This window comes from Gimesia algae (assembly GCF_007746795.1).
Classification (GTDB): domain Bacteria; phylum Planctomycetota; class Planctomycetia; order Planctomycetales; family Planctomycetaceae; genus Gimesia; species Gimesia algae.
Map to the genome: position 1 here is coordinate 2749068 of NZ_CP036343.1, position 230686 is coordinate 2979753.

Consider the following 230686-nt stretch of genomic DNA (forward strand, 5'->3'; position numbering starts at 1 on the left):
TTCCATTACCGCCCAGGCATACTGTTCCGGATTCAAAGGCTTCAGTAAGGCGTGCGTGAAATGTGCATCGGACAAATCTTTCGCAGTTTTATCCTGAAACAGATCGTTGGCACTTGAGCGCTGGTATGTTTCGCTCAAAGCGATCTCGCGGAGATACCATCTCAGATCATAGTCGTGTGACATCAGTTGAGCGGTCAGTGCTTCCAGCAACTCGGGATGCGAGGGAGGATTATCTGAATTGTCTTCATCAAGCGGATGCACGATTCCCCGCCCCAGCAGCATTGCCCACAAACGATTCGCCATTGTTCGCGCAAAGCGGCGATTCTCTCTGGTAATCGCATCTCCCAGTTGAGCACGACGGCTGTATTTGGGAATCGGTCGAACATCTTTGGCTGGTTTGATTTTGTACTCTTCCCCCTTTTTAAATGCGGGTTCGGAAATCTTTTTGCCATCAAACACGGCAGGCAGAGTCGTCTCGGGGCCTTTGGAGGTCTTGTCGCGAACTTCAAACACCGATTCAAATTTGACTTCGCCTTCTGCTTTCTCAGCAAAGACCGTCTGTTTTTTCTTTTTGTCGGTAAATACAAAACTGCGAATCAGAAACGCTGAGATACCGTAGTAATGATCCTGCTTCCAGTCGGCAACTTCCGGGTGATCATGACACTGGGCACACGTCAGATCAGCTCCCAGAAATATTCGGCTGATATCTCGCGTCAGCTCATTCACCTCACCACTGCGGGCCAGATAAAAGCGAGCCTCTGCCTGATGTTCCTTATCAGAACCATCCGCAGAAAGGATTTCGCGCACCAGTTGATCCAGCGGTTTGTTCTCAGCGACGGACTTCCGCAAATATTCTTCCCAGGTACTGACATCGATGTACTTCTTCTTCATTCGCTGCATCAGCATCACATCCAGACGCTGTGAGATAAAGCGGGCAGACTCGGGAGAATTCAATAGCTGATCAATCAGAACCGACCGTTTGTCGGACCGTTGATCACTCAGAAAATCTCGCGTCTGTGAGATCGTGGGAATCCGCCCTGTCATATCGAGGTAGATCCGTCTCAGGAATTCAGCGTCATCACATACAGGAGACGCCAGTCTGGCATAATCGGTATGTCGGCTCTGGACGAACTTGTCGATCAAGACATGCAGAGGGGGTCCTGTGGGCAGCATCGGCTTTTTCGCTACCAGTGGCTCAGCAGCAGACTGTGACAGATCTGCAGCCATAACGGGAACTGATATCGCCGGGAGGGAGAACACAATCAGCAGCAAAACGTAAACTCGCATGTTCGCGCGAAACATGGGTCTCCTTTCTTCCGTTCTCTGCAATGTCATTCAGACAGTCTGGCTATCTGAGGCGGGACGTATTGAAACTCTTTCCATTTCAGTACGTTGTGGGAAGTCAAAAACACATAGGCGGATGTTTATTTATCGTCTATTGTGCATCCCCTGCGCCACTCCGTCAAGGATAATCCGCAGATCTTACTTAGCTTTACACAATCCGGAGAAAGTCCACAAAGGACGAAAGGAAGCCCGGCAGAACGGTTGTAGAGCGCATCACATTTTAACCATAGCGTCTCTCAATCTATGATTCTCGGCCCAAATGACCCTGAAGACGCTACAGTAAAACTGCACACAGTCTAACGATCTGTTTCTACGGCTGGCAGGGGTTTTGAGACGGTTGAGATGTCATAGCAGGCGGCCTGTTCGCTGTTTCGGACAAACAATTTCCCGTGAGCTAAGGCAGGATGATTCCAGGTCTGTCCGCTGAGCGCCTGAAATTTCGCGACTTGCGAATATGCTTCAGGCTCCGCTTTGACCAGTTCGACGCTGCCATCCTCTGCCAGGATCAGCAGCATCGGGCCTGCGAGCAGCATCTGACCATAACCATAGCGCCCTTTTTTCCAAATACGTTTGCCATTCTCCAGGTTCAGACAGGTGAGGATTCCTTCATCCAGCCCATAGACATAGCCATCACGCAACACCGCGGAATTGAATTTCAGCTTAGGACTCTTACTCGTCCAGACTTCCTCCGCTTTCCATTCGTCTCCAGACTTATCAATCGAAAGTCGCGCCGAACCAACACCGTATCCCGAGCCAATAAAAACGGATGAATCATCAATCACAATTGGCTGTGCTGCGTTGACGCCCGCCTGATTTGTCCAGGGAAAGAACCACAGAGATCGACCGTCTGCCGGTGCAAAACTTTCCAGGCCTTTCGCATGAAACACCAGGACCTGGGGTACACCCTGTAATTCTGCCAGTTGCGGAGAACTATAGCTCGATTTCCGGCTGCCACTCGTCCAGACCTGCTTACCGGTCCGTTTATCAAAGGCAATGATCGAACGCTGATGCAGTTCGGACGTATCCATAACCAGACCCTGATTCACAATCACCAGATTTTCCCAGATCAAAGGGGAGCCGGACATGCCCCATTGCAGGTTGTTCAGATTCTGTTCTTTGAGCAGATCATGAGTCCAGACTTCGATACCGGAAACCGCTTCGAAACAGTGTAGAACCCCCGTTCCGCCGACGGTATAAAGAAATCCCTGATCGAAGCTCGGAGTCGCACGTGGCCCGACTCCTCCCAGTGTTTCTTCAAAACGGACTTCATCTGCATAAACCCAGAGTTGTTGACCGGTCCGCGCCTCATAGCAGACTACGACTTCAACGTCGCCGCGCTGCTCCTGTGTAAATACCCGATCGCCGACAATGCAGAAAGACCCCCAACCCGCGCCGACCGGATGCTCCCAGATCAGTTCAGGCGGCTCTGTTTTCCAGTCAGTTCGAATTGACTGCGTTATCGCGATCCCATCACGGTTGATTCCCCGGTAGCCTGGCCAGTCACCCGCCTCAGTTACGAGAGTCTGTCCTGCTGTTTTCGGCTTTGCTTCGGCTTTGTTTTCAATCTGTTCGAAATACGCTTTGGCCCGCTGTTCTGGTGTCGGCGAGAATCGGAATCGAAAGCGGGGGACCATATCCCCTTCAAAACTTTCCACGCGCACCAGGCCCAAGAACAGTACTAATACTAAAGCAGCACCGCCGAGGCCTTTGAAGCGTGCCTTCCAGGCTAAGCCAGAAAACAGCAGCCACCAGATGAATAATCCCACCAGAATATTGCGGATTCCTTCATAGACCGCGAACACCTGGTAGGTACGATCCGGCGCGAGCTGAAACCAGCGATAAAATATAGCTGCGATACCCAGCAGCAAAATACCCAGTCCCCACTTCCAGCGAAACTTCCGCCGGGGAGTCTCAACATCAGTTGCCTGTTCCACTGCCAACTCGATTGGCGGTCCGCTTTCACTCATGTATCAGCCCCGTTATTTTTTAAACAGGCCCACATAGGCTTTGATAACACTGGAGGCCGGCTCAAGATCGGATTTCACAATCCGCGCCAGTGGCGCATAGATGACTTTCACAGATCGAGAAAAGGGAGGAAACTTCATCTTCCCCTCCATCCAGACCAGTGGTCCCGCCAATAAAAAATAGAGCATCAGGAATGCGGCTGCGCACATCGTGGCAACGCCTGTTTTTTGCAGCGTCGTCGTTTTTTCCACATCGGAAAACGGGGTCAGACTTGAATTTATTGGCGCGTTCATGACTCAACTCTATATTGTGAGAAACTTCATAGCAGTCTTACCCGAAACCTTATTGAGGCGTTTCAAAAATATAGGAAATGCACAGAGCCATTTATTTTTTACGGAAGGCAGGCAGTTGCTGGCCGGTTTCCCGATCAAATTCATCTGGTCGGCGGGCACGCGGCAGACGGTCGTGAGTTTCTACCTGCCATTGATCGAGGGCCGTTCGCAACTCCTGTTGAACTTCCGCATACTCCGGATTTCCTGCCAGATTGTGCAATTCATGTGGATCAGCCTCCACATCATACAGTTCCACTTCCTGACGGGGAATCTGAAAACAGCTTTGCTGATTTTCAGTCAGTTTCCCGGCGTCACGCAGTTCCAACATTTTGACGTACGTATCACTGCGAACGGCATCGGCAGGAGGAGTTCCCGGAATATCGGTGTAGAAATTCCGAATATACTTATAACGGGACGAACGGACAGCACGACCAAAGTCTTCAAAGTCATGCCAGTTGTGCTCCGCAAAAATCAGTCCGCGGGTGGTTGCATTCGGATTCTTCAGGAGTTTGTGAAAGCTTTTTCCCTGAAAGGTTTCTCCCACTGGCAGGCCAGCCAGTTCCAGTACGGTAGGCGCAAGATCGACCGAGCTGATCAATGAATTACAGACACTCCCGGCTTTGATTCGATCAGGCCACGTGACAATCCAGGGAGTTCGAATTCCGCTGTCATAGACGGTCGTTTTACAGCGGGGAAAGGGGCGACCATTATCACTCAAAAACACAATCACCGTGTTGGATGCCACCTTCTGCGCGTTCAGCTCTTTGCGCACATTGCCGACGACGCCATCCAGCCGCGTAATCTCATCATAGTATAAAGCCAGATCCCCCCGTACTGCCGGTGTATCAGGCAGATAAGGGGGCACGCTGACGTCTTCATTGGTATGGGGTCGGTCAATGATATTCCGTTGATAGGGACGATGCGGATCGGTGAAGGCAAACCACATGAAAAACGGTTTGTCCTTTGGTCTCTGCTTCAGCGTCGGTACCCACTCATTCAACTTCGTCGTTACCAGATCGAACTTGCTTTCTGTGGGGGTCCCCAGATGCCACTTCCCGGCGGAAGCGGTATAGTAACCGGCTTCTTTCAGTTTCTCGACAAAAGTCACCTGACTGGCTGGCAAAGGCAGATGCAGCTGGTGGGCTCCCGTGCCGTGGGGATAGCGGCCGGTAATAATACTGGCTCTACTCGGACTGCAGGAACTACAGGTTAAATACGCATGATTAAACTTCATCCCCTCTGCAGCCAGCTGATTCAGATTTGGCGTCTGAATTTTAGAATGACCATAGGCACCACAGTCATCCCAGGCCATGTCATCTGCGATGAATACTATAAAATTGGGTTTTGCTGTCGGCGGCGTTTGCGCTGAAACTTCCCCTTTCAACCCCATGAATACCAGTACTGTTATCAGGAAGCATTTCAACGGCATCAATCGCATAACGGTCTCTTTATCAACTTGAAATGAATTCGATCAAGGCAGGATTCGGGCACGCTCATCAGGACTCGGCATTCGGCAGGTCTCGTGTTTTCCAAACAGGCGATAGCGAACACTCGCAATCAGTCGGTATCCCAGGTCACGGATCGGAAGCGGAATACACCACAGCAACCATCCGTAGACGTTCCAGGGAAATCCCAGTAACCACAACAGCCTGACCACTGCCGCTGATCGCCGGTAACAGTGAGTGCCCTCCACAGTCCGAAAGACAACCGTATCTACACTGGCAAGATCCTGTTCACTCAACAACTTTCTGGCAGTATCTCCTTGCAGAGGCGCATAATACAACCGTGCCTGTCGATCCCGTGTCATCGCAAAATCGACGCTGGAATTACATAAACCACACACACCATCAAAAAACAGAATCGGCTTATCCGTCAAACCGGATGCCCCCGTCTCCTCCGCAATAACAGCAGAAATCGGGCGATTGGGATCCATCGTCGTCACTGATTTTTTCATGTGATTTCGTTTCTCAACCTGAAATACGATCCAGTCTACCGAAAAAACGCACTTTACCTGTAATATTATACGTAATAAGCATTTATCTCCAGTCGTATTTTACCGCATTCACGGGAATCCCGGCAAAAGACTCTGCCTCACGCTTCGCTTACGCCTTGAGGGTGCAGATTCACTGAATACTTCTGTTGTTTCCTCAAAATTAACGCTAGAATTAAGGTGGCTATCCTGCCGATTTTACTTACAGAAGGCTTATCACACATTTCTTTCCGGTGAAGGGTTCCATGCAGCACCAATCCACACATTCTGATTCGCAATCGCGCTGGAATCAGGGTCTGGGTGTCTCTACGCTGGTTCATCTTTTAATCATCGGCAGTCTGTCACTGATCTTCGAACATCAGGTTGGTACACGGTTTTCAGCGGACTCCGATGCGATCCAGACACGCTGGACTCCCGCACAAAAGCAGCTCGAACCAGAAGTACTTGAGCTGATCCCGGTGACCAAACAAAAAGAACACCCCAGCAACTCTGCCCTGCTTTCGAAATTACCTTCAATCGTAAAACGTTCTTCCGCCCCGGATCCTGAATCACAATCGTCTTATCTTCAGGGTCCACTCCCTCAGGTGACACAGTATGAAGAAGCGATGACGACAAAATATGGTTCAGAAGTCGTTGGGGCGCTGCTGACCTCAACGGCCCTCGGAAACGCAGAGGACGGTTCGGGACTGGGAAACGGTAATGGGAAATTCTTCGGCATCAATCCGCAGAGTAAAAAAATCGTTTACGTGGTCGATTCGTCCAATAGTATGAACTTTCCCCATGAAAGTGAGGGAAAAACCAGACTGGGACGCGTCAAACTCGAACTGGCACGGGCCATTCACTCCCTGGACGAAGACCAGCAGTTTTTTGTGATCTTCTTCAGCGACATTGCCATCCCCATGCCCGCCCGTGAATTGCAATCCGCGACGAATGATGCAAAACAGAAATACCTGACCTGGGTGGCCCGCGTACCCGGTATCGGAATGACAGAACCTTACCAGGCATTGCTGCTGGCTCTGAAATTGCAACCGGATACGATTTACTTTCTGACCGACGGTCAATTCGACCCCGTGATTGTGAAGTCCTTCAATAAAGTGGCTGCACAGAAAAACCGCAGTCACACAATTACGGTGAATGGGATTTGCTTTGGCAACCTCGAGGGAGAACAGGCCATTCGGGAACTGGCAGAAAATAATTCGGGGACCTTCACCTTTATTCCCTGATCCCCCGGCACGAAACGGTACACGCGAACACCAAAGTACTGCTCTCATAGATTCTTTAGAGCCATTCAATATCTAAGTCTTTACAGATAAATACTTTTTGGAATAGTATGCCCACTTGCTTTTTTATCACCGTATTTTTTCGCGTGATATTTTCAACCGCACTTCGCCTTCTTTGAAGTGAGCAGTTTTGATTGCTTTTCTTTTAAGTAAGTTTCCCCAGCTCGTTATCTGAATCAGTCTAATTGAATCCCAGACGATTTAAACAAGCCGTAAGAAAACCTGGATCGCTCAATAACATGAATTCAACGATCACCGCAAAAACACAACCCCGTAGACGCGGTGTACGCAAAGGGACGCTGAACTCACCTTCCTTTCTGGCCTTGCTCGGAACTCAGTTTCTGGGAGCAATGAATGACAATATGTTTCGCTGGTTCATCATTCCCATCGCCAAACCCGAAATCGGTGATGCGAATGCCCTTTCCTTAGGACTGGCTTGCTTCACACTCCCTTATCTGCTGCTGGCCAGTGTCGCCGGTTATCTGGCAGACCGTTTCAGTAAACGCACGGTGATCATTGCCTGTAAAGTCGCAGAGATCATCATTATGATCGCGGGGGTCTGTGCAGTTCTAATCGGCAATCTCTATCTGCTGTTTTTCATTGTGGCCCTCATGGGCTGTCAAAGCGCGCTCTTCGGTCCTGCCAAATTTGGCAGTATCCCCGAAATGCTTCGTGATAATCGTCTCTCACGCGGCAACGGTATCATGGGATTGACTACCGTCGTGTCATCGGCCCTGGGATTTATTGCAGGTAATTACCTGTACCATTTCACGCAACCCAGTCTCTCCACCCCAGGTTCATTTAGTGATATCAGTTTCGCCGCTTTCACACTGGTGGGTGTTGCGATACTGGGAACTCTCACCAGCCTGAAAATCAGGAAGCTGGAACCGGCTGCTCCTGATCGGGGGTTCCCGTATAATCCCGCCAAAGAAACCTGGCATCAAATGCAGCTGCTCACCAGCAGCACCCCTCTGCTGCGAACCGCTTTAGGAGTCGCTTTTTTCTGGATGCTTGCTTCACTGGCACAGATGAACGTGGATACGTACGGCATTAATGAACTGAATCTGACCCAGAAAGATATCGGCCCGCTACTGGGCATCCTCGTCTTTGGCGTTGCATTGGGTAGTATCCTCGCAGGTGTCTGGTCTTCCGGACGTATCGAACTGGGAATCGTCCCACTGGGAGCAGCGGGGATCGTCATCACTTCCCTGCTGCTCTACTTCACCGGAAACAGCGTCATCCCCGGATCCGAATCGAATTCGCAACTGCTGTACGGTCTCTCCCTGCTCTGGCTCTTTCTGCTGGGCGTCAGTTCCGGACTGTTTGATATTCCCCTGGAAACGTTTCTACAGCATCGCAGTGATGTCGAAACTCGAGGCAGTATATTGGCGGCTGCCAACTTCCTGGCATTTCTGTTTATTCTGATCGCATCCTTTGGCTTCTGGGTGATGCAGGCAAAACTCGAAATGTCCGCCAGCCAGATCTTCATGGTTCTGGGCCTGCTCACCATTCCAGTCGGGATCTATATTTTCAAGCTGCTTCCCAACGCAACGATCCGCTTCATGGTCTGGCTGGTCAGTTGTACGATTTATAAACTGCGAGTGAAGGGACTCAAAAATCTGCCTCCCAAAGGAGGCGCCCTGCTGGTCGCCAATCATGTCTCCTGGCTGGATGGCGTGTTCCTGATTCTGACATCCACGCGCCCCGTCCGAATGATCGCCTATTCTACTTACGTACAAGGTCCCTGGGTCGCCTGGCTGACGAAGCTGTATAATACCATCCCCATCAATGTGGAAGATGGTCCGAAAGCATTAATGCGATCCATCAAAACAGCCCGATCTGCCATTGAAGATGGAGAATTAGTCTGTATCTTTGCAGAAGGGAAATTGACTCGTTCGGGATACCTGCAGCCTTTTCAATCGGGTCTGATGAAGATCATTAAAGGCACCGGTGCACCGGTGATACCTGTCTATATTGATGAACTCTGGGGGAGCATCTTTAGTTTTCATGGCGGAAAGTTTTTCTGGAAAAAACCCCGCAGGTGGCCTTACCCCGTTTCGATTCGTTTTGGGAAGCCTATTCTTCACCCGGAGAATGAAAAGCACGTCCGTAAGGTAGTACAAAACCTGGGAGTCGAATCAGCCAATTTTCGAAAGACATATCAAATGATAGCGCCAAGATTGTTTCTGAGAAAATGTAAGAGTCGACGATTCCAGCAAAAAGTAGCTGATTCAACCGGGGTAGAACTGACCGGCGGAAAATTATTGACCGGCGCACTGCTGATGAGGCGACTGCTCAACAAATACGTTCTGAAGCAGGATGAAAAAATGGTCGGCGTCCTGCTGCCCCCCTCCGTCGGTGGGTCTGCTGTCAATGCCAGCCTCGCGATCTCAGGCCGCGTGCCCATCAATCTGAACTACACCCTGTCTGACAGTGATATCAATTATTGTATCAGGGAGGCAGGTATTAAAACGGTACTCACCAGCAGTAAGTTCCTGGAAAAAAAGCCCATCGAAATGGAAGCGAATGTGGTCCTGGTCGATGAAATCAAACTCAAAGCATCGCTGTTTGATAAACTCATCTGTCTGTTCATGGCATTCATTGTCCCGGCCTGGTTGATTGAACGTATCATTGGCCTGACTCGGGTCAGCTCAGACGATCTGAGTACTGTCATTTTCACTTCCGGTTCCACAGGACAACCCAAGGGAGTCATGCTGACTCACCACAATATCATTTCCAATATCAACTCAGCCGATGACCTGCTGCAACTCTCCCCCCGAGATTGCATTCTGGGAATCCTGCCTTTCTTTCATTCGTTTGGTTATACGATTGCACTCTGGATGCCTTTCGCCAGAAACATGCGGTCCTGTTATCACTTTAATCCCACCGACGCCCGCACCGTGGGGAAAATGATTGAGAAATATAAAGTCACACTCTTCACTTCTACGCCTACGTTTCTCAGGCACTATTTGAAACGCTGCACACGGGAACAATTTCAGTCACTGGACATTGTGATTACCGGCGCAGAAAAACTGCCTCAGAGTCTGGCAAAAGAATTCGAAGCGAAGTTTGGAATCTTCCCGACTGAAGGTTACGGCACGACAGAGCTGTCTCCGGTTGCTGCGGTCAACGTTCCCCCCACACGACAGCTGGATCCGACAGAAGTCAGTGCCAAACCGGGAACTGTAGGTCGTCCGATCCCCTGTGTGATGGCCAAAACCGTTGACCCCGATACCGGGGAAGATCTCCCTGACGGACAGGAAGGCCTGCTGTTCATCAAGGGGCCGAATGTCATGAAAGGCTATCTGAATAATCCGGAAAAAACAGCAGAGGTCATTCTCGACGGCTGGTACAATACCGGTGACTTTGCCACCATCGATGATGAAGGATTTATCTCGATCACCGGCAGGCAGACCCGCTTCTCCAAAATTGGCGGAGAAATGGTGCCTCATCTCAGGATTGAAGAACTCATCATCGATATCGTGAACAACCCGGAGGAAGATGAACCCGAAGTGCAGGTCGCGGTGACGTCGGTTCCCGATCCCAAAAAAGGCGAACGCTTGATCGTCCTGCATAAGCGGCTGCAAATTCCAGTCGACGAGATCCTCAAACAACTCGCCAGCGAGAATCTACCGAATCTCTGGATGCCTTCCAGCGACAGTTTTCTGGAAGTCGAAACGATTCCCCTGTTGGGCACCGGCAAACTCGATCTGGCAAAAATCAAGCAGGTCGCCTGTGAAGCCTTTGCAGCCGAAGTCACCAGCTGATAACATGATGCGTACTTTACCTGCTTTAGCGATGTGCATTCCACACATCTTTCGCTCTCGCAACAACTATCGCAGATTTTCCGAAAACTGCGTTAGGTTTTGGGGTCTCAAGAGTCCATTAGTGTAAAGAACGGGCCATTGTATAGTGAAAATCGTTTTTTAGCGTGAAATCACTATGTTGTAACCGTTTAGCGATAGTGTAAGTGATAAGGAAGCAGGCATGATAAATCAAAATGTCAAATTGACGGAGCGGCAACTGGCGATCTACCAATTTCTGAAAGACAAAATTGTCAACCGTGGTTATGGCCCCACGGTCAGAGAAATTGGTGACGCATTTGATATCCGATCCCCCAATGGGGTTATGGGACACCTGAAGGCCCTGGAACGCAAAGGGTTGATCAAACGCAAATCCCATATATCCCGATCTATTCAACTCTGTGACAATGCACAGAAACCGGCAAATGTTACTTTTTTCGGTTCACTGCAGGCAGGCACACCCATCATTCCACCGGCGGCAGATGACGCACAGGTGGATTTCAGTACCCTGTTTGAGAGTGGCGACAATTTCTGCCTGAAAGTCAAAGGCACCTCCATGATTGAAGCACAGATTCAAGACGGAGATTTTGTCGTTGTCAAAAAACAGGATACCTGCCAGCAGGGCGAGATCGTCGTTGCACTGGTCGATAATCAGGAAGCCACATTGAAACGCTTCTATCAGGAAGCAGACCGTGTGAGACTCGAACCTGCCAACTCGACCATGTCACCCATCTATTCCACCGATGTCAAAGTACTGGGCGTCGTGAAAGGTGTCATCCGCAAATTTAACTGAGCGACTGCTGCCTGACTAATTCGGGCCAGACTACAACGTCATTTGATTTCGAGCCAGGGTAATCAGCATTGTTGCCGGTAGTGGTTCTGCGCCAAGTTGCCGCAGCATGTTGACAACTTGCGCGGTGGTGTATTGCGCGTGCGTGCAAACATGCAGCAGAATATCTACACAGCGTGTCTGTTGGACGCGTCCTTTTCCACTGCTTGTGCTCCGTTTACTGACCAGTTCATCCAGCATTTCGGGAGAAAGCTGGTCCAGATACTCAATCCAGCGCTGTTCCTGTTTATTCCATTTCTGTTTCAGCTCTCCCAGCGATTCGATTCCACCTGTTCCTCGTTGATTGCCAGGCAGCGCGTCTGCCAGATCGCCAGGTAAAACAGGAGCCTCATGACCAAGGAGAGCTTCCAGCCAGACATACTCGGCCGCATACAGATGCAGCAGGGATCTCCAGACTGCCCCCTGTCCGATAGTAAAACTCTAATGAAGCTGCTTTTCCGAAAGCGTGGCTGCCGAGTCCAACAATGCCTGGTTCACCCATCTCCGGTGTTCATGTAAACGAGTTATGATTTGGACTGCCATTTGAATTTCCCTGAATCTGTTTAGTCTGCGTTCAGCTTTAATGTAGCATCTCCAGAGCCATTTGGACCGAGTATTATCGCGTGAGAAACGCTATGGTTAAATGTGATGCGCCCCGGGTAATTCTATTACTAATAAAGATGATCACGCGATACCCGATACGGTTCACTCAGAGAGAGCTGAATTTCACTCCCGTCCCGGGGTTCACGGTTCAGAAGTAAAAATGCCTAAGCCTGCACACTGTTTCCACTTGCAGCGAGCAGTTTTTGTTTTCCCGGCACGATATTTGAGCGTTTTTTCATTTAGATTGTTTCTCAGCTCTTGAATTGCCGAAACTATTTTCTATCCTTAGCCTTAGATTCATCAGGAATCAACACCAATCAGGGGGATTAGCTCAGTTGGGAGAGCGTTTGGCTGGCAGCCAAAAGGTCACCGGTTCGAGCCCGGTATCCTCCACTTAAAGCCACTTGCAGTATTCTGCGGGTGGCTTTTTTGTTTTGACCTACTCCTGAAACGAACCTGTTAAAAACAAAAAAGGTCGCCCCGTCTCTCATCGGAAAGACGGGACGACCTTCGGCTACCACATGCCCGGTCAGTTGAGCCTCAGGGGTAAATCTCCCCGAAGAACCCACATCTATTTATCTCTGTTGTACATGGGGAGTGGGTGACGTCTGAGGCTCCGGAATCACTTTCTCTTCTCCAGGCACACAGCCAGGGCAATCCAGATTCGGCCCCTCAATCACGTCTTCCTGAACTGTTCCTGGTTTACAGTGTTCGCAGGGCTGATCCACCACTTCTGGTTCCAAAACTAAATCCTCGGAGTAACTCCCTTGCGTGCCGCCGTAGTTAAGGCCATTACCCACGACATTGCAGCTGTTGTACCCCAGAACTGCTCCGCCGCGCGGATAATTGTAGTAACACGATCCTGAATAGAAGGCTTTAAATTTTCCGAAGTAGCTGCGCGAATAATATCCACTGTATGCGTAGCTCTGATTCAACGAGGAAATCGCGGTCCCGATATCGGAAAACTCACTGATGACAGCTGTCTGAACGTAACTTAAGCCGACAATCATCGCCAGGACGGCAACGGTCAGGATGATGACCAGCTCAGCCGAGAGAACGAATCCACCTTCATCGCTCCAGAACTGATTGACTAATTGATGCATGGGAAGCTCCTTTTTATCTTGATGTTCCGCGTTTTTGATTGAAAAGTCTGCTTGATCCGCTTTGGAGAATCACTCCAGCACGTACAGGATTCAACAGCATGAAACAGACTGGTCTTTGACCAGATCAATCACTGCTGTTGCACGATAAATTGTTATTCTCTCAGGGACTTTTCCCTGTCACTGACACTGTTGATCGATTGAAAAACGCCGATTGGCTAAAGCGGGAGAGGAAAGTTTCTCAGGCTTTCCTTTTCTGGTTTTCGAGGCGGAACTCAATTACCTCACTCACCATAAAATCAGGGTAAATACCAGAAGTTCTCTCCGCTTCAGTCAATCAGTCATCGGTGGTCTCTCAGGTCACCGACTTGTGTAACGGTCTCTCAGGTCGCCACACACTCTCTCTATGCGTTTGGCCTCTCCTGTCGCATTCAGACAGGTGAAGCTATTTGTTAATGGAATAACCGTCATATCCGGCATTTTCAGTAACTCCCGAATAACCGGCATGCTTGTTACATTAGGCAATATGCGTGCCATGCAGAAAACAGTTATCAAAGTTACAAACCAGATTTTCGATATAAACCATATAACTGGAAGAACTTATAAATTCGGAATAAAACCACTTCTAAAAGGTTGTGGTAACTGAGATTCTCGAGAACGACCTGGAATGTTCAGATTGCTTTACAGCGAGTTTAACGTTTTTGATAAGAAATCTGGTCGTATCGGTTATGACGATCAGGCAGGTAACGCAGCTCATAGAATGGGTATCAGGACCGCTGGCGGGGGTTTTGAGCTGCTGAGAATGTAATTCCAGTTGATTCAACTACTTACAGCCTGCGTTGCCAGGCTGTGTCCAGTTTGACTGTAGCGTCTCCAAGGCCATTTGGAGCGAGTACAATAGACTGCGAGACGTTATGGTTAAATCTGATGCGCTCTGGTGAAGAGCAGAATAAAGAGGGACGGGCAGGGATAGTTATTTCACTGCTGGGACAGAATGAAGGCCGCAGGTCATTCCACCTTAATTCATTAAAACTTTCACAACACCCATCTTGTTCATCTTTACATTAACGGTGGTCTATGGTCAAAATACTGTTCTGGGCCATTACAACTTGGGTCGGTCTAACGCTCTATCAAGCAGTTGAGAAAAGAGAACCATGAAGAATTGGACACATTTGAATTATTCAGCGGTGGTATTACTGTCACTGGTCTGCCTGGCGAGTTCATGCCAAAAGTCTGAACGAGACTTACTGGTCGGGCGCTGGCAGAACTCAAGCGGTCCCAACATGATTTTCAATAAAGACGGAAGCGTCTACAGCGTGCATCAGGGGCAACGGCGCAAGGGGGCCTATTACCTTGATATGGAAACGAAACCGAAGCAGATGGTTCTCGACATGCGAAAAACTGAGATCAATGCGGTTCTATTTTTTGATTTCAATGCTTTCTCAGAAAAACACTTCGAGCTGACACCTACCTATGTGCAGAGAACTGGCGGACGGAAAAGAAAGTCTGACCTGTCACGAAAATTACTGTTCCAGAAAATCGACCCGAACGATCCCACGATGGGCATCAATCGTTTTTCAGCAGAAGCAACTCCGACAGAAACTCCGTAAACAGTCGATTCGAATGTTTCCAGTTTTACTGTAGCGTCTTCAGTTCCATTCGGACCGAGTATATTAGACTGAGAGACGTCTTGCTAACGTGCGATGCGCTCTACATAGTGTAAAAGAACAGACGCGCATAAAAAAGCAGCAGGCGTCAACCGACGTCCGCTGCTTTGGTTTTTTGTTAGTCTAATCTCTTATTCGACACTGCGAACATTTGTCACAGATTCCGAACTTTGAACCGTTTCGAGAAACGAGTTATCTACTGAAGGAATATAGTCATCATTGCTGACGTGCAACGGAGGCTCGAATCCCTGAATTGGCAGCTCCTGAACAGCGGAAATCTGAGCGACAGGTTGTTCCATTGTTCCGATCACTTCTGCATCAGCTTCTGTGATGATTCGAAATCCTGACTCATCTGCTTCAGAAAGATCCTGAGGAACACTCGGCTCTTCCGTTACAGTAACGACTTCAGACATCAGCGTATCTGTACCGACGGGTGCGGTGGCTGTATTCTGTGCAACCTGAACTTCCGGTTGAGACATTGTTTTTTGCATCTGCTGTTTCTGCAGCTTAGCAACCTGCACCACGGCCTCTTTAATCGAATCCAGATCTGGATTGATTTCTAAAGCGCGGTGATAGTGCCCGGCGGCATCATCCAGTTTGCCTCTCTGCAGGCAGATATATCCCAGATTCGCATGAGCTTCTTCGGGACTCATTACAGAGCGGGCAACCTGATAAGCTTCATCCATCCGCCCCTGGTGCCCTAATACCAGGCTCAGGTTGTTGAAGGAGCGTTTGGTGCTGGGATCACGCTTGATTGATTCTTCCAGAGCAATCTCGGCTGCAGGAAGATCATTCTGCAGGTAAAGAGCATAACCCAGATCTGTCAAATACTTGGGATTCTCGGGCTGAACCTTGACAGCTTTCATCAGATAATTTGTAGCAACCTCATGTCGACCCATTTTCGAGTTGACGATCCCCATCCGATGCAAGGCGACAGAGTTCTGGGGATTTCGCTGCAACATGACACGATAAGTCTGCTCAGCTTTCACGAATTGGCCTTTTTCTTCAGCCTGTCGTGCCATAATCATTTGGGGAGACTCATCGATTGGCAACTTCAGGCCGTTTCCCACCACGTTGTACGAGTGAGAACATCCCGTTGTCAAAAGAGCGGCTACTCCGGAAAAGAGTACCACAGTCCACATTGTTGAGTTTCGCATTCCTTTACCTCACAAAATTTAATTGTGATTTTTCACTATCCATTGTGAGAAACACTCAGACCATCCTGGCAGACACAAATATAAAAACAGGCATTGTTGACCTGAAAGTGACTCGAAATTGAATCCATTCCAAACGAACCCCTGTGTAAATATTTTCAGTGTAGATTATCTCTACAAAACACCGGGCTTCTTTTCATTTATCGACCATCATTAAGACTTAGATGAAAGAACTGGCAGAATACCGGAACTCTTCTCGAATTCCTATCTGGAGCAAACCCTATAAGTTCACATTGAATCACAAGGCGGCAAAATCTGCCGGTTGAAAGCAGGAAGATGTATCTATTCCGCGAGAATATCAATGGATTTGGATCCGTCATTCAGACAACAGATCACCGGGTTGAGCCAGCACCTGGCAGCAAAGCCACTCTCTTACGATTCCAATTCGTCAGGAATCGCTTCTTCAAACTCAGGCAACACCTCAAACCCCAGTAGTGTTTCCACTTCTTCGGCCAGTAAACAGAGTCGCCCCAGAACCCGATGATTCAATGCCATCAGATTTTCAAACAGCTCCTCTGCAGCCCCCAGAAGTTCTCCTGGATTATTCGATTCCGGAATCCGTACCAGCGCAAATTCTGCAATCGTAATATCGACACGGGAATGCTCAAACGGATACAGCAACCTCTGAAAGCGAGCGTAAATCGAATTCAATAATGTCTCCATTTTTTCCATTTCGGAAAGTACCACTTCACAGTATTTATCATCAGTACGTAACTCATCGAAGAACCGCAGTAGCACCTGAAGGGCAACTGCATTCATATGGAGTTCCCATAAACGACTGAGCTGTGAATTGGTAGCTTGCAGCGCCTGTAGTAGATCATGCAAGTCACGTTCCCAGAGTGCAGCATCAGCAATCTGCGTCTGTACCTTAGGTACATGAAACAGCTGCAAGGCCCGTTCTAGTCGATTTACAATCAATGATTCGTACTTTTCCAGTTCGACACGGGTCCCGCTTTTCTTACGTTCGAGTCCATGTTTTGCATTCATGACCTTATCATAATTTGTTAACGACTTGAAAAAGGGATCATCAACCTTCAGTTTGAGCCGCGCACGTACCGCAACCTCAGCCATCGCTACACTCATTGACTTTGACTCATATTCACGATACTCATCAACAAATGATTTATACTTCTCCCGATACTTCAACAGCTTCTCTCGATTGCTTTTCAGTTCCTGCGCACACTGCTTTGCATCTGCCGGAGTTTTAACTGCAGACTCGGAAAACAGCAGTGGCCGGTTCGGGTAAATTGCTCCCTGATAAAATCTCTGTACCGCTTTATGTGACTCATTTTCTGCTTCCTGGCGGACCATTAATTCATCCACCGAATGCAGGTCCTCACGTGGAATCTTCTTGCCAAACACACCATAATAAAAATCGCGTGTGACAAATTTAGCTTCCCGGGAAAAATCAGTGAACAAAATCGTTGCCGGTGATTTCAACCGGAAGATTCCTTCAGGATCCTCATTCTGAATATTGGCGATTCGTTCCAGCGTGGCGGGATGCGTATCAAACCAGCCAGTCTGTTCCTCTTTGATATGCAGAGTCACAGCCTGCTTTACTTCTGCCGGCATCTTACTCAAATTGATATTAATCAACGCAGGTAAATTATCAACCAGTCGTCCCTCTGCATAAAACTGCCCCAGATCACTCAATGCTCCCTGGTTTGCTACTCCCAGTAATGCCAACCGTTTACTGGTCGCTGCAAAACAGCGACTACCCGCCAGTCGTGCCTCGTAGCGGTCCGCGTCAAACTCCATCTGCCGCATCAGAAATCCACTCACCAGATGCCCCGTCATCATCAGCAACCACAGAATTTTACGCGTGATCCAGACAAACAGTCTTGCCAGATGCAGAATCCACCCCAATCGTATGTCGATGGATTGTGACAGGTACTCCAGTCGCTCATCCCAGGCGTCACGTTCATAAACCACGCGCATGAACCAGATGTTGATACTGCGAATGATAAATGACAGCCGCATACCGGCACCTTGAGAAAAATGGCCAAACTCATGTGCCAGCACTCCAGAAAACTGCCTGATCGATAAACCGGCAACCAGAGGCATGCCGATTGTCAGCACCAGGTCATTCCCCAGCATGCTCAACCAGCCCCGTCGGAAACCAGCGGATGCATTTACCTGAATATCAAGGTTGATCTGCACAGGCCGCGGCGCACCAACGGCGTCGCAGACCTGATCGACAAACATAAACAGTAATGGTTCTTTCTCCCGTTTCAGTGCACGAAAAGCAGATGAGTGTGAAGGACGGGAAAAGAGGGGCTTCAGCATGAAAATAATCAGAATCACTCCCACTACGATCGGTGTCAGATACACCAGCAACAGCAGGACCATGCCTTTACCCCGGTTGTGCGTGGAGGTACTCGAACTGCCGGCCTCAAACAAACCGAGTGAATGTACTGCATGAAAATAGACGCCCCAGATCACTCCGCCGATCATCGCGATATAAATGACAGGCAGCAAAATCATCACAAAACTGACCAGCAGGGCACACAGGCGATACATCAATGTGGGAGTGACGGGCTCGATATTCCCCTCAAAAGCCTGCATGATATTGCGGGGCGACAGTTCCTTCACATCCCCACTGGTCCGTTTCCGTGGTTTTGAAACGGAGGCCTTGCCTGCTTTGGCTGGGGACGAGACAGACTGTTTCACTCGACGGGGGTTAGAATCACTCATCACGCTTCCTGTCTCAATCTCGCCACCGTGAAGAACTTCCCAAGCCCCCACATGATCTAACGAACAGAACAATCACTTAGCATAGAATAAGTACTTCGATTCGTAAAATCCATAATCAATTCTGGCACATTAAGACAATTTTAACTCAATACTGACGCGCGGGATCCTGCCGATAAAACATGCGCAGTGTTTCATAAAGATCGAGAGAATATTCCTGCATCAGACACGGTTGTTCAAAATAATGTTCCGAACAGACGGCAAAGAATTCAGCAGGATTAGTTGAGCCATAAGGATCGATAAAGGTTTCCTGTCCCTGCTGAACCTGCGAAACCAGTTTCTGAAATTCTCTGGTCATCACTTCATTCCAGCGCCGGTATTCTTCGGGACCACTTAGCAGTGGCGTACCATTAAACTGGCGGTCAATGGCATCATAATAATGGGCGAATTCATGGATCACGACATTGCGGCCATCATCGGGAATCTGCCCTCCTTCCCTGATACTCTCCCAAGACAACACGATTGGCCCCTGTCCCCAGGATTCTCCCAGTCGAAAGGACGTCCCTTCTGTCAGCACACCAATTGAGTTTAGCATCTCCTCACGTGCCACATAGGTATCCGGATAGACGAGCACCGTTTGCAGGCGATCAAAGCAGTCCGTGGCAAACCCCAAGGTCAGTAGGCAGGCTTGTCCGGCGATCGTCAATTTGACTTCTTCCGTAATTTCAAAACCATTACAGCCTTCCCAATACTTTTCTTTGACGAAAATCTGCACACGCTGATACAATAATGTTCGCTGAGCCTCGGTCAAACGGGAAAGCTGTGCGACATTCTGATCCAGGATCGCTGCCCAGTGGCCTGGCATCGGCGAAGCCAGAATCTTCCTGCGTTTACGGTTCCGCCACCAGGTAAATAACATGAAAAACAATCCTCGTCTATGAATCTGAAATCGTATGCTCGACGTTCGTCGTGAAAATCAGGAGCATTATAGTATCAATGAACTCAAAACATAGTCCACGAACTATATTCTGAATTATCCAATTCCATCGAAAGCAGCCATGAAATATCTCACCCGACTCACGCTCTTCGCCGTATCACTTTGTTTCCTGTTGTCAAATCTGACAACACTCTCTGCAGCAGTTCCTGTAACGCCTAACATCGTCTTTATACTTGCGGATGATAAGAGTTAAGATTCCACTGGCAGCTTTATTCCCTCTGAATTAATGTTTTCACCCGCTAACTTCTGCCTTTCACAATTCAGCACAATTTAGGTTGATTGAGATGATGTCCATAGAATTAACTCTACTCTGCTACACATCGATAACTAATTGCGTGAACCCTTTAACGAAACTAAAGAATCACACAATCGGTTAAGGTGGACAGCTTTGGTTAGCGAAACATCGTGGGTCCCAGATTGCGTCAAACTTTGTTCAGAGAATACTTCTTTGAAATACTCGATTTCATCAGCAGTGAAAATTCTCTCTAAACTATTTTCTGGAAATCAGATTTTCTCATACTATTCCCTACTTTTCGTTCTCTGCTTGCAGATCCCACCATTGCCCTGAACCAGAAAGCCTGTATCAATCCAGTTCAGATCAAGAGAGATATGAACTTTCCATAATTCTTTCAGAAAACGCTTGAATATTTGTTCGGACAAAATATGCTGGGAAATATAAGAGACTTTAGCAGGCCGGTCTCTTCCAGCTTCTTTGTATATTCAAGAAGAGTCCGAATCTTCATCCATCCGGGGATCGCCTGCATGCAATACCTTTCTCAAAATGAGTTGGGAGTACCAGCAAAAATACGCCCGGCAGTCTCTCTGTTACTGGAAGCATTTCAATATGCTGATCAAACCGGGACTGACTCCTGGGAGTTTGCTGTTGAACTCGATGATCTGACTTCGCTTGACCTGACGCGGACTGATTTCAGATGGCTTGTCAGGCAAGGTATAGTCGAGCATCAACGGGAAGTTACTCTGGAAGGCGATGATGGACGCGAATTCCGAGCAACGGGGGATCTGACGTTTTCGAATCGCACTTGCTTCATTCTCACTGCGAAAGGCCTCTCCGTCGCGCGCGAACTTGATCAACTTGCATTTTCCAATAATTCCGCCTCCCTGCCACTCGTCAGAGTGGACTGCGCCTGTAAAACTACAGACTTTTCCCAACGATCAAACATCAGAAATGGTGAACATTATAAACCTGCCACCTGCTTACCGACTTGGGACGCGGAGCGGCGATTGCTTTGTCTCAACGGAAAGACTGTGAAACACTTCAAGTGGACGGCCATGAATCAGGAAGCCGTTCTGGCTACCTTCGAAGAAGAAGGCTGGCCTGCCCGGATCTATGATCCACTGCCCCCCAAACCAGAGCAGGATTCGAAGCGGCGTTTGAGCGACACAATCAAATGCCTGAATCGGAAACAGCAAAACAGGTTGATCCACTTCAGAGGTGACGGTACCGGTGAAGCAGTCCTGTGGGAACCCGCCAGTCAGAATGGCGTGGATTTTGATACAGCAGGCTGAAATCTCCTTCCTCCTCTGCATCACTGAGTGGAAGGCATTCAGTGATACCCATTTCAACGGATTGAAACAGGAATTCTCGTTGTCTTCCGTAGACGGTCTCGCTTGAGAACTGTTTACTTTGCTGAGATCACACGTCCGTCACTTTTGTATTATTCGAGCATTCCCGGTTTCCCGGCATTTCCGTAAGGAGCCTGAAGTGTCTACATTTATTCCACAGGGGATGGGTTGGATTCCCGATCTCCCCGACGCCCGGGATTTCACTTGTACTCATGATGCAGTTGTCCCACTACTCCGTCGCCTGAAAAAATCACGGCGGAAGGAACCAGACGAAGTGGATCTGCGTGGAGAAAGCGAAATTGATTATTTCACTCTGACAGAAAATCAGGGGCCTCTTAACTGCTCCACTTCCCATGCCGTACTCAGTCTGGTTGAATACTACGAACGGCGAATCAGGGGGCAGACATTCGAAGGCTCCATACGCTTTCTTTACAAAGTAACTCGGAATCACATTCAGAAACGGCCCCACGCGAGGGGGGATACCGGAGCTGACCTCCGCACCACACTCAAGATGTTGACTCATTTCGGCGTGCCCCCTACGGAACACTGCCCCTATGATGTCAGCGATTATGACGAGGAACCGAGCGCTTTCCTCTACCGTCTGGCAAAGCCCTTTCCCGGTCTGCATTATTTACGACTGGATCAGCCCAACCAGAATGGTGAGAAAACCTGGAGAATCCTGAAATCGTTTCTGGCTGCGGGCTTTCCGGTGGTGTTCGGCTTTCCGGTTCCCAGTTCTTTAACCGCTGCCGACATCATCCCCTTCCGACCTGATCTGGACAGTATCCGCGGCGGTCAGGCTGTTGTTGCCGTAGGTTATCGTTTAAATCACCTGGGTCGTGGGAAAGATGCAGTATTGATTCGCAGCTCCTGGGGAAGTGAATGGGGAGACAATGGGAACGGATGGCTTCCCGCAGCTTATCTGCACAAGCAACTTGCCCGCGACTTCTGGACACTCGTCTGCGAACAATGGCTGGACCCGCAGGAACTTTCGCTCCCCAAAGAAATCTGATTCCCTGCTCAGTTGCCGCCAATCTGCTGAACCGGTCGGTTGCTAATACAGGAATTGCGTAATCGCTCGAAGTGCAGTTTATACTCGCAATGGTACCCCTAGTGACTCACCGGGGCTTCCCTGGCTTGTCCGTAGTAGCAGACTTGGCAGATTTTATGCTGGCCTTAGTCGAAACATCCTGCCTGTTGAAGCCACCTTTGAGGGAGAAAACCAATGCCCGGCACACCAACCTACCCTGGCGTCTACGTTGAGGAAATTCCCAGTGGCATTCGCACGATCGCCGGAGTCGCGACCTCGATTACCGCCTTTCTCGGCCGCGCTGTTCGAGGGCCCGTCAATGACGCCACAACGATTACCAGCTACGCGGACTTTGAACGAACCTTTGGCGGAATCAAACATGATTTCTCGATGAGCTACGCTGTCCGCGACTTCTACCAGAACGGAGGAAAGCAGGCCGTGATTGTGCGGCTATTTCATGATCCCGAAACAGTCGGGATCATGGCAAACGTAGAAATCAAGGTGGGAGAACACGGGTTAATCCAGGCAATCTCACCTGGAAGCTGGGGACAGTACATCCGTTGTGGTCTGGATTTTCGAGTCTCCGTGGCGGAGATCAACTCGGCCGGTCTAAGCGAAAAACCCTGGAATATATTTAATCTCACGGTTCGCGATGCCAGTACCGGAAATATTGAGGTATTTCGAAAACTGAGTGCAACGGACAGTCTTCGTCGTATCGATCAGGTCTTACAGACTCAGTCACAATTAGTTGAGTGGAAAGATGCTTACGAAGGGGACGCTGTCCAAAATTTCCAGAACGAACTTGAGGAGTTATATACGAAAGATATCACACCAGCGAGGGAGAAACTGACAAAAGCTGAAAAGATGCCGAATGGGACTGAAGAGGAAAGGCTAATACGCGCCGAGGCAATTCAAGATGCAAAAAAACTGCTTGTTAAAGCATTTGCCACTACAGAATTGCGAGACTCAATATCAGAGGCAGAAAACAAAGTAGCCGATAATCGTAAGAAGCTGGATGATGCATACGCGAATGCTCTATCGGATACTGAAATTAAGCAGGCAGAAGAAAATCTTAAGAAAGCAATAGAGGCCTTGGAAAATGCATCAAAGATACTTGCTGACACAACCACAGACGGTGCTGATCTCTTTTACGGCGATTTCTTTCCGTCTGGCGGTGAAGACGCAAAGACTGGAATCTATGCTTTAGAAAAAACCGACCTCTTCAACCTGCTCTGCATTCCTCCAGACAAAAAGACCGGTGACATTAAACCCGAAATCTACAGTAAAGCCCTCACCTATTGCCATGACCGCAGGGCGATGCTGATTGTCGATCCTCCCCCTTCCTGGAGCAATGAACAAGGAGCAATCCTACCCAAGTTAAAGTCGAAAACGCGCACCACACTGGGCGAACTGAATCTCCAGGGCAGTAACGCCCGCAATGCGATTCTGACGTATCCGCGGATTCGTCAGATCGATGCCGACCCCGATTACAGTGGACAGCTCGATACTTTTGCCGCCTGCGGTATGATCGCCGGCATTATCGCCCGGACCGACGCCACCCGCGGCGTCTGGAAAGCCCCGGCCGGACTGGATGCCTCGCTGAACGGAATCCACTCGCTGGCTGTCAAACTGACCGATGAGGAAAACGGAATTCTCAATCAGGTCGGAATCAACTGCCTGCGCTCGTTCCCTGCTGCCGGAAATGTGGTCTGGGGGGCACGCACGATGGACGGAGACGACCAGCTTGGTTCCGAATGGAAATACATCCCCGTTCGTAGAACGGCTCTCTACATTGAAGAAAGTCTGTATCGCGGTACCCACTGGGCCGTGTTTGAACCGAACGACGAACCACTCTGGGCTCAACTGCGACTGAATATCGGTGCCTTCATGAACGATCTGTTCCGACAGGGGGCCTTTCAGGGTCGCTCGCCACGCGAATCCTATTTCGTCAAGTGTGACAAGGATACAACGACTCAGAACGATATCAACCGCGGCATAGTGAATGTGGTGGTCGGATTTGCCCCCTTGAAGCCTGCCGAATTTGTGGTGATCAAACTCACTCAGATCGCCGGTCAGATTGAAACCTAATCCTCAGCTTGTCCTGGAGTTGCAACGATGGCCACATTTTCTGTGAATACGAATCGATTTGATCCCTACAAGAACTTCAAATTCCGCGTCAAGTGGGACGGCAAGTACGTCGCCGGCGTCAGCAAGATCAGCGCACTGAAACGGACCACCGAAGTGGTCACTCATCGCGAAGGCGGGGATCCCAGTTCCAGTCGAAAGTCGCCTGGCCGGACCGAGTATGAAGCCATTACGCTCGAACGGGGCGTCACCCACGATACAGAGTTTGAGGCCTGGGCCAACAAAGTCTGGAACTTCGGCGGCAAAGACGGAGGGGAGGTATCGCTCAAGAATTTTCGCAAAGATATCATCATTGAAGTCTACAACGAATCGGGGCAGAAGGTGCTGGCCTATAACATACTCCGCTGCTGGGTCTCCGAATTTCAGGCCATGCCGGACTTCGACGCCAACGCCAATGCCATCGCCATCCAGCATATTAAACTCGAAAACGAGGGCTGGGAACGGGATTCTGAAGTCACCGAACCCACAGAGCCTGCGCTGGGGGCGACATGAACCGGACTATCACAAACGAAACCATCATCAATCTATGCGAACGGGTCGCGGATATGCCGCCCGAGCATTGATTCTCAGTTCCTGGGGAAGTGAATGGGGAGACAATGGGAACGGATGGCTTCCCGCAGCTTATCTGCACAAGCAACTTGCCCGCGAGTAATGGCTGTCCACGCAGGTACTATCAATTCTAAAAATACCACAGTTTACTTTTCTACTGTCACTAATCTGCTGTCTCAGTCCGGGAATAACACGGGTCTGGTGTAATCGAGGGGAGTGGAGGGAATACTCGCAATCATACCCCTGTGACTCACCGGGGCTTCCCTGGCTTGTCCGTAGTAGCAGACTTGGCAGATTTTATGCTGGCCTTAGTCGATACATCTTGCCTGTTGAAGCCACTTTTGAGGGAGAAAACCAATGCCCGGCACACCAACCTACCCTGGCGTCTACGTTGAGGAAATTCCCAGTGGCATTCGCACGATCGCCGGAGTCGCGACCTCGATTACCGCCTTTCTCGGCCGCGCTGTTCGAGGCCCCGTCAATGTCGCCACAACGATTACCAGCTACGCGGACTTTGAACGAACTTTTGGCGGGATCAATCACGACTTTCCGATGAGCTACGCCGTCCGCGACTTCTACCAGAACGGAGGAAAGCGGGCTGTGATTGTGCGACTGGTTGGTAAAAATGCTGCGGCCGCTACTGCGAATAAGGATGGAGGGCTCACGCTCCGCGCAGCAAATCAAGGAACTTGGGGAAACAACTTGCGTTATCTGTGTGACAACATCGCAGTAAAAGGAGATTCAGGCGAACTGTTCAATCTACAAATTTTTGAACTGGTCGGACCTGATAAACTTGCAGTACATCGCGAAGTCATTCGTAATGTCTCCTGCAACAAGGATGCAAAGCGTCGGGTTGATCGTGTTCTGCAAATAGAATCGGAAATTGTTCGAGCAGTAGAACCAACTGACAATGCGCAACCGGAAGTATATGACACGATCCCGTCCGACCAACAGAGCCTCAAGGAGAAACTAAAAACACTCGATGCAAACCTGGGAAAGGACTCCGAGAAGCTAGGTGCATCACATTTTAAAAGTGGTGAGGATAGTGACACTGGAGACAAGACCGGGTTGGCGGCATTAGATTCAACCGACCTCTTCAACCTGCTCTGCATTCCTCCAGACAACTTGACTGGCGACATACCAAAGGATGTCTACAGTGAAGCCCTCTCTTACTGTATGCACCGCCGGGCGATGCTGATTGTCGATCCTCCCTCAGACTGGAAAAATAACGAACTCATTGCTTCCGGCTTAAAATCAGATCCACGCACCAAACTGGGTGAGTTGAATCTCCAGGGCAGTAACGCCTGCAATGCGATTCTGACGTATCCGCGGATTCGTCAGACCGATGCCGACCCCGATTACAGTGGACAGCTCGATACTTTTGCCGCCTGCGGTATGATCGCCGGCATTATCGCCCGGACCGACGCCACCCGCGGCGTCTGGAAAGCCCCGGCCGGGCTGGATGCCTCGCTGAACGGAATCCACTCGCTGGCTGTCAAACTGACCGATGAGGAAAACGGAATTCTCAATCAGGTCGGAATCAACTGCCTGCGCTCGTTCCCTGCTGCCGGAAATGTGGTCTGGGGGGCACGCACGATGGACGGAGACGACCAGCTTGGTTCCGAATGGAAATACATCCCCGTTCGCAGAACGGCTCTCTACATTGAAGAAAGTCTGTATCGCGGTACCCACTGGGCCGTGTTTGAACCGAACGACGAACCACTCTGGGCTCAACTGCGACTGAATATCGGTGCCTTCATGAACGATCTGTTCCGACAGGGGGCCTTTCAGGGCCGCTCGCCACGCGAATCCTATTTCGTCAAGTGTGACAAGGATACAACGACTCAGAACGATATCAACCGCGGCATAGTGAATGTGGTGGTCGGATTTGCCCCCTTGAAGCCTGCCGAATTTGTGGTGATCAAACTCACTCAGATCGCCGGTCAGATTGAAACCTAATCCTCAGCTTGTCCTGGAGTTGCAACGATGGCCACATTTTCTGTGAATACGAATCGATTTGATCCCTACAAGAACTTCAAATTCCGCGTCAAGTGGGACGGCAAGTACGTCGCCGGCGTCAGCAAGATCAGCGCACTGAAACGGACCACCGAAGTGGTCACTCATCGCGAAGGCGGGGATCCCAGTTCCAGTCGAAAGTCGCCTGGCCGGACCGAGTATGAAGCCATTACGCTCGAACGGGGCGTCACCCACGATACAGAGTTTGAGGCCTGGGCCAACAAAGTCTGGAACTTCGGCGGCAAAGACGGAGGGGAGGTATCGCTCAAGAATTTTCGCAAAGATATCATCATTGAAGTCTACAACGAATCGGGGCAGAAGGTGCTGGCCTATAACATACTCCGCTGCTGGGTCTCCGAATTTCAGGCCATGCCGGACTTCGACGCCAACGCCAATGCCATCGCCATCCAGCATATTAAACTCGAAAACGAGGGCTGGGAACGGGATTCTGAAGTCACCGAACCCACAGAGCCTGCGCTGGGGGCGACATGAACCAGACTATCACAAACGAAACCATCATCAATCTATGCGAACGGGTCGCGGATATGCCGCCTGCGCGCCGGGCACATTACCTGCTTGCCGGACTGTCGGGTTCAATAGAAGGAATCGGTGAGTTGACGGTTGGTGAGCGCGATCGACGACTGCTGTTGATTCGAAATCGATTATTTGGCGATCGTGTCGATGGAATAACTGAATGTCCCGGTTGCGGCGAACGGGTGGAGCTAAGTTTTTCGATTACGAATATCATCGGTGAAGCAACTTCATCATCGCCAGCGTCTTTGCATGCAGACGGATATGAAATCCACTGGCGGCTACCCACTTCTCGGGATTTAGCAGAATTAGCGGAAGAGACGTTACCATCCCGTATCCGTGATCAACTGATTGAGCGCTGCCTGCAGAACGTGCTACACCAGCAACAGCAGATCAAGCCGCTGGAATGTCCTGAAAATATCATCCAGAAGGTCTGCAAAGCCATGGCAACGGCAGACCCGTTCAGTGAAACCTGTCTCGGGAGCGAATGTCCGGTGTGCGGCCATGAATGGGAGGCCGCTTTTGATATCGGGACTTACCTGTGGCATGAGCTTGAAGTCTGGACCAGGCGACTGCTCGGAGAAGTACATCGTCTGGCGTCTGCCTATGGATGGTATGAGCGCGATATCCTGGCGATGACGGCAAATCGCCGCAAAATTTATCTGGATATGGTGGAAGTATGATCGACTATCTTTCCGGAATTGTCAGACAGGTTATCAAACCGGCGAACGACGTACGTCTTACCTTACGATCACCGTTTGATCTCCCTCCCGCCGAGACAACAGACTTTCCATTCGCAGAAACGACTTTGCCGGATGAATCCATTCAGTTCACGTCACTTGGCCCCGGGAGTGAGGCTCACACCACTCAACCAGTTCAGGATGCGGGTTTTGCTTCGCTCGCCGATCCAGTTCCACCTACTGCCTCTCAGCCTTCGACGCCCCTTCCAATCCAGAGAAAATCACCGAACATTGATCAGCCTACTGTTCAAAATACTGCCCAGCATACTGTCCAACCTACTTCTCAACCTACTTCTCAACCTACTTCTCAACCTACTTCTCAACCTACTTCTCAACCTACTTCTCAACCTACTTCTCAACCTACTGCTCAACTCACTGCTCAACCCACTGCTCAACCCACTGCTCAACCCACTGCTCAACCCACTGCTCAACCCACTGCTCAACCCACTGCTCAACCCACTGCTCAACCCACTGCTCAACCCACTGCTCAACCTACTGCTCAACCTACTGCTCAACCCACTGCTCAACCCACTGCTCAACCCACTGCTCAACCCACTGTCCAGGATACTCCCCGTGCATCAATACCGGTTGAGCCCATCGAACCGGGGGATGGACTATCAGCTTTACCATCTTCGAACGTAGAGCAACCTGAACCACACTCGCCACGACCCATGTTTGTAATGAAACAGAAAGAAACACTTTTACAGAAGATGCAGACACCGACAGCACAAATTCGTGTTGATGACCAGCAAATAGAAGCCGACACCCCTAGGGAGATGATACTTCCTTCTGAAAAACACCAGGAGCCTCGGTCCAGTACCAGTAAAACAGTATTACCGGCAAACGTTCGAATATTGGAATCGAAAGACGAAAGCATTCCCCGCGAGCCCATTCCAGAAAAACCGGTCTTGGGAAAACCTGCAACGAACCAGACTCCAGAGTCGCCAGGGAAATCCCAGTTTCCGATGGAGGAAAGTCAGCCCGATAGGAAAGCTCACAATTATCTGCAGAAAGCAAACTCACATGAAAGAGAGCACATCAGAGAAGTGCTTCCCCATTCTACAACCGCAACACTGTCACCTCAGCTGCCTGCACCTGCTTCTTTTTTACCAAAGCCCGTTAGATGTTCCTCTGTTGTCTCGCAAGTAAATGAGACAATCGTGCATGTTAATATCGGAAGAGTTGTCGTCCGGGCAAACATCAATCACGAGAAATCTGCTACAGCGTACCAGTCAACTTCGCGTCACGCATCACAGAACCTGGAAGATTACCTGCGCGGTGGCTCGTCGGGGAGGTTGTCATGAGTACTTCCAGTGCCATCAGAGCCGTCACCGAAAAACTGGCTCATCTACTAAGCCAGGTCCTGTCCAATGGTATTATTTCGACAAAGACACCAGACAATATAGATGGCGAAAATCAGAATCCACTCAACATTTTTTTGTATCATATCGCGGTGAACGGAACCTGGCGCAATCAGGATCTGCCTGTCTCTGGACAAAGAGGTCAACCCAGACGTCCTCTCCTGGCATTGAATCTCTATTATCTGGTCTCGGTTGCAGAGGAAAAGCAGCTGGACGCGTACGACATACTTGGCCGAGCCATGCTCTTCCTCCACGAACAACCTGTATTAACCGGATTCGATTACGCTTCCGGCATCAGGAACCAGAGAGACCCGATTCGAGTTACTCTGCAGCCACTTAATCTCGATGAACTCACTAAGCTGTGGTCGGGATTTCAAACACCCTATCGAACATCAGTGGCCTATGAAGTGGGAACGGTGCTCATTGAAAGTGTAACCCCCGACCCAGCGCCGTTACCCGTGCTGAGTCGAGGAGAAGACGGGACTGGTTGGAATACCGCGATTCGATTTCCTCCACTACTCACTGGAGCACGATTTCAAAACAGGAACCAGTATGGAGCCAGAATCGGAGAAACGGTCACACTCATCGGCGAAAATCTGGGAGTTTACCAGAAAATGAAGGTTATTTTTCAACACCAGCAGCTTAATAAGCAGGACATCGTTGATATCGACGCCGAAACCAAAAATGACCGGGAAATTGTCATCAAAATCTCGGAATTGCCAGAAAAATGGCGTGCGGGGGTTTACCTGGTTCACGTACAGGATGGGCCAGAGATCATAGTACCGGCAATGTCAACCAATCAAATCCCCATAGCACTGCTGCCAGAAATCACCGGGACGGAGCTAACAGTCAGGGACGTTGATCAGAATCATCTAAGACTGGAGATACCATGCCGTCCCCCGGTGAAAGACGGACAGCGAGTGCAGATTATCATTGGTTCGGTCGAACTGAAGAATGTAATTTTTGATCAGGATAAGCTAGTTGCAGAGTGGAATCAAAAACAAATCAAAATACCACCCGCTGATAAACCTGATGAATTACCTTACGCCCGATTGAGAATCGATGGCGCTGAAAGTCTGATCTATGATCCGACCAAGCTGGAAAATGGATTCAACACAACTTTATTAGTTAAAGGACTTCCCTGATATCGTGTCGACACCGGACCAGAAACGATGGATGGAATTAAATGATCGCTATGTGACAGCGGCTGTTGCCTGGGTGCGCGCCCTGCTGGTGGAACGAATGCGGGTGTCGCATCCTCCAAAACCACGCAGGCGGAAATACAGATTATTATCCTGGCTGTGGGGAAGACGGAACTCGAAAGATAGTGTGGATGCGATGTCAGTGACTTCGGAACCGCCAGCCGCGTCAGTCAGCGTCGCTGAGGCGACTGCGATGCTGGACGCAGCGAAAGCAGAACTTCAAGCTGCCGGTTTTCGCTCTGCCCTCTCCCAATTATCTCATCAATTTCAGCTGAGTGCCTTTGAAGAGAGCATTCTTCTTCTATGCCTGGCTTTCGAACTCGACACTCAAATCGGCTGGATGTGCGGGCAAATTCAGGATCAGACCGTTTACTCCTGTCCCAATTTCGGCCTGGCGATGAGTCTATTTAATCAGCCGCAATGGCAGATCGAATCGGAATGGATTGCGATACCGCCTGGTCGACCTTTGAGAAAATGTCGGCTTGTTGACTTTCGTCATTCCACGGGAACCCCTGTCTTCGGGGAGGAACTGCAACTGGAAGAAACCATTCTGCATTACCTCCGCGGCGTACAATCCGTCGACGTGCGTCTGGCATTTTCGGCAACACCATTCACAAAGACCGGTGCAGGACTGTCCCCGTCTCAGAAATCCAGCCTGGATCATGCCTTGCAGACGATCTGCAGCACTTCGACATCATCCGTGGTTGTCCAGCTACTCGGCTCGAATCCGGAAGAATCACTGCGTTTTGCCTGCGCACTTGCCAGGCGGATTCAACTCAAGCTGTTCGGAATGCCCCTTGAACGACTCCCCGCCTCGGCACTCGATTTAGAAGATTTTGCACAGCTCTGGCAGCGAGACAGCACGCTGTTCGATCTGGTCCTGACTCTGGATGCGCAGCAAACGGGAGGGGCAACAGAACCAGTCTCGTCGAGCCGGGTAAGGCAACTTCTGGAACAGGTACAGACGCCGGTCTTTATCATCACGCGCGAGCGACTTGATCTACCGGGGGCAGGTGATATCTGTATTGACGTTACTGCACCTGCCGTCACGGAGCAGTATGACGTCTGGAAAAAGGCACTGCCTGCTGACCTTGATGACAGGCTTCAACTGGCTGGAGAACTTTCGTGGCAATTCACACTGGATCACAGAACGATCCAGAATGTGATCGACGACGTCACGGGACAAGCAAAAGTGCCGACACATTCCGAAATCGCTCGCCTGATTCGACGTGCTTGTCGCGAACGTACCAGGCCGCGTCTGGAAGGACTGGCACAGCGAATCGAGATCAAGTCTACATGGTCTGACCTGGTTTTGGAGGCCGATAGCGAGGCCATTCTCAAACAGCTTTGCGGGCAGGTTCGACACCGCTGGTGTGTTTACAACGAGTGGGGAATGATCGATCACATGAATCGCGGTCTGGGGATCAGTGCCCTGTTCGCCGGTAAAAGTGGAACCGGAAAAACGATGGCTGCGGAAGTCCTGGCCAAAGAATTAGATCTGGATCTGTATCGTGTTGATCTGTCGTCAGTGGTTAACAAATATATTGGAGAGACTGAAAAACATCTGCGGCGTCTGTTCGATGCATTTGAGTCATGCGGCGCCATCCTGTTTTTTGATGAATGCGATGCATTGTTTGGCAAGCGTAGCGAGGTTAAGGACAGCCATGACCGTTATGCCAACATCGAAATCAACTATCTGTTGCAACGGCTGGAATCGTATCGGGGTCTGGTCATTTTAGCGACCAATAACCGCAATGCACTGGATACCGCGTTTCTACGACGTCTGCGGTTCGCAGTGACCTTTGAGATGCCCGCCTTTGATCAGCGGTTGCAGATTTGGAAGCAGATCTTGCCACAGGAACCCGCGAAGGGAGAGGATTCCGCTATTCCCATATCCTCGCTGGATTATGAACGGCTGGCCCAGTTCCATTTCTCAGGGGGAAATATTCAAAATGTCGTTCTGAACTCAGCATTCCGGGCGGCATCGCGACCGAAACATAAACGCGTCACAATGGAAGATTTACTCAAATCAGCCAAAGATGAATACCTGAAACTGGAGCGTCCCATCAACGAGTCCGACTTTCAATATTCTGAAGCGGAGGAAGTAGCCGCATGAAGATACACGTCACTATCGAACGTCTCATTCTGGACGGTTTACCCGTCAATCAGGATTCTGCTCCGTTGATCAAAGAGACTGTCCAGGCGGAACTGAGTCGTCTCTTCACAGAGAATTCCACGTCGCAAAATCTGACATCAGGAGGCGCTGTATCTTCGTTACGCACAGCTCCCATTCACCTTGATGCACACTCTTCGCCGGACGCGGTGGGAAAGAAGATCGCCACCGCCATGCATGGAGACCTGAGCCGATGAACCAAAAAACCACAGCCAGTGTCTCCCCATCACAGTCTCACATCCCAATGACTCCGTCTGCCAGTCGCATGCTCCGGAGAAAGTGCGATTGCGGGGCAAAGGATTGTACGGGTTCCCCATGTCAGTCCCACGGTCATAAAAAAACACGTCGTCTGCTGCAGCGCAAGCCATCCGCCTCGGATCGACCGTTGCTTGCCGGGGATTTCACACGAACTCCAACAAACAGTTCGAGAGCACGCACAGTTTCGCCGCCACAGTCCACTCCCGGAAAACAGAATACCAAACCAAAAATCATCTTATTATTCGGCGGACTGTGGGATCACACCCGCCCGCTTGACTTGAGTAACGGGCCGGTTGAGTTAGGCCTTTTTCCCAAATTACTTATGCAGCACACCGGTGTCACATACTGGGAATGGACGGACGACGAGAAAGCGATAGACTATGTAAAGCGTACAGCTACACAAGATACGCCGATCGAGATTATTGGACATAGTTATGGGGGAGACACCGGCATTGAGGTCGCGAACACACTGAAAGCAGAAGGGTTCCTCGTCACACGAGTGACAACGCTTGACGCAGTCTCATGGTCGAAAGATAAGCCCCACAAGGACATCGAATGGCTCAATACCTATGTATCTGGAATTCACGACGCGAGTGATGTGATCGCCACTGCTGGAGGGCACTACGGCGAGCAGGAGGAAGCCGAGAATATCCGTCTTGATAATGGTACGACGCATGCACAAGCCAGTAAGCTCTATCAGGCGGTTGAAGAATACACGCAGTTTGAGGAATACGTCAATCGCAGACTGGCGCGGAAGAAAACGTCTGACCGGGAAGTGACTGAAGTACCTCCGATTGTCTATGACGTCCTGCAATCCCCAGGTCAACCTCTCGATACCGAGACGCGGGCTTTTTTCGAACCTCGCTTTGGTCAGGACTTCAGTAGCGTCAGGGTCCATACCAATTCCCTGGCAGCTCAATCAGCTTCTGCCGTAAATGCCCTGGCCTACACAGTTGGCTCTGATCTCGTATTTGCTTCCGGACAGTTTGACAACCGTTCGAATACCGGACGCCATCTGCTGGCACACGAACTTACTCATGTTGTGCAGCAGTCTCAGTCAATGGCTGGTTTACAATCAAAAATCACGCACGATTCGCAAGGTTCCTCAGCCGAGCGTGAAGCCGAAGCTGCTGCAGATCGTTTATTAAGTCATTACAGACCAACTCAGGAAATGACACATGTGACTCAGCGAAGTTACAGCGATTCAATACTCCAGCGCTACGGTGATCCTATACCAACGGTTGCCCACCCAAGCGTTGTCACAATGAAACAGTTCATCGATTTGGTACAGAAAATAGAACTATCGAATGCAGGAATGAATGCTTTACAGACCGCCCAGCTGATCATGAGAGCAAAGTATCATTCAACTGGTTGGGATTACCTGTTGCCATCGTCAGCTGGAGGAAAAACAGTAACTGCCGGGGGTGCAGTAACGAGAAATGATATCACTACATTGTCAGGAGAGTTTGAAGTAACTCTGCCACAGGGGGGGCAATCCGATCCAACCCATGTTATTGTCGCAATCGTTGCGGGCGCTGAGTCTCAATCTCCTGGTGCTGCTGGAGCTGGTGGGCTTCCCGGCAAGCTGATACAAGCGTTGCCCAGCGGCCTTTCACAACGCGACGTAACGACCTGGGTGGGTGATGTCGCCAGTGCAGCTGCCGAGTGGCACTTGGCACGTCCGCTTTCGGGCGGACGTTCGACCAGGCAGGACTATATGGATGAGTATGCTCCTCAATCAGATCTGATTGCCGACATTGACGGTGTCGTGATGACGTCTCGTACTGATAATTTGGGATTCGCATTCGATCCTTCTGCTACTTTGTCTTCCAATCTCACTCGCTTTTACTTCCCGGTTGGTGCGCGAGAAGGAAAAAACAGACGGTTTCACAGTTTTTGCGCTATTGAGGGATTTAAACTGATGTCTGACAAAGTGTCTTTAAGTAATGAAGCGATTCAAGAGATCAATCAACGCGTAAGGATGAATAGCGAATGGTTCGAACGCAATGATCCCAACCTGACAATATGGATGTCCATGCAGAGTCAAGGGCTCATCAACCCAATCAGAGATGCCTGGATTGATCGTACTAATGATTGGCGCTGGTTTGCAGACCAGTTTAAGAATTTCGTGCAGCAAAACCTCAATTCAGAAGGGCCGTAATCTGTGACCTTCACTAATTCCCCTCGATTGATTAAAGGCGGTATCGTGCTTGTCGATCCGCAGACACTGTCGCCGATCCGGAATGGATCGGTGCCGGGGGGGATCATTGCGCTCCAATATAATCCTGATTCGATCTCGCGAACTCTACAGGCAACGGCAGTCGGGGGGGATGGCCAGGATCGTTCGGAAGCGATGCGACTCAAAGGCCCGCCCGTCGAAACCATTAAACTCGAGGCAGAAATCGACGCGACCGATCAGCTCGATAAAAACAACAGCGTAGTCATTCAGCATGGGATTCAACCGCAACTCGCAGTACTGGAAATGCTGGTTTATCCGTCGAGTCGCCAGATTGAGGCCACGCGGCAAAAAGCCGCTTCCGGGATACTGGAGATCCTGCCGATGCAGGCACCACTCCCCCTGTTTATCTGGAGTAAGGCGAGGATTATTCCGGTGCGCGTGACGGATTTCAGTGTGACCGAAGAGGCCTTTGATATCGAATTAAACCCGATCCGGGCAACCGTCTCACTTGGTTTGCGCGTACTGAATATGAATGACCTGGGCTCCGACCATCCCGGTAGTGACTTGTTTTCCCGCTATCACCGCGAGAAAGAAAGCCTGGCAAAAATGAACACAAATTTTAACTATGGAACTCTGGGAATTGGAGGCATCAGGTAATGGACCCTCTACAGCAACTTATGCGACAGGCGGTTAATGCTGGTTCACCTTTTGGGGAAAACAGTCGATACCATGAGATTGAAATCACCACCTGTACGCTGCCCGACAATCGTACCGTGGTACATCTCCGTCGACGATTTCTACCGCAACCCGGGCAAATGGAAACATTGACTGAGCATGTTGTCCGACCAGATGACCGACTCGATAACCTGGCTTACAAATATCTGGATAACCCTGAATTATTCTGGCAGATCTGTGATGCAAATCACGCGTTGCGTCCTGCTGATTTGACGGACGACCTGCCCGAAACGAGACGTCCCCGAGCGATACGCATCGCAATGCCTCCCGGAGTTCCGGCACCCGAACCGTTTTAAAGTAACAGTTGAAGTCTACTGAGACCTGATAAAGGATTTGTCAGGTGTAACAGCAGGGATGATGAATCGAATTTCTAAAATCGATACCGGTCTGATACACCATGGTCAACGGAGTTTATCTTTCACTGCTTGCCGGCCCGGTTAAACCGCTGCCTGTCCCGTCGTCTGTCATTAACTCCTTGACCAGCGTCCGGGTCACCAATGCGAGCACAGAAGATTCCCGCAAAGACGAACTCCCGCGTTTCGCTCGCAGCGGATTCGAACTTGAGTTCCAGCTTACCAGAAATTCTCCTCTCGAAGCATTGTTCCCGCTGACAGGTTCAGTCCCTCCTCTCGTTAGAATCATACTGGTAGTCACAATCAATGGACGCCAGCAGGTGATCATCGACGGTTTTATCCAGAAACATAAAATCACACCGGGTACTGGAACGAACCCACCCAAATTGACGTTGTATGGCAAAGATCTCACGGTCGCCATGGATCTGGTAGATTACTCAGGATTACCTTACCCTGCAGTGCCCGTCGCAGGACGGGTTGCATTAATGCTCACGAAATATGCTGTGTTGGGAGTGATTCCTAAAATTATCCCACCTGTGTTTGACGAAGTTTCCGATCCCTCTGAAAAAATTCTGTCCCAAAAAGGAACCGACTATACCTACCTCAGCACACTGGCACGCGACAGAGGCTATGTTTTTTATATCGAACCTGGCCCGTCACCTGGGACCAGTCAGGCATACTGGGGCCCCGAAATCAAAATCGGCACACCGCAGCCAGCCCTGAATCTCGACATGGATACTTTCACGAACGTGAACTCACTTTCGTTTGACTTCGACAACGAACATAACAAGACACCGGTGATGTGGATCCGCCCGGATGAGATTCCCGTGCCCATCCCCATACCGATTCCTGATATCAACCTGCTGAATCCCACACTTGCAAATATCTCTCCAACGGCCTTCCGAAAGGAACCACTCTCCAACGTTGCCAGAATGTCATTCCCCCAGGCCATGCAATACGGTCTTGCCAGAAGTTCCGCTGCCGCAGAATGCGTCACGGCTGAGGGGGTCTTAAATGTAGCGCGCTACGGTCGGCTGTTAAAAGCACGTCAACTGGTGGGAGTGCGGGGTGCGGGAAAAGCCTTTGACGGATTGTATTACGTCAAGAGTGTGACACATGAAATCAAGCGCGGCGAGTATCTACAATCTTTCAAACTGTCACGAAACGGTCTGGTCTCAACGGTCTCAAGGGTACCTGTATGAGTATTGAAACTAAAGATCCACACACAGGAATCCGAACCTACCTCGGTAAATATCGAGGAACAGTGATCAATAATGTTGATCCTCTCAACAAGGGAAGACTGATGGTACAGGTACCGGATGTACTGGGGACGGACATTTCGACCTGGGCGTTACCCTGTCTCCCCCTGGCGGGACCGAATAATGGATTCTATGCCTTGCCCATCATGGGGTCTGGAGTCTGGGTGGAGTTCGAACAGGGGGATCCCGATTATCCGATATGGGTCGGCTGCTTCTGGGGCTCGGCAGCAGAAGTTCCCGCGCTGGCAAAGTCGATCCCACCATTAGTACCCGGCATCACGCTGCAGACCCCCCTGGGCAACGGCATTTCAATCAGCGATGTGCCGGGACCCACGGGCGGAATCACACTAAGCACGGCTACCGGAGCCAGAATTATGATCAACGACCTCGGAATATTCATCGAAAATGGCCGCGGAGCAACTTTGAAAATGGTGGGAAACATGGTTGATATTAACGATCAGGCACTAACCGTTTTATGAAAGGGAGACACAGATGCCAGGATTCCTGTTACACGTCGGTGCCCAGGTACAGTGCCTGCACGCCGGCAATGCCCAGCCAATGGCGGTCAACTCGCGCGTCCTGGTTTCGGGACAACCGACAGTTCAGGTCACGTCGCCCTACTCGGTCTCAGGATGTACGATGCCGTCTCCCACTGCCGGCAATGGCCCCTGCGTGACAGGTCAGTGGACGACGTCCGCAACACGCGTCACTTCAATGGGGCAACCCCTGCTGCTGCAGGACAGTCAGGCAACCTGCATTCCCACGGGAACAGGTTTACTAGTAATTACCACTCAGACTCGTGTGACGGGAAACTAAACGATGCTACACATCGATTTTTCATGGTCTTATGACGGTTACGGACAAACAGCGACAACAACATGGCGCGAGCACAAAGTCGATATGCTGTTGCAATTTCTGCTAACGCATCCACACGAGCGGGTGAATCGACCTGATTTCGGCACCCCCCTTTCCCGCATGTGTTTCGAAGGAAATTCAAGTGAGCTGTCAGAGGTGATCCAGTTTGTCGCGAAAGCAGGCCTGCAGCGCTGGCTGGGAGATGTCATTAATATCATCGAACTCAACGCGGTCCCCGACGAATCAACGCTTCGGGTCGATTTGAAGTACCAGCTACAGGGAGACGAGGAAATCCATGAGGAAACAGCACACATACCGTTTGGAGGGGGTGTATTCTAATGAAGACAGAACTGACTCCCCCTGAGTTGCTCACGAAACGACGTAAACGGCTACAGGACTCTATCAGCGTCTTTGGCCTGGATTTCGTAGAAGTCTGCTCACATCAAGATCCAAATTCGAGCTTCCGAAAAATCCGGGTTCATTTTCTCGGGAGGAAACGCCCCGACTGGGTAAAAACGGATCAGCTTGTGCTGCGGGACTGTAATAATTCACAGCGGATTCCCGTAGACCTGATCGATACCGAAAATCGCTCCGCTTCTGAGAACTACTTGACATTAGAAATACTGGCCTCTGTTGCCAGCGATGTGGAATACTCGCTCACGATAGACGACCCTCAATCGCAGCGTCCCTTCCTCGACCATTTTTTTGCCTGTGTCATATTCCGGTTCAATTCAACTGCACCTGCCAAAACTGATTGCAGGCAGTCCCGAAATACGGCGACTCATAAAATAGCTCCCTCTGAGATCAATTATCTGGCAAAAGATTATGCGTCGTTCCGCCGGTTGATTCTGGACCGGCTGTCATTAACCATGCCTGACTGGCAGGAAAGGTGCCCGGCAGATATTGGCGTGATGCTCGTCGAACTACTGGCGTATTCTGCTGATCACCTGAGCTATTATCAGGATGCAGTTGCCACTGAAGCTTATCTCGGAACCTCCCGGCTCCGGCATTCTTTACGCCGTCACGCGCGGCTGGTCGACTATCGAGTTCATGAAGGCTGCAATGCCCGCGCCTGGATCCACCTCGATGTATCCGAAAATCTACCGCGGCTGAAATCCAGGGATTTGTTCTTTTTATCACTGCCAGAAACGGGGCCGGCTTCGTCATTATCGGAACTCACAAAAAAATCGCTGACAAATCTGGAACAGAAACACTGTGGATGCCAGGTTTTTGAACCCGTTTCCGGTGAGACAGCTTCCCTTTGGAAAAGTCACAATCAATGCCGTATCCACGACTGGAGTGGTGCCATACCCTGCCTGCCGCAGGGGGCAACATCCGCTTTTCTGGTCAATCCCAAGGGAGCGGGAGCCGCCGAGCGTCAGCAGGCACTGAAAGACCAGAAACATTCAGACAATTCAAATCCACTTAGTGAAAACGGCATACAGTTGAACCGTGGTGATTTCCTTCTGCTCGAGGAAGTCATCGATCCCTGGACGGGAAATACTCACGATGCGGATCCATCACACCGGCACGTCGTTCGACTGACGTCTGTCAGCTATGAATTTCATGACGACTTATATTATCAAGACGGTAAACCCTGCAGCATGCCCCTGGTAAAAATCATATGGGACGAAGCCGACGCACTTCCTTTTACTCTATGGATCAGAAAACCAGCCGAGGCCAGCTGGCAAGACAGGGACGATCGTTCATTAGCGGTCGCGAAAGGGAACATGCTGATCGTCGACCATGGCCGCAGTATCAGTAATGACCAGATTAAAATCAGAAGATCCTGGGAAACACCTGATGGCAAGCAGGGCATAAATTACCCTCAGCCTGGTGTCATGGGAGAGCTGTCCTACTCGGATTTGACTTTCAGTGATCAGTTGCCCCCACCAGAAACGTCTGCGTCAGACCATCTGATACAAGATCCCAGAAAAGCAGTACCCCAAGTAGTCCTGCATCAAATGTCTGAACGCTATCTGCAGCTTGTGGATCAGTTCTCCATTTTGGAACTCCGAGACGTGCGTCGGCTTGCAGAACGCCTGCTGTCACAACTGAAATCAGCTGACAAAACAGCGAATTTGTCCTCTTCATTCCCGAACGCAAAACAATTTGTCAAACAAGTACAGAAATCTTGCGGGTGCCAGGGTCAACCCAAAAAAGCACTGGAATATGTCAGCCTCACAAAATTCATCAACCTCATTCAGGATGATCTCCAAGAGGCATGGTTGCCACTATATGACCTGATCGACTGTGGCCCCGATGATGCCCGCTTTGTGGTTGAAATGTCAGATGATCGAGAAGCCAGACTGCGTTTCGGCAGACGAGGTTACGGCCGGACTCCGGTCCTGCAGGATCATAATTCCTCAGCAAAGATGGTTGCCCAATACCGCATCGGCAATGGTGCCGTGGGAAACGTACCGGCTGAATCGATTCGCTTCGTCGGCAGTTACAAAGATCCGTATCCTGGAATACAACAGATCTACAACCCACTGCCGGCAGCAGGAGGCATGGACCCGGAATCGGCTGAGGAAATCAGGTTGTTTGCACCGCATCCATTACGCACCAGACTGGAGCGGGCAATTACACCTCAAGACTATGAACAGATTGTGATGCGGGAATACGGGCATCTGCTACAACGCACAAAAGTGACGTTTCGCTGGACGGGACATGAACAGGAAGTGCTGGTCGCAGTTGACCCTCAAGGGAGGGAAACCGCAGAGGCGAATTTATTAAGTCGAATTCACCAGACCCTGAACCGTTATCGACGCATCGGCCATGCGGTGAACGTTCGCGCTGCGGACCGAGTCGTTCCGGTTCTGACGTTGTCCCTGTGTCTGAATTCGCATGTCATCAGGGAGCAGATCCGCGACGAGCTGAATATGCTGTTCAGTCGCCAGGTTCTGTCAAATGGTGCCCTGGCATTCTTTCATCCAGATCAACAGACATTTGGTGAGGGAATTTTTCTCAGCCGAATTGTAGCAGAAGCAACCCGAGTCCTGGGTAATCGTATCATTCATCTCGAAGTCACTGCACTGCACCGCAGCGGGGAAGGCCCCGCGGGTGAAATCGAAACTGGAGTCTTGCCACTTCATTCACAGGAAATTGTCCGATTCGATAATGATCGCACTCGTCCTGAATTTGGAACACTGGGTTTGCATATTAAGGGGGGAAGATGAAAACGAAAGTTTGTGGCTGCAGGCACGACTGCGATTGTTCTGAACAACCACCTGTCGCAGCACCGCAATCCGTGGTGAATCCGGCGGGTGAGAATGCACTGAGTTGTCGCGTTGGCACGCACAGTACATTTTTTGAAGAATTGCAACGCAGGCTCTCGAGCAGTGAGTATCCGGAACTGAAAAAACTGCACACCAGAAAGTTGTCGGATCCCTCAATTGCGCTGCTCGACGCCTGGGCGACAGTGGGTGACGTATTGACGTTTTATAACGAACGGTTTATTAACGAAGGTTATCTGCGCACAGCCACAGAGCATCGCTCGCTGGCTGAATTATCGGGCTTGATCGGTTACCGTCCCGGCCCGGGAGTTGCCTCAAGTGTCTATCTTGCTTTTACACTTCAGAAAGCCCCGCAACAGTCCACAGAAGAGACCATGATCCCCAAAGGCACTGCGGTCAAAAGCGTCCCCGGCGACAAGGAACTGCCCCAAACCTTCGAAACGGCAGAAGATCTGGTGGGCCGACCGGAATGGAATGCTATTCGACCGCGTCAAACTATTCCACAAGACATAGGGGAGGAAACCGTTTACCAGGTTAACTCTATCACGGTTGGCGGAATTACAACACGTTTAGTTCCCAATGACCTGATTGTTTTTGCATTCCCAGATGGAAAACATGTCCAACGGTATGTATTACGAGTCGAGACCAACGCAGAATTCAACTCCACAACGGTCTGGCTGAAACGAACTAAGTATTCCACTCAACAATTCGTGGATGACGTCCGCTCTGCTTTAGCAGCATTTCAAACTGGAATGCAAAGTACTACCAGTGAATTTCATTTCAATCAAACCCTCTTCAATCAATCAACCAAATACAGCGATTCTCTGTCACCTCAATCCAGTCTTATTAAACTGGATACAAGTATTGATACCCAGATTCCCGTTTGGAAGGGACAGCTTAAATCGATCGTGTCAGTTAAACAAAAAACAGCAGACCTCCATACATTATTTAAAGAAAAAATAGCTGCTTTTTTAAATTCAGTGACGAGTGATCTCAAGCCCCTGATTAATCAGTTCCTTTCCGACCAGGATAATCTAGCCGAGGTCGTAGCCATACTGAAAGAAGCATGGGGCGATGCCTCTTCAGGAAATGGTGGTATCAGCGATAACATTGCTGTCAACGAAATGAGAAAGAAGGTCAGAACAGCAATTGAAGATCAAACTAGTGGAATCACCCAAATTGTCGAAGGATGGCCCGCTGGAGTTTTAAGGGACACGGGAGAGAAGCTGCTTGAGGATCTGGATGGGATCTCCAATGAGACGGATACCGATGATGAAAACGAGACGGATTCCGCTTCTGAGAAAAAGCAGTTTCGCACGGCATTTCTCACTGCATGGGCAACTTTTACTGATCAATCAAATGGCGCGTTTGATTCGAAACGCAATGGGACACCCGATACGGATTATCAATCTGGTAAGTATGAGACTCTGGTAAAAATGCATTTAAAAAAAATGGCACTTGATGACGAGCCAGACTTTGTCGACGTTGCAGATGCTGTGAAAGATGCACAACGTACTTCTGCTAATCATCCTGAGGGCTGGTTGGTAATGACGGGTCTGACAGCAGATTCCAAGCCGGTCGAGATGCGTCTGCAGTACCAGTTTGTGAATAGTAGTAATAACGATAAAAGTAATGACTCTTTGGGTCCAGTACCCGCACAAGGACTGTTCAACAGACTTGTTAATAAACTCCTAGAGAATCACCCACCGATCGTTGACAAGTTCAAAGAACTAGAGGACATACTGAACCAGCTTGTGAATAAAGTCAAGAACTCATCGATCAATAATCCTGAACCAGCATTTGAAGATTTAAAAAAAGATATTCAATCCATCATAGATCAGACACATGCGCTTTCCACCTCTACTGACATTGGAATGTTCGCCGCCCCCCTTAAGAAGGTAAGCGACGACTGTAGGAAGTTAAATTCTATAATGAATAGTTCCATCCAGAGCCTGAAGACTTTGGATGAACATGTACTTAAGCTGTTAAAGGTTGTACGTGTCAACTTTGTTGATGATTGTAATAAGTTTCTTTCTGCTTTTGGCGACCCTGCAGAATGGAGCAGGAACGATGAAAAGGCAAACTCTGCCAAAAAGAATGTCCTCGATCCATTTAAAAAATACATCAATAAGGATGTTGAAAGTGTTTCACTGCAAGCCAAAGTTGAGTCAGACTCTGAAACAAAGTCACTGAATAAAGTTGTAGAAATATTATCGACCACCGAGTTCGTTCCCACAGAAGACACACCCTACCAGTCACGCTATCACCTGCTACTCCAAAGTATGCAGCAGATGCAAAAGCAGGTCAGCAGTCATGGACTTAATTCGCGAAAACAATCGCCCGATGATCTGTTTCCTGAAGCCGTCGGACTGGTAGATGCTCTGGAGAGCCTGTTGTCACGTGGCCAGAGAAAGTCTTCGCTGTCCAGTCGCAAATTGACGGAGGTTCTTAATTTCACCCTGAAAGAAGACCATGGTGAGATCCCGGATTTGTATCGCCAGATCGTAAGCGGATTATCACCACAAGTGAAGGAGAATTTGACTGCTATCTGGCGGCAAATCCGTTCACAGCGTATCGCCCCCCGAATACTTGCCTTCAAAACTATGATACCACTATTCGGATATAACGCCCCCAAAAAGAGCATCATCTCCCCCTCTTCGAAAGAAGAAAACTCTGTAGAGAAATCGAAACGTGAAGTAATTCTAGAAGAATTCACCTGGAAGGATATCAAAGAGCAGGGGTTTTCGGAGGATTCAAACTTGTATCGCAGGTGGCGAGATGGCAATGCAGTCTACTTAAGTCAGCCGGTAGAGGGAACAGCATCTGGAAGTGTGATTATTTTCCGTAATCCACCGGAAGATGATCGCTTATGTCTTGTAGAAGATGTGAAATCTCCAGTGCAACCTGGTGTGCTGAATGTCTCAGCCCCCGGTAGTTTAATCGAACTTGTAGATAATGGAGGAACCTGGCACAAAGCTGAAGTGAAAGTTGAAGAAGGAGATGAAGGAGACAATAATGATGAAAAAGACAACCAGTCGATTAAGCTACTACGTAAGACAACAGCACTGGTCCAGAGCCAAGAACTTAATCTAGTGGAAGTGCCTGTCACGAATGTTGTCAAAGATAATGTCAACAGGCATATTGAGCTTGACGGATTGTATCCGGAACTGAAATCCGGACAGACCATTATTATTGTGGGCGAACGGTTTTACATTGACGGCGCAAAGACAAGTGAGATCGCCACCATTAAATACGTTCGGCACGCTCTGGTCGATCGAGCGGGGGATAAAGTCCATACGCGAATAATTCTCACTACTCCGTTAAAACATTCCTACAAACGCGACACCGTCACCATCTCGGCGAATGTAGTCCGTGCCACGCACGGTGAAACGGTGGTCAAAGAGATAATCGGCAGCGGTGATGCAAGTCAATCGTTTCAGAGCATGCCATTGAATAAAGGGCCACTCACGCATCTTCCAGCCCCCACGGTTTCGGGAGTGGCCAGCACACTTTCGGTGCGAGTCAATGAGCTGTTATGGCATGAGAAAGAGTCGCTCATTGATTCGACCGCCTGCAGCCGTCACTATGTGGTGAAGAAACATGAAGCAAACCCTGATGTGGTTCAGTTTGGCAATGGGATAACGGGCGCACGTCTGCCGACCGGGCACCAGAATGTGAGTGCCGAATATCGTGTTGGACTGGGAGTCGCGGGGAATGTAAAAGCAGGAAAAATCACACAAATTGCCGGAAATCGACCGCTCGGACTGAAGGACGTCAATAATCCGTTGCCTGCCACCGGGGGGGCTGATCCGGAAACGACAGAGCAGATTCGTTTAAATGCGCCGCTGGCAGTCATGGCACTCGACCGTCTGGTCTCTGTCCGCGATTATGCCGATTTCGCCCTCAATTATGCTGGAATAGAAAAGGCCAGCGCCAAATGTCTGACTGTCTCAGGACAATCAACGGTCCACATCACAATCGCCGGTGCAGATGATCTTCCGATTACGACAGATTCCGATTTGTTTATGAACCTTTTGAAGAGCTTTCGGAAATATGGCGATCCACAGCTGACCGTCAAAGTTGATGTTCGAGAGTTGCTTTTGATCTTTATCAGCGCACGTGTGCGGCTGCTTCCGGATTACGCCTGGGAATTTGTGGAATCAGCGATACGCGAGCGGCTTTACACAGCTTTCAGTTTCAGGAACCGCAATCTGGCACAGGATCTTTATCTCTCTGAAGTACTGTCGACCATTCAACAGGTCGAAGGGGTGGCTTACGTGGATATCGACGTGTTGAACACATTATCGCAGTCGGCCTTTGAGAACGCCCTGCAAAAAAATACGATTGATAAAAACCAGGCAACTTCGCCAACTTCTGACTCCGACAAACCCGACAATTCACTGGAGAGAGTGTTTAAGGAACTGAGTGACACAACTGAGTTGCCGAAACCGGTTGTTCCCGTGTATGACGCGCGTCTTGAGACAGACCAGACGGGAAATTACAGGATCTTGTCTGCACAAATTGCTTCTCTCAGCCATGAAGTGCCTGATTCGCTCTTTTTATCGGAGATTATGAAATGACAGATCCCACGATTCACTCCCGAAAAGATCAGCTCTATCGACTCTTACCGCTTCTGTATCAGACGCTCGATTCAGGTCACGTGCCCGAAGAGAAACGCGGGCCACTGCGGGAGTTGCTCAATGTCATTGGTGAACAGGTCAATCTCCTGGAAGACGATCTGGCACGCTGGTATGACAACTGGTTCATCGAAACTTGTGAAGACTGGGTTGTGCCCTACCTGGGAGACCTGGTCGGTTACGAGTCCGCTGCCAGAGCCTTGAATACCAGAGATGACCCTGAGTCAGCATTGAATCGTGCCGTGGTTTTCCCACGCCGTGAAGTGGCTAACACGATCGCACTCAGACAACGAAAAGGTTCGCTTGCTCTACTTGAAGAGCTTTCGCGATCCATCGTTCACTGGCCGGCAAGAGCCGTTGAATATCGGCAAATGGTATCTGGTTCTGCCTCACTGAAACAGTTGCGTACCCACCGCAGCAGTAATGTCGAAGTTCGAAACTGCCGCTCCCTGGCAGAGTTGGGAACTGTCTTCGATGAAATACCCAGAACAGTGGATATTCGCCGTATCAATTCGCATCGCACACAGGGGCGTCATAACCTGCCCGCTGTAGGACTTTTTGTTTATCGCAGAAAAATCGACTCGGCAACGTTCGTCCCCTGGTGGAGCTATCGACAAAAGAAAGCGGACCGTTTCTGGGGGTTTTTCGATCCCTTGGGAATCGAACGTAGTTTACACGTCCTCCCCGTCCCTGAAGAGTCACCTGAAACAATAGCCCAACAGATCAATCTGCCGATCGTACTCAATCGCGGGCTACTGGCTGGTTCCAATGTCTCCCTCGATTACAATCCTGACGAGAAGCCTGACTATCACGGAATCGACGAGCGGTTCTATGGTCCAGGTCGCAGTTTACTGATTGCAGCCAGCTGGAATGATACCAGACTTCAGGTGCTTTCAAATAAAGAGATAGTGGTTTTTGATTCAAGCCTCTCCCCAAATGCCACAGACAAAACGGTAACACGGGACATGCTGATTTACAACCGCGTGATGGCATCTGCGGCACGCCTGAAACAACGTTATAAAGACTTCAATCCTTGCCACAAGGTCTGGGTCGACCCCGAGTGCGGCGTCCTGGCATTTTATCCGGAACGCATTCCAAACGAAGTGGTGACCTGTTTTCACTATGGTACGTCCGCGTATCTTGGTGGAGGTGAATATAACCGCGGGGTGAAGGATTACCAGTTTAATGAGAAGACTTCAGTTGCAGGAGGGGGCGTTAGACTTGCCAGGGAGCTCAATGAAAACATTGAGGACAACACCTGCACGGTAACTGAAATTGCTGACAGTGCGCACTATACCAGAGAGTGGGCTTGTACTGTGGGTAAATCAGCTTCTCTGACCGTTCGGTCAGCTAATCGCGAAAGGCCGACTATCAGTGACCTCAATAACAATAATGCCGATTTTCAGTTTAGCGGATCTTCCAACGCTCATCTCGAACTGGATGGTCTGTTGTTTGCCTCTGGTTCGGTAGTTTTTACTGGGGAGTTCGAGTCTATCCGGATTCGTCACTGCACGTTCGTGCCGGGAAAGACCACATTGGAATTTCGCGGTAGCCCGACTCAGGTCATTATTGAGGACTCGATTCTCGGCGAACTGATTCTGCCAGAGCCAGACATGTGCGACTCCCCCGCAGTTGGGATCACCGCTTTGAAGATTTCCGATTCCATCCTGGATGTCCGGGATTCAAGAGGCTCTGCAAATTTCGTCAAATTATCCGCAAACAGGACAACGGTGATGGGGGACTTGCAGGTTCATGAACTGGGGTTGATTAAAAATTGTATTTTTGCCGACTGTTTCTCGGTCAGAAATCAAACGGCCGGTTGCATGCGATTCAGTTATGTATCTCCCGCTTCGAGAACCCCACCTCAGTTTCATTGCCAACCCGCACTGGCCATCGAGCGTGCCCTGAGCAATTCGAATGAACATGATTCGAACTTCCTGCGCACTCCGGATGAAATCAGGAAAAGGGTCGCACCCCAGTTCGTAAGCAAAGTTTTCGGGCATCCCGATTATATGCGGCTGACCGATGATTGCGCAGCGAAAATACTCCAGGGAGCGGATGATGAAGGAGAATTGGGAGTATATCACAACGAATATTTTACACAACGGGCGGCTCATCTCCGCCAGCGTCTTCAGGAATTTCTTCCCGCAGGGAATGACGCCGAAATCATCTTTGAAACATAAAGGGACAAGACATGCACGGTGATTTTTCTCGTGATTCATACAATCTGAAAAACAACTTTACCCGCGTACTCATGCAACAGGGGCGGCTGATTGTCGACGCCGACTGGAATGAACAATCAGCGATCGTATTTAACTATCTGCAGACACTCGCCGCTGACATTATCGGCTGGCACGGCGGCGCCAATGTCACAAGCGACGAGACTGAAGCCCCGTCAGGCGGTGCATTCGCGGTTAGTAAAAACAAAAATAGCTCACTCAAGGTGTCAGGGGGAAGGTACTATGTTGACGGTATTCTAATCGAATGGCCAGTAAATAAAGACGGATACGAAATAGAAGAATTAGAACCAGACAGTAATTTGTCAGATCGGATCGTCATTGCTAAAGTTTGGGAGGAACACATCAGCGAGGCTTCAGACCTCACCCTACAAGATTCCGCATTCAACGGATTGGACTCCTGTACACGGGTTCGAATCTGCGTTCGATTCATAGCTGTGCCAATTGAGGAAATGGATCGTGAAAGTCTAAATAGTCTGTTAGCAACCGAGAACACGTTTCGAGAGTTCCTGAAGAGCACAACTGGAAAACCTGACTCTCCTCTCGATTTCCGACCGCTTCACTCTAATGACATGCTACCTCAATTGATCGCTTCGAGCAGCCACAATTCGCTGGATCCGGCAGATTGCATTGAAGAAACAAATCAGAGATACAGTGGTGTCGAGAACCAGCTTTACCGAGTTGAAGTTCACAGCGGTGGCACGTCCTTCTGGGATGGCTTGCGTACCATAGATGGCCATCCTCAAAGTAAGTCAGACCCTCAGGGTATTCCAGCTTTCGATATCGATAATCCACCCGTCACGCTGAAATGGTCCCGGGACAATGGTAGCATTACGTATGCGGCAAGCATCGAAGGTAATACTGCAACTGTGACAACTCCATGGCATGACGAGTCACGGGCGATTCAGCAGGGGCATTGGATCGAACTCATCAAGGATGATGAAGCACAAGGCGTGATGTTTCAAGCCGGTGTTGTAAAAAAAGAAAACGGAGTGACCATAATCATGCTGGATGTCCCTGCGGATAGATCTCCTGCTCCGCCTGCTGGTAAAGTGCTCATACGTCGGTGGGATCATCAGCACCGCAAGCATTTTCCTGTCACAGGAACGGGTGGCATTCTTGTGAGAAAGACTGTCAGTAATAATGAAAATAAATCGGTTGCTATTCCGCTGGAAGACAACCTGTTCATACAAATGTTTTTACCAGTTGAAGACGGTGGGAACGGTGAGGTCAGTGGGGCGGGTTTCAAAGCGGGCGATTACTGGCTGATTCCAGCGCGAGCTGCGTCCGGCGATATCATCTGGCCTGTCTCAAAAGAAAAAGAGAAACAGGCCCCCGAACTGGTGCCCGCCCGCTATACTCAGCATCATTACGCTCCGCTTGCTTTCATTAAAGATGTAAATAATGCAACGATCCTTGATTTACGTAATAATCTCTCGTTTCATACAGATTAGAGGCGGTGACTTTCAAAATATTTTTTCACCCGTTTGGATTCAGAGTAAGAAAGAATCCTGCGATAGCAGATTTCCTGTATTCCATTTTATATCTCTTCTAAATGGGATGCGATTCGCATGAGATCTAACTTGACTGGGTGTTTCGTCTGATTGATATTTAATTGAATGGAATCCATCAGCGATTGAAACAAAATTCTTAAAAGGTACCCCGATTCAACTCGAGACAGCACTCCGTCTGCCTGAAGTGAAATCACAAATCCTTCTTTTATTACAGAAAACGACAACTCACCTCATATTATTGGTGAGTTTTCTCTCGGTCCTGATTTCACAAGAAACGGCATCCGCAGCAGAATAATCAAACGATCTCTACATCATCGCAGAGCTTAAGAATTAAGATTTCGCCACGAGAGGGATTTTGCTTCTGATTCAGAATCTTTACTGTCCTAATTACAGTTTTTCATATTTCAGGGTATTCCAGGCGAATCCAGTTGATGTAACTCGATTTAGCTGCATTCCTTATAATTAGTCAATGCAGTATCTCAGAAATGCTGGGCACTTGATTTAGGTCTTATTACGTGCTTTAACAGTACGGGACACTGATAAATTCTGCACAATGCGGTGCAAAAAGTGACGTGCTCACCATAATGACCACCTCCCAGATCTTCTATCTCTTATCTCTGGAAAAGACAGTACGCTGTTCTGTGAGTCGCTGAAATCCACAGGTTGAAACTGTAGGAAGGGGGATCAGAAAGGTTGCTGATCCGATCCTGGAAAAGAGCGTGTTCCTGGACGTTCTATACCCTCATAATTGAGTGCAATATATATTGATACTGAAATAATATGATTTCGATTTCCCTTTCAACAGCTTGAACCACAGAGAAGATGATTCAAATTCACTTCTCCAGTCCAACAGGCAGCGGAGGCGTGGTAAAGCGTGATTCCATTCCAGCTTGTCTGATATGTTCCAGCCATACCCTTGCCTCAGCTTGCGAGCGACCAGCCAGCACGAGTGAATCGAACAGAAACTGATACTCTTCCGGTAATGTAGTTGCAAAAGGGAGTGGATCATCCGATCCAACGCAAATTCTCAAGGTCGCTCCCACATCGTTCCCTAAACCAGGGGTGATTCTCCAAAGAGGATGTTTTTTCAGATCTGACAGATCTCCGATCAATAAGTTAGAAACAGGATTGACCTCGATCGTGATCCCGGTATTCGCGTACCGCAAACGTACGAGTCTTTGTAGTTCGATCAACGCATCGGCGTCGTCAGAAACGGAAACCCATTCAATCTCACGACATCGACGATAGATTCCAGGCTCCGTAAGATAGCGCCCTAACTGGAATGCCAGAGGGTCAGATTCTAAGCCTCTGGGAAGCATTGAACTAGGAAATCCCAGCCGATTGAGGGCCTTCGGATTGTGGAGCCATTGAATGAACTGGTCGGCATTTTGGGGAGTCCAGGTAAAATTATTATCTTGAAAGATGCAGTTGGAAAGGCGGATGATTTCATCTTCGACATAGGTTCTTCGATTCGAAGTGAATTGAGAGCCGTGACGGCTGTGCCAGTTCCGCTCCCAGATCAGGTCCAGCCAACGATCTTCGCGGGACATGGCAATACGCATTGCACGAAGCGCCCATTCTGCAGGTTCAATTCCCAGAGCCAACCCATGCCCCACACGGTCTCCTCCATTGAGGGGAATGTGTTCGATTGCTTCATCCATGTAGCGGAGGCCTGTAGCCAGATGAACGAAATCTTCTCCTACATGTACCGTCGACCTTAGTCGCGGCGGTTCCGGCTTTGAATGAGCTCGCTCTCGTTCTGAAATCTGGCGGACGCCTTCATGGACGGCTTTGAACATCGGAGAAATGACCCAGGTGGGGACCCCATGCTCATCACGACAGGCATCAAGTCCTCGCAATAAAAACAGTAAATCAGGGAAACGTTTTAGAGTATGTCTAATCACATCGGAACGTTTCTGGGTATGTCGCGAAAATGCCTGCCAACGAAAGCCACTTGAATTCTGTTTCGCTGACGGATCCGCATGATTCTCTTGATCAAATGCCAATGGGGTGCCTCGATCAGAGTGCTGCCCACGAAATTTCAAATAGTGTAATACGACACCACATTCCACATTCTTCCAGGCATCCGTTTGTAGCCGTCCATTTCGACGATGCTGCAGAGTCGCTTCATTCTTGTAATTCCGCTTCCGGAGCTGCATGATCTGCTGTTTCCACTTACTCAATTCGCTGAGCTGTGAATGATAGTCTGAACTCGGACTGGAACGAACTTCCAGTGAAGCGAGCCCGTGTCCAATTCCCCCCAATGCGCCCGCAGACTCGAATTCTATATCCTTCAGCAACCCGGTAATTGCCCCTTTCCTATCATAGAAGCGAATAAAATTCATCAGGCCCGGGGTTAATGGTCGCTGGATACAATGTCGATAGATCTGTCCGCGCACACGTTCGACCTGCCAGAATAGTGTGGCAAACAACTTATCGTCTGGTGATCGCCCCAGATAATCCAGACCGTTTTGCAGAAACTGCAATTGGACTGAAGGACCAGCATGTCCATTCACGTTGAAAAAATCCGACAGAGGGTCGAGATTCTGAACCTGATCAAGCTGTTTAGGCAAGGGGCGAATGGAGGCCCTGGTGAGCGCATTATATGCGTTTTGCATCAGTTTGAATGTCTCAGGGAATCCGCTATAAAAGGTCGTTATATTGCCCTGAAACAGGTCTTGAAATGCCCGTCGGACCACTGGAAAGTGCCCCGGATTAAAAAACCGGTGCTGTAATACTTGTTTCTCCTCGAGTTCCATCATATACGCCTGAAAGGACTCAACCCGAGTCCGCTTTGCCAGAAATGCTCCCAGGAAGTACCTGACAATGGCCGCCCGGATCAGCCACTGGGAGAGGTGGACACCTTCTTCGTGCTCAGCTCCTGCACTGGCGAACGCTTCGCATTTCATTGCCTGTGCCAGCCCTGCACCACGGCCGACCAAATTCATGGCAGAAGCCCAGGCTGTCGAAAAGTCCAGAGCAGCACCTAGATGAAGATGTGTTTCCGCGTAGCCGCCATTTCTCAGTAGCGCCTCCACGGCGGGGGCGAGCATGTTGACTCTCACAGGGCCTCGTCCGTTTTGCGATAACCCTGCCAGAAGTAAATCGCCGGGTAAGGAAAACGTCATCCAGCGCCAGGCTCGACGGGCAACAGGGTCGTAGGCTTCTTTCTCCTGATTTCTGCTGGGAGATTTTGGTTCAGCATTTGCCCCTCTTGAAACCAACCAGCGGGATGCCAGCCATTTGACATAATCCGCAAGGGACCGAGTTCCCTCAGCACAGTCCCCGAACCAGATCGAATTTCGCATGGAGATCAATTCATCCAGGCCGATGTGTGGGAATCGGGAAGTAAAATGTATTTCGGTTTGTCTCCACAGGTGCTTCGTCGCTCCGTTTAAATCACAATCAATGCTGATTAACGGCCGGTTTAAAGGGATTGAGCTGCACAATGGAAAAGCAGCCAGCTCAGAGAGGATATGATCTATCGAGATCTCAACCGTTCGTGAATTTGACATATCTTCTATCTCTTTTTCTTTGAGCGGGGACTCTTACGCGACTGCTTACTCAGTTCACGTTCTATTTCCTGTATCTCTGAATAGAAATAATTGTTACTTTCTCTGGCAGATTCCAGACAGTCTTCAACGACAGCTCGATGCTCGTGCTTTTGTTTCGTGCTTTTGGTATTTTTATAAGCTTCCCAATGAACCTCTGCAATTTTCAGGAGAACAGGGGCCTTGTTGGGATCAACGTCGAGCGCACGATTCATTGCATTGATTGCTTTCCCCAGGTTCTCTTCCGCCTTCTCACTTGCATCCATGATCCTGGATATTCTCGCAAGTTCGAGATAACCAGTTCCCAGGTCAAATGCTGTTTCATATCCAAATGGATCGAATGAGTTGATACGTTCCAGTTCTGGAATTGCGCGGTCTAATAATCCTAGAGCCTCCTGAATGTGATTTCTGGAATTATCACTTTGCATGTAAAAGAGACGCAAAACACGCGCCAGTTCAACTCTTGATCGAGCCAAATCGCGTATTCGAATCATTGAAGTGATATTTCTCTGGCTGTGTCGTTCGGCGGTTGTAACAGCTTCACGGGCCAGATCGACTGACTCAGTGAGATGATTTTGATCAAGCAGTATCTGACTTAACAATCTGGTTGAAAACAGATGAAGGTCCTGGAGTTCATTATTAGCGATTTGCCGGCCTGCATTTATTTTAACAGACTTCCATACATCTTCAGCAATCTGTTTTGAGGATTCCAGATCTCCTTTCCGTCTGAGGACAGATGAGAGAAAACTGCGCGCCCATTCTATTGCATAGTTATCTTCTTTTGGTGTGTACTGAGAGGAGCTAAGTAATTCGATAGAATAGCGAATCGTACTTTCTGAAGAATTATAATTTCCCAGTTCTCGCTGAATGATTCCTTGCAAGGTAATACCTTCCACATACAATTTATTCCATTCAATATTTTCTGGCTGATCATCATGTTTCTCTCTGCATTCTTCAATTACCTGAGAAACTTCGTCTTGAACACTAAGTTCACCTTCCGTAAAAAACTGGAGGCGGGCAATTTTCAGATTCAACCTCAATTGTCGTAACTTCAATTCAGCTCTCTGCTTTTGATTTATAGTAGAAATGACATTCACAGCTCGTAAGTATTGTTCATACGATTTTCGAGGAGATAATAATTCTGTATAGCCATTTCCCAGAAATTCAGCAGCATCAATCAGCATGAAAGCCAGCTTCGTTTCTTTGGGATTCAGTTCATAGAGTTTTTCTGCTGTTTCTGCAGCACGGGAAAGCAGATTACAGGCTGATAAAGCATTGCTATCCAATTGAGACTCTCCCTGTTGAATCATCCCGCGAATTGAATTCAGTTCCATTTCAAACGCCAGTCGATTTTCAGTTCCTTCCAGTTTCTTACTGAAATCCTCCCCAAATTCATCCAGGGCAATTCGAAATTCATTTCTAGTGCGCTGTATTGGCTGGCGAAGTTTGAGATTGATCCAGGAGTCGTCAGTAAACTTATCATTGAGGAAGATCCATAAATCACGAAATTCATCTGTCCACAACGTATCAAATTGCTGGGATCGTCGTCCCTTTAATTCCTGCACGTGTTCCAGTGAGAATTCCAGGAGTTTTACCACTGAGTGCCGTTGTTCGGCATCGTCGATTTTCTCCAAGTGTCTGGGTTTTACAATCAGATCGAGCGCACATGTTTCAGGTAAAGTAAGCATAACGATCTGCATAAACCAGTCATTTTGAAGTGCAGAATTCCTGACTGCGTTTTTCTCCAACCATGTCACAATTGTCCCCCATTGAGCTTTCCGCCCAATTCCATCATTGGGAACGGAAAGAATTGCATTTTGGCCATTGATCACCCAGGACCGAACCAGTTCTTCCAACAGGTGCTGCGAGATTGACTGAAACCTTTTCAAGACCCTGGAATTCTTATTCCTGAGGCGAATTGATCTGCGGTGACGAGTCAATTTTGACCTTGAAACTTTCAGATCGTTACTGATTTCATGAAATAATGCCGTCACCTTCGCAAAAGAGGGGAGCCGCGGAACAGGCCAGGGTACACTGACTGTTTTCCCGCTTTCACTTCGCCAGAGCATGGTCACCGGACTGCTAATATTGATTCCTGTCAGTAGATCATCCTGTTCTCGAGACGCTCTCGCGACCCTGAGATCGTGAATCAGCACGTAAGCGCAGCGGGTACGAGAGTCAATAATTTCGCCGGTAAAAAGCGATGCATCGACATGGTCATTATAGGGACGAGAGATCTGTAAACGGGGAAGCCCATCATTCTGGTTCAGATCAGCAATCGAGAGAAGAGGCTGATAGGTTGCCTCCTCATCATTACTGGATCCAAAGATATTGACCAAAGCACCATCGATTGAGTAGTGATTAAAGACCAGATCCTCACTACCAGGAACAACTTCACAGGCATCAATCCCCTCCCGCTGCAGACGCTCACGGCTCTCTGAATCCAGCAGGGCATCTTCACTGACAATTTTTTCCCAGTAACGGTCAAAGACTCGCAGAACCAGATCTTCTTCGAGCAGGTTACTTTGCCCGGTTTTCGGCTTCTCGACTAATGCTTCTTCTCTTAACGCTTCATACAGGTCTCTGTATAAATCGACCAGTTTGCGAAGTGTTACCTGGAATGCTCCAAGTCCGGGATAAGTACCAATCTGAAAATCGGACGAGTTTTGATTACGGGAAATATCAGGATCGCGATGGAACATAAGCAATTGATATAGATTGCCGATTTCAGCAGGTAATACAGCCGAGTTTTTTAATTTGATTTTCTTGAATAAATCACCCAGGGTTTGAGACTGTTTATCTTGGCTATAATTTTTTTGCATTCCCGTGGGTCGGAACGTCATGATTTCCTGGATGGATAACTGAGGCAATTCAATCACATCCGGAACCATTTTTTGTAGATTCGCGGCAGCAACTTCCAGAATTTTTCGTTCGAGTAATTCATCTGCTGCGGTTCTCCTTTTAGGCTTTAGCGGGCGAACCTGTTCATATTCGTTGGTCATCGACATGTTCACGATGCTCTTGACCAGATCAAACTGTCCCATCAGCAGAAAATAGAGTTGTGGAGGAGAATAGATACGTAAGAGCCGTAATAACTCCAGGCAACGATCTGGATTTAAATCGACATCATCCACCGGCACCAGAAACATACACCGTTGCGGATTACCTTGATTTCCTCCAATGGCTTTTGTTAACTGGTTTAAAACATCATCCAGCGTCTGTCTGATCTGTAACCGGTCCTGTTCCTGCTCCATGACAGCCTGACCATACTGTTCTCGATCAAGGCTTCCACTGCGATTATCCAGATTGCCGTCCAGGGCCCGTGCGATTTTTGCCTGGAACTGTTGAAAGCGAATGAAGTCATGATTATCATCAAGGGTGGGGTCGAGCAGTCCCCGGAATTCGTTTCGGCCCGGATCAAATTCCCTGGCAGCGCTACTTAGCCGAGCCAGAATAGCTGCTAATAGAGGTGTACTCTTGGGGAGCGGTTCCATATCCAGAGGCTCCAGCACGACAATCCGATCCTTAAGTGGTTTAACCAGAGCTGAAAAATCTTCCTCAGGAGGGATCTTTTTCTTTTCGGATGATCCCACTCCGTCATTTCTGATAAAATTATGATAGAAATCGTCATTCGGATCAGTGACAATCAGCCGCACCAGAGTGACCATCAGGGTTGTTTTTCCAGTTCCTCTTTGCCCATCAATAAATGCTAATTGAGCTAAACGATCATTGCTTATCCAGGCAGGTCTGGTGGGAACTTCCAGGCGGTTATCCAAATCAGTCAGTGCGGTATTCAGTCGCCTGAGCAGTTGGCGCAAGCCGATTCGCTGATCACGCGTCAGCTCGGAATAGCAGGCGACAGGAATGGCTTCGGATCGTAATAATACGGGCCGTTCTGGTGTGTTATTCATCGGTTTACTTCTCCTGCTTCAATAACCAGTGCGTCAAATGTTGAATTGTCTCTTTTTGCTGAAAGTAATTGAGGTGATGCACATCATCACTAGTGGGAAAGGTGTAGATATTGGAATCTGGAATCAATAGATTATCTGACAAGTCGTGCATGGAAGCGGTATCGACTACCAGGTCGTTCTCTGAATTGAATATTTTGTCGGTAACCGCATTCAATCCGTGCGTTGCTGGATTCGTAAAATAACGCCAGAATCTCCAGCCTGGATCTTCTGGCTCGAAATTACTGCGGATCGCGAAGTACAATCGCTTTTCGCCGAAAGACAGTTTTCGCAGACGTCTCAGATCAGCGTTGTCCCCTGCGCGGGACTGTCCATTGAGTCCCGGAACCAGCGAGACCACTGTATCTGCCAGGGGGGTATGTGCGGCAAAGCTGGTAATACTGGTCAAGACCTTCAGCAGTCCCGTAACACCAATCAGCAGAGGAACTGCAGTGGAAGCAAATCCCGAGATGGTACCCAGGGCTCTTCCATAGTTGGTGAGAAGTTTCAGTGCAGACCGGATATTCGCCGGAGCAGCGAGTCCCGTTCCTGCCAGGGGGCTTCCTACCAGTACTGCTTTGCCACGCAGTTCTGGTTGCGGGCTTAGTGCTTCAAACCACCAGCGAGTGACCAGTCCCCCGCGACTGTGACTGATCACGTCCACCACTGCTTTTGAGTTCCGAAACTCTTCCGCCAGGTCCAGCGCATTGTGAATGGGACTGACTGAAAGCGTGGGATGATCAAATACAAATACCTGCTGATTGTATTCTTTCATAGCCCGTTTGAGGAACTCTTTGCCTTCTGTTGTCGACCTCAGGTTTTTTAGAAAATTCTCGTTATTACTGAATGTGCCATGAACCAGCAGCAGAACACGTCCCTCTTGTGGCAGAGGTTCTTTCTTTTTCAGTCTGCCGTCAGTCAGCTTTCTGATTCCCTGGTGGGGAGTCATTTTCTTATCCAGTTCAGTTAGAAATTCCATGACTTGATTCGGAGGCAGTGTTTCAAATTTGATCTGCTTCAACACCTCTCCAGAGGTGGGGGATAACCTTGATCTGCGTCGCCTGTTGAAAGAATGTTTCGTTATCAGGCCTGGTTCCCAGGTCAATAAATCTCCTGTATCAACCAGCGACAATGTTTGCACGTTATTACTGATTCGTCGACGGCCACCACGTCGCATGACCCCCACAGGAGTCTCCAACTTCAGAGTATCCGTGAAGTCATGTACGCCAATCTCGTGAATATGGTCATCGAGAATCGCGACTACTTTCTCGTTTAAATCTCCATTGGATTTCTTCATATTGCTCATCCGGAATATCTCGGCGATAAAGGAGTGACGCTGTTTTGACGTGCTAACCGAACATCGATCATCGAGTGAAATTCTTTTTCATACTCCAGGTTCTCCAGTCCTGCCTCATATGCATCCCTGAAACTGGATCGTTGTGTGAGCCAGACGCTCTCCAGAGGAACCAGATTTCCATTAGCTAAATGGTCCCGAATCTCCCGGTAAGTTTCCGGACCCAGTAACCAGGGTTCTCTGTATTTACCAGACTGACCAGAGCTTTGATCTGAATTTATGTGGCCGATTTCAAGGAGTTTGAGCTGGCTGAACTGCGTATAAGCCTCGTCACTCCTCCAGTACCCTGGGAATGCATGACCTTCTAATAGAAACAGGACCGGGTAAACCTCGATATATTCGAGGCAGGAAGCCATTAACAGCGCCAGATCGATACAGGTCCCTCGTTTCCCTGACAGAATTTGACTTGGCGTTCGCAGACGTTGTGAAGATTCTCGATAGGTGGGAGGAGGATTAATGTAGTAGATTGAATGATCCAGAGTTAAGGCAGCCCAGATGGCCTGAACCTGTAAATCGACTCCTTCCCACATATCTTCACTGCTGAAATCGGAACATTGATAGCCATCAAATCCCACAACTGGGTTATCCGCCAGACAGCTCAGGTACCGTTGAGCAAGATCGATGATCTGCACCACTGCCGGGTCTCGCGGTAGCACGAAGGAAGGAAGCCAGTGCCGGTCTTGATCATCGTCCCGCCACTGATCGGTCGGCATTAACATAACCCGGTGCGTATTCCGATAGAGTATTTTGCCGCCATGGGTAACATCAACATACAAACTCGCTGGCTGATTTTCATCAACCGACCTGACAAGTTCCGTAGAAAGTGGTAACCGGATCTGAGATGAGATTTCTGTTAATGGTTGGTCAAGATCAAGCGATAGCCTGCAGGGAAAACTGTCCCCACCGGTACTAAATTGAACATGAATGCAAATATCCTGCAGACATCCTTTGCACAGTTTGCGGAAAGTAAAGTTCTTAAACAGATTACGGTTGTTATGGATCAGCGAATAATTCAGGTCTTTGAAGGGCTGTACATCAATGTCAACCAGGTTTTGTACCGATCCAGCCTTTCTCTTCACTTTCGAAGTATGAACATATTGAGTTACTTCAGGTTGTTTGCCTGCTGAAGGCTGTTGTACGAGAGAGCAGGCGCTCCAGAGCATGATGCCAGTACCTTGCAGATTCTGTTGAAATCCGCGAATCGAGTCCATTGCCTTTGTGAAAGCCGCTAAGAGATTCCAGCCATTGCTCTTGAGTTCACGGTAGAAATGAGAATAGAATGATTCAGCAAGACTGTCATTAAAAATGGATTGAAATCCAATCGACGCGCGAGCCCCCTGGCCAACAGTCATGGCAGCGAGACGTGCACCCGAATTTCCGCAATTGTAGGCGACCAGCCACGGTTTTACCTGAGCTGCATTGATCGCTTCCGCCAGCTTTTCCGCTCCCGCAGCGGCCAGTTTCCGGCGCTCACCGCGCAGCAGGAAACCATCCCAGACATCTCCCGATTGTCCCCGTTTCAAATCCTCGATTTCTTCATCGTCGAAAAGGGTCACCGCCAGATGAGTGTCAATACCAGTGACATGCAGAACTTCGGGGGACAGTTTTTGTATTTTCTTGACTAATTCCGTGTAGGTTGGATCTTTTATTTCAGGATCGACGGGTGGGGGAGCTTCTGTTTCTGATTCAGAGGAGTCAGCGAAATATGCTCTTACGAGTTTGTTTTCAGCTTCAAAGGAATAAAGCTCACGCACCCGGCCAGGAGCACTTTCCAAAATTGTGATTTTTTGAGGGGAGGCGTATTGATTCTTAATGTCTCCCAGGTGACGTACGACTGTTAATGGTCGACCACCTCGAGACAATTTTGTCGCAGCAGTCAGTACATATTCCCAGGGAAAGACTCGCAGTTCCCACCCTGTTTTATCATCGATAAAAGGGATCGAGACTTCCAGAATATCTGCATCTGCGATGTCGGTCAAATCATCTTTTTTCACTCGCAGAGTTTTTAATAACGTCTGCTTGGCGCGATCAGATATTTTGGAACTAGTATCAGAGCTACCGACCCATCGTGTGCGATTTTGAATGACATAAGACCATTCAATGGCAGCTTTTTCTAACGTTTTGCCTCCGGAAATCTGGCAGATATCTCTCTGCGTCGTACGTAAGATAGCTTTCATCAGATGTCCTTTTCGACTTCGGTTAGAAATTCCAGTCGGACTGTCCTGAAGGCAGTAACTGATTCTGTCTAAGATGTGAATTAATTCTCAACAAATTCAATTAGAGAAAACACATCAGTTCGATGGGTGTCTTCTGCTCATGAGAATGTTTGTCAAATCCATGAAAGCGAATCCATTCACTAATGCCACCTGCCAGTAAATAAATCTCTCCGGATTTAACAAAGCACAACTCACAGGCAGACATTTGGGCCACCAACTTCCAGAACTCCATCAGCAAGACGAAGAGGTGTGTATAGAGGGGTATTAAAATATACCCTACCATCTAATTGGTAGAGTAATGTAAACCAATACTGTATGCACCTGTTTATACTAGATGCTAAAGTGCAACATATACAAGAACATTTAGTCTACCTCATGCAATATTAGTTAAAATATTACTTATACGTTTTCTTGTCGAAGACAGAATCTCCTGAATTGTTATCAGTTTCCTGCAGTAGCAGGTCTGCTCGGACGTGCCTATCATGCAGGCCACATCCGCTATAGAAGTTGCTGATTCAGTGTGGCGGAAAGCGAAAGCGATTTGTCTTCCGTGTAGCATTTTCGTTTTTTAGATCTGGTTCTGAATACAGGATAATGACCTTGCCTCGTTTCTTGATCCATACGGAATGCGAGAATATTTGTTATCTTGGATTAATTGCAGGAGAATCAGACAGCATGAAACGCAAACAATATTCGGAAGAATCGTTTGCCTTTGCTTTGAGGCAGCATGAGCCCGGTACTGCGTTTGGCTTCGATGAGAGTGAAGAAAAAGCAGTGATTGATTGAAAGATCTGATGCTTTCAGAGTCATTGAAAAATGGAAACGGGGACTGCCCACATTAGACTGTGTCCAGTTTTACTGTAGCGTCTCCAAGGCCATTTGGACCGAGTATAATAGATTGAGAGGCGCTAGGGTTAAATGTGATGCGCTCTAGTCGTCCCCCATGTCAGACGACGCCCAGTATACCTTCGACCGCGTTCCCGGAATCGATGGTTTCTATGGCGCCAGTTCGATGGAACGACTGCCGACCGAAATCGCAGTAACGGATCAGGTCCACCAGTTTGGGGTTCTGTGTTTAGCGAAAAATCAAACAGCTCGCTTTTCCTTTCACCGACCGAAAGATTCGAAAATGTATCGACTGACTGTAATGTATGGACACCCGCAAGACCCTGCTGTGTTTGATCGCTATTATCACGAAGTCCATATTCCCCTGGCAAAAACCATGAAAGGCCTCACCGGCTGGACCATCGGCAAATGCATCTCCGCGGAGGCAGGCAGCCCTCCGCCGTATTATTTGATTGTCAGTCTCTACGCAGAGTCGGCAACCGGAATGCAGGCGGTTCTCGAAAGTCCCGAAGGGCAGGCAACCATCGCAGATGTCTCTAACTTTGCCACCGGCGGCGTGATGTTTATGTATGACGAGGAAGAGGTTTTGATTCCTGTTGAGCTAAAGACGATAGGAAACTAGAGATTGATTTGATCCCATCTGGTTCCCCATCAAAGGACTCTAGAATGCGATCCAGCAACACAGCCTCAATGACGCCTCTGATCCTGTCGCTTTTGATTCTAATCTGCCTCTGTATCTCACGCTTGCCAGCAGTTGATCCCGTTCTATCTGAAACCAAGATTGAATGGGGACCAGATCTTTCTCAATATTCATATAAAACCGAGCATTGTTTAAAGGCCAAAGCAGCTTTCCAATTCAGCCTCAGTTGCTTTCCCTCGGGCGTGCCCCGTATAGTAAAGAGATCTATCACCCTCAATCACCATTTGTGAAGGTCTCACCAGATGAAAGTCCTATCGCTCCTGATCCGTTCCCCGTTTCTGCTGCCGGTTCTACTCCTGAGTCTGTCTCTGCAAACCACAACATTTGCAGGTAATCAGCCGAACATCGTCTTTATACTTGCCGATGATCTGGGCTATGGAGATCTGGGCTGCTACGGGCAGAAAAAAATCAAAACGCCACGCATTGATCAAATGGCAGCCGCTGGCATGAAGTTCAGCCAGATGTATGCAGGCTCAACCGTGTGTGCCCCTTCAAGATGTGTTCTGATGACAGGCCTGCACATGGGCCACTGCCGCGTCAGAGGCAACACGCGTGTCAAAGAAAATCAGTCACTTAAACCCGAAGATGTAACGGTTGCCGAAATCCTGAAACAGGCTGGCTACAAGACCGCTCTGACGGGCAAATGGGGTGTAGGGGAAGCAGGCACGCAAGGCGTACCCAACCTGCAGGGCTTCGATTATTTTTATGGCTATCTGAATCAACACAACGCCCACAACTATTATCCCGGTTTCCTCTGGAAGAACGGAAAAAAAGTAAAGCTGAATAATATTGTTGATCCCGAAACGATCAACTCCGATGGGCTGGGCGGGGTCGCCTCTAAGAAAGTCGACTACTCTCATGATCTGGTCATGCAGGAAGCACTCGACTTTATCGATCGTAGCGCCCAAGATCCGTTCTTCCTGTATGTGGCACTGACCATCCCCCATGCCAACAATGAAGCGGGGCGCAAAGTGGGTGATGGTCAGGAAGTGCCTGATTATGGTATCTACGAAGATACAGACTGGAAGAAACAGAACAAAGGTCAGGCCGCCATGATCACCCGCATGGATACCGGCGTCGGCCAGATTCTGGATAAACTCAAGGCACTCAAGATCGACAAAAATACGCTGGTCATTTTCAGTTCAGATAATGGACACCACCGTGAAGGAGGCAATGATCCTGAATTTTTTGACGCCAACGGACCGCTCAGAGGCATGAAACGTGATTTATACGAAGGGGGCATCCGCGTGCCATTCATTGCCTGGTGGCCCGGCACCACACCTGCGGATTCTGTATCTGATCACATCGGCTATTTCGGTGACCTGATGGCAACGGCTGCGGATCTGGCAGACGTCCCCTGCCCGGCTGGACTGGACAGCGTTAGCATCCTCCCCACGCTCACCGGGCATCCTGACCAACAAGAGCAGCACGACTTCCTCTACTGGGAATTCTATGAGCAGGGCAGCAAGCAGGCAGTTCGCGCAGGAAAGTGGAAAGCCGTTCGCATGCCCATACTGACGGGTACGACCGAATTGTATAATCTCGATCAGGATCTAGGGGAAGGCAAAAACATCGCAGATGAGCATCCGGAACTGGTGAAACAACTGGAAGCCATGATGCAACAGGCCCATTCAGATGACCCACTCTGGAAGCCCGGTGGAAAAACTCCCAAAAAGCAACCGGCACCCGGTGATGGCAAACCACGGTTTTAAAACCGTTTTAATCTTCATTGATATTGACCATCAATTACAAGTATATGTATCAATCGTCACGAGCGCGACTTCACCTGTCAGAATATCGTAGTATGCGGTTGATTTTGCAGAAACATCAAACAAGGAAAAGCCAAACAAAGTACTGCAGAAACTTTCCACTTCGACTGTTGCCTGCGCACGAACAGCAGGTAATACGCCAAGTACATTCACATCTAATGATGAATTAAATGTTATTTCCGGTAGTGCACCAGGAATCGTTATTCTGCCAAATACTAAATTCCCGTCACAGGAAGCATTTTGATTCGGGTTCAGGTTCGGGTCAGGGGGGGAAACAATTATAGGATCATAATTGGGATCTAATACAACAGGCTTACCAGTTACAGTATTGGCAGCAGCATAGGTAACACCTGAATTTCTTGCATCCTCTGTAAGCGTACTCCCTTCAGCCCCCCACTCTTTAACGGCAGCCAGCGCTGCCGCATCTAGAGCATTTTTAAGTTCGACGTGAGCCTGCCATAGATTAGCAATCTCCAGGACCACACAGAAAAACGTCAGAAACAAAGACCCCCAGATCACCAGCCACAGGACTGCAATCCCGCGACGGCAATCATTGATTTTCTTTTCTGTGTGAATTCGCTTCATAATTAATACGCTATTTTTTCAATTTAAAATCAATACAGGGCCATTAACTTCATTTTACGCTTCGCGGACAGGATTTCTGAAATGCAAGATCAAGGTATTGCAACCAGAGGAACTTCATAAAGATAAGTTGTCGAATGTTCCACAATATAATCCTGTATGGAAAAACCAAAGCTCGATAATAAATCTGGAATGTTGTTTCCTAACCTCACACACACAGTGGTTCGCACAGATTGATTGACGAGAACCACAATTCCTCCCGGTACTGTGGGAAGCGGTGATGCTGGAGGTTCGCAGTTACATTCAGGATCTGGAGAGTCCGGATCCGCAATTGTGACTTCAGGCCCCGCCGCGATTGACAGAACTGGAGGAATGGGAGGAACTGCAGGAACAACCCCACCAGGAACATTATGCTCAAGTATCACCCGACAACTCCCTTGTGGCAGCCCCCCCACACGCAATACCCGATCAATGCTCGCTTTCAAGTCGCCTGTGTTTACTGAATTGATATTAGCAGGGGATGTTTCCGAAGTAATCTTGGCAGCATAGCGGGCCGCATAAGCAGTCTGCTCACTTGCGACATAAATTAAAGAAATCTGGACCATCGCCAGCATGATAATCAGCAACGCTGGCGCGGTTAGAATCAATTCCAGCACGACAACCCCCGAGCGGGAAACGATCATCTCCTTATCCTTAGTTTGTTGCCTGATTTTCTGCACAGTCAGATTCCATATTATTTCGCAAGACAAATCTTTTAATCATTTCCAGCAAACTAATTGCTCCTATACTAGTTTGGCAAGCAATTTGCGTTCCCTACACTCCTGTCACTTCAGTTCTCAGCAGAAACTGCCGAGAATCTGGAGAACATCTGTAATTCAAGCAATCTGGGATTCTCGCAAAACGACGCCGGATACCAATTCTGTTTGAACAATGATAACCATACTTAGCATGCGCGAAGCAAATGTCTCCATTTGTTAACACATGCCAGTCCTGAAGTGCGTAACATGAAAATGAGCGGGGCACGAACCTTGTTGGATGACAGGAACAGTCGGTTTACCAGAGTGACCGGCTGCAGGCAGCGCACAGGGTCGGTTCTGCTAGAATTCATCCTGGCATTTCCGCTTATTTTGATCCTCTCTCTGGCGATTATTCAATTCGGATTCTTTGCGCTGCTGCAACAGACAGTGACAGTTGCCACAATTGAGGGCTCCCGCGAAGCCGCGCAGGTAGGTGCATCAACCGATTCGGTAGGAAACTTGATTAAACAATACGTTGCCTTGAATTCCTTGGATCTGATACTCACCTCACCGGCTGCTTCAGGATCTGGTAACGTTTTAGTAACGATTCAAACAGGGCCATCCACCGTGACAATTGGAAATAGTGATATCCCCTGCACCCCAGTCGGGCCTGATCCGACAGCTTCAGAAGTCAAGGTTACGGTTTGTACCAATCTAACTGATCCGAGTGGTGATACCCCCATCCCCGACCTCTTATCTTCATTTGGTTTCACGCTTTCGGGAAAACAGCTTGAAATCAGCGCTATGACCGGTTTAGAGTAACAGCTGTCTGTTTAACTCTTTCACACCTCATTAAGTTCTCTACTGACCTCGACGATCAGTCAGAACAGCAAGTTTCCCTGCATATGAACGAAATCGCGACAGGAATGTTCATCTGGCTGCTGAAGATACTGGGAGCATACCTGGGGATACTGATCGTGATGACCCTCATACTTTCCCGCTGGAAAAAAAAGTCATCTCAGGAAACGGAAGAGATCGCCAACCAGAAGAAGCAACAGAAAAAACGCTGATCTGCAGCATTCTCCTACTGAGCAAACGGCAGGGGGAACTGTTTCTGAGTCTGGTTACCGGATTGCGCAGGTCTTGCCCAGCGACCCGTTGCATTGCCGGCCGGTCTGCCTCGCATCACATTATTCAGAAACGTTTTGAGAGAACCATCCAGCAGCGGGTTTGATTTGATATCCACGATCGGACTGGATGTGGTCCCCCGGAGTTCGACCCGAATCCAGCCACTGGTAGCATGTCCAATCAACTGGGTAATCGCTGGCAGAGGCAGCTGGCGGCGGGTAAGCTGAGAAAACAGATCCACTTTCAATCGACCGTCAAAGTGGGCTTCCCCCGCCTGACCGTACAGACTGATGGCGTTCCCTTTGAGCTCGATATACTTTAGATGAAATGTCTGGTTCGAGACCGTAAAATCACAGAAGGCCGAGTCAAAGGCGGTTTTATCGGGCTGCGCCAGGCGTACCACTTTGAAAATCTGTGCAATCGGAGGCAGCTCATAAATGGCAGCCGGGCTGATCTGTAACTGCCCCTGCCCTTTCAGGTCTGATTTACTGGACCCACGTCCCCAGAGCTGAATCCAGCCATTCATCACGCCACGCAACTGGGACTGCCCCGGCATATACCGAGCCGCATATTCTTCCAGCAAACCGCGGTTCAATTCAAGCTGCATGTTATAAGTGGGCACATCATTCAATTCAATATCCCCCATACAGGTCAGCACACCGCGAATTGCCTTGGCTGTAATCGGCTGCATGGAATTGATTTGAGGCAGACTGACCGACTGATACTTTTCACGACGAATCTCCCGTGAGCCAACAGTCAATCGTTGATCATGAATTTCAAACGGACCTTTAATTTCAGTCAGATGATAATCCAGAATGACTGCCGAATCTAAATCCAGGTCTCCCTTCAAATGCAGATGGCTTCCATCCCAAGTCCCTTCTGAATGCACCTTGCCATAGACCTTCGTGAGATCCACACCCGCCGTCAGCGTATTTTCAGCAAGATAGGAATTCATATCCCAGTAGGCCGTGATCGCTGTTCCCGGCTGTTGCGAACCGCGAAATTCAATCTTGCCATTGGCAGAGATCGGTCGCTGGATATTAAGCGTATTCAATGCCGATGCCATCGCTTCCGGCAGCGTTTTCTGAAAGGCACGATCAGTCGACAGGTCATCAATCGTCATATTTTCGAACAATACCCTCCAGTCCCCACTTGGAGTAACTTCTGCAAGTGCCTTCTCAATTCCAATTTTTGTTTCATCATGATTTCCAGAAATACCGGACATGCGAACTTCACCGTTTCCCGTTTCAGGATTGACGAAATAACTCGCATGAGCTTTCAGATTATCCAGAGGGTAGGGAAAGTCTTTCAGGCTCATGCTACCGTCAGACAAGTCTATGCGAGGAATTCTGACCTGCAACGGTTTGCCACGTTCCCAGATGACATGCGTATCCAGGCCGAGCTTTCCGGTTGGAGAGAAATTCGTCCAGAGTTCCTGCAACGATTCTGGTAATGCCAGCTTGAGACTGGTATCACAGGATGCATTTTCGGCTGATACTTTCAAATCCAGTTTACCATCATTGGCAAAACGGGCATAAGAACCATCCGCAGTCAGACTCGCACTGCCATGTTTGCCAGTCAATTGTTCAAATCGTGTGACTCCCGTATTACTGAAATAGGATACACGCCCTTTGAGATCGCTGATTCGATACGGAAAATCCTGATACTGTAATGATCCATGATCCATTTCTGCTACGAAGTTCAAATGAATCGGCTGATCTAACAGAGGTTCTCGTGTAAGCCTGAGAGTGGCATCTGCTGTTCCCTGCAGATCAACCTCATCCAGTACTTTTCTGACGACTTCAGGAGAGGCAGCCCGCAGAGTCGCATCAATAGGCACTTGCTTGATCTGGACCAGGATCTCAATCTCTGAAGCAGGACCAGGATGTCTGACGTGGCCGTTCGCTTCCACACGCCGCTGGCCAGCCGTCCCGTCAAAGTTCAGTTCCAGTTTATCTCCCTGTGTTTGTCTCATTTGCCCTTTGATATGCGAAACGCGATAAGGGAAATGCACCGGAATCACTTCGGCATCATAAGTCGAAACGTTCAGGTTCTGAATCTGCCACTTGCCTGTGCCAGGATGATATAAATCCACCTCCAGATCCACATTGCCACTGGGACGCAGAGTATCATAGGTGCGGGCCAGTCCTCCCGAAAGTCGATTTCGTAATCGTGCATCCAGTGGAAGCTTACGCGCCTGGAAGGAAAAAGAACTTTTATATTTCAGAGGTCCCGCAACGGTTGCATGCTCAGCAAAACGATGATTGCCGTTCAATTCAAAGCTGGTCTCACCATTGAAGGCCTGTAAGCTCTGAACCTCCAGTCGCTGATTATTCACCAGAACTTTCCCTGCGATATTGCGCAATGGAAATGGTAACACCGGATGCTTCAGCTTACCTTCCCGCAAATGCGTGAGTACCTGAAACTGTGGTGGTTCGTCTTTGTTGCTGCGGGCAAGACTGAATTGAATATCCATCTGGGCACTGACTCCCAGATCGAACATGCCGGTAGCCGGATCTGGCTTTAACTGCATGGACGGAAATGCTGTTTTTAGTTGGGTCATCAGCTCAGGGGAAATTCCTGTTGCCATCCGCACCAGATTCGGTCCGAACTCCAGTTGGCTCCATGTACCTGTAATCGAACCCAGTTTGGAATTGATATCCCAGTAGCCGGAGATCTCAAGTTTGCCCGCCTGGGGAATTGAAGTATGTCCTTCAATTTCATAACGGCTGGTTCCAGACGGGATGAGTCTCAAATCCAGATTCTGAAACGTCATTGCCGTGGGAAGTCCCTGGGCTCCCCGTTCAAACTTCAACGATAGACTGCCCCGCTCAATGACCAGCTCGGGAAGCGGCTTATTACTTTTGACCGGTTCCGGCAACCCTTCCCAGTTCCAGGTCCCGTCGGCCATCCTGACCAGAACCAGCTGCGGACGATTCAGAACCACTTTCTGCACGTCAATGTCCAGATGCTGTGCGAGTTTTTCCTGATTCAAAGTGATCACGACTTCGGGTAAATCAATAATCGTGTCAGGATGATTCACTACGTGAACCCGACAGCCTTCAATCCGCACGCGGCGCCGAAAATCAAACTGTGCCCGGTCGATATCGAGCATCAGTCCCGGAATATGATTCGCAATCTTTTCCATGATGCCCGTTTTGGTCATTTCATCACTGCGCATCCATAGATAGTACCCGTAACTACCGCCGGTTATGACCAGCGAAATCAGGATCAACAGACACCATTGAAATGTTTTACGAACAACCATAGCTTTACTTAATCGATTGAGATCTCATTCAGATCACGGATGGATTTCTTTCTTTTGAAACCGGGAAACATACAACTGGCAAATCCCCACTGCTGACAGAATATCCAAACTGTATTCCGCCGGCAGTCGATACCGCAGCGAACTGACAAACACCATATGAATCAGTGAAAAATACAAGATCGGTCCTGCAGTGATCAGCAACAACAGACATTGATTCCGCGAGACCCAGGCCCCATAAATGGCAAAGACCAACACAGGAACAAAAACCACCGATACCGCCAGCATCATCCACCACGACTGAAACTGGGCAGCATTCGGCCACGGTTTCCAGTAACGCAGCAGCTTCGCGCCCATTAACTGAATTACACGCCCCGGATGCTGCTTCGCATAAGCCACAGCCCGCTGTGTGTAGTGTTGATTCATTTCGTATTCCGTCATGGAGTCCAACACATGTTCCTGATCAAAAAAAGTCATATCACTGTCACCGGTTGCCCCTGGATTCAAACCATCGTACAGACTCGGTCCCGACCAGAGTGTGGTTGGAACAACATGGCCTGTCACGCGATAATTTCGTACCACCCAGGGCAACAGCATCAAGCTAAAACCTGCAAGCAATATCAGCGATCTCTGCACCGCAACCTTACGATGCCCTTTCGCGCTGAAAATATAAAACACGACAACCAGAGGAACGATCAGTAACCAGCTGGGTCTCACGTAATAAGCCAGGGCGAGTGATACACCTGCCAGCAGTGACCAGAGGATTCCCCTGTTCTGATCTGTTTTCTCCCATTTGATTTTTGATAATTTCACAAGCACCCATAACGAAATCAGCATCGTGAGTGCAAATACAGTCTCACTTAATATCAGCACACTGAATCCCGCCATCACCGGAGAGACTGCCGTCAGCCCTGCTGCCAGCACCCCCACCGTTTCATTCACCAGTTCGGTTCCCAGCAAATAAACAACGAAACAGGTCACCACTCCCAGCAAGGCCAACACCATGCGCACCCGCGCATGCGATTCCCCGACCACCGCCATCGCTCCTGCCAGCACCAGGGGAAAACCGGGCATCCGTAGTACACGTCTGGGTGGCATGTAAATCGAATACGGTTCGCCCTGCTTAATTGCCTGGGCCAGCTTCCAGTACCCCTCAGCATCTCCTTCAATCACATAGGTTCGTCCTGGCTGACGCTCCAATTGGCGCTGCACGTACGCCGCCACACCGCACCTGAGCAATGCGGATATCAATAAAACCAATAATAATAAACACTTAAGCCGTTTTGTTTGCGGCATATTTTTCCCTGCCACTTTTGAAAATGTGGGAATAGTACGACTACTCGACTATCAGGGTCAATTCCAATATAGCTGCCCCTCATCCTCAGGTATAAATCATCTCCGATTTGAGCACACGATTTCCCAGATAGCAGACACCTCTACTGAACAAACTACGTAATGACGGGAATCGACAAATCAGAATCGGTCCCTTCCAAGTCACCCATCTTGACACGAAATCAATGATCCAGTAGTCTCCGTCCCCTCTCTCTCAAGACGCATCACCTCCACTACATCTCACTCCTTTCACGAAGCCCCATTTTTTTAAGGCTGAGGGAAACTATGCGCTATCTCAAATTTTCGATACTGTCTGGAATCGCCCTGTTCGCAGTCGCCATGTTTTTTCTTTCCCGTTCGATCAATGGCTTTCTCGAAGTCAGCAACGAATCGGAGCAGGTTGCGACCGACTCTGCATTGGAACTATCATTATCAGAACCTGGCGAATTTCCCGAACTGAACCTGGATTTCCCGGCGGGGTCAAATGAGAGTCCTGAGAAACCAGAATCAGTCCTCGAATCTCAAACCAGTCAAACGGACAATAAGCCATCCACTCAAAAAACACCGGGGCAAGTTTCCGGTCAGCCCAAGGTTCGACTGTTAACTACGGTCCCAAATCAGACAGGGACTGTGCCCGAATTGAATATTCTGTTGCTCTCACAAACGACCAGAGAACAACGCACTACTTTAATTGAGGAACTCATTCGCCTGGACGCTGATCTGGTGCGCCACGTGGCGATCGCGGCCGGTCTCCAGCAAGACCAGTCATCCGGCGTGCGGCGGAAAGTACAGCAGATCGCACTTTCTGGCAGTGCTCCAGGGCAGACAATCTCAGCAGGTTATTCACCCAGACAGCATCCGACCCTGGGAGGATCGTTCCTGGTACATCAACAACAGACTACACAAATCGTAGCCACTTACCGTGGAATCTCAATTAAGTTTTCAGGGACTCCTCTGCAAAATGGTCAACTGCACCAGACGGTAAAAGTGGTTCCCGCAAATACCAATACACTGATGCCGGCAACCGTTATAAGTCAGAATCTGGTAGCCATCGATCTGCCGGCTCAACTCTCACAGGCTGTCAGTAACCAGTCGGTTCCTGCAGTAAAGCTGTCTGAGGTGGGGGAATTTCAGCCAGCAGAAATCGTAAAGCTGACAGGTGCAGGCCTGGTGATCGGTTTGAATGGTACCGGCGACCGAAATATCTCTGCGGAAGCGATCCGGGCACTCAAGTCATCCCTGAATGCGATGAACATCGATCAGCGCAGCATCAAAACACCAATTCAGTCCGGGAACCTGGCCAATGTTTCAATTGTGGTCTATATCCCTAATCAGGGTGTTTCCCGTGGAAAGCAGCTGGAATGCTACGTTTCAGCTGCCACTCCAGGAGTCGATCTGACCGGTGGATATCTTCTGCCCACGACGATGATTATTTCCGGTTCAAAAAACTCAAAAGCAGACGCGATGGCGATGGGCTCAGTGCAGACCGACCAGAGCAAACAGAAATCGCAGGCCATGATTGCCAGAGGCGCGCAACTCCTTACAGATGTGAATCCTCGACTGGTTTCAGGCCAGGGAATTCCTCACCTCAAGTTTTTTCTGAATGCGGATTCACATACTCCCCAGTTAAGCACTCTGATCACACGTCAGATCAATCAGTTTCTACAGTCGGAAAAACAGCTGAATTCCAAAGCCATGCTGCAATCTTCCAGTCTGATCATGATCTCACTCCCTCATAATGACCCACAGCAGGCACATCATCTGGCAACACAGTTACTTTCACTCTCTCTACCGCTACAGTCGGGCACGCCTGAAGCAGAACCGCCACAAGTTATCATCGAAAGTAGAACAGGAAAACTTCAAACCAGAGGCAATGTGCTTCTACAGTCTGCTTTCGTGAACCAGCAGGATCTGATCCTGGAAGTCGGAACTTCAACACAAAACGGCACTACAAATGGCGCGGATTTACTTGCGCTGATGCAACATCTGCAGATCCCTCAACAAACTCAAATTCAGCTCCTGCTGCAACTTCAACAACAGGGAAAAATCAACGCACCGCTGCTCCGGCAGTAAGCCACCCCTTGTCGTTGCATGGTAAATGTGGGAAAATTTCAGATCAACTGAGATATTATGGTCCCGTTTGTGATTGAGTCGATACTTTCATGTTTTCCGAATTAACAGGCACCCAACTGCTCATTCTTGCACAAAGGATTGTCCCGGTGATTCTACTGGGACTGTTATGGAGCTGGGAAAGTTGGGCTGCGTTTAAACCTTATGACAGACAGATCCGTTATCGGCATGCCTTTCATAACCTGCTGCTGGCGATTCTGAATGCCCTCTTCATTGGACTGTTATTTGGAACAGCCGTCGAATTCATGTCCCAATGGTCACGCGAACACGACTGGGGGCTGCTTTATCAGTTACCACTGGGAATGTTCTGGAAAACAACTCTGGCCGTCGTGTTGCTGGATGTCTGGATGTATTGCTGGCACTGGTTGAATCATCGCATCCCCCTGTTCTGGCGATTTCACCGTATGCATCACAGCGATCCTCACATGGACGTCTCCACTGCCACACGCTTCCACTGGGGTGAACTGACTTTCTCTACCCTGTCTCGTCTGGCGTTAATCCCCATCCTCGGACTGCAGATCTGGCAGCTGGTCGTTTACAGCATCCTGGTTTATCTGTCCACACAGTTTCATCACGCCAATATCTCACTGGGAAAAGCCGATCCCGTTTTGCGCTGGCTGTTTGTGACGCCTGACATGCATAAAATCCATCATTCACGCCTTCATCGGGAATTCAATTCCAATTATTCAACAGTTTTTTCCTGCTGGGATCGTCTGGCTGGTACCTACCAGATGCGCAATCACCTCGAAAACATCGAGTTTGGTCTTTCTGAATATGATGAACCAGACAGGCAAACTCTGTTAGGCATGTGGAAAACTCCATTTTACCCCCCGTCTCCACAACCGGACCCACAAAACAGGAAAAGACCTCCAGACTGACTTTTCTGCTCTGCTTTTTAATAGAACCAGCACGCCCCAGCCGATACTCTGTATGTGATTCTGAACTTTATGTCTTGGCAAAGAACCGTCTTCGGGGTATACTTTGCTGAGTACCTGAGTATATTTATATCAAATTCAGGACTATCTGGTTGGAACAAGCGAGTAGCGTGACCTCTTGAATGGACACGTTTTCCGACCTGAAAGGGTGTTTTACAGAGCTGGATCCTCTTGTGGCCCTTTCTACTTGTGCAACTGGTTTGTTGCACATCCCTGCTAACTGCCAACGGTTGTGTTGACCGCTGACTTAAGCATCCGCGTCGTTGTGGACGCATCGAATTCTGTGATTTTCTTGTTTATCCAGAGTTCCCACAGAAGCGACGTTTGCTTTTGGTCAAGCTGGTCCCACCTGCTTCCCCCCAAGCGAATCCCTGAAGAGTCAGGCGAACGATTCACCTGCTCTCGTATACTCCCAGGTGTACTGTTGCAACCAGACGGAACCGATGAATCTCACATGATCGTGAATCAGCGTCCCTCCGCTCTGTCTCCCAAAACGAATCGAATTACAAACAATAGCAGTCTTGTCATCTGTGTAGATTCACAGAATTTATCCAACATGATAAAGCCAGATTTCGGCAGGCAGGACCAGTAAAAACATTAAGGCAAAACATTGAATACGTTTCAAGAACTCAATTTAATCGCTTCAGTACAAAAAGCATTGGTAGAAGAAAACTACAAAATACCAACCCCCATCCAGGCACAGACAATTCCCGCCGCGCTGGAGGGACGGGATGTTCTGGGCTGTGCCCAGACCGGTACCGGTAAAACTGCCGCTCTCGCTCTCCCAATTTTAAATCAACTGGGAAAAAACAGTCGCAAATCAATCCCGCATCACCCGCTGGCCCTGGTCCTGGCCCCCACACGCGAACTCGCGATTCAGATCGGCGACAGCTTCGACGCCTACGGCAGACATCTGAAATTGCGATCGGTTCTGATTTACGGTGGTGTCGGTCAAGGTAATCAGGTGCGAGCATTAAAGCGGGGCGCTCATATTCTGGTCGCAACTCCAGGGCGTCTGCTCGACCTGATGAACCAGGGACACATCAAGCTGAATCAACTGGAAGTCTTTGTACTTGATGAAGCAGACCGCATGCTCGACATGGGATTCCTCCCCGACCTCAAGCGAATCATCAGCCAGTTACCGAAGCAGCGACAATCGTTATTCTTTTCAGCCACACTGGCACCGAAAATTACGGAACTCGCACACAGCCTGCTGGATAACCCCATCACAGTCAATGTGACTCCTAAAAAGACCAGTGTTCAAAAAATTCAGCAGCAGCTCATGTTTGTGGAACGCAACTTGAAACAGCCGCTCCTGCAGAAAATACTGGGCGGTGATGACGTTGAACGGGCACTGGTCTTCACAAAAACAAAACGAACTGCCAACACACTCTCACAACGCCTGGTACGCAGTGGATTCAAAGCCACTGCAATTCACGGCAATAAGTCACAGGGCGCACGGCAGCAGGCTTTGGAAGCGTTTCGATGCAAACAGGTCCAGGTTCTGGTCGCCACCGATGTGGCAGCACGCGGGATTGACATCGATGGCATCACCCATGTCATCAACTTCGATCTCCCCGTCGAACCTGAAGCCTACGTACACCGCATTGGTCGTACCGGACGTGCAGGTGCAGAAGGGATCGCCATCTCATTCTGCAGCGAAAGCGAACGCAAGGAATTACGTTCCATTGAGAGACTGATTGGCCAGAAAGTACCCGTTTCTAAAGAGCATTCACAAGCGGGCCTGAAAGCGGAAAAGCTCGAACCGGAACCACGCAGAGGCAGACAGGCAGCCCCCGTCAGACAACAGGCAGCCAACGGGGCACGACCTCCACGTCGTAGAAGTCGGCGTGCGGCGGAAGCGGCAACCGAAGCGAATAAAGGCAAACCAGGGCAGAAGCGATCCAAGTGGCGGCACATCAAAGCACGTTCTCAACAAACCAGTTAGTTTGAGAGCTACTTTTGACGGCTGCGTTAAATCAGTTATATTGTTCAACACACGCTAAAACCTAGATCTTTACCAGGAGAGTTATTATCGCAAAAAACCAAAATACTTTTGCCAAACGTCAGCGTGAAGCAATTAAAAAGGCAAAAGCCGAGGCTAAGCGAGTCCGTCGAAACAATATTAAACAGGGAATCGAAGTTCGCCCCCCATTCCAAGAGGACATGGAACCAGGGAATAACAGCGAACCAGATGACGAACCATCCCTGTAAGATTGAAACGAAAAAAGAAAAGACCGGAAGTCAAACAGGCTTCCGGTCTTTTTTATTTGTATCTGATACACCACTCAAATGATGGATCTCAATTAAGCTGATTAGACTGTGTCCAGTTTGACTGTCGTATCTCCAGGGCGAATTGGATCGAATATCATAGATTGAGAGACACTATGGTTCAATGTGATGAATTCTAGAATTCACCCAGCACCTGACCATCCTGTTTGTCACCCAGATGCTGAAATGTGGGACGATCGATATTGGATGAAATAAAGCGTACTGCTCCGTCAGCAAGCAACGCATGCACGCCCCCGACATGATAACTGCGGGCAAAGTTATATTTCGTACCTGTATTCACAACACAGGGGGAATTCGGCCAGGTCGTTGTTTTACAGGCATAATTCTGATCGGGTACCGGTGTATTCGGAACTTCCCGTGTTGAAAATGTCATCTCACCATGGGCACCTCCAATCCCATAACAACCTGGGCAGCCCCAATACGTCGTTGTGGCGGCGTTCCCTCGAATTACAATTTCCGAAACCATGATGGTATTTGAAGAACCATCTTTGAGATCACGAAGCTTTGTTTTAGAGTTCTCAGAAAACATACCGTTCAGGTTCGCACCAGTCGTAACTGCGACGTTACCTGCTGAGCCGATATAGCTCCCCTGCGAACGTCCGGCAGAATCTGCATTTCCAGGTGTCGAAGGATCGGAAGGACACAGGTAAATGGGAACGACGGCTTTATAAATTGTCGGGTCCGTAACCAGATGCACATGAGTCGCCGTGCTGGCTGAATATTTGTTATATAAAGGTGCCTGGTCCACAAATGGTAAGATCTGATGTGCCCAGGTATCTCGCCAGAGATGGGTCCCATAAGGCGAAGAGGGATTATAATTCCCTGACTGCACTTCCATATGACCATAAGGAAACGTGACGTGCGAATCATGATAGTTATGCAATGCGATACCGATCTGCTTCAGATTGTTTTTACACGTCGAACGCCGGGCAGCTTCACGAGCCTGCTGCACCGCAGGCAGCAACAAGGCAATCAGGATCGCAATAATAGCGATGACAACTAACAACTCAATGAGCGTAAAACCTCGCTTGTGAGATGCAGACATAGTGGCTCCTCTAAATTGATAAGTATTCTTGAAGAAAAATGCAGGAGGGATTCGGTCAGGGGCAAGTAATTCTGCCAGGCAGGATGTTTCTGGAAAACAAAGGCAGGGTGGGCGCTGTTAATTACTTACGCATGGTAAGTATCGAGCCCAATCGACCCTCTGACAATATATAAGATTCTCGGAAACGGGATGTTTCTGGATTCTTATGTACACATCTGCGATGCAACACTCACCAACATGCGCAGTTGGCTTCCCGTACTTCAGCGAGGCTGCTCTGTCGTGCGTAAACAACAGTCAACCGGGCAGACATCGTGGCTCGCCCCCAGTTCTCCCAGTGCAGGACGGTCCTGCGTGCCACTGATCCGCTCTTCGATCAGCTCACGAATCATCCTGATGAAGCGGGGATGAACGCCTACGGTTTTCGCGCGCACCAGATTGATGCCCAGTTCCTGACTCACTTCTTTTGCCTCAGTATCCAGGTCAAACAGAACTTCCATATGATCGGAAACAAAGCCAATCGGAACGATGACGAGATCTTTTACATCCCCTTTTTCGCCCAGTTCTCTGATAAAATCACAGATATCCGGTTCCAGCCAGGGCTGATGAGGTGGACCACTACGACTCTGATAGACCAGATGCCAGGGATGCTCTCCCAGTCTCTCACTGACCAGGCGTGCTGATTCCTGCAGTTGCACTTCATAGCGACAGCCAGCCGCCATCACCATCGGAATACTGTGAGCTGAATAGAGAATCGTCGCCTGTTCTCGCCTCGCCTCCGGGATCTGATTTAACGCTTCCTCAGTCCGGGAGACTGTTGCTTCGATAAAGCCGGGATGATTAAAAAACACACGCAGCTTATCAACTTCAGGCGCCCCTGCTCCCACTGCTTCCTGGGCACGTAAAATGTCTTCACGGTACTGTCGGCAACCTGAATACGAACTGAAAGTAGAGGTAAAAAATGCCAATGCCCGTTTAATACCATCGGCTTTCATCTGGGACAGTGTCTCCACCAGCAAGGGATCCCAGTTCCGGTTTCCCCAGTAAATGGGGAGCTGAGGACCATGCTCTGCCAGTTCCTGTTCCAGAGCCCTGATCAAAGCCCGATTCTGTTCATTGATCGGGCTGACTCCACCGAAATGCTGATAATGTTCTGCGACTTCCAGCATCCTCTCGCGAGGCACATTCTTGCCACGAAGTACATTTTCCAGAAATGGAATCACATCGTCAGGCCCTTCCGGCCCGCCAAACGAAACAACGATAATGGCATCATACGAATTACTCATCGACGAATCTACTTTCCAGCCCTGCTCTCCAGAGTACTCTGACATCTATCTTGTGAAACTGAATATTCACTGGATTCAGTGGGGGTGTTTCTTTTTATTTTGTAGCCCGCGACTTGAAAAATACCACTCCAAACACAAAATTATTTCAAGATGACACTGATCAGCGAAATCACAGCGAGTCCATCTGGCGAAAACAGCTACCATGATAGCAAAACTTCCACCTTGACCTGATTCAGCCAATGTTGTTATTTCGCTACCTTAAGAAATATTACGCATGAGCAGAATGGCGCATGTTTCGGTTTTAAAGATTATTCCACAGAATTATTAACTCAGGTCAGCAAAAACGAATTCTCATCAGATTCTGCCGATCTACTACATTGTTAGCAGTTATAAATTGTTATACCCGCCGCCAACACAATAATCGCTCATTCTTCAAACTTATTGCAGGTATCAATTCGGATGACCCCTCCTACCGTTCTGGTGCTCCCGGAAACACCCGAATTACGTCAACAGACACAGCCGGTCAGTCCGCAAAGCCAGGCTGCTTCCACGCGTTTTTACTACATGGACTCGATGCGTTCGATTCTAATGATGCTGGGAGTCGTACTGCATGGCGCGTTAATCTATTCATCCGGTGATCACTGGATCGTTTCCGATTCTCATAAATCCGAATTTTTTGCCATCCTTGATTCTGTAATCCACGCCTTTCGAATGCCTGCATTCTTTATTATCGCCGGTTTCTTCTCGATGATGAGTCTCAAAAAATATGGAATCGGCACGTTTACCCGGGTCCGAATGACTCGCATCCTGGTGCCTCTCTTTTGTACGGTAGTCCTGATCAACTCTATTGAGTTATATTTCCGTACGACCATCCTCCAGCATAACCCCATGACGGTAACTCACTTTTTGACTCAGGTGCTCCCTCAGAAATGGATCGCCGGAGAATGGGTCTCGCACCTCTGGTTCCTGTTGACTCTCATGCAGTTTTTTGCTGTAGGGATTATACTGTTCGCTTTGAAAAATCATTTCAACAGACGATCTCATTTTGAGCGCTATCTCAGTGGTCTGCGAAAAAACTGCTATTTTCTATTTTTACTTCCGCTGGCTGATATCTCCTGGTCGGTCGCTGCCCGGCTGGCTCCTGATATTTTCCATGGATCACTGTTTTGTGGCCTGTTTAATTTAGAAGATTTCATGATCTATCTCCCCTACTATCTGATAGGGCTCTGGCTTTTTCATGACCGACGCTTGCAGGATGAATTTCATACCATTGCCCGCTGGGAGTGGAGCGCACTGGTGCTGGCGATTCTGACGCAGCATCTGTTAGAAAATGCCCATGGTTTGAGCCAGGAAAGTTTTCTGCGGATCTATTCGACAGGCCTGATTTTTGCTCTCTCCAGTCACATCTGTTACGTCCTGTTCTACAAGTTTATGAACCGGGATTCCCAGTTCTTCCGCTATCTGTCTGACGCCTCCTATTCGATTTACCTGTTTCACCATCTGTGTGTCATTGTAATTGGATACCTGCTACTCAATGTACAGATTGCAATTGGCTATAAATTTCTTACGGTCGAACTGGGTACGATCGCCATCACGCTATCTATCCATCATTTTCTGATCTTACGATTTAAAACCCTGCGATTTATGTTCAACGGTAAATAAAGTCCAGCTGGCAGAACTGCTTTCTCTCTGTCCTTCATGCCGCCCATTGCCTAGAATACTTCAGGCGTTCTACGAACTCTGAACTTTTCTGACATACACGACAAGGGATAAAGGTGTCATGACGATTTCACAATTACCACTGTTGCTTTTCATTGGTTTATCGCTCACTACACTCTTCACACTGATCAGTGGCTGTGAGAAATCCATATCCATGGAAGACCGCCCGGTCGCCATTACAGAGGAGCAGCCTCAATCCCCGGAAACTCCCGTTGCACAGGCAAAAGACGGCCTGGAAGTTGTCACACTGGGCTCAGGCTGCTTCTGGTGCACTGAAGCCGTCTTTCGTGAGCTGAAAGGGGTCAAAGCAGCAGTTTCCGGATATTCCGGTGGCAAAATCGACAATCCGACTTATAAAGCCGTCTGTAGTGGCACTACGGGGCATGCTGAAGTCATTCAGGTCACATTCGATCCCCAACAGATCGCTTTTACCGACATCCTAAAAGCCTTCTGGGAAACGCATGACCCCACTACATTAAATCGCCAGGGCGCAGACGTGGGGACGCAGTACCGTTCCGCGGTTTTCTACCACAACGAGAAACAAAAAGAAGAAGCCACCGCTTATAAAAAACAGTTGGATGAATCGGGCCAGTTCAAAAGTCCCATCGTGACGGAAATCACTGAGTTCGACAAATTCTACCCTGCTGAAAACTATCACCAGGACTACTTCAAACTCAATCCGGAAAACCAGTACTGCCAGTATGTCATTCGTCCCAAGCTGGAAAAGTTCCGCAGCAAATTCGCTGATAAACTCAAGAAAGCGGAACCTGAGAAAGAATGATGGTTGGATCAGAGAGGGTCGGGAAAGTGATTTCACATCCGATGCGGATCGCTGCACCTTCCGCTCCACGCGGGGCACAAATCGCTAAACGCCAGGTCGCTGATAAATTAGCCTGTATCCAGTTTGACTGTAGCGGATCCAGAGCCAATTGAACCGAGTATAATAGATTAAGAGACGCTATGGTTAAATGTGATGCGCTCTAGAATAACCTGTGACCGTTCTCTCATCAGTGGATTCGTTTGAAAATCGGTCGCGATACCAGTCGGCAAACTGATGACTGAGCTGCATCAACTTAGCGGTCACGGATGTCGCAGAATAATGTACATAGCGGTAACTGTTCTCTATCGAGGTGTACCAGTTTTGCTTGGCTTCCAGTGAACCGGGGCCGATATCCAGAATCCGGTCTCCACGCTGCATGCTGTCTCGAATCATCCGTCCCATCAATACACAACCTGCGCCTTTGACGGAAATACGGGGATCAAAGCCCATTCGTAGCGAGTAAACAAGTCCTTCATAGACATAGTTATAATTGAAAGCAGCCGGGCGGCCTGCAACATACAGCATATTCAGATCGACGGTCCCTGCCTGAGCAGCCCGCTCATGTGCGTCACGGAAAAATGGCGCGACGCTCGCATGCGACAGTGTGGTCCCCGTTGTTGATCTCCCTTGCCAGCTCTGGCGGGCGATCTCTTCACATTGATCATACAGATCCCAGCGTGGATCGCCTTCTTCAGAACCACTTCCCCGGGGACGGTATCTGAGATATCTCACGTCTCCTTCCTGCTGGACTCGTTTTTCAGAACACAGGTACGTCTTGCGGGCTCTGGTCGAGCGCGACTCCAGATATTGATCCCAGTTCTGCTGAAGATCCACACAGGCTGTCTGGCACCACAAAAGTCTTTCGAATGAAACGCTCTCGGACTTTAACGCCTGTTCTGTTGCTCCCCGATCAAATCCGCCACTGTCTACGCATCGCAGATCAATCAGGTCCCAATCGCGCCGGGCATGCTGAATATAATTTAAAGCAGTACGTAATGTCGTTGTCTGATTGGCAGACACCGGGCCATAAAAACTGCCCCAGTCATCAAAAGGAAATGTTAAAATCCGACAGACACCAAACTTTGATTTGATACTGCGCACGCAGAGAGGAACAATTCCCGTCACCTGCTCACCATCTCGAATCATCAGCACTCTTAATCTCTGATCTGCTGCAAAATGTTGCCAGTAAACCTGTAACCATTCCAGTGACCGGAAAAATGTTCCCCCTGGAGTGACTCGCAGCAACCTCAACCAGTCCGCCCGATAGTCGGCAAGTGCGTCAATCTCGTTCAACTCAATAACGTCTGACATCTGTTTCTCGCCTCAGAATTCCTGTTCCGGTCTTGATGTATCGCTTTGTAAAGACATATGAAATCGTGAGGCCTGAAGAATTAATCAGAAGCCCTGCTTAGTAACGGAATATTCTGATACGCGATTCTGCTATCTGGTGGGAATAACAAAAATTCGTACAATATCATTCGAAACCTGAAGAGCTATCCCTCAGAGTCACATGTTTTTGAAACCTTAGTTTGCGTACACTTAAAAGTGCCCTATTTCGTTCTTGCCTCAGGATTTTGAAGCATAAAATCAAACGAGAATGTCAGGTTTTAACGATTCTAACGAAAACAGACGATTAAATGTGACAGAATTAAATGTGATAATATGATGTCGCTGGATGATCATTCAACCTGTTTGAATCTCATGAATTTCCGAATCGTGTCATAGCAGACAGAAGTCGCTTTGATTGGATTTCTCTCTCTCCGGATCTTTTCAAAGAGTACTGGCGAAACACCGATTCTGAATGATATTGCCTGCCGTTTAGTTTATCATCACAAGTTTGAGGCATCCTCCTGGAAACAATTCAGCTAACAGGTTTTCAGTGTTCTGATTCCAGTTCGATTATTTTCAGATCTTCTTCTGGCGATGCCTGGAGATTTCATCTTCTCATTTTACAGGAAAATCTCCTATACTCTCCTGTTCCTGAATTTCAGAATCTGGTTATTGTCCGTCAATTTCAGTCATAAAGAGGCATTGATGCACAACGCCAGGCAAATACAGGAAGTGCACTCATTTTTGAAAGTTGATGTAGCAGTTTCTGAACAAAATGTGATGTGATCAGTTCATCGGCAGCGTCTTAACTTTTTCTAAAAATCAAATCCTTTGTAAGACAGAGTCAGAATGGCATCAACACGAATAGTAGTCCTCGGAGCCGGGCTGCAAGGTACCTGTGTTGCATTGGCACTTGCGCATCGTGGTCATCCTGTGACTTTAATCGAAGCCCTGCAGTCCCCATTACAAGCATCCAGCTTGCGCAATGAAGGTAAAATTCATCTGGGATTTGTCTACGCACTGGATCAGAGTGGCAGGACACAACACAAAATGCTGGAAGGTGCGCTCAGCTTCTCACCGCTTCTCGATCGCTGGTGTGGTGAACTCCCCTGGCAAGAGTGGCGATCAGATGCCTTTCACTATGCCGTCATGCCAGACAGTATTGCGACCATTGAAGAACTGGAACATTCCTATGAAACTCTGCGCAACAAGGTATCAGACTTTTCACAACATGAACTCTGTAAACCGAGTTACCTGGGACAACAGCTGACATGGCTCTGGCGTAGAAGTCCTGAATCAAATCTTGCTCAGTTTAACCAGGAACTGAACCTAACCGGTTTGATCCAGACTCAGGAACTTGCCATCGATCCACTCCAGCTCTCAACAAGACTGGGACAGCAATTGAACTCTCATCCCATAATTGAAATTCGTTACGGAGTCGGCGTGGAGGGTGCAGAAAGGCGTAACGGAGGCTTTCGATTGCATCTGAATAGTAACGGAGCCGCTGAAATCCTTGACGCCGATCTGGTAGCCAATTGCACCTGGAGCGACCGCGTTCGCATCGATGCCACACTCGGCATTCCTTATGATCCGTCAACGCTCTGCTACCGAGTCAAACATTCGATCATGGCTCGGCAGAAACCGAACTCACGTCCTCTGATTCCCGTCACGATGGTCCAGGGACCTTATGGCGATGTGGTTCCCAGACGTAACAGACAGATTTATATCAGTTGGTACCCCGAATGCCGTACTTATTTTGGCAAGCTCCCACCGCGTCAATCTTTTGAAGATACTCAAACTGCACAAGCTGTGGCTGAGCGTTCCCTCGCAGCCTTACAGAAAATTCTGCCAGGATTGCGAAATGCATCCATTGTGTCTTCTGCTGCCGGGGTGATCGTAGCCCAGGGCTCCACAGATATTGAAGATCCGCAAAGTACGCTGCATCGGAGGGATCATTTTGGGGCAACGACATATGAAGGCTGGTGGACCGTAGATACCGGCAAGCTAACCAATGCACCACAACTTGGAGAAATCACTGCGGCCGAAATGTGCAGAGCAATCTAATGAAATCGGATTCCCCCCCACGTCTGACAATACTGATGCCGATTCACCGTGGTCTGAAATGGATCAGTAGTATTACGGCTACAATCGACCGCAGCCCTGTCGACTGTCGCATCATCGTCAGTGACATCACACTCCTCGACAATACATTAGATATTCTGGAACAACGCAATCAGCGGGACCGCAGGATCACCTTTCGTCGTAAACAGGGAGCCGCTGACTGGCGCATTCATGTCAATGAACTCCTGACCATGGTCGATTCCGATTTTTTTTCTATCATGCCTCAGGACGATGAATTCATTCCCGGCTACTATGAATCACTTCTTACGGCTCTCGATTCAAATCCCTCCGCGGGTCTCGCATTCGGTGTGATTGACAAGCTGGATTTGAACAAAAACGAAAAGTCACGCATGCCTGGGGTCCCCATCCCTCTGGGACAGAAACCAGCGTGGCAGGAAGCAATCTATCTCGACCAGCATTGGAACCTCGGGATCCCATATCGAGGAGTCGTAAGGCAGAAATGGAATCAGCCGCTTCCCATGTTTCCTTATGACTTCGCCGATCAGATCTGGGTCTTTGGAATCGCGCTGCAGGCTTGTCTCATCGAAGTCCCGACAGCGATCTATCTCAAAAAATATCACGATGAAAATACTCACTCGACCTGGACACCGCTCAGCGGTGAAACCAGGCAAGAGGTGCTGCGTAATGAAATTAAAACAAAACTGGCCTCTGATCCAGCAGCCATGCATAACGCTCTACAAGAACTGAACCAGATTTAGTAACCAGAGCTTCAAACCAGAACAGAACTCTCTGGCACAACAGGACGGCTTGAAGTATCCCAATACCTGGCTCCATTCTTGTTCAAATGACTCGCATTCACTCAATGTTGAGTCACTTGTAATTTCTGGCCAGGGACTTTCTGTATCTTGTCAGTATCATTACTGGAAAACCGATCTCGAAACCAGGACGCCACTTGATGACTCAGGCGTAAAACATTTGCAATGGCAGACGCAGGCGAGTAATACACATAGCGATAGCTGTTTTCCACCGATGTATACCAGTATTTCTTGGCATCCAGGGCACCTGTCCCGACATCCAGAAGCAGATCTCCCCGATCCATACTGTCATGCAGGATGCGCCCCACCAGCAGTCGCCCCAGTCCCTGGTCGGAGACTTCAGGGTTATAGCCCATTCTCAAACCATTGATCAGACCGTTCTGGGCAAAGTTATAGCTGAACGCAGCCGGCTGACCGGAAAGAAAGATCAGGTTCAAGTCGAACGCTCCGGCTCGTATAGCGCTTTCATAAGAATCTCGAAAAAATTGATTCACAGTCGCATGTGTGATTGTGGTTCCTGTTGTAGAAGATCCCTGCCAACTCTTTGCGGCGATCTGTTCACACATCTCATAGAGGTCCCAACGTGGATCACTCTCACCAAACGCTTCGCCGCGCGGACGATATCGCAGATGCTCAATCTCGCCTTGTGCCTGCAGATTTCGCTCAGCCCGCGTGTAGGTCTGGCGGGCCTTTCGAGGTCGGGCAGACAGATATTCTTCCCACGTCTGGCTGAGATCCACATAAATCGCCTGCTCCCACAGGAACTTTTCAAACTCCATATTTTCCGCCTGGAAGGCGCGCTCGGTCGCCCCCCCATCAAACCCGTCCGTTTCGACACACCGCAGATCGATCAAATCCCAGTCGCGATTTGAGTGCTGAAGATATTCCAATGCAGATCTCCAAGTTGATTCCTGGTCAGCCGAAACCGGTCCATAGAAACTCCCCCAGTCATCAAAAGGAAAAGTTAAGATCCGACAAGGCCCGAATTTGGATTTTATTTTTTTCCAGCAGAGCGGCACGATTCCTGTGACTTCACCATTCTCGCGCACGATCAGCACACGTAGTTTCTGATCGGCAGCAAAATGTTTCCAGTAAACCTGCAGCCATTCCTGGGAGCGGAAAAACGTCCCCCCCGGCGTGATGGAAAGCAGTCTGGTCCAGTCACTCTGAAATTCATTTAATGCTTCGATTTCATTCAGTTCGATCACATCTGTCATGGCGGGCTCATCTTTTTTAATAGAAGTCATATTTAGCAGTCAGCGCATCAGTTCACAGTCTCTCTGTTCTTCTCTAAAGTTTACGTTGTGTACACTGATTGCCAAATAGATCAGTCAAAAAAGAAAGGAATGCTGAAGCGGGGTTTTAACGAGTCTCAGTATTACACCGAAACTGCGGAATAAATCGCTGTAGAAACCAGCGCACATGCATCAGAGAAAGAGTGCTACAGAATTGATTCAAGCTGACTTTGAAATGGATCACTCAGTTAAGATGGCCCTCAAATGGTCGAAGAATACCTGAAAAGAGGCTGGGAGTTGAAGAATACAATTCCAAAACAGTACTATGGTTAATGAAGAGGCAGTTAATGGATCCGGCGCAGCTTCTGACAGGGGCTCATCAATTTGCGATGGACCATTAACAAATGCATTCAATCGAGACCTGAGCAATGAAACCTGACAGGCTACCGGTTCAGAATTTGAAAAAAATGGCTTACGATAAATATGTCTCGAATCGAAACGGATCTCTTTTTCTTAATTTCAAGCAACAGCTTGAACCAGTACACAATAGTAAAGGACGCTAACCTGCATGAAATATTTATTACTGATTGCAATTCTGATCACTGGATGCGCAAATGAAGCGGCTGAAATGAAAGAAAAAACAGTCGAAGCAGATTCTGCCATTGACCTTGGAAAAGTAGATCTTCCCGTCCCCGAAAACTTAGAGACTGACTCCGCAGCGCTGGAGCAAATCAAAGCCAAACTGGACTGTATGGAGTGCGGTATCAAACGAGACGATAAATACGAAAACAAAACCAGCCTGCGTTATTTTGTGGACTGTGACACGATCAAGTATGTTGTTACGTATGATCCGGAAAAAAAAGAAGTGCTGGAGTCCGAGTTGGTAGAGACTAACTAAAGTAGAAATGAGACTGACTAATACTCGGTACTGCACAGTTTGAAGTAGTCAAGAATCAATTCATTAACCAGATCACTCCTCTCAGCGCACCAAAGCAATGGATCATAGAAAGATTGATAAAAATGATAGAAAGCAATTGCTTCCTGTCCTGTTGAATCTTCATAAAGTAAGTAAACAGGACCAATGCTCATCACATTTATGGCAAAAAGCATCGGGACTGCAGAGTAGAAAAACCGGATGAATCTGGATTCTTTTTTTCTGACATGCGACTGATCTCAGAGTTACAAATATCTGATAAATACAGTCCAAGCCATCGAATACCAAAAGCGATAGCCAATCCACATTACGAAACGGCAGCCCTTAAATTCACAGAAAAAGCCAGAAAATGAAATGGCATTAGATAGGGCCAAAGAAAAGAAAGATTCTGAAAAAATAGGGCCGACAGGACTCGAACCTGTAACCAACAAATTATGAGTTTGCTGCTCTAACCGATTGAGCTACGGCCCCAAGTTGTTTTCAGATTATCATTTACCACGATCAGCTTGATATTAGATATTGATCAGTGACTGTTGATGTCTTTCATGGAAATGTAAGGCTGATAGCTTACTGGACCTCTGAGGGACTGTCAAAGCAACAAGAGTTGAAAGCTGCATTCCTGTTTAACTTTCCGTCAATTTTGCCCGTCTGTTGAAGTCTGACACGAGCCACGGTAAACAGGATCGTAGCAGCATTCGTTTTTTCGGGATTTTTCCCTGTCCCTCATCGGAGGCCGGTTCTCATATGCATCCCATGTCTCGATCTGCCCACCATCGCTTTCCGGTTCATCTGCTGACATATTGCAGTCTCTGTCTGATTTTCGGAATCGTCAACTTCCCGATCAAAGCAGAGAATTCTCCCACCGCACCAACATCGCCCATTCGAGTTGGATCTGTGGTCGGCGGACACATTCACCCTGCCCTCTGTCGTGCTGCAAACGGTGACCTGCTGGCGGTCTATAACGAAAATGGAGGGGGTGGAAAGGAACTACTGCTCGCGCGGTCTACCGATGGCGGTTTGACCTGGTCGGCCAGTCAACCAATTCCCATGATCAAAGAGTGTTCTATTTATCCGGGCTCACTCACTACACTCAAAAGTGGCGAAATTGTCCTGCACTGGTCCTGCTATCGTGTAGAGGGTGAACGGCGCTGGCGCGTGCCTCAATTCTGCACGTCAAAAGATCATGGCGTGACCTGGGCTCCCGTCACTGAGATTCCGCTGAACGACTATACCAACTACACCTGCCTGCGACACCCGATTCTGGAACTCGATGCCAATCACTGGGTCTGCCCCTTCTATGATCGCACGGTAATTTATGATCGCAGCAAGAATACCATCACTCCTTTTGGCGATGGTCGCAATCACGGCATGGTTCCTATTGTACGAACAAGCCAGGGTACTTTCATCAGCGGAGCGCCACAGGGCCATGCTCCCGTCCCTTCCGGAAAACCAGGCAACATGGTGTATGGACTTCTTTCGAGCGATCAGGGACAAACCTGGCAACCCCTGCAGTCACTCCCCTACTTTGGTGTCGCCGGCTATGACCTGACTGCTCTGAAACAGGGGTCCGTTGTTCTCACTTCGATCCTGTATGGAGTGGGTCGGGATGATGAATGGGCTTATGAGCTGCAACTCTCGCATGATGCAGGTCAGACCTGGGACAAAGACCATGCCGTAATTATTTATAGCCCCGGTCGCCCGATTAAAGGTCGGGGCTGGCCGCGTACTGTGCAAATTGATGAGGAGACACTGGGCACCCTGTTTTACGATCTGGATCCCAAGCAACCCGGTGGTCCCGGCGTATTCTTTATTCGCACACCAATCAATGCACTACAGGCAGACGAACATTAATTTGTTCTGCGGGCGATCTGGCTGGCACGCCAGGCTTCTCCATACAGGGCAAATCCAAGTTGCACGGCATTCGACGCGCCGCGCAGGGCTTTCGTCAGCTTCGGATCGAAGGGCTCCAGACCACGCATTCTTAACAGACTGGCAACCTGCATGACGACAGCCTGATCGTACCTGTCCAGCTGCTTGAACAATGTTTTCAGATCTTCTGCATGCTGTTTTACCAGTCCTTGCGCATACTCGTAAGCAGTCGTTTTTTGACCATCGCCGTCCATATCAATCCAGACCGCTCCCGTCGAGCCCACAACCTGTGATTCAAATTCCGGAGAATCGGGTTGGTAAGGTTTCGCGAACTGCCAGTACGGCGCAGACACGCCGGGGCCCGTCGCCACCGCCACCAGAAAACAATCGTGTGATGGCTGTTTCAGTTTCCAGGTCCCTTGCCACTTAATGCCTCCCTGCTTAGCAGATTTGATCGACTCACTGCAAATTAACTGCCCGTTCGCATAAAGCTGGATCTGCTCTGCTGTCACCCAGGAGGGCCCTGAAACTGTCAGATTCACATCCCATTTTTTCGCTTGAGGCACAAGTTCCCCCGGACCATACCGGGAATTCACTTTGATCTGAGTCAACAGTCCGTAAGAAAGGAGTACCTTACCATCGACAAAGTTTTGAATAGTCTGGTTGACATCAATCTTCCCCGAATCCTGATCATCCGCTTGGATATAGGTTCGAGACTGACCAACGATATAGCGACTGACATCATGCGAATCGCTGCAACCCACGGGTGTCAGAAACTGGCCGCGGTTCAAGGCGCCAAACCAGTCACGATACAGCTGCAACACCTCCGTCTGTGTTGCTCCCGAGTTAATAATTTCCATCGCATTTGCCTGTAACCTCCAGCCATCCAGGTTCTCGCCGGTCAGGCTGAGGTAATTTTTCGGATCGAATGGACGGTATTTGGAATGAATATCACGGGCATGATTTAGAATCACAGCTTTCACATGAGGAGTCGCCAGAATACTCTCGAAGATTCCATCCCAGTCGGGAAGTTGATAATCGGGAACCGGCCCCCCTTCCCGAACAGGAAATACATTGAAGTGCCCCCATTTCGTTGTGACTTCGTTGCCAATTACGGGCGTGAAATACTGCCTTACCTTTAATTTTCGCGCGAGTGGTTCGTAGTTGATCTGCTTATTATGATCGGTGGCAATGGGAAATTCGATGTGCTCTCCCGCCAGGGTCAGCATGCGTTCTTCCATCGAACAATCGCCGTGCCCCGAATGGGTTAGCGTGTGAATGTGCGTATCACTGCTCACATATCCCGATGTATTCACTTCCCGGCCAATCTTAAGTTCGATTTTCTTCTGATCTCCTTTTTTCAGGATCAGTTGCCGTTGATCGACTCCGTATTCGAAACCACGTCCGGCATACACAGTATATTCACCCGCTGGTAACTGGAATTGCGTTTCCCCATCGCGGGTATAAATCACTCCTGTCCTCACCGCCTGATGTTCATTGGATTCAGCAGAGGTCACCACCAGCGTCCCCTCAGCATCCACAATGGTAATACGACAGGGAATGCCCTGCTTTGTTTCTTTGTCAGTCACTTGGATTGATAATTGTGCTTCCGAAAGAAACTCAGAAACCGGTTCCGTCAGAAGCACTATCTCTCCCACGCTGATATCATCAGGAGTAATCTTGCCTGACTGGTATATCCGCAATTCATTGACGCCTGTTATTACCGCGCCAGCTGGAACCGGTAACAGCAGATGCTGATCCTGTTCATGACGAATCAGTTTCCCCAGAATTTTGCCATTCAGTTCGACATTCCAGGTCTGCTTGACATCCTGTTGACGCAAAAACAAAACGGTTTCCCTCGGATTTGACTTTGCATTAAATCGTAGGAAAAGTTCTTTGACCTGTGCCTGTTCCGGAAACGTTGTCCATTCTCGGTCCCCCGAGTGGCGCAAATGAACCAGTTGCTCGGTAATAATCACCGGATCTGCGGCCAGTGTAGCTTGAGTAAATACCAGGCAAAGTATCAGAGTCAAAAAACAGGAGACCGGCATGGCGAGCGACTTTCCTTCGGCACAATTATGAAGATTGAATATCAGAAACAATCAGCGAGCTGCTGTTTCTTTTTTAGTATTTTGCAGGAGGTAAGCCAACAGATCGTGAAGTTGTTGGGGTGTTAGAATCTCCAGTAGATTCGCAGGCATCAACGAGAGTGGTGACTGCTGCTGCTCCTCAATTTCGTTTTTCGGGATTGTAAATTCTTTCCCTTTATTATCGATAAACACCAGCACCGCTCCTTCTTCCCGTCGTTTCAAACCCGAAAATACGCGTCCGGCATCAGTAATGATTGTCGTTGTGCGAAAATTGATATCGACTGCACGATTCGGATCCAGCACATCTTCCAGCAGTCGCTCCAGCCCCCGATTCCCGATACCATCCAGCTGAGGTCCCACAACTGCACCTTTGCCTGCCAGTTGATGACAGATGGCACAGTTTTTTTCAAAGACCACTTTTCCATTTTCCACAGATAATTCAAAACCAGTATGCGACTTGAAATGTTGAGCAATATTTTCCTGTGTCTTTTTTTCGCGGGGAGGCAAAGCGCTGAGTAGTTTTTCCGCCCGACGTTTAAGCTCAGAATCGGCTGACTGTTGAATCTGATTTCGGATCACAGGCTCTGCCAGCAGCTGCGCTGCCATTTTTCCTTGTTCTGCAAAAGCAATCAGCCGCTCAATTCCGCCGGGCTGTTGAGACACTTTGTCAGCTAAATCAGTCTGCAGACGGGAAGGATACATCTTGAATGCGCGCTGCAACAGTACATCAATTTGATCGTGCCTCTGCTCTATGACTACCTGAATCACCTCCTGCTGAAAGCTGTCTGCAGCAGGATATCGTGGAACCGGCAGCGGAAACAGAGGACGAAATGCGTCAGTTCTATCGAGGGCAACTACCGCTGAAGCAAGTTCATTTTTCAATTTTGGATCGAGGTGTGGCTCAGCCAAAAGAGTGACAAGATCATCACGGGCGGCATGGATTTTAAACTGTTCTACCAGAGAGGCGGCAGCGGACCAGCGGTTGGTCTGCTGCTGCAGACTCTCGCGGGGAATGGAAATCACTTCCGGTTGAAATCGCCCGATCGCCAGCCAGGCATAGGCTTTGCCGGAATCACTGTCAACCACTTCCAGGTAACCTTCCATCCCTGCGAACGCTTTCAAATCCCAGTGCACCCGTTGAGCCAGATCATTCCGGGGTGCAGAGACCCGCTTCAGAACACGTTGATCATCCACACGACGCAATTGCACATAATTGAATCCATTATCGGGCTGCCTGGGAAAACCAGTATGGCCAGCCAGATAGAAACTCAGTTCCGAAGGAATCGCAAAGGGACGCGAGATCAGTCGTCCGGTCGCCCGTTCTCCAGCGGGCAGGCTGCAGAAAAAGGGAGCAGACTTTTTCCCGTCAGAAGAGGCTCGCTGTTGCAACGTCCAAGGGTTTTCACTGCTCTCCTCACCGAGCGGGTAGTTGACCCACTGCACCGACTCCGTTTCCTGCTGCTTGAGTAATGCTTCAGTCAGTTGAGAAGCCCAGCCCGAAAGTGCAGCATCGATGCGCAACCCTTTCTGCTGATATCCCTGCAATACCGCCTTGATAATTTCCACCTGCAAATCAAGGTTTGCCGGCAGTCGCATTTGTGCCAGCTGAATCACCTTGGATAACTTCTCCGCTGGTAAATATCGCACCATATGCCTGAAGTAATCCGGCAGTTTCACTGAATTCACCTTTTCTGTCTGCAGATAACGAAGCAGATAGAGAGCCGCCTGCTCGGTGGGAACCGCCAGAGTTAGCGAGGCCAGTTCGCTACTCTGTTTCGGGCTCAACGTCTTCCAGTCCAGCTGTTTAAAGATTTCAGAATCCCGAATCTGCAGCATCAAAGCCCGTCTCGTAACATATTCCAGATGATGGTCGTCTGCAGGAATCTGTTTCTGTAGAGCGAAGAGAGCAGGGATATTCTCTGTCACAGGGTGCAGTCCCAACGCTTCTGCTGCAGCGCGTTGCACAAATGCATTTTCATCTCGCAATGCATCTGTCACCTGCTGACGATTGCCTGGACTCCACGAGTTTCTTTCCGCTAGTATTTTTGCCGCATGAATTCGCACCAGTTCCGAAGAACTGGCAAACGCTTTCGCCAGAAGATTGTCTGTCAACGCGTCTCTGCGAAACAATATCCATAGAGCATGCACGACGATCGTCGGCTGTTTCGCTTCGAGTGCCACTTTCTGTAACGGCTCTATCACGTCCAGTTCCGTCTCATCAGAAAGATAATCCGTAATCAGCATGCGTGTCGTCAGATTAGAAGTACCCAGGGCAGCAATTAACTGCTCGACGTTCATCTTCGAATAGTCAATCGGAGTATGATCTTTGCCTTTACACACAATCCGCCAGATGCGTCCCCGAAAGCGATCCCGTCCCGGATGATTGAGGGGGACTTCATAATGTCCGATAATCTTGTTATAGAAGTCGGCCACATAAAGGGCACCATCGGGTCCCTGTCGGATATCCACCGGGCGAAACCAGGGATCGGACGAGATCAGAAAATCGGGTTCTTCCTGCGCGATGATCGTCGAACCATGATACACAGGATTATTCCGGTTCACGCGGCTCGTCATGACATTCCCGCTGAAGAAATCGCCTTGATAGTCCTCAGGAAACTGATCAGCAGAAATAATTTCCACACCGGCAATCGCGGTCGAACCATGCAGATGTTCCATCATAGGCTTCACAAATCCCAGCCCATCATGCGGTTTGCCAAAACTCGGATAGTATCCGCCGCGTAGAATCTGATAGATCGGCTTTGAGTGACAGTCGGCTGTGAACAGATTCCCATTATCATCAAAGGTTGAACCAAACGGATTCACCTGACCGTGTGTGAAATGTTCAATCCGCGAACCATCCAGCCGCATCCGATAAGTATTCCCCGACTGCATCTTAACGACATGCCCGTCACTGCCACTCACCCGGGTCTGGTTGTTAAATCCATGGTTCGCATATAACCAGCCATCAAAGCCCCGTCGAAACGAATTATTCATGCCGTGTGTATCGCGTTCAAAGCCCATCGGGCCGAATAACTTTGTGACTTTGTCTGCGTGGTCATCTCCGTCGGTATCTTCGTAATAGCAGATATCCGGAATGCTGAAAGCGATCACCCCATTTCGATACGGATACAGGCCGATCGGAATATTCAGACCTTCCACAAACGTCGTAATTTTGTCTGCGCGACCATCGTCGTTCGTATCTTCCAGAATCTTAATTGCGTCTTTCCCCTGTTCTCCCGGTTTAACGGGGTGAGGATATTCGGAAGATTCCGTGATCCAGAGACGGCCTTTAATGTCAAACGCCATATTTAATGGTTTCTGAATCTCAGGCTCTGCCGCGAATAACTGAATCTCAAACCCGGGAGGCAGTGTGAAAGACTTCTGCTCGGATTGGGGAGTCAGTGGTTCTGTCGGGCGAATGAATTCGCGAAACGGATTATCCGACTTTTGAGCAAATACGAAAGCTGGCGTCAGCAGACACCAGCCGAGACACAACCAGGAAGTCCGAAAATTCTGCATCATCGTTGCTTCACCTGTGAATCTTCAAAAGAATAAACCCGTCTGCTGTAGGCACCGGAAGTGACAGCAGACGGGTTCAATCGTAAAGGATCAATTCAGCAGAATCAATCGGGAGTTAATCAAGTTCTTTAATATAAATATTGCGAAACTGCATCAGGCTGCTCGCGGGGCTGAATGTCCCGTCCTTCAATTTTCCACCATGATGCTGAAAAGCAATCGGTCCTTTTTCCGGAACGTCCGGCAGTTGGGCGTTTTCCAGAACCATTTCATTGTTCAAAATGACGGTCAGACGATCCTTGACCATGATAATAATAAACTTGTTCCATTCCCCCACTGGTTTGTCAGCGTTGGTTTTGGGAGTCACGCCTGCTCGCACTTCAGGAGAAACCGATTGATTGCGACGGTATGAATAAACTTCACCCGAACCAATGGGCCAGCACCAGATATTGACCTGGGCTTTCGGTGTGCCTCGCAGATAAATACCTGAATCGGCATTCGGAAGTTCCACGGTAATCATGTTACCGTTCGCATCTTTTAACTCTGAACCATCGGCTAATACGATGGGCACTTTATACAGGCCCGTAGTTTCTTTGATCCGCCATTCCAGGCTCAAAATGAAGTCACCATACTCTTTTTCAGTCCAGAGATTTTTATCCTCTTTGGCTTCGCTCTGCGCATCGTAATCAATTACTCCTTCCACAATTTTCCAGTGACCGTTGTCTCCCTCTGGAACTTTCCAGCCGGTAAAGTCTTTGCCGTTAAATAGAGATGTGTAACCCGGATGCAAAGCATCTTCAGGAGCGATTTTGACAATCGCACCATCGGTAATACTTCCCTCTTTTCTTGGCAGTTGCTTTGGTAATGTCTTCGGTTTAGTCGGCTTGATCTCCTTCTGAGCAAGAACTTCACTCTGACTGAACAGGGAGCATACGGCGCACAAACACAATCCCCAGCCCAAAATCTTATATCGAATACTCATGACTTGCCTTTTCTCTAAATAAAACATCAATGCAGAATTGTCACTGCTGCAATACAGCAGTCGATAGGAGTTAATCGTATCGCAACACTGTTCGCCTTCCCACCCAAATACACAACTTTGTTAAGAGAATAAACAGTGTATGTTTGTGTCGATGTCGTTGAACCAGGTCGAAATGAAATTGATTTCTCACGCTCAGCCCAGTACCTTTATAGATAAGTCATCAATGATCTCATTCCGAACTTCTCACCTGACTTTGAGAGATTCCTCTATGCTCGTCCCTTCTGCTCTCACGGTGCGAAATTTTTACAGCAGCTTCTGCTTCGCGCTGCTTCTGAGTCTGCACTTGGTTGATGTAGCCTCCGCTGAAGACGCCCCTCTCACGACACAACAGAAATTCTATCTTCAGAAGATTCGCCCCATGCTGGAGCAGAAGTGTCTGGGCTGTCATGGCAGTACCCCTGATGACATCAAAGGGGAATACAACATGCTGACGCGAGACTCCCTGATGAAGGGGGGGGAATCAGGTGAACCAGCCGTGATCGTCGGCAAACCCGAACAGAGCCCGTTCTGGAATGCGGTCACCTGGACAGACGACAGCATCCAGATGCCACCGCAGGAACGCAATCGTTTGACTGCAGCAGAAATCGCCGACTTGAAACAGTGGATCTCGGACGGCGCCGTCTGGACAGACAGAGAACTCTCAACATCGACCACAGATAAAGGCAGTCAGAATACCACCCTCGTGATGTCCACATCTGGCGGACAGAGCCCGACCTGGACCAATCGAACCTATGAGCCTACTGACATCTGGTCCTATCAGCCAATTCAACGTCCGCCGGTTCCCTGGACGGCGCTTGCTAAAAAAAAGAACGGCAGTCGAAACCCGATCGACGCATTTATTCAGCAGAAACTCAAACAGAAACAACTCACCACTTCCCCACCAGCAGAGAAAAAAGCTCTCGTGCGGCGCGCCACTTACGATCTGACCGGGCTGCCTCCTACACTGAAACAGATCAGCGATTTTGAAAATCCCCCCGCTCAAAACAACTGGTCGCAACTGATCAAGAAGCTGATGGAGAGCCCCCCATACGGCGAGCAGATGGCACAGATGTGGATTGACGTCGTCCGCTATGCCGACACCAGCGGGTTTGCCAACGATTATGAACGACCCAACGCCTGGCGGTATCGTGATTATCTGGTCCGCAGTTTTAATGCAGACAAGCCCTATGATCGATTCATCATCGAACAAGTAGCAGGCGATGAACTGGATCCTGATGATCCCGAATTGTTGATCGCCACCGGCTACCTCCGTAGCGGACCCTGGGAACACACGGGGATGAGTGTCGCCGCCGTCACCCGCCAGCTTTTTCTGGATGATATCACCCAAAGCGTGGGCGTCAGCTTTCTCGCACACAGCTTCCGTTGTGCGAAATGCCATGATCACAAATTTGATCCAGTCCCCACCCGCGATTACTACCGCATCCAGGCAGTATTCGCTCCGGTTCAGTTCGCGGACCGTAAAGTGGAATATCAGCCTTACGAAAACATTTCCGCGTTTGCCAATATGAAAGCCCGCACTGAGCGACTGCTCGTGGAAACACAATCGCAACAACAAATATTTAAAGAGAAAACAGAAGCCGCGATTGCCGCCTGGCTGAAAGAAAACGGTTACAAAAACCTCAAACAGGTGGCCGCAGACAAACGGCCGCCCCTCAGATGGTTTGGCTTAACCGAACTCGAAAAAAGCCTGTTGAAAATTAACAACAAACGCATCGATTATTTCGAGCGGGAACTCAAACGATATGAACCATATGCTTTTAGCGTTTATAATGGCCCCCCCAACAATTACCGCTCTACGAAAACGGTCAACCTCATCCCGAATGCCAAACAAAAACAGGGTGAGATCCAGCAGACCTTCATCCTTGCCGGTGGTGCCATCACTGCTCCCACAGACAAAGTCAGCCCGGGAGTACTCAGCGCGGTGGCCGGCTCTAACAGCACGGTAGAACCGAATGCCTGGAATACCATCCCCCAGTCAACAGAAGGCAGACGCCTGGCGCTGGCCCGCTGGATTGCCAGCTCCAATAACACATTGACCGCCCGGGTTATTGTGAATCGCATCTGGCAGATGCATTTCGGCACCGGGCTGGTCGCCACCCCCAACAACTTCGGGCAGAAAGGGGATCAGCCCTCTCACCTTGAACTGCTGGACTGGCTTGCCACCTGGTTCATGGATCATGGCTGGTCGATTAAGCAGCTGCATCACCTGATCATGACCTCAGATACTTACCAGCAAAGCAGTCATCCTGCAGATGCAGAACGGGTTCAGACAGTAGATCCCCACAATCGACTCCTGTCTCATTTTCCCACTCGCAGAATGACCGCAGAACAGCTCCGAGATTCTCTCCTTTCCCTAACGGGCGAATTGAATCCGGAAATGGGAGGGCCGGGAGTCTTCCCGGAAATCAACTGGGAAGTTGCTCTGCAACCAAGACACATCATGGGGTCGGTGGCTCCCGCGTATCAACCCATGCCATTACCGCGCCAACGAAACCGCCGCACTCTGTATGCCTTTCGCTACCGCACTCTGTCAGACCCCATGCTGGAAGTTTTCAATCGGCCCGGGAGCGAATCCTCGTGTGAACGTCGTGACGAAACGACGGTCACCCCACAGGCGTTTGCTCTGTTGAATGGTCAGTTCATTCATGATCGCGCCCTGGCGCTGGCTCACAAAATCAGACAGGAATCAAAGACACAGGAAGCCGCTGTTCAGCGTGCATTCCAACAGGTTGTGCTACGCCAGCCTGAATCCTCAGAACTGCAGATGGCATTGAATCACGTTCAGCAGATGCAGGCTTATCATGAACAGCATCCTCCTCAGAAAATTCCTCTGCCGCGCGAAGTGAAACGGGAAATGATTGAAGAGTTGACGGGTGAATTGTTCAGCTGGACCGAAAAACTCGATCTCTCAGAAAACTACCAGCAGGATCTCAAACCATGGGACGTGGATGCAAAAACCCGCGCCCTGGCGGAACTGTGTCTCGTCTTGATGAACTCCAACGAATTTATTTATTTGCGATAATATCCCCATGCATCGATTACAACGCCGCGACTTTCTCTATGGCATGAGCGCCAGCCTGGGCACAGTCGCCTTTAATGCGCTTCTACAGGCAGAAGAAAAAGCCTCACCGAAATCAGCGAATCTCAAGCGGGAGAAGCCACTGGAACCGCGCGATCCCCACCTCAAGCCCCGCGCCAAAGCCTGTATTTTCCTGTTTATGGAAGGGGGCCCCAGTCATCTGGACACCTTCGATCCGAAACCCGCGCTGGAAAAACTGCACCTCAAAGAATTCATCCGCGAAGACAAACAGGTTTCCGCAATGGCCAGCGGGAAAAGGTACTACATCAAAAGTCCCTTCAAACACAAGCCAGCCGGTGAATCGGGCATTTCACTCTGCGAACATTTTTCGCATCTCTCTGAAGTGGCTGACGATCTCTGCGTCTATCATGGACTACAGGCAGAATCCATTAACCATCCCACCGCCTGCTACCATATGAATACCGGCAACCGGTTCGGCGGGGACCCGGCCATTGGATCCTGGATGACTTATGGACTTGGAACGGAAAACCAGAACCTGCCCGCATTCATCGTACTCCCCGAAGTCGCTTACCCGCAGGGAGGTTCTGCCAACTGGTCGAATGGATTTTTACCCGCTTACTTCCAGGGTACCGCCCTGCGCTCCCAGGGCTCTCCTATTCTGGATTTGAATCCCCCCGCGCATGTGACCCGCGAAACACAACGCAAAAACCTGGATCTGCTGGCGCAGTTGAATCAGGCAGACATGCAGCGTCACCCGCACGAAGAGGTTCTCGCCGCGCGGATGGAATCGTACGAACTGGCGTTTCGCATGCAGGCTCAAGTACCCGATATCATTAACCTCGAACAGGAAACCAGGCAGACACAGGATATGTACGGCCTGGGTCAACCCGAAACGGATAGCTTCGGTCGCCGTTGCCTGCTGGCTCGGAAACTGGTTGAAGAAGGTGTCCGCTTCGTACAGATCTACGCCGCAGGCTGGGACTCACATGACTTCCTGGAACGTTCGCACAAAGCACGCATGCAAGCCGTCGATAAACCCATCGCGGCGCTGCTCAAGGACCTGAAATCGCGTGGACTGCTCGACGACACACTCGTCGTCTGGACGGGTGAATTCGGGCGATCTCCCGACAATGGCATTCGCAGTGGCAGACAGGCCGCCGGTCGTGATCATAATGCGAAAGGCATGGCACTGTGGATGGCAGGGGGCGGCGTTAAAGCCGGACATCGTATCGGGGCCACTGATGAAATTGGGGATCATGCCGTAGAAGTCGTCAACCCGATCAGGAACCTGCATGTGACTCTGGAACATATCATGGGGCTGGATGATAACCAGCTCACCTATTTCCACGAAGGCCGCTTCAAAGTACTCAGCCAGACTGGTGGAGCCGTGATTAATGAATTACTCGGATAATCGGCGGTTTCGACTGTCATTCCGTCAGTGACTTTCGCATTTTCTGATGGGGAATCGAAACGGATAAAAATTCCTCACCCACCTTTTGATAACCCAGTTTTTGATAAAAACCTACCGCAGAAGTACGAGCATCCAGTTCCAGAAATTGAAAGCCCCGCTGTTTCAGACTAGTCTCACTATTTGACAACAGTGTTTTACCGACCCCCCGATTTTGAAAGTCGGCGGAAACAGCCATCTGTCTGATTTTCACTTTCACATCTGAAACAGGAACCGCCAGTACACAGGCAATCACTCGACTTCCCTCCACAATCCCAAAATGTAAATAATCCACCTCAGCTGATAAATCTTCCTCCAGTAAATCCAGATCTAAAGGCTGTCGTAATATTTCATTTCGTAATCGACACGCCTGCTCATAGTTCTCAGACAGAAAAGTTATTTCGATGAATCGCAACACTCCGTCACCAGCCTTCTATACATAATCCCCCCACCAACCAGGTTAAATCACTCCGAAAATGACAGTCATCCCCGTAAAAACTTCTGCTGAAACTTCATTATATAAACAGACTTACAGATTTCCTCAATTTTCCGAGGCTAATTTTACCACATTCAAGCTGTATTCAAATAAGGGTTGGGTCTGTAAAGACTTCTCTCGACGCGACTCAGTGAGAGGTATTGAAAATGGCGGTAGCAACCGACCGAACAATGGAATTTATAATGCTGTTCTCCCGGCATAGTCAGAGAATCTACCGATTCATCAGATCGCTCGTAGATAATCGGACAGATGCCGAGGAGATTTATCAGAATACGTGTACCGTACTCTGGTCAAAATTTGACGCCTTCGAGCCTGGATCTAATTTCTGGGCCTGGAGCTGTCAGATCGTGCGCTATGAAGTTCTCAACTATCGACGACGACAAAACCTCGAACGAAACATTTTCAGTAACGAGTTCTATAACCGAGTTGCCGAAAGCGCGATGGTAACCGTTGATGAACTGGATCAGCAACAGGCCGCCCTTTCCGTCTGCTTTGAACTGTTATCACAACGCCAGAAAGAAGTCCTCGAAAGAATCTACGAACCGGATGCCAGTCCCAGTTCGGTTGCCCAGGATCTGAAGCGTACCCCCAATGCAATTTACAAAACTCTGAAACGCGCCCACGATCTCCTTTTCAGCTGTATTCAGAGACGCCTTCATTCCGGAGACCTTTTCTAATGTTAACTCCTGAGGAACGGGAAGAACTGATGCAACTCTGCTGGGAATACCAGTACGGGAACCTCTCCTCCCGACAGGCCGGTCGTCTGGAGAAACTGGTCCTGCAATCCGATTCCGCCCGAGACTTTTTTATCCAGTATTCCGGAATGTGTGCGAACCTGGAGTGGGAAGGAATTGTGGACCCCGGCCCGCTGGGACGCTCCTCAGATTACGAACCACTGCCTTCCGGTGAACTCAAAACCATCCCCGATCATCTGTTAACAGAGACAGTTCCACCAGATCGTCGAATAATTTTATCCACGATCCTCGCATGTACGATCTGTGTCTTAGCAGCCGCATATCTCTTAACGTCTGCATTTCTGCAAAATAAAGACCCCCGGTTTCTGGCCCGGATCATTAATATAAAAAACGCAGTCTGGTCTGAAGGTAAAAATAACTGGCAGCCAGACGACGTATTGCATGCGGGCGATCAGATTCACCTCCGCTCTGGAATTATCGAACTGGAAACCGTCACCGGTGCGAAAGTAATCCTCAAAGGAGTCTCACAGCTCACACTGATTCAACCAGATCAGTTCATGCTCAATCAGGGCAATCTCTTTGCTCACGTCCCTCTCCAATCACAGGGACTGACAGTCGCCACTCCCTCATCGCGCGTCGTAGATCTGGGCACATCCTTTGGACTGATTGTGACTCCCGGTCGTGAAACAGAAGTGCATGTTTTACAGGGGCTTGTCCGCTTCGATCTGCTTGATGAAAATCGCCAGACAACCATTACCCAGGATCTGACGGAGAACACGGCGGTCCGCGTACAGGCTGATTCCAGAAAGATAACGCGGTTTAAATCGACGCCAGAACTGTTTGTGCAAAACCTCGTGCCTGATCAACCACAGTTAGTTGCACACTGGAAACTGTCCGATCGGGAAACTTCACAAATTGCCCATGACTCTGGCGAACATCTTCTGCATCTGAATATTCTGGAAGTTCATGGACAGTCCCCCTTCACTGGTCGCCCGGCACCGCAAAACATCAAATCGTCAGCCGGCCCGTTTGAAACGCAATACCATAAACTGTTCCGCACGCTTTCTGAACAGGAGGCTTCCCTGTTCGATATGCAGCGATTCACGATTGAACTCTGGGCACGCAATCCCAATATCAAACAGCAGGGCGATTCCGACACGCTGTTCCATTATCGAAATACAAACCTGCATTCCACGTCTCAATTCAACCTGTTTACGGACGATCATTCCGGCAGAATGGGCTTTGGTTTCCTGAATTCAGACAACCAGTATGTTTCATTTCACACTAAAAAGAACATTCCCTGGGAACAGGACCGCTGGTACCACATCGTATTCACGTATGACTCCAATAGTTCTGCCGCACATGACAGCATCGTTACTTTCACGAGAACACCGGAATTCAGTTCCAGGCCGGATCTGCAGCAGACTTTCAATAACATCGCAGACATTACGCCCCTCACGCCGGGAGGAATTCTGGCCATTGGCGGATCCACTCTTACAGATATCTCACGACACTGGGGAGGCGACATCGCTGACGTCCGCTTTATTAATGGAATCCCCGCGCGTTATCTGAAACAGCAGATTTTTAATAAGAAATAGCAATTTTCGACTCTTGTGAACGGTTCTTTAGAGTCATTTTTTATCTCGTTTTTCAAAGCAGGATTCTCATGAAGACATCAAAGTCCAGACGTGGCTTTACACTGATTGAACTGTTAGTTGTCATCGCCATTATCGCCATCTTAATCGCTCTCTTACTTCCCGCAGTCCAACAGGCACGCGAAGCCGCCCGTCGCAGCACCTGTAAAAACAATCTGAAACAAATCGGATTGGCGCTCCATAACTATCACTCCACTTTCGGAACATTTCCTGCCAGCCGCATCGGACCTTATGAAAGTACCTGCACAACCTGCGGACTCGATTCCCGGTTTAGCGCTTATATCCCACTGCTCCCTTACATCGATCAGGCACCTCTGTTCGCCCAGATCACCAGCAACCTGGGCTCCACTTCTTATGTCTGGAATACCGGATTCCCCGCGTACAAAACAAAACTGCCGATCATCAACTGCCCGTCTGATATCAACACCAATGATATCACCGATCTGGGGCAGCATAACTATCTGTTCTGCATCGGCGATCAATACAGTAACTTCCAATCCATCTCGCCTGGAAACCTGAGGGGCGTCTTTGGATTTCAATCCAGTGTCCGCATGCGGGATATTATTGATGGAACCAGTAATACCGCCATGGTTTCCGAATGCATTCGTCCTCCCGGGTCTGGAGCCCTGACACCCGCTAACGGCGCAGGTACCAACTCAACCAGCAATTCCACGAACCCTTCCGCATGCCTTGCCAGTTTTGTGAATGGCGCATTTACAACGGGATTGCTTGATCGAAATCGTTCCCTGGGAACACGCTGGACCGATGGACGATCCGGCTATATTAATTTCAATACCATCCTGCCTCCCAACGCGCCGGTCTGTAATGGCCAGACGACTCAAGGAATTCAACCCCCATCCAGTCGCCATGAGGGGGGTGTCCATCTGCTGATGGGCGATGGTGCCGTCCGCTTCATCAGTGAGAATATCGACACGGGAAATATCAGTGCCTCCCAGGTCTCATCCGGCAAAAGTCCATACGGAATCTGGGGCGCATTGGGATCAAAAAATGGAGGTGAAACTTTGGGTGAGTTCTGAGCTACATTTCAGCAGAAGGATGCGACTTCAGTCATCCCTGAATTGGTCAGTCGACCATTCAGGAGATGCTTCTCAATATCCTTTGTGAACAGAACTCGATGCTTATAATTTTCATTCACTTTAACTTTCATAGATAAAGAAAGTTGCTCGCATGCGTCGCTCATTGACCCTGTTGATAATTACTTTGATCTGCACGGCCTGTTCCGGGGCGTCAGAAGATAAATGGACGAAACAGCGCCCCCCAACCTATCCCGTTACTGGTACAGTAAAATTAAACGGGACACCACTTGAGGGAGCTACTGTCGTCTTTCAATCAAATGGTGCCCAAACACAGGCGGCCGTCGGCCGCACAGATAAAGACGGGAATTTTCAGATGCGTACCTTCAAAGAAGGCGATGGCGCAATCGCCGGTGAACACCGTGTGACCATCACTTGCGTGAAAACAGAAGGGCCCGCAGACGGGACTAATCTGGATGAGGCAGATGTCGTCATCAAGGAAACATCCCTGATCCCTGAGAGATATGCAGATGCGCAAAAGTCCGGTCTCACTGCCACAGTCAGACCAGACCAGGAAAACGCAGTTACCTTCGAACTGGAAAAGAAAAATTAAAATGACAGACAGTTCAAACCAGGCTCACTCTTTCCCCTCGGATTCAAAACGAGCTTGATTTTTTTCACCCCCATTCACGATGCGGGCCCCATGTAAATGGTGCACGATACGCCAGAGATGAGAGCTGATGCGCGTCAGCCAGCGAAATGCATCCAGTTGCTGCAGCAGGTTATCAAATTGAGAATCTGCTGTGGTAGCTGACTGGGTAAACTCCCGCCGTGTCTCTTTCTGCTGTCCATCCCATTTCTCCCAGAAGTCCTGCAATGCCTGTTCATCATCCTCTGAAAATCCATTATGAAGGGTCTGTTCGAGATGTTGAATTTTCTGATTCAACTCATCCACAAAACTGCTCAGAGTCTGATTCTCTCTGGCAGAGCCCAGCCGTTCCATTTCATCGCACCGTCGCATTAAACGCTGCAGATGATCCAGCGCCAATACCACTTCTTGCGAAGAATGGACCGTTTGGCGATCTGAACTGGTCACGTTGATCTGTTTCAGATACCGGGAGGTGGTTTCCAGCGTATCGTGATACTGAGAAAATTCTTCATCCAGGTCTTCCCGCGCTACTTCCGAGAGGAACAGCTTCTGCATCAGTTGCAAAATACATTGAAATACATCAACCAGGGTCGAGCGCGCTGCTTCAATGGCCACATTGGGATTGGAGAGCAACGATTCATCCAGCCTTTCAGTCTGATCGTTTTCTGCTTCTGGAATAATACGTATGATCAACGCGGAAAATGCTTTCGTAAACGGGACAATGACCAGCAGTCCCAGCAGATTGAACAGAGTATGGAAAGTTACCAGCGTAATATCAGGTGAGATGCCAGTCGCGGGTCCTGCATACTCTTCCCAGAACCAGACATAGACCGGCAGCAGAAAGTAAGCGAGCGTTGCGGTCACCAGGCTGTAAAACACATGCGCCAGCCCGGTTCGTCGGGCAGCCACCGATTTCCCCAGAGATGCCAGCAAAGCAGTGAAGGTCGTGCCGATACCAAACCCGATCACCAGCGCCCCCGCCTGTGCCAGTGAAATCGCCCCCGAATGCAGAGCCGTGAGCGCCATGACGACACCGGCGCTGGAAGACTGTGTGACCAGCACTATGCCGACTCCTATCAAAAGCAACAGCAGCCTGCCCAGCCAGGAGTCCTGCGGAAAAGAGTCCGGACTCACCATTTCCGCCAGACCGGACATCCCTTCCTGAAGAATATCCAGTCCTACAAAAATCAGGCTGAATCCGGCGATGGTGAACCCGATCAGGCCGATTCGTTTCTTACCAAACAAGTTGAGCAGCACCCCTACCAGCACCAGCGGAAACGCAATCTGTCCCAGCTTCAGTTTGAAACCAACCAGAACTACGATCCATCCGGTGACGGTTGTCCCCAGATTCGCACCGAATACAATCCCCAGGGATTCGGTTAATGTCAGCAGCCCAGCCCCGGCAAACCCGACGGCTGTGACAGTCGTGGCACTCGAAGACTGCAGGATAGCGGTTACAATAACACCGGTCGCAATCCCTGTCGGAATGCTTTTGGTAAACCGGGCAATCATCCGCCGAATCGTACCACCGGCCAGATCTTTCAGACCGCTGGTCAGGATTACCATTCCCAACAGGAATAGACCCAGACCACCTATCGAATCGATTATCCCTGCATCCATGTCTATTCCGGCAATATTGTCTCAGTAACAGATGTGTCTCTGCAGCCTTTGCTGCAACCAGCACGCTCTATTCTATCACAACAGCGGGGCATTTCGAGACCGTCATATTGTCCGGAATTTTACCAGGCCGTCCAGCCTCCATCGACCAGCAGATTTTGCCCCGTGATATAACTGCTCGCCTCACTGGCCAGGAACACAATCGCCCCTTTCAATTCAGATGGTTTTCCCATGCGTCCCATCGGGCTATGCTCACTCAGTCGTTCCGCCAGTCCCTCTGGTGCCGCTTCGGAAGGAAATGGCCCGGGACTCAGACAATTCACGCGTACGCCATCTTTGGCCCAGTAGACTGCCAGATGCCGCGTCTGATGAATCACGCCCCCCTTCATCGTGTGATATGCAACGGGACTGGCATTACAAACGCCTTCGTACGCAGCCGGATAAGAGCCGACCACACCATACATTGAACCGATCATAATCACATTGCCCTGCGCCTGCCGCGCCACCACATGATCTCGTAATTTGCGCGCCAGTAGGAAAAATCCAGTCGCATTCTGTAGATGTCGTGTAAATGCTTCGGAAGTGACCGTCCGCCAGTCTTCCCCCACCGGATCATTGCCATTATTTATCAGCACGTCAATCTGACCGGCTGCCTGACAGGCTGTCTCAAAGCCCCGTTCAAGAGATGCCTCGTCCATGTGATCCAGTTCAACTCCCAGATGTCCCACCTGCTGCGGATCAGGCAGTTCACTGGCGGCCTGTTGCGCCCGTTCTGCATTGCGGCTGCTGATAACCAGTCGAGCGCCCGCTTCAGCCAGTCCGCGTGCCATCGCACTTCCCAGATAACCACTGGCGCCGGAGATGAGCACGGTCTTACCTGTCAGATCAAATAACTGCTGGATCGTCGGTTCGGTTGTGGAATTCATAGGTCTCTCAAGTAAATCAGATCAGGTTGATGAAGAAAGAAACTGTGCCGGTTCCATCCAGGTTCGATTTTTCACTGAATCCAGAATCGACAGATTCACAGCCAGCGTCTGCAGCCCCGCAGACAGCGAGCATAAAGGCGGACTTGTGTCATTTAGATAGTCCAGAAATGCACTGGCTTGCTTCTGAAATAACGTGTCGCGTTCCAGCGTTTCCTGAAATCCGACCTGCCATTCTGTATCAGGTTCAGTGATCCAGCGATACCAGCTTTTCTGAAATTCAAACCGCAACATACCCCGTTCACAGATGACTGTAATCATCGATTCGTTCGCAGGCTGATGCTGGTTCAAACTGAAACTGCCCAGCACATTCCCCTGACGGGTGATGACGTGCACGGTGTCTTCGACATCAACGCCTTCCAGTACCTGATGTGAAAAGTCTGCTACCAGAGCATCGACGGGCCCTACCAGATATTCGCCAGCATTCATCGAATGAGTCAATGCATCCTGTACCGCGCCGCCGCCTGTGGCATGCGATTTATAATAGATGTCTCGATACGCTGGGCGATAGGTCGGAAAATTCTGCCCTGAGACGACAACCAGTTGAACCGGCTTACCAAATTTCCCCGAGTCCAGAGCCTCCTTCATCGCTGCCAGAGCCGGATGGGCACGATACACATACGCGACCGCTGCCTTGCGGCCTGTTTTCTCCAGTAGATTCTGAAGTTCACCAATTCCCTCGACACCGGTGCTTAACGGCTTTTCAATAAACAGATCCAATCCCGCCTGAACGGCTTGAATAGAATTGGCAATGTGGACATGCGCGGGAGTAGCGATCACGGCACAATCATGAGGCTCCGCCAGCGCTGATTCCAGATCCGCAAACTGCCGCTCCACTCCATACTGGTCCGCAATCTTTGATCGCAAGTCGTCATTCAACTCGCAGATCGAAACATCCACGCGACCTGTAGACTGGAAACAACGTAAGTGTCGCTCGCCAATTGAACCAACGCCCACTACCAGTAATCGTTTTCGTTCCGTCATCGCTGTCTGCTCTCTCATCAATGAGTGGCTTACAAATTAATTTCAATTTGATCCCGGGTTGCCGAGAATGCAAATACTCATCATAAAGTGACGCTCTGATTCAGCAATAAGAGGTCAGCAAAAAACTCCGGAAAAGAATGAGATCATTTTCTCAGCTCTTCCGGAGTCATCTTCTGTATTGAATATCTCGATCATTTCTGAAACTGCAGTGAATACAGGTCCGCATCTTTCATCACAAACTTGAGACGAATCGGCTTCCCACTCAGTGATTTCAAGTCGCTCCCCTGCTTCCAGGAAACAACACGGTCCACTTCATTGCCGATCTGTTCGCGACAATCAGCCAGGGTAAATCCAGGAATCGGCTGCCCCTGCTCATCCTGAATCTCAACCTTAACACCGCCTGCAGCCGATGTGGAAAAGTTGATCGACAGCTCTGAACCATCAAACACCAGCGGCTTCGTGACCATCTCTCCCCCTGCATAATCAGCACGCACCGAAGCAAATCCATCCAGGCGTAAAGAGTAACGCCTCAGATGCGATGTCGGCTGGGCATAATCCTGGTTCACATACACCGACATTTCCGCAGGGCCGGTCTGAACCACATTTAAGGCAGGATAATTCGTCCGTGAAACCCAGTTCTGGGCACCGATACCGCCAGCAATATATCCACTCAGAAAGGTCCGCTGATAGGTATCATCGCCGCGAGTCGTCATCAGAATCGCATCGGAGGTATCTTTGAAATAACGGGGATGCACACCGATTTCTTTCGCCTGCGCATCGGTCAGCACCTGTCGACCCGGCATGAAACGGGCGGCGATCGCCAGATAAATATGAGGAGCACGAAAATAAGGATGGGTCTGATTCGTATAAAGATGCTCAATCGGTGCCTCGCCATCGAGAGTGGTATACTCCATCAGCACCGGTGCAGACCAGTGAATAAAATCATCACTCTCACTGCGGGCGATGCGGCGAATTTTATCTTTGAACACGCGAAAATAACTGAGGTACTTTTTCTCAACAGGAGACCAGAACGCCACATTTTGAGAATCAAACATGTATTTATAAGGCACCATCTTTGTGGGAATCACTGATCCGGCGGGATGCTGTTTCCAGTGAATTCCATCCGGAGAAGTAAATGCGACCAGACCGCTCTTCATCGTTCCCCCCAGAGCTTTATACTTTTCGTCTGCAGGCACATCGGGCCGGGTGTCCAGAAACGGAGAGAAGTTGTGCGTCATCGGTGCGGCGTCTGCCAGGATGATATTGTTCTTCTTATGCCCCTGTTTCTCATACAGCGAAAACTCTGGCTTGGTCCAGTTCACACCATCTTTGGATTCCGCATAACAATAAACCTCACCCACATCACCATCAGCACCGGCGGTCGGCCGCCCGCGATAGTAAGCCCGATAGACATCACCGTCTTTAATGATCGTACTGTATCCACAAAACAACCCCTCCCAGGGCTTATCAAATTTCAATACGGGCCCTTCATCAACCGGATGATGCAGGCGAAGTTCTTCTCCCTTGAGACTACCAATCAGATAATCATCGACAAATAATTCGCGATGATCGCCAATTTCAAGTGGCTTTTCTGCCTCTTTCACTTCACCGGCCCTAAGCAGGGATAGATCGAGAAAACCCACGACAACAAACAGTGTTACCATCAATCGCTTCATTTGAAACCCCTTATTGCCAGTTAAGACATGTTGTACTACTTTATTGTTGACCACACATGACGTCCGACTCATTTCTCTCTCCTGCGACTAGTTTCACAGTTGACAACACATAAACAACTTGTATCCTATTTAGATACAAGTAACCGCATCCTTATCCAATTTCAACCCTGAATTGAATTAAAAAACCGGAACCATGGCAGCACGTGCTCCAGACACAATCCAGAATACGACGCGCTCCGGTTCATCCCCGACCGGTAAACAACGCCCCAAGTACATGCTGCTTGTTGAACAGATCATTCAGCAGATCACGACTGGTGAGATTCGTCCCGGCGAAGCCCTGCCTTCCGAACATCAGCTCTGCGAAACACACCAACTGGCCCGCACCACTGTCCGCAACGCCATGCAGTTGCTGGAAGAACAGGGCTGGGTGAATCGAATTCATGGCAAAGGTTCGTTTGTCAGCACCAATCCGCCACTCACGGTTTCCAAACCACTTGACATATTTGCATTCGTACTGCCTGAGACACGTACCGGTTACTACCCTTCCCTGCAGCGCAGCTTCGAACAGGCTGCCGCATTAACCCAGCATCAGGTACTCGTCTGCTGCACCGAAAACAAAGTCGACGCTCAGGGCAACACCATTTTGCAACTGATCGACAAACATGTCGCAGGAGTTGCGCTGGTTCCCGCTACGGTTCCCGCCACTCCCGCTTACCAGGTCCGTCAGCTGCAGCAACATGGCATTCCTGTGGTCTTTTGCCATCGCGAAGTCGAAGGCGTGCAGGCCCCGCTGCTCTCCATCCCCTTTCGTGAGGTCGGCAGACTGGCCGGACAGACTTTGCTGGAACAGGGACATCGTTCACTCGCACTGTTTTCGCCGCATCGCGCCAGTGCCTCCATCGAATACGAGGCAGGTCTACGGGAAGCAATCGCGTCACAGGAGTCACCTTGCCCGGAACCCTTTATTTTCCACGGCCCGAGTTCTCAAATCCACCCCATCGATTACGAACAGGATCTACTGCTGACTCTGGAAACCATGTTCCAGCATGAACAGCCCCCCACCGCCATTTTTGCGACCTTCGATTCCCTGGCCGAACTGATTTATCTGCTACTGGGAAAACTGGGAAAGCGGGTTCCCGAGGATATCTCACTCCTGGGATTTGGGGGCACGGTTCGCAATGGTGCGATCCAGAGCAGACTTTCTTCTATCACAGTCGACGAAATCGCCATTGGCCAGAAAGCAGCAGAACTGCTTACACAAATGAAACAGGGAATACTGCCACTGGATTCTGCCGAAGTCTTCCCCATCCCCATCAACACCAGCCTCGGGCAGACCCTGGGACCACCCCCTGCCTCATCAGCTTGATTAACCACAGTCGGACTTTTTACTGCGCGACAGGACGAATCATATGACTCAAAGAAATCAACGTTCAGAACACGCAACATTTTCATTCCTGTGGATCTTGGTCGTCACCTTTCTGATATCGCCTGCATTGCAGGCTGAAGAACAAGTCGATCTGAAAAAGAAACTGGCCAATCTACCTCAACCCTGGCAGGAAACACTGCATCGGCTGACGCTCAAGGAATACACTGAAACGTTAAAATACTGGGAAGAAACCTACCCTGACCGGGTCCAGGTCGATCGCATCGGTGTCACACTTGAAGGCATCCCGCTCCCGATGTTGAAAATTACCGATCAGAAAACCGACGACAAACTGAAACAGGTCTGCCTGGTGACAGCCCTGCATGGCGGCCCCGAACGCAGTGGCACCACAGCCGTCATGCATTTCATTGAATGGGTCCTCAGTGACGCCCCGGAAGCGGTCGCAACACGTAAAAATCAACTACTGCTGATCATCCCCATCATCAATCCTTTTGCGTATTTCGAAACGGATCGCTTTGGGAATTCACAAAAGATTGACCCCTACACAGGAGGGGGCACCGCCAATTGGGATCTCAAAACGTTCGAATTCAAACACCCTGAAAAAGCGCCTGAAGTCATGGCAGTCTTGTCCGTGATTGATCAGTTTCGTCCTGACGTGCATGTCGACGTGCATGGCACTGGTTTGCAGGAATACGCCCCCGTTCAACTGGGATCCCGCGAACGCTATCGCGGTCAGACCATGTTTGAAGTCACAGGCTCTGCCTATTCCAACATGTCGCTCCGTCCCTGGGACTGGCGGATTACCGAAACGATCAACGCCGCAGGCATCAAGGCAGGATTTGGTTACGACCGTTTCGAAGCCGATGCACAGCGACTCTACTGGGGCTCCTCACTGACGGCGATGGCTAACAGACTCTGGCTCGGTCGTCCCAATTTTTATACAGCACATTACGGCTATGCCCGCTATCATACCATGGTGATGGCCTTGGAAGTCGGTTGGGAACAGAGTGGACTGGCACGCCTGCAGGCCCTGATGAACATCGGCAATGATAGATGGAATGGCGAATATTTCACGGGTTATCCCGTGAACCGGGTACAAGGCTATATCGGACACTTTGTCACCGCCTGGGGAACCACTCCGCAGACCCGACGCCAGAGCCGCAGCGAACTCTGGAAACGGCAACCCTACTTCTCTCAGTCTATTCTCTATCCACAGACCGATGGGAGAGACATCTATCTCATCGCCACTTCGAATAAAGCAGCCGCATTGCTTTCTGCTGATATCCCTGAATTTCTGGACAATATGAAAAACATTCCCAACATTGATCAGGAATCATTGAAGACAATTATCGAAGCCGGGCCGGAAATCAAATTCGCGATCAGCAAAGGCCACTCCGCTCCTGAATTAGAACAACCAATCGAAAACGGCATTTCGTTTCAGCTGCGCATCCCCTATCGCGACCCGGAACTGGTAGACATCAGGTTAAACGGACATCTGCTCAAAAAGAGCGCCACCGATGGCTATCTCGCCTGGTATGCAGATGGATTCACCCACGTACAGGTCAATGTTCCACCTGAAAAGTCAAAAGCCAACGACCTTTACCTCATTACCTGTCTCTACAATCCCAAACAAACCAGAACGTATGGCTGGAAGCCGCCTCAGTCAGTCATGGAACGTATCAAAGACACAAATGAATAAATCGAATTTACACACAAAGGAACCTGCCATGAAATCTGCCTCGCCTTTATATGCAGTCTGCCTGCTATTGCTGTCTGCCACACTGCTTCATGCAGAAGAACCAGTCCAACTGAAGCTGGAAAGTGTCCAGAAAATCTGGGATAAAGATCCGCACAACGCGTTTACAGGACTGACCCGCTTTAAAGATCAATGGTTTTGCGTCTTCCGCACCGGTAAAGCGCATGTCTCACCCGATGGTTCGCTGCAGGTACTCGCTTCCAAAGATGCCAAATTCTGGAAACCGGTCGCCCGCATTTCCTCAGACACTTCCGATCTGCGCGACGCTAAGATCAGCGTCACACCCGAAGGCCAGCTCATGCTCAGTGGTGCCGCAGCGATACCCCAGCCCAACCCCGTCAAACATCAGTCGATGAACTGGTTCTCGGACGATGGCATACACTGGTCGAAAGGTCATAAAATCGGCGACCCCAGTGTCTGGCTCTGGGGCATGAAGTGGCATAACGGCGATGTCTACAGCATCGGCTACCACACAGGAAAAGAAGGTCCCCGCTTCACACGCCTGTATAAAAGCAGCGATGGCAAAGACTACGAAACGGTCGTCGACAAACTGTTTGATACCGGTTACACGAACGAAAGTTCTCTGGTCTTCACCAAAGATGATACCTGCTACTGCCTGTTGCGGCGTGATGCCAAAGGAGCCAACACAGGTCTGCTGGGCGTCTCCCGCCCACCTTACACTGACTGGGAATGGAAAGATCTCGGCGTTCGTATTGGTGGTCCTGATCTGTTCCAACTGCCCGATGGCCGTTTCCTGGCAACCGTACGACTCTACTCCCCCAAAGCTCACACATCCATCTGTCAGATCGATGTCAAAACCGGAAAACTGACCGAACTGCTGGAGCTTCCCAGTGGCGGCGATACCAGCTACGCCAACATGGTACTGCATGATGGCCTGTTGAACGTGAGCTACTACTCCAGCCACGAAGGCAAAACATCAATCTACTTTGCCAAAGTCAGCTATAAATAAATGCCATTGAATTGACTGTGGCCTGCAACTGCCTCAGGGGTCTGTGAGCACCATTTCACAGGCCCCTGATTCATTGAGTGTCATCCATTTCAGGAGAATTGCCGCACGAATTGCTGCAGACTCGGCAACCATGTATCAGATGATTGCTTCTCAAAATAGAGCCGCTCCCCCTGGCACTCGCAGTAGGCAATCTGTTCTAACTCCTCTGCTACCTGCCCCAGATCGCCAAATAGATGAAAGTCGACCTGGATCTGGTGGTTAGTTGAATCCTGTGTCAGATTCCAGCAGACGGTCTCATCGCGAAGGATCTGGTCGAACTCATTCAGATCATCCAGATCCCAGCCCTGGCCGCGAAACGCTCCCAGTAAATCATTCAGTCGCTGTCTGGACATAAAATAAACCTCGTCTCAAAACGGTCCACCAGTTGTCACATACCAGGGAACTACAACAACGCAATCAAAATCGGCGTCAACAGTGTCACCAACACCAGGGCCACCGGATAGACGGTTGCATAACTCGTTGCCGGCTCACTCGAATCAATGGCTGACGTGACCGCTCCCAAACCGGGCGTGGAAGTCATCGCGCCACACAGGCCCCCAGCCGTCTCCAGCAGATTCAAACGCAGCCAGTAACGGGCTGCCAGAAGCCCGGACAGCAGTGCCACCATCACCACCACCGCAGCGGCCAGACACATCGTCAATCCGTTGGCGCGGACCACTTCCACGAAATTCCCGCCTGCCTGACAACCTGCTTGTGCGAGAAAGACCGTCAGCCCGAGTTCACTTAACAACAACCGGCCCGCGCGCGGCATTTGTACTGACAATCCACCAAACTGACCGAAGTGTCCCATCAGCAGCCCGACCAGCAACGGGCCCCCCGCCATTCCCAGAGAAAACGACTGACTTCCCAGCGAAACACTCAACCGTCCCAAGATCATCCCCAGAATTAGTCCTCCCGCCAGGATAATGAGATCCGTTTCATCCGCAGTCCGAGCCCGATGACCAACGGCCGTCGCAAAACGTTCCAGATCTTCCGGCTCACCAACCGCCCGCAGAATATCACCGTAATGCAGTGACTGTTCTGAGCCGGGAACAAATTCAATGTTCTGGCGGGTAATCCGCGCAATGGTCACCCCAAACCGGGACCGAAAATGCAGATCCTTGAGCGTGCGTCCCACTACCTCTTTGGACGTAATCACAATGTCACGACGCTGCCGCTCCACATCGAGTACGTATTGTGCATCAGGGCAGCGGGTTCCCAGAGCTTCCATCACAGTCTCGATCTGCCCCGTCCGCCCGATGACCAGCAGGAGCTGTCCCAGTTCCAGTTGAAACTCTTTCGGAATCGGTCGCGGTTGCCCATTCACAATCAATCGTGAAACCTGGCAGTTCGATTTCGCCAGAATGGTCACGTCCCGCAGGCGTTTCCCCACCAGATTTCTGTTCTGGACTTCAACCACTTCGCGAATGATTTCGCCGCGGGCGGCAGTCGATTCACTCAAGGCTTTATCAATTCCGCCGGGAAACCAGCGGGGCAGAATCTGAATGAATAAAATCACCCCGATCACACCAAAGGGGTAGGCAATGCCGAAGCCGACCGCGACATCCGAACCAGCAGGCAGCTTTTCCGTCGCCGCCGCGAGAGCCGGCGTACTCGTCAGAGCCCCCGCAAACAGGCCGCTCGCCAGGTCGGGACTCAACTTGAAGAGACGCCCCATGAGCCAGACGGCCAGCAGTGCCGAACTCATCATGACCCCAGCCAGCAGCACCAGCGCTTTGCCACGATTCAGAAACATCTGCAGAAAACTGGGACCTGCCCCGATCCCCAGGCAGTAGATAAACAGCACAACCCCCGCCAGCCCAGCCTCGGGCTCAACCTGGTATCCCCAATGCCCTGCCAGCAGACCGGCGAAGATTACTCCCGAACTGCCCAGCGAAATTCCACGAATCGAAATCTTCCCCAGTATCAGACCGAAACCGATCACAGCAAATAAAACGACTATCTCTTCGATGGCTCTGCACCTTTTCCTGGCTCCCGGAGCGCACAATTCAATGGCCACACTATAGTCGACAGACGGGATCAGTTCCAGCAGTTCCATGCTGCCTGGCTTCAATCTTCCCCGGAACTCTGATCATAATGCTCAGACAGAATCAATCGGGTGCGACGAACCAACTCCACATCCCCCGTCCCTGTTTCAGCAAAAGAATCATCAATCAATACCAGAAACCGCCCCTGCTGCTCCTCAATCACTTTTACTTGTTCCGGCAACTCCGGCCATTCCCAGTCACTGTGCGGATGATACGACACCCATTCACAGTCCGTTTCATTAAATTGCACTTTAGGCCAGTCTAAATCTTTCGAGAGAAATGAACTGGTAAAGTGGGCGGAGTCCGGCTCCCAGCATTCAATCAGAATGTGCAAGATCTGGAGGATCCCTTCCACGGACAGAAGCGGTCTGATCACGTCTGTGATCATGGGAAAGTTGAGGCAGACACCATTATGGGAAAACTCACTCCAGCAGCCGGCATCAATTCTCAATGCTGCAAAACTGCCATCGTCAAAAGCATTACAGATTGATTCACTGAATCCTAACTCTTCATCAATACTTCGATCGACATCATTTCTGTAGACTCCCTTGGCAATGATCGGTTCCAGCCCTTTCGCTGTCGTAGAAATCCGATGGCCATCCGGATTCATTGCATCCGTGGCCCATGCTTTGAGCAGCGGAGAAATCGGCTTCAGCTTGCGCAGCATCTTCGACATCCGCCGGGCAATCTCAGCCGGACTTTCCTTTCGAACTCCCCAGAAAATATGAAAATCGTAACCACTAAACATGGATAATGGGTTCTCCGATATTAATTTTCGAAATGACATATGTGTGAATTGACAGTTCTCATTGAACCAGAATAACCGAACTGGATTTATAGAGCGACCACAGACCATCTGAAAGTTACCTTGTCTGTCAATACAAGACTCGATAAAACTATGATTACGATTTAAAGTCAAATAGTTTTCACTTTCTCAGCAGGTTTCTCATGTTCCAGACACTCCCCTGTCTCCTGGCACTCACACTCGGCTTCACCACCGGGAACAACCAGGTACTTGATGAATTCAATTATCCATCATCGACGGAAGTCAGAAAAAACTGGCAGGAACTGAAGGGAACACTTCCCCTCGCCATGCAGAAATCGAATGATCAGAACGTCCTGCTGCTCTCTGCCCCGTTCGCTTCCAATCGCGAGATTCCACGAGCCGGCATGGATAAAGCGGTCAAGCTCGACCTTTCCACACCAGGCGTCTTCACAGTCGATGTAAAACCGGAGGTTCCCGACAGTAATCACCAGGTCAGTCTCTACTTTAAAAGTGGGCCCGGCTGGTACTCGGCAGCCAGAAGCGTCAAAGGAAACAACTGGCAGACCCTCCGTTTTTTGAAGAGCGATTTTCGTCCCGAAGACAAACCAGCAGGCTGGAACAATATTGATACCATCCGCCTCGTTGTCTGGCGGGAATCAGATTCAGAACCGAATACACACTTTCAAATACGGGATCTGAAAGCAATTACGAATGAGATTGTGATCATTGTCCCCGATCCGGGTCAGCAGCAGAAAGACACAAACACCGTAGCCGCCGCCGATCGTATCGAAGGCTTCCTGCAAACGTCCGGCATCAATTGCGACCGCATCAGCGAATCCGAATTATCTGCGACGTCACTCGGAAAGCGATCCGTCGCGATCCTGCCCTTCAATCCCGATCTCTCTGCCAAAGCCTGCGGAACTCTCAATCAGTTTATGGAACAGGGAGGCAAAGTCTTTCTGAATTTTCATATTCCCCCTGCACTCGAAAAGAATCTGGGAATCAAAAAAGGAAGTTACTTTAAACCAGAGGCTCCCGGCGGACTGTCTTCGATTCGATTGAAAGATTCCAAAATCCTGGGACTGCCAACTGAAGTCCAGCAGGCTTCCTGGAACCTGGTCACCGCGACTCCCTCAGGACATGGGGCGCGTGTGGTGGGACAATGGTATGATGAAAAAGGCAAACCAACGGGCAAGCCGGCACTCATTGTCAGTGACCGCGGTGCTTACTTCAGCCATCTGATCTTAAGTGATGATCCAATCCACAAGCAGGCCCTGCTGACCGCCCTCATGGGGCACTTCCAACCTGCACTTTGGGACTCTATCGCTGCAGCGACGATTGCCCAGGCCGATCAGGTAGGTCCTTTTCAGACATTTGCAGACCTGAGACAACATATTGTGTCGACAGTCACTCCCGCCAAAAGTAGCGAACTGGCGGCCCGTGATCTGGATCGTACAACCACCACTCTCGATCAGGCCCGACGACTACTGAAACAGAATCAGGCATTTCAATCCATTCCCTTTGCGCGAACCTGCCGTGAGAAACGAGTCAAAATTTATCTGCTCACCCGCGCCAGTCCTCCCCGTGAAGCCCGCGCCGTCTGGGATCATTCTCCCACAGGTCCTTACCCCGGCGACTGGAACCGCACGTGCAAAGAACTTTCCGATGCCGGTTTTAATATGGTCATCCCTAATATGCTGTGGGGTGGCCTGGCTCATTATCCCAGTGACGTGCTGCCTCGTAGTAAGACCTATGAAAAGTATGGTGATCAGATTGAACAATGCCTGAAAGCCGCACATCAACATGGTCTGGAAGTCCATGTCTGGAAAGTCAATCACAACCTTTCGACGGCCCCTGAAGCGTTTGTCATAAAGATGAGAGACGCGGGCCGCACACAGGTCAGTGTGACCGGTGAACCTTCCGACTGGCTCAACCCGGCTCATCCGGAAAACTTTAAATTAGAAGTCGACAGCATGCTGGAAGTCGTCCGTAAATATCCTGTCGATGGCATTCACTTTGACTATATCCGTTATCCCAATGATCGTCATGACTACAGTGACTATAGTCGACAGAAGTTTGCAGCCGATACAGGCATCAAAGTACAGAACTGGCCTGCCGACTGTTATAACGGCAAACTGAAAAGTCAGTACCGCGACTGGCGCGCCGCTCAGATCACCCGACTGGTAGAGACGGTGCAACGCGAAGCCCGTAAGATCCGACCCGGGATCAAAATCTCAGCCGCCGTCTTCCGCGAATATCCCGACTGCCGCGAATGGGTCGCGCAGGACTGGCCACTCTGGGCTAAAAACGGTTATCTCGACTTCATCTGCCCTATGGATTATACCGACAACGATACCCAGTTTCGCATCTGGATTGAAGATCAGCAGAAGCACCTTGCCGGTAGCATTCCCGTTTATCCCGGCATCGGTGCGCTCTCCTCAAGAACAACCCTCAGTAGTGATCGCATACTGGGGCAGGTTGATATGACACGCAAACTGAATGCGGGCGGCTTCACCGTCTTCAGTTTGAATCCTCAAACGATCTCCAGCATCATCCCCGATTTCAAAAAGAGCGCCGGCAAAGTCAAGGCAGTCCCCCCGCATCGACTGAAAAAGTGATTCAGGTTTCCTCGGATGGGGTGGTACCGACATTATTTCACTGAATCAAGAAACAGGCAGGTCAGAAACATTTTCCAACATGCCTGTTGATTTTCACTCTCACGAGTCAGTCTTCGGCACGGCTTCCATCGCCGCACATCTTCACCACTTTCGGATTAAAACGTGCTACGATCTCCACCAGGTCCTGCTGCTCCGCCATGACTTCATTGATGTTTTTGTAAACACCGGGAACTTCATCCGCGCCCGCCGAAATCACGGTGATGCCGCGTTTGGCCAGATCATTTCTCACCGCATTCCAGCGATATTTGTCCTTGGCTTTATTACGCGACATACAACGACCTGCCCCATGCGAAGCAGAGTTCAGACTGGCAGCATTTCCTTTTCCGCGCACCACGAATGCCGGATCAGCCATGGAACCGGGAATCACACCCAGTTCGCCTGCTGCCGCTGGAGTTGCCCCCTTGCGATGCACGTAAACTTCTTTTCCGCCATGCTTTTCCTTCCAAGCGAAGTTGTGATGGTTTTCCACACCGGAAATCACCTTACTTCCCAGAATTTCTGAAACGTTCTGATGAATTACGGCATGATTGGCTGCCGCATAATCGCCCATCAGATTCATCGCTGCCCAGTATTCCTGGCCCGCTTCGGTATCCATCTCCAGCCACGCCAGTCGGCCCAGCTGATGATGTCGTTTTCGTAAACGCGCCTGGGCAATGCCGGAATAAGTACTACATACTGACGCTCCGGTTCCCCGGCTTCCGCTATGGCTCAACAGTGCCACATACTCGCCGGCATCCAGCCCGAGTTCTTTATCATCGTGCGCAATGGTCAGCACACCAAATTCCGCAAAATGATTTCCCGAACCCGAAGACCCCAGCTGCTTCCACGCTTTGTCTTTGTTCTGACGCGTGATTTTCGTCACGGACCAGTCCTCATCCATCACGGAATGCCGCTGTCGTTTTTCATGAGCCTGGCCCACACCAAACACGGTTCCCCGATTCAGCGCATCCACAAACTGGTGATGTTTCTGACTCAGCTTGCTCACCGAAATATCGAGCACGGACAGCTTCATACGACATGCGATATCCACACCGACGGCGTAAGGAATCACAGCGTCTTCCAGAGCCAGTACTCCACCGATAGGCAAGCCATACCCGATGTGTGCATCAGGCATCAACGCCGCCCCCCATGCCGACGGTACATGGCATGCCAGATCCATCTGCGAGAACGCACCTTCATCGATCCCCTCTTTACCCCAGGTCTGGTAAGTAATCGGTTCAACTGCTTCTTCGCTGTTATCTTCTACCAGTTCTAACGCCAACTGACGAAACGCAGGATCGTCCAGATACTCTTCAGGGTGTTCCACCACCTTCTGTACGAGTTCTTTCAGTTCTTTACCGCGCACTTTGCCATTCGCTTTTTCCTCGGCAACTTTCATCTGAATGGCAGTTTTCGCCGTTTTTAAACAGTACTCAGGCACTCCGATTTTCAGCAACTGTCGAGAATTCATTTCTCTGTCCCTCCCTCAATACGGGACACGACGCTCTGCCCCTCTCTGGTTTTAATGCGTCACCGACTTCATATAAAACCTGTTTTCACAATTACATGATTTGTTCTCAGTGGACACACGCAAACCAGACAGGTTCTCTGAACTTGAAAATAGACGATTAAAAAAGGGAAGCAATTTCATTTCTGGTGAAATCCGAATCCCGCAGTGGTTTCTGCAGTCAATCAGAAAGTTCTCCCCAACAAACCACTTCTGCAACGCGTATCACTCACAGACCTCATGATGTTGCTGAATCACAGAACAGACTTTAAAGTCGTCAAGATTGCCTGCGATCAACTCATTTATTGAATTCTAACCTGACCGAACTGACGCAACCACAGGGAGATACGTCAAAAACCCTCAATCGACGTCTTGCAAAGGGTTTTTGCTGTGATTAGAATAAATGAATGAACCTGAATTCAGAAATGACAGCTTTGCTCCCCTGTTTCTGAAACAAGTGCCATCCCACCTGCTGAACCGTGTGGCTCAGCTACCACCGTTGCAAACTGATATGGATTGTCGGTCGGACAGGTATCACCAGAGATTCATTGACAAGTTAATTCTAAGCCGCCTCTCTTTCAGGCAGCCGCTGATTCACTTGAAAATTCCTTCCAGAAGGTGAACGTCATGCTTCTTCTGTGTTTGAGCAAGCGCCTCGTCCCTGCTCTGCTGTTGACTGTTTTCTGCTGCACACTGCCAGCCGCCCGCGCACAGAATTCGGAGAAAGTCTCACCCACAAAAATTCGCTCGATCCTGTCTGAAAACTGTTTTCAGTGTCATGGACCAGATATCAAAAAACGGGCCGCCGACCTGAGATTTGATACACAGGAAGGTGCCTTTGCTGATCTGGGCGGCCATAAAGCCATTGTACCCGGTAAAGTCAAAGAGAGTGAATTGATCACCCGCATCACCACTGCCGATGCCGACCTTCAGATGCCGCCAGCAGAGAGTGGCAAAAAACTGACGGAAGAAGAAATCGCTCTGCTCAAACGCTGGATTGAACAGGGCGCGGAATGGCAGGATCACTGGTCGTTCGTGACTCCTGTCAAACCAGTGCCCCCCGCAGTCAAACAGACAGACCGGGTAAAAAATCCTATCGATCAATTTATTCTGTCACAACTGGAACAGGAAGGCCTGCAAGTATCACCGGAAGCGGATCGCCGCGATCTGATCAGACGAGTGACACTCGATCTGACCGGACTGCCCCCCACTCCTGCAGAAGTGGAGGCATTCGTGAATGATAAATCAGCCAATGCCTACGAAAAAGTCGTCGACCGCCTGCTGCAATCACCCCACTACGGCGAGCACATGTCCCGCTACTGGCTGGATATCGCCCGTTACGGAGATACGCATGGATTGCACCTGGATAATTACCGGGAAATGTGGCCTTACCGTGACTGGGTGATTAATGCCTTCAACACTAATATGCATTACGATCAGTTTATCATTGAACAGTTGGCGGGTGATCTGCTGCCTGACCCTACGCTGGAGCAACAGATCGCGACCGGTTTCAATCGCTGCCATGTTACCACGAACGAAGGGGGCTCGATCGCCGAAGAGGTTTACGTGCGCAATGTCATTGATCGCGTCGATACCACCGGCCAGGCCTTCATGGGGCTGACCCTCGGTTGTGCCGTCTGCCACGATCATAAATTTGATCCCTTCACGAAAACTGAGTTCTACCAGATGTTCGCCTTCTTTAATAATCTGGATGGCCCGGCCATGGACGGGAACATCAAAGACTCTCCGCCATCTGTGCGGGTCCCCAACGCAGCACAAACTAAACAGCTGGAAACATTTAAAACCCAGGTTGCTGCTATTGAGCAGCAAGGGAAAAACAGAACAAAAGTCAACGAACCCGCGTTTCAATCCTGGCTGCAGTGGAAACAGCAGATTCTAAAAACCGGCAGCAACCCGGATCTCTCCATCCCGCAACCGGGGGGATTACTGGCTGCCTATCCGCTCAATGAAAAAACAGAAGCCACTGCCACTGATCAGACAAACGAGAAGAACAAAGCCACCGTCAAAGGGGCTCCCAAATGGGTCCCCGGTAAATTCGACAACGGATTCCAATTCGCACCAGGCAGTTATCTGGATCTGGGCAAAACCGGACAGTTTGCCAAAGGAACTCCCTTCAGCTTTGCGATCTGGGTCAAAACGAACGGCAAAACATCAGGCCCGATCGTATCCAGTCTCAATCCAAATTCACGCGAACGCGGTTATGACCTGCAGATTATCAACCAGAACCTTGGCGTCAGACTGATTGATCGCTGGCCCGGCTATGCAGTCGAAGTGAAGACTGCCAATAACGAAATCACTGCCAACCAGTGGCACCATGTCTGCGTAACTTACGATGGCTCCGCGAAAGCGCATGGCGTTGCCATGTATGTCGACGGGAAACAGTCGGAACTGACGATTTCTTCTGACTCGTTCAAGAACACGACGCCTTTGAATTCTGCGACTCTAATGCTCGGACACTCTGCTACCAACGCGCACCTTACCAATGGTTTCGTCGACGAATTTCGTATCTATGATCATGAGCTCACAGAAACCGAAGTCAACCAGGTGTACTTCGACAATCAGATTGATCCGGTCCTGCAACTGGCCGCTGAGAAACGGACACCACAACAAACTGAATTACTCAGACAGTATTATCTCAATCAGTTTGACTCCGAATACCGTAAACTCCTGGCTAAAAAAGTTCAGGTCAAAGCACAGGCAGAGAAGCTGACTCAATCCCTGCCTACCACGCTCGTCTTCCGCGAACGAAATAAGATCAAAGACGCCTTTGATCTCAAACGTGGTCAGTACGATCAAAAGGGAGACAAGGTGGCCAGAAAAACGCCATCTCAGTTCCCCGCGATGGCAGCCGAATGGCCTGTCAACCGCCTGGGTCTCGCCAAATGGCTTGTCGCTCCCAGTCATCCCCTGACGTCACGCGTTGCGGTGAACCGCTTCTGGCAGCAGTTGTTCGGAACCGGCATTGTGGAAACCAGCGAAGACTTCGGCAACCAGGGCGCGGCCCCCAGTCATCCCGAACTGCTGGACTGGCTGGCGGTCGACTTCCAGGATCATCACTGGGACGTCAAACGCTTCATGAAGCAGATGGTTATGTCAGCCACCTATCGACAAAGTTCGAACGTGACTCCCGAACTGTATAAAAAAGATCCGAAGAACCGTCTGCTGGCGCGCGGCCCCCGCTTCCGTCTCGATGCGGAGACGCTCCGCGATCAGGCATTGGCTGTCAGTGGGTTGCTTGTGCCCACAGTGGGTGGCCCCAGCGTCAAACCTCCACAACCCGATGGTCTCTGGTTTGCGGTTGGTTATTCCGGATCGAATACAGTTCGCTTCAAGCAGGATACCGGCCCGGAAAAAGTTTTCCGTCGCGGGATGTATACGTTCTGGAAACGCACGTCGCCTCCACCGGAAATGACGACATTTGATGCGCCAAGCCGAGAAGCCTGCACGATGCGTCGGGAACGCACGAATACACCCTTGCAGGCACTCCTGCTCTTGAATGATCCTCAATACATGGAAGCCGCCCGCGCACTGGGTGAGCGCATGATTAAAGAAGGGGGGAACTCACCAGAAACACGGATCAAATTTGCATACCTGCTGGCCACCGGAAAACCAGTGACAGCCGAAGATCTGACTCTGATGCAGAACACCTTCCAGGATATGCAAACCCATTACCAGAGTGATCCGGAAGCAGCCAAACAACTGATTGCCGTCGGAGAATCCAAACCGGATCCGAAACTGAATCCCCAGGAGCTGGCAGCCTGGACCATGATCGCCAACCTCATCCTGAACCTGGATGAAGTCCTCACGAAAAACTGACGTTTCTGCATTGAATTGCAACGGACGCACTGAGAAATAATACAATCCGGTTGAGAACAAAACAGAACAAAAGGTAAAGTCATGAATCCCATTCAGGAACGACTCTCACAAATCACACGCCGTCACTTTTTTAAAACCGGTGGATTAGGTCTGGGAACTGCCGCCCTGGCATCGCTGGAATCAGGACGGTTGCCACTACAGGCGAAAACTCCAGAAATGAACTCGATAGGAGGCATGCCGGGCCTACCCCATTTCGCACCCAAAGCCAAACAGGCCATCTACCTGTTTATGGCGGGTTCCCCTTCACAGATTGATACGCTCGATTACAAACCCAAGCTGAACGAGCTCTTCGATAAAGATCTCCCGGAAGAAGTCCGCAAAGGTCAACGACTGACCACAATGACTTCGGGCCAATCCCGCTTTCCGCTCGCTCCTTCCAAATTCAAATTTCAGAAATACGATAATGGAGGCGACGGTGCCTGGGTCAGCGAATTGCTGCCTCATACGGCTGGTATCGTGAAAGATATCTCCATCGTTCGTTCACTCTGGACGGAAGCCATCAACCACGACCCTGCCATCACCTACATCTGCACCGGTAATCAGCTGCCCGGTCGCGCCAGTCTGGGCTCCTGGCTGAGTTATGGTCTGGGATCAATGAATGAAAACCTGCCTTCCTTCGTCGTGCTGACTTCCACCTGGTCGGGTCGTCAGCAGGCTCAGGCACTTTACAATCGCCTCTGGGGCAGCGGCTTCCTGGCCAGTAAATACGCGGGTGTTTCATTAAGATCCAAAGGCGATCCCGTGCTGTTTCTTTCCAACCCTCCAGGAGTCCCCTCCAAACTGCGGCGGCGCATGCTGGATACCCTGGCAGAGATGAATCAGAATGAATTCGATCAGATCGGCGATCCGGAAATCCAGACTCGAATTTCACAGTACGAAATGGCTTTCCGCATGCAGACCTCCGTGCCCGAACTGACTGACATTTCCAAAGAGACCAAAGCGACACTCGACATGTATGGTCCTGAGGTACACAAGCCGGGTACGTTCGCATATCACTGTCTGCTCGCTCGCCGCATGGCCGAACGGGGCGTGCGTTTTTCACAGATCTTTCATCGAGGCTGGGACCAGCATGCGAACATCGCCGGAGACCTGCCCAAGCAGTGCAAAGATATCGACCAGCCCGCAGCCGCCCTGGTCAAAGACCTGAAACAGCGAGGCATGCTGGACGACACGCTGGTCGTCTGGGGCGGGGAATTCGGTCGTACGGTTTACTGCCAGGGAAAACTGACACGCGAAAATTATGGACGTGACCATCACCCGCGCTGTTTCAGTATCTGGATGGCGGGCGGCGGAATTAAAAAGGGTGTGGTGCATGGCACAACCGATGATTTCAGCTACAACATCACGGAAAACCCGGTGCACATTCATGAGATGAACGCAACAATTCTCAAGTGCCTGGGCATTGATCACAAAAAACTCACCTACAAATTTCAGGGACTCGACCAGAGACTGACGGGGGTAGAAGATCACAGCCCCGTGCAGGAAATCCTGGCCTGACCTGAATCGATCACAGATTAAACGAAACAGGATCGCCCGTTGCTCGTGATGGGCGATCCTGTTTTTTATTTAAGAACTCAGCAGCTTAACCGATCTCAATCTGTTATTTCTCCGCCGCCTGCTTCTGCAGCTTCAGCATCTGAGCCGCATAACGTTTTCCGAACTCCCGCTCTGCTTCTGCATTGAAGTGCACCTGGTCACTTTTCGCAGGTAATCCTTTGGAAGAAGCCACAGCTGTCGCAGGGACTTCTTTTGCAATCCCGTGCAATGCCTGATTAACAGTCGACGCTCCCGGTCGCGTGAAGAATTCTCCCAGCTCTCCCATCACGAAAGGCATGTCAGGCTCACCCAGATCGGTACGCAGATCTGCGATCATTGCGGACAATCGTTTCTGATAGCTGTTATACAATGCCGGCTTTGAAGAATCACCTTCTCCCTGATGCCAGATCGCTCCCTTAATCACACCTTTTTTCTGATTCTCTTTGGCCAGCTTGACCGCTCGTTCATACAGATCACCCCCTTTGACCCAGCGACTGAGCGGCGTCCCTCCCACGGCAGCAGGAATCAAACCGATCGTCACACCAAAAGAGGCTTCCGCGATCACAGGACCAAATCCTGAACCAGGTCCGACTCCGGCAATTTTCGGTTTATCGAAATGCAGCGGGTCCGTCGCAGGAACCCAGTTACCAGCTTTGTCGAGCTTCAACACACGGGCATGTGCCTTGTTAGTGGCAGGATCAACTTTGCCCCGTCCTGCCATATTGGACTGCCCAATCAATAGATAAATATGAAACTTTTCTTTCTCGGGTAACTCAGCCGTTCTGTCGGCAGCCATCAGCGGCGAGAAAACAGCAAACATCCCCAGATACAGGCACAGATTCAACAACCATTTAATTTTCATTTTTTAGGATTCCCACTCGAAAACAAGAGACAAGTTCATCGGTATTTCTTTTACTATAGAGACAGACACAATTCGAACTCAAGTATACGGTTTCTGTTTTTTATGAAAGAAGCGTCGCGCCATGAACTTCCTCACTCAAAAAGCAATCATTCTGCTTCTATTGGCAACGGTATTCAGCCTGTCACCCATCAAATCATTAACAGCGGCGGATAAAAAACCGGCAGCAAAAAAGAATACCTGGAAACCATTACCGGGTGCAGAATACAAAGTCTATAAAAAAACCGATCAGGGCGACCTGCATCTGAATATCTATAAACCCGCAGACTGGAAAGCCAGCGACTCCCGCCCTGCAATCGTCTTCTTTTTTGGCGGCGGCTGGAGGAGCGGCAATCCCAGCCAGTTTGAACCGCACTGCAAACATCTGGCATCCAAAGGCATGGTCGCCTGCACCGCCGAATATCGCATTAAATCCAAACACGATACAACGCCCTTCGAATGTGTTGCTGATGGAAAATCAGCAGTTCGCTGGATTCGCGAACATGCCACAGAACTGGGGGTCGATCCTCAACGTGTCGCAGCCGGCGGCGGTTCTGCCGGCGGACATGTTGCCGCCAGTACGGGAACTGTGATCGAATTTGAAGAACCTGATGAAAACAAAAGCATCTCCTCCGTCCCGAATGCTATGGCACTATTCAATCCGGTCGTCGATACTACCGAAACCGGTTGGAAAGGTGGCCCCGCTCAACTCGGGAAACGCTGCAAGGAAATATCTCCGTTTCATTTCATAAAAAAAGGCACCCCTCCTACCATCATTTTTCACGGGACAGCGGACACAACCGTCCTGTTCGAAAATGCAGAACGATTTACCGAACAGATGAAGCAAAATGGCAACCGCTGTGAACTGATCGCCTACGAGGGTGAAGGTCACGGCTTCTTTAATCTCCGCAAAAACACCGAAGACAACTATCATTCTACTATCAAAAAACTGGATCAGTTCCTGACTTCTCTGGGGTACCTTGGCCCGAGACAATAATTCTCTTCCGAAAACAGCCTCGATCACTCCCTGAATTTGTAGCACCACATCAAGGATTTTTCTTATGACCGGCTTCACGAATCGGAAAATGCTTTTCGCCTGTATTAGCGGCTTGATGTTCGTTCTGGCTACGTCGCTCTTGCAGGCAGAGGAAATCAAAACTCCCCGTTCACTTGATGATCGTGTAAAAATCGAACTGTTCGCATCCGAACCGGACATTGTCACCGTCACCGGTCTGACTGTAGATCAACATAACCGAGTCTTTGTCGTTGAGAGCCACACCCACTTTCGGCCCGAGAATTATCAGGGCCCTAAAACCGATCGTATTCGTCTGCTGCAGGATACCACTGGCGATGGACACGCCAATCACATTCAAACCTTCTATGAAGGCTCAACCGAAACGATGAACGTCGCCGCGCATCCGGATGGCTGGATCTACGTCGCCACCCGCAGCTCAATCTTTCGCCTGCGCGATCAAGACGCTGATAGCAAAGCCGACGTAAGACAAAATTTGGTGCAACTCGAGACGACAGCCACCTATCCTCACAATGGCTTTTCTGGTTTTGCCTTCGACTTCTTTAACAATATCTATTTCAGCATGGGAGAGAACGAAGGTGCTGACGCGGAACTTGTCGGCGATTTTGGAAACGTCTATTTCACGCTCGGTCAGAATTACGGAGACGATGCCACACTCATCGGCAAAGGAAATGTCCGTATTTCCGCGCTCCGCGGCGAAGGAGGCATCTTCCGCTGTCGTCTGGATGGCAGCAAACTCGAACGCATCGCCACCGGCTTCTGGAACCCCTTTCATCTCTGTTTTGATGTCAACGGTCGCATGTTTGTCGGCGATAATGATCCCGGTAATCGGCCTCCCTGTAGATTACTGACGATCGTGCCAGGTGGCGACTATGGCTATCGACGCCGGACACTCGAACCCTTTATCGCCGTTAACGCAGAGACTCCCGGCACACTGCCCATGACATCATCCACCGGTGAATCGCCGACTGGTTTGATCATTTACGAATCCGATCAGCTGCCCGCGGACTATCGCGGCGATCTACTGGTCGCCAGCTGGGGGGAACACCGTATTGACCGCTACCACCTCACTCCGGAAGGAGCATCCTTTCAAACAACGACTCAGCCGATGATCGCAGGCGAAGAACATTTCAGGCCGGCCGGGATCGCCGCAGGCCCAGATGGCAGTCTCTACATCGGCGACTGGGCTGACCGTTCTTACCCGCTGCACGGCAAAGGTCGCGTCTGGCGCATCTCTGCAGTCAAACCGATAGAAAAACAGAGAACGAACACAATCACTTCTTCGGACTGGCAGACACGCGATGCCGCTGCACGACAGCTACTCAGAGAGGGAGAAGCCGGCATCACGGCATTGAAGACTGCTCTCAAAAATGAAGATCCCCGCGTCCGCGCCGTCGCGTTGAATGGCCTGGTCAGTGTTGACAAAGTCACTCCCGATCTGGCTGTATCTATCCTGCAAGACAAACAGCCCGGACTTCGGGAACAGGCTGTGACGATCCTGCCTGAAAAGTTGATCGGTTTTCAAAAAGTCGCTCAGAAAGACCCTTCGCCTGCAGTTCAGGCGGCTGCGTTAAGACGTATCTCAGAAAAGTCGGCTTTACCACTGATTTTTGAACGGCTCTCATCTCCCGACAAATTTATGCAGCAGGCCGCACGACAGGGGCTCAGCAATACATTATCCAATGCAGAGCTTGCTGACAACTTTTCACATGCAGATCCCGCCGTCCGTCTGGGTATCATCCTGCTGCTCAAAGAAAGCCGCAGAAAGCCTTCTACCTCTGTATTAAAACAGGCTCTGAATGATGAGAATCCACAGGTCCGCTTTGCAGCCGTCGAATGGATCGGCCGTGATGAACTGCACGAATTCCGCGAGACACTGATCGCAGACCTCGCCAGCAAAGCCACCACACCAGAACTGCTCAAAGCCTATCTCGCATCCATCGCACAACTGGATGGCGTGATGAAAGACTGGACGCGAGGCACAACCGGCGACTGGTGGGTCAGCAAATCCCAGGCACGCCAGCAGGCAGCACAACTGCTCGAGCTACCCGAGACATCCCCAGCGGTATTGCAACAGCTCCTGCTCTTTCTGCCCACAAATGATCCCGCGTTAAGTGAAACGAAACTCGCTCAATTCCTGAAATCAGATGATCCCGGCCTGCGAACCGAAGCCGTCCGCACTCTGCGCGAACTCAAATCTACTTCTGCCCGGGAAAAACTGGTGCAAATCGCAAACAATGAATCTACGGACGCCAATCTGCGTGCAGAAGCCATCATTGGCCTCGACTCTTCCATTTCAAAAAACATCCAGCCTCTGCTGAAATTTGCCCAGGATCTAAACCCAATCGTCAGTAAAGAGGCTCTGCGCACTCTGTCCGGCGCAACCTTGACCGAACCACAACGTATCACACTTCAACAGATCGCAGCAGCAGATACTGACAAAGCTGCTGCGGTCCAACGGATCTTAACGCGACAGTTGAATGAGAAACGACCCGCCAAAGATCAGCTTACAACTTGGTTGCAGACACTCGCAGGTCCTGCTGACTCACGGGCTGGCCAGCGACTTTTCTTTCATCCGAAAGGTCCCGGCTGTTTTCGCTGCCATCAGATCGATGGTCGTGGTCAACAGATCGGCCCGGGACTCATTCGTACGAATGGCAGAATCGCTCTCAATCGAGAGCGACTGGTGGAAGCGATTATCAACCCCAGCAAAGACATCGACCCCGGATTTCTGCCCTTAACGATTGTTACAATCGATGGAAAAACCGCATCTGGCATCTACCATAAACACAACAATAAAGAACGCTCAATCTATGATTCAAAGGGCAATGTGATCTCATTCAAAATCAGTGACATTGAAGAGATGATTCCTTCTAAAACTTCAATTATGCCCAACGGCCTGGCAGACCAGATGACCATCCAGGAATTCCGGGACCTGATTGCCTATCTGCTGCCGGAAGAAACTTCGAATCGTTCGTCAGACTGAAACTCAGCTTAACGCACGGCTCCCCCGTTGACGTTGATCACCTGGCCGGTAATATAAGCTGCATCATCACTGCAGAGAAAACGGGCCATCTTCGCGATATCTTCCGGCGTCCCCCAGCACTGCATGGGAGTTTCCCGCTTAACCCGTTCCTGCCAGACGTCACTGGCGTCTTCACCCCAGGCCGTCAGAATCCAACCGGGTGCAATACAGTTCACACGTACCTGAGGAGCCAGTGAGACTGCCAGAGAGCGACTGAAACCCATAATGGCATTCTTGCTGGTTGAAAACAATTCTCCACTGGCGCCTTCCATGCCGCGGTCTGACTGATCCCAGCCAATATTCAGAATACACCCACTACCTTGCTGCTGCATCCGCAGCCCCACTTCGCGGGACAATAACACGGTTCCACGCACATCAACGTCGAGCAGTTTTTCCAGTTTCTGACCATAGTCCAGCTTCGCGTCGCTGCCGGTTAATAAATCGACGCCTGCATTATTTACCCAAATGTCCAGCTGGCCCCAAGTCTGAAAAGCCTGATCAATAAAAGTTTCATAGTTTTCCAGACAGGCAAGATCTGCAGACAGTGTTTCCGATTTTCGACCCAGTTTCTGTATCATGCTGGCAACCGCTTCAGCCGCCTCTTCCGATTTTCGATAATGAATCAGCACATCGGCGCCCGCTTTCGCCAGCTCGATCGCGATCGCTTTTCCGATCCCACTTGAAGAACCTGTGACCAGAACTTTCTTGCCGGTGAGATTACAGAACGAAGATACAGACACGTCATAACTCCATATTTAAAAAACACTTAAGCAAACAAATCGCATGTTTTTTCGCGAATAATTAGATAAACTGGATAAATACTAGTTGACGATCGGGTAGAGCACTACCATAATTGCCATCGAATTAGGGGAGCGTTCTTGGCGTTCATTGAGACCGCAAAGCGACTCCCTCATATCACATCTTTCGCCTGTCTGGCAAATAATACAAGTAGTTGAGTAAGTAATTTAGCTTAGATCTGCGCGCCATGTATTACAGGCGATTTAGGGCCACAATGTTGTAAAGTTGGTATGGCCAGCGGTTGGCTGCTTGTTTTTTTGCGATTCATTCCCCCACTTGACTTGTGAGCGGAACGAACAGATTATGCCCCACAGGCCGGTCGTTGAAAACAAACGACGGTTGAAAATGAGCTTTTTGCATGAATTTTAAAAAGGAAACTAGTAATATGGCCACAAACCTTGTGGATCCGCCCAAAGAAGGAACGACACAGCGATTTCCCACTCTGCCAGATCATCTTGAAAAGAATCTGGTCAAGGTCTTTAAGTTGCTGTCTGACGAGACACGACTGCGAATTATGCTTTACCTGGCTCAGGAAGAAGAATTATTCGTAACGGCACTATGTGAACGGCTCAATCAGAGTCAACCTGCTGTCAGCCACCACCTTGCACTATTGCGGGATGCGGGACTGATCGAAGCACGAAGAGATGGAAAACACAATTATTATTCCATCTGCCGTGAACACTTCCATTCCATTATGGGAGAACTATTCAACAGCTTTAACGATCCCGATGAAAATATCATTCGAATCGACCATTTCACCCTGACACAAAATCTGGGCTGAACGCGCTATCAGACTCAATTTTGAAAAATCCAGCGAAGAGACCGACCTTAGACAGTCGGTCTCTTTTTATTTGCGACTATCTTTGATAAAACATACCAGATTTAACCAGATTTTTTCCAAGTCCTGAGATCAGTACAAACAATGCAGAAAACAGCGAAATTAGCCCTTGAAGATGGCAGTGTGTTCACAGGGACGGCCTTTGGTGCGGACGGAGAAGTCCACGGTGAAGTTGTGTTTAATACAAGCATGACCGGCTACCAGGAAATCCTGACCGACCCCTCCTATTGCGGCCAGATCGTCACCATGACCTATCCGCAGATCGGCAATTACGGGATCGTCCCTGAAGACGTCGAATCCGGGGGCATCGCCTTACAGGGATTTATCGTTCGCGAACTCTGTGAAATCCCCAGTAATTACCGTTCAACACAGACTCTGGACGAATACCTCAAAGCGGCTGGCGTCATCGGACTGCAAGGCATCGATACCCGGGCCCTGGTTCGAAAAATTCGCACCAGCGGAGCGATGACAGGTGTACTTTCCACAACGGATCTCGACGATGAATCACTCGTCAGCAAAGCACAAAGCAGCCCACAGTTGGTCGGGCAGGACCTGGTCAGCAAAGTCATTCCCGAAGCAGCTTCCGAATGGACAGAAGCCCTGCACCCACTGGCCTACAGCAGTTCTACTCACTCCTTCTCGGGTAAAAATATCGCGACGCTATCCGAAGACGATCTGGCTGCCGAAAGTGCCTATCACATCGTCGCCATTGATTATGGCATGAAGTGGAATATTCCACGGCATTTAAAGCAGCTGGGATGTAAAGTCACCGTGCTCCCTGGTAACTGCACCGCAGCAGAAGTGCTGGAACTCAATCCCGACGGCGTCTTTCTTTCGAATGGCCCGGGAGATCCGGAACCGCTGACTTATGCGATTGAAACCATCCGCGAACTGCTCGGTCAGGTCCCGATCTTCGGTATCTGCCTCGGTCATCAACTGCTGGGCCTGGCTTGTGGATGTAAAACCTTTAAACTGAAATTCGGTCACCGTGGTGCTAACCAGCCGGTAATCAACCACGCCACCGGACAGGTCGAAATCACCTCGCAGAATCACGGCTTTGCCATCGATCCTGAAACAAAACCCGACGATGTGGAAATCACTCATATCAATATGAATGACAACACCGTCGCCGGACTGCGACATAAAACACACCCGGCTTTCAGCGTGCAATACCATCCCGAAGCCTCCGCCGGTCCGCACGATAGCCATTATCTGTTCCAGCAGTTTTTCGAAAGCATCAGTCAGGCACGCGTTTCTTCCTGATCGCTCGAATTATTCATGTGAATCAGGGTTGAAATGATTGCTGAATTTCATTTCAATTCACTTCAATCAGGCGTGGAAGATCCGTCCATTACCGGCTACCAGCCATTGAATACACCGAAATTAGCAACTCATTACACAGACAGGCAGGAACAGAATCTGATCCCGCACCTTTTTACAGACAACTGACAAGATAGAAAGAAACCCACATGGCCCTCGAACGAACTCTGATTCTGATTAAACCCGATGCGGTCCAGCGTCGCCTGGCAGGCACACTTCTGTCCCGCTTTGAAAATAAAGGACTGAAGATTCTTGGTTTGAAACTCCTGCAGGTCACCAAAGAATTAGCAGCCGAACATTACGAAGAACATGTGGAAAAACCATTCTACCCGCTGCTGGAAGAATTCATTACCGCCGGCCCGGTCGTCGCGATTGTCGCAGAAGGCCCGGAAGCCATCTCCGTCGTCCGCTCCATGATGGGATCCACCAATGGTCGTGAATCCGCCCCCGGAACCATTCGCGGCGATTATGGCATCAGCCGCCAGATGAATCTGGTACATGGCAGCGACGGTCCCGATGCCGCGACCCGCGAAATCAAAATCTACTTCAAGCCTGAAGAGTTGATCGAATACGGCACCGCTCTGGGTGACTGGGTCTGTGCAGACGACGAGAAATAATCTCATCGCTCAACAAATTCGAAACCATAAAAAAAGGGCCATCCGATATTTCGGTGGCCCTTTTCTTTTTTGACTCTCAACTGAATACAGCTTATTTTGCAGCTTCAATCGCCCGCTTCATGGCAGTGCCCATGTCGGCGGGACTTTCGGCCACGACAACGCCGGCTGCTTCCAGAGCGGAAATCTTTTCATCTGCGGTCCCGCTTCCACCACTGATGATCGCGCCTGCGTGACCCATCCGTTTTCCGGGAGGGGCTGTCTTACCGGCAATGAAACCAGCTACAGGTTTAGTAACATGTTCTTTGATGTATTCGGCGGCTTCGATTTCCGCCGTTCCACCAATTTCACCAATCAACATGATCGATTCCGTCGCGGGATCGTTCTCGAACAGCTCCAGCAAATCAATGAAGGTCGTCCCGATAATCGGGTCACCACCAATGCCAACTGCCGTGCTCTGTCCCAGACCAATGTTACCCAGCTGCCAGGCCGCTTCGTAGGTCAGTGTCCCACTCTTACTGATCAGTCCTACGCTGCCAGGCGTATGAATGTAACCGGGCATAATCCCGATCTTGGCAATCCCGGGGGTAATCACACCAGGGCAGTTCGGGCCGATCAGGCGGCTTTTTCTGTCTTTCAGATAATCCATCACCCGTACCATGTCGAAGACGGGGACGCCTTCGGTGATCGCGATGATCAGTTCCATGCCGGCATCCGCGGCTTCCATGATCGCTTCACCACAGAATGGTGGTGGTACGAAGACCAGACTGGTGTTGGCACCGGTCTTCTCAACAGCTTCTTCCACCGTATTGAAAACGGGAAAACCATCAACCTCGGTTCCCCCTTTTCCAGGAGTCACTCCGCCCACCAGAGGAGTCCCATATTCGCGGCATTGCTGGCTGTGAAACAGGCCCGACTTACCAGTGATCCCCTGGCAAATGACGCGTGTCTTTTCAGTAACTAAAATACTCATAATCTGTCACCCTTGCGGGAAATATGTGTTTGAATGAAGGCAAAGATCGCTTTTTACAAAACAACCACGTCAAATGATCGCGGCCCGTTGATCACTCAACAGGCCGCAGTCGGTCTTATGAACTTAATGTGGCAACGACTTTCTGGGCGGCATCGGTCAGGTCTGTTGCTGAGATAATATCCCGACCGCTTCCGGCCAGCATCTCGCGAGCCTTATCCACGTTAGTCCCTTCCAGACGCACCACCAGAGGTACTGTGAAACCAACCTTCTCGTAGGCTTCCAGCAGCGCGGTCACAATTGTGTCGCACTTCATGATCCCGCCAAAAATATTTACCAGAACCGCTTTCACGTTATCATCCGCCAGAATAATCCGAAACGCTTCGGACACCTGATCGACGTTTGCTCCGCCACCTACGTCCAGGAAGTTGGCTGGTTCGCCGCCATGATGCTTGATCAGGTCCATCGTACTCATCGCCAGACCGGCTCCGTTTACGAGACAACCAATATTTCCATCCAGTTTGACGTAGCTTAATCCTGCATTACCCGCGTCCACTTCAGCGGGTTCTTCTTCCGTCAGGTCTCGCAGTTCTTCCAGAGGCTTGTGACGGAACATCGCGTTCTCATCAAACGAAACCTTGGCATCCAGCGCCACCAGTTCTCCCTCGCCGGTAATCACCAGCGGGTTGATTTCAGTCATGCTGCAGTCATTTTCAATAAAGAAGCGGCTCATCTGGCACAGGAACTTCTCGGCACTGCGAACGGTTTTTCCTTCCATCCCCAGCTTGAACGCCAGCTTGCGGGCCTGAAAACCGAGCAGCCCGGTGTGGATTGAAAACGGCTCGCTCAGAATTTTTTCCGGACTCTCTTCTGCTACCACTTCGATTTCCATTCCCCCCTCCGTCGAGAGAATCAAAACCGGGCCACCTGCTTCGCGGTCGACCACACAACCCAGATACAACTCCTGGGCGATATCCAGTCCCTGCTCGATGAACAGCGTGTTGACCTGCTTGCCTTCTTCACCCGTCTGGATCGTCACCAGCGTTGAACCCAGCATGCGTTCCGCATTCTCACGGACTTCTTCAGCAGATCGCGCTAGTACAACGCCTGCCTGATCGGGGTGTTCTTTAAAACGACCTTTACCGCGGCCGCCGGCGTGAATTTGTGACTTCACAACCACTAAAGGACGATCCAGTTTTTCAAAGGCGGCCACCGCTTCCTCTACGGTTTTCGCTATCATTCCCTCAGGTACGGGAATTCCGGCTTCGCGAAACAACTGTTTGGCCTGATATTCGTGAATTTTCATTGATTTTTCAGACTTTCTCCTGAAAATTTGCTACCGATTAGAAAAAGCGGTGTTCAAAAACTTTGTCGAGCCCACAGCTTGAACTCAGGCCATCATAGCGGGTTCATAACAGCATATCCAGCAAGCCATCCTCGCCAGCGACCTAAAATTTCTGCATAATGGAAATCAATGTCTGCTGCCGGTTTCATTCTGTTTTTTGATGCGTCAAAATCAGAAAACAGCCGACGATCACACAATTCAAATCAACCTGTTCCGAGAAATCGCATGCTGAAAAATATTCCCCCTATCCTCTCGCCTGATCTGATGTATGTCCTCATGAAAATGGGGCACGGTGATGACATTGTCCTTGCGGACGGTAATTTCCCCGCCGACTCCCACGCCCAGCGTCTCGTCCGACTCGACGGGCACAGCGTTCCGGATATCCTGGAGGCGATCCTGCAGTTTTTCCCTCTGGATTCTTTCGTGGAACAACCTGCAGGAGTGATGAACCCGGTCGACGACCAGACCCCCACACCCCCCATCTGGCAAACTTATGCAGATCTTATTCAACAGCATGACTCCCGCAAGACGGGACTGGAAAAAATCGAACGCTTTGAATTCTATGAACGGGCCAGAAACGCCTACGCCATCATCGCCACCAGCGAATCAGCCCTGTATGCCAACCTGATCCTCAAAAAAGGCGTGGTGACCACTTAGTCATCCTTTCCCCGTCTACTGAAAATATTCCCCTTGACCGCTGCGCGCCGGCGGCGATAAACGCTGTTTTGTGTCGCGCGCGTGCCCAGTTTACAGTGCACCGAAACACACGCCACTTGTTCCGAGTTTGCCCCCGATTTAAGGGCCTTTTTTCCAGATGAGCAGTTCGCAAAACAGTACCAGTTACGAATGTATGCCTGCGGGTCGCCGCACATCGCGAGCCGACACTACAGCACCGGCACTGATCACCCCGGCATCGGTTCCACATCAACCTGTATCGCCACAACATTCTGAAAATCCACTTGATCGCCTCACGCCTTTCGCGAAGATTACAGGTCATCGGGAGGTAAACCATCATCCTCTCCTTTATTATTCCACTCACAGAAAAAAGCGTTGTGAAACATGACCAACTCCGGATCGCCCTGGAAACGCTACGATACATACGGGCCAGAGTCTGAACTGCCAACGCAGACACGTTCGACTATTTGATGTCAGCACGACACCAGAGAACACGAACAGCGAACTGAGTAATAATACGGAAACGCACCAGCAAACCCAGCTGAATCTCGACCACCGGTGCTCAACACGAGGCAGAAGATGCAATGACAGCACCCCGAATTTTCAGCACCCACTGAGATTGATCAAAGTACATTAGCAATGGGTGGTACCGGATGCAATCCGGTACGAGCGCAGCGAACAGGAGGTCTCAGCTACAACGAGCGGCGCAGAGCAATACCACCGAACTCTTCGTTTCAGAATATGAGGATCGCTTTTAAACCAGACGCACCCAACTCTGTCACATCCTGTTGTCTCACGACAACCCCGGATTACATCCGGGGCCACCCGAGAATTGTTGATTCGCATAAAATAGCGGGTGGTACCGGATGCATTCCGGTACGAGCGCAGCGAACAGGAGGTCTCAGCTACAACGAGCGGCGCAGAGCAATGCCACCTACTTCTACGTTTCAGAAAATGAGGATCGCTTTCAGGCCAGCCAGCCTACTTCAACAGAATCGTCTGCTCACGATCCGGTCCCACGGAAACAATCTCCACAGGTTTGCCGATGATTTCTTCGATCGCTTTGATGTAGGCAATCGCATTTTCCGGCAGATCTTCCATGCGACGCACGCCGGTAATGTCTTCCTTCCAGCCTGCAATGGTCCGATACACGGGTTTTGACTGTTCCAGATCCAGAATATGGCTGGGAAAGTCGATGACCTGTTTGCCATTTACATCATAGGCTTCGCAGATCTTCAGTTCATCCAGGCCACTCAAAACATCCAGCAGCATCACGGCAATGCAGTCTACACCACTGATGTTGGCACCATAACGGGTGGCGACGGCATCGAACCAGCCACAGCGTCGAGGACGACCGGTAACCGTACCATATTCGTTCCCCACGTCGCGAATCCGCTGACCGATTTCATCATGCAGTTCAGTCACGAACGGCCCGCCTCCCACGCGGGTGGTATAAGCCTTCACAACGCCGATCATCTTATCGATATAGCGTTCGGAGACTCCACTGCCATTATGAATTCCACAACCGGAACTGTTGGAAGAGGTCACATAAGGAAACGTGCCATGGTCGATATCCAGCAGACTTCCCTGAGCGCCTTCGAACAGAAGTTTTTTCTTCTCAGCGACTGCATTCAGCAGATACGTATTGGTGTCGACGACATGATCCTTCAGTTGTTCGGCATAACCCGAATATTCTTCGTAGATCGCGTCCACATCCAATGGCTCCGCTTCCGGATCGAGCGCCTGAAAAATCTTATTTTTGTAGGCGACGATTTCTTCCAGACGGGCACGGAAAAACTCAGGACGTACTAAATCTCCCATCCGAATGGCGTGGGTCCGACCCGCTTTGTCGCGGTAGCAGGTCCCAATCCCCCGCATGGTTGTACCAATCGCTTTTTCTTTGCGGCTCTGCTCAAAAACGACTTCTTCCTGCATATGATAGGGAAAAATCACATGAGCCCGGTCACTGATCAACAGCCGACTGGCTTCAATCGGACCATTCTGTTCGGCAATGGAGGCCATTTCCTGCAGGAAGGCCTTGGGATTGATGACGACGCCGCCCGTAATCACGGATGTGACGTTCGGATTCAGGACTCCCGCCGGCAAAAGTGAGAGTTTATAAGTCTTTCCGTCAAATTTAACAGTGTGGCCTGCGTTATTCCCTCCCAGGTACCGCACGACGATTTCGTGCTGCTCCGAGAGTAAATCTACAATTTTGCCCTTGGCTTCATCGCCCCACTGTAATCCGATTACCGACGTCGCTGACACTACACTATCCCGCTGGTTAGATAAAATAAAACTGTGATAAGACCATCTTGTTTGATTCTGAGAGATTCAAAACAGGCGCACTCCAGGCGCGCACCGGCCCATTTTATCGAACTAAAACCCGTTTGGGGAGCGCCACGCGTCAGGTTGATCTTAATAATTGGATTTTCGCTGCAACTGATGATACAATTACTGGTACAGATCGCCTCCGTGCGGGCCAGACCAGGTTTTATCAGCAGGATAATGAACATATCTCCTCAAAAACGCGTACTGATTATTGATGACGACGAAGGTCTGACTGAACCGCTTCAAATGGCCATGGAAGCCGCCGGGTACGAGGTTTTGGTTGCCCACGACGGAAACGAAGGTCTGATGAAAATCGAGCGTGACGCGCCCGATCTGGTTTTGCTGGATCTGGTCATGCCCCGCCGCAGCGGTTTCGCCGTCCTCGACAGCATCACCAATTACAAACAGCGCGCCCCGCGCGTCATTATGGTGACGGGAAACAGCGAACCCAAATACCGCGAACTGGCCCTCGATCGCGGCGTCGACCGCTTCATCCCCAAACCCTACCACATCGAAGACCTGGTCGAAGCAGTCAATGAACTGCTGAAACCCGAATAAACACTATCTCGGATATTAGAAAAATGGGTAACCCGAATATAATTCGAGAGTTCCCCTGGGAAGTGTTGCGCAATCAATGGATGGTACCGGATGCAATCCGGTACGAGCGCAGCGAGCAGGAGGTCTCAGCTGCAGCGATCGGCGCAGAGCAATGCCACCTGCTTCTACATTTCAGAAATTGAGGATCGCTCTCAAACCAGCCAACCCAACACTGCCACCTCCTGTTGTCTCACGACAACCCCGGATTACATCCGGGGTCACCCGATCATTCTTTTATTCAGAAGTCCCCGTGATCGGATCTTTTTTACAACGTGGACATCGATAAAGTTCGGGCGACAGATCATAACTCCAAAAGCTGCTGAGACCGACATAACCAGCGAGTGCCGTTTCCTGATCAACATTCTTGTGAAGTCCCAGAATGGGGCCGTATTCCTTCTCTTGAGCAGCCACATCAAAGATAGCACCAGAGAGCAACACCAGCCCGCATGTCGGGCATTGATCTGGAAATCTTGAGGAGTCGACCATCGCAGGAAAACTCTCCCTACCCGCCGCCAATTGCGGGTAGAAAGTGAATTTCACTTTCGGGGGTCACCTTCTCAGACAGACCGCGGGGGGTCACGTTCTGATCGACGGTCACCGCGAGCCCTGCCCTGAGTGTGCCCTCCGGGCAGAGTCGCTCTTTGACGCCGGGATACAACTCGTCTAAAGACTCAACCGCTTCCCTGACGGTCGTTCCTTCCACAACAACTTCTGCTGCCCCTTTGCAATAGGGTTTGAGCAGCGGAGGAATAAACAGACGAGGCATATCAGATTCCGCTCCTGATCAGGATTCTTTCTTCAACAGTTCATGCAGCACGCGTGGTGGTGACATCGGCAGTTCATACATCCGCACGCCAACTGCGTTGTGAATCGCTGCTTCCAGAGCCGCCGGCGGCGGTACGATGGGAACTTCTCCCACGCCCCGTACACCATAGGGATGCCCCGGGTTGGGTACTTCCACAATGAGTGCGTCGATCATCGGCAGGTCATAGCAGGTCGGAATCCGGTAATCGAGGAAGTTGGCATTGCGCATGCTGCCTTCTTCGTCGTACCAGTATTCTTCGTTCAATCCCCAGCCAATCCCCTGTACGGCGCCCCCCTGAATCTGTCCTTCGACATATGCAGGATGAATCGCGGTACCACAGTCCTGGGCAGCCGTATAACGTAGAATATCTACTTTCCCGGTATCCGGATCGACTTCCACGTCTACTAAATGTGTTCCGAACGCGCCACCGGGTTCATTATGATTGGAGACACCACGTCCCACCAGCGGCTCACCTCCCAGAGATAATTCGATGGCAATTTCCTTGAAGGTCATGGACTTATCAGGACCGATCACGGAACCATCTTCGTAGGAAACAAGATCGGGATCCACTTCCCACAGTTCAGCAGCCCGGCTGACGATCTGCCGCTTCAGGTCCTGAGCGGCTTCATAAGCAGCCCAGCCCGTCGCATACGTGACACGGCTTCCGCCGGTCACATCGGTATAGCCCACACTGTCGGTATCGACCACAGCCGGCTTGATGTCTTCCGCTGCCAGTCCGATCGCTTCCGCAAACTGCATGGCAATCGCGGTGCGGGAGCCACCGATATCGGTGGAACCTTCCAGCAGACCCACAGAACCATCCGAGTTGACGGTCGCGGTCACGGCTGATTTCAGCCCTGCATTAAACCAGAAACCGGAGCCAATGCCCCGCCCCTGATTTTTACCGGTCAGTGGCGTATTATAATGCTCGCTGTTCTTGATGGCTTCCAGTGTTTCCACCAGGCCGATGCGGGGATAAGTCACGCCGTCAATCCGCCGTGTCCCTTCTTTCGAAGCGTTGAGCAGACGGAATTCCACCGGTTCCATGCCCAGTTGCTCGCACAGTTCATCCACGACGGTTTCTGTCGCGAATGCGGCGTTGGTCGCTCCCGGTGCGCGATACGCGTTGGTGCGCGGCTTGTTGACGCAAACGTCATAACCTTCCACACGACCGTTGGGAATGTCATAGCAGGAGAAGACACACATCGCACCGGCACCAATCGGAGAGCCGGGATAACCGCCTGCCTCATAAGCCATCCAGGCCTCGGCGGCGGTGAGACGGCCATCTGCATCGACGCCCATCTTGATTCTGATAAAGGAACCGGGGGTGGGGCCGGTTGCCTGCAGCACGTCTGCCCGGTCCATCACAATTTGAACGGGAACCCCTGCTTTACGGGATAAGACGGCAGCCGCTGGTGCGAGATAAACGGAAATCTTGCCACCAAATCCCCCGCCGATTTCTGCAGGGACCACTTTCACGCGAGCCAGGGGCACATGCAATAACTCTGCCATCTGCGAGCGGACCGAAAACGTGCCTTGCGTCGGAGTCCAGACCGTAATCTGACCATCGTTGTTCCACAATACGGTCGCCACGTGCGGTTCGATATACCCCTGATGCACGGTCGATGTGCGAAATTCTCGTTCAACTACATATTTCGCGTCGGCGAATCCCTTTTCGAGATCCCCTTTTTCAAACACGATATGCTTGGCAACATTACTCGGCTTGTCCCCTGTTTCGCCGGTGGAGGCTTCTTCCGTCCGCACATCCGGATTCAAAACAGGTGCCGAATCTTCCATCGCTTTCAGCACATTCAAGACTGGTGGCAGCACTTCATATTCGACTTCGATCAGACTGGCGGCTTCCTGTGCGATATGCAGATTGTCGGCGGCAACCGCAGCGACTGCGTGTCCTTTGTAAAGCACTTTGGTGCGGGCCAGATTGTTGCTGCTCAGATGGTTCAGGACGACAGCCCCTTCCCCCAACTCGGCAATTTTATCACCGGGTTCCGGCAGATCCGCGCTGGTGGCGACGGCTCGCACACCCGGGAAAGCTTCGGCTTTTGAGGTATCAATCGATTTAATATTGGCATGGGCATGCGGGCTTCGCAGAACCGCGCCGTAGATCATGCCTTTGACTTTGATGTCCGCCCCGTACAATGCACGACCGGTCACTTTGTCTGCCCCGTCATGACGAATCGGGCGGGTTCCGATCACCTTATATTGAGGAGCCTCTTCGCTACCTTCTGCGGTTCTGGTTTCATCAATGGTCGCCATTAGACAGTCTCCTTCTCACATGAGGTAGATTGAGCACATCGTGTTTCCGCAGCCTGCTGGATGGCACGTACGATTTTGTCATAACCGGTGCAACGACACAGATTGCCCGCCATCGAAAATCGAATTTCTTCTTCGGTCGGGTTCGGATTCTCATCCAGAAACGCCTTGGCCGACATGATATAACCGGGCGTGCAGATGCCACACTGCAGCGCCGCGTTTTCCAGAAACGCTTCCTGCAGCGGGTCCAGTCCATCGCCGGGTGCCAGGCCTTCAATCGTTTCAATCTCAGCGCCCTCGGCTTCCACGGCCAGCACCATGCAGGTATTGATGGCTTTCCCATCAATCAATACCGAACAGGCACCACAGTTACCGTTGGAGCAGCCTTCTTTGGCTCCTGTCAGATTCAGTGTATTTCGCAAGACTTCGAGCAATGTCTGCCGGGGCTGGCAGAGGAATTCCTCTTCACGCCCATTGACAGTCGCGGTTACGATCCGTTTCTTCGCCATCGAAAAGTCCTTATTCAAAAATGATCTATTAAAATTTGTTGTCTGATTGAGTCTGATATCAGTCAGCTGAGGAATTATCCGCGAGCACGTTCGACCGCTTTTTTCAAAACACGTTCCGTCAAGACGCCCGTCACATGCAGGCGGAATTCTTCCGTTCCCCGCATGTCAGTAATCGGATGGATCACGGACCGAGCCGCCTCTCCTGCTTTTTTAATCGTCTCATCATTCACCGGCTGACCAGCCAGGAGTTCGCTGGCTTCCTGGGCGTAAAATGGTTTGGCAGCGACCGCTCCCAGACCAATGCGGGCGGACACAAAGTTTTCACCACTCTCATCCAGAACGACAGAGGCACCCACGCCGACAACCGCGATATCCATTTCATTCCGGGGAATAAACCGCCGATAATGGGAACCGCTGTGCTCAGGTCGTGGTGGAAATTTGAGTTCGACGATAATTTCACCCGGTTCCAGAACATTCTGGCCTGGTCCCGTGCAGAACTGATCGACGGCAACCTCTTTGGTTCCGGAAGGTCCCTGAATCACCACTGTCGCATCGAGTGCGATCAACGCCGGCGTGGAATCCGCGGCGGCACCGGCATTCGCCAGGTTCCCCCCGACGCTGGCCCGGTTCTGAATCTGCATGCCACCAATAATATTGCTGCTGTCAGCAATGGCAGTGTATTTTTCCAGAATTCCCGGATGGTTGTAGATCTGGTAACAGGGAACCGCTGCTCCCAGACGCAGACCCGCGTCAGTCACTTCTAACACCATCAGTTCCGGAATCTTTTTCAGATCGACAATCAGGTCGGTCGATAATCTACCGGTCCGGACATGGTCAATTAAATCGGTTCCCCCCGCGAGCGGGCGGGCATTTCCATTACTTTTGGCCAGCAGACCGACGGCGTCTGCCAGTGAAGTGGGGGCTTCATATTCAAAGTCTCGCATCGCAGGTTCATCCCTCTCCTAATTGTCCAGACAATCCTCAATTCGCGGGCGAATTTCAGACTGGTCGTCGAGTGTCACTGAGCCTTCATTATCAATCACCTGTCAACTAACATCAATGCAATGAAAGAGGAACAGGCGACCTAATTTCTTAATTTTATAATTTCCTTTAGAATAAAGCCTGTCCCCCGCCTGACAAGTCCGATTCCCGCTTAGCGAAGCAGAAAAGTTCCGATTGCCTGACCCGCAACACTTACCTCACCTATGCGGATTTGGTAACCTGCTTGCAGTTAACACCCTATACCAATATTTCGGGTCGCTGAGGCCCGTCTGACGAGAGGCCAGCACCCAACACTCAAGGGAGTGTTTACGTAAGAGGATTACTGACAGGATGTCGATTATTGGGGCCTTTTCACCAGTTAACTCCCCTGTCCAGTGGTCTCAGATCAATATTAATACCGCGACACAGAAAGTGCAGTCTGCACTCAGAGGCAGGTTATATAAGTGGCACGAAAAAAAGCGTCTTCCATTTCGAACCAGAATTTTGAACAGCGAACGCAGGAGCTCGGCGAGCAGATCTGGGGTCTGCTGGAGCGCCGCGAACCGACCATGTTCGAAAAACGCTGGTGGGATGATCGAATTCTATCCTGGGCAATGGCCGATGAGTCTGTCAAAGTGCAGATGTTCCGTTTCGTGGACGTGCTGCCTATGCTTCGCTCGCATGAATCGATCGTCAGGCATCTGCACGAATATTTTGAAGATGTCCGCAAGCATCTCCCCTGGGCGGCCCGCATTGGTCTGGAACTTTCGACGCCGAACTCAGTGCTCGGCAGAGCCCTGGCTCTGAACGCCCGCTCCAATGCCCGGCGGATGGCCAGCCGGTTTATCGCTGGTTCTACCGTTGATGAAGTGCACCGCACCGTCGATCGACTTCGCAATGAAAACTTCACCTTCACTCTGGACCTGCTGGGGGAAGCTGTCATCAGTGAAGTGGAAGCTGAAGCTTATCTGCAGTCCTATCTCGATCTGATCAGAGGCCTTTCTCCCCGCGTTCGCAAATGGTCAGAAAATGTGCAGCTCGACTGGGACAACCAGGGACACCTGCCCCGCACCAATGTTTCGATTAAGCTCTCGGCGCTCTGCAGCCAGTTCAAACCCAACGACCCCGTAGGCACCATGGCAGCGGTTCAGCCCCGCCTGCGTACTCTGCTGCGACAGGCCATAAAATATGATGCCTACCTGCACGTCGATATGGAGCAGAATTCCTATAAGCCACTCACGCTGGAAATCTTCAAGCAGACGCTGATGGAAAAAGAGTTCCGCGATTTCGATAACGTCGGCATTGTGATTCAGGCTTATCAGCCCCAGGCCGAAGCCGATCTCATGGATCTCTTGAAATGGGTCAAAAAACGCAAGACGCCTGTCTGGGTGCGACTGGTCAAAGGCGCTTACTGGGATTACGAAACGATCACATCCGAGTACCGTAACTGGCCGATTCCCGTCTTCCAGGAAAAATGGGAGTCGGATGCGAACTACGAGAAACTGACGCAGATCCTGCTGCAGAACTTCCAGTGGCTGCGACCGGCCTTCGGCAGTCATAACATGCGCAGCCTGGCACATGCGATCGCCGTTGCCCACGAACTGGATGTCCCCCCTTCTGCCTATGAAATTCAGATGCTGTACGGAATGGGCAAAGAGCAGGCGCAGGTCTTTGCCGAGATGGGCCATCGGGTCCGCATTTATACGCCGTTCGGCGAACTGATTCCCGGCATGGCCTACCTGGTCCGTCGCCTGCTGGAAAATACTTCTAACGACTCTTTCCTTCGACAAAGCTTTAGCGAGCATGTCAATCTGGAGACCTTGATGATGAACCCGTCTGATCACGCCAGCAAATCCAACCGAAAAAAAGCGTCCGCCGAAGAAAAGCATTTCCAGAACGAACCACTCACCGATTTCAGCCTGGAAGAATCACGCCAGAAGATGCGGGAAGCACTCGAAGCTGTCGAAGATCAGTTCGGCAAAGAGTATCCGCTACTGATTAACGGGCGGGCCATCGATACCAAAGCCACGCTCACCTCACGCAATCCTTCGCATCTCTCGGAATCGCTGGGAACCATTTCCTCCGCCTCCGCCGACGATGCGATTGATGCTATTGATGCCGCCCGACGGGCATTCCCCGGCTGGTCCAGGACCGAACCACAATACCGCGCGGAATACCTGGAACTGATCGCCGCCAACATGCGTCGCAAGCGTTTTGAACTGGCGGCCTGGATGGTCTACGAATGCGGTAAACCCTGGGAAGAAGCAGACGGCGATGTCGTCGAAGCGATCGACTTCTGCATGTACTACGCCGACCAGATGCGAAAACTGGCAGACCCTCAACATTGTGACGTACCCGGCGAAGAAAATGTTTACTTCTATCGTCCCCGGGGAACTGTCGCCGTCATCGCCCCCTGGAATTTCCCACTGGCGATCCTGACCGGCATGACAGCCGCCGCCCTGGTCACCGGCAATACCGTCGTCATGAAACCAGCCGAACAGTCTTCAGTAGTCGCAGCCAAACTGATGGACCTGATTCACGAATCAGGCATCCCCGATGGCGTGGTCAATTTCCTCCCCGGGATCGGTGAAGAAGTCGGTCCGGAACTGGTCGGCAGCCCGGATGTGGAAATGATTACCTTCACTGGTTCTCGCGATGTTGGTCTTGCGATTAATGAAGCGGCTTCCGATACCGATATTCGTCAGAAAATGGTTAAGCGTGTGGTCGCAGAAATGGGCGGCAAAAACGCGATCATTGTAGATGACGACGCCGACCTGGACGAAGCCGTCCTGGGTGTGATTCATTCTGCCTTCAACTACGCCGGCCAGAAATGCTCTGCCTGCTCGCGGGTGATTGTGCTCGAATCCATTCACGACACATTCGTCAGTCGTCTGGTCGAAGCCACAAAGAGTCTGAAGATCGGTCCTGCAGAAGACCCTGGTACTGTCGTCGGCCCGGTCATTGATCAGGATGCCAAACAGAGAATCCTCGAATATATCGAAATCGGTAAAGAAGAAGCCACACTGGCGCTGGCCTGCGATACTTCAGAACTGGAAGAGGAAGGTTACTATGTCGGGCCGCATATTTTCACCGACGTCGACCCCACCTGTCAGATCGCACAGGAAGAAATCTTCGGACCGGTTCTGGCAGTTATGAAAGCCGAAGACTTTGAGGAAGCGATTACCATCGCCAACGATACACCATATGCCCTGACTGCCGGCATCTTCAGTCGCAGCCCGGCTCACCTGCAGAAAGCCCGCATGGAGTTGATGGCGGGAAACATCTACCTGAACCGCAACATCACGGGCGCGATGGTCGAACGCCATCCGTTTGGCGGTTTCAAAATGTCAGGCATGGGCAGCAAGACCGGCGGCCCCGATTACCTGCTGCAGTTCCTGGTTCCCGTCAACGTCACCGAAAACACCATGCGTCGCGGCTTCGCCCCCACAGCAGTTGGCGAAGACGAAGATGAGGAATAAACGACCTTTCTGAAGAAAGTCAATCAGATCCTATTTGGATTCATTCAGCAGAATCCCGCGTTATTTCTTAGTGACAACATGAACTCGCCGAAGAACCCGGTCCAAAAGAGTTCTCTCAATCAGTTCACTGGAAAATAATTCAGGTCGGCAGCTGCGCACCTGCAAACCAAAGAAGTGGCAATCCCCCGCCTCCTTCTTCGCATTCATCCCATTCACCCCACATTTACACATATTTGATCATCTCAGATTACACATAAAGTATGACAATTTGACAGACTCCATTTCCATAGTAGAATAATATTCACATCTGAAGTCAGCTTCCTCCCATTGTGACAATTCTCCTGAATATTCATATTTTCACTGTCAAACACAAGGAAGTATCAATGTCGCTCAAACACCGAATATTTCTTGCTCACAGTTTTGCCACTGACAAAATCAACGCGGAAGGACAAAAGGATCAAAACGGTATTTCAGATCTGGAACTGGCAGGTTTCATCACATCTTGGATAAAGGAATTCAGTGGAGATCAAATCGAAGTAATCCGCACCCGGGACCCTTTCGATGATTATATTTCATCAAAAGTGCGACGCGATATCTGTAGTTCAGATCTAATGCTGTGTCTGTTTACAAAACGGACCAAGGACCATCTCAAACACCTGTGGATCCCCTCAACGTATGTCATCAGCGAAGCCTCCGCAGGGCTAATGCAGTATCCCAGTGAAGACGAATCTCACCGGCGGTTGTTCGGCCTGGTCGAGAACGGGGTTGATCGAGAGCAACTGGGCATGGCATTCCCCATGAATAAAACGGCTTCTGAATTTGTTCGTTCTGACTTGGATGGACTGCGTTGCAAGCTGAAAGAGATGGTCGATGCGATCTTGAACAGCAAGTCCCTCATACGTGATGACCGTGAATACCTTTCACTGGATAAGGTCGCTACAGTCTGGCGCAATGGAGCCATCACTGTTGAGTGTAGACACCGCTATCGATTTACAACAGATTTGACAAAAACCAGTATTCCTCATGCGATCTGGCGGGTCAGCCAACCTCTGCCTCCCATGAAAACACTGTTGAATGGGTCACGTGATGTTGGACGAGGATACCTGCGATGTGTTCCCACTGATTGTGGTGGGCCTGGACAAAAAACCTGCCAGAGACGAATTATTGCACGTACAAGTGGCATGGAAAATGAGCATAAATTTGACATCGAATTTTCAAAAATGGATATCAAAGCCGGTAATGAGCTGACTTACGAACTTGCCTGGGGATATCAGAACGCATTCCATGATCCCACCAAGCAGGATGATAAACCGAATTCTGTTGGCTTACGCACATTTGAACGTGGTATGGCTCGATCAGTATCGCTGACGGTACAATTTCAAAGAGATTTTGAAGAAGATTCAAATGAGCCCGCGCCGATCCTGGAAGAGCCCCCCGTCTTATCTACCAGCGATTCTCCATTACTTCCAGCCGACACCCCTGAATTCTGGCATCAATCAGCAATATGGCATGAACAGAAGAAACTACAACCCTGCCCGAAACGATCTGGCGCGATGTGGGAGGTTTATCGCTGGGAAGGTGCCTGTTTTTCCGGTTCAGCAAAACTCGACTGGTATCCACAGCTCAATTATCTTCAAGAAGATGAAATTAAACCGGTCAGAAAACGACGTAAACGGAACGATTCGTAAATTACTTTACTCTTCCTTTGGCGATTCTTCTGGTAGAAATTTTTTAAACTCCTGCAGGTTATTCCCCTTTTCGACCAACTCCGGTGTCAGCAGTCCCGCACAATAGACTGGCAACGTTGGTTCAGTCTGCAGGTTCTTAATCAGCCAGTCCAGACCGGCAGATCCTCGTAAGAGTACCATGACGCTCTCTTCCCTGTTCTCCTCCAGAATTTTTTGGTGAGGAGAAACGGTGACTCGCCCAGCCTTTGCGAAACGTATTGCTTGAAGCCGGTATCGTACTCGCATATTTTACTCCGAACATGACAAGATACACGCCCCGTGCTCGATACGCATCCACATGGGGTGGAACTTCGCCTGACAACTGCCTGTAAGCGCTGTCAGCCTGCTGCAACGCCACATCGGATAACTTCTTATGGTCGCGTAATGCCTCTGCAAACAGAGTCGAGAGAAAAGACTAATCATCTTCGTGGGTCCCCACGCTCCAGAATATTCGTGACCGCATGTTTCGATTCGCGCAATTCCTCTCAGGAAATCAAACAGACTCAGATCAGAATGCGCCCCTGCTCCGGATCCTGTCTGTCCAGAAGGTCACCTGCAGATGACTTCAATGCCATCTGCTGCGTCTGCCCCACTCATTTCAAACAAACAGACTTCCATTACTGTACGCTATTTTCCTCACCCTCAAATGAGGAGGTGAATTACTGCAGGTCCCCAATAGATGGATACCTCACGGTTACAGTTGGTGGGATTTTAAGAAAACATTCTTCCTCAAAACACCAATTATTTCAGTCAAAAATCCGTTGCAGCTCATCTGCAATCTATGTTTTTAACCGCAGAGCAAGCATCGCATCAGGCCCTTAAAGCGGCTTGTGCAAGCTGCGACTGGCAAGAGACTGCTGCTGACAGAATAAACAAACGATACAAGCCAGCACTTACAGATAAGACCATGAATACGCCTCAACATCCGATGGTGCAACCTTCCCGGCACTACCAGAATTTGAATCTGAAGATTCTGATTTCGGTGGTCGCTGCGATCATGCTATTAATCGGCTGTCGGCTGTGGATGTTATACTGGCAGGAACAACAGTCAATCAATGCTGATGTGAAAAAACGAGTCAAGGGAGCCAGCCATGTGTTGGATAATAATCTCAATGAAGATGCAAATACGTTACGCGGGTTTCTGCAATTTATTTCCAGTAATAAAAGTCTGCAAGATGCCTGGTTGAATCAGAATCGTGAAGAATTACTTCAGCTGGCATTGCCGATTTATAAAAATCTCAATGCCTCGAATCGGGTCACACATTTTTACTTTATGAATCTCGACCGGAGCTGTGTTTTGCGGGTCCACCGCCCCGGTGATTTCGGCGACACCATCGATCGTTATACAATGCAGCAGGCGGCTAGCAGTGCTCAGAGTTCGTCCGGCATCGAATTGGGAAAATACGGACACTTCACCCTCCGGGTTGTCTCTCCCTGGATCGTCGATGGCCAACTTGTCGGCTACATTGAACTGGGAGAAGAAATTGAACACATCACACCCCAGCTATCAAAAAACATGGATATCGATGTCGTCTTTGCGATTGAAAAGGAATACCTCAACCGGGAACACTGGGAAACGGGACTGAAAATCCTGAATCGTCCGGGGGACTGGAGCCAGCTTTCGAAGTACGTCATCATTGATAAATCTATCGAGCACATTCCCGCTGCACTGACGTCGCTGATCAATTCCGGCAATCTGGAGAAGACACCGGTTTCCTTCACGGATCACACAACCCAAAAAGATTATCATGGGGGAAGCGTCCCGTTAAAGGATGTCAGCGATCAACAGGTAGGTCGCCTGATTGTCCTGAGAGATATTTCCGCACAGACTGCAGAACTCCACAAGATGGCGGGGCTCCTGTTAATTGGCGGTTGCATTGTAGGTACAGGGCTCTTCAGCATCTGCTTACTCTACATCAGCGCCCTGCAAAAGACTTCCTGGCAGCTCATTCAGACAGCACACCAGGCCGGCAAAGCAGAAATTGCCACCAGCGTCTTACACAATGTGGGAAATGTACTCAACAGTGTAAACGTCTCCGCCAGCCTGATTCAGAACAATGTGAATAATTCCAGTTCCAAAAACCTGGGAAAAGCGGTCGAAGTCATCGAACATCATCTGACGGACCTCGGCCAGTTTGTGACTCACGATGAACGGGGAAAACACCTGCCCCGTTTTCTGATTGACGTCAGCCATGAGCTTTCCAGCGAAGAGGACAAAATCCTTGACGAAATCAATTCACTGATCCGAAACATTGATCACATCAAGACCATCGTTGAAGCACAACAGAAGCATGCCAAAGATAAAGAAGGTTTCGTAGAAATAGTCTCACTGATCGAACTGATGGAAGATGCGATCAATATTAATATTGCTTCAATGGAACGACACTCCGTCAAGATTCAACGCAATTATTCTGATATTGACCGTATTGTCACCGATAAACAATTATTGCTGCAGATCTTCATCAACCTGATCAATAACGCGAAATATGCCTGCCTGGAAAGTAACCATCAGGAGCACCAGATCACATTAGGAATCCAACCACTGGGTAAAGAACGAGTCATGATAAAGATAGAGGATAACGGAATGGGGATCGACAGTAAAAACCTGACCAAAATTTTTGCACATGGATTTACAACACGCCAGGGTGGACATGGCTTCGGCCTGCACAGTTCTGCCCTGGCAGCGACCGAACTGGGGGGCAGCCTGGTCGCCAACAGTCAGGGACCAGGTACCGGTGCGATCTTTACCCTGGAAATCCCCTACCGCCTAACAGGAGCGAAACTTTGCAAAACATAAACAAAATCAGTAATCGGCGGATTTTGGTCATCGATGATAACGAAGCCATCCAAAGTGACTTTCGCAAAATCCTGACTGAAAGTGAACATCAGAATTCAAGCAGCGACTCCTATGCAGCCTTGTTCGGCGAAGAACAGCAATCCGACATCCCCCAGCTTTCTTTCGAAGTTGATACGGCAAGCCAGGGCCAGGAAGGATTGGAGAAAGTTCGTCAATCACTGCAGGATCAGCGGCCTTATGCCATGGCTTTTGTAGACATCCGCATGCCCCCCGGCTGGGATGGAGTTCAGACAGTCGGCCACCTCTGGGAAGCGGACCCGAATCTGTTGATCGTAATCTGCACGGCTTACAATGATTACAACTGGTCTGAAATGACCCGAACACTGGGCCATATGAACCGCTGGCTCATTCTGAAAAAACCATTTGATATCGTGGAAGTCCGTCAGCTGGCCGCTTCACTTACGCAAAAATGGGAACTGGCACGAAGAGCCGAATTCAAAGTTCATGAATTGCAACAATCACTGGGAAGCACCAATCGTAAATTAGCAGCCTATAATAAAGCCGTCGATGCGGCAGGCATTGTCGCAGTGCTCGACCCCCGGGGAAGGATCCTGGAAGCGAACGACAATTTCTGTAAAATATCGGGATATACCAAAGAAGAACTGGTGGGCCAGAGCCACGAGATGATTCACTCGGATCATCATCCGGTCGAATTCTTCGCGGAGCTGAACGACACCATCAAGCAAAACAATATCTGGCGTGGTGAAATGTGTAACCGTGCCAAAGATGGCTCCCTCTACTGGGTCGACACCACCATTGTCCCCATGCTCGATGAGCATGACAATACCATCAGCTATTACAGCTTCCGGATCGAAATCACCGACCGGAAACGACTGATCGGCGATCTGTGCATACAGGCCTATCATGATTCACTTACCGGATTACCCAACCGCGCTTATATCCTTGACTTAATCCAAAGTAGCATTGACCAGAGCCCCGATCATTTCTTCGCATTATTGTTCCTGGATTTTGATCGTTTCAAACTGATCAATGACAGCCTGGGACATGAAATGGGAGATCAGCTCTTAATCGAAATATCGCGACGGTTAAGTACCACTTTACGAGAAGCAGACCAGGTCAAGCCAGCCCGACTGGGAGGCGATGAGTTCGTTGTACTGTTGAATAATATCTCGAATCTATCCAATGCCACCAAGGTAGCCGAACGACTTCTGGACAAACTCTCACAGAGCTATCAGTTAGGCAGCCATACTGTCTACTCTTCCGTCAGCATCGGTATCGTTACCAGTGACTTTCAATATCAATCTGCCAACGACATGCTGCGTGATGCCGACCTGGCAATGTACAAAGCCAAAGCCTCGGACACAGGTAACTATATGGTATTTGACCAATCCATGAGAGAACAGGTTCAATTTCGCCTGCAGATCGAAAGCGATATGCGTTTGGCAATCGAACGGAATGAATTCCAACTCTATTACCAGCCAATCGTCTCGCTGGAGTCGGGTAAAATTGACGGGGTGGAAGCGCTATTACGCTGGGAGCATCCTCTGCATGGCATGACCGGTCCGGATATTTTTATTCCCATCGCAGAAGAAACCGGTCTGATTAATTCCATCGGAAAATGGGGACTGGATCAGGCGTGTCAACAATTTGCGAAATGGAAGAAAACACAGGGAATTCATGCCCCCTCCATTTTACATGTCAACGTTTCGCGTAAGCAGTTGCTAGACCCCGGTCTGACCGACTTCGTGCTCCAGACCATTCGGAAACACGACCTATCACCGGATTGTCTGCATCTGGAAGTCACCGAAAGTCTGATGATGCAGGATCAGGTATACATCATTGAGATCTTGCGAAAATTGAGAAAGGCTGGAATTAAGATCGATATGGACGACTTCGGTACCGGATACTCCTCACTGTCCTGCCTCCATGAATTTCCGCTGGATGCTCTGAAAATCGATCGCTCACTGATCATGAATGTAAAACATGTCCATGACTATGCTGCGTTGTTGCAGTCTGTTCTTGCTCTGGCGGATAACCTCGGCTTAAAAGTGGTTGCCGAAGGAATTGAAGATACGGAACAGCTCATTATCCTGCAGACACTGGGCTGCGAATATGGACAAGGTTACTTATTCTCCAGGCCGCGCCCCGCCGATGAAATTGAAACCCTGTTCTATTCGGAAGCTTCCTGGATCCAAACTCCAGACGCACTACCCGTCAATTCGACGATTAACAACTGACCATTTCACAGATTAAATACGAAAAGTTCGCACCATGATAACTACGATTAAGAGTCAAGCTGACGTGAAGAGACAAACTGATATTCCAGGTTATCCCCCAGTTGTCGAATCTGCGTTTCTTAAAATCAAAAGCATCGCTACACTTCCTGCTGTCGCCAGAAAAGTCATGGAGCTGGTTGATGATTCCGGGACCAGCGCGGAAGATCTTAGAAAAGTCATCGCCACCGATCCTGCTCTGAGTGCCTGCATTCTCAAAATTGTCAACTCTTCGTTTTACGGCTTCCCACAACAGATCGGCTCCATTGAACGCGCCGTGGTACTGTTAGGCTTGAATGCCATCAAAAATATTGCAATCGCCAGCAGCCTGAGTAAAGTTTTCAAAACCAGTCTGATCGGACCTCAATTCAACGCCAGCGATCTCTGGCTGCACTCGGTTGCTGTCGCGAGTTGTGCACGCCAAATATCTGTGCGAACGAAAGTGGGATTACCCGACGAAGTTTTCCTGGCAGGCTTGATTCACGATATCGGCATCATGATGGAAATGCAGGTCGACTATACAGAGTTTATGAATGTCATCCAGATAACAACCCAGAACCAGCACACAACATTTCGACAGGCGGAAAATGACATTCTAGGCGCAAACCATGAATTATTTGGCGGCTATATTTGCCGAGAATGGAAATTCCCTGTTCATTTCGAATACGCCGCTCGTTACCATCACGATCCGCTACAACTTCCAGCAGAAAATCAGCCCCTGCCATTAATAATCCACGTGGCAGATGTGCTCGCCGCGCGCCTGGGAGAAGGTTATTCACGCACCGTCGAAACCCAGACCATTGATCCAGAGATCCTCTCCGCATTAAATCTGCGTGAGGCAGACATTGAACTAATCATGGATTCGCTCGCCGAAGCGATCGAGGAAACTCATCAGTTACTCGGCTGCAGTTCTTCCAGCTGAAAATGAGACTGCGTGAAAACGAATTATAAGACTCACAGTCTGGACGGGTTGCCCACTGGCAATCTTAGTTTTTATCAGGTGACTCTTCTGCCTGTGACTCTTCAGACAGAAATTTCTTAAACTCCTGCAGGTTGTCCCCCTTTTCAACCAACTCCGGTGTCAGCAGGCCTGCATAATAGACTGGCAACGTCGGTTCCGTCTGCAGATTCTTAATCAGCCATTTCAGCCCCGTGGTCCCCCGTACGAGTACCATGACGCTCTCTTCCCTGTTCTCCTCCAGAAATTTTTTCGTAAGGAGATGTGGTGACTCGCCTAGTCTTTGCGAAACATATTGCTTTGAAGCCGGTATCGTACTCGCATATTTCACTCCGAACATGACAAGATACACGCCCCGTGCGCCATACTCATCCACATGGGGTGGATCTTCGCCCGACAACTGCCTGTAAGCGCTGTCAGCCTGCTGCAGCGCCACGTCAGACAACTTCTTATGGTCGCGTAATGCCTCCGCAAACAGAGTAGACAGGAAGTACTTATTATCTTCATGAGTCCCCACGCTCCACATAATGCGCGACCGCATGTTTTGGTTGGTAGTAGCGTCGAATGGCGGAGCCATATAGACGTGAAAGAGGGCCTGGAGAACATTCCTGGTCTTATCAGTTCCCAACCCAAACCCATAATACACGGCTGTTTTACGCACTTCGACGGGCCCTGTCGGATCAAGTCCCTGATAAATAATCTCTGTCAGACGGGGATCGCGGGGCCAACCCAGGGCGCCGCAGATCCAGCTGAACATCACGTTCGGCGAATATGAGGAATGACGGATACCACGTCGAAACGCTTCCAGCAATTCGTGATCAGTGAGTCTCAGCTTTTCCCGATTGTCATACAGCTCATCCAGTTTCTTACCCGCCTGTTTATCATCTGCAAAGAAGGACTGATAATCGGGAGCCACAAATTCGCGTGCCTCATAAGCATAGGTTTTGCCAGTCGGAGGTCGCGTGTAATCAGGCAACCTGCTGGCAGGAGCACCCGCCGGCAGAAAACGCGCGAACTCGTTCAGTCGCCTTTCCTGCAGGACCCGCGCTGAAAACAGTCCATTGAAATCGAGTTCCGTATAATTCCGTTTTTCAAGATAGCCCACGAGCAGCCGACGCGCCTTCCGTCCCTTCAACAGGACAACAGCCGTCTCCCGCCCTTCATTAACGCGGGTCACAAATTCCAGTAACATCTCCTCTTGGCCACGCAACGGCTGTTCTGCCATTTCGCGTAAAATCTCAGCAGCCCGGGGAAGCGTGGCAGAAACATCGGTTCGATGGAAGCCGATTACCCACCGACCAACATCATCAAAACGATTCAGTTCAGGCGGTTCCGTTTTGAATACCGCCTGGTAAGTTTCCAGCGCGGCCGCGATGGTAGAATCATTCAACTGTTTATAATCATCCAGCAGACCCAGCAGTAACTTCCGCGTCTGCTCTTTGTCGCCATAGGTCTGCATACCCCAGACAATCCGCTGCTGCTTCCGTGCATCAAGCTTGGGGTATTGCTCCATCAGCGTTCGCACAAGGTTATGTGAACGCTGTGACACAACCGTGAGACCATGGTACATTGCACTACTCGCAATACTACCATTGTCGCTGGCACTCGCATGGTACATCAACTCGATTGCACGGGGATCCTGTTGCTCCCGGTTCCAGATATATTGATTCCCCACCTGCCCCAACAGTGTCGTACGATACTTCGAGCAATGACGCAACCCGCGTCTGATCAAAGCCAGACGCTCATCAATGCTCGTTACCTTCAACTTTCCTTCCAGCATCAGATCAAGCTGTTTGCCCGCCTCTTTATTGTCCGGAAAAAAAGATTTAAAATCGGGAGGTATATAACGGTCACTGCGATTCCAGGCCAACGGAGGTTCAATTTTGAAAGGGATCGCTTCCGCGTCGGGAAGGTCCTCGGCAAATAGCGGGCTAGGTTCTGAACAACAAAACGCCACCACAGCAGCAAGCAATAGACACACACGGTTGAGCTTCAAATCAGAGGTCGGTTTCATTTCACTTCCTCCATCTCATTAAAGTCACCAGAATCAAGCAGGCTGGGATTAACCGAAACCACCACCCCCGCTATCACCCATGTAGCCCCCTTCGGGAACATCCAGGTTTGCATAGTTGGCAAACCGCATCGACGATGCCATCCAGGTCAGGTTGATAATCCCGGTAGGACCACTACGGTGCTTGGCCACAATGACTTCCGCCAGGCCAGGGCTATCCTCCGGATCATACTTATCCGGGCGATGCAGAAACATGATCAGGTCGGCATCCTGTTCGATGGCACCACTCTCGCGCAGGTCAGCCAGTCGCGGACGCTTGTCATCACGCAGCTCGACACCACGGTTCAACTGGGCCAGCGCGATAACCGGTATATTCAATTCTTTACAGAGCCCTTTCAGGCGACGTGTGATCTGTGCAATCTGCTGCTCACGAGGCATCGTTTTGTCTTCGGGCTCAATCAGCTGCAGATAGTCAATGATGATCAGTCCCAGATTACTGAGTCGCTTCAAGCGCCGGCAGATCGCGCTGATTTCCTGAATCGTCCGTCCCGGCTTATCATCGATAAACAGAGGCATCTCACTGAGTTCCGAAGAGGCTTCAATCAGGCGGTGGCGTTCATCGTCTTCCAGATCGCCGGCACGCAATGAGTGACCATTCACGCCAGAACGAATACAGAGCAGACGTTCGGCTAACTCAAGCTTAGACTGTTCCAGACTGAAAACAATCGTTGCCGTCCCGCCTTCATCCGCGGCCGCTTCTGCGAAGTTACAGACCAGCGCGGTTTTTCCCATACTGGGTCGAGCCGCCAGGATAATCAACTCTGAAGGCTGAAAACCATTGATCTGGGTGTCCAGATCCAGAAAGCCCGAGGTCAGCCCGGTCAGCATGCCATCTTTTTGAGAGCGTTCATGAATCCGATCAAAGGCATCCATCAGGATGTCGCGAATCTCGATCTTATCCCCTTCTCCCTGTTGTTCCAGGATACTGAAGATACTCTGCTCGGCCTTATTCAACACGTCCAGCGTATCACCCTGCGGCGCATAACTTTCACGGATAATTTCCGTGCAGGAATGGATCAGCGTGCGTTGTACCGATTTATCTCGGACAATTTTCGCATAATACTCGGCGTGCGCCGCGTGGGGTACACTCTCCAGAATTTCATGCAGATACATCACCCCGCCAGATTCTTCCAGCTCTCCTTTGGAATCCAGCTCTTCAGCGATGGTCACCGCATCGATGCCGCGCACTCCGGCATCATGTAGGCGGAGAATCGCGGCAAAAATCCGGGTGTTTTTGTCACTGTAGAAGTGGTTGGCTTTGACAATCTGTACCAGATCATCGATCACCACGTTATCCAGGAGAATACCGCCAAGCACCGCTTTTTCCGCATCCAGGTTTTGCGGAGGAACCTTGCCGAACAACTCCTCGACAGACTCCTGCTTCGGGCGGCGAAAATTTCCTTTACCGGCGACTGACATTACCATCCCCTGGTTCTGTAGGCAATAAGAAGTGAGTTCTCTCTACAGTGCGCTGCTCAGATCAACGTGATGCCTCAGCAATTAGCAGATCAGTTCACACTGCAGGAGCAATCATATATAACAAAAAGAGGCCCGGCAATATACCGGACCTCTCTCTTATTCGTGAAACTCAGACTGGTAGATTTTCTCGTGTCTGACCAGGCTCAGCTTTTTTCTGCAGTCGGTACGACCCAGACTTTGACTTCGGTTTTCACCTTTTCATGCAGCTGCATTTTCACGGTGTACATCCCCAGCTCTTTCAGGGGACCTTCCAGGCGAATGCTGTCTGCTTCAATATCAAAGCCACCCTCTTTCAGAGACTTGCTGATATCGATGGCCACGATGGAACCGTAGAGATGCCCCTCTTCGTTAGCATTGGCTTCCATAGTCACACTGTGCTTACTCAATTTGTCAGCCAGATTCTTCAGAGACTTCAGGCGATCTTTTTCGAGTTCGGCCATCCGCTTCTGGTGCTGGACCACCATCCATTTATTATGATCAGTCGCAATTGTTGCCAGACCATAGGGCAGCAGGAAGTTACGGGCATAGCCAGGTTTGACCCGGACAATATCACCTTGCTCACCAAGGGTATCCACTTTTTCTGCCAGCAAAACTTCGATAGATGATTTGGTACTACCGACGACAGCGGAGCTACGTTGTTTACGAACCATTATCAGTCACTTCCGTAATTTTTTGTTTTATACAATCGTTTTAAAAATACTGTTACCTGCTGTGTCATTCACCAGCAACCGTGCCTTAATTAGAAGGGCACATCATCATCAGGAATCCCACCAGGAGTGTCATCATAAAATGAATCTGCCGGACTGGAACCGCCACCCTGCTGGGGAGCATTTCCCCGCGAGGCATATCCGCCACCCGATGGTGCACCACCGCCGCCACCGCCGCCGCCTGATTCACCTTTGCCGCCCAGCATGGTCATATTTTCGCCGACCACTTTGAGCTTGCTTCGCTTTTGTCCGGACTCTTTATCATCCCACTGATCCAGCTGCAGTCGGCCTTCAATCAGAACCGAACGCCCCTTGGTCAGATATTCGCTGGCGACTTCTGCAGTGCGTCCCCATAACGTCACGTCAATAAAGGTAGTTTCTTCCTTGCGGGAATTCGAGTTCTTGTCAAACCAGCTGCGATTCACCGCGAGACCAATTTCAGCGACCGCACTCCCACCCGGTGTATAGCGCACCTGTGGGTCGCGTGTTAAATTGCCTACCAGGATCACTTTATTAAAACTGGCCATAATTGGCCTCCCTGAGTTTGAATGTTATAAACGGGAACATTCCAGAAGAACGATTTCTGAATCATCAAACCGGCGATGAACTACTAAAGCACATCACATTTAACCATAGCGTTTCTCAATCCATGATACCAGGTCCCAATGCCCCTGGAGACGCTACAGCAAAACTGGACACAGTTTAGCCTTCGTCATCGTCGTCAATAGCATCATAACCTGCTTCATCCGAGTCAGAATCTCCCTTGGATTCTACCGCCACTGGTTCTGGAGCGGAGGTAGGATCGATAGCAGAGACCATCGCATCAAACAGTGTTTGAGGCTGCTTGATCACCATCTGGCGAATGACCATGTCGCTCAGGTGGCAGGCACGGGTAATCAGATCCATACCACTACCTGGCATCGTGAAGTACACGAGATAATGCAGGCCCTTCATGTGACCTTCGATCTCATAAGCCAGCTTTCCATCCTGCCAGGGACGGTGCGCCACAACTTCGGCACCAGCCTTTTCCAGGATTTCCATCAGATGAGCAACGGTCCCTTCATGATCAGCAGCAAATTTGCCACTGTCCAACAGGAACATTCCTTCGTAATTTACCATAACTGCTTTTTTTTCTGCTACAGACAAGACTTTTCTCCCGGAATAATTTGGCGTCGATGATTCAGCCAGATTGTTGATCCAATTCTCATTTATTTTTTATTACCGGTTCAACCAAACCGGGATCTGTTTACTCAGGCGCATTGACCTGGTTCATGGCCATTTCAAGTCCATCCTGAACCCAGCACTCAATCCCTCTGGCAGCATTGTCCACTGCCGTCGCGATCAGCTCGAATTCCTGTTTCCCCTGAAATCGGCCTAAGACATAATCCGCTGCTGAAAATCCGGCAGGAGGTCGTCCCACACCTACTCTCAGGCGTGGTACATCCTGAGTACCCAGCTTCTGGATAATATCCTGTAATCCTTTTTGCCCACCCGCTGAACCAGAACCCCGCAAACGGAGACGCCCGACAGGCAGATTCATATCGTCACAAACGACCATCACATCTGTTGCTGGCAGTTTGAAAAATTTCGCCACAGCGGCAATACTGCGACCACTTAAATTCATAAATGTTTGCGGGGCAACAAGTAACACCTTATCGCCGCCACAGGAAATCTCAGTGACTTCCGCCTCAAACTGGCTTCGTGACCCAGGTGCTCCATGCCACTCTGCCAATTGATTCAACACTTCAAACCCGACATTGTGACGCGTTCGTTCGTATTTCTTACCGGGATTCCCCAGTCCTACGACCACTTTCACAGCGACACCCGCCAGATATTCAAATATTTAACCGATTCTGATCACACCCGGTGATCTTACTCTTCCGACGCTTCTGCTGTTTCTGTTTCTTCAACTTCCGTTTCTTCTGCTGGCTCTGCTTCCTCAGCACCGTGAGACAGCACATGCACCACTACGAGATCTGGTTCATTATGAATCTTGCAGCCACGAGGCACTTCAATATCACGCACATGAATCGCGTCGCCAATTTCCAGAGCATTGATTTTCACGGAAATGTAGTCCGGAATACTGTGGGCCAGGCAGTCCAGTTCCAGAGCGTGAAGTGGCTGCTCCAGGATTCCGCCATCGGTCGCTCCGGGAGATGTGCCCCGCAGACGCACGGGAACTTCCAGAGTCACTCGTTCCGAAGCGTTAATCCGGATCAGGTCAACATGCAGAATTTGTGTTCCAAATGTATCCCACTGCAGATCCCGCAGCATGGTTTCTTCAACTTTACCATCAACGTCGATCTCAAACACACGTTCGCGGTTCTTGACCAGATCCTGCAGTTCGCGTTCATCCACGCTCAGATGGGCAGGATCCTGACCGTGGCCGTAAACCACTGCCGGAATCCGACCAGCACGGCGAATATGTCGACTTTCGATCGAGCCTAATTTTTCACGCTTCGTAGCACTGATTTTCTGCAATACAAAATCGTCTGACATTTCCCAACATTCCTCGAGGAGTGATACGACAACTGACGTCGCTCCACTCTTCCATTAAAGACTTTTGAATCTATCACCTGACACTATGTCATTAAATACTGTTGATGGTCAACCAGTGCCCCACATCATCAGTGCTCACTGAAGTGTCCCACTCTAATCAAATCGTTTCCATTCATTCGCAACCGACAAAATGATCCAGAGACGCATTAATCGAATTGGGCACAGGCTAAAGTCAGACAGTAAAGGCAGTTCCGTCTGAAAAGCACATATAGTCCAAGGGCAATCCCAGCGATTCCACCCGCCTGAGCGGCTGGTACTTCACCAGTTTGCTATAGTTGAAGCGTGCAAAAATAACTTCCCGCGCACAAATCTGCAACCGATTCCCCCCTCTATCTTGCTTGAAAGTTCCAAGACACGCTGTTTTTTTTGATTTCCCCAAGTCGATTCTCTCTGTCCGGATCAGCCAGACTTTCCTTCTCACAGAAAAAGTGTACGCAAAAACAGGCACCGGTTCAACCAGCTCCCCCCGACTGATAGCACTGAACCCAATGATTCCAACAGACCGCAATTCCACCAGTTTACGTATTGGCTCCAGCAAAACAGGCTGTAGAATAGTATTGAGAGTGACTCAAATGTTCTGGCATCAATATAGTCCTGCCAGACAACCATAAGGCTGAGTGGATGAATTCGACCAGAATAAACCAAACTAACGTTTTTATCGTGATAACCTGCCTGCTACTGCTCCCTGTCTCCGGGCTTTCCGCTGATGAACCGGAAGAAAAACAGGACCCCTTCCAACCCAATGCACAGAAACAGGCGCCCGCACAGAATCAGAATGCACTCAACCCCCTGAAGAAAATCATCCAGGGCTGGTTTGGCAAACCCAAACCAGCACAACAGGCAAACAAACCGGCACAAACGAAAACCCCTGACTATTACCGTTTTCCCCAGGACCTGGAACAGGAACGCCGTTTCAAAAGCGTGCAGCAGTTAATTGAAGGAGAAAACTGGGAGGCGGCTCGTGAAAAACTGCAACTAATGCTGGAAAACAGCCTGAATCTTCCGGTTCATATCAATGGCGCGCGGGAACTGATTACCGACCGTGAACTGATTTATGAACTTCTGGATCTCCTCCCGGAAGAAGAACAGGAAAAATTCACACGCCAGTATGAAGCACTGGCCAGCAAACTTCTCACAGATGCCCTGCAGAATAATGCCGCTCCGGAGACTTACGCTGAAATTGCCACCCGGTTCGCCAGCACTCAGGCCGGCTTTGATTCAATGAACTTCCTGACCTCGTATCATCTCGAGCGCGGAGAATTTGGCCTGGCTGCACAATATCTGCAACGCCTGCTGAAAATGCATGCCCCGATTACCAGGTCACGACAGTGGAAGACAAAAGCAGCCTATATCTTTAAACAGACGGGAAATGAAGAGCTTGTCGCTGAACTGTTCCAGCAGAATGACGAGTCTGACGGTCTCAATCAGTCCATCAAGATTGGTGGTGCCGACGAAAGCCCACTGAAGTGGTTGCAGAAACAGGAAATCCTACAGACGAAAGCAAACCGGATGCTGACGGAGTGGCCGATGCTGTTCGGCTCACCCAATCATGCTGCCCGGGCCCAGGCTGCCGATCCGTTACTGATCCCCCGCTGGTCCTATCCTCTCACATCGAATCATTCCATACAGACCCAGTTGCAACTGATCCAGGAAGATCTCAGCAGTGCCCGACATGCCACCATTCCCGCTTTGCCTCCACTGGCAATTGATGGAAAAGTCATCTTCCGTACTCTTAAAGGAGTGCAGGTACTCGATTCCCGCACGGGAACTCCTCTCTGGGAAGCGACGCTGGAGAACTCACCGGAAACGGCCTATATCAATGCCCAGCTCAAGAGCAGCAACACCCCACAAGCCCGAGGCCTGTTTGATGCGGAACAGGAACAACAGGCATTCTCACCTTATAATGGAACAGACCCCGATTCCCACGCTCTCACAAGCCTGCTGTTTAGAAATGCCAACTGGGGCAGCCAGAGCAGCGACGGAAAACACCTGTTCGTATTGGAGAGCATGCGGCTGAATCTGGGTCGTTCCGGCTCGGCACGAAATTTCAACCGCCTGCGACAGCGGGGTGGATTTGAAGCAGACTTCTGGTCCAGCAATCAGTTGGTTGCCTACGATCTGAAAACCGGTCAAACCAAATGGAAAGTGGGCGGCACCCGCTTTGAAGAACCATTCGACCTGCCTCTGGCGGGAACCTTTTTCTTCGGTGCTCCTACACCTGCTGAAAATGAACTCTACATTATCGGAGAACGGGACCGGGAAATCCGCGTCTACGCCCTGGATCCGGAAACGGGCGCGGAACGCTGGTCGCAACAGATCGGCAACCCCGATCAGGATATTGAACTCGACATGATCCGCCGCTGGTGGATCGCGCCCGTCGCGATCGATCAGGGAGTGATTATCTGCCCGACGACGATTGGCCTCTTAACCGCCATCGATCGTCTGAATCATTCGATTCTCTGGTCAACCAGATACGAACCGGTCAGTGCCAGCAACAACAACCAGCAGTTCAGTCACATCAACCAGACTTCCCGGGAACCCCTGAATCAGCGCTGGTGTCCTTCTGCCCCTGTCATCAGCGGAAATAAGGTGGTCTATACGCCCCAGGATGATGAAACGCTGGTCTGCCTCGATCTGATTACAGGTTCTCCCTGCTGGACGCGCCGCGCCAAAGAAAGCTCACTCTACCTGGCGGGAGTTGTTGATAATCTGATTCTGCTGGTTGGCTTAAATGGCGTCCATGCGGTTTCACTGACGAATGGAAAAACGGTCTGGAATAAATCCTTTGATAAAGACGCCGGCCTTCCGTCGGGTCAGGCAGTCATCGCCGATCACCGTCTGCACGTTCCTTTACAGAGTGGGCAGATCTGGACCTTTGACGTCAAGTCGGGCCTGGTACTGAATAAACTTTTCAGTCCCGACGCCAGACAGTCATTGGGTAACCTGATCATCTACCAGGGTCAGTTTTTGTCACTCAGCGCGGCAGGACTTGCCAGTTTCGAACAGAAACAGACCTTCGAAGCAGAAATCAAACACCTGAAACAAGAGAACGCCAGTGACCCGCTGGTACTCTTTAAAGAGTCTGAACTGTTAATGATGAGCCATCTCTACACACAGGCTCTGACGAAACTGCAGGGGATCGACCCCGCAAAGCTTTCTGTCAAAGATCAAGCTCAATATCAGGCAATGATGATCGACTGCCTGACTTCTATTATTCGCTCTGATTTCAAGCTACATGATGAACTGGTCCAACGCCTGGAACAACAGGTCGCTTCGAAAAAAGAACGCATTGAACTGCAAAGACTGCTGGTGGAACGTGCCCGGGCCCGCAAAGAGTTTTCCACAGCTCTGAAATTTCTGTTTGAACTCGCGACTGCACCGGCAGACTCCTTCATCAAAACAGGTGGTACCGAAACGCAAATTGACTGCTGGATCTCCGGACAGGCCGGCGATCTCTGGCAACAGGCCACTCCCGCGCAACAGGCACAGTTTACGCAGCAGATCAGCGAGCGTGCGCGGATGATTCTGATGAAAGATACCGAAACCAGAGTACGCTTTCTGCAGCAGTTCGGTTTCCTTGACGCCTCACTACCGGTGCTGCGACTGCAAATCAGGAACGCAATGCAATCGGAGCGGTTCTTTGAAGCAGAACTCTGGTTGACCAGATTGATGAAACTGAAGTCGCCTCAGTATACGGCTGAAGCGTTGGCCGGGATGGTCCAACTCTGTGTAAAATTCAACCTGCCGGACGACGCTGCTTTTTACCTGAATCAACTTTCACAGTACGACCCCGGCCTGATTGTGGCAGAGAATCTGACCGTGGCACAATTTCAGGATCAGTATCATCAGAACCTGCAGACGAACAATCAGAAACCATTACCGGGAAACTGGCGGCCTCGCAACCTGAAACTTATTGTAGGAGGTTCGTCGCGATATTATTCCTCGGGAGAAAACACGCTGGATACCAGTGGCTCCAACCTGCCGTTCTTCCGGTCCCTGATACTGACAGTCAACCCCAAAGAAAATCGTCTGACGATGAAACAGTCTGCGGGAAATCAGCTGATGTGGTCAACTCCGCTACGATCGACCATGCAGGCCCGCTCATCCAGCTTTAATGAAAGTGATGTGGTCGGGCATAATCTGATTCTGCAGCATCGAGATATGCTGCACTTCTTTGACCTTGTCGACCACAGACTGATCTGGAGTCAGAAGCTGGAAAAGGAACAGACAAACCGCTATCACTCCAGTTCCTATCGTCTGACCCCGGCTCAACTGGGAAATGAATCGACCCTCGTGCATCGACACCACCCTTCCATCGCCATCCGCAAAATAGGGATGATTGCCGCTGCCAATGCTGACTACACCTGCTACTACAGCCGTCGGCAGATCATCCTCATTGATACCCGTACCGGGAAAGTTCGCTGGACCCATGAGAATGTCGATAAAGAAACCCGCGTACTGGGTGACGATCGCATGATCTATCTGGTCACCCGGGATCGTGTGACCAAAAAAATTCTGCGTGTCAGTGATGGCCAGCCGATCGAAATCGGGAAAACCGGGCAATACCTTGAAAATGCCATCTATCAAGGCGAGTCTGCATTTGTCGCCATCTCGTCAGCAGAGGACACAAAACTGCCAGGCCTGACCGCCGGCGTCAGCTCCCTCTTCAGTTTTCATCCCCAGTCCAGAGAATTCAACTGGAAGCTTGATTTTCCACGCGATTCTCAGTTCGGACTCTTCAGCCACCACTACCTGTCAGTATTAAGCCCTAAGGGACAGTTATCAATTATTGACCTCAAAACGGGGAAACGCTCTGAACTGGAAGGCATCCCACGCGCAGAACTCAAAGATCGTCAGAATTTCTATCTCGTTGCAGATCAGAATCAGATTTATTTCGCGGCCCACTCGCCTTCGCACAATTCCATTTCGGTCAATATCCCCTCGATCCCCATCAACGGGATGCTTTATACTTTCAATCGCCAGACGGGGAAACGACTCTGGAACCAGGAAATTGACAAACAACACCTGGTCCTCGACCAGCAGAATCTGCTGCCAGTCATCCTGCTGGTCTCCCGAGATTACAAACGCATGGGAAATCGCTCTACCAGCATCATTCATCTCCACGCGGTCGACAAACAGACGGGCGACAGCCTGCTCTCCTGGAATGCACCCATCGACTCCAATATCAGAGATCTGAATGTCGATTATGGTCAGAAAATGGTGGAAATCCTGACTTATAATGCAAGAATTCGTCTGTACGATGCCGATGAACTGGCAATCCGCGAACAAAAACAGGCAGCGTCTCTGCCCCCCGTTGAAAAGCAGCCGGCTGAAAAGAATTAAAATTACTACTTGCGAAATAAGACTCATAAAAATATAATGAGAGAGTTTCGCACTGGTACTTCTGTCAAACTGAAGAAAGCGTCCATGTTCCGTTTCTTAGTTCTGATTCTAATTGCTTGCCTGGTTTTGCCAGCCGCCCCCGTTTCGGGTTGCGAGTGCAGCCAGAAACAGGACAGACAGGCTGAAAACTGTTGCTGTAGCAAATCAGCCCCTGATGAGAAGGGCCAGGTGAAATCCTGCTGCTGTCGGACTTCCGACAAAACGGAAAAAGAGTCTGGGTCGAATCACAAACAGACCCAATGCCAGAAACCGAATTGTCACTGTCAGCAGACTTTTTCACAGACCGCAGCAACCGTCTCTGTAAAATCAATCGAGTTAGCGCAGCAATTACGCAGTCAATTCGAAACCATCGATCTGACTTCTCAGCTCACTCACTCTGTTCGCCCTGCCGCTTCACGCAATTTTGAGCGGCATCCTCCTGAAATTGCTTACTCCTCAGGGGAATTTTGCGCGCACTTCTGCCTCTGGTTAATCTAGTCTCATATCAGACCTGGAATGACACGTTGGCCGAAATGGTCCGCACGCTCGCTAGCGTGCTCGCCTGACATTGACCAACTGTCCATACAGGATTGATGAATCACTGGTTTTCATTCAAAACCAGTTTGACCCGCGCCGTTCTCAAGCAGAAGACACTCTGGTCTGACTCTTGCGCTGTCCCCTGTCGAATCTGATTTCTGCAGCGGAAAACCGGAACGGATCTTAATTTCGTATATGTACTGTCAAATTTCGTAACAATGACACACTTTTTAATTTTCAAGGAGAAACCCATGCGTCAAGTATTATCAATCGCTGCCTTAGTAGCAGTCGCTGCATTTGTTGGTCAGAGCTTTGCTGCTGAAGAAGGTAAAGCAGTCTGCCCCGTGGCCGGTAAGCCAGCCAACCCGGCACAGACAGTCGACTACAAAGGTGGCAAAGTCAGCCTCTGCTGTGGCAAATGCAAAGCCGCTTTCACAGCTAACCCTAAAAAGTTCGCTGCCAAAGCCAACATGCAGCTGGTTGCAACCAAACAGGCCAAACAGGTCAACTGCCCCTTCGCCGGCAAACCAGTGAATCCTGCTCAGTCAGTGACTGTTGCTGGTACAGAAGTGAAATTCTGCTGCGGTAACTGCAAAGGCAAAGCAGCGAAAGCAGAAGGCGATGCACAGATCAAACTGATCTTCAATGACAAAGCCTTCGAAAAAGGATTCAAAGTTACTGAGAAGTAATACGTGTCCTCATAGCAAGTCGCATCTCGAAACCTGTCGGAATGAGAGATGCGACTGTAGACACCGCTGCTAACCAGCAGGCTGAATCGAGTTTTTCCTCAGCATCCCCAATTGCGGGCCAGCATGCTGAGGGTAATACAGGAGCGGGAGTTTTCTTGAAAACTCCCGCTCTTTTTTGTTCGAATGATACCGGTCTGATCAGGTAGTATATTCCGAGTTCAGCCGCACATATTCCTGCGTCAGATCGCTGGTCCAGAACACAACCGTCTCCTCTCCAAATGGTAGTTGAATCTGAATGAGTACATCCCGATTCTGCTGAATCCCATCCGAGATTGCCTGCTCGTTATATTCAGCAGGCCTCCCTTCCGTATAAATCAGTGTTCCGTTGATATGCAGTACAATGTCCCGCTCATTCAGCTTCACACTGGTCCGTCCGGTGGCTGAAACAATCCGCCCCCAGTTGGGATCGGAGCCGGCAATCGCTGTTTTCACCAGCGCGTCATTGGCAATCGTGCGGGCAATTTCCATTGCGTCTGCTCGCTCTGCTGCCCCGGAAACTTCAATCGTCACGAAATGGTCGGCCCCTTCCGCATCCCGGATAATCGCCTGTCCCAGTTCCATCGCGACTTCATCCAGCGCGGTCTGTAACTGCCCCAGTTCCGCCTCCGATAACGCTTCTGCTCCCGAGGCACCATTGGCCAGCAGAAACACGGTATCACTGGTACTGGTATGTCCTTCTACAGAAACACAGTTGAAACTGCGATCGACGGCATGCCTTAACATTTGATCGGTTTGAGCCGCATCGAGGGGCGCATCTGTCATGATCACCGATAACATGGTCGCCATATTGGGGGCAATCATCGCTGCCCCTTTCGCGACACCGCTCACCCGGATTTCCTGTCCGCCGACATTCACAACACGCATTGCCTGCTTGGGAACCGTATCGGTCGTCATCATTCCTCGCGCCGCATTCAGAAAGGCTTCTGAATCCGCCCCCAGTTGTTCGATCGCTGCCGGTATTCCGGCTTCAATTGGAGTACGAGGCAGAAAGCGTCCAATGATCCCCGTCGAACAGACCAGCACGTCTTCCGCAGCAACAGCCAAACCGTCGGCCACCAGGCCGGTCATCCATTTTGCATCTTCAATTCCCCGCTCCCCGGTACAGGCATTCGCATTGCCTGAGTTGATCACAACCGCGCGCAGCGAATCGCCGGGCACCCGTTCGCGGGAAACTTTCACCGGGGCACCGCACACCTGATTTTTCGTAAACACGCCCGCTCCGGCACAAGGCACATCTGAGACAAACAGTGATAAATCAAAGGTCGTTTTTTTTTCTTTGATACCACAGGCCAGGCCGGCGGAACGAAATCCCTGGGGTAAAATCATGTCAGCAGTCAACTGCTTCTCCTCAGCGTAATAAATAGTTTCAGACGATCAGGCCCGTTGTTTCCGGGTAACCGGCCATCAGATTGAAATTCTGGACGGCAACACCGGCTGCCCCCTTGATCAAATTATCGATGGCTGAGAACACAATCAATTGATCGCCGGCAAATTGCACCGAAATATCACAGTAATTGGTACCCGAAACATTCTTCGTCGCCGGGATCGCATCAATAATTCGGACGAACGACTTGCCTTCATAAAAAGACCGATAGACGTCCAGCAGTTCTTCGCGGCTGGCGGGTTTCGTCAGACGGGGATACATGGTCGCCAGTATCCCCCGGTTCATCGGCGTCAGGTGAGGCGTGAACGTCACCTTCACTTCTTCCCCGCCAACGGTGGTCAGTACTTCTTCAATCTCCGGCGTATGGCGATGGGTGCCAACTCCATACGCGGTGATACTTTCATTGCATTCGGGATAGAGAGTTCCCAGCTTCGGATTCCGGCCGGCACCACTCACACCACTCTTGGCGTCAATAATAATCCCCGTCGGCTCAATCAGGCCGGCGGCCATCAACGGCGCCAGCCCCAGAATCGCCGTGCTTGTATAACAGCCAGGGTTGGCAATCAGATCGGCGTCCGGTATTCTGTCCGCCCACAGCTCGGGCAGGCCATACACGGTACTTCCCAGTCGCGTGGGATCGATGTGCACATGATGATACCATTTTTCATAGACGGCAGGATCACTCAACCGGTAGTCAGCACTCAGATCCACCACCCGGCAGCCTTCTGCCAGCAGGTCCGGAATGACTTCCATGCTGGCCACATGCGGCAGTGCACAGAATACGAAATCGGAACGTTCGGCAATCTCGGCTGGCGCCAGTGCCTCACAGCACAGATCCAGGCGTCCCGTCAAACAGGGATGGATCTCGCTGATATGCGGCGACTCTTCGGAACGAGAGGTCAATGCCACGATTTCAACATCTGGATTTCGCAGCAGAATTTTGATGAGTTCCAGAGCCGCATAACCGGTGGCTCCCATGATGGCAACTTTTGTCATTATTTCCTGATCCGACTAAATTTCTCTGCAGAGCCGTCATCTGATCGACTTCTGCTAATTAAAAGATTCAAAACGTACATTCTAAGCCCGATTACGATGACGACAAGGAACTGCTCAGAAAGGATTGCCCGCTTTATCCAGATTCTGTTCTGCCAACACTGGTAAAGCTTTAGACACGGAAAAAGAATTCAGCTCAATCTGCTGAGCTGATTCACAGCATCCGAACGCGTCATCACCCTGATTTTATAATGGTTGTTTAGAATCAACAAAGTCAACACTCACACCGAGTTTGACCGTGATTCTTTCAAATTAAGCGGCAAAAACAATTCGGTTTCCTTTGCAAAAACGGGGGGAAACATCACAATAAAATCATTGATTCAGGTCGTTTTTCGACAGTCATTCAATTTGCCTGTGTTCCAGAGCCCTTCACAGGATGATGCTTTCGGTGAGGTCGTCATCAGGGTTGCCAAAGAACATGCGCCAGTTCAACACGAATAAAGAAGAGGAAAGAATGTCTAACGTTGCCAAATTAGCCGCCGATGCGCTGACTGAAGGTGGTGGAATTTTTCGTTTGTCGCCAACCTGGGTTCCCCGATCATTTCTGCAGCCTGGTCGTCGCCTGAAACTGCACCCCAATGATTACTATGCATTAGGTACCCACCGTGGGGGGATCGATGAACGCTGGTTTGGCTCTACCACTGTCGCTGCCAACGAAGGCGCTCCCGATGATGAAGGTTTAAGCTACTGTGTGTTCGGCGGTGAAAAATTCACTCTGCGGGACGCTATCAGCGAACTGGGAGCCGAAATCATCGGCGATACCATCTGGGGTAAGTACAACCGCTGGCCCGTCTATTCCAAATTCTTCGATAACATGGGACCGATTCCTCACCACATGCACCAGAACGCCGAACAGGCTGCCAAAGTTGGCCAGGAAGGCAAACCGGAATCGTACTACTTCCCACCCCAGATGAACGCCATCGGGAATAACTTCCCGTACACATTCATGGGGCTGGAACCCGGCACCACCAAACAGGATGTGATTGACTGTCTGGACCGCTGGAACGACGGTGATAACGGCATTCTCGATCTCTCCAAAGCCTATCGCCTCAAACCGGGTACCGGCTGGCTGATTCCTCCCTGCGTACTGCACGCTCCCGGAAGTCTCGTCACCTACGAACCACAGTGGGGTAGTGACGTGTTCGGCATGTACCAGTCAATGGTCGAAGGCCGCGCGGTTCCCCGCTCTCTGCTGACGAAAGATTTCCCCGAAGACAAGCACGACGATAACGAATATCTCGTCGAAGCCCTCGACTGGGAAGCCAACGTCGATCCCAACTTCAAGGACAATAACTACCTCGAACCCATCGCGATTGGTGATACTGCTGCCGACGGGTATGTCGATCGCTGGATCGTGTACGGTAAAGTCAAAGGCGAACAGCTCTTTACTGCCAAGGAACTGACCGTTGATCCCGGCGCCAAAGTCACCATCAAAGACACCGGCGCTTACAGCTGGATTACAGTTCAGGGTGAAGGCTCCATCGGCAATCTGCGACTGCAGACGCCTGCCATGATTCGCTTCGGCGAAATGACCGAAGATGAGGTCTTCGTGACAGAAAAAACCGCTCAGGCTGGTGTCACAATTGAGAATACTGGCAGTGAACCTTTGGTTTCACTCCGCTACTTCGGCCCCGATGCCTGCCCGAGTGCACCCAACATCGGTGATTACCGTAAATAAAACCGATCCATCACACAGGAACTGCCCGAACTCTCGGGCAGTTTTCTTTTTGATCTCTCAACTCCTGCTAACATGAAGGACCATCTCATGAGTGATAACGCAGCTAACACCTTACCCAAACTTCATAACGCTGCCTGGCCGGGAGTAGTCGGTAAAGGCCCTGATTCTGAACCTCCTATCGACCTGGACACAATGCTCGACCTGACCGCCGCCGCGGAAGTCGATGGCATCAAATTTGACGGGACAGATCTGTTCCTGTTCGATCCTCACGTCAGCATCGACTCCACCGACGATGATTTGAAACAACTGGCCGAAAAAGTCCAGAGCCGCAACCTGGTGATCGGTTCCGTCGTGGCTCCTGTCTGGCCTCCCACAGGAGGTGGCTCCGCCATGGGGAGCGCCGAAGAACGCGGACAGTTCCTCGAACAGGTACTCAAAGGCTGTACCATTGCTAAAAAACTGCGTGAACTGGGCGTCCGTCCTTATGGCGTTGTGCGTCTTGACTCTGCAGCCGGTGTCGGCGACTGGGTTGGCGATCCGGAAGGCAATCAGGCCAAAATCGCCGAGACTTTCAAACAGGCCGCCGACATTGCCGCCGATCATGGCGAACGCCTCGCCGCTGAAGGCGAAATCTGCTGGGGTGGTATGCACAGCTGGAAACGCATGGTGCAACTGCTGGAAATGGTGGATCGTCCCGACACACTCGGTTTCCAGGCAGACATGTCGCACACCCTGCTCTACCTGATGGGATATAACGCCCCTGAAGACCGTCTGCTCCCCGAGGACTTCGACTGGAATGACGAAGCGACTTTTGACGCCGCTTATAAAACCCTGACCGACGCCCTGCGTCCCTGGACGATTGATTTCCACGTCGCCCAGAATGACGGCACCGTGCACGGCACCGGTTCACACGATAAGACCGGCCGCCACTGCCTGCCGAAAGACCCCAACGGAAAGCTCGATATCGTCAAACGGGCCGGTTACTGGCTCAAAGATGAAAGCGGCAATCCCACGAAGCAATTCGAACACATCTGCTGGGATGGCTGCATGTTCTCCAACGAAATCATGATGAGCCCGCAGACCTGGAATGATATTCTGGAAGCCATGATTAATGTCAGAAAAGCCCACGGCTGGTCCTGATCCTGCTTAAATTTATTTCAATCTCAACCTGTATTTTTATATTGAAGGAGTCACACCAATGAGCAAGCCCGTACGTGTCGGCCTGATCGGCTACGGATTCATGGGACGTACCCACTCCAATGCTTATAGACAAGTCGGAAAATTTTTCGATATCGAACACACGCCTGTCCTGCAGGCCTGCTGTGCCCGCAGCGAAGACAAGATCAAAGACTTCGCTGACAACTGGGGCTGGGAGTCCTACGAAACCGACTGGCGCAAGCTGATCGAACGTGATGACATCGACCTGATCGATATCACGACCCCCAACAACTCCCATCACGATATCGCCATTGCCGCTGCCGAAGCCGGTAAAATGGTGCTCTGCGAAAAACCGCTGGCCATGAACACCGCAGAAGCAGTCGCGATGACAGACGCCATCGAAAAAGCAGGCGTCGCGAACATGGTCTGGTTCAACTACCGCCGTGTCCCTGCCATTACACTGGCCAAGCAACTCGTCGATGAAAAACGCATCGGGCGACCCTTCCACTACCGGGCCCAGTACCTGCAGGACTGGACGATCGCTGAAGACGTTCCCCAGGGGGGTGCGACACTCTGGCGTCTGGACGCGAAAGTCGCGGGGAGCGGCGTGACAGGCGACCTGCTGGCACATTCGATCGATTCGGCGATCTGGCTCAACGGGCCGATCACTTCGGTCTCCGCCGCCACAGAAACCTTTATCAAAGAACGCGTTCACCAGGAAACCGGCGAAAAGACGAAAGTCGAAATTGACGACGCCTGCATGTTTCTGGCGCGCTTCGCCAATGGCTCGATGGGTACTTTTGAAAGCTCCCGCTACGCCCGCGGACGCAAAAACTTCAATACGTTCGAATTGAACGGCGAAGACGGCTCTGTCTTCTTCGATCTGGAAGATCCGCAGATCCTGCAGTATTTCGAATACGCTAACCCCACCACCGGTAAGAAAGTCGAAGACCATATCACCGGCTGGCGGCGGATTCACGTCACCAACTTCGAGCATCCTTACATGGATCACTGGTGGGTTCCCGGTTGTACCATCGGATACGAACACACATTTACCAACGCTTTGGCAGACTTCTTCCAGGGACTCGATACCGGTAAACCAACCCAGCCGGACTTCCGTGCGGCACTGGAAACGCAGAAAGTCTGTGACGCCGTTCTGCAAAGTGCGAAAGACAAGCAATGGGTTGAAATAGCATAGCATTGCGGGCACGTTTTCTGTTATAATGCCTGCATAACAAGTCTTTGTAAAAACGGGTGGCACTCCGCGTCGCCCGTTTTTGCTATATACTGAATCTAAAAACTGAAGTTATCACGAATCGGGAGTCAAAAAGATGGACCGTCATCCAATCACACAAGAAGGGTACGACAAACTGCGCGAAGAAATTCGTTATCTCGAAAGCGAAAGAATGCCTGAGATCGCAGAAAGTATCGCAGAAGCCCGTGCGGAAGGTGATTTGAAAGAAAATACCGAATACCACGCCCAGCGGGAAGCACAGGGGATGACGCAGGCGAAAATTAACCAGTTGAAATCCAAACTGGCCAATTGTTATATCGCCGATAAATCTACGATGCCTAAAGGGGTCGTTACCTTTGGCTCAATCGTGACCGTAAAAAACCTGGATGACGGACTGGATGAGAAATACGAGTTCGTAGGACCGGGCGAAGAAGACTACATGGGTGAAGTCATGAAGATTCTCACATCCAGCCCACTCGCAGAAGGCCTGCTCAACAAAAAAGTGGGAGACAAAGTCGAAGTGGCAGTGCCTTCAGGCACACTCCGATTCGAAGTACTGGAGATTGAAGACTGATTTCATTTCAGGACGGAAAAAACAAAAGCGGCATGAGAATGTTCTCATGCCGCTTTTTTTATATCGTTTCGCTCCAGACAGCTGAAAGAAAGTCGTCAGACATCCGGTCAGTTTCGAGTCCCGCAGAAAAAAGGTGAAGCATCTCAGTTTCCCACAACCAGAGGCCCACGTGCCCCGCAGATGCTTCAATCGATCTGCAACAGGCTATTTGGCCTGAACCAGTACTCGATTCATCAGTGGAATCGAGGGTGCAAATGTCTGCACGGTCTGTGTCACCAGCTGCTTCAAGTAGTAACTGGAGCTGACTCCGTACACGGTAATTCCTGCATGATCACAGCGAACTTTGACATTCTGGACCTGACGATGCGTGCCTGACAGAATCTCTGACTCCAGCTTGGCAGGAGCAGGACAGGTATCCCAGGCTGCGGTGAACCGCTGGGCAACTTCCCGGGGAGGCGTGCTTTCTACACGCTCCATAAGAGCTTCTGCTGTGATTGTTTCTTCTGCAACGGGACGCTCTGGCTTTTGTAAAATTTGCAAAGACATTGCAATCATCCAACTTAAAAAAAGTGTGTCGACTTTGTTTGGTACTGTTTTCAGGACAGTCGCGAATCATGTGCCGAAAAGAAAACTGTTCCCAAAAAACAGCAACCACGAGACGCTGACAGTGATACGCGATCCTCGTATCTGTTTCAACACACAACACTTAATCAATTCAACTTTGAACCGAATCTTAACCCGCTGCAAATATGATTGCCGGTATTTTAAGTGACCGTGTGCGTCGTTTTTTTGCGACTACTCTGAGGGATGCACAAAAAGTGTGCGAACATCTGCAGCAGCGCCCGCCAACAAGTAACCCCGCCTCGAACCAGAGCCTGAAATCAGGTAAATCAGCCATAGTCGCCTGCCTTCAAAAGTTGATCAATGAACTACTTCTAATCGCCGATCCAGGCCGTGATATCCCGAACCACTTCCGCTGCCACATTGCCGGGAATCATGTCTTCTGCGGGAGGTCCCGGCCCCTCACCCGCCATAAAGAGGAGGTTCAGTTTCGGTTAGGAGATGAACCTGACATCCTTCCGGCTCCCGAGACTGTGTCCAGTTTTCCTGTAGCGTCTCCAGGGCCATTTGGACCGAGTATAATAGATTGTGAGACGCTATGGTTAAATGTAATGCGCACCAGAGCCTGTTTCCACTTTGTGAAGTCATCCATCGTCACTTGATAATCCCGCTCCCCCTGTAGAATCAGAAACGGGATCTGAAGCAATCTGGCGCTGTCTGCAGCGTCATAGCCTCTCACAGCCAGATAAAGCCAGATGTAGTTGCTCAGCGGACGTATCAGGGCCCAGCCTGGAAGATCGTACCCGTAGAACCTGTCCTGCCAGTTTGAGATATTCTCTGCTGGCTTTCGACAGGAATCTCGCTGTTGAAGTGTGGACACTCTGCCTGCACTCCCTCTGGAGCAGCTTTCCCGGCCCAGGGCAACCGCGGGCCTCCTCAGCCTTCTCGGAGGCAGTAGTGATCAAACCGGTTGTGACATAGAGCAAGACTCCAAACAGGGTCCTTCGCCTCATGTCATCAGTCCACCTGTTCACAGAACCGGATCGAACGAAACATTCTGCCTTAGCGCAAGGAAAGGGTCTTCAGTCAATTGCCTGAAGACCCTTTTCTATCGAAAACATAACGATTCGCAACGTGAAAAAAAGACACTGCGAAATCGATGATTTTAAGCAAGAAGTCCCTGCAGCAGGTTTTCTCCTGGACCGTGATCATAACAATCACTGTTATTCCAGAGTGGAAGACCAGCAGCATAGCGTGCAGCCAGCATCAGAACTTTCTGTTCTGAACCGGGCTTTGCCTGTGTTGCTTCGTCTGGGTTAATGCCCATTTCACGGTACTCTTCTTCACCGAACAAAGCATCGAAGTTGGGATCGTACCCTTCACCAGAAAAATTCTGGTAATCACCATCTTCGTAGCTGACCAATGACTGATCATCTTCAAGTTCGTATGAAAGAGTCTCAACGTCATCCGTACCCATCAAAAATGCCGACATTCTCTTCTTCTTTCTCCAACAACAATTACAAAAGTCCAGAATCTCCACCCAAACTATATGAGTGGACAAACCTTCTACGTGGAACAAAACAATCAGTCATCTCTACCAAACCGAGAAATTCAATCGCTCGTAGCGTACGCATCCATTGCGTTATTTGGGAGATTGAAAGCAACACCCTCCAAGGGTGTGGGAAGTTTTTTCAGGTGGGAAACTCTTCTAAATTAGTGGTTAAAAAACATCCCGAGTTTTTTTGGCTGCAGTTGAAAACCGCAAGAGAGGACACCTATTAGGTATCCCCTGTTTCTAGGACAATTCTTTAGTTTTTATGGTAAAATGTCAACAAGATTTTTGACATTTTTGCAAACTACTCTGAAATCGAATCCCTCAACAGGCAACTCCCCCCTGAGATACAGACTTCATCCTCTGTTTCGGCTGAATCTGCTGGATTTTGATGAATCAAAACCACATGGTGACTCCTTTCAACAGTAGCACTCGTTCACAATTCAGGGGCGATGGATACCATATCGTTTCAGTTTTCGATCCAGAGTGGAGCGCTCGATTCCGAGAATTTGTGCCGACCGCGATTTATTCCAGTTGGTATTATTCAGCACCGCCAGAATATGCTCCTGCTCCACGATCTCCAGTGAGACTTCCCGAAACCGGGAATGTGCCGCGGGGAGCACATTTTGGGGGTCACTCTCCATTCCCACAGCGGACAACTGGATATCCGAAGCATCCAGGATGTCGCTGGTACACAATATGAAAGCCCGCTCGATCGTATTCTGCAGTTCGCGGACATTACCCGGCCAGTGATACGCTTCCAGCAGTTCCTTCGCTTCCTCGGTGAAACCACGAATCGGCCGGCCTGTTTTAACCACAAAACGATTCAGAAAATAATCCGCCAGCAGCAGGATGTCATCCGCACGTATACGTAGCGGGTCCACACTGACCTCCACCACGTGCAGTCGAAAATAAAGATCCTGCCGAAATATTCCTTTGGCGACGGCTTTTTCCATATCCCGGTTTGTTGCAGCAACCACTCTCACATCAACTTTAATTGATACGCTACCCCCCACACGCTCAAAGGAATGACCTTCCAGTACACGCAGAAACTTTGCCTGCACCCCCAGAGACATTTCCCCGACTTCATCCAGAAACAGGGTCCCTTTGTGTGCCTGTTCGAATTTACCAGGCTTCTGACCGGTGGCTCCTGTAAATGCTCCCTTCTCATGCCCGAACAACTCACTCTCCAGCAGACCTTCGCTGAGAGCCGCACAGTTCATACAGACAAACGGCTGTTTCTTTCGTTGGCTGTTGAAATGAATGGCTCGTGCCACCAGCTCTTTACCAACGCCGCTCTCACCACGAATCAGCACACTGGCATCTGTAGGAGCGATCCGCAGGATCTGTGCCTTCATCGCTGTCATGCTGGGGCTCTTTCCCACCAGCTCACTCTCGAGCTCCAGCTGCTCCCTCAGCGCTTTGTTTTCACCTTCCATCCGCGCCAGACCATCGGAGAGCCGCAGCTTCTCACTCAGGTTCTCAAACGAAATCGCCAGCTGATCCGCCAGAGCCAGTGTGAACTCCAGGTCATCAGAATCCAGTGGATTATCAGGGTTGGTCGAATACAGGTGGATCAGCCCCGCAACCCCCCGTTTATTCCGCAACGGCGCACAGATGACACTTTGTGCATGGATCTTTCCCAGGCTGTCCCGCGTCGACAACTTGCTGTCATCCGCGATATTATGAGCCAGAATCGCATCCCCCTCAGCAAAGACCATCTCGGAAAGAAAATGAGAAGGCTTCTGATAAGGCAGCTCATCAACCGATTGAAACGCGATGACTTTCAGATTTTCCGGTTTGCGTGGCTGTTGCTGAGTCGGATCGAAATACAGGATGGCTCCGATGTCCGCACTCGTCCCTTCAAACAGACCATTTAAGACGATCTGCGACAGTTCCTGCTCGGACTGGACATTACCCATATCCAGCGCCAGGCGATACAGGCGCCCCAGCTCACGACTGGTTCGATCGCGATCCCGATCCCGATCCGAATGAGAGACAGGAGGGGGCGTGTGAAAACGGGTATGACTTTTCCGCTGTATGATCTCGGGAACATTGAACTCATCCCAGCTGGACTGATGACCCGCTCCCATGGTCGCACTCTCCAGTTCGGCACTGGAGCCATCTGACGTGGGACGCGAGGAGAAACGGGAAACATCAAATGTAAAGATCGCCTGACTGTCACCGATCTCTACGACATCCCCGTCCTGAAGTTCATAGTCCTGACTGATAGCGATTCCCTGCACCAGTGTCCCGTTTCGGCTCCCCAGATCGCGGATGTACCAGGCTGAGTCACTGTAGAAGATCTCACAATGATTGCGGCTGCAGACCTCATCGTCGAGCACAATCCGGTTCGTCGGTGCACGACCGATGGTCGTAACCTGGCGATCTACCAGGCGATACACTTTACCCCGCTCTTCCAGCTCCTGAACGATCAGATATGCTACTGAGGAAGTCACGTTTGAGTTTTTCTTTTCAGAATTATGCATGTATGATGACACAGGACTGGTTCCACTGCGGTAAATTCAGCGAACGTGATCCCTCATGAAAAAGCCAACAGGCACCCGCCCCGCAAACATTGCCGAAATCAGTACGCCCTATTTACTTACGATAGCCCGGACATTTATTATATTCAATTAACTTGCACCAGAACATAAAATTCGTCAAGCTTATTGTGTGAAATCTGAATTACATCCTGCCTCAAACGAGAATCCCCCATGAACAGACTACTTTCCAACCGCTGTTTTACTCCTACCCTGCGGATCCTGCTGATTGTATGCTGCTCGCTTACAGCTCTGACCGCACTGCAGGCAGAGAACTGGCCTCGCTTTCGGGGAGCCGACGGCTCAGGTATTTCGGATGAAAAAGGCTTCCCGCTGGAGTGGACCGAGAAAGACTACGCCTGGCACATGGAACTGCCTGGAATAGGACACTCGTCACCTACCATCTGGGAAAATAACCTGTTTGTCACATCGGCCATCGATGATGGCGAAACCCGCTATCTGTTCTGCATCGACCCTAAAACCGGAAAAGAAAAATGGCGCCGGGAAACCAAACTCAAAAAGAGCCATAAACATCGCAAGGGGAGCTGGGCTTCCAGCACTCCCGCCACCGACGGCGAACATGTCTATGTCGAATTTGCGGATGAAGAATCCTATCTGCTGATTGCCTACGATCTGGAAGGCAACAAAATCTGGGAACGCAACCTGGGAGCCTTTATGAGCCAGCACGGGCATGGCAGCTCTCCCATCATCTATAAAGACCTGGTCATCGCCACCAACGACCAACAGGGTCCCAGTTTTGTCACCGCGTTTAATAAACTGACCGGCAAAACAGTCTGGCAGGCAGAGCGGGCGGTCCGTCGGACTTCCTATGCGACCCCCATCATTATCAATCACCCCAATACCGGACCGCAACTGATTTGTGTCAGCGGGGCAACAGGCGTCAGCAGCCTCGATCCCGAAACTGGGAAACTGAACTGGACCACGGGAGAGTTTCCTCAGCGAACGGTTTCTTCCCCCGTGTATGGCGAAGGCCTGATTTTCGCAACCTGCGGCGGCGGCGGCAGAGGTAAGCTGCTGTACGGCGTAGATCCTTCCGGCTCCGGTAACATCAAAGAGAGCCACATCAAATATCAGCGTTCTGCCAAGCTCCCCTACGTTCCGACTCCGGTTGTCTACGAAGGACACCTCTACCTCTGGGGAGATGCCGGCGTCGTCAGTTGTGTCGATCTGGCAACTCAGACAAACATCTGGACGGAACGTGTTGACGGCGACTTCAGCAGCTCTCCCGTCTGCATTAACGGCGTCCTGTACTGCATCAACGAAAATGGTGATCTCGCTATGATTGAAGCTTCGCCCCAGTTCAAATCGCACGGAAAGGTCAAACTCGGAGACCCCAGTCATGCGACCGTAGTCGTTGCTAATGGCCAGATGTTTCTGCGGACCTTTAAAAACCTGTATTGCCTGCAACCTGCAAAATAAGCTTCCATCGGGAATCAAGGCGGAACGTTGGAGAATTTTTGATTCAATCTGCTCTGGCATCTGCTATAATTAAAATACGGACAATTCTTAAAGCTCAAACATTTCCATAAACAATTTCCGTCGAATTTAGAAAATCAAACCTCAACCGAGACAACGGGCCGTCTCAAAACTTCAGTAACCTGAATACTGACTGATTGAAAACAAGGATTTATTATGCCCGCCTGGCCCGGTGGCCCCTGCCCACAATGTGGGGAGGACATGCCTGCAAATCTGGTACACTGTCAAACCTGCCGTGAACTGCTCAACGATGACCTGGAGCACGACACAGTTGAGATCCCTGCTTTCCACCCACTGAAAGAACTGGCTACCTGCTGTGATGCTTACCCGGTCGGATATTTCTTCCAGTGCCCAGACTGCCGCAAAGAATTACGCGTCCATAAAAAATACCTGGGCAAACAGGTCTCCTGCAAATTCTGCCAGGCCCCTTTCGCTTTGAGAATTGATGCGAGTAAAGCCATCTCCCAGGGATTTTACACCAGTTGTCCGCACTGCCGACAGGAATTGCGCATTGCCCACAAATACCTGGATACAGTCGCTGCGTGTAAATTCTGTAAGGGGCACATCCAACTGCTCGAGAAGCCCAGAGACCCGGTGGATCGATAACTCGACATAGCTTACCTTTGTGAGTCCCTGAAAACGCTTCAGGGCTGTGCCTGCTCCGTGGCGGACGCACCTTTCTCCCAGCTGATATCAGCCTGGGCCGGGCGGGTTTTATAAAGCGTTCCATCCTCCTGGAACAGGAGCGCGACATTCAAATGCCACAGTGCGCCATCTTCACGCTGCCACAGATCACAATAATAAATCGAAGGACTGGAAGCAAAATCGCCAGAGATTCCCGCATCGTCTAATTTACGGATCGCCTGTTCTTTCGGAGTTCCCAGGGGCGCAATCTCGAGGATTTTTGCCGACTGCTCTTCAAAGACCAGAGGGGCGGGTACGACCGACCTGAAGCCGGTACAGGCAGACAGACTGATTAAGCTCAATAGACAGACCCCTAGCGCAACCAGCTTGTGTGGCCCACGCCTGTTACCCGGATCCAACTCCACGCCTGCCTGCATCTACTCCCTGCCTCCCTGAGAGGGAACCATACCTGAAAACGAACCCGCTTCTGTTCCTGCAGGTTTGGCGCGTAATATAACAGATTCTTTATTCCGGGCGTACTGCAATTTGGGAAATCACCCTGAGCCCCCTGGACTGGCTAATTTGAGATCGGGACGTAAAAAAAGCCAGGCCTGTTTCATTGAACAAACCCGGCTGATTTTTTGTTTCTCAACTGAGTTGGATTACCTACTCAGGTATTAAACTGCTAAAGCGGCCTGAGCAGCTTTCACAATTTCATCAAAGATCTGTGGCTGATAAATTGCCAGTTCACTCAGTGATTTACGGTTCAGGGTGATCCCTGCTTTTGTCAGACCATTGATAAACTGGGAGTAATTCGTGCCTCGTGCGCGGCAGGCAGCGGTGATTCGAGTCACCCACAAAGCACGGAACTCGCGTTTGCGAACGCGGCGGTCACGGTAGGCGTATACCCGGGCACGAATCAGGGTTTCTTTGACGGTTCGCAGCAGTTTACTGCGACCACCAACATTACCGCGGGCTTCTTTGAACAGTCTTTTCTTGGCTCGACGTCGAGCTGCACCTTTTCGAACTCGCATTATTACTTTCCAACTGTGATGTTAAATATTGATTCTGTCAGCACACATCCCAACTCAGGCAGTCGGGATCTCGGCAAAGTTATGAACTGGGACGCAGGGCATTCACAATCAGCTTTGCTTCCGCGCCAGTCACGATACCATCACCGCGAAGTCTGATTTTTCGCTTAGGGCTCTTCTTACTGAGAATGTGACCACGAAACGCTTTCCTGTGCTTGGCTTTACCAGAAGCGGTGATCTTGAACCGCTTCTTAATTCCTTTATGTGTCTTTTGCTTAGGCATTTTATTTTCTATCTTCGTAAACGTTTCAGAGACACGTGCTGTCTCTGAGAAAACAGAGATCCAGTCATCATTCCTGAGTCATATTCTCAACGCGTTCTGCATTCTTCTCACGCAGAATCCTCAACCAGCAAGACCACATCCGTCCACCAAAAAGTACAGACTGGTCTTCAACAGGGAGCTTGATCGGGCAGTATAATCAGCCTCACGTTACTTTTTCCACCGAAACGGGGATAAAAACCCAGTGACTTCGTAGAAAAAATGACGGATTGACTGAAAACCGGCGTTTCCCGATCTACTGACAGGTGCTCGAACAACCAAATCTTAGATCTGGTAAGCTGAAAATAACTCCGATCACCATTGATATTTGAAGTTTACTGCAATTCATCGCTAAAGTACAGCCTGTCACACTCCCCCAAAATAGACTTAGACTGTGTCCAGTTTTACTGTAGCGTCTCCAGGGCCATTTGGACCGAGTATAATAGATTGTGAGACGCTAAGGTTAAATGTGATGCGCTCGAGATTAACCAGTCGCTGCTTCCGAACTTTTCAGACGTTCTTCGATCACATCCCGCGGGATTGCCAGCATTTTCTCGATACTGATGGCTTTATGGCCTTTATACACGCCCGGGAAAGCTGTAAAGACCGGGGAGCCTTCCAGTTCAACCGTCAAACTTTGAGCACTCCCTTTGTTGCACATGATCACATCACCCACAGCCAGATTCAGAACTTCGCCTGCCGTCAGTTTACTGTTGTCCAGTTCGACTCGCATCGCAATTTTCGACTTGGAGACACTGGCTTCCAGATTCAGCTGCTGTCTCAAATCTGGAGACTTCTTCTTGTACGCAGACCAGGTATCGGAGGTCAACTTGTTAGACAGTGGCTCAATCGTATTAAAGGGAATACAGAGATTGATAATCCCCCGAGTTTCCCCCATCGTGACTTCAAAAGAGATCAGCACGATCACTTCGTTGGGAGGGACAATCTGTACCAGTTGAGGATTACTTTCTACCTGAGATACCCGTAGTTTCCAATCACACAGATTACTCCAGGCAGATTCGATCCCCTCAATCGCGAGACCCGTGATGCGGGAAACCAGACGGATTTCAATTTCCGTCAACGCTCGATTCGGGTATGCGCCGTGAGAATGCCCATCCCCGCCTAACAACCGGTCGATGATCGGAAAAATGATCGACGGGCTGATATCCAGGATGATGTGTCCTTCCAGGGTTTCTGACTCAAGTAGATTGAAGCAGGTCGGGTTTTCCAGACTGAAAACAAATTCACTATAGGTCAACTGGTCGACACTGATCAGCTTGACTTCAATGATGGAGCGCAACATCCCACTGAGGGCAGCACCAAATTCCCGACTGAAGCTCTCATGCAAGGCGCGAAAGGCCCGCATCTGCTCTTTGCTGACGCGTTCGGGACGTTTGAAGTCATAAATACTGATCTGGGAATTGAAGTCGGTATTCCGCGTCGTAGGACGGCTCGCCCCGCTGCTGCTGTTTGCAGAGGGATCTAACGCCGATAAGAGCGACTCGACTTCGTTTTGACTGAGTACGTCTGCCATCCCTGGCCTCCCTGAATATTGAATTACCGCGAGGGCAGACTGCCCGCGACGGGATTTCAATCATTGATCTAACTGCTACTCTCGAATCTGCCCTGCTCCATGGGCCACATACTTATAACTGGTCAGTTCATTTAATCCACAGGGACCACGAGCGTGAAATTTATCGGTACTGATTCCGATTTCCGCCCCCAGTCCAAATTCTCCACCATCATTGAAACGCGTGCTGGCATTGACGATCACTGCCGCCGAATCGACTTGTGTCGTGAATTTCTCAGACGCCGCCAGTTCTGTTGTGACGATCGACTCTGTATGCCCCGATCCATATTGATGAATATGCCGGATCGCTTCATCCATGTCATTCACAATTTTGACAGAGATAATTTTGGCTCCGTATTCCGTGCCATAATCTTCTTCAGTCGCTGCTTTTGCTCCCGGTGTCAATTCCAGCGAACGCGGACAGCAGCGCAGTTCGACCCCCTGCGCCTGCAGCGCCTCTGACACCCGTGGATAAATCGTTTCAGCGACATCAATATGCACCAGCAGACTTTCTGCCGCATTGCATACACCGGGGCGCTGACATTTACTGTTCACCGTAATCGACTCCGCCAGCTCCGGATCGGCTGATTTGTCGAGATATACGTGACAAACGCCGTCAAAATGTTTGATGACCGGCATCGTCGCATCGCGGGCTACGCGTTCGATCAGACCTTTTCCGCCACGGGGAATCGTCACGTCAATGTATTCATTCAGTTTCAGAAAATGCCCTACTGCTTCGCGGTCTGTTGTTTCGACCAGTTGCACTGCCTCTTCCGGAAGAGCGACATCACGCAGCCCCTCCTGCAGCAGCTTATAGAAAGCGATATTGCTGTGAAATGCTTCTTTTCCGCCTCTTAAAATCACGGCGTTTCCGCTTTTGACACACAAGGCAGCCGCATCGATGGTCACATTAGGTCGTGACTCATAAATGAAGAACACAACTCCCAGGGGGACCCGCACGCGAGTGACCAGCAGGCCATTCGGGCGAATATTACTGTCAATGATTTCGCCAATCGGATTCGGCAGTGCGATGATCTCTTCCAGAGCCGTGATAATTCCCTGCAGTCGGGCCTCGGTCAATCGCAGTCGATCAATCGAAGCTTCCGTCAGCCCATACTCGGGTGCCTGTTCGATATCGACGGCATTTGCTTCCAGCAGATCCGGTGTCCGCTCACGAATCAGCTCAATCATACGGCGCAGCCAGGCGTTCTTCTGATTTCCATTCAAGGAAACCAGTTTCCGTGACGCGTCTCGCGCCTGCGATGCCAACTGTTCTGTATATTGAGCCAGGTCTAATTCTGTCATGTCACTCTTAATCATTTTGGGGTAGATGGTAAATGTGTTCATCGACCATCCTGGTACGTAAAACACGTGCAGTTCTCTGAATGAGGACACCTTACGCGACCGAAAGGTGCGCACCGTGTCTCCACAGGCTAATTGCCTGATCGACTGTGTTCAACATACCGAAGTATCAAATATCCGTCGAAATGTGTCAACGCGGGATCACAAACGTCGTTTCTGGCTTGATTTCCGACTAAAATTTCCAGTCTGAGTACAGCTTTGATCGGAAGTCGTGCCATTCTGCATTTCTGGTCTGGGAACCGCAGCTCTCTGCCATTTCCGCTGACCATTTATCCATCATCCGCAGCCGGTCCGACATGATCCGCACGGTATTAAACACGACCTTCTGAGCCCCTTGGGCCCCTTCTTTCAACATCTGATCGAATTCTCGACCAGGAATCCGCACCACTTCCACATCTGTGACAGCAACCACACTCGCCGAGTGAGGAGCCGGCTTGAAAAACGACATTTCGCCGAAAACAGACAGCGGACTTAACTGAGTCAGGGTCTGCTCACTTCCATTGGCCAGTTTTTTACGCACCTCACAGGAACCACTTTTAATAATCCAGAGATAGCGTGTGGAATTCCCTTCGTCCAGGATACGAGACCCTTCAGAAAATTCCTCTGCTTCAGAGTAATAGAGCAATTCTTCCATTTCAGTCGGAGTCACAGACTGAAACAGAACACAATCATTGATCAGTTCCTCTGTGGATATCATATTTATTACCTCGTAAGCGTCGGGTGTGAAATAATTGTTAATCTATGTCCAAATTGAACTTAACGAAAAAGGATGGCGGGATTTCAGATGCCTCCCAGGACGGTGGCACGCCCTACCCGTCCGATTCCTAATATGTAGGCAGCGACGCGTAGAGACACTTTTTTATCAGTAGCGATTTTCCAAACCAATTTAAAACTGTCATTCATAATACGATCTAATTCAGAGCGTACGCGGGATTTTTCCCAGCTGAAATGCTGTCGGTTCTGAACCCATTCGAAATAACTCACCGTCACGCCCCCGGCATTGGCCAGAATATCAGGCACCACGATAACCCCGTTTTTATCAAATATTTCGTCTGCTTCCGGGACAGTCGGATTATTGGCTGCTTCAATGATGCATCGCGCCTTGACTTCCTTGGCGATATCTTTGGTCAATACTCCACCTAAAGCAGCAGGAATCAGCACCGTCACATTGGAAGTGAGCAGTTCCTCATTCGACAGGGCTTCTGTTTCCGGAAATCCTTTGACGGCCCCTGTGTCCTTAGTGTATTCGATCAGCTTGGGGATATTAATCCCGTCAGCACTGTAAATTCCGCCGCTGGCGTCAGAGACTGCGACAATCTTGGCACCAAACTCATCCAGAAAATGAGCAGTGTAGCTGCCGACATTACCGAACCCCTGAATCGCGACAGTAACTCCTGTCATATCAATTTTCATATGATCCAGTGTATCCCGTGTCACCATCGCCACCCCACGACCGGTGGCCTCTTCACGACCATCGGCGCCATGCAGTTCCAGTGGTTTTCCTGTGACACAGGCCGGATTAAATCCCCGGTATTTTTCATACTGATTCATGATCCACGCCATGACCTGCGCGTTCGTCCCCATATCCGGTGCCGGAATGTCTTTGAGAGGCCCAATCACATCATAGATCTTATCGATAAATTTACGGGTAACCCGTTCCAGTTCGCCTTGGGACAGTTTACTGGTATCTACCGAAATCCCCCCTTTGGCACCGCCATAAGGGATATTCACCAGAGCCGTCTTCCAGGTCATCAAGGAGGCCAGCGCCAACACTTCATCGCCGTTGACTTCCGGATGAAAACGCAGTCCTCCTTTCATGGGACCACGCGAACTGTCATGTTGCACGCGATAGCCGATGTAGGTCGCGATTTCGCCATTATCCCGTTCGATGGCAACTTCCACTTTGACTTCTCGCTCAGGGGTGCGCAGCAGATCCTGCATATTCTTCGATAACCCCACCTGGCGCGAAGCCTGATCAAAATAACGACATGCTGTTTCGTAAGAACTCATTACATCCTGTCCTGTCTCAACGCGAGCTGATATCTGAAAAAACCAGGGAACGAACTGGTACGAAGCGTAGTCGACTGAATGCGAAACGCCAGAGGATTCGCTCCTGATTTTCAATTCCTCATGAAAGCCGTTTCATGGTCAAAATATTAAGACTTCTTCATACTTGAAAAGATAGGTCATATTTCTTCCTTAAAGTCTTTGAAAATCAGAGAATCTGCACTTCGAAACCGAAATCAGAGCTTCCCCTCAGATTTGAACTCCGCGATCGAATTCTGGTTGAATAAAAGGTCACTATTAAACTGTTCAATGGATTCTGATAATCCACACATTCATCATAATCCGGCATTTGAGCCAGACTCTTCATTTACCGTAAAGGAACCAGCGCCTGTCGATCTGCCGGTGGTTCGCTCTGCGAGGGAGCTTCGCGAGACCAGATGCCGGGGATCTCCTTAAGAATAAACAGCGCCAACTCCCGCGCATATAAGGCATGCCCTTCTCGTGAAAATTGAGGCACATTTTGTAGATAGTATCGATCTGGATTCTGGATACTCTGAAAAGTGTGTGAGGTATCGCAGAAAGAAAGATTGATCTGTCGGGAATACGTCTCCAGCAGTTCAAAGGGAAAGCGGCTTCCATAAGTCACCCCTTCACGAACTCCTAATCGAGCCCGGGCCTTTTCTCCACTCATGGCGGACTCTGACACCTGCCAGGGCTTGGGGTAGGATGCCAGGATAAATCGTGAGTAAGTTCCCTGAGCAATCTGCTGAATATTTTGAATTGGCTCGAGTGTCTGCCTGACATAAACCGACCAGTCGGGAGGGTGATCTTCCAGCCATAGATAGGTTCCCTGAGGAGTATCAATATCGCGTTCCAGCCCCGCAGGTTGATTTTCGACCCAGTAATCTCCCAGCCAGCGAAGTGAGTAGCGATAGACAAAGAACTGACTTTCTAACCGCTCCGGTTCATTAAACTTGTCAAACAGCGGATGCATCGAACACAAAGGCATCCCCGCATCACTGATCTGTGTGTAACGTCGCAACGCATGGTCGTCGGCAACATCAGACATGTCAAAATGAAACAGGATCAGATCAGGCTGCAAGCCCACTAAGGAGTGTCTTAAGTGCAGATATGACATCAGGGGACTGGCATCAGGCACGCCAGCATTGATGACTTCCACTTTCAGCTCGGTCTGCTTCTGCAACAACGCTTCCAGTCGGGAGCAGAATGTATCTTCATCTGCCATCTCCGGCGCCAGAACGGTCTCCCCTCCCAGGCAGAGAATCCGGAAGACACCCGCCGGCTTGGGAATCGCAGGTTCAGCCCCTCTGAGCCCCAGACTGTTGATCGAAAACTGAATTGTTTCTCCTGTATCAGGATGTTTGCGGGAGACCTGCTGCAGAGGTCGGATGCGGTGATAACTCACATCAGAGGGGATCAGAAAGCCTTCAGAATCATAACTGCTGACAGAGTCCTGATCTCGATATTCGGCCACGCGCAATGCGACCTCGCTCCCAACCGCCAACAGGATGAGAGTAATCAGTGCCAGCGTGATATGTTTAAGCCAGCGCAGAGGTGAGCGAATGATCTTCAATTATCAGAAACCGATGTTAAGATTTTAAGCTGGTTCTACTTAACGAATGCGTTGTCCCCTGTCATCGATGATGGAAACAACTCAGGATATGCGACCGTTCTTCCGGACAAATAAGACGTGACTGAGAAAAGCCAATTGTACATATTTATCGACAAATCAGCGGGGATTCTAATTTTGATCCTGAATTACAGCAATATGAGTCTGAAAGCCACGTCAGTTGATCTCAGAAGTTCAGTAGCGACCGCATTGAAAAAACTCTTGTGAAAGCCTAACTTGCATCATTCGAAACAGGGTGCTGTCAATTAAATGTCTCACATACATTCTCAACCGGTGATCCAGAATCATGAGCAACTATCCGTCAGAGACCGCAACTAAAGTCAATCCTAAGAAAGCGTTACAGCTCGTAACCGATCTCATGGCAATCCCCGGGAAGAGCGGAGAAGAGGGACTGATCGCCGCGGAAATCAAAAGCCGCCTGCTCAAAGCGGGTCTGTCCGAAACAATGATCCAGTTTGATAGTGCCCATAAGAAAAGCCCGATTGGTGGTCAGACGGGTAACATGATCGTCAAACTGCCGGGTACAATGCGGGGGCCACGCCGTCTGCTGATGGCCCATATGGATACCGTGCCTCTGTGTGTCGGTGCGAAACCTGTCAAAAAAGGAGATTTGATTCATTCTCAAAGTGATCAGACGGCATTAGGGGCTGACGACCGTTCTGGCTGCAGCGTTATTCTCAACGCGCTGCTCACCATCCTCGAACACAATTTACCCCATCCGCCCCTCAGCTTCTGCTGGATGGTTCAGGAGGAAATTGGTCTGGTAGGCGTGCGTCTGCTCACAACCAGCAAGCTGGGTAAACCTCAGATGTGCTTCAACTGGGATGGCAAAATGTCTGATATGCTCTGTATCGGGGCGACCGGTGACTCGGGCATGCTGATTCGGATTCAAGGCATCGCCAGTCACGCCGGTGCACATCCTGAATGTGGCGTCAGTGCCGCCGTGATCGCCTCCCGCGCCATTGATGATCTCTACACCAATGGCTGGCATGGACTGGTGATCAAAGGAAAGAATACAGGATCCAGTAATGTCGGAGTCATGGAAGGGGGAGCCGCAACCAATGTGGTGATGCCCGAACTGACCATCAAAGCGGAAGCCCGCAGCCACAATCCCCGTTTTCGACAGAAGATCCTGAATGAATTCAAAAAAGCCTTTCTGAAAGCCGCCAAGTCAGTGAAAAACAGCGAGGGGAAAAAGGGGAACGTTTCTTTCGAAACTTATTTGAAATATGATTCCTTCCGACTGGCGGAAGATGAACCCGCTGTGCAGACCGCACGACTGGCGATTGAAAAACAGGGAGGACAGCCGGAACTGACCATCGCCAATGGAGGTCTGGATGCCAACTGGATGACCGCCCATGGATTTCCTGCGGTCACACTGGGATGCGGCCAACAGGACATTCACACCACCAGCGAAACCCTGATGATTGATGAATATCTCAAAGCCTGCCAGATTGGACTTCTGCTGGCGACGGCGACCGAATCAGCCTGAATCAACTCATACGAATTACACATGATAAAAGTTAAAGACTCTGATTGAATGAGCGACTCATCCCAGCCCTTCAAAGAAATGTGGATTAACCTGCAGACACTGGTCAATCGCCGGCTGGAAGAGGCCCTCGATCAATCAGGTGACTGCCCTCCCATTCTTAAAGAAGCAATGTCGTATAGCCTCTCAGCAGGCGGAAAACGTTTGCGTCCTATCCTGGTCTTACTCAGCTGTGAAGCCTGTGGCGGTGATCTGGAAACAGCCTTACCAGCCGCCTGTGCCATCGAAATGGTACACACCTACTCTCTGATTCACGATGATCTCCCGGCGATGGATGACGATGAACTCCGTCGCGGTTTGCCGACCAGCCACATCAAATTTGGTGAAGCGAATGCGATCCTCGCCGGTGATGCCTTATTGACCCGTGCTTTCGAACTGCTGGCAAATCAGATCGAAATAAAGTCCTGTGCAGCAGCGTGTTGTGTCGATCTCGCGAATGCGGCAGGCGCTGTGGGAATGGTCGGCGGTCAGGTCGCTGACCTGGAATCGGAGCATCTCGAAAATCCCAGCCTCGAAATTCTGGAAGCCATTCATAAACGCAAGACAGGACGTCTGATCTGCAGTGCACTAACCATGGGCGCACGTATTGGTGGCGCTGATCCAGCGACCCTGAAAAACCTGGAAAGATACGGAACCTGCATAGGATTGGCTTTCCAGATTACCGATGATCTACTTGATTTAACCGGTAATGAAGAAAAAATGGGAAAAGGCGTGCGAAAAGATGCAGATCACGGTAAATTAACTTACCCCTCCCTGATTGGCGTTGAAGAAAGTCAACGACGCTCTCAAAAATTGATAGAAGAAGCGTGTCTCTCGATTGCCCCACTTGGGAGCCACGGCCAACGATTGGAAGAACTGGCCCACTTTATATTGGAACGAGACCACTGATGAACATCGAAATTCTACCACGGATCAAGTCGCCACTTGATATGCAAACTTTATCCGGGACTGAACTCGAAACGCTGGCAGCAGAAATTCGTGAAGTTTTGTGTACGGTTGTGGAAGACCGCTCGGCACACTTTGCGAGTAACCTCGGAGTGGTGGAACTCTGCATTGCCCTGCATATGTCTTACGACTTCTCCAGAGATCGCCTGATCTGGGATACAGGACACCAGATTTACCCACACAAATTACTGACAGGACGCTATTCCGAAATATCGACCATCCGTCGCAAAGGGGGCCTGATGGGCTACCCCAATCCGGAAGAGAGCGACTACGACCTGTTCATGACCGGACACGCCGGTGCCAGTGTTTCCACCGTCCTCGGACTCAAAGCCGGCGATGATCTGAGGGGAGAATCTGATCGCAAGTCAGTCGCCGTTATCGGTGATGGAGCACTTCCCTCAGGTGTCGTGTTTGAAGCGATGAATAACGCAGCAGGCATGGATCAGGATGTGCTCGTTATTCTCAACGACAACAAAATGGGGATCTGCCCCCGCGTAGGCGGACTGGCAAAGTATCTCGACAAAGCACGCGTGGCACCTTTTTACAATGGCCTGAAACGCGATGTCTCCTGGCTCTTGAACAAACTCCCCGTCGTCGGTGAGTCCATGGAAAACACCCTGGGCAGCTTCAAAGAGGCAGTCAAAGGCTTTCTACATGGGGGCATGCTGTTTGAAGAAATGGGCTTCCGCTATATCGGTCCTGTAGACGGCCACGATATCGAATCACTGTCTGGCTATTTGCAGATGATCAAAAACATCAAAGGTCCCGTACTGCTGCATGTCTTGACAGAAAAGGGTCACGGATTTGAACCGGCTACCAATGATCCCGTCTCATTCCATGCACCGGCTCCGTTCCAGAGGAATGAAGAAAACGAAATCGTGCCCGTGGAAAAACCAGGCAGCGGTTCTCCCAAGGGCTTTACTGATGTCGTCAGCAGTACCATTTTCCAGGCAATGACTGACAATGAACGGGTCGTCGTCCTCACAGCAGCCATGTGCGCCGGAAATAAACTCGGAAAAGTACGTGACGGCTTCCCTGATCGCTTCTTTGACACCGGAATCTGCGAAGCGCATGCCGTTGCCTTCGCTGGTGGGATGGCCAAAGCCGGACTACGCCCGATTGTTGATATCTACAGCACATTTCTGCAGCGCAGCTTCGACCATATCTTTCAGGAAGTCGCTCTGCAGAACCTGCCTGTGACCTTCTGTATGGACCGCGCCGGAATCGCCGGAGAAGATGGCCCCACCCATCACGGTGCCTTCGACAACACCTACATGCGATGCTTCCCTAACATCGTCAACATGTCCCCCGGGGACGCTCTGGATGTTGAACCCATGCTCGAATTTTCGCTGCAGCACGATGGACCAACGGCAATCCGTTACCCCAAAGCAGCCGCTGATGCCGTCGAACGCAAGGTTGCACCGGTGGAGTTGGGCAAGTCCGAAGTCTATGTCTGGGGTAAAGATGGAATGCTCATTGCATTTGGCTCTCTGTTCACCAATTGTATTCAGGCTGCGGAAAAATTGCGGGAAGAAGGACTCGATGTGGGTGTCATCAACGCCCGTTTCTCCAAGCCCCTCGATACGGAAGTCATCCATCAGGCCCTGCAGGAATCGGGCTTTGTGATTACCGTTGAAGAAGGTACACTTTGTGGCGGTTTCGGTTCTGCTGTTCTTGAGTCGGCAAATGACGCGGGATTAAATACCAGTCACCTCAAACGACTGGGGATCCCGGATCGTTTCATTGAACACGGAAACCGCAAAGAATTACTGGCTGACCTGGGACTGGATGTTGCCGGAATTACCGCAACGGCCCGTGAACTGGCACAGCAGACCAAAGTGGTCATCAACGATTAATTACGTCTCGCATTCTCCAATCAGTATGGACGCTTGATTTACGGAGCCTTCCGCATGTTTTCACTGAGTTCTGTTTCTTCTGCACGGATTCCCGGTTTTCTCTGTCTGGCACTGGTCGCCTGCGTTCTGTCTACCCCTAGGGACTCGGCTTTCGCGGAAAGCTATGAATTCAGAGAACCTGTTCAGGACGCGCGCACCTTCAACGTGGATTCCACCATTCGGGTCAAAGGGCAGTTGGAAACAGCAATCAAAACAGGACAGGCACGCTCGCTGGAGCTCGATGTCGATGGTAAATTTCAGTACCTCGAACGTCGATTACCCGGAACCGGACGGGATGCAGAAGCATTTCGCTCACTCCGTTATTATGAAGCAGCGACAGCCACCATCGATGTTCAAGGCCAGAAAACCTATGCCCGCGGCAGTGACAAGCATCGGCTCATCGTGGCAGAAGGAACATTGGAAGGCCTCTCACTGCATGCCCCCAACAGCCATCTCCTGCCAACCGAACTCGAACTGCTGAACTCCCCGGGAGACAGCTTGCCAGTCCTGGCGTTATTACCCCAGTCGGACGTGGATGTGGGTGAAGTCTGGACCCCCGACCGCTGGGTTCTGCAGTCTCTGACCGGGCTGGAAGCAGTTTTGAAATCCGAATTAACCTGCCAACTCGATTCCGTGGAAGATCAGCTGGCCACCATCAGCTTCACAGGCAGTATTGAAGGAGCGACCGTTGGTGCGCAAACCACAATCACAGTCAAAGGCAAACTGCAGTTCCGCCGGGACCATAACTATATCAGTCAGTTGGAATTGCAGCAGACAGAGAAACGCTCGGTAGGCTCCGTCAGCCCCGGAATGAAAGTGACCGCAGACGTCAACTGGACACGTTCGATCGCAACTGCCCCTGGCCCGTTAACCGATGAAATTCTGACTTCGATTCCACTGGAGACCAGCCCGGAAGCAAAATACCTGAGTTTCGAACCACCGTGGAACGTCCGGTTATTACTGCCTCGCGACTGGTATGTCTTCCATCAGACGGGACAGGTCGCCGTGTTACGTCTGCTCGATAAAGGCAGTCTGGTTTCACAGGCCAATATCTCAAAAATCCCGACAGTGAAACCAGGAGAGCACACCAGCGAAGAACAGTTCCAGCAGGATATCCGTTCTTCCCTGGGAGACAAGCTCATCAAGATTCTGAAAGCAGAAAACCTCTCCACAGATGATGGACGATTCATCCACCGCGTCACTGTGGCCGGGAAAGCCAACGAAATCCCGGTTCAATGGATTTATTACCTGTGCGCTGCTCCGTCCGGCAGACAGATCTCGTTTGTATTCACCGTCGACGAGAAACTGATCAATGAACTGGATAATCGGGACATGGATATCGTGTTGAGCCTGAAATTCCTCGACCCGAAACCAGCGCCCGTCCAGGCAACTCCCGTGGATGGCAATAAGCGAAAATAACCTCGGCAGGTTCCTCGCTGCCAGAGCCTGAGCAGCGGAAAACCCCGTAATGATCAAATCGGGGTCATAATCCTCACGACCATTGTAATCCGTCACAGTGTTTCGCGATCGAACAGGGATTACCCTGCACTTCACCTCGGAATGCGAACTAAACTTCATTTACCTGGTTACAATTTTCCAGGAATTCATTCGCAAACCAATCGCTTCTGATACGATTTCCTTCCAGACAGGAAGAGAAGTATGACGCCAGTTCTCTCAACATCATTGTCAACACTGCCCAACGAAATACTGATCTGTTTCGGTGCGGGGTTGCTGATCGCAGTCTCACTCGGCTTCGCGACCGGTTATTTCCTGGGCAAGAGTGCGCCCGTTCGTAACCTCCGTCGTGCCCAGAAACATCTTCAGAACTGTTATCAGCACGTCAAAGAAACACTGGACACTGCATATACTGCCTGTACGCTTCTCGAAAATTTTCCGGGTACCATTCTGACCAATGATCAGACGCGGGAATTAAATTCCAAACGTACCAGCCTGCTCTCATTGATCAATCGACTGGTGGAACGAAAAAATACGGAGCCGGACAAAACTCCGCCTGTCAAAAAACAGGAAAAAAAGAAACAGCAGGATTTCCCGACGTTACAATGGGCCTTCCAGCCGGAACACTCACACTTAAAGCTGCCTGATTCTTCTGCGTTCGAAGCCAATCTGGAGATGATGCTGCTGACAGGAACCGCCACGGACAATCACAGCGGACTGTTGCTCGTGCAGATGAATCAACATGACCAGCTCAAAGAACGGTTTGGGATCATGGCCCCCATCAAGTTCATGAAAACCCTTTCACGACTGATCATGCACCAGGTGCGAGACGAAGAAGTCATCTGTCTCTGGAAGTCAGATACACTGGCCATCCTCTTCCCCGGCGTTGAAGTCGATGCCGGTCAGACCTGTGCCGAAACGATTCGAGAAGCAATTCGCCATCATCATTTCCGCCTGGAAAGCAACAGCCCCGAAGTTGTCGTCACCGCCAGTCTCGCGTATCTCAACTGCGTTCCCGGCGATTCAGCCGAGCTGGTTCTGGAACGTGGCCTGCACGCATTGGCTCAATCCCAGAAACAGGGGCGCAATCAGCTGATCATTCAGGACAGCCATTCCTACGAACACAAACAGGCAGTTTGAATCTCATCTACTGCCTGCACCTGACCGCTATGGCGTATCAGACTCAGATCGTTCCACTGACATTTCACTGATCCACTGCCCGATCAGATCGACTGCATCCTGGAGCACAACGCGGTTCTGGATTTCGGGCATTCGCACTGCCAGATCTCTGGGTTACAGGCGATGCATCAGGTTCGAAGAACGCAATGCGAGTATGGAAAAGATCCCCAAGGAGCATACCGAGGTTCTGCAGTTCTACTTGAAGGAAAACTTAAGGGATCATAATTTCGTGCGTAGGCCGCTCAACGCAGCGCAAGTGAATCAGAGGGGAACCCCTCATTGATGATGCCTCGAGACGAGATTACTATCAGAACCCCATTGATCGACGGAAAGAAATTCAAGCAGAGGAATCCAGAATTGCTTCCAAACAAAGAGATCCACAACACATAAACAATTGATACAATGACACTTACAGAGAATTTAATTCATAAAATCCTGGCACCGGTGTTAAGCCAGTGTTTTTTGTAACCCGACTCCTGATTTGGAATTCCTGCAAATTAAGACCAACACCCGATACTCTGCAGACGTAATAATTTCTACTGGACTCAGAAAGGACTGGAATTGGCTTTTCCCGGTTGTTTTTCAGTAACTTGATCAATGACAGGCAGATCGGAAAGGAATGTACTGGAAATGTCACCTTGTCCTGTTTTCCCTGATCCTATAATATCAAACGGCTAACATTAGTGAGCCCCCGGCGTATTGCAGGTTTCATTAACGGTTTTTCTATATCACTTCAAATCTAAGCAACGGACGAAACTTATGAAGTTAAATCCTCCCTCAAAAGCAGCCTCTGCTCTCAGTCTTTGTATGGTTCTCCTTCTGGGAACCGCCATTTTTGCGCAGCAGGCTACTGTCTCTGATTCAGCCAGTGATTCAACCACAGCCAAACGGGTCTGTGCGATGGTCAGCCGCTTCCATATCAGTGGCAAACCGATCAATGATGAAATTTCGCAGAAACTGATGAAGCGTTTCATCAAACAACTTGATCCACAAAAACTGTATTTTTACAAATCAGACATTGAGGGTTTCGAAGCGGACAAAACTCAGTTGGACGACAAACTTGCTGTCGGTGATGTCAACTTCGCGTATGAGTCATTTGACCTGTACCTGAAGCGACTTCAGGAACGGATGGAATATGCTCAGCAACTGGTCGATGTTGACCACGACTTCACCGTTGATGAGTCCATTGTAGTCGATGCCAAAGAGCAGAATTTTGCCAAAGATCAGGCAGAAATGAATGAACGCTGGAGAAAGCGTGTCAAATACGATCTGCTGAACCTGCTCCTGGAAGATACCGAGCTCGCAGAAGCCCGAGAACAGTTACACAAACGCTATCGCAATAACTTGCGAACCATGGTTCAAACTGAAAAGTCAGAAAAGCTGGAAATGTACCTGAGCTCTCTGACCCACTGTTTTGATCCTCACTCCAGCTATATGTCTCCCCAGACACTGGAAGACTTCCGCATCAGTATGGAACTCAGCCTGGACGGCATCGGTGCCGCTCTGCGTTCCGAAGATGGTTTCACAGTAGTTGCCGAAATCGTACCCGGCGGTGCCGCTGATGCCGACGGACGCCTGAAGGCGGGTGACAAAATCATCGCCGTCGCTCAGGAAGATGGTGAATTTGTTGACGTCGTCGAAATGAAACTCAGCAAAGTAGTTCGCTACATCCGTGGAAAACGCGGTACCATCGTGCAACTGCGAGTCAAGAAAGAAAAGAACAGCGTCGCTGAAACCTATCAGCTGACTCGCAAAAAAATCGAGTTAAGCACATCGGAAGTCAAAGGCAAAATCATTGAAACCGGTGAAAGAATTCCAGGCAAAACCGGCCGTATCGGTGTGATCAGCATCCCTTCTTTCTATCGCGATTTCCGTGGTGCACAGCGAGGTGATGAAAACTTCAAAAGTACCGCTCGCGATGTCCGTAAAGTACTGTATGACTTCCGTGATCAGGGTGGCGTCGATGGCGTTGTCGTCGATCTGCGATTCAACGGTGGCGGTGCTCTCAGTGAAGCCATCGAAGTCTCTGGCCTGTTTGTTGATGAAGGCCCGGTCGTTCAAGTCAAACAGATGGACGGCGAACGTAAAATCCACAGCGATGTCGAACCTGGCGCCGTCTTCACGGGACCTCTGGTCGTGGTCTGCAATCGACTTTCCGCTTCGGCTTCAGAAATTTTTGCAGGCGTGATCAAAGACTACAAACGAGGTCTGATCATCGGCGATACAACCACGCACGGTAAAGGCACCGTGCAGAATGTGATGCCCGTGAGTAACCAGATGTTTTCCTTCCTGCGAGGGCAGGACCTGGGTGCGTTGAAACTGACGATCAACCAGTTCTATCGCGTCAACGGTGACAGTACTCAGAACCGGGGCGTTCGCTCTGATATCGTACTGCCTTCACTGATTGACAATATGGACCTGGGTGAGTCCTTCCTGGACGATGCCATGGAATTTGACCAGACTGAGGTCGCTCAGTTCGCTCCTGTTGGGATGGTGAATCCACAGATTCTGGATCAACTGAAACAGTCCAGCTCAAAGCGGATTGTTGCTGACAAGGAGTTCAAAGAAACTCAGGCAGAGATCGACAAATATTTGCAGAAGAAAAACCAGAAAACCATCTCTCTGAATGAAGTTGCTCGACGCAAAGAAATGTCCCAGGACAAAGAGAAGGAAGACAAGAAGAAGGAAGAAGAAAAAGCAAAGAAAGAAGCAGCTGACAAAGAGATCTTCAAAAAGGATTACTACAACGATGAAATCCTGAATATCACTGTTGATTACATGAACGTACTCAAGAACATGAATACCGTTCAACGTTAATCCTGCTTGAACCTGAAAGTGACTCCCCTTTGACTCCGGTCTCTGACTTCAGAGGCCGGAGTTTTTTTATTCCCGTTTCAGCCAGCAGCCCGTAGGGACTCAACTTGAAGATTCCATTCCGCTGATCACGTATGCATGGAACCTGGGTAGACAGATCGGCTATAATCAAATACGTATCCTGCATCCCTGGTTCATTTTCAGGTTCCACCATGCCAAACTCACAGCACCTGCCCCGCTATAATCCACAGCAGACTTATGAGTGGAATTACAAGCAGGCCCCCGAACCCATTAATCAGGAAATACCATCTGTCCCGGGTTCCTGGTCATTTTGCGGGCTGCCTGTTCCCTCGCCTCTGGGGATCCCCGCCGGTCCTTTATTGAATGGAAAATGGGTCCTGTATTATGCCAGCCTCGGCTTTGATGTGCTGACCTACAAAACCGTACGTTCTTCCTCCCGCGCCTGCTATCCCCTCCCCAATCTGCAACCAGTCCAGACACTCTCACTTGAAGGTACTGAAACCGAGGTGAAGCTGTCAGCAGAGATGCAAGGCAGCTGGGCAGTTTCCTTTGGTATGCCTTCCGCTGCCCCGGATGTCTGGCGTCGCGATGTGGAACGGACACGCAAGCAGTTGCCAGCGGAAAAACTGCTCTCCGTCTCTGTCGTAGGCAGTCTGCAGCCTAACTGGTCTCTGGAAGATCTGGCGGATGATTATGCGTGCTGTGCGAAGTGGGCCATTGAAAGTGGTGCTGACTGTGTCGAAACCAATTTCTCCTGCCCGAATGTCTGCACGCGTGATGGACAACTCTACCAGCAGCCCGAGGCAGCGGCACTCGTTGCCAGTCGCGTCAAAGCGGTTTCCGGCGCTACTCCCTATCTGATCAAAATCGGCCACCTGTCGAGAAAAGCGGATGCACATGAGTTTCTGCAGGCAGTGCTCCCCTTCGCAGCGGGAATCGTCATGACTAACAGTGTGGCAACAACGGTAGTCGATGATCAGGGTACCCCCCTCTTTTCTGGAGAACAGCGGGGCATTTGCGGTACAGCAACAAAACAGGCTTCGCTGAATCAGCTGCGGCTGTTTGCGGAACTGATCTCAAAGCTCCCCGCCGGGCAACCCCGCCCCGATCTGATTTCCTGCGGCGGCATCAGTTCTGCCACCGATGTGCAGACGTTTCTGGCAGCCGGCGCCAATGCCTCACATCTGGCGACGGCAGCCATGTGTGATCCTCTGATCGCCTGTCAGATACGCAAAGAACTGGCTGCTGTCTCCTGATCTCTCACGAGAAAACCTGGCTGACTCATAAAATAATGCTTGCGCCAGCGTTTTTTCTGAATCGCCTGGTTTGTCGCTCGACCAGCAACCACAGGTACCGTAAGATGAAGACATGAATGCCATTGTTGTCAAAAACCTGGAAAAAACCTACAAAGTCTACCAGAAAAATGAAGGTGTCTTCGCCTCCATCAAGGGACTGTGGAGGCGCGATTACAAAACAGTTCATGCTGTTTCTGATGTCAGTTTTTCTATTGAACAAGGCGAAATCGTGGCCTTTCTGGGTCCGAACGGTGCCGGTAAAACGACCACCCTCAAGCTGCTTTCCGGTCTCATTTTCCCCTCCGCCGGAGAAGCCACGGTACTGGGACATGTTCCCTGGAAACGGGAAAATGAATATCGCCGCCGCTTTTCCCTGGTAATGGGACAGAAAAACCAGCTCTGGTGGGACTTGCCTGCTCAGGAATCGTTTCGGCTGCATAAAGAAATTTACCGTATCGATCCGCAGCAGTATGATCGGCGTATTGATGAGCTCACCAGCCTGCTTGAGGTCCGCCATCTGATCGGGCAACCGGTACGGGAACTCTCTCTGGGAGAACGGATGCGGATGGAACTGATAGCCGCCCTGCTGCATAAACCGGACGTGCTGCTTCTGGATGAACCCACAATCGGCCTGGACGTTGTTTCGCAGCGCCGTGTGCAGGAGTTTCTGAAATACTACCAGATCGAGCAGAAAACCACCGTGGTCCTGACCAGTCACTATATGAAAGATGTGGAGGCCCTCTGCAAACGCGCCATCATCATTAATCAGGGGCAAATTAAACATGATGGCCCGCTCAGCGATATCCTGGATCGATTCAGCAACTATAAAATTATGGATGTGCAGTTTGATGGCGACGACATGCCCCGTGACTTTTCACAATGGGGAGAAGTCATTGAAAATGAAGCACCACGTGTGAAGTTGAAAGTTCCCCGCAACAAAATTCCGGAAATTCTATCGAACCTCCTTTCCAAGTATCGCATTCTGGATGTCGGAGTGCAGGAAAGACCGCTCGAAGAAGTCATCGCAGAAGTATTCACCGAGCAGAAAAAAGATGCCCAGCGTCTGCAGGACGAACAGAATATCCTGCAGTCCACCTCTGATTAAAACCAAACTCTTCCGATTTGAATTTCTATGCTGTTGATAACAGACCTATGATTGCCAGCCTGCGAACTCACTGGATTATCCTCAAAACCTCTGTCGAGGAACGCCTCGTTTATCGGGGGGACTTTGTCTTTGCCACATTCGTACGATTCCTCCCCATCGTCACGCAGATTTTTCTATGGGGAGCGATCTATGGAATCCATTCTGCTCACCCGGTCAGTTCTATTAAAGGCTATAACTATCAGCAGATGGTCGCCTACTACCTGCTGGTAATGGTCGGCCGTGCGTTCTCCAGTATGCCCGGCCTGGCTAACGGCATCGCCAATGATGTGCGGGATGGGACGATCAAAAAATACCTGATTCAGCCCATCGACATGCTCGGCTATCTGTTCTGGGCCCGCATGGCGCATAAGCTGGTCTACTACATGGTCGCCATCGGACCATTCGTTCTACTCTTCTATCTCTGCCGCGATTACTTTATCGGCTGGCCAGATGCGTTTACGATTTCTGCCTGGGTTTTATCGCTGTTGATGGCATTTCTCGTCGGTTTTTTAATCGAATCTCTGATCGGCCTGATCGCGTTCTGGTTTCTGGAAGTCAGTTCGCTGATCTTCATCTATATGATGCTGAATTATTTTCTCTCCGGGCATATGATTCCCCTCGACCTGTTTCCGGAACCTTTAAGCAGTTGGATGCAGATGCTGCCGTTCAAGTACCTGGCCTATTTCCCTGGAACAGTCATTCTAGGTAAATATACTCATCAGGAACTGATTTTCGAATTGTCTATCGAAGTTGTCTGGATCATTGTCCTGTTTTCCCTAAATCGCATTGCCTTTCAGCGAGGCATTCGCCGTTATAGCGCCTTCGGTGGATAAGTCCCTGAATTCAGGGATTTAAAAGCTTCATACATTCTTAATATCACCTTGTTTTCTAGCATCTGCCCGCCTGGATAGTCAACTTTTCGGTTTTCTCCCTTAGACGAACTCCAGACGGTCTGCTAAAATGCTTGCAAAGGGTTCAAGGCACTTTCCCCACAATTCTCAGTTTGTTGGAGGAGAGGCAATTCCTCCCTCTGGGTGACGAACTTATTTTCCCCAGTTCGTGTCCAGTCGTTGTACCCGCCTGCTGCCTTACTTACGAATACAAGCCTGTTATGAAACCCATTCCTGCCGGTCAGGGTTTCTGTTTTCGAAAATGCAGACAGAAGCCGGTAGTGACCAGAATTTCTGGTCCTGAATACGTCAATATGTCCTAAACAAAATTAATGAAATGTCTATTACTCCTATTGTTCCCACCGATGAAGAGGAACCCATTTATAACCGTCTGTTCTGGCTGTGCTATCTGGCAAATGTCATGCTGGTCACCGCAAACGCCATTACATTCCGCTTTGCAGATTTGATCACATATCTCGGGGGAACAGAAGAGCTTGTCGGTGATATCGTTGGCTGTGGCGTCTTCGTTGCATTGATTGCCCGCTTCTTTCTGGGACAGGGCATTGACCGTTACGGAGTCCGCCGACTCTGGGCACTCTCGGCCCTCATCTTTGTCGTTGGTGCTGGCGGCATGACAGTCTGCAGGTCACTGGGTTGGGAAATATTCGCGTTACGGATGTGTTTTGCCACAGGGATTGCCGGAATGTTTACCTGCTCTGTGGTTCATATCCAGCAGAATGTTCCGCAGCACCGACGTACGGAAGTCATTGGCAGTCTCGGCAGCAGCGGATTTGTAGGCATGATCCTGGGAACACAAACCAGTGACTGGATGCTTCGTTCGTTTGCCCCAGGTAATGCCCAGTTTTATGCCTTATTTGGTATCCCGGCTGTTCTGGGGCTCTGTTATCTGGCAATCGTCATCTATGTCACTCGCAATGATATTCACCGTAGACCCAAGGTCACGCCGGCAGCACACCAGCTCCTGTTTCGCTACTGGCCCGGCCAGGTCGTGGTTGTCGCCATCATGATGGGACTCAGCTTTACGGTCATCAGCGTCTTTTTGACACGGTTCGTTTCCCAGAGAGAGCTGGGGGGCATCGGTACCTTCTTCGCCGGTTATGCGGCTTCCGCGTTCGTAATCCGCATTATGACACGACGCTGGGGTGAAACGGTGGGGCGAAATAAAATGATCACCCTGGGGCTGATGGGACACGCTATCGGTCATACGATTCTGCCTTCCATCACTCAGGAATGGCAATTGATTGGACCTTCCCTCTTGTGTGGTTTTGGACACGCCCTGCTCTTCCCGGCGGTTGTTTCGCTGGGAACCGAATCATTTCCCTCACACTACCGGGGCACAGGAACCACAATTGTACTGGGATTTTTTGATGCAGGAGCCATCATCTTTGCCCCCATTCTGGGTAGCATTATTGATCGCTGGGGGTTTACTCCGATGTTCTATACTTCGGCTTCTGTGATGACCCTGACAGCGACGGTTTACACGTTGACAGCCAATCACAGCCTCAGCAAGGACATTGCGATCCCGCAGAACCAGGAGCTCTGTGCATCACTTGAAGAAGCCATTGATTGAAATATTTGGCCAACAAACAACTGTCCGTTATCAGGACAGTTGAGGCCGAACCGCATCGTCTTAGCCAATTGCCCCCGATTCAAGATCTTGTACTACTTCCGCCAGGACAGCGGGGTCGGCAGATTTGAGAACATGGTCAATGCGTGATGCAGGAACACTGAGCCGCTCCATCAGTTCCTGGGCTTTTTCCCAGAGTTTTGCCTTTTTCTTACCTTCCGTCAGAAAAAGATTGGTACACAGTTCAGACAGTCGTTGCTGATCAATGGATTCACGATTGTCATAGTAACGTTTGATCACATCTTTTTGATAATTGGAAAATTCTGCCATTGGAAAACTCGACTCCTGTGATCGTTTCAGCTCAAAAACTGGTTTAAAATGCCTGACAGGCATATTGCCACTGTGATATAGAAGACTTTTATCGGTTTAAATGTTCTGAGGACTGACTAGAATTTAGTCTCTGTCGCAACAAATTGAAATGATTGATTTTATGTTTTTCGGGGAGAAAAAGGACTATTAAAACAGGACTTTTTAATATTATTTTAGCCCAAGACAACAGAATCTGATAATTAGTTTCAAATTGCACTCCCAAGACAACGCTATTATCATAAAATACCCAATAGTAATAATTATCCCGTTTTAACTGAATTAAAAATAAGCGCAACAGAGTTTTTAGACGATAAGACTCATACAGTATTCACAACAAATGGCCGAAAGTTCTGATTAGTTGACTCACCAAATATCTGGGAGTAACATTTTATGCGTTCTCAGCAGTATCTAATGTAATCATTATCCGATACTCACAACTGTTTGAATCATCTATTAGAAAAAGTGCTGATAGTTCATAAGTCCGGAGCGAAACGTGTCCGTCACACAATTTACTGAGCAGGAATTAAAGGATCTCGAAGAAAAAACGACGATTCCTCGTTTTTTATTCTTACCCCTTGGAGTCATCGGACTGGTATGTCTGGCTATCTACTGGCCCAGTCAGGCGATCGGCTGGCAGATTTTCTGGACACTCTTTACATCCTATTGTCTGTTCTGCTGGACCAGCTGTTTTCACGAATGTTCACACCATACGCTTTCAGGCTCTAAAAATGCCAGTATCTGGCTGGGCCGCGTGCTCGGGACCGCCATGTTTGTGCCCTACACCGTCTATCGTGAGAGCCATATTCGTCACCATGCTTATCTGAATAAACCCAGCGACTGGGAGCTCTGGCCTTATTCCGACCCCAACACATCGTTGCGGTTCCGTAGAATCTTTATCTGGTTTGACCTGGGAATGGGCCTGTTCATGGCTCCCTACATTTACGGTCGCATCTTCTGGCATAAAGATTCCCCGCTCACGGACCCCAAAGTCCGTCGTACCATTCGCTATGAATATGCGGTCATGGTGCTCTTCTGGGGTTCGGTATTAGGACTGTGTGCGTTCTACGGTGTACTCTGGGATCTGGCACGTGTCTGGTTTCTGCCCCATTATCTGGCTGGTATTTATCAGAATACGCGTAAATTTACCGAACACTTGGGAATGAGCAGTTATGACCCCATGCTGGGCACCCGGACCGTAGTCGGCTCCAATCTGATAACAAAGCTTTGTACCTACTTCAATTTTGATATCTTTGTGCATGGCCCACATCACCGCCATCCTCGTATCGCCCACAATCTGCTGCTGCAGAAGATGGATGACTATCAGGAAAAGAACCCGGAAATCAAGTACCCTGTCTTCACGACGTACTGGGGTGCCATCATCGACATGGCCCCTGCCTTTCTCTTTAAACCCGGTGTGGGCATGAATGCCGGCGCTCCAGCGCCTGCCAAAGAAAAGAAGCAGATTGACAACTTTGTACAGGATGTCGCCAAAGAAGTCATTGCCGATGACGACCTCGTTACCAAACCGGTCGATTAATCTATACCCAGGCACGCGTCAACACTCTGGCACACATTGAACTGTTTAATGAGGCTTTCATTACGCGCATTTAGCGACTTTGCAGGCTTATCGCCTGGAGTCGCCTAAGTGTCGCGCTTGTAAAATGGCAGTTCAGTCACTTTGACGGGGAATCGTTTGCCTCGGATATCCGCTTCCAGAATCTGTCCTGCATCGGCGAAACCAGCTTCAACATAGGCCATCCCGATCGGCAGATCCAGGGTGGGTGAGAAGGACCCGGATGTCACACTCCCCACCTGCTGATCCCCTGAGAATAACAGCGAACCCTCACGGGCTGCCCGCTTCCCTTCCAGGGTAAAACCAACACGGACTTTTCGATCATCGCGTGCTTTGGCAGCGATCAATGCTTCTTTCCCGATGAAATCAGCGGCCTTTAGTTTCACTGCGAAATTCAGACCCGCGGTATAAGGATCGGTCGTTTCATCCAGCTCATGACCATACAAAGGCATTGCCGCTTCCAGTCGCAGAGTATCACGACATCCCAGGCCGGCAGGAATCAGTCCGGCAGATTCACCATCGGCGATTAGTCGCTCCCAGAGTGCTGCTGCTTTTGTTTGATCAAGTACGACTTCGAAACCGTCTTCGCCGGTATAGCCTGTACGACTAACCAGCGCGTCAACACCTGAGACTCTGGTTTCAATTCCGTAATAATATTTGATTTCGCTCAGTTCCGCTTCCACCAGTGGGTTCAGAATTCCGAGAGATTCCGGGCCCTGTAAGGCCAGCATGAATTTCTCACGGGTCTGGTCTTCAATCTGCACATCAAAGTCACTGCGCTGCTGTTCAATCCAGTCCACAATTTTCAGACGATTGGAAGCATTCACAACCAGCATATAAAAATCGGAGAAACGGTACACCAGCACGTCGTCCAGAATCCCTCCTGATTCGTTCGTGACCAGTGAATAGCGGATCTGGCCCGGCTTGAGCGATTCCACACTGTTGGTCAGCATATGATCCAGAAAGCGACAGGCATCTGGCCCGGTGAAAAACAGCCGTCCCATATGGGCAATATCAAACAACCCCGCCGTGTTACGGACTGCATGATGCTCTGTGGTGATATTGGAATAGAGCAGAGGCATTTCCCAGCCCGCAAAATCAACCATACGGCCACCATGGTCGACATGCCACTGATGACAGGCAGTATATAACAAGGGATCAGACACAGATTTTTCTCTTCTTTATTGGCTGTTTCAGAAAGAATGGATCATAGAAAACAGGCGTCATTCGCCGTCGACCACGAGTCTCATCTATTGTGGAAGCTCAGATGGAATCTCGCAATCAACACACTCCGGGAATCTGAAATTTCCCTGACTCTTTCACCATAAAAAAAGCGAGGTCGACGATTAAGAAGACCTCGCTTTCCTGATACTGGTTGAAAATCAATCGCGGATTATTCCTTTGCACAGAGCTTGGCTCGCAGGTATTCACGATTCAGGCGTGCGATATTCGAAACCGAAATCTCGGCCGGGCAGGCGGCCTCACATTCCTCTGTATTCGTGCAGTTTCCGAAGCCTTCCAGATCCATTTGCGCGACCATATTCTGGACGCGACTGGCTCGTTCCGGTTTTCCCTGAGGCAGCGTCGACAAATGCGAAACCTTGGCAGAAACAAACAGCATCGCTGACGCATTCTTGCAGGCGGCGACACAGGCACCACAGCCAATGCAGGCTGCGGCATCCATCGCGGTCTCCTGAACGGGTGCCGGCACGGGAATCGCGTTCGCTTCAGGAGCATTGCCCGTGCTGACCGAGATAAAGCCCCCTTTCTCAATGATGCGATCAAAGGCACCGCGGTCGACCACCAGGTCACGCACGACGGGAAACGCCTGAGCACGCCAGGGTTCAACCACAATCGTATCGCCGTTTTTGAAACGTCGCATATGCAGCTGGCACGTGGTTGTCCCGGTATCCGGTCCATGAGCCTGACCATTAATCATCAGGCTGCACATGCCACAGATCCCTTCGCGGCAGTCATGGTCAAAGGCGATCATCTCTTCGCCTTTCGCATGCAGTTGCTCATTCAGGACATCCAGCATTTCCAGGAATGACATATGCGTCGAAATCCCGGTCAGCTTGTATTCCACATATTGCCCTACAGCATCAGCGCCGGGCTGTCGCCACACTCTGAGCGTCAGATCCAGTGTCTCGCTCATTATTTATAACTCCTCGTAGCCAGAGGTACTTCGACAAATTCTAATTGCTCACGGTGTTCCACAGGCTCATTACCCACTCCCGTGAATTCCCAGGCCGTTACATGACAGAAATTTTCATCGTCACGAAGTGCTTCATTTTCAGGTGACTGGTGCTCTTCACGAAAGTGACCGCCACAGGATTCTTCCCGAACCAATGCATCACGCACCATCAACTCACCAAACTCCAGGAAGTCGGCCAGACGGCCTGCATGTTCCAGGTTCTGGTTCAACTGCGCGCCCTCTCCAATCACTTTGATACTGGACCAGAACTCAGCCCGCAGATCACGAATTTTACCCATCGCAGTTTCGAGCCCCTGTCGTTCCCGGGACATTCCACAGTATTCCCAGAGGATGTGTCCCAGTTCGCGGTGGATACTGTCTGAAGAACGGGTTCCCTGCACTCCCAGAATTTTCGCGTTCCAGTCCTGGGCATTTGCCATGGCTTCTGAAAATGCTTCATCATCAGTCGATACAGAAGGCAGATTTTGTGAGCCCAGATAGTGCCCCGTGGTATAAGGAGCCACAAAGTAACCATCTGCGAGCCCTTGCATCAAAGCCGATGCTCCCAGGCGGTTTGCACCATGGTCCGAGAAGTTGGCTTCCCCCAGAACGAACAGACCGGGGATCGTACTCTGCAGATGGTAGTCCACCCAGAGCCCGCCCATCGTATAATGGACGGCGGGATAGATCCGCATCGGAACCTGATAAGGATCTTCGCCGGTAATCTTGTGATACATGTGGAACAGGTTGCCATACTTGGCCTCAATCGCATGGCGGCCATCGCGGGCAATTGCATCGCGGAAGTCCAGGAACACGGCTTGCCCCGTTGAGCCGACACCAAACCCGGCGTCACAGCGTTCCTTGGCAGCCCGGGAAGCCACATCGCGGGGCACCAGGTTACCAAACGCCGGATAACGACGCTCAAGGTAGTAATCCCGTTCACTGTCCGGGATCTCATTTCCGCGACGTTTATCATCGGCCGCCTGAGGCACCCAGACCCGGCCATCGTTTCTAAGGCTCTCGCTCATCAGTGTCAGTTTAGACTGATAGTCACCACTGACGGGAATGCATGTCGGATGGATCTGCGTGTAACAGGGATTCGCAAAGAAGGCACCCCGCTTATGACAGCGCCAGGCTGCGGTCACATTGGAACCTTTGGCATTCGTCGACAGGTAGAACGCGTTCCCGTAACCGCCGGTACAGAGTAGAACACAGTCAGCCGAATATTTTTCGAATTCGCCAGTAATCAAATTCCGGACGATAATACCTCGCGCGACACCATCAACCTTCACGAGGTCGAGCATTTCCCGCCGGGGAAAGAGTTCAATACGACCGGCACCAACCTGTCGCATCAGTGCACTGTATGCTCCCAGCAACAGCTGCTGTCCGGTCTGTCCACGGGCATAAAAAGTTCGTGACACCTGGGCACCACCGAAAGAGCGGTTTGCCAGAGTTCCGCCATAATCGCGGGCAAAGGGAACTCCCTGTGCAGCACACTGGTCGATGATATTATTACTGACCTGCGCCAGGCGATGCACGTTGGCTTCGCGGCTGCGGAAGTCTCCCCCTTTGACAGTATCGTAAAACAGCCGCCAGACACTGTCGCCATCGTTAGGATAGTTCTTAGCGGCGTTGATCCCCCCCTGGGCGGCGATACTGTGTGCACGCCGTGGAGAATCCTGAAAACAGAAGGACTGAACCTGATAACCCAGTTCTGCCAGGGACGCCGCAGCAGATGCACCGGCGAGCCCGGTCCCGACGACGATGATTTTTTTCTTCCGTTTGTTCGCCGGGTTAACCAGCTTCATTTCCTTCTTGCAACGATCCCATTTCTCGGCCATCGGCCCTTCAGGAACACGAGAATTTAAAACCGTAGTAGCCGCCTCGGCCATGATGTAAACCTTCACAACGGAAACTGTTGAACAATAAAAAAATGCTTGAATTCAAACGAAGCTGAAACTCAGACATCAATAAATAAATAATCCCCAGAGGGGCAGACTGGCAAAACCGATCGCAATGACTGCTGCAAACAGAATCGCAAACTTCTTGATCCAGGGTGTGTACTTGGGATGATTCAGCCCCAGAGACTGGAATGCACTCCAGAACCCATGGGATAAATGAAATCCGAGAACGATCGTCCCGATGATATAAACAGCAGCACTCCAACTGCCAAGCACTTGAACGATAATGCTATAAGGATCCGCTTCGATGACACCATCCGGTGTCTCAACCGTGTAAGCCACCGCAGGATTCAGGTGCAGTTTCATATCAATCATATGAACGATCAGAAAAATAAGAATGATCGAACCGGAAAGAAACATCCAGGAACTGGTACGGCCCAGGGGAGTTTTTCCAAAAACAGAGGGAGGCTCTTCGATCTTACTCTGTTTCTCATGATAGCTGATATGTCGTGCCTTACGATTGTCACTGGTGAGTTTGAATGCCAGAGCAATATGGGCGAACAGGAGGAGAAACAATCCGACTTCCGCCACAGGCAGCAGCAGCATGCTGTGCAAATCATGGGCATACGTATTGTAGGCATCTGCCCCTACATACACGAGCAGATTCCCCGCCAGATGCACTACCAGAAAGCCACAGAGTAAAAGTCCGGTAATCCCCATCACGAACTTCTGACCCAACGAAGACGACAGTAATGTCATCATCCATTTTGTCGCTGATTTACCGCCGGCTGAGGGGGAGGTTTGCTGTTTTTCAGCTGCTTTTGTCACCATAATCTAGCTCTCACACGGATGCTCACAAGCAAGCCATGAATAAGATTGTGATAATTAATTTTGATCTGAGTCACTGACTGTCAATCACTCATCTGGTCAGAATTCAGAAAGCCATCTGGCTGATTCTAAATTGGACACTTAACTTAAGTTATTATATTTCTTTGGCTTCGAACATCAATCATTACATAAATATAAACTTAGATGCTTTCACAAAAATCACGAGTTTCTAGAAGCTAATCGTTTTTTTTCAAGGCACACTTCATGATACCTTGGCGCATTTCCGGAAACTGAGACCCTGTTCTCAGAACAGGGAGCCCTGCATTCTTACATCGGTCACTTGAACGCTGTTCTCCGTTACGCTTGATCAATTGCGCTTTATTTTCGCTTTTTCTTTCTGGTCTTCTTCGATTTGACCTTGCGCACACTCGCTTTCTTTTTTGACTTCGCAGTCCCTTTGGGAGTTCTCTGCTCCGGCGCTGCAGATCCCTGCTTTTTCGTATTCCCGTACTGTTTAGGGCGAGGCAGTCGAAAATCCAGCTCGCGACGGTCCAGGTCAATTTTCTCGACTTCGACCGTCAACAGATCACCCACGCGATACTCCTGACCAGTTCGTTCCCCCACGATACTGAATTTGGGAACTTCCTGACGGAAATAATCATGTTTCCCCAGACGACTGATGTGCAACAGCCCCTCTACAGGCACATCCGTTCCTCTGCAGAACATACCAAAGGTTTCCACCCCGGTAATCATGGTTTCCAGCGTCCTGATGTTATTATCGATCATCCAGGTGAGCAGTTTGACTTTTGTCAGTTCCCGTTCAGCAGATTCAGCGCGTCGTTCACGCAACGAAAGCTCATGCCCCAACTGACGGAGCCCTTGTGGGCTCTGCCCTTTACTTTTATCCGGTCGTTCCAGAATCTCATCAATCATGCGATGAATGGTCAAATCGGGATAGCGGCGAATCGGGCTGGTAAAGTGACAGTAATGATCAACGGCTAACGCATAATGGCCTAGTTCTTCATCTGTATATTCCGCCTGTTTCAGGCTCCGGAGCAGCGCGTAATTAATCGCCTGCTCTACAGGAGTTCCATGCACCTCATTGACCAGCTTCTGCAGATCTTTGCGGCTCTGGACTTTATTCAGCGTAAACCCGAGTGCATTGGCGAACTCGGCAAATGCGATCTGGCGAGGCATTTCAGGCGAAGGATGGACACGGCGTAAAAAACGTAATTTCCGGTCATTAAATGCTTCTGCAATAGAAACATTGGCAGCCAGCATGAATTCTTCAATGATCTGATGACTCTCATCATGCTCGCGTTCGACGGCACCTGTCACGCGATGCTTGTCATCAAAGGTCAGTTTTACTTCGGCAAGATGCAATTCCAGAGCGCCAGCAGAAAATCGGCGTCCCCGCAGCAGCATGGCCAGATGATACATATTTTTCAGCAGGTCACGCACTTCCGATGAAACGTTCTTTCCTTCTTCATCGTTCTCCTGGACAATGGGCAGTACCTGCTCGTAGGCAAATCGCTGTTTCACTTTGATCGCGGTGTTGGCAAATTCAGTATGAACAGGAATTCCTTCGGGAGTGAATTCGATGAAGGCTGATTTGGTAAACCGGATCTGACCTTCCTGCAGACTGGCCAGGCCATTGGAAATGATCTCCGGTAACATCGGAATGACTCTGCCGGGCAGATACACGCTGGTTCCACGGCGTTTGGCCTCCCGATCCAACAGCGAACCTTCTTTGACAAAGTGCGCCACATCCGCAATGTGCACCCCCAGCAGCCAGTGCCCCTTTTCATCTCGGGTGAGGGAAATCGCATCATCGAAGTCACGCGCATCCGCGGGATCGATGGTCACAATCGTTTCCCTGGTCAGGTCACGTCGATTGCCGAGCTTCGTTTCGTCAAACAGGCTGGCCTGTTCGCGTGCTTCTGCCAGCACTTCATCCGGAAAATCGAGAGGAATCCCAAACTCATAAATGATCGACAGCAGGTCGACACCGGCTTTCCCATGGGGCCCCAGTACTTTGGCAATGACCCCCTGGCCCAGGTAATTTTTAGAAGGGAAATGCAGGATGTCGATGACGACTTTATCTTCAGAACGCACTCCTTTGGCACCCGGGTCGCCTACATGGATCGGCGAATTGAAGATTTTGCCGTCTACGTGCACATAACCTTCACCCTGTGTTTCAAAGTAGGTTCCTACAAAGGTCGTCGATGCCCGCTCGATAATTTCGACAACCCGACCACAGATCTGCCCGCTACTGCGCTGGCGATTAAGCACCGTGGCATAAACTTCATCCCCGGTCTGGGCATCACCCAGATCACGTTCTGAGATGTAGAGATCCCCGGCATGCCGCTGGTCATGCGCAATGTCATCCGGCTTGTGATGGGGAATCAGATAACCGGCGCCGGAATTGGTTTTCTTGATCATCCCTGCAATCCAGCCCTCTTTTTTAACAGGACGGATCAAACCGGAGTCGGAAATCAGAATATCCTTGCGCGTTCGCAGGCTGGCAATTGCCTGTTCAAATTCCGGGGAATTTGATTTTGAGCCCCCCACTTTTTTCAGCAGCGTTTTTTCGCGGACCGGTGTGTATCCGGTTCTGTTGACATAATCGAGAATTTTCTTCTCAAAATCGGGCATCACCTCAATCCTCGGTTATTCCCTTGAATAATTTTCGCTGCAAGCGAGGCGAATAAGGGGTCCAGTTTGATGTGGAATTCAGATCATCGTCAATGAATCTCGCAAACTCATTCACCTTGGCATCCAGGTTATCCAGATGATGCAATGCCACCGCTTCCGGAGTCATCGGCAAGCGGGCACTGCCGAACTCATAAGTCCCATGATGACTGACAATCATATGCTTCAGCCGCAACTCTGCCTCTTTCGGAAACGATTCTCCGGTCATTTCCTGATAAGCACGGATTTTCTCGGTCAGCATCTCGACGCCGATAATCAGATGCCCCAGTAACTGACCTTCATCCGTATAGATAAATTCGTTCTCATATCCGAGTTCCCGGACTTTGCCCAGGTCATGCAGGAAGACCCCTGCCAGCAGCAGGCTCATGTCCGCTTTGGGATACAGATCAGAAATGCGATGCGCGGTCTCCATCAGATTGACGACATGTTCGATTAACCCGCCGTGGTAGGCATGATGCGTTTTCACACCCGCTGGTGCTCGGCAGAATTCATCCATCAAGGCTTCATCAACCAGAAAACATTCCATCAGCGTTCGGATTTCATTATTTTCGATACCCAGCAGCATCTCACGCAGCTTCGTCAGCAGTTGCTGTACATCCTGAGGTGCCTGGGGCTGGAAATCAGCCGGATCCAGGTTTTCTGCGGAGACCGGTTCGATGTAAGTCAAAATGATCTGCAGAGTTCCCTGAAACAGATGCACTTTGCCTTTGGCCTGCACATAGTTTCCCGACTGAAAATGCTGCATCCGCTCTTCAAGCACGTTCCACATCCGGGCATTCACAACGCCGGTCGAGTCCCGCAGGTCGGCTGATAGAAACAGACTGGCATTACGATTTGCACGTAACTGCTTATCAACTAAGAGATAAACCTCATTTACTGTATCACCATCCTTGAGTTGATTTATATTTTGTCGAGACATCTCGATTCGGCTTTCAGAATCACATTTAAAACGCTGTTGTCGATCTTAAGTTTCGCTAAGAAACACAATAGAACGATCTTAAGCCGTTCCATTCTGCTCAACAAGTCCGACACCAGTCCGTTCTGAAAGTCTCTTCTATTTGCCTGAATTGATGATGCCCGATTCCCCGAGAACGCCCTCCCCGATCCGTGACGAAACTCAACAAACTGCTGTTTTCAGGGAACTTAGAGCCACGGGAATATTTTCACTCCAGACAAGTCCGAACCTTTTGAAGCCGAATCGGTTCTGCTAGACTGTGTCCAGTTTTACTGTCACGTCTCCAGGACCATTTGGATTGAGTATTTTCGATTGAGAGACGCGATTATTAAATGCCATGCAATCAAGATTATGCGGCCGTTGATATCTAGTCACGTCCTGTACTCAAACGGACTCGCCTTCAACCTCATAAACTTATTCTCATCAAATACTTAAGGAAATAACGTGCGCTGGTCGAATACTCTGATCCCCACCATCAAAGAAGTTCCCGCCGACGCGGAGATTCCCAGCCATCAACTCATGCTGAGAGCCGGTCTGATCCGTCAGTTGATGGCGGGGGCGTATACTTACCTTCCCCTGGGTTGGAAGGCGATTCAGAAAGCATCACAGATTATCCGGGAAGAAATGGACGCCGCCGGAGCCGCGGAACTTCATATGCCCGCTTTGCAACCGATCGGCCTGTTTGAACGCACACAGCGAAAAGAGGCCTTTGGATCCGTGCTGATCCAGTTCAATGTTCCCCGCGGAAATCGCCTGATTCCCATGGCACTTGGCCCTACACACGAAGAAGTCGTGACCGATCTCATCAGTCATTGCATCAGCAGCTACAAACAGCTGCCTCTGACGGTTTACCAGATTCAGACAAAATTCCGCAACGAAGAACGCCCCCGTTTTGGCGTGCTGCGTACCAGTGAATTTCTGATGAAAGACGCTTACAGCTTCAGTTCCTGCGTCGAACAACTCGATGAAATCTATGACCGCATGTACCGGGCCTACTGCCGCATTTTCGCCCGTTGTGGCCTGAAATACCTGCCTGTCGAAGCAGAAAGTGGCCCGATTGGCGGCGATGCCTCACACGAATTCATGATCCCCTCTGACAACGGTGAAGACTCCATCGTCTACTGTGAAGCCTCGGGCTATGCAGCCAATATGGAACGGGCCGACACAGGGCGTACTTCGCCGGAAATCGCGACCAGCGACAATGCAGGTCTCCTGGAGAAAAAAGCAACTCCCGAGGCAACAACTATTGAGCAGGTCAGTCAATTCCTGGGATGTGAACCATCCCAGATGATCAAAACCCTGATTTATCTGGCAGATGGCGAGCCAGTGGCCGTCCTGATCCGTGGCGATCACGAAGCCAACGAAGGCAAAATCCGCCGCGCCCTGTCTGCCAGCTCAGTCGAGCTAGCGGATGACAAGACCATTCAGCAGGTCACAAACGCGCCGACCGGTTTTGCCGGGCCGGTCGGCATCAAGTGCAAAATCATCGCTGACCACGACATCCCCATCATCGAAAACGCGATCACCGGGGCGAATGAAGCAGACACACACTACCTGAATGTGAATGTGGGCCGGGACTATCAGCTCGATACCACTTACGATCTACGCAATGCGGAAGCGGGCGACCCCTGTCCGAAGAGTGGCAAACCGCTGACGATTGTGCATGGCATCGAAGTCGGTCATGTATTCAAGCTGGGTACCAAGTACACAGAAGCCCTGGATGCGAACTTCCTGGACGAAAAAGAAAAGCGACATCCGATTATCATGGGTTGTTACGGGATCGGCGTGAATCGAATTGTCGCTGGTCTGGCAGAAACACGACATGACGAGAACGGCCTCATCTGGCCCCTTTCGATTGCCCCCTATGAAGTACTGGTGATTCCGTTGAACATAAAAGACGACGAAGTCATGCAGACTGCGGAACGCTATTACAACGAACTTAAAGCAGCCGGCGTTGATGTCCTGTTTGATGATCGCAATGCCCGGCCCGGCGTTAAATTCAAAGACGCGGACCTGGTCGGCATTCCCTATCGGGTCGTCATCGGCGGTAAGGGGCTGCAGAATGGAGAAATCGAAACCAAGTGGCGGACCGCAGAAAATGCAGAAATGATTGCCCTTGATGCCGGCATCACACCTGTTCTCGAAGCTCTGGAATCACGCAAGGCAGAAGAGTATCAGGCGGCGAATGTCCCTGAGTGAATTGCTTATATCCAGTAAGCGATAATCTATCAATAATACAGGCGGGCTGAGAAATCTTCTCAGCCCGCCTGTATGTTAATGAATTCGTAAACACAACCGGATTACTTCAGCTCTTTAATCCGAATGTTTTTCCAGGCAACAGAATAAGGACCGGTTCCCTTTTTGATACCATGTACCTGCAGACCGATGAACCCTGAAGGATGAGATTTGAAAACCCGCTCATCGACCAGATCTGATACCTGTTCTCCGTTAATCCAGGTTTGGATTCTGGGACCATTGGCGACAACCCGGAACTTGTTCCATTCGCCATCTTTCAGATTCTTGTGAGGCTTACGCTGATCTTCTGGCGTCATCCAGCCAATGCCTTTATTTCCGTACCTGATCGCTTCGCCATAGATGTATCCCGCTTCCGCACCGTTGTCACCACTGGCTTCGATCTCGACCTGAGGCCCATTCACACGTCCGTCACCATTCTCCTGCTGGCTGCGGATCTGCACGCCAGAATTCAGGTTATCGTGAACTTTGACTTCAAATTCCAGTTCAAAATTACCATAGTTTTTCTTGGTACATAAAAACGAATTCGGGCTGCCTTCTGAGGTGGTGCCTTCAATCGTGCCATCTTTGACCATATAGGTCGCCGTTCCATTATGTTGTACCCAGTTATTGAGAGTCTTCCCGTCAAACAGACTCACCCAGCCAGAATTTGCTCCGGCCTGTACGCTCGCACTCAGGCAGACAGCAGTGAATAAAGCTGCACTCAATCCTACGATTTGATGTCGTTTCATGTTTCTCTCCAAAAAAGTCGCAATGTTGATAGTTCTTCGATAGTAGTTCAAAAGCCTGGTTCAGCGAGGTTCGCCTCTCCGGCAGACTGAATGGTTCAATCAATCGACGAGGACAAGACAGGTCCCGGCGCATTAATCTTCTGCGCCTGTTTCGCATCCCCGGGCATTTCACGGTGTTCAAATTCGGGGGGCTCAGGTTCTCCCGGACGCTGATTTCTGTCGGGAGTCGGATTCTCCGGAATGGTATCTCCCGTCTGAACCGTCCATTGATCGAGGGCTTTGCTGAGCCGCGCCAGTTCCGCGGCGTGCGCGGGCTGTAATGCCAGATTATGAAACTGGTAGGGATCTTTGCTCACCCGATACAGTTCTTCACGAGGTCGGGGTTTTAAAAATACGTCCTGCTGCCTCTCGTTCAGTTTACCCGCATTGAAACGGTCCCAGAGTACTTCGCCTGAAGGAAATTCGATTGACTCCACACACAGGTTACGCTGCTCAGGCCAGGCGTTGCGAATGTAAAGCCAGTCACCAGATCGTACCATCCGTTCGTGGGCTTTGAAGACATGCCAGTTATGTTCGGCAAAGGCAAAGTCACGGATTTTCGCATCCGGCTGTTTAAGGACCTTTTCAAAACTGACCCCCTGAATGCGTTTGTCGGGAGCGACACCTGCCACATCGAGAAATGTGGGGCCGATGTCCAGGGAACTGATCAGGCTGTGACTCACGCCGCCTGCTTTTACCGCGGCGGGCCAGCGGACAATCAGAGGCGTTTTGATGCCGCTGTCATATAATCGGGTTTTACAGCGGGGAAAGGGGCGGCCATTGTCTGCGAAAAATAACACCAGTGTATTCTCAGCGATCCCCTGGGCATCCAGCTCGTCCAGGATCTGGCCGGTAAAATAATCGATGCGACTGATCTCGTCATAGTACTGCGCCAGATCACGGCGTGTTTCTTCACAGTCAATCAGGTAGGGAGGGACGACGACTTCAGAAGGCTGATGGGGCTGGTATTCTTTGGATGCCTGCCACGCGCGGTGGGCATCGACGGACGCGAACCAGCAGAAAAAAGGTTTGTCTTTGGGTCGTTCTTTCAGGATAGGAACCCAGTCAGCTTCGCGTCCCGGCCCTTTTCCTTTTGAGACAAGATCGAAGGATGTCAAGGCATAATTACCCATATGCTGCTTACCGGAGATCACCGTATAGTAACCGGCATCACGTAGTAACTGTGGAAATAACACCTGACCTTCAGGTAATGGGGTATGCAGTTCGGGTGCACCTGTGTTGTGAGGATAACGGCCTGTGATCACACTGCAACGGCTCGGACTGCAACTGCTGATCGTCAGATAGGCATTGTCAAACCGCAGGCCTTCTTTAGCCAGTCGATCCAGATTGGGAGTTCGTATGGACGGATGACCGTAGCATCCCAGGTCGTTCCAGGAAACATCGTCGGCGAAAATCATGACAATGTTCGGCGGAGCGGCAACGATGCGCTCAGACTGAAAAAAAGACGTCAGCAGAAAAATTGCCAACAGACAAAAGAGATGGTTCAAGGAAGAAAATCGAACCTGCATGATGCACGCTACCTCATTCAGAATTAGAGAATTCAGGTCTCGACCTGCCAGACACTGTAGACCCTACAGTACTACAACAGGTCAGACTTCTCAATCATGAGGCGGGAATTCTGCCGGTAAGTTCCGGTCAATCAATTACATAACAATCATTAGTAACTGGCAGGGTTATTCGACCTCCGGATCGATGCCAAAATCTTCCGGTTCTTCCTGGTCCAGAAACGGGTTTTCGTCTGTTTCGGTCTGTTCTTCCTCTTCCGCTGGTTCAAACGAAATAGTCAGGTGAACCTGATGTTTTACAATGGGATTGAACTGTGAACCCAGAGGCTCAAATCGCAGATGAATATTAGCTTCTGATGCAATCTCATCGGCGGTTTTTTCAGCGCTGTCTGCCAGATCACTCTGGCCACTTTCGCGGTAGCAGGCTCCCAGGGATTTCCAGGGAAGCTGACTATGGGGTATCGGCAGCAAATCAGCCGCGTATTGTAATGGTTGGATCGCTTCTGAGTAGCGACCAACTCGTTTCAAAGATTCCCCTCGTAAAAAAGAATACGAGGCGGTTAACGATCCTGGATCTATAACCTGATCCAATTCTCTGAGCGCCTGTCGAGGCATTCCCAGTTCCAGATAGCCTTCAGCGGCCATCAATCGTCGTATCGTTTTTTGAGGAATTCGAGGGATCATCATTTTAATACCTCCCGTTTTCACCATCTCATGGTGAGTATCGCTGTATTGAAAAAATGGGAAATCAACGCCTCTGGGCTCATTTACATTTCCGTTGTACTGAAAAACGTAATTTAAAGCCCGCTGGATCAATTTTACCGCACAGAATGTGCCAAATCTGCCTCCGTCTCTATCAAAAAAACCATAAGATCAATATATAAAACAACTTAAAACACTTTTTCAATTAAAAATCAGCGTTAGACAGTGTCAGTTTGGCGGTCGCTCTGACACCAATCTGGTGGCAGGTTGCATCAAACTCATACAGACACAGGGCTTTTTAATAGACAAGACAGAAGAGAGGGCGGTTCGCGCGAGTAGAAACTGGAATAAGCCAGCCCGACAAACGGACTTGCCAAGTCACTCTATTGATAACTACGTGAAAAACAGCGTTTATTCGGAAATAATTCTGCGAAACGTTTCATCTGCCTCAAACTTTTCCTGCTGTTCTGTTGCCACAGGCTCGCTAAGCGGTTTCTTCTGAGGCTCTTCCGGAATTTGGGGCCACACAGTTGAGATCCGCGAAGTATCTCCCTGCAGCCAGTCGTGATGTCCATTGGCTTTTTCGGGCTCTAAAAAGAGAACCGTTTTTATCTGGGAGGGCTCAATCTCAAGTTCTGATTTCGCTTTCGTAGAGGACTTCTCATCACCCTGCGACTCTTTCGCAGCTACAGGCTCGGTTTTCGGTTGTTTCGCCTCTACTGCAGAATCCGCTTTTTTCTTTTCTTTACCAGCGATCTCCGCTTTAATCCATTCATCCAGTGTTTTCACATTCCGTTTTTTGGTTTCCTCTTTCACCTTCGGCTTTACATTAGTCTCCACAAAGCGTGCCGGTTCCAGATAATCCACGGTGCTTTCATTGGCAAAATCCTCACCAGTTCCCAGCGGGATTTCTATTTTAGACCCGGCAAATTGAGCTCCATCCTTGTAAATCGTCCCACGCTGAAAAGGACCAGCCCCTAAGATCCAGGTATCACGGGCAGTACTTTTGGCCTGCAGCACACCTGACTGCCAGACGCGTTCACGTGTTTTCTGATTATAGGCAAATACACTGATTTTCGCTGCGGCGGACTGATTGTTCTTCTTCGCGAGCGAGATTTCGGGAATGGTAGGAATTGCTGGTGCGGCTGGCATCAGTGTCGCCGCGGAGGAAAGCATATTACTGGCCGGTATTCCATAATTCACTTCGTGGCCATTCGTAGCCAAAGTGCCGACGCGCGCCTCAATGACGTAGTCCGCTTCTTCTTTCTTCTCCTGAATCAGACAATTGGCGGCGACGATCTGTTGTCGCAATGAGCTGATAATATAGTCTCCATTGACAAAACCGACCCCTTTGACGTTCTTGATGTAAGTGGTATCAAAAAAGACTTTTTTATTTGCCAGTGTGCTGAAATCGAGGTGTGAGATAGTCTGGTCGACGGCATCTGATGTCAGCAACTGTTCTGTCGCACTATTACTGATCATCTTTCCGCAACCTGATAACAGGAGCAGCAGTCCCATGAGCAAACAGCTCTGAATGCGATTAGTAAGGTACCGATTAATATCAAACATGAGTCTTGGCGATCGTCTTTTCAGCACAAAGTTCGTCTACACGATTTCCACTGACTGAACGGGCCCCCCCGACAGACAGCAGCCCGGAAATACGGTGTGAAATGCAACAGCCATACGCAATCAGAGAGAAATCAATATTCACATTGATTCTTTGATTGTATTTGTTGTTGTTAATTGTGTGGGAAAGTTGGCCAGAACCAGGAAGGAACTTTGACCAGGAGGTAAGTCTGACTCGCGCTGTAGGGGCTACAGTTGAAGACAGGATTCCGTTCCGAATGACTTCTTAAATGAGAGGTGTTAAGTAATCACTCGAGGGCTGAAGTATAGCGAACACATCGTGAAACTCAAATATGATTTTGATCTTGTATATTTCTACGTATTCTCAATCTAAATAAAGACTTAAATCAATTAACAAAACATTGGATTACTGGAAAAACTCCATGTTTTTTGATTTTTTAGCGAGGAATGCGGGGGCCGACACTCCGATTCGACAGTGAAAAGTCAGTCATGCGGGAGGCAGAATCAGGCCACATCCAGGATGATCCATGGTCCTGTGTCAAACACAATACTTCGCAACTCGCTTCAATCTCTTCTACCGCTTCTGCCGTCATGGATGCGACCTCTGCCAGTTCCTGATAGCCTCCCAGGCGAAAGCATTCGCTTAAGGCGTTCCAGGCTTTGCGACTTTCCATGACAGGAAACAGGCGTGCGGCCTGATGCAGAGGCTCAATCGCCTCCTGATATCGTTCCTGACGCAGGTATGCTTCCCCCGTCAGAAACAGACGCATGGCTTCCAGTGGACCAGCGTCTTCTAATGCAGCAAGTGCATCCAGAGCCTGAATGGGCATTCCCAGTTCCAGGTATCCCTCGGCGGCCATAATTTTGTGAATTACTTTGGGAGAAACGTTGTCAAACATAATCAATTCCTTTTTTTACCGGTGGGGCAAGCAATCCATTGCCCGGCTGCAGTGTTGTTTCTAGAGCGCATCACATTTAACTATAGCGTCTCCCAATCTATTATGCTCGGCCCAAATGGCCCTGGAGACGCTACAGTAAAACTGGACACAGTCTAAAACGTTTCAATCCTATGAAACGTTGACTTGATGAAATTCTTAAATGCAACCTCCATACCAAACAGGGGCCTTCGGGCGAGGATTTCACCTATCTCAAGTCAGGACAACACCTTCAAACACACAGATATTTCCCTGAGTATCCGCAATCGCAGCCAAAATGCAGTTTCTACCCAAACGGCTTCTGTAACATCTACATCTCCCGATCTATAAACCGGTACGATGAGTGGCTGACGCAATACCATGCGAAAACTTGCACTTCTCCCGATAAACATGCATGATAGAGATTGCCTAATTCACGAGCCTTCGCCTGTGATCTGACTTCTTTTGAGACTGAGGATGAACCCGATGCTGTCGCTCTTCCAACCTGCAATTCGATTTTCTATTTCATTTGTGATGAGTCTGCTGCTCACTTCGTCTCTCTTGATGATCTGTCCGCAGTCTGAGAGTGCTGCCGCGGAAGCAGGCCGCCCTAACATTCTGTTTATCTTCACCGACGACCATGCCTCGCATGCGATGAGCTGTTATGGCTCGAAAGTCAACGAGACCCCGAATCTGGATCGCATCGCCCATGAAGGCATGCGGTTCAATAACTGTTTCTGCACGAACAGTATCTGCGGTCCCAGTCGCGCAGTCATTCTGACCGGCAAACACAGTCATTTGAACGGATTCAAACAGAACGGCAATAAATTTGACGGCGCGCAGCAGACGTTTCCCAAGATTCTCCGAAAACATGGCTATCAGACTGCCATTGTCGGGAAATGGCATCTGACCTCTGATCCAACGGGTTTCGACTATTCTGAAATTCTGATTGGACAGGGGCCTTATTATAACCCACCGATGATCAAGAACGGGGAACGTGTCAAACACGTGGGGTACACCACTGATATCATCACCGATCTGGCGCTCGACTATCTCAAAAATGATCGCGATCCTGACAAACCTTTTATGTTGATGTTTCAACACAAGGCACCGCATCGTAACTGGCAACCCGGCCCCAAATACCTCCACATGTATGACGATGTGACCATCCCGGAACCGGATAACCTGTTTGATAATTATGAAGGTCGTGGCACCGCAGCGCATCAGCAGGATATGACCATCGAAAAAACAATGACCCCGTTTGATCTGAAATTAACTCCCCCCAACAATCTGACTCCCGAACAGCTGGCGACGTGGAATACCGCGTATGAACCCAAAAACGAAGCATTCCGCAAAGCAAATCTCACGGGAAAAGATCTGGTACGCTGGAAATATCAGCGTTACATGAAAGACTATCTCAGATGTGTCGCTTCCGTCGATGATAACGTCGGCCGCATGCTGGATTACCTGGAATCTTCGGGCCTGGCGAAGAATACAGTCGTGATCTACTCTTCTGACCAGGGCTTTTATCTGGGAGATCATGGCTGGTTCGATAAACGATTCATGTATGAAGAATCATACCGGATGCCCTTGCTGGCACGCTGGCCCGGCGTCATCAAACCAGGGAGCGTTAATAACGATCTGGTATCCAACCTGGATTTCGCGGAAACCTTTCTGAATCTGGCCCAGGCCCCCATTCCGGCTGACATGCAGGGGGTCAGTCTGGTGCCTCTGTTCAAAGGGGAAGAAGTGAAATGGCGCGAAAGCCTCTACTACCATTATTACGAATTCTATAATGATCGACGTTCCGCCCATATGGTCCGTCGGCACAATGGAGTCCGCACGAAACGCTATAAGCTGATTGACTTTTACAACCTGGGTGAATGGGAACTATACGATCTGGAAAAAGATCCCCGCGAGATGAAGAATGTGTATGCGGAACCGGAATATGCTCAGGTGGTCAAAGACCTGAAAGCGGAGCTGAAACTGCTGCAGGCAAAGTACCAGGTACCTGATGACACAGGCTCTGTTGAGAAGGACCCTCCTTCACTTTATCTCAAACCGAGAAACAGTGGCGCTGCTCAGAAAAAGAAAGCAGCCGGTAAAAAATAATTCCGGCAAACTGCTTTCTTCGACCGAACGGGAGATTCGTATATTTCGCTTATTCAGTCATACGCAGGTAAAAACGGAGCCCTGCGACTGCATACTGCCGCGCGCCCAGATCCCAGCGCCAAGGCGGCAGCATCTCCACATCTTGAACCAGTTTTGCCAGGGGCGCTTTCCCTTTCAATTGTGCAAACAACAGACCGGGATGCACACCATGAAAAAAATTACGTGATGACAGCAGTTGTGATAAATACTGGGTGAATTGGAAATCAGGGACATCCTTCAAATCAGCCGCAGATTCTGAAGAGACAAAATCACTGATAATCAGGCCCGCGCCCCCCTCACCAATCAAATCCAGTACGCTGCGAAAGTGCTGCTCGCGCACGGCGACCATCAGCTCTTCAAACTGTGGATGAGTCTCACCGACAGCATGCACGACCTGAAGAATCAGTTGACTCAAAATGCAAGTAGAACAGACGACGTCATACGGACCAGGCAGGTTCAATTCTTGAACGCCAGTTAATGCGGTAATGATCTCCCGCAGCTCTGCCTCCCCCTGATCTGGATCTGATTTAAAAGCGGCCAACCTGTCTCCAATTCCGGTCAAATCCAGCACATGCATGCTGATCGCCGGGTTGTCAGAGACCGACTGAAAATCGATCGCGTATCTCAATGCCGATTCGTCCAGATCCACCAGATGAATTTCGCTGTACACTTGAAGCAACTTCTGCAAATCCAGGTCGTTACAGTTTCCTGCCCCCAGTACACATAACCGCCCCCTGGAAGAATCCGCCAGGTCTGTCAGATATCCTGTAATCAGATTGCGATGCGTTGCCCCCTGTTCCCAGTTGGGACGACTCGCCTGATTAAATCGAACTTCTTCCTCAAATAATTCATTTATCACTGTCGTTGAAAAACTCCTTTTTCCATAATCGCCGCTCGGATTATACAAGTGAGGTCAACTGTAAGTCATGCACAGGATATATCAATCGAAAACCACCAGGAAATCCATTTTTCGCTACCACTAATCCCTGATTTCAGCCAAACTAGAGCATATTATTCAAGATCCAACTCTGTCATTCTGAATGTCATCTGAAATGCTATTCTTTGTTTTTGCCTGCCTTGTCCCCGCATTTTTAATTTCCTTTCTCGCTACGGCAGCAATGCGCAAACTGGCGCCTCGCTGGGGACTCATTGATCAGCCTGCCCAACGCAAAGTACATACTAACCCCACTCCCCTTGGTGGAGGTGTCGGCATCTGGCTGGGAGTCATCATCCCGATCGTCTGCGCCCAGCTGATCGCACTGGTGATTGTCAAATCAGGCATCAAACCAGCCTGGATTCCCGCCGAACTCGTTCCTCATCTGGAAGGAGTTCTCTATCGCTCGGGACAACTCTGGATGGTGCTCGGGGGAGGAACGGTTCTCGCAGTTATGGGACTGCTTGACGATAAACTCAATATCTCCTGGAAGCCACGCCTGATCATTCAATTGCTCGTGGCTGGTGGCCTGGTGATGGGGGGCATCCGGGGCACTCTTTTTATTCAGCAACCCTGGATCGGGATGCTGCTGACAGTCGCCTGGATTATCGTCCTGGTCAACTCATTGAACTTTCTGGATAATATGGATGGCCTCACATCGGGTATCGGACTCATCGCCGCCGTCCTGTTTGCTTTAATCATGTTACGTTACACCGGAGAACCACGCTGGCTGGTCGCAGGCGTTCTACTCGTTCTCGCGGGCTCGATTGCTGGTTTTTTATGCCATAACTGGCCTCCAGCGAAAATCTTCATGGGAGACTCGGGCAGCTATTTTATCGGACTGATCCTGTCTACGATGACCGTCCTGGGAACATTTTATCCAGGTGCGACTTCAGCCGGCGAGAACATCGTGAATCGGCATGTCATCCTGGCCCCGCTTTGTATTCTGGCAATTCCCCTGTATGATTTCTGCACGGTGATGCTCATTCGATTAAAAGAGGGGCGCAGCCCATTTCACGCGGATAAAAGTCATTTCTCACATCGCCTGGTCGAGCTCGGCTTAACTAAACGGGATACTGTTCTGACAATCCACCTCGCGACCTTGACCACTGGTATCGGTGGACTGATTTTATATGAAGTCTCGTCCTGGAGCGCTGCCCTGCTGGTCATGCTCATGATTCTGTGTG

At 50.1% G+C, this 230686-nt stretch carries 164 protein-coding genes and 2 tRNA genes (2 of these 166 only partly in view); 86 read left to right on the forward strand and 80 right to left on the reverse strand.

Going from position 1 to position 230686, the window contains the following annotated elements; genetic code table 11:
• From Pan161_RS10015 to Pan161_RS10035, 5 genes are all read right to left on the reverse strand, one after another.
• Nucleotides 1-1302, reverse strand: the 5' portion of a protein-coding gene (locus Pan161_RS10015; protein ID WP_197995810.1) for a DUF1549 domain-containing protein. The gene continues 432 nt to the left of window position 1, outside the view; the window shows 1302 of its 1734 coding nt (coding positions 1-1302); its start codon is at nucleotides 1300-1302; its stop codon lies beyond the left edge, outside the window.
• A 338-nt stretch (nucleotides 1303-1640) separates the two neighbouring features.
• Nucleotides 1641-3311: a PQQ-binding-like beta-propeller repeat protein gene (locus Pan161_RS10020; RefSeq protein WP_145226369.1), complete on the reverse strand. Its 1671-nt coding sequence runs from the start codon at nucleotides 3309-3311 to the stop codon at nucleotides 1641-1643.
• A 12-nt stretch (nucleotides 3312-3323) separates the two neighbouring features.
• Nucleotides 3324-3602 carry a hypothetical protein gene (locus tag Pan161_RS10025; protein ID WP_145226371.1) on the reverse strand — a complete coding sequence of 93 codons (279 nt, stop codon included), beginning with the start codon at nucleotides 3600-3602 and terminating at the stop codon, nucleotides 3324-3326.
• A 91-nt stretch (nucleotides 3603-3693) separates the two neighbouring features.
• The gene (locus tag Pan161_RS10030; protein ID WP_232103683.1) at nucleotides 3694-5079 is read right to left on the reverse strand and encodes a sulfatase family protein; all 1386 of its coding nucleotides are present in this window, start codon (nucleotides 5077-5079) and stop codon (nucleotides 3694-3696) included.
• A 33-nt stretch (nucleotides 5080-5112) separates the two neighbouring features.
• Nucleotides 5113-5595, reverse strand: a complete 483-nt coding sequence (locus tag Pan161_RS10035) for a thiol-disulfide oxidoreductase DCC family protein (RefSeq protein ID WP_145226372.1) — start codon at nucleotides 5593-5595, stop codon at nucleotides 5113-5115.
• A gap of 281 nt (nucleotides 5596-5876) precedes the next feature.
• Between Pan161_RS10035 and Pan161_RS10040 the strand changes: the two genes are divergently transcribed.
• The 3 genes from Pan161_RS10040 to lexA all read left to right on the forward strand — a co-directional run bounded on the left by Pan161_RS10040 (nucleotide 5877) and on the right by lexA (nucleotide 11507).
• The gene (locus Pan161_RS10040) at nucleotides 5877-6854 is read left to right on the forward strand and encodes a VWA domain-containing protein (RefSeq protein ID WP_145226374.1); all 978 of its coding nucleotides are present in this window, start codon (nucleotides 5877-5879) and stop codon (nucleotides 6852-6854) included.
• A gap of 296 nt (nucleotides 6855-7150) precedes the next feature.
• Entirely contained in the window at nucleotides 7151-10678 is a 3528-nt protein-coding gene (locus Pan161_RS10045) for an acyl-[ACP]--phospholipid O-acyltransferase (RefSeq protein ID WP_145226377.1), read from the forward strand.
• 220 nt (nucleotides 10679-10898) lie between these two features.
• Nucleotides 10899-11507 carry a transcriptional repressor LexA gene (gene lexA, locus Pan161_RS10050; RefSeq protein WP_145226379.1) on the forward strand — a complete coding sequence of 203 codons (609 nt, stop codon included), beginning with the start codon at nucleotides 10899-10901 and terminating at the stop codon, nucleotides 11505-11507.
• Between the two features lie 30 nt (nucleotides 11508-11537).
• Here the strand turns inward: lexA and Pan161_RS10055 are convergent, their stop codons facing one another.
• Complete coding sequence (locus Pan161_RS10055) at nucleotides 11538-11975, reverse strand: DinB family protein (protein ID WP_315851562.1); 438 nt, start codon at nucleotides 11973-11975, stop codon at nucleotides 11538-11540.
• A gap of 491 nt (nucleotides 11976-12466) precedes the next feature.
• On the opposite strand from Pan161_RS10055, the gene Pan161_RS10060 reads away from it, so the two are divergent.
• Nucleotides 12467-12539: transfer RNA gene (locus tag Pan161_RS10060), tRNA-Ala, on the forward strand.
• Nucleotides 12540-12721: 182 nt separating this feature from the next.
• On the opposite strand, the gene Pan161_RS10065 is transcribed toward Pan161_RS10060, so the two are convergent.
• Nucleotides 12722-13249 (reverse strand): Flp family type IVb pilin, encoded by a 528-nt coding sequence (locus Pan161_RS10065; protein WP_145226381.1) that lies wholly within the window; start codon nucleotides 13247-13249, stop codon nucleotides 12722-12724.
• Between the two features lie 1151 nt (nucleotides 13250-14400).
• Here Pan161_RS10065 and Pan161_RS10070 point away from each other — a divergent pair.
• Entirely contained in the window at nucleotides 14401-14856 is a 456-nt protein-coding gene (locus tag Pan161_RS10070) for a hypothetical protein (protein ID WP_145226383.1), read from the forward strand.
• Nucleotides 14857-15044: 188 nt separating this feature from the next.
• Here Pan161_RS10070 and Pan161_RS10075 read toward each other — a convergent pair whose 3' ends face one another.
• From Pan161_RS10075 to Pan161_RS10085, 3 genes are all read right to left on the reverse strand, one after another.
• Complete coding sequence (locus Pan161_RS10075; RefSeq protein WP_145226385.1) at nucleotides 15045-16070, reverse strand: tetratricopeptide repeat protein; 1026 nt, start codon at nucleotides 16068-16070, stop codon at nucleotides 15045-15047.
• Nucleotides 16071-16499: 429 nt separating this feature from the next.
• Nucleotides 16500-18821, reverse strand: coding sequence for a M48 family metallopeptidase (locus tag Pan161_RS10080; protein WP_145226388.1), 2322 nt, complete (start codon nucleotides 18819-18821; stop codon nucleotides 16500-16502).
• A gap of 145 nt (nucleotides 18822-18966) precedes the next feature.
• Entirely contained in the window at nucleotides 18967-19737 is a 771-nt protein-coding gene (locus Pan161_RS10085; protein WP_145226390.1) for a M90 family metallopeptidase, read from the reverse strand.
• An 840-nt stretch (nucleotides 19738-20577) separates the two neighbouring features.
• Between Pan161_RS10085 and Pan161_RS10090 the strand changes: the two genes are divergently transcribed.
• The 22 genes from Pan161_RS10090 to Pan161_RS10195 all read left to right on the forward strand — a co-directional run bounded on the left by Pan161_RS10090 (nucleotide 20578) and on the right by Pan161_RS10195 (nucleotide 50349).
• Nucleotides 20578-21342 (forward strand): hypothetical protein, encoded by a 765-nt coding sequence (locus Pan161_RS10090; RefSeq protein ID WP_145226392.1) that lies wholly within the window; start codon nucleotides 20578-20580, stop codon nucleotides 21340-21342.
• A 196-nt stretch (nucleotides 21343-21538) separates the two neighbouring features.
• Nucleotides 21539-22411, forward strand: coding sequence for a C1 family peptidase (locus Pan161_RS10095; protein ID WP_145226394.1), 873 nt, complete (start codon nucleotides 21539-21541; stop codon nucleotides 22409-22411).
• 213 nt (nucleotides 22412-22624) lie between these two features.
• The gene (locus Pan161_RS10100; protein WP_145226396.1) at nucleotides 22625-24517 is read left to right on the forward strand and encodes a phage tail sheath C-terminal domain-containing protein; all 1893 of its coding nucleotides are present in this window, start codon (nucleotides 22625-22627) and stop codon (nucleotides 24515-24517) included.
• 27 nt (nucleotides 24518-24544) lie between these two features.
• Complete coding sequence (locus Pan161_RS10105; RefSeq protein ID WP_145226398.1) at nucleotides 24545-25066, forward strand: phage tail protein; 522 nt, start codon at nucleotides 24545-24547, stop codon at nucleotides 25064-25066.
• A 414-nt stretch (nucleotides 25067-25480) separates the two neighbouring features.
• On the forward strand, nucleotides 25481-27082 hold the full coding sequence (locus Pan161_RS10110) for a phage tail sheath family protein (protein WP_145226400.1): 1602 nt from the start codon (nucleotides 25481-25483) through the stop codon (nucleotides 27080-27082).
• Between the two features lie 27 nt (nucleotides 27083-27109).
• Complete coding sequence (locus Pan161_RS10115) at nucleotides 27110-27631, forward strand: phage tail protein (protein WP_145226398.1); 522 nt, start codon at nucleotides 27110-27112, stop codon at nucleotides 27629-27631.
• The gene (locus Pan161_RS10120; protein WP_145226403.1) at nucleotides 27628-28353 is read left to right on the forward strand and encodes a T4 family baseplate hub assembly chaperone; all 726 of its coding nucleotides are present in this window, start codon (nucleotides 27628-27630) and stop codon (nucleotides 28351-28353) included. Before Pan161_RS10115 ends, Pan161_RS10120 begins: the two co-directional genes overlap by 4 nt.
• The gene (locus Pan161_RS30510; protein WP_197995811.1) at nucleotides 28350-29714 is read left to right on the forward strand and encodes a PT domain-containing protein; all 1365 of its coding nucleotides are present in this window, start codon (nucleotides 28350-28352) and stop codon (nucleotides 29712-29714) included. The genes Pan161_RS10120 and Pan161_RS30510 overlap by 4 nt, the downstream gene beginning before the upstream one ends.
• A complete protein-coding gene (locus tag Pan161_RS10130; RefSeq protein ID WP_145226405.1) occupies nucleotides 29711-30916 on the forward strand; it encodes a DUF4255 domain-containing protein in 1206 nt (401 codons plus the stop codon). Before Pan161_RS30510 ends, Pan161_RS10130 begins: the two co-directional genes overlap by 4 nt.
• A gap of 31 nt (nucleotides 30917-30947) precedes the next feature.
• Entirely contained in the window at nucleotides 30948-33089 is a 2142-nt protein-coding gene (locus tag Pan161_RS10135) for an ATP-binding protein (protein WP_145226407.1), read from the forward strand.
• Nucleotides 33086-33343, forward strand: coding sequence for a hypothetical protein (locus Pan161_RS10140; RefSeq protein ID WP_145226409.1), 258 nt, complete (start codon nucleotides 33086-33088; stop codon nucleotides 33341-33343). Before Pan161_RS10135 ends, Pan161_RS10140 begins: the two co-directional genes overlap by 4 nt.
• 338 nt (nucleotides 33344-33681) lie before the next feature.
• Nucleotides 33682-35565, forward strand: a complete 1884-nt coding sequence (locus Pan161_RS10145; protein ID WP_197995812.1) for an eCIS core domain-containing protein — start codon at nucleotides 33682-33684, stop codon at nucleotides 35563-35565.
• A 3-nt stretch (nucleotides 35566-35568) separates the two neighbouring features.
• Entirely contained in the window at nucleotides 35569-36240 is a 672-nt protein-coding gene (locus Pan161_RS10150; RefSeq protein WP_145226411.1) for a hypothetical protein, read from the forward strand.
• Nucleotides 36240-36614, forward strand: coding sequence for a hypothetical protein (locus Pan161_RS10155; protein ID WP_197995813.1), 375 nt, complete (start codon nucleotides 36240-36242; stop codon nucleotides 36612-36614). Before Pan161_RS10150 ends, Pan161_RS10155 begins: the two co-directional genes overlap by 1 nt.
• A 101-nt stretch (nucleotides 36615-36715) precedes the next feature.
• On the forward strand, nucleotides 36716-37873 hold the full coding sequence (locus Pan161_RS10160) for a hypothetical protein (protein ID WP_145226413.1): 1158 nt from the start codon (nucleotides 36716-36718) through the stop codon (nucleotides 37871-37873).
• Nucleotides 37870-38409 carry a phage baseplate assembly protein V gene (locus Pan161_RS10165; RefSeq protein ID WP_145226415.1) on the forward strand — a complete coding sequence of 180 codons (540 nt, stop codon included), beginning with the start codon at nucleotides 37870-37872 and terminating at the stop codon, nucleotides 38407-38409. The genes Pan161_RS10160 and Pan161_RS10165 overlap by 4 nt, the downstream gene beginning before the upstream one ends.
• Before the next feature lie 13 nt (nucleotides 38410-38422).
• Nucleotides 38423-38746 carry a hypothetical protein gene (locus Pan161_RS10170; RefSeq protein ID WP_145226417.1) on the forward strand — a complete coding sequence of 108 codons (324 nt, stop codon included), beginning with the start codon at nucleotides 38423-38425 and terminating at the stop codon, nucleotides 38744-38746.
• Nucleotides 38747-38749: 3 nt separating this feature from the next.
• Nucleotides 38750-39124, forward strand: coding sequence for a GPW/gp25 family protein (locus tag Pan161_RS10175; protein WP_145226419.1), 375 nt, complete (start codon nucleotides 38750-38752; stop codon nucleotides 39122-39124).
• The gene (locus tag Pan161_RS10180; protein ID WP_145226421.1) at nucleotides 39124-41964 is read left to right on the forward strand and encodes a baseplate J/gp47 family protein; all 2841 of its coding nucleotides are present in this window, start codon (nucleotides 39124-39126) and stop codon (nucleotides 41962-41964) included. The genes Pan161_RS10175 and Pan161_RS10180 overlap by 1 nt, the downstream gene beginning before the upstream one ends.
• Complete coding sequence (locus Pan161_RS10185; RefSeq protein WP_145226423.1) at nucleotides 41961-46601, forward strand: putative baseplate assembly protein; 4641 nt, start codon at nucleotides 41961-41963, stop codon at nucleotides 46599-46601. Before Pan161_RS10180 ends, Pan161_RS10185 begins: the two co-directional genes overlap by 4 nt.
• Nucleotides 46598-48841: a hypothetical protein gene (locus Pan161_RS10190; RefSeq protein ID WP_145226424.1), complete on the forward strand. Its 2244-nt coding sequence runs from the start codon at nucleotides 46598-46600 to the stop codon at nucleotides 48839-48841. Before Pan161_RS10185 ends, Pan161_RS10190 begins: the two co-directional genes overlap by 4 nt.
• 11 nt (nucleotides 48842-48852) lie before the next feature.
• Nucleotides 48853-50349 carry a DUF6519 domain-containing protein gene (locus Pan161_RS10195; RefSeq protein ID WP_145226426.1) on the forward strand — a complete coding sequence of 499 codons (1497 nt, stop codon included), beginning with the start codon at nucleotides 48853-48855 and terminating at the stop codon, nucleotides 50347-50349.
• 893 nt (nucleotides 50350-51242) lie between these two features.
• Here Pan161_RS10195 and Pan161_RS10200 read toward each other — a convergent pair.
• Genes Pan161_RS10200 through Pan161_RS10215 form a run of 4 tightly spaced genes read right to left on the reverse strand, consistent with a single transcriptional unit; the run spans nucleotide 51243 to nucleotide 61438 of the window.
• Nucleotides 51243-53924: an amidohydrolase family protein gene (locus tag Pan161_RS10200; protein ID WP_145226428.1), complete on the reverse strand. Its 2682-nt coding sequence runs from the start codon at nucleotides 53922-53924 to the stop codon at nucleotides 51243-51245.
• A gap of 5 nt (nucleotides 53925-53929) precedes the next feature.
• Nucleotides 53930-57871: a tetratricopeptide repeat protein gene (locus Pan161_RS10205; protein ID WP_145226430.1), complete on the reverse strand. Its 3942-nt coding sequence runs from the start codon at nucleotides 57869-57871 to the stop codon at nucleotides 53930-53932.
• 4 nt (nucleotides 57872-57875) lie between these two features.
• Complete coding sequence (locus tag Pan161_RS10210; RefSeq protein WP_145226432.1) at nucleotides 57876-59204, reverse strand: esterase/lipase family protein; 1329 nt, start codon at nucleotides 59202-59204, stop codon at nucleotides 57876-57878.
• Nucleotides 59205-59209: 5 nt separating this feature from the next.
• Nucleotides 59210-61438 (reverse strand): hypothetical protein, encoded by a 2229-nt coding sequence (locus Pan161_RS10215; RefSeq protein ID WP_145226434.1) that lies wholly within the window; start codon nucleotides 61436-61438, stop codon nucleotides 59210-59212.
• Between the two features lie 982 nt (nucleotides 61439-62420).
• On the opposite strand from Pan161_RS10215, the gene Pan161_RS10220 reads away from it, so the two are divergent.
• Nucleotides 62421-62945 carry an EthD family reductase gene (locus tag Pan161_RS10220; protein ID WP_145226436.1) on the forward strand — a complete coding sequence of 175 codons (525 nt, stop codon included), beginning with the start codon at nucleotides 62421-62423 and terminating at the stop codon, nucleotides 62943-62945.
• Nucleotides 62946-63265: 320 nt separating this feature from the next.
• On the forward strand, nucleotides 63266-64735 hold the full coding sequence (locus Pan161_RS10225) for an arylsulfatase (protein WP_145226438.1): 1470 nt from the start codon (nucleotides 63266-63268) through the stop codon (nucleotides 64733-64735).
• 30 nt (nucleotides 64736-64765) lie between these two features.
• Here Pan161_RS10225 and Pan161_RS10230 read toward each other — a convergent pair whose 3' ends face one another.
• Both Pan161_RS10230 and Pan161_RS10235 read right to left on the reverse strand, forming a co-directional pair.
• Nucleotides 64766-65377: a pilus assembly protein TadG-related protein gene (locus tag Pan161_RS10230; RefSeq protein WP_145226440.1), complete on the reverse strand. Its 612-nt coding sequence runs from the start codon at nucleotides 65375-65377 to the stop codon at nucleotides 64766-64768.
• A gap of 89 nt (nucleotides 65378-65466) precedes the next feature.
• Entirely contained in the window at nucleotides 65467-66057 is a 591-nt protein-coding gene (locus Pan161_RS10235; RefSeq protein ID WP_145226442.1) for a TadE family protein, read from the reverse strand.
• A gap of 321 nt (nucleotides 66058-66378) precedes the next feature.
• Between Pan161_RS10235 and Pan161_RS10240 the strand changes: the two genes are divergently transcribed.
• Both Pan161_RS10240 and Pan161_RS30515 read left to right on the forward strand, forming a co-directional pair.
• Complete coding sequence (locus Pan161_RS10240; RefSeq protein ID WP_145226444.1) at nucleotides 66379-66933, forward strand: TadE/TadG family type IV pilus assembly protein; 555 nt, start codon at nucleotides 66379-66381, stop codon at nucleotides 66931-66933.
• Between the two features lie 83 nt (nucleotides 66934-67016).
• Entirely contained in the window at nucleotides 67017-67181 is a 165-nt protein-coding gene (locus tag Pan161_RS30515; RefSeq protein WP_197995814.1) for a hypothetical protein, read from the forward strand.
• Nucleotides 67182-67195: 14 nt separating this feature from the next.
• Here the strand turns inward: Pan161_RS30515 and Pan161_RS10245 are convergent, their stop codons facing one another.
• Nucleotides 67196-70507, reverse strand: a complete 3312-nt coding sequence (locus Pan161_RS10245) for a DUF3971 domain-containing protein (protein ID WP_145226446.1) — start codon at nucleotides 70505-70507, stop codon at nucleotides 67196-67198.
• 33 nt (nucleotides 70508-70540) lie between these two features.
• Nucleotides 70541-71716 (reverse strand): ArnT family glycosyltransferase, encoded by a 1176-nt coding sequence (locus Pan161_RS10250; RefSeq protein ID WP_197995815.1) that lies wholly within the window; start codon nucleotides 71714-71716, stop codon nucleotides 70541-70543.
• Between the two features lie 405 nt (nucleotides 71717-72121).
• Here Pan161_RS10250 and Pan161_RS10255 point away from each other — a divergent pair, with 405 nt between their 5' ends.
• The 3 genes from Pan161_RS10255 (at nucleotide 72122) to Pan161_RS10265 (ending at nucleotide 76849) form a co-directional block, all read left to right on the forward strand.
• The gene (locus tag Pan161_RS10255) at nucleotides 72122-73909 is read left to right on the forward strand and encodes a flagellar basal body P-ring protein FlgI (RefSeq protein ID WP_145226450.1); all 1788 of its coding nucleotides are present in this window, start codon (nucleotides 72122-72124) and stop codon (nucleotides 73907-73909) included.
• A gap of 89 nt (nucleotides 73910-73998) precedes the next feature.
• Nucleotides 73999-74844, forward strand: coding sequence for a sterol desaturase family protein (locus tag Pan161_RS10260; RefSeq protein ID WP_145226452.1), 846 nt, complete (start codon nucleotides 73999-74001; stop codon nucleotides 74842-74844).
• A 667-nt stretch (nucleotides 74845-75511) separates the two neighbouring features.
• Nucleotides 75512-76849 carry a DEAD/DEAH box helicase gene (locus Pan161_RS10265; RefSeq protein WP_145226454.1) on the forward strand — a complete coding sequence of 446 codons (1338 nt, stop codon included), beginning with the start codon at nucleotides 75512-75514 and terminating at the stop codon, nucleotides 76847-76849.
• Between the two features lie 459 nt (nucleotides 76850-77308).
• Here the strand turns inward: Pan161_RS10265 and Pan161_RS10270 are convergent, their stop codons facing one another.
• Entirely contained in the window at nucleotides 77309-78238 is a 930-nt protein-coding gene (locus Pan161_RS10270; RefSeq protein ID WP_145226456.1) for a DUF1559 domain-containing protein, read from the reverse strand.
• 260 nt (nucleotides 78239-78498) lie between these two features.
• The gene (locus Pan161_RS10275; protein ID WP_145226458.1) at nucleotides 78499-79521 is read right to left on the reverse strand and encodes a ferrochelatase; all 1023 of its coding nucleotides are present in this window, start codon (nucleotides 79519-79521) and stop codon (nucleotides 78499-78501) included.
• 459 nt (nucleotides 79522-79980) lie between these two features.
• Between Pan161_RS10275 and Pan161_RS10280 the strand changes: the two genes are divergently transcribed.
• Complete coding sequence (locus Pan161_RS10280; protein WP_145226460.1) at nucleotides 79981-81183, forward strand: acyltransferase family protein; 1203 nt, start codon at nucleotides 79981-79983, stop codon at nucleotides 81181-81183.
• Between the two features lie 118 nt (nucleotides 81184-81301).
• Nucleotides 81302-82021: a peptide-methionine (S)-S-oxide reductase MsrA gene (msrA, locus tag Pan161_RS10285; RefSeq protein ID WP_145226462.1), complete on the forward strand. Its 720-nt coding sequence runs from the start codon at nucleotides 81302-81304 to the stop codon at nucleotides 82019-82021.
• 183 nt (nucleotides 82022-82204) lie between these two features.
• On the opposite strand, the gene Pan161_RS10290 is transcribed toward msrA, so the two are convergent.
• Nucleotides 82205-83371 (reverse strand): GNAT family N-acetyltransferase, encoded by a 1167-nt coding sequence (locus tag Pan161_RS10290; protein ID WP_145226464.1) that lies wholly within the window; start codon nucleotides 83369-83371, stop codon nucleotides 82205-82207.
• An 867-nt stretch (nucleotides 83372-84238) separates the two neighbouring features.
• Between Pan161_RS10290 and Pan161_RS10295 the strand changes: the two genes are divergently transcribed.
• Together Pan161_RS10295 and Pan161_RS10300 are read left to right on the forward strand one after the other, a co-directional pair.
• Nucleotides 84239-85453: an NAD(P)/FAD-dependent oxidoreductase gene (locus tag Pan161_RS10295; RefSeq protein ID WP_145226466.1), complete on the forward strand. Its 1215-nt coding sequence runs from the start codon at nucleotides 84239-84241 to the stop codon at nucleotides 85451-85453.
• Complete coding sequence (locus tag Pan161_RS10300) at nucleotides 85453-86229, forward strand: glycosyltransferase (protein WP_145226468.1); 777 nt, start codon at nucleotides 85453-85455, stop codon at nucleotides 86227-86229. The genes Pan161_RS10295 and Pan161_RS10300 overlap by 1 nt, the downstream gene beginning before the upstream one ends.
• Nucleotides 86230-86330: 101 nt before the next feature.
• Here the strand turns inward: Pan161_RS10300 and Pan161_RS10305 are convergent, their stop codons facing one another.
• Entirely contained in the window at nucleotides 86331-87533 is a 1203-nt protein-coding gene (locus Pan161_RS10305; RefSeq protein ID WP_232103685.1) for a GNAT family N-acetyltransferase, read from the reverse strand.
• Between the two features lie 556 nt (nucleotides 87534-88089).
• On the opposite strand from Pan161_RS10305, the gene Pan161_RS10310 reads away from it, so the two are divergent.
• On the forward strand, nucleotides 88090-88419 hold the full coding sequence (locus Pan161_RS10310) for a hypothetical protein (protein WP_145226470.1): 330 nt from the start codon (nucleotides 88090-88092) through the stop codon (nucleotides 88417-88419).
• Between the two features lie 433 nt (nucleotides 88420-88852).
• Here Pan161_RS10310 and Pan161_RS10315 read toward each other — a convergent pair.
• Nucleotides 88853-88926: transfer RNA gene (locus Pan161_RS10315), tRNA-Ile, on the reverse strand.
• A 282-nt stretch (nucleotides 88927-89208) separates the two neighbouring features.
• On the opposite strand from Pan161_RS10315, the gene Pan161_RS10320 reads away from it, so the two are divergent.
• The gene (locus Pan161_RS10320) at nucleotides 89209-90306 is read left to right on the forward strand and encodes a sialidase family protein (RefSeq protein ID WP_232103686.1); all 1098 of its coding nucleotides are present in this window, start codon (nucleotides 89209-89211) and stop codon (nucleotides 90304-90306) included.
• On the opposite strand, the gene Pan161_RS10325 is transcribed toward Pan161_RS10320, so the two are convergent.
• From Pan161_RS10325 to Pan161_RS10335, 3 genes are all read right to left on the reverse strand, one after another.
• Nucleotides 90303-92375, reverse strand: coding sequence for a CehA/McbA family metallohydrolase (locus tag Pan161_RS10325; RefSeq protein ID WP_145226474.1), 2073 nt, complete (start codon nucleotides 92373-92375; stop codon nucleotides 90303-90305). The two genes, Pan161_RS10320 and Pan161_RS10325, sit on opposite strands and share 4 nt — an antisense overlap.
• Nucleotides 92376-92426: 51 nt before the next feature.
• Entirely contained in the window at nucleotides 92427-95936 is a 3510-nt protein-coding gene (locus tag Pan161_RS10330) for a PVC-type heme-binding CxxCH protein (protein ID WP_145226475.1), read from the reverse strand.
• Nucleotides 95937-96048: 112 nt separating this feature from the next.
• Nucleotides 96049-96912 (reverse strand): 3-keto-disaccharide hydrolase, encoded by an 864-nt coding sequence (locus Pan161_RS10335; RefSeq protein ID WP_145226477.1) that lies wholly within the window; start codon nucleotides 96910-96912, stop codon nucleotides 96049-96051.
• Nucleotides 96913-97180: 268 nt separating this feature from the next.
• Here Pan161_RS10335 and Pan161_RS10340 point away from each other — a divergent pair, with 268 nt between their 5' ends.
• Together Pan161_RS10340 and Pan161_RS10345 are read left to right on the forward strand one after the other, a co-directional pair.
• On the forward strand, nucleotides 97181-99994 hold the full coding sequence (locus tag Pan161_RS10340; RefSeq protein ID WP_197995816.1) for a PSD1 and planctomycete cytochrome C domain-containing protein: 2814 nt from the start codon (nucleotides 97181-97183) through the stop codon (nucleotides 99992-99994).
• A gap of 7 nt (nucleotides 99995-100001) precedes the next feature.
• A complete protein-coding gene (locus Pan161_RS10345) occupies nucleotides 100002-101423 on the forward strand; it encodes a DUF1501 domain-containing protein (protein ID WP_145226482.1) in 1422 nt (473 codons plus the stop codon).
• Between the two features lie 16 nt (nucleotides 101424-101439).
• Here the strand turns inward: Pan161_RS10345 and Pan161_RS10350 are convergent, their stop codons facing one another.
• Nucleotides 101440-101877, reverse strand: coding sequence for a GNAT family N-acetyltransferase (locus Pan161_RS10350; RefSeq protein WP_145226484.1), 438 nt, complete (start codon nucleotides 101875-101877; stop codon nucleotides 101440-101442).
• 260 nt (nucleotides 101878-102137) lie between these two features.
• On the opposite strand from Pan161_RS10350, the gene Pan161_RS10355 reads away from it, so the two are divergent.
• From Pan161_RS10355 to Pan161_RS10370, 4 genes are all read left to right on the forward strand, one after another.
• Nucleotides 102138-102632, forward strand: coding sequence for a sigma-70 family RNA polymerase sigma factor (locus tag Pan161_RS10355; protein ID WP_002647556.1), 495 nt, complete (start codon nucleotides 102138-102140; stop codon nucleotides 102630-102632).
• A complete protein-coding gene (locus Pan161_RS10360) occupies nucleotides 102632-104248 on the forward strand; it encodes a LamG-like jellyroll fold domain-containing protein (protein WP_145226488.1) in 1617 nt (538 codons plus the stop codon). Before Pan161_RS10355 ends, Pan161_RS10360 begins: the two co-directional genes overlap by 1 nt.
• A gap of 68 nt (nucleotides 104249-104316) precedes the next feature.
• Complete coding sequence (locus Pan161_RS10365) at nucleotides 104317-105342, forward strand: DUF1559 domain-containing protein (protein ID WP_145226490.1); 1026 nt, start codon at nucleotides 104317-104319, stop codon at nucleotides 105340-105342.
• Between the two features lie 151 nt (nucleotides 105343-105493).
• Nucleotides 105494-105952 (forward strand): peptidase associated/transthyretin-like domain-containing protein, encoded by a 459-nt coding sequence (locus Pan161_RS10370; RefSeq protein WP_145226492.1) that lies wholly within the window; start codon nucleotides 105494-105496, stop codon nucleotides 105950-105952.
• 24 nt (nucleotides 105953-105976) lie between these two features.
• On the opposite strand, the gene Pan161_RS10375 is transcribed toward Pan161_RS10370, so the two are convergent.
• The 4 genes from Pan161_RS10375 to Pan161_RS10390 all read right to left on the reverse strand — a co-directional run bounded on the left by Pan161_RS10375 (nucleotide 105977) and on the right by Pan161_RS10390 (nucleotide 111320).
• On the reverse strand, nucleotides 105977-107608 hold the full coding sequence (locus Pan161_RS10375; protein ID WP_145226494.1) for a Na/Pi cotransporter family protein: 1632 nt from the start codon (nucleotides 107606-107608) through the stop codon (nucleotides 105977-105979).
• A gap of 119 nt (nucleotides 107609-107727) precedes the next feature.
• The gene (locus tag Pan161_RS10380) at nucleotides 107728-108531 is read right to left on the reverse strand and encodes an SDR family NAD(P)-dependent oxidoreductase (RefSeq protein ID WP_145226496.1); all 804 of its coding nucleotides are present in this window, start codon (nucleotides 108529-108531) and stop codon (nucleotides 107728-107730) included.
• Nucleotides 108532-108552: 21 nt separating this feature from the next.
• Nucleotides 108553-109572 carry a Gfo/Idh/MocA family protein gene (locus tag Pan161_RS10385; RefSeq protein ID WP_197995817.1) on the reverse strand — a complete coding sequence of 340 codons (1020 nt, stop codon included), beginning with the start codon at nucleotides 109570-109572 and terminating at the stop codon, nucleotides 108553-108555.
• A gap of 191 nt (nucleotides 109573-109763) precedes the next feature.
• Nucleotides 109764-111320 (reverse strand): glycoside hydrolase family protein, encoded by a 1557-nt coding sequence (locus tag Pan161_RS10390; protein ID WP_232103687.1) that lies wholly within the window; start codon nucleotides 111318-111320, stop codon nucleotides 109764-109766.
• Between the two features lie 121 nt (nucleotides 111321-111441).
• On the opposite strand from Pan161_RS10390, the gene Pan161_RS10395 reads away from it, so the two are divergent.
• From Pan161_RS10395 to Pan161_RS10405, 3 genes are read left to right on the forward strand one after another with little or no spacing between them, the layout of a single operon-like run.
• Nucleotides 111442-112614: a GntR family transcriptional regulator gene (locus Pan161_RS10395; protein ID WP_145226500.1), complete on the forward strand. Its 1173-nt coding sequence runs from the start codon at nucleotides 111442-111444 to the stop codon at nucleotides 112612-112614.
• A 43-nt stretch (nucleotides 112615-112657) separates the two neighbouring features.
• A complete protein-coding gene (locus Pan161_RS10400) occupies nucleotides 112658-114331 on the forward strand; it encodes a M14 family zinc carboxypeptidase (protein WP_145226502.1) in 1674 nt (557 codons plus the stop codon).
• 28 nt (nucleotides 114332-114359) lie between these two features.
• Entirely contained in the window at nucleotides 114360-115358 is a 999-nt protein-coding gene (locus Pan161_RS10405; protein WP_232103688.1) for an exo-alpha-sialidase, read from the forward strand.
• Nucleotides 115359-115447: 89 nt separating this feature from the next.
• On the opposite strand, the gene Pan161_RS10410 is transcribed toward Pan161_RS10405, so the two are convergent.
• The 3 genes from Pan161_RS10410 to Pan161_RS10420 are packed head-to-tail and all read right to left on the reverse strand — an operon-like array spanning nucleotide 115448 to nucleotide 118193.
• Nucleotides 115448-115750 (reverse strand): hypothetical protein, encoded by a 303-nt coding sequence (locus Pan161_RS10410; protein ID WP_145226506.1) that lies wholly within the window; start codon nucleotides 115748-115750, stop codon nucleotides 115448-115450.
• A 50-nt stretch (nucleotides 115751-115800) separates the two neighbouring features.
• The gene (locus tag Pan161_RS10415) at nucleotides 115801-117456 is read right to left on the reverse strand and encodes an aspartate:alanine exchanger family transporter (protein ID WP_145226508.1); all 1656 of its coding nucleotides are present in this window, start codon (nucleotides 117454-117456) and stop codon (nucleotides 115801-115803) included.
• An 11-nt stretch (nucleotides 117457-117467) separates the two neighbouring features.
• Nucleotides 117468-118193 carry an Imm52 family immunity protein gene (locus Pan161_RS10420; RefSeq protein WP_145226510.1) on the reverse strand — a complete coding sequence of 242 codons (726 nt, stop codon included), beginning with the start codon at nucleotides 118191-118193 and terminating at the stop codon, nucleotides 117468-117470.
• Nucleotides 118194-118393: 200 nt separating this feature from the next.
• On the opposite strand from Pan161_RS10420, the gene Pan161_RS10425 reads away from it, so the two are divergent.
• Nucleotides 118394-120829, forward strand: coding sequence for a glycoside hydrolase family 10 protein (locus tag Pan161_RS10425; protein WP_145226512.1), 2436 nt, complete (start codon nucleotides 118394-118396; stop codon nucleotides 120827-120829).
• A 106-nt stretch (nucleotides 120830-120935) separates the two neighbouring features.
• Here Pan161_RS10425 and Pan161_RS10430 read toward each other — a convergent pair whose 3' ends face one another.
• A complete protein-coding gene (locus Pan161_RS10430; protein WP_145226514.1) occupies nucleotides 120936-122339 on the reverse strand; it encodes an RtcB family protein in 1404 nt (467 codons plus the stop codon).
• Between the two features lie 663 nt (nucleotides 122340-123002).
• Here Pan161_RS10430 and Pan161_RS10435 point away from each other — a divergent pair.
• Both Pan161_RS10435 and Pan161_RS10440 read left to right on the forward strand, forming a co-directional pair.
• Nucleotides 123003-126212 carry a DUF1553 domain-containing protein gene (locus tag Pan161_RS10435; RefSeq protein WP_145226516.1) on the forward strand — a complete coding sequence of 1070 codons (3210 nt, stop codon included), beginning with the start codon at nucleotides 123003-123005 and terminating at the stop codon, nucleotides 126210-126212.
• 81 nt (nucleotides 126213-126293) lie between these two features.
• On the forward strand, nucleotides 126294-127769 hold the full coding sequence (locus Pan161_RS10440; protein WP_145226518.1) for a DUF1501 domain-containing protein: 1476 nt from the start codon (nucleotides 126294-126296) through the stop codon (nucleotides 127767-127769).
• A 103-nt stretch (nucleotides 127770-127872) separates the two neighbouring features.
• On the opposite strand, the gene Pan161_RS10445 is transcribed toward Pan161_RS10440, so the two are convergent.
• Nucleotides 127873-128670, reverse strand: coding sequence for a sialate O-acetylesterase (locus tag Pan161_RS10445; protein WP_197995818.1), 798 nt, complete (start codon nucleotides 128668-128670; stop codon nucleotides 127873-127875).
• A gap of 121 nt (nucleotides 128671-128791) precedes the next feature.
• Between Pan161_RS10445 and Pan161_RS10450 the strand changes: the two genes are divergently transcribed.
• Together Pan161_RS10450 and Pan161_RS10455 are read left to right on the forward strand one after the other, a co-directional pair.
• Nucleotides 128792-129703 carry an alpha/beta hydrolase gene (locus Pan161_RS10450; RefSeq protein ID WP_145226520.1) on the forward strand — a complete coding sequence of 304 codons (912 nt, stop codon included), beginning with the start codon at nucleotides 128792-128794 and terminating at the stop codon, nucleotides 129701-129703.
• A gap of 64 nt (nucleotides 129704-129767) precedes the next feature.
• Nucleotides 129768-132725 (forward strand): PVC-type heme-binding CxxCH protein, encoded by a 2958-nt coding sequence (locus Pan161_RS10455; protein ID WP_145226522.1) that lies wholly within the window; start codon nucleotides 129768-129770, stop codon nucleotides 132723-132725.
• 8 nt (nucleotides 132726-132733) lie between these two features.
• Here Pan161_RS10455 and Pan161_RS10460 read toward each other — a convergent pair whose 3' ends face one another.
• The gene (locus Pan161_RS10460; protein ID WP_145226524.1) at nucleotides 132734-133504 is read right to left on the reverse strand and encodes an SDR family NAD(P)-dependent oxidoreductase; all 771 of its coding nucleotides are present in this window, start codon (nucleotides 133502-133504) and stop codon (nucleotides 132734-132736) included.
• Nucleotides 133505-133947: 443 nt separating this feature from the next.
• Between Pan161_RS10460 and Pan161_RS10465 the strand changes: the two genes are divergently transcribed.
• The 3 genes from Pan161_RS10465 to ndk all read left to right on the forward strand — a co-directional run bounded on the left by Pan161_RS10465 (nucleotide 133948) and on the right by ndk (nucleotide 136337).
• Entirely contained in the window at nucleotides 133948-134343 is a 396-nt protein-coding gene (locus Pan161_RS10465) for an ArsR/SmtB family transcription factor (RefSeq protein WP_145226526.1), read from the forward strand.
• A 141-nt stretch (nucleotides 134344-134484) separates the two neighbouring features.
• A complete protein-coding gene (gene carA / locus Pan161_RS10470; protein WP_145226528.1) occupies nucleotides 134485-135663 on the forward strand; it encodes a glutamine-hydrolyzing carbamoyl-phosphate synthase small subunit in 1179 nt (392 codons plus the stop codon).
• A 206-nt stretch (nucleotides 135664-135869) separates the two neighbouring features.
• The gene (gene ndk / locus Pan161_RS10475; protein WP_145226530.1) at nucleotides 135870-136337 is read left to right on the forward strand and encodes a nucleoside-diphosphate kinase; all 468 of its coding nucleotides are present in this window, start codon (nucleotides 135870-135872) and stop codon (nucleotides 136335-136337) included.
• A 91-nt stretch (nucleotides 136338-136428) separates the two neighbouring features.
• Here ndk and sucD read toward each other — a convergent pair whose 3' ends face one another.
• The gene (gene sucD / locus Pan161_RS10480; RefSeq protein WP_145226532.1) at nucleotides 136429-137307 is read right to left on the reverse strand and encodes a succinate--CoA ligase subunit alpha; all 879 of its coding nucleotides are present in this window, start codon (nucleotides 137305-137307) and stop codon (nucleotides 136429-136431) included.
• Nucleotides 137308-137422: 115 nt separating this feature from the next.
• The gene (gene sucC, locus Pan161_RS10485; protein ID WP_145226533.1) at nucleotides 137423-138610 is read right to left on the reverse strand and encodes an ADP-forming succinate--CoA ligase subunit beta; all 1188 of its coding nucleotides are present in this window, start codon (nucleotides 138608-138610) and stop codon (nucleotides 137423-137425) included.
• A 264-nt stretch (nucleotides 138611-138874) separates the two neighbouring features.
• On the opposite strand from sucC, the gene Pan161_RS10490 reads away from it, so the two are divergent.
• Nucleotides 138875-139306 (forward strand): RbsD/FucU family protein, encoded by a 432-nt coding sequence (locus Pan161_RS10490; RefSeq protein ID WP_145226535.1) that lies wholly within the window; start codon nucleotides 138875-138877, stop codon nucleotides 139304-139306.
• Nucleotides 139307-140305: 999 nt separating this feature from the next.
• Here Pan161_RS10490 and Pan161_RS10500 read toward each other — a convergent pair.
• On the reverse strand, nucleotides 140306-141592 hold the full coding sequence (locus Pan161_RS10500; protein WP_145226539.1) for an adenylosuccinate synthase: 1287 nt from the start codon (nucleotides 141590-141592) through the stop codon (nucleotides 140306-140308).
• A gap of 240 nt (nucleotides 141593-141832) precedes the next feature.
• Here Pan161_RS10500 and Pan161_RS10505 point away from each other — a divergent pair, with 240 nt between their 5' ends.
• Nucleotides 141833-142213: a response regulator transcription factor gene (locus Pan161_RS10505; RefSeq protein ID WP_197995820.1), complete on the forward strand. Its 381-nt coding sequence runs from the start codon at nucleotides 141833-141835 to the stop codon at nucleotides 142211-142213.
• Between the two features lie 273 nt (nucleotides 142214-142486).
• On the opposite strand, the gene Pan161_RS10510 is transcribed toward Pan161_RS10505, so the two are convergent.
• From Pan161_RS10510 to Pan161_RS10530, 5 genes are all read right to left on the reverse strand, one after another.
• The gene (locus Pan161_RS10510; protein ID WP_197995821.1) at nucleotides 142487-142792 is read right to left on the reverse strand and encodes a hypothetical protein; all 306 of its coding nucleotides are present in this window, start codon (nucleotides 142790-142792) and stop codon (nucleotides 142487-142489) included.
• Entirely contained in the window at nucleotides 142755-143018 is a 264-nt protein-coding gene (locus tag Pan161_RS10515) for a MoaD/ThiS family protein (RefSeq protein ID WP_145226546.1), read from the reverse strand. The genes Pan161_RS10510 and Pan161_RS10515 overlap by 38 nt, the downstream gene beginning before the upstream one ends.
• Nucleotides 143019-143036: 18 nt before the next feature.
• On the reverse strand, nucleotides 143037-145331 hold the full coding sequence (locus Pan161_RS10520; RefSeq protein WP_145226548.1) for a xanthine dehydrogenase family protein molybdopterin-binding subunit: 2295 nt from the start codon (nucleotides 145329-145331) through the stop codon (nucleotides 143037-143039).
• On the reverse strand, nucleotides 145331-145837 hold the full coding sequence (locus Pan161_RS10525; RefSeq protein WP_145226550.1) for a (2Fe-2S)-binding protein: 507 nt from the start codon (nucleotides 145835-145837) through the stop codon (nucleotides 145331-145333). The genes Pan161_RS10520 and Pan161_RS10525 overlap by 1 nt, the downstream gene beginning before the upstream one ends.
• 74 nt (nucleotides 145838-145911) lie before the next feature.
• Nucleotides 145912-146781: an FAD binding domain-containing protein gene (locus Pan161_RS10530; protein ID WP_145226552.1), complete on the reverse strand. Its 870-nt coding sequence runs from the start codon at nucleotides 146779-146781 to the stop codon at nucleotides 145912-145914.
• Nucleotides 146782-147282: 501 nt separating this feature from the next.
• Here Pan161_RS10530 and pruA point away from each other — a divergent pair.
• The gene (gene pruA / locus Pan161_RS10535; RefSeq protein ID WP_145226554.1) at nucleotides 147283-150297 is read left to right on the forward strand and encodes an L-glutamate gamma-semialdehyde dehydrogenase; all 3015 of its coding nucleotides are present in this window, start codon (nucleotides 147283-147285) and stop codon (nucleotides 150295-150297) included.
• 383 nt (nucleotides 150298-150680) lie between these two features.
• Entirely contained in the window at nucleotides 150681-151985 is a 1305-nt protein-coding gene (locus Pan161_RS10540) for a hypothetical protein (protein ID WP_145226556.1), read from the forward strand.
• A 6-nt stretch (nucleotides 151986-151991) separates the two neighbouring features.
• On the opposite strand, the gene Pan161_RS30520 is transcribed toward Pan161_RS10540, so the two are convergent.
• Nucleotides 151992-152165, reverse strand: a complete 174-nt coding sequence (locus Pan161_RS30520; protein ID WP_197995822.1) for a hypothetical protein — start codon at nucleotides 152163-152165, stop codon at nucleotides 151992-151994.
• 766 nt (nucleotides 152166-152931) lie between these two features.
• Here Pan161_RS30520 and Pan161_RS10545 point away from each other — a divergent pair.
• The 3 genes from Pan161_RS10545 to Pan161_RS10555 all read left to right on the forward strand — a co-directional run bounded on the left by Pan161_RS10545 (nucleotide 152932) and on the right by Pan161_RS10555 (nucleotide 158037).
• Nucleotides 152932-154821, forward strand: a complete 1890-nt coding sequence (locus tag Pan161_RS10545) for a cache domain-containing protein (RefSeq protein WP_197995823.1) — start codon at nucleotides 152932-152934, stop codon at nucleotides 154819-154821.
• Complete coding sequence (locus Pan161_RS10550; RefSeq protein WP_145226560.1) at nucleotides 154809-157079, forward strand: GGDEF/EAL domain-containing response regulator; 2271 nt, start codon at nucleotides 154809-154811, stop codon at nucleotides 157077-157079. Before Pan161_RS10545 ends, Pan161_RS10550 begins: the two co-directional genes overlap by 13 nt.
• Before the next feature lie 64 nt (nucleotides 157080-157143).
• Complete coding sequence (locus Pan161_RS10555) at nucleotides 157144-158037, forward strand: HDOD domain-containing protein (protein ID WP_197995824.1); 894 nt, start codon at nucleotides 157144-157146, stop codon at nucleotides 158035-158037.
• A gap of 64 nt (nucleotides 158038-158101) precedes the next feature.
• On the opposite strand, the gene Pan161_RS10560 is transcribed toward Pan161_RS10555, so the two are convergent.
• The 7 genes from Pan161_RS10560 to Pan161_RS10590 all read right to left on the reverse strand — a co-directional run bounded on the left by Pan161_RS10560 (nucleotide 158102) and on the right by Pan161_RS10590 (nucleotide 164829).
• A complete protein-coding gene (locus Pan161_RS10560) occupies nucleotides 158102-160087 on the reverse strand; it encodes a hypothetical protein (protein WP_145226564.1) in 1986 nt (661 codons plus the stop codon).
• A 48-nt stretch (nucleotides 160088-160135) separates the two neighbouring features.
• Nucleotides 160136-161569 carry a replicative DNA helicase gene (gene dnaB, locus Pan161_RS10565; RefSeq protein WP_232103689.1) on the reverse strand — a complete coding sequence of 478 codons (1434 nt, stop codon included), beginning with the start codon at nucleotides 161567-161569 and terminating at the stop codon, nucleotides 160136-160138.
• A gap of 197 nt (nucleotides 161570-161766) precedes the next feature.
• A complete protein-coding gene (gene rplI, locus Pan161_RS10570; RefSeq protein WP_145226566.1) occupies nucleotides 161767-162273 on the reverse strand; it encodes a 50S ribosomal protein L9 in 507 nt (168 codons plus the stop codon).
• An 89-nt stretch (nucleotides 162274-162362) separates the two neighbouring features.
• Nucleotides 162363-162857, reverse strand: coding sequence for a single-stranded DNA-binding protein (gene ssb / locus Pan161_RS10575; RefSeq protein WP_145226568.1), 495 nt, complete (start codon nucleotides 162855-162857; stop codon nucleotides 162363-162365).
• Nucleotides 162858-163032: 175 nt separating this feature from the next.
• Entirely contained in the window at nucleotides 163033-163449 is a 417-nt protein-coding gene (gene rpsF, locus Pan161_RS10580) for a 30S ribosomal protein S6 (protein WP_145226570.1), read from the reverse strand.
• Between the two features lie 127 nt (nucleotides 163450-163576).
• Nucleotides 163577-164146: an aminoacyl-tRNA hydrolase gene (gene pth, locus Pan161_RS10585; RefSeq protein ID WP_145226573.1), complete on the reverse strand. Its 570-nt coding sequence runs from the start codon at nucleotides 164144-164146 to the stop codon at nucleotides 163577-163579.
• 56 nt (nucleotides 164147-164202) lie between these two features.
• Nucleotides 164203-164829: a 50S ribosomal protein L25 gene (locus Pan161_RS10590; RefSeq protein ID WP_145226575.1), complete on the reverse strand. Its 627-nt coding sequence runs from the start codon at nucleotides 164827-164829 to the stop codon at nucleotides 164203-164205.
• 681 nt (nucleotides 164830-165510) lie between these two features.
• On the opposite strand from Pan161_RS10590, the gene Pan161_RS10595 reads away from it, so the two are divergent.
• Both Pan161_RS10595 and Pan161_RS10600 read left to right on the forward strand, forming a co-directional pair.
• Nucleotides 165511-170232, forward strand: coding sequence for a PQQ-binding-like beta-propeller repeat protein (locus Pan161_RS10595; RefSeq protein WP_145226577.1), 4722 nt, complete (start codon nucleotides 165511-165513; stop codon nucleotides 170230-170232).
• An 827-nt stretch (nucleotides 170233-171059) separates the two neighbouring features.
• Complete coding sequence (locus Pan161_RS10600) at nucleotides 171060-171497, forward strand: hypothetical protein (protein WP_145226579.1); 438 nt, start codon at nucleotides 171060-171062, stop codon at nucleotides 171495-171497.
• A 198-nt stretch (nucleotides 171498-171695) separates the two neighbouring features.
• Here Pan161_RS10600 and argJ read toward each other — a convergent pair whose 3' ends face one another.
• Both argJ and argC read right to left on the reverse strand, forming a co-directional pair.
• Nucleotides 171696-172895: a bifunctional glutamate N-acetyltransferase/amino-acid acetyltransferase ArgJ gene (gene argJ, locus Pan161_RS10605; RefSeq protein WP_232103690.1), complete on the reverse strand. Its 1200-nt coding sequence runs from the start codon at nucleotides 172893-172895 to the stop codon at nucleotides 171696-171698.
• A gap of 28 nt (nucleotides 172896-172923) precedes the next feature.
• Entirely contained in the window at nucleotides 172924-173937 is a 1014-nt protein-coding gene (gene argC, locus Pan161_RS10610) for an N-acetyl-gamma-glutamyl-phosphate reductase (protein ID WP_145226581.1), read from the reverse strand.
• Between the two features lie 511 nt (nucleotides 173938-174448).
• On the opposite strand from argC, the gene Pan161_RS10615 reads away from it, so the two are divergent.
• The 4 genes from Pan161_RS10615 (at nucleotide 174449) to greA (ending at nucleotide 178638) form a co-directional block, all read left to right on the forward strand.
• The gene (locus Pan161_RS10615; RefSeq protein WP_145226583.1) at nucleotides 174449-175672 is read left to right on the forward strand and encodes a cupin domain-containing protein; all 1224 of its coding nucleotides are present in this window, start codon (nucleotides 174449-174451) and stop codon (nucleotides 175670-175672) included.
• Nucleotides 175673-175759: 87 nt separating this feature from the next.
• Nucleotides 175760-176812: a sugar phosphate isomerase/epimerase family protein gene (locus Pan161_RS10620; RefSeq protein ID WP_145226585.1), complete on the forward strand. Its 1053-nt coding sequence runs from the start codon at nucleotides 175760-175762 to the stop codon at nucleotides 176810-176812.
• Between the two features lie 58 nt (nucleotides 176813-176870).
• Nucleotides 176871-178028 carry a Gfo/Idh/MocA family protein gene (locus Pan161_RS10625; protein ID WP_145226587.1) on the forward strand — a complete coding sequence of 386 codons (1158 nt, stop codon included), beginning with the start codon at nucleotides 176871-176873 and terminating at the stop codon, nucleotides 178026-178028.
• A 133-nt stretch (nucleotides 178029-178161) separates the two neighbouring features.
• Nucleotides 178162-178638, forward strand: a complete 477-nt coding sequence (gene greA / locus Pan161_RS10630) for a transcription elongation factor GreA (protein ID WP_145226589.1) — start codon at nucleotides 178162-178164, stop codon at nucleotides 178636-178638.
• Between the two features lie 204 nt (nucleotides 178639-178842).
• On the opposite strand, the gene Pan161_RS10635 is transcribed toward greA, so the two are convergent.
• The 4 genes from Pan161_RS10635 to Pan161_RS10650 all read right to left on the reverse strand — a co-directional run bounded on the left by Pan161_RS10635 (nucleotide 178843) and on the right by Pan161_RS10650 (nucleotide 183210).
• Nucleotides 178843-179184, reverse strand: a complete 342-nt coding sequence (locus Pan161_RS10635) for a hypothetical protein (protein ID WP_145226591.1) — start codon at nucleotides 179182-179184, stop codon at nucleotides 178843-178845.
• Nucleotides 179185-179683: 499 nt separating this feature from the next.
• Entirely contained in the window at nucleotides 179684-180079 is a 396-nt protein-coding gene (locus Pan161_RS10640) for a hypothetical protein (RefSeq protein WP_145226593.1), read from the reverse strand.
• Nucleotides 180080-180364: 285 nt separating this feature from the next.
• Nucleotides 180365-180691 (reverse strand): hypothetical protein, encoded by a 327-nt coding sequence (locus Pan161_RS10645; protein ID WP_145226595.1) that lies wholly within the window; start codon nucleotides 180689-180691, stop codon nucleotides 180365-180367.
• Between the two features lie 503 nt (nucleotides 180692-181194).
• Entirely contained in the window at nucleotides 181195-183210 is a 2016-nt protein-coding gene (locus tag Pan161_RS10650) for a sigma 54-interacting transcriptional regulator (protein WP_232103691.1), read from the reverse strand.
• A gap of 258 nt (nucleotides 183211-183468) precedes the next feature.
• On the opposite strand from Pan161_RS10650, the gene Pan161_RS10655 reads away from it, so the two are divergent.
• The gene (locus Pan161_RS10655) at nucleotides 183469-184734 is read left to right on the forward strand and encodes a PQQ-like beta-propeller repeat protein (RefSeq protein WP_145226597.1); all 1266 of its coding nucleotides are present in this window, start codon (nucleotides 183469-183471) and stop codon (nucleotides 184732-184734) included.
• 213 nt (nucleotides 184735-184947) lie between these two features.
• Nucleotides 184948-185397, forward strand: a complete 450-nt coding sequence (locus Pan161_RS10660; protein ID WP_145226599.1) for a hypothetical protein — start codon at nucleotides 184948-184950, stop codon at nucleotides 185395-185397.
• 38 nt (nucleotides 185398-185435) lie between these two features.
• On the opposite strand, the gene Pan161_RS10665 is transcribed toward Pan161_RS10660, so the two are convergent.
• The 8 genes from Pan161_RS10665 to Pan161_RS10700 all read right to left on the reverse strand — a co-directional run bounded on the left by Pan161_RS10665 (nucleotide 185436) and on the right by Pan161_RS10700 (nucleotide 193298).
• A complete protein-coding gene (locus Pan161_RS10665; RefSeq protein ID WP_145226601.1) occupies nucleotides 185436-185852 on the reverse strand; it encodes a hypothetical protein in 417 nt (138 codons plus the stop codon).
• Between the two features lie 240 nt (nucleotides 185853-186092).
• Nucleotides 186093-186449, reverse strand: coding sequence for a 50S ribosomal protein L20 (gene rplT / locus Pan161_RS10670; RefSeq protein ID WP_145226603.1), 357 nt, complete (start codon nucleotides 186447-186449; stop codon nucleotides 186093-186095).
• A 79-nt stretch (nucleotides 186450-186528) separates the two neighbouring features.
• The gene (gene rpmI / locus Pan161_RS10675) at nucleotides 186529-186729 is read right to left on the reverse strand and encodes a 50S ribosomal protein L35 (RefSeq protein WP_145226605.1); all 201 of its coding nucleotides are present in this window, start codon (nucleotides 186727-186729) and stop codon (nucleotides 186529-186531) included.
• 520 nt (nucleotides 186730-187249) lie between these two features.
• Nucleotides 187250-188299: a flagellar motor switch protein FliM gene (gene fliM, locus Pan161_RS10680; protein ID WP_145226607.1), complete on the reverse strand. Its 1050-nt coding sequence runs from the start codon at nucleotides 188297-188299 to the stop codon at nucleotides 187250-187252.
• 75 nt (nucleotides 188300-188374) lie between these two features.
• On the reverse strand, nucleotides 188375-189640 hold the full coding sequence (locus Pan161_RS10685) for a glutamate-5-semialdehyde dehydrogenase (RefSeq protein ID WP_145232609.1): 1266 nt from the start codon (nucleotides 189638-189640) through the stop codon (nucleotides 188375-188377).
• 229 nt (nucleotides 189641-189869) lie between these two features.
• Nucleotides 189870-190394, reverse strand: coding sequence for a Crp/Fnr family transcriptional regulator (locus Pan161_RS10690; protein WP_145226609.1), 525 nt, complete (start codon nucleotides 190392-190394; stop codon nucleotides 189870-189872).
• Between the two features lie 83 nt (nucleotides 190395-190477).
• Nucleotides 190478-191707 (reverse strand): Glu/Leu/Phe/Val family dehydrogenase, encoded by a 1230-nt coding sequence (locus Pan161_RS10695; RefSeq protein ID WP_145226614.1) that lies wholly within the window; start codon nucleotides 191705-191707, stop codon nucleotides 190478-190480.
• Between the two features lie 364 nt (nucleotides 191708-192071).
• Nucleotides 192072-193298: an SGNH/GDSL hydrolase family protein gene (locus Pan161_RS10700; protein WP_145226616.1), complete on the reverse strand. Its 1227-nt coding sequence runs from the start codon at nucleotides 193296-193298 to the stop codon at nucleotides 192072-192074.
• A gap of 343 nt (nucleotides 193299-193641) precedes the next feature.
• On the opposite strand from Pan161_RS10700, the gene Pan161_RS10705 reads away from it, so the two are divergent.
• From Pan161_RS10705 to Pan161_RS10750, 10 genes are all read left to right on the forward strand, one after another.
• Nucleotides 193642-194847 (forward strand): M20/M25/M40 family metallo-hydrolase, encoded by a 1206-nt coding sequence (locus Pan161_RS10705; RefSeq protein ID WP_145226618.1) that lies wholly within the window; start codon nucleotides 193642-193644, stop codon nucleotides 194845-194847.
• A 48-nt stretch (nucleotides 194848-194895) separates the two neighbouring features.
• Nucleotides 194896-195792, forward strand: a complete 897-nt coding sequence (locus Pan161_RS10710; RefSeq protein ID WP_145226620.1) for a polyprenyl synthetase family protein — start codon at nucleotides 194896-194898, stop codon at nucleotides 195790-195792.
• Nucleotides 195792-197705: a 1-deoxy-D-xylulose-5-phosphate synthase gene (dxs, locus tag Pan161_RS10715; RefSeq protein ID WP_145226622.1), complete on the forward strand. Its 1914-nt coding sequence runs from the start codon at nucleotides 195792-195794 to the stop codon at nucleotides 197703-197705. The genes Pan161_RS10710 and dxs overlap by 1 nt, the downstream gene beginning before the upstream one ends.
• A gap of 54 nt (nucleotides 197706-197759) precedes the next feature.
• On the forward strand, nucleotides 197760-199163 hold the full coding sequence (locus Pan161_RS10720) for a hypothetical protein (RefSeq protein ID WP_145226624.1): 1404 nt from the start codon (nucleotides 197760-197762) through the stop codon (nucleotides 199161-199163).
• Nucleotides 199164-199403: 240 nt separating this feature from the next.
• The gene (locus Pan161_RS10725) at nucleotides 199404-200339 is read left to right on the forward strand and encodes a GGDEF domain-containing protein (RefSeq protein ID WP_145226626.1); all 936 of its coding nucleotides are present in this window, start codon (nucleotides 199404-199406) and stop codon (nucleotides 200337-200339) included.
• A 798-nt stretch (nucleotides 200340-201137) separates the two neighbouring features.
• The gene (locus Pan161_RS10730; protein ID WP_232103693.1) at nucleotides 201138-203195 is read left to right on the forward strand and encodes a carboxy terminal-processing peptidase; all 2058 of its coding nucleotides are present in this window, start codon (nucleotides 201138-201140) and stop codon (nucleotides 203193-203195) included.
• Nucleotides 203196-203404: 209 nt separating this feature from the next.
• Nucleotides 203405-204469 carry a beta/alpha barrel domain-containing protein gene (locus tag Pan161_RS10735; protein ID WP_197995825.1) on the forward strand — a complete coding sequence of 355 codons (1065 nt, stop codon included), beginning with the start codon at nucleotides 203405-203407 and terminating at the stop codon, nucleotides 204467-204469.
• A gap of 112 nt (nucleotides 204470-204581) precedes the next feature.
• Nucleotides 204582-205613 carry an ABC transporter ATP-binding protein gene (locus Pan161_RS10740; protein WP_145226630.1) on the forward strand — a complete coding sequence of 344 codons (1032 nt, stop codon included), beginning with the start codon at nucleotides 204582-204584 and terminating at the stop codon, nucleotides 205611-205613.
• Nucleotides 205614-205660: 47 nt separating this feature from the next.
• Nucleotides 205661-206485, forward strand: coding sequence for an ABC transporter permease (locus Pan161_RS10745; protein WP_232103694.1), 825 nt, complete (start codon nucleotides 205661-205663; stop codon nucleotides 206483-206485).
• Between the two features lie 394 nt (nucleotides 206486-206879).
• Nucleotides 206880-208133: an MFS transporter gene (locus Pan161_RS10750; RefSeq protein ID WP_145226634.1), complete on the forward strand. Its 1254-nt coding sequence runs from the start codon at nucleotides 206880-206882 to the stop codon at nucleotides 208131-208133.
• A 60-nt stretch (nucleotides 208134-208193) separates the two neighbouring features.
• On the opposite strand, the gene Pan161_RS10755 is transcribed toward Pan161_RS10750, so the two are convergent.
• Nucleotides 208194-208460 carry a hypothetical protein gene (locus tag Pan161_RS10755; RefSeq protein WP_145226636.1) on the reverse strand — a complete coding sequence of 89 codons (267 nt, stop codon included), beginning with the start codon at nucleotides 208458-208460 and terminating at the stop codon, nucleotides 208194-208196.
• A gap of 532 nt (nucleotides 208461-208992) precedes the next feature.
• Here Pan161_RS10755 and Pan161_RS10760 point away from each other — a divergent pair.
• Nucleotides 208993-210036: a fatty acid desaturase family protein gene (locus Pan161_RS10760; RefSeq protein ID WP_145226639.1), complete on the forward strand. Its 1044-nt coding sequence runs from the start codon at nucleotides 208993-208995 to the stop codon at nucleotides 210034-210036.
• A gap of 104 nt (nucleotides 210037-210140) precedes the next feature.
• Here Pan161_RS10760 and gcvT read toward each other — a convergent pair whose 3' ends face one another.
• The 6 genes from gcvT to Pan161_RS10790 form a co-directional block, all read right to left on the reverse strand.
• Nucleotides 210141-211238 (reverse strand): glycine cleavage system aminomethyltransferase GcvT, encoded by a 1098-nt coding sequence (gene gcvT, locus Pan161_RS10765; RefSeq protein ID WP_145226641.1) that lies wholly within the window; start codon nucleotides 211236-211238, stop codon nucleotides 210141-210143.
• A 227-nt stretch (nucleotides 211239-211465) separates the two neighbouring features.
• Nucleotides 211466-212227 (reverse strand): succinate dehydrogenase/fumarate reductase iron-sulfur subunit, encoded by a 762-nt coding sequence (locus Pan161_RS10770; protein ID WP_197995826.1) that lies wholly within the window; start codon nucleotides 212225-212227, stop codon nucleotides 211466-211468.
• A complete protein-coding gene (locus Pan161_RS10775; RefSeq protein WP_145226645.1) occupies nucleotides 212227-214158 on the reverse strand; it encodes a fumarate reductase/succinate dehydrogenase flavoprotein subunit in 1932 nt (643 codons plus the stop codon). The genes Pan161_RS10770 and Pan161_RS10775 overlap by 1 nt, the downstream gene beginning before the upstream one ends.
• Nucleotides 214159-214233: 75 nt before the next feature.
• Nucleotides 214234-214998 carry a succinate dehydrogenase cytochrome b subunit gene (locus Pan161_RS10780; protein WP_145226646.1) on the reverse strand — a complete coding sequence of 255 codons (765 nt, stop codon included), beginning with the start codon at nucleotides 214996-214998 and terminating at the stop codon, nucleotides 214234-214236.
• Between the two features lie 375 nt (nucleotides 214999-215373).
• A complete protein-coding gene (rnr, locus tag Pan161_RS10785) occupies nucleotides 215374-217650 on the reverse strand; it encodes a ribonuclease R (protein ID WP_145226648.1) in 2277 nt (758 codons plus the stop codon).
• Between the two features lie 4 nt (nucleotides 217651-217654).
• Nucleotides 217655-218626, reverse strand: coding sequence for a 3'-5' exoribonuclease YhaM family protein (locus Pan161_RS10790; protein WP_145226650.1), 972 nt, complete (start codon nucleotides 218624-218626; stop codon nucleotides 217655-217657).
• Between the two features lie 480 nt (nucleotides 218627-219106).
• On the opposite strand from Pan161_RS10790, the gene Pan161_RS10795 reads away from it, so the two are divergent.
• On the forward strand, nucleotides 219107-220861 hold the full coding sequence (locus Pan161_RS10795) for a proline--tRNA ligase (RefSeq protein WP_145226652.1): 1755 nt from the start codon (nucleotides 219107-219109) through the stop codon (nucleotides 220859-220861).
• 101 nt (nucleotides 220862-220962) lie between these two features.
• On the opposite strand, the gene Pan161_RS10800 is transcribed toward Pan161_RS10795, so the two are convergent.
• The 5 genes from Pan161_RS10800 to Pan161_RS10820 form a co-directional block, all read right to left on the reverse strand.
• Nucleotides 220963-221646, reverse strand: a complete 684-nt coding sequence (locus Pan161_RS10800) for a 3-keto-disaccharide hydrolase (RefSeq protein WP_145226654.1) — start codon at nucleotides 221644-221646, stop codon at nucleotides 220963-220965.
• 95 nt (nucleotides 221647-221741) lie between these two features.
• Nucleotides 221742-223214, reverse strand: coding sequence for a sulfatase family protein (locus tag Pan161_RS10805; protein WP_145226656.1), 1473 nt, complete (start codon nucleotides 223212-223214; stop codon nucleotides 221742-221744).
• A 165-nt stretch (nucleotides 223215-223379) separates the two neighbouring features.
• Complete coding sequence (locus Pan161_RS10810) at nucleotides 223380-223898, reverse strand: tetratricopeptide repeat protein (protein ID WP_145226658.1); 519 nt, start codon at nucleotides 223896-223898, stop codon at nucleotides 223380-223382.
• A 426-nt stretch (nucleotides 223899-224324) separates the two neighbouring features.
• Nucleotides 224325-225482: a DUF6655 family protein gene (locus Pan161_RS10815; protein WP_315851558.1), complete on the reverse strand. Its 1158-nt coding sequence runs from the start codon at nucleotides 225480-225482 to the stop codon at nucleotides 224325-224327.
• 455 nt (nucleotides 225483-225937) lie between these two features.
• Nucleotides 225938-226399 carry a tetratricopeptide repeat protein gene (locus Pan161_RS10820; RefSeq protein ID WP_145226662.1) on the reverse strand — a complete coding sequence of 154 codons (462 nt, stop codon included), beginning with the start codon at nucleotides 226397-226399 and terminating at the stop codon, nucleotides 225938-225940.
• Between the two features lie 501 nt (nucleotides 226400-226900).
• Between Pan161_RS10820 and Pan161_RS10825 the strand changes: the two genes are divergently transcribed.
• On the forward strand, nucleotides 226901-228526 hold the full coding sequence (locus Pan161_RS10825) for a sulfatase family protein (protein ID WP_145226664.1): 1626 nt from the start codon (nucleotides 226901-226903) through the stop codon (nucleotides 228524-228526).
• 49 nt (nucleotides 228527-228575) lie between these two features.
• Here Pan161_RS10825 and Pan161_RS10830 read toward each other — a convergent pair whose 3' ends face one another.
• Nucleotides 228576-229424 carry a hypothetical protein gene (locus Pan161_RS10830; RefSeq protein ID WP_145226666.1) on the reverse strand — a complete coding sequence of 283 codons (849 nt, stop codon included), beginning with the start codon at nucleotides 229422-229424 and terminating at the stop codon, nucleotides 228576-228578.
• Between the two features lie 193 nt (nucleotides 229425-229617).
• Here Pan161_RS10830 and Pan161_RS10835 point away from each other — a divergent pair, with 193 nt between their 5' ends.
• Nucleotides 229618-230686, forward strand: partial view of an MraY family glycosyltransferase gene (locus Pan161_RS10835; protein ID WP_232103695.1) — the 5' portion only. The gene runs 53 nt beyond the window's last position; only the first 1069 of its 1122 coding nucleotides appear in the window; the start codon lies at nucleotides 229618-229620; its stop codon lies beyond the right edge, outside the window.

Coding starts and splice junctions, on each gene's coding strand:
- Pan161_RS10435 (WP_145226516.1), top strand. CDS start 123,003: ATGCTTCTTCTGTGTTTGAGCAAGCGCCTCGTCCCTGCTCTGCTGTTG.
- Pan161_RS10810 (WP_145226658.1), bottom strand. CDS start 223,898: ATGATGATCCCTCGAATTCCTCAAAAAACGATACGACGATTGATGGCC.
- Pan161_RS10210 (WP_145226432.1), bottom strand. CDS start 59,204: ATGAAGAAATCCAATGGAGATTTAAACGAGAAAGTAGTCGCGATTCTC.
- fliM (WP_145226607.1), bottom strand. CDS start 188,299: ATGGCAGACGTACTCAGTCAAAACGAAGTCGAGTCGCTCTTATCGGCG.
- Pan161_RS10625 (WP_145226587.1), top strand. CDS start 176,871: ATGAGCAAGCCCGTACGTGTCGGCCTGATCGGCTACGGATTCATGGGA.
- Pan161_RS10170 (WP_145226417.1), top strand. CDS start 38,423: ATGCCAGGATTCCTGTTACACGTCGGTGCCCAGGTACAGTGCCTGCAC.
- Pan161_RS10445 (WP_197995818.1), bottom strand. CDS start 128,670: ATGAAAATTAAATGGTTGTTGAATCTGTGCCTGTATCTGGGGATGTTT.
- ndk (WP_145226530.1), top strand. CDS start 135,870: ATGGCCCTCGAACGAACTCTGATTCTGATTAAACCCGATGCGGTCCAG.
- Pan161_RS10130 (WP_145226405.1), top strand. CDS start 29,711: ATGAGTACTTCCAGTGCCATCAGAGCCGTCACCGAAAAACTGGCTCAT.
- Pan161_RS10030 (WP_232103683.1), bottom strand. CDS start 5,079: ATGCGATTGATGCCGTTGAAATGCTTCCTGATAACAGTACTGGTATTC.
- rplT (WP_145226603.1), bottom strand. CDS start 186,449: ATGCGAGTTCGAAAAGGTGCAGCTCGACGTCGAGCCAAGAAAAGACTG.
- Pan161_RS10345 (WP_145226482.1), top strand. CDS start 100,002: ATGCATCGATTACAACGCCGCGACTTTCTCTATGGCATGAGCGCCAGC.
- Pan161_RS10355 (WP_002647556.1), top strand. CDS start 102,138: ATGCTGTTCTCCCGGCATAGTCAGAGAATCTACCGATTCATCAGATCG.
- Pan161_RS10310 (WP_145226470.1), top strand. CDS start 88,090: ATGAAATATTTATTACTGATTGCAATTCTGATCACTGGATGCGCAAAT.
- Pan161_RS10255 (WP_145226450.1), top strand. CDS start 72,122: ATGCGCTATCTCAAATTTTCGATACTGTCTGGAATCGCCCTGTTCGCA.
- Pan161_RS10260 (WP_145226452.1), top strand. CDS start 73,999: ATGTTTTCCGAATTAACAGGCACCCAACTGCTCATTCTTGCACAAAGG.
- Pan161_RS10290 (WP_145226464.1), bottom strand. CDS start 83,371: ATGTCAGACGTTATTGAGTTGAACGAGATTGACGCACTTGCCGACTAT.
- Pan161_RS10075 (WP_145226385.1), bottom strand. CDS start 16,070: ATGCGAAACTCAACAATGTGGACTGTGGTACTCTTTTCCGGAGTAGCC.
- Pan161_RS10140 (WP_145226409.1), top strand. CDS start 33,086: ATGAAGATACACGTCACTATCGAACGTCTCATTCTGGACGGTTTACCC.
- Pan161_RS10235 (WP_145226442.1), bottom strand. CDS start 66,057: ATGATCGTTTCCCGCTCGGGGGTTGTCGTGCTGGAATTGATTCTAACC.
- Pan161_RS10245 (WP_145226446.1), bottom strand. CDS start 70,507: ATGGTTGTTCGTAAAACATTTCAATGGTGTCTGTTGATCCTGATTTCG.
- Pan161_RS10275 (WP_145226458.1), bottom strand. CDS start 79,521: ATGAGTAATTCGTATGATGCCATTATCGTTGTTTCGTTTGGCGGGCCG.
- Pan161_RS10295 (WP_145226466.1), top strand. CDS start 84,239: ATGGCATCAACACGAATAGTAGTCCTCGGAGCCGGGCTGCAAGGTACC.
- ssb (WP_145226568.1), bottom strand. CDS start 162,857: ATGGCCAGTTTTAATAAAGTGATCCTGGTAGGCAATTTAACACGCGAC.
- Pan161_RS10370 (WP_145226492.1), top strand. CDS start 105,494: ATGCGTCGCTCATTGACCCTGTTGATAATTACTTTGATCTGCACGGCC.
- Pan161_RS10305 (WP_232103685.1), bottom strand. CDS start 87,533: ATGACTTCTATTAAAAAAGATGAGCCCGCCATGACAGATGTGATCGAA.
- Pan161_RS10120 (WP_145226403.1), top strand. CDS start 27,628: ATGAACCAGACTATCACAAACGAAACCATCATCAATCTATGCGAACGG.
- Pan161_RS10660 (WP_145226599.1), top strand. CDS start 184,948: ATGCCCGCCTGGCCCGGTGGCCCCTGCCCACAATGTGGGGAGGACATG.
- argC (WP_145226581.1), bottom strand. CDS start 173,937: ATGACAAAAGTTGCCATCATGGGAGCCACCGGTTATGCGGCTCTGGAA.
- Pan161_RS10685 (WP_145232609.1), bottom strand. CDS start 189,640: ATGACAGAATTAGACCTGGCTCAATATACAGAACAGTTGGCATCGCAG.
- Pan161_RS10620 (WP_145226585.1), top strand. CDS start 175,760: ATGAGTGATAACGCAGCTAACACCTTACCCAAACTTCATAACGCTGCC.
- Pan161_RS10325 (WP_145226474.1), bottom strand. CDS start 92,375: ATGCCGGTCTCCTGTTTTTTGACTCTGATACTTTGCCTGGTATTTACT.
- Pan161_RS10775 (WP_145226645.1), bottom strand. CDS start 214,158: ATGGCCGAGGCGGCTACTACGGTTTTAAATTCTCGTGTTCCTGAAGGG.
- Pan161_RS10240 (WP_145226444.1), top strand. CDS start 66,379: ATGAAAATGAGCGGGGCACGAACCTTGTTGGATGACAGGAACAGTCGG.
- Pan161_RS10410 (WP_145226506.1), bottom strand. CDS start 115,750: ATGTCCAGACAGCGACTGAATGATTTACTGGGAGCGTTTCGCGGCCAG.
- Pan161_RS10020 (WP_145226369.1), bottom strand. CDS start 3,311: ATGAGTGAAAGCGGACCGCCAATCGAGTTGGCAGTGGAACAGGCAACT.
- Pan161_RS10165 (WP_145226415.1), top strand. CDS start 37,870: ATGAGTATTGAAACTAAAGATCCACACACAGGAATCCGAACCTACCTC.
- Pan161_RS10645 (WP_145226595.1), bottom strand. CDS start 180,691: ATGTCGGCATTTTTGATGGGTACGGATGACGTTGAGACTCTTTCATAC.
- Pan161_RS10595 (WP_145226577.1), top strand. CDS start 165,511: ATGAATTCGACCAGAATAAACCAAACTAACGTTTTTATCGTGATAACC.
- greA (WP_145226589.1), top strand. CDS start 178,162: ATGGACCGTCATCCAATCACACAAGAAGGGTACGACAAACTGCGCGAA.
- Pan161_RS10705 (WP_145226618.1), top strand. CDS start 193,642: ATGAGCAACTATCCGTCAGAGACCGCAACTAAAGTCAATCCTAAGAAA.
- carA (WP_145226528.1), top strand. CDS start 134,485: ATGCAGAAAACAGCGAAATTAGCCCTTGAAGATGGCAGTGTGTTCACA.
- Pan161_RS10335 (WP_145226477.1), bottom strand. CDS start 96,912: ATGAGTATTCGATATAAGATTTTGGGCTGGGGATTGTGTTTGTGCGCC.
- Pan161_RS10540 (WP_145226556.1), top strand. CDS start 150,681: ATGTCGCTCAAACACCGAATATTTCTTGCTCACAGTTTTGCCACTGAC.
- Pan161_RS10185 (WP_145226423.1), top strand. CDS start 41,961: ATGAAAACGAAAGTTTGTGGCTGCAGGCACGACTGCGATTGTTCTGAA.
- rplI (WP_145226566.1), bottom strand. CDS start 162,273: ATGGTTCGTAAACAACGTAGCTCCGCTGTCGTCGGTAGTACCAAATCA.
- Pan161_RS10085 (WP_145226390.1), bottom strand. CDS start 19,737: ATGTTATTTACCTGGTGGCGGAACCGTAAACGCAGGAAGATTCTGGCT.
- Pan161_RS10465 (WP_145226526.1), top strand. CDS start 133,948: ATGGCCACAAACCTTGTGGATCCGCCCAAAGAAGGAACGACACAGCGA.
- Pan161_RS10805 (WP_145226656.1), bottom strand. CDS start 223,214: ATGCAGGTTCGATTTTCTTCCTTGAACCATCTCTTTTGTCTGTTGGCA.
- Pan161_RS10070 (WP_145226383.1), top strand. CDS start 14,401: ATGAAGAATTGGACACATTTGAATTATTCAGCGGTGGTATTACTGTCA.
- Pan161_RS10405 (WP_232103688.1), top strand. CDS start 114,360: ATGAAATCTGCCTCGCCTTTATATGCAGTCTGCCTGCTATTGCTGTCT.
- Pan161_RS10155 (WP_197995813.1), top strand. CDS start 36,240: ATGGACCCTCTACAGCAACTTATGCGACAGGCGGTTAATGCTGGTTCA.
- Pan161_RS10455 (WP_145226522.1), top strand. CDS start 129,768: ATGACCGGCTTCACGAATCGGAAAATGCTTTTCGCCTGTATTAGCGGC.
- Pan161_RS30515 (WP_197995814.1), top strand. CDS start 67,017: ATGAACGAAATCGCGACAGGAATGTTCATCTGGCTGCTGAAGATACTG.
- Pan161_RS10745 (WP_232103694.1), top strand. CDS start 205,661: ATGATTGCCAGCCTGCGAACTCACTGGATTATCCTCAAAACCTCTGTC.
- Pan161_RS10300 (WP_145226468.1), top strand. CDS start 85,453: ATGAAATCGGATTCCCCCCCACGTCTGACAATACTGATGCCGATTCAC.
- Pan161_RS10395 (WP_145226500.1), top strand. CDS start 111,442: ATGGCAGCACGTGCTCCAGACACAATCCAGAATACGACGCGCTCCGGT.
- sucC (WP_145226533.1), bottom strand. CDS start 138,610: ATGAAAATTCACGAATATCAGGCCAAACAGTTGTTTCGCGAAGCCGGA.
- dxs (WP_145226622.1), top strand. CDS start 195,792: ATGAACATCGAAATTCTACCACGGATCAAGTCGCCACTTGATATGCAA.
- rpsF (WP_145226570.1), bottom strand. CDS start 163,449: ATGGTAAATTACGAAGGAATGTTCCTGTTGGACAGTGGCAAATTTGCT.
- Pan161_RS10270 (WP_145226456.1), bottom strand. CDS start 78,238: ATGTCTGCATCTCACAAGCGAGGTTTTACGCTCATTGAGTTGTTAGTT.
- Pan161_RS10450 (WP_145226520.1), top strand. CDS start 128,792: ATGAACTTCCTCACTCAAAAAGCAATCATTCTGCTTCTATTGGCAACG.
- Pan161_RS10560 (WP_145226564.1), bottom strand. CDS start 160,087: ATGAAACCGACCTCTGATTTGAAGCTCAACCGTGTGTGTCTATTGCTT.
- lexA (WP_145226379.1), top strand. CDS start 10,899: ATGATAAATCAAAATGTCAAATTGACGGAGCGGCAACTGGCGATCTAC.
- Pan161_RS10735 (WP_197995825.1), top strand. CDS start 203,405: ATGCCAAACTCACAGCACCTGCCCCGCTATAATCCACAGCAGACTTAT.
- Pan161_RS10710 (WP_145226620.1), top strand. CDS start 194,896: ATGAGCGACTCATCCCAGCCCTTCAAAGAAATGTGGATTAACCTGCAG.
- Pan161_RS10080 (WP_145226388.1), bottom strand. CDS start 18,821: ATGAGTGATTCTAACCCCCGTCGAGTGAAACAGTCTGTCTCGTCCCCA.
- Pan161_RS30520 (WP_197995822.1), bottom strand. CDS start 152,165: ATGGTACTCTTACGAGGATCTGCCGGTCTGGACTGGCTGATTAAGAAC.
- Pan161_RS10615 (WP_145226583.1), top strand. CDS start 174,449: ATGTCTAACGTTGCCAAATTAGCCGCCGATGCGCTGACTGAAGGTGGT.
- Pan161_RS10215 (WP_145226434.1), bottom strand. CDS start 61,438: ATGAAAGCTATCTTACGTACGACGCAGAGAGATATCTGCCAGATTTCC.
- Pan161_RS10375 (WP_145226494.1), bottom strand. CDS start 107,608: ATGGATGCAGGGATAATCGATTCGATAGGTGGTCTGGGTCTATTCCTG.
- Pan161_RS10740 (WP_145226630.1), top strand. CDS start 204,582: ATGAATGCCATTGTTGTCAAAAACCTGGAAAAAACCTACAAAGTCTAC.
- Pan161_RS10780 (WP_145226646.1), bottom strand. CDS start 214,998: ATGGTGACAAAAGCAGCTGAAAAACAGCAAACCTCCCCCTCAGCCGGC.
- Pan161_RS10330 (WP_145226475.1), bottom strand. CDS start 95,936: ATGATGCAGAATTTTCGGACTTCCTGGTTGTGTCTCGGCTGGTGTCTG.
- dnaB (WP_232103689.1), bottom strand. CDS start 161,569: ATGGTAATGTCAGTCGCCGGTAAAGGAAATTTTCGCCGCCCGAAGCAG.
- Pan161_RS10515 (WP_145226546.1), bottom strand. CDS start 143,018: ATGCCTCGTCTGTTTATTCCTCCGCTGCTCAAACCCTATTGCAAAGGG.
- Pan161_RS10320 (WP_232103686.1), top strand. CDS start 89,209: ATGTCTCGATCTGCCCACCATCGCTTTCCGGTTCATCTGCTGACATAT.
- Pan161_RS10390 (WP_232103687.1), bottom strand. CDS start 111,320: ATGAGTCGGACGTCATGTGTGGTCAACAATAAAGTAGTACAACATGTC.
- Pan161_RS10365 (WP_145226490.1), top strand. CDS start 104,317: ATGAAGACATCAAAGTCCAGACGTGGCTTTACACTGATTGAACTGTTA.
- Pan161_RS10665 (WP_145226601.1), bottom strand. CDS start 185,852: ATGCAGGCAGGCGTGGAGTTGGATCCGGGTAACAGGCGTGGGCCACAC.
- Pan161_RS10035 (WP_145226372.1), bottom strand. CDS start 5,595: ATGAAAAAATCAGTGACGACGATGGATCCCAATCGCCCGATTTCTGCT.
- Pan161_RS10190 (WP_145226424.1), top strand. CDS start 46,598: ATGACAGATCCCACGATTCACTCCCGAAAAGATCAGCTCTATCGACTC.
- Pan161_RS10725 (WP_145226626.1), top strand. CDS start 199,404: ATGACGCCAGTTCTCTCAACATCATTGTCAACACTGCCCAACGAAATA.
- Pan161_RS10180 (WP_145226421.1), top strand. CDS start 39,124: ATGAAGACAGAACTGACTCCCCCTGAGTTGCTCACGAAACGACGTAAA.
- Pan161_RS10655 (WP_145226597.1), top strand. CDS start 183,469: ATGAACAGACTACTTTCCAACCGCTGTTTTACTCCTACCCTGCGGATC.
- Pan161_RS10385 (WP_197995817.1), bottom strand. CDS start 109,572: ATGACGGAACGAAAACGATTACTGGTAGTGGGCGTTGGTTCAATTGGC.
- Pan161_RS10425 (WP_145226512.1), top strand. CDS start 118,394: ATGTTCCAGACACTCCCCTGTCTCCTGGCACTCACACTCGGCTTCACC.
- Pan161_RS10530 (WP_145226552.1), bottom strand. CDS start 146,781: ATGCGAGACTTTGAATATGAAGCCCCCACTTCACTGGCAGACGCCGTC.
- Pan161_RS10690 (WP_145226609.1), bottom strand. CDS start 190,394: ATGATATCCACAGAGGAACTGATCAATGATTGTGTTCTGTTTCAGTCT.
- Pan161_RS10065 (WP_145226381.1), bottom strand. CDS start 13,249: ATGCATCAATTAGTCAATCAGTTCTGGAGCGATGAAGGTGGATTCGTT.
- Pan161_RS10025 (WP_145226371.1), bottom strand. CDS start 3,602: ATGAACGCGCCAATAAATTCAAGTCTGACCCCGTTTTCCGATGTGGAA.
- Pan161_RS10440 (WP_145226518.1), top strand. CDS start 126,294: ATGAATCCCATTCAGGAACGACTCTCACAAATCACACGCCGTCACTTT.
- Pan161_RS10160 (WP_145226413.1), top strand. CDS start 36,716: ATGGTCAACGGAGTTTATCTTTCACTGCTTGCCGGCCCGGTTAAACCG.
- Pan161_RS10800 (WP_145226654.1), bottom strand. CDS start 221,646: ATGAAACGACATCAAATCGTAGGATTGAGTGCAGCTTTATTCACTGCT.
- Pan161_RS10720 (WP_145226624.1), top strand. CDS start 197,760: ATGTTTTCACTGAGTTCTGTTTCTTCTGCACGGATTCCCGGTTTTCTC.
- Pan161_RS10135 (WP_145226407.1), top strand. CDS start 30,948: ATGGAATTAAATGATCGCTATGTGACAGCGGCTGTTGCCTGGGTGCGC.
- msrA (WP_145226462.1), top strand. CDS start 81,302: ATGACGATTTCACAATTACCACTGTTGCTTTTCATTGGTTTATCGCTC.
- Pan161_RS10490 (WP_145226535.1), top strand. CDS start 138,875: ATGCTGAAAAATATTCCCCCTATCCTCTCGCCTGATCTGATGTATGTC.
- Pan161_RS10045 (WP_145226377.1), top strand. CDS start 7,151: ATGAATTCAACGATCACCGCAAAAACACAACCCCGTAGACGCGGTGTA.
- Pan161_RS10195 (WP_145226426.1), top strand. CDS start 48,853: ATGCACGGTGATTTTTCTCGTGATTCATACAATCTGAAAAACAACTTT.
- Pan161_RS10635 (WP_145226591.1), bottom strand. CDS start 179,184: ATGTCTTTGCAAATTTTACAAAAGCCAGAGCGTCCCGTTGCAGAAGAA.
- Pan161_RS10825 (WP_145226664.1), top strand. CDS start 226,901: ATGCTGTCGCTCTTCCAACCTGCAATTCGATTTTCTATTTCATTTGTG.
- Pan161_RS10600 (WP_145226579.1), top strand. CDS start 171,060: ATGCGTCAAGTATTATCAATCGCTGCCTTAGTAGCAGTCGCTGCATTT.
- Pan161_RS10695 (WP_145226614.1), bottom strand. CDS start 191,707: ATGAGTTCTTACGAAACAGCATGTCGTTATTTTGATCAGGCTTCGCGC.
- Pan161_RS10340 (WP_197995816.1), top strand. CDS start 97,181: ATGCTCGTCCCTTCTGCTCTCACGGTGCGAAATTTTTACAGCAGCTTC.
- Pan161_RS10755 (WP_145226636.1), bottom strand. CDS start 208,460: ATGGCAGAATTTTCCAATTATCAAAAAGATGTGATCAAACGTTACTAT.
- Pan161_RS10730 (WP_232103693.1), top strand. CDS start 201,138: ATGAAGTTAAATCCTCCCTCAAAAGCAGCCTCTGCTCTCAGTCTTTGT.
- Pan161_RS10505 (WP_197995820.1), top strand. CDS start 141,833: ATGAACATATCTCCTCAAAAACGCGTACTGATTATTGATGACGACGAA.
- Pan161_RS10200 (WP_145226428.1), bottom strand. CDS start 53,924: ATGTCAAATTCACGAACGGTTGAGATCTCGATAGATCATATCCTCTCT.
- Pan161_RS10545 (WP_197995823.1), top strand. CDS start 152,932: ATGAATACGCCTCAACATCCGATGGTGCAACCTTCCCGGCACTACCAG.
- Pan161_RS10420 (WP_145226510.1), bottom strand. CDS start 118,193: ATGTTTAGTGGTTACGATTTTCATATTTTCTGGGGAGTTCGAAAGGAA.
- Pan161_RS10175 (WP_145226419.1), top strand. CDS start 38,750: ATGCTACACATCGATTTTTCATGGTCTTATGACGGTTACGGACAAACA.
- rnr (WP_145226648.1), bottom strand. CDS start 217,650: ATGCCCGATTTTGAGAAGAAAATTCTCGATTATGTCAACAGAACCGGA.
- Pan161_RS10205 (WP_145226430.1), bottom strand. CDS start 57,871: ATGAATAACACACCAGAACGGCCCGTATTATTACGATCCGAAGCCATT.
- Pan161_RS10105 (WP_145226398.1), top strand. CDS start 24,545: ATGGCCACATTTTCTGTGAATACGAATCGATTTGATCCCTACAAGAAC.
- Pan161_RS10815 (WP_315851558.1), bottom strand. CDS start 225,482: ATGTTTGATATTAATCGGTACCTTACTAATCGCATTCAGAGCTGTTTG.
- Pan161_RS10115 (WP_145226398.1), top strand. CDS start 27,110: ATGGCCACATTTTCTGTGAATACGAATCGATTTGATCCCTACAAGAAC.
- Pan161_RS10770 (WP_197995826.1), bottom strand. CDS start 212,227: ATGAGCGAGACACTGGATCTGACGCTCAGAGTGTGGCGACAGCCCGGC.
- Pan161_RS10430 (WP_145226514.1), bottom strand. CDS start 122,339: ATGAATTCTCGACAGTTGCTGAAAATCGGAGTGCCTGAGTACTGTTTA.
- Pan161_RS10090 (WP_145226392.1), top strand. CDS start 20,578: ATGCAATACCTTTCTCAAAATGAGTTGGGAGTACCAGCAAAAATACGC.
- rpmI (WP_145226605.1), bottom strand. CDS start 186,729: ATGCCTAAGCAAAAGACACATAAAGGAATTAAGAAGCGGTTCAAGATC.
- Pan161_RS10220 (WP_145226436.1), top strand. CDS start 62,421: ATGTCAGACGACGCCCAGTATACCTTCGACCGCGTTCCCGGAATCGAT.
- Pan161_RS10380 (WP_145226496.1), bottom strand. CDS start 108,531: ATGAATTCCACAACCGAACCGACGATCCAGCAGTTATTTGATCTGACA.
- Pan161_RS10790 (WP_145226650.1), bottom strand. CDS start 218,626: ATGTCTCGACAAAATATAAATCAACTCAAGGATGGTGATACAGTAAAT.
- Pan161_RS10525 (WP_145226550.1), bottom strand. CDS start 145,837: ATGGCGAAGAAACGGATCGTAACCGCGACTGTCAATGGGCGTGAAGAG.
- Pan161_RS10230 (WP_145226440.1), bottom strand. CDS start 65,377: ATGAAGCGAATTCACACAGAAAAGAAAATCAATGATTGCCGTCGCGGG.
- Pan161_RS10520 (WP_145226548.1), bottom strand. CDS start 145,331: ATGGCGACCATTGATGAAACCAGAACCGCAGAAGGTAGCGAAGAGGCT.
- Pan161_RS10360 (WP_145226488.1), top strand. CDS start 102,632: ATGTTAACTCCTGAGGAACGGGAAGAACTGATGCAACTCTGCTGGGAA.
- sucD (WP_145226532.1), bottom strand. CDS start 137,307: ATGAGTATTTTAGTTACTGAAAAGACACGCGTCATTTGCCAGGGGATC.
- Pan161_RS10280 (WP_145226460.1), top strand. CDS start 79,981: ATGACCCCTCCTACCGTTCTGGTGCTCCCGGAAACACCCGAATTACGT.
- Pan161_RS10400 (WP_145226502.1), top strand. CDS start 112,658: ATGACTCAAAGAAATCAACGTTCAGAACACGCAACATTTTCATTCCTG.
- Pan161_RS10415 (WP_145226508.1), bottom strand. CDS start 117,456: ATGGAACTGCTGGAACTGATCCCGTCTGTCGACTATAGTGTGGCCATT.
- Pan161_RS10225 (WP_145226438.1), top strand. CDS start 63,266: ATGAAAGTCCTATCGCTCCTGATCCGTTCCCCGTTTCTGCTGCCGGTT.
- Pan161_RS10750 (WP_145226634.1), top strand. CDS start 206,880: ATGTCTATTACTCCTATTGTTCCCACCGATGAAGAGGAACCCATTTAT.
- Pan161_RS10590 (WP_145226575.1), bottom strand. CDS start 164,829: ATGTCAGACGATTTTGTATTGCAGAAAATCAGTGCTACGAAGCGTGAA.
- Pan161_RS10040 (WP_145226374.1), top strand. CDS start 5,877: ATGCAGCACCAATCCACACATTCTGATTCGCAATCGCGCTGGAATCAG.
- Pan161_RS10100 (WP_145226396.1), top strand. CDS start 22,625: ATGCCCGGCACACCAACCTACCCTGGCGTCTACGTTGAGGAAATTCCC.
- Pan161_RS30510 (WP_197995811.1), top strand. CDS start 28,350: ATGATCGACTATCTTTCCGGAATTGTCAGACAGGTTATCAAACCGGCG.
- Pan161_RS10820 (WP_145226662.1), bottom strand. CDS start 226,399: ATGTTTGACAACGTTTCTCCCAAAGTAATTCACAAAATTATGGCCGCC.
- Pan161_RS10110 (WP_145226400.1), top strand. CDS start 25,481: ATGCCCGGCACACCAACCTACCCTGGCGTCTACGTTGAGGAAATTCCC.